General features: G+C 32.2%; 221 protein-coding genes and 2 tRNA genes (1 of these 223 cut by a window edge). 60 read left to right on the forward strand and 163 right to left on the reverse strand.

Annotation, left to right across the window (positions count from 1 at the left end):
- Positions 1-325: 325 nt before the first annotated feature.
- A complete protein-coding gene (locus BM289_RS18535; protein WP_091496333.1) occupies positions 326-2494 on the reverse strand; it encodes a pectate lyase family protein in 2169 nt (722 codons plus the stop codon).
- Between the two features lie 553 nt (positions 2495-3047).
- On the opposite strand from BM289_RS18535, the gene BM289_RS18540 reads away from it, so the two are divergent.
- The 6 genes from BM289_RS18540 to BM289_RS18565 all read left to right on the forward strand — a co-directional run bounded on the left by BM289_RS18540 (position 3048) and on the right by BM289_RS18565 (position 8356).
- Positions 3048-3815, forward strand: coding sequence for a ParA family protein (locus tag BM289_RS18540; protein WP_091496335.1), 768 nt, complete (start codon positions 3048-3050; stop codon positions 3813-3815).
- 5 nt (positions 3816-3820) lie between these two features.
- A complete protein-coding gene (locus BM289_RS18545) occupies positions 3821-4723 on the forward strand; it encodes a ParB/RepB/Spo0J family partition protein (RefSeq protein ID WP_091496337.1) in 903 nt (300 codons plus the stop codon).
- Positions 4723-5283 (forward strand): DUF5683 domain-containing protein, encoded by a 561-nt coding sequence (locus BM289_RS18550; protein ID WP_091496339.1) that lies wholly within the window; start codon positions 4723-4725, stop codon positions 5281-5283. Before BM289_RS18545 ends, BM289_RS18550 begins: the two co-directional genes overlap by 1 nt.
- Positions 5284-5326: 43 nt before the next feature.
- Complete coding sequence (gene dapB / locus BM289_RS18555) at positions 5327-6028, forward strand: 4-hydroxy-tetrahydrodipicolinate reductase (RefSeq protein ID WP_091496341.1); 702 nt, start codon at positions 5327-5329, stop codon at positions 6026-6028.
- 63 nt (positions 6029-6091) lie between these two features.
- Entirely contained in the window at positions 6092-7645 is a 1554-nt protein-coding gene (lepB, locus tag BM289_RS18560) for a signal peptidase I (protein ID WP_091496343.1), read from the forward strand.
- A 96-nt stretch (positions 7646-7741) separates the two neighbouring features.
- The gene (locus BM289_RS18565; protein WP_091496345.1) at positions 7742-8356 is read left to right on the forward strand and encodes a WbqC family protein; all 615 of its coding nucleotides are present in this window, start codon (positions 7742-7744) and stop codon (positions 8354-8356) included.
- A 77-nt stretch (positions 8357-8433) separates the two neighbouring features.
- Here the strand turns inward: BM289_RS18565 and BM289_RS18570 are convergent, their stop codons facing one another.
- The 6 genes from BM289_RS18570 to BM289_RS18595 form a co-directional block, all read right to left on the reverse strand.
- Positions 8434-9486 carry an endonuclease/exonuclease/phosphatase family protein gene (locus BM289_RS18570; protein WP_167365464.1) on the reverse strand — a complete coding sequence of 351 codons (1053 nt, stop codon included), beginning with the start codon at positions 9484-9486 and terminating at the stop codon, positions 8434-8436.
- Between the two features lie 17 nt (positions 9487-9503).
- Positions 9504-10367 (reverse strand): rhomboid family intramembrane serine protease, encoded by an 864-nt coding sequence (locus BM289_RS18575; RefSeq protein ID WP_091496348.1) that lies wholly within the window; start codon positions 10365-10367, stop codon positions 9504-9506.
- A 43-nt stretch (positions 10368-10410) separates the two neighbouring features.
- Complete coding sequence (locus BM289_RS18580; protein ID WP_091496350.1) at positions 10411-11160, reverse strand: rhomboid family intramembrane serine protease; 750 nt, start codon at positions 11158-11160, stop codon at positions 10411-10413.
- Positions 11157-13106, reverse strand: a complete 1950-nt coding sequence (gene mutL, locus BM289_RS18585; protein ID WP_091496352.1) for a DNA mismatch repair endonuclease MutL — start codon at positions 13104-13106, stop codon at positions 11157-11159. Before mutL ends, BM289_RS18580 begins: the two co-directional genes overlap by 4 nt.
- Positions 13107-13271: 165 nt before the next feature.
- Positions 13272-13844 (reverse strand): 6,7-dimethyl-8-ribityllumazine synthase, encoded by a 573-nt coding sequence (gene ribH, locus BM289_RS18590; RefSeq protein WP_091496354.1) that lies wholly within the window; start codon positions 13842-13844, stop codon positions 13272-13274.
- A gap of 91 nt (positions 13845-13935) precedes the next feature.
- Complete coding sequence (locus tag BM289_RS18595; RefSeq protein ID WP_091496356.1) at positions 13936-14718, reverse strand: tetratricopeptide repeat protein; 783 nt, start codon at positions 14716-14718, stop codon at positions 13936-13938.
- 241 nt (positions 14719-14959) lie between these two features.
- On the opposite strand from BM289_RS18595, the gene recF reads away from it, so the two are divergent.
- The 9 genes from recF to BM289_RS18640 all read left to right on the forward strand — a co-directional run bounded on the left by recF (position 14960) and on the right by BM289_RS18640 (position 23097).
- Positions 14960-16039, forward strand: coding sequence for a DNA replication/repair protein RecF (gene recF / locus BM289_RS18600; protein WP_091496358.1), 1080 nt, complete (start codon positions 14960-14962; stop codon positions 16037-16039).
- Positions 16040-16193: 154 nt separating this feature from the next.
- Entirely contained in the window at positions 16194-16868 is a 675-nt protein-coding gene (locus tag BM289_RS18605; RefSeq protein WP_091496359.1) for a DUF2461 domain-containing protein, read from the forward strand.
- A gap of 70 nt (positions 16869-16938) precedes the next feature.
- The gene (locus BM289_RS18610) at positions 16939-17985 is read left to right on the forward strand and encodes a glycosyltransferase (RefSeq protein WP_091496774.1); all 1047 of its coding nucleotides are present in this window, start codon (positions 16939-16941) and stop codon (positions 17983-17985) included.
- 133 nt (positions 17986-18118) lie between these two features.
- Positions 18119-19132, forward strand: a complete 1014-nt coding sequence (murB, locus tag BM289_RS18615) for a UDP-N-acetylmuramate dehydrogenase (protein WP_091496361.1) — start codon at positions 18119-18121, stop codon at positions 19130-19132.
- Between the two features lie 120 nt (positions 19133-19252).
- Positions 19253-19867, forward strand: coding sequence for an FMN-binding negative transcriptional regulator (locus BM289_RS18620; RefSeq protein ID WP_091496363.1), 615 nt, complete (start codon positions 19253-19255; stop codon positions 19865-19867).
- An 85-nt stretch (positions 19868-19952) separates the two neighbouring features.
- Complete coding sequence (locus BM289_RS18625) at positions 19953-21059, forward strand: glycosyltransferase (protein ID WP_091496365.1); 1107 nt, start codon at positions 19953-19955, stop codon at positions 21057-21059.
- Positions 21050-21601 (forward strand): RNA polymerase sigma factor, encoded by a 552-nt coding sequence (locus tag BM289_RS18630; RefSeq protein ID WP_066033644.1) that lies wholly within the window; start codon positions 21050-21052, stop codon positions 21599-21601. Before BM289_RS18625 ends, BM289_RS18630 begins: the two co-directional genes overlap by 10 nt.
- A gap of 158 nt (positions 21602-21759) precedes the next feature.
- Positions 21760-22596: an energy transducer TonB gene (locus BM289_RS18635; protein ID WP_091496367.1), complete on the forward strand. Its 837-nt coding sequence runs from the start codon at positions 21760-21762 to the stop codon at positions 22594-22596.
- Between the two features lie 120 nt (positions 22597-22716).
- On the forward strand, positions 22717-23097 hold the full coding sequence (locus BM289_RS18640) for a PH domain-containing protein (protein ID WP_091496369.1): 381 nt from the start codon (positions 22717-22719) through the stop codon (positions 23095-23097).
- Positions 23098-23152: 55 nt separating this feature from the next.
- On the opposite strand, the gene BM289_RS18645 is transcribed toward BM289_RS18640, so the two are convergent.
- Complete coding sequence (locus BM289_RS18645; protein ID WP_091496371.1) at positions 23153-24034, reverse strand: M48 family metalloprotease; 882 nt, start codon at positions 24032-24034, stop codon at positions 23153-23155.
- A 178-nt stretch (positions 24035-24212) separates the two neighbouring features.
- Positions 24213-25088, reverse strand: coding sequence for a M48 family metalloprotease (locus BM289_RS18650; protein ID WP_091496373.1), 876 nt, complete (start codon positions 25086-25088; stop codon positions 24213-24215).
- Between the two features lie 171 nt (positions 25089-25259).
- On the opposite strand from BM289_RS18650, the gene lipA reads away from it, so the two are divergent.
- The 3 genes from lipA to BM289_RS18665 all read left to right on the forward strand — a co-directional run bounded on the left by lipA (position 25260) and on the right by BM289_RS18665 (position 29418).
- Positions 25260-26126: a lipoyl synthase gene (gene lipA / locus BM289_RS18655; RefSeq protein ID WP_091496375.1), complete on the forward strand. Its 867-nt coding sequence runs from the start codon at positions 25260-25262 to the stop codon at positions 26124-26126.
- Between the two features lie 98 nt (positions 26127-26224).
- Entirely contained in the window at positions 26225-27223 is a 999-nt protein-coding gene (gap, locus tag BM289_RS18660; RefSeq protein ID WP_091496377.1) for a type I glyceraldehyde-3-phosphate dehydrogenase, read from the forward strand.
- A gap of 26 nt (positions 27224-27249) precedes the next feature.
- A complete protein-coding gene (locus BM289_RS18665) occupies positions 27250-29418 on the forward strand; it encodes a tetratricopeptide repeat-containing hybrid sensor histidine kinase/response regulator (RefSeq protein WP_091496379.1) in 2169 nt (722 codons plus the stop codon).
- 50 nt (positions 29419-29468) lie between these two features.
- Here the strand turns inward: BM289_RS18665 and lpxK are convergent, their stop codons facing one another.
- From lpxK to BM289_RS18680, 3 genes are read right to left on the reverse strand one after another with little or no spacing between them, the layout of a single operon-like run.
- Complete coding sequence (gene lpxK, locus BM289_RS18670) at positions 29469-30476, reverse strand: tetraacyldisaccharide 4'-kinase (RefSeq protein WP_091496381.1); 1008 nt, start codon at positions 30474-30476, stop codon at positions 29469-29471.
- A 4-nt stretch (positions 30477-30480) separates the two neighbouring features.
- Positions 30481-30762 carry a Txe/YoeB family addiction module toxin gene (locus BM289_RS18675; protein ID WP_091496383.1) on the reverse strand — a complete coding sequence of 94 codons (282 nt, stop codon included), beginning with the start codon at positions 30760-30762 and terminating at the stop codon, positions 30481-30483.
- Positions 30738-30980: a DUF2683 family protein gene (locus tag BM289_RS18680; RefSeq protein WP_091496385.1), complete on the reverse strand. Its 243-nt coding sequence runs from the start codon at positions 30978-30980 to the stop codon at positions 30738-30740. Before BM289_RS18680 ends, BM289_RS18675 begins: the two co-directional genes overlap by 25 nt.
- A 189-nt stretch (positions 30981-31169) precedes the next feature.
- Between BM289_RS18680 and BM289_RS18685 the strand changes: the two genes are divergently transcribed.
- The 5 genes from BM289_RS18685 (at position 31170) to rluF (ending at position 35463) form a co-directional block, all read left to right on the forward strand.
- Complete coding sequence (locus BM289_RS18685; protein ID WP_091496776.1) at positions 31170-32264, forward strand: Nif3-like dinuclear metal center hexameric protein; 1095 nt, start codon at positions 31170-31172, stop codon at positions 32262-32264.
- Positions 32265-32267: 3 nt separating this feature from the next.
- Complete coding sequence (locus BM289_RS18690; RefSeq protein ID WP_091496387.1) at positions 32268-33047, forward strand: zinc ribbon domain-containing protein; 780 nt, start codon at positions 32268-32270, stop codon at positions 33045-33047.
- 169 nt (positions 33048-33216) lie between these two features.
- Positions 33217-34074 (forward strand): alpha/beta fold hydrolase, encoded by an 858-nt coding sequence (locus tag BM289_RS18695; protein ID WP_091496389.1) that lies wholly within the window; start codon positions 33217-33219, stop codon positions 34072-34074.
- Between the two features lie 92 nt (positions 34075-34166).
- Positions 34167-34514: an antibiotic biosynthesis monooxygenase family protein gene (locus tag BM289_RS18700; RefSeq protein ID WP_091496391.1), complete on the forward strand. Its 348-nt coding sequence runs from the start codon at positions 34167-34169 to the stop codon at positions 34512-34514.
- Positions 34515-34620: 106 nt separating this feature from the next.
- Positions 34621-35463 (forward strand): 23S rRNA pseudouridine(2604) synthase RluF, encoded by an 843-nt coding sequence (rluF, locus tag BM289_RS18705; protein WP_091496393.1) that lies wholly within the window; start codon positions 34621-34623, stop codon positions 35461-35463.
- Positions 35464-35488: 25 nt separating this feature from the next.
- Here the strand turns inward: rluF and BM289_RS18710 are convergent, their stop codons facing one another.
- The 12 genes from BM289_RS18710 to BM289_RS18765 form a co-directional block, all read right to left on the reverse strand.
- On the reverse strand, positions 35489-36427 hold the full coding sequence (locus tag BM289_RS18710) for a LamG domain-containing protein (protein ID WP_091496395.1): 939 nt from the start codon (positions 36425-36427) through the stop codon (positions 35489-35491).
- Positions 36428-36494: 67 nt separating this feature from the next.
- The gene (locus BM289_RS18715; protein WP_091496396.1) at positions 36495-37883 is read right to left on the reverse strand and encodes a DUF4153 domain-containing protein; all 1389 of its coding nucleotides are present in this window, start codon (positions 37881-37883) and stop codon (positions 36495-36497) included.
- A 59-nt stretch (positions 37884-37942) separates the two neighbouring features.
- The gene (locus BM289_RS18720) at positions 37943-38233 is read right to left on the reverse strand and encodes a winged helix-turn-helix domain-containing protein (RefSeq protein WP_091496398.1); all 291 of its coding nucleotides are present in this window, start codon (positions 38231-38233) and stop codon (positions 37943-37945) included.
- A 4-nt stretch (positions 38234-38237) separates the two neighbouring features.
- Positions 38238-38852 carry a hypothetical protein gene (locus tag BM289_RS18725; protein ID WP_091496400.1) on the reverse strand — a complete coding sequence of 205 codons (615 nt, stop codon included), beginning with the start codon at positions 38850-38852 and terminating at the stop codon, positions 38238-38240.
- A gap of 403 nt (positions 38853-39255) precedes the next feature.
- On the reverse strand, positions 39256-40182 hold the full coding sequence (locus BM289_RS18730) for a magnesium transporter CorA family protein (RefSeq protein WP_091496402.1): 927 nt from the start codon (positions 40180-40182) through the stop codon (positions 39256-39258).
- Between the two features lie 407 nt (positions 40183-40589).
- The gene (locus BM289_RS18735; protein WP_091496404.1) at positions 40590-41477 is read right to left on the reverse strand and encodes a bifunctional 5,10-methylenetetrahydrofolate dehydrogenase/5,10-methenyltetrahydrofolate cyclohydrolase; all 888 of its coding nucleotides are present in this window, start codon (positions 41475-41477) and stop codon (positions 40590-40592) included.
- Between the two features lie 140 nt (positions 41478-41617).
- The gene (gene ffh, locus BM289_RS18740; RefSeq protein WP_091496406.1) at positions 41618-42982 is read right to left on the reverse strand and encodes a signal recognition particle protein; all 1365 of its coding nucleotides are present in this window, start codon (positions 42980-42982) and stop codon (positions 41618-41620) included.
- 402 nt (positions 42983-43384) lie between these two features.
- Positions 43385-45064 (reverse strand): MBOAT family O-acyltransferase, encoded by a 1680-nt coding sequence (locus tag BM289_RS18745; RefSeq protein WP_091496407.1) that lies wholly within the window; start codon positions 45062-45064, stop codon positions 43385-43387.
- Between the two features lies 1 nt (position 45065).
- Positions 45066-46487, reverse strand: a complete 1422-nt coding sequence (locus BM289_RS18750; protein WP_091496409.1) for a GDSL-type esterase/lipase family protein — start codon at positions 46485-46487, stop codon at positions 45066-45068.
- Entirely contained in the window at positions 46484-47962 is a 1479-nt protein-coding gene (locus BM289_RS18755) for an SGNH/GDSL hydrolase family protein (protein WP_091496411.1), read from the reverse strand. The genes BM289_RS18750 and BM289_RS18755 overlap by 4 nt, the downstream gene beginning before the upstream one ends.
- Before the next feature lie 271 nt (positions 47963-48233).
- Complete coding sequence (locus BM289_RS18760) at positions 48234-49667, reverse strand: HmuY family protein (RefSeq protein WP_244165415.1); 1434 nt, start codon at positions 49665-49667, stop codon at positions 48234-48236.
- An 18-nt stretch (positions 49668-49685) separates the two neighbouring features.
- The gene (locus BM289_RS18765; protein ID WP_091496412.1) at positions 49686-51845 is read right to left on the reverse strand and encodes a TonB-dependent receptor plug domain-containing protein; all 2160 of its coding nucleotides are present in this window, start codon (positions 51843-51845) and stop codon (positions 49686-49688) included.
- Positions 51846-51950: 105 nt separating this feature from the next.
- Between BM289_RS18765 and BM289_RS18770 the strand changes: the two genes are divergently transcribed.
- Positions 51951-52853: a DUF6607 family protein gene (locus tag BM289_RS18770; RefSeq protein WP_091496414.1), complete on the forward strand. Its 903-nt coding sequence runs from the start codon at positions 51951-51953 to the stop codon at positions 52851-52853.
- An 83-nt stretch (positions 52854-52936) separates the two neighbouring features.
- Here the strand turns inward: BM289_RS18770 and BM289_RS18775 are convergent, their stop codons facing one another.
- The 3 genes from BM289_RS18775 to argS all read right to left on the reverse strand — a co-directional run bounded on the left by BM289_RS18775 (position 52937) and on the right by argS (position 59993).
- Complete coding sequence (locus BM289_RS18775) at positions 52937-54388, reverse strand: RagB/SusD family nutrient uptake outer membrane protein (RefSeq protein ID WP_091496416.1); 1452 nt, start codon at positions 54386-54388, stop codon at positions 52937-52939.
- Positions 54389-54398: 10 nt separating this feature from the next.
- Positions 54399-57560: a SusC/RagA family TonB-linked outer membrane protein gene (locus BM289_RS18780; RefSeq protein ID WP_091496418.1), complete on the reverse strand. Its 3162-nt coding sequence runs from the start codon at positions 57558-57560 to the stop codon at positions 54399-54401.
- A 654-nt stretch (positions 57561-58214) separates the two neighbouring features.
- A complete protein-coding gene (gene argS / locus BM289_RS18785; RefSeq protein ID WP_091496420.1) occupies positions 58215-59993 on the reverse strand; it encodes an arginine--tRNA ligase in 1779 nt (592 codons plus the stop codon).
- Between the two features lie 331 nt (positions 59994-60324).
- Here argS and BM289_RS18790 point away from each other — a divergent pair, with 331 nt between their 5' ends.
- On the forward strand, positions 60325-62742 hold the full coding sequence (locus BM289_RS18790) for a TonB-dependent receptor (RefSeq protein ID WP_091496422.1): 2418 nt from the start codon (positions 60325-60327) through the stop codon (positions 62740-62742).
- Positions 62743-62839: 97 nt separating this feature from the next.
- Here the strand turns inward: BM289_RS18790 and BM289_RS18795 are convergent, their stop codons facing one another.
- Together BM289_RS18795 and BM289_RS18800 are read right to left on the reverse strand one after the other, a co-directional pair.
- Positions 62840-63511, reverse strand: a complete 672-nt coding sequence (locus tag BM289_RS18795; RefSeq protein WP_091496423.1) for a copper homeostasis protein CutC — start codon at positions 63509-63511, stop codon at positions 62840-62842.
- 97 nt (positions 63512-63608) lie between these two features.
- A complete protein-coding gene (locus BM289_RS18800; RefSeq protein ID WP_091496425.1) occupies positions 63609-64616 on the reverse strand; it encodes a 3-oxoacyl-ACP synthase III family protein in 1008 nt (335 codons plus the stop codon).
- Positions 64617-64881: 265 nt separating this feature from the next.
- On the opposite strand from BM289_RS18800, the gene BM289_RS18805 reads away from it, so the two are divergent.
- Complete coding sequence (locus BM289_RS18805; RefSeq protein WP_091496427.1) at positions 64882-67293, forward strand: alpha/beta hydrolase family protein; 2412 nt, start codon at positions 64882-64884, stop codon at positions 67291-67293.
- Positions 67294-67403: 110 nt separating this feature from the next.
- On the opposite strand, the gene BM289_RS18810 is transcribed toward BM289_RS18805, so the two are convergent.
- The gene (locus BM289_RS18810; protein ID WP_091496429.1) at positions 67404-68354 is read right to left on the reverse strand and encodes an ABC transporter ATP-binding protein; all 951 of its coding nucleotides are present in this window, start codon (positions 68352-68354) and stop codon (positions 67404-67406) included.
- Between the two features lie 140 nt (positions 68355-68494).
- Here BM289_RS18810 and BM289_RS18815 point away from each other — a divergent pair, with 140 nt between their 5' ends.
- From BM289_RS18815 to BM289_RS18835, 4 genes are all read left to right on the forward strand, one after another.
- The gene (locus BM289_RS18815) at positions 68495-70294 is read left to right on the forward strand and encodes a hypothetical protein (protein WP_091496431.1); all 1800 of its coding nucleotides are present in this window, start codon (positions 68495-68497) and stop codon (positions 70292-70294) included.
- 12 nt (positions 70295-70306) lie between these two features.
- Complete coding sequence (locus BM289_RS18820; protein ID WP_091496433.1) at positions 70307-70756, forward strand: hypothetical protein; 450 nt, start codon at positions 70307-70309, stop codon at positions 70754-70756.
- A gap of 373 nt (positions 70757-71129) precedes the next feature.
- Positions 71130-71594 carry a hypothetical protein gene (locus tag BM289_RS18830; RefSeq protein WP_091496437.1) on the forward strand — a complete coding sequence of 155 codons (465 nt, stop codon included), beginning with the start codon at positions 71130-71132 and terminating at the stop codon, positions 71592-71594.
- 13 nt (positions 71595-71607) lie between these two features.
- Complete coding sequence (locus BM289_RS18835) at positions 71608-72459, forward strand: thioredoxin family protein (protein ID WP_091496439.1); 852 nt, start codon at positions 71608-71610, stop codon at positions 72457-72459.
- Positions 72460-72541: 82 nt separating this feature from the next.
- On the opposite strand, the gene BM289_RS18840 is transcribed toward BM289_RS18835, so the two are convergent.
- Together BM289_RS18840 and BM289_RS18845 are read right to left on the reverse strand one after the other, a co-directional pair.
- Entirely contained in the window at positions 72542-73237 is a 696-nt protein-coding gene (locus BM289_RS18840; RefSeq protein ID WP_091496441.1) for a YiaD family glycine zipper/OmpA-like lipoprotein, read from the reverse strand.
- Between the two features lie 19 nt (positions 73238-73256).
- Positions 73257-73754, reverse strand: coding sequence for a lipocalin family protein (locus tag BM289_RS18845; protein WP_091496443.1), 498 nt, complete (start codon positions 73752-73754; stop codon positions 73257-73259).
- A 206-nt stretch (positions 73755-73960) separates the two neighbouring features.
- Here BM289_RS18845 and htpG point away from each other — a divergent pair, with 206 nt between their 5' ends.
- The 4 genes from htpG (at position 73961) to BM289_RS18865 (ending at position 79123) form a co-directional block, all read left to right on the forward strand.
- Positions 73961-75841, forward strand: coding sequence for a molecular chaperone HtpG (gene htpG / locus BM289_RS18850; protein ID WP_091496445.1), 1881 nt, complete (start codon positions 73961-73963; stop codon positions 75839-75841).
- 159 nt (positions 75842-76000) lie between these two features.
- Positions 76001-77260: a patatin-like phospholipase family protein gene (locus BM289_RS18855; protein WP_091496447.1), complete on the forward strand. Its 1260-nt coding sequence runs from the start codon at positions 76001-76003 to the stop codon at positions 77258-77260.
- 164 nt (positions 77261-77424) lie between these two features.
- The gene (locus BM289_RS18860; RefSeq protein WP_091496450.1) at positions 77425-78252 is read left to right on the forward strand and encodes a hypothetical protein; all 828 of its coding nucleotides are present in this window, start codon (positions 77425-77427) and stop codon (positions 78250-78252) included.
- Between the two features lie 136 nt (positions 78253-78388).
- A complete protein-coding gene (locus BM289_RS18865) occupies positions 78389-79123 on the forward strand; it encodes a DUF4369 domain-containing protein (protein ID WP_091496779.1) in 735 nt (244 codons plus the stop codon).
- 80 nt (positions 79124-79203) lie between these two features.
- On the opposite strand, the gene BM289_RS18870 is transcribed toward BM289_RS18865, so the two are convergent.
- From BM289_RS18870 to idi, 8 genes are all read right to left on the reverse strand, one after another.
- Positions 79204-79662 carry a DUF5362 family protein gene (locus BM289_RS18870; RefSeq protein ID WP_091496452.1) on the reverse strand — a complete coding sequence of 153 codons (459 nt, stop codon included), beginning with the start codon at positions 79660-79662 and terminating at the stop codon, positions 79204-79206.
- Between the two features lie 146 nt (positions 79663-79808).
- Positions 79809-79882: transfer RNA gene (locus BM289_RS18875), tRNA-Thr, on the reverse strand.
- A gap of 113 nt (positions 79883-79995) precedes the next feature.
- Positions 79996-80069: transfer RNA gene (locus tag BM289_RS18880), tRNA-Thr, on the reverse strand.
- Positions 80070-80145: 76 nt separating this feature from the next.
- Positions 80146-80412, reverse strand: a complete 267-nt coding sequence (locus BM289_RS18885; protein ID WP_091496454.1) for a hypothetical protein — start codon at positions 80410-80412, stop codon at positions 80146-80148.
- A gap of 57 nt (positions 80413-80469) precedes the next feature.
- Positions 80470-81438, reverse strand: a complete 969-nt coding sequence (locus BM289_RS18890) for a type I phosphomannose isomerase catalytic subunit (protein ID WP_091496456.1) — start codon at positions 81436-81438, stop codon at positions 80470-80472.
- A 54-nt stretch (positions 81439-81492) separates the two neighbouring features.
- Entirely contained in the window at positions 81493-81951 is a 459-nt protein-coding gene (locus tag BM289_RS18895; RefSeq protein ID WP_091496459.1) for a peroxiredoxin, read from the reverse strand.
- Positions 81952-81954: 3 nt separating this feature from the next.
- Positions 81955-82365, reverse strand: a complete 411-nt coding sequence (locus BM289_RS18900) for a 6-carboxytetrahydropterin synthase (RefSeq protein ID WP_091496461.1) — start codon at positions 82363-82365, stop codon at positions 81955-81957.
- A gap of 22 nt (positions 82366-82387) precedes the next feature.
- Complete coding sequence (gene idi / locus BM289_RS18905) at positions 82388-82915, reverse strand: isopentenyl-diphosphate Delta-isomerase (RefSeq protein ID WP_091496463.1); 528 nt, start codon at positions 82913-82915, stop codon at positions 82388-82390.
- A gap of 326 nt (positions 82916-83241) precedes the next feature.
- On the opposite strand from idi, the gene msrB reads away from it, so the two are divergent.
- Together msrB and msrA are read left to right on the forward strand one after the other, a co-directional pair.
- On the forward strand, positions 83242-83793 hold the full coding sequence (gene msrB, locus BM289_RS18910) for a peptide-methionine (R)-S-oxide reductase MsrB (RefSeq protein ID WP_091496465.1): 552 nt from the start codon (positions 83242-83244) through the stop codon (positions 83791-83793).
- A gap of 6 nt (positions 83794-83799) precedes the next feature.
- A complete protein-coding gene (gene msrA / locus BM289_RS18915; RefSeq protein WP_091496467.1) occupies positions 83800-84408 on the forward strand; it encodes a peptide-methionine (S)-S-oxide reductase MsrA in 609 nt (202 codons plus the stop codon).
- A 79-nt stretch (positions 84409-84487) separates the two neighbouring features.
- Here msrA and BM289_RS18920 read toward each other — a convergent pair whose 3' ends face one another.
- The gene (locus BM289_RS18920; RefSeq protein ID WP_091496469.1) at positions 84488-84925 is read right to left on the reverse strand and encodes an META domain-containing protein; all 438 of its coding nucleotides are present in this window, start codon (positions 84923-84925) and stop codon (positions 84488-84490) included.
- A 343-nt stretch (positions 84926-85268) separates the two neighbouring features.
- Between BM289_RS18920 and BM289_RS18925 the strand changes: the two genes are divergently transcribed.
- From BM289_RS18925 to BM289_RS18965, 9 genes are all read left to right on the forward strand, one after another.
- Positions 85269-85871 (forward strand): TetR/AcrR family transcriptional regulator, encoded by a 603-nt coding sequence (locus BM289_RS18925; RefSeq protein ID WP_091496471.1) that lies wholly within the window; start codon positions 85269-85271, stop codon positions 85869-85871.
- A gap of 111 nt (positions 85872-85982) precedes the next feature.
- A complete protein-coding gene (locus BM289_RS18930; protein ID WP_167365465.1) occupies positions 85983-87242 on the forward strand; it encodes a TolC family protein in 1260 nt (419 codons plus the stop codon).
- Positions 87243-87248: 6 nt separating this feature from the next.
- Positions 87249-88136, forward strand: a complete 888-nt coding sequence (locus BM289_RS18935) for an HlyD family secretion protein (protein WP_091496475.1) — start codon at positions 87249-87251, stop codon at positions 88134-88136.
- Positions 88137-88139: 3 nt separating this feature from the next.
- Positions 88140-89048 carry an ABC transporter ATP-binding protein gene (locus tag BM289_RS18940; RefSeq protein ID WP_091496478.1) on the forward strand — a complete coding sequence of 303 codons (909 nt, stop codon included), beginning with the start codon at positions 88140-88142 and terminating at the stop codon, positions 89046-89048.
- Positions 89048-89788: an ABC transporter ATP-binding protein gene (locus BM289_RS18945; RefSeq protein ID WP_091496480.1), complete on the forward strand. Its 741-nt coding sequence runs from the start codon at positions 89048-89050 to the stop codon at positions 89786-89788. The genes BM289_RS18940 and BM289_RS18945 overlap by 1 nt, the downstream gene beginning before the upstream one ends.
- 9 nt (positions 89789-89797) lie before the next feature.
- Positions 89798-90904 (forward strand): ABC transporter permease, encoded by a 1107-nt coding sequence (locus BM289_RS18950; RefSeq protein ID WP_091496482.1) that lies wholly within the window; start codon positions 89798-89800, stop codon positions 90902-90904.
- The gene (locus BM289_RS18955) at positions 90901-92019 is read left to right on the forward strand and encodes an ABC transporter permease (protein WP_091496484.1); all 1119 of its coding nucleotides are present in this window, start codon (positions 90901-90903) and stop codon (positions 92017-92019) included. Before BM289_RS18950 ends, BM289_RS18955 begins: the two co-directional genes overlap by 4 nt.
- 72 nt (positions 92020-92091) lie before the next feature.
- Positions 92092-93495 carry an aminopeptidase P N-terminal domain-containing protein gene (locus tag BM289_RS18960; protein WP_091496486.1) on the forward strand — a complete coding sequence of 468 codons (1404 nt, stop codon included), beginning with the start codon at positions 92092-92094 and terminating at the stop codon, positions 93493-93495.
- Positions 93496-93712: 217 nt separating this feature from the next.
- Complete coding sequence (locus BM289_RS18965) at positions 93713-94672, forward strand: quinone oxidoreductase family protein (RefSeq protein WP_091496487.1); 960 nt, start codon at positions 93713-93715, stop codon at positions 94670-94672.
- A 95-nt stretch (positions 94673-94767) separates the two neighbouring features.
- On the opposite strand, the gene BM289_RS18970 is transcribed toward BM289_RS18965, so the two are convergent.
- The 3 genes from BM289_RS18970 to BM289_RS18980 form a co-directional block, all read right to left on the reverse strand.
- The gene (locus tag BM289_RS18970; protein WP_091496489.1) at positions 94768-95856 is read right to left on the reverse strand and encodes a DUF6630 family protein; all 1089 of its coding nucleotides are present in this window, start codon (positions 95854-95856) and stop codon (positions 94768-94770) included.
- Between the two features lie 7 nt (positions 95857-95863).
- Positions 95864-96565 (reverse strand): SMI1/KNR4 family protein, encoded by a 702-nt coding sequence (locus tag BM289_RS18975; protein ID WP_091496491.1) that lies wholly within the window; start codon positions 96563-96565, stop codon positions 95864-95866.
- Positions 96566-96640: 75 nt separating this feature from the next.
- On the reverse strand, positions 96641-98200 hold the full coding sequence (locus BM289_RS18980) for an NAD(P)/FAD-dependent oxidoreductase (protein ID WP_091496493.1): 1560 nt from the start codon (positions 98198-98200) through the stop codon (positions 96641-96643).
- A 444-nt stretch (positions 98201-98644) separates the two neighbouring features.
- Between BM289_RS18980 and BM289_RS18985 the strand changes: the two genes are divergently transcribed.
- Entirely contained in the window at positions 98645-98884 is a 240-nt protein-coding gene (locus BM289_RS18985; protein ID WP_091496495.1) for a hypothetical protein, read from the forward strand.
- A gap of 130 nt (positions 98885-99014) precedes the next feature.
- Here BM289_RS18985 and recQ read toward each other — a convergent pair whose 3' ends face one another.
- On the reverse strand, positions 99015-101210 hold the full coding sequence (gene recQ, locus BM289_RS18990) for a DNA helicase RecQ (protein ID WP_091496497.1): 2196 nt from the start codon (positions 101208-101210) through the stop codon (positions 99015-99017).
- 86 nt (positions 101211-101296) lie between these two features.
- Here recQ and BM289_RS18995 point away from each other — a divergent pair, with 86 nt between their 5' ends.
- From BM289_RS18995 to lptB, 4 genes are all read left to right on the forward strand, one after another.
- Complete coding sequence (locus tag BM289_RS18995; protein ID WP_167365466.1) at positions 101297-102262, forward strand: KpsF/GutQ family sugar-phosphate isomerase; 966 nt, start codon at positions 101297-101299, stop codon at positions 102260-102262.
- The gene (gene tatC / locus BM289_RS19000; RefSeq protein WP_091496499.1) at positions 102262-103077 is read left to right on the forward strand and encodes a twin-arginine translocase subunit TatC; all 816 of its coding nucleotides are present in this window, start codon (positions 102262-102264) and stop codon (positions 103075-103077) included. Before BM289_RS18995 ends, tatC begins: the two co-directional genes overlap by 1 nt.
- Complete coding sequence (locus BM289_RS19005) at positions 103070-103420, forward strand: carboxymuconolactone decarboxylase family protein (RefSeq protein ID WP_091496500.1); 351 nt, start codon at positions 103070-103072, stop codon at positions 103418-103420. The genes tatC and BM289_RS19005 overlap by 8 nt, the downstream gene beginning before the upstream one ends.
- A gap of 248 nt (positions 103421-103668) precedes the next feature.
- Complete coding sequence (gene lptB / locus BM289_RS19010; protein ID WP_008464443.1) at positions 103669-104409, forward strand: LPS export ABC transporter ATP-binding protein; 741 nt, start codon at positions 103669-103671, stop codon at positions 104407-104409.
- Positions 104410-104465: 56 nt separating this feature from the next.
- On the opposite strand, the gene BM289_RS19015 is transcribed toward lptB, so the two are convergent.
- Together BM289_RS19015 and BM289_RS19020 are read right to left on the reverse strand one after the other, a co-directional pair.
- Positions 104466-105320: a glycoside hydrolase family 25 protein gene (locus BM289_RS19015; RefSeq protein ID WP_091496502.1), complete on the reverse strand. Its 855-nt coding sequence runs from the start codon at positions 105318-105320 to the stop codon at positions 104466-104468.
- Between the two features lie 10 nt (positions 105321-105330).
- The gene (locus BM289_RS19020; protein WP_091496504.1) at positions 105331-106047 is read right to left on the reverse strand and encodes a CDP-alcohol phosphatidyltransferase family protein; all 717 of its coding nucleotides are present in this window, start codon (positions 106045-106047) and stop codon (positions 105331-105333) included.
- A gap of 191 nt (positions 106048-106238) precedes the next feature.
- On the opposite strand from BM289_RS19020, the gene BM289_RS19025 reads away from it, so the two are divergent.
- Positions 106239-107306: a putative type IX sorting system protein PorV2 gene (locus tag BM289_RS19025; RefSeq protein WP_449404155.1), complete on the forward strand. Its 1068-nt coding sequence runs from the start codon at positions 106239-106241 to the stop codon at positions 107304-107306.
- Between the two features lie 35 nt (positions 107307-107341).
- Entirely contained in the window at positions 107342-108478 is a 1137-nt protein-coding gene (locus BM289_RS19030) for a lipoprotein N-acyltransferase Lnb domain-containing protein (RefSeq protein ID WP_091496507.1), read from the forward strand.
- Between the two features lies 1 nt (position 108479).
- Here BM289_RS19030 and BM289_RS19035 read toward each other — a convergent pair whose 3' ends face one another.
- From BM289_RS19035 to BM289_RS19390, 72 genes are all read right to left on the reverse strand, one after another.
- Entirely contained in the window at positions 108480-109874 is a 1395-nt protein-coding gene (locus tag BM289_RS19035; protein ID WP_091496509.1) for a sugar transferase, read from the reverse strand.
- Positions 109875-109932: 58 nt separating this feature from the next.
- Positions 109933-111282, reverse strand: coding sequence for an O-antigen ligase family protein (locus BM289_RS19040; RefSeq protein ID WP_244165416.1), 1350 nt, complete (start codon positions 111280-111282; stop codon positions 109933-109935).
- On the reverse strand, positions 111279-112358 hold the full coding sequence (locus tag BM289_RS19045) for a glycosyltransferase (RefSeq protein ID WP_091496513.1): 1080 nt from the start codon (positions 112356-112358) through the stop codon (positions 111279-111281). Before BM289_RS19045 ends, BM289_RS19040 begins: the two co-directional genes overlap by 4 nt.
- Positions 112355-113470: a glycosyltransferase gene (locus BM289_RS19050; RefSeq protein ID WP_091496514.1), complete on the reverse strand. Its 1116-nt coding sequence runs from the start codon at positions 113468-113470 to the stop codon at positions 112355-112357. The genes BM289_RS19045 and BM289_RS19050 overlap by 4 nt, the downstream gene beginning before the upstream one ends.
- 6 nt (positions 113471-113476) lie before the next feature.
- Positions 113477-114475, reverse strand: a complete 999-nt coding sequence (locus tag BM289_RS19055) for a hypothetical protein (RefSeq protein ID WP_091496516.1) — start codon at positions 114473-114475, stop codon at positions 113477-113479.
- A gap of 64 nt (positions 114476-114539) precedes the next feature.
- Entirely contained in the window at positions 114540-115694 is a 1155-nt protein-coding gene (locus tag BM289_RS19060) for a glycosyltransferase family 4 protein (protein WP_091496518.1), read from the reverse strand.
- 64 nt (positions 115695-115758) lie between these two features.
- On the reverse strand, positions 115759-117156 hold the full coding sequence (locus tag BM289_RS19065) for a glycosyltransferase family protein (RefSeq protein ID WP_091496520.1): 1398 nt from the start codon (positions 117154-117156) through the stop codon (positions 115759-115761).
- A complete protein-coding gene (locus BM289_RS19070; RefSeq protein ID WP_091496522.1) occupies positions 117156-118037 on the reverse strand; it encodes a hypothetical protein in 882 nt (293 codons plus the stop codon). The genes BM289_RS19065 and BM289_RS19070 overlap by 1 nt, the downstream gene beginning before the upstream one ends.
- Complete coding sequence (locus tag BM289_RS19075; RefSeq protein WP_091496524.1) at positions 118037-119470, reverse strand: MBOAT family O-acyltransferase; 1434 nt, start codon at positions 119468-119470, stop codon at positions 118037-118039. Before BM289_RS19075 ends, BM289_RS19070 begins: the two co-directional genes overlap by 1 nt.
- Before the next feature lie 34 nt (positions 119471-119504).
- Complete coding sequence (gene neuC, locus BM289_RS19080; RefSeq protein ID WP_091496526.1) at positions 119505-120638, reverse strand: UDP-N-acetylglucosamine 2-epimerase; 1134 nt, start codon at positions 120636-120638, stop codon at positions 119505-119507.
- The gene (gene neuB / locus BM289_RS19085; RefSeq protein WP_091496528.1) at positions 120631-121671 is read right to left on the reverse strand and encodes an N-acetylneuraminate synthase; all 1041 of its coding nucleotides are present in this window, start codon (positions 121669-121671) and stop codon (positions 120631-120633) included. Before neuB ends, neuC begins: the two co-directional genes overlap by 8 nt.
- Positions 121672-121694: 23 nt before the next feature.
- Positions 121695-122354, reverse strand: coding sequence for an acylneuraminate cytidylyltransferase family protein (locus BM289_RS19090; protein ID WP_091496530.1), 660 nt, complete (start codon positions 122352-122354; stop codon positions 121695-121697).
- 8 nt (positions 122355-122362) lie between these two features.
- Positions 122363-123424, reverse strand: coding sequence for an acyltransferase family protein (locus BM289_RS19095; RefSeq protein WP_091496532.1), 1062 nt, complete (start codon positions 123422-123424; stop codon positions 122363-122365).
- Positions 123421-124533, reverse strand: coding sequence for a glycosyltransferase family 4 protein (locus BM289_RS19100; RefSeq protein ID WP_091496534.1), 1113 nt, complete (start codon positions 124531-124533; stop codon positions 123421-123423). Before BM289_RS19100 ends, BM289_RS19095 begins: the two co-directional genes overlap by 4 nt.
- A 4-nt stretch (positions 124534-124537) precedes the next feature.
- Complete coding sequence (locus tag BM289_RS19105) at positions 124538-125560, reverse strand: glycosyltransferase family A protein (RefSeq protein ID WP_091496535.1); 1023 nt, start codon at positions 125558-125560, stop codon at positions 124538-124540.
- Between the two features lie 123 nt (positions 125561-125683).
- Positions 125684-126574 (reverse strand): glycosyltransferase family 2 protein, encoded by an 891-nt coding sequence (locus tag BM289_RS19110; protein ID WP_091496537.1) that lies wholly within the window; start codon positions 126572-126574, stop codon positions 125684-125686.
- On the reverse strand, positions 126571-127494 hold the full coding sequence (locus tag BM289_RS19115; protein WP_091496539.1) for a glycosyltransferase family 2 protein: 924 nt from the start codon (positions 127492-127494) through the stop codon (positions 126571-126573). The genes BM289_RS19110 and BM289_RS19115 overlap by 4 nt, the downstream gene beginning before the upstream one ends.
- Positions 127494-128414: a glycosyltransferase family 2 protein gene (locus BM289_RS19120; protein ID WP_091496541.1), complete on the reverse strand. Its 921-nt coding sequence runs from the start codon at positions 128412-128414 to the stop codon at positions 127494-127496. The genes BM289_RS19115 and BM289_RS19120 overlap by 1 nt, the downstream gene beginning before the upstream one ends.
- A gap of 8 nt (positions 128415-128422) precedes the next feature.
- A complete protein-coding gene (locus BM289_RS19125; RefSeq protein WP_091496543.1) occupies positions 128423-129472 on the reverse strand; it encodes a glycosyltransferase family protein in 1050 nt (349 codons plus the stop codon).
- A complete protein-coding gene (locus BM289_RS19130; protein WP_091496545.1) occupies positions 129448-130389 on the reverse strand; it encodes a glycosyltransferase family 2 protein in 942 nt (313 codons plus the stop codon). The genes BM289_RS19125 and BM289_RS19130 overlap by 25 nt, the downstream gene beginning before the upstream one ends.
- Entirely contained in the window at positions 130377-131246 is an 870-nt protein-coding gene (locus BM289_RS19135; RefSeq protein ID WP_091496547.1) for a glycosyltransferase, read from the reverse strand. The genes BM289_RS19130 and BM289_RS19135 overlap by 13 nt, the downstream gene beginning before the upstream one ends.
- Positions 131247-131317: 71 nt before the next feature.
- On the reverse strand, positions 131318-132442 hold the full coding sequence (locus BM289_RS19140) for a glycosyltransferase family 4 protein (RefSeq protein ID WP_091496549.1): 1125 nt from the start codon (positions 132440-132442) through the stop codon (positions 131318-131320).
- A gap of 185 nt (positions 132443-132627) precedes the next feature.
- A complete protein-coding gene (locus tag BM289_RS19145; RefSeq protein WP_091496551.1) occupies positions 132628-133533 on the reverse strand; it encodes a glycosyltransferase family 2 protein in 906 nt (301 codons plus the stop codon).
- Complete coding sequence (locus BM289_RS19150) at positions 133530-134486, reverse strand: glycosyltransferase family 2 protein (RefSeq protein ID WP_208610269.1); 957 nt, start codon at positions 134484-134486, stop codon at positions 133530-133532. Before BM289_RS19150 ends, BM289_RS19145 begins: the two co-directional genes overlap by 4 nt.
- 32 nt (positions 134487-134518) lie before the next feature.
- A complete protein-coding gene (locus BM289_RS19155) occupies positions 134519-135166 on the reverse strand; it encodes an acetyltransferase (RefSeq protein WP_091496554.1) in 648 nt (215 codons plus the stop codon).
- A complete protein-coding gene (locus BM289_RS19160) occupies positions 135160-136236 on the reverse strand; it encodes a DegT/DnrJ/EryC1/StrS family aminotransferase (RefSeq protein WP_091496556.1) in 1077 nt (358 codons plus the stop codon). Before BM289_RS19160 ends, BM289_RS19155 begins: the two co-directional genes overlap by 7 nt.
- Positions 136237-136240: 4 nt before the next feature.
- The gene (locus tag BM289_RS19165; RefSeq protein ID WP_091496557.1) at positions 136241-137473 is read right to left on the reverse strand and encodes a glycosyltransferase; all 1233 of its coding nucleotides are present in this window, start codon (positions 137471-137473) and stop codon (positions 136241-136243) included.
- A 5-nt stretch (positions 137474-137478) separates the two neighbouring features.
- Positions 137479-138741, reverse strand: a complete 1263-nt coding sequence (locus tag BM289_RS19170) for an ABC transporter ATP-binding protein (RefSeq protein WP_091496558.1) — start codon at positions 138739-138741, stop codon at positions 137479-137481.
- A 34-nt stretch (positions 138742-138775) separates the two neighbouring features.
- The gene (locus tag BM289_RS19175; protein WP_091496560.1) at positions 138776-139639 is read right to left on the reverse strand and encodes an ABC transporter permease; all 864 of its coding nucleotides are present in this window, start codon (positions 139637-139639) and stop codon (positions 138776-138778) included.
- Positions 139640-139772: 133 nt separating this feature from the next.
- Complete coding sequence (locus BM289_RS19180; protein ID WP_091496562.1) at positions 139773-141740, reverse strand: polysaccharide biosynthesis protein; 1968 nt, start codon at positions 141738-141740, stop codon at positions 139773-139775.
- An 81-nt stretch (positions 141741-141821) separates the two neighbouring features.
- Positions 141822-142706 carry a glucose-1-phosphate thymidylyltransferase RfbA gene (gene rfbA / locus BM289_RS19185; RefSeq protein WP_091496564.1) on the reverse strand — a complete coding sequence of 295 codons (885 nt, stop codon included), beginning with the start codon at positions 142704-142706 and terminating at the stop codon, positions 141822-141824.
- Between the two features lie 64 nt (positions 142707-142770).
- Entirely contained in the window at positions 142771-143616 is an 846-nt protein-coding gene (gene rfbD, locus BM289_RS19190; RefSeq protein ID WP_091496566.1) for a dTDP-4-dehydrorhamnose reductase, read from the reverse strand.
- Positions 143616-144164, reverse strand: coding sequence for a dTDP-4-dehydrorhamnose 3,5-epimerase (gene rfbC, locus BM289_RS19195; protein ID WP_091496568.1), 549 nt, complete (start codon positions 144162-144164; stop codon positions 143616-143618). The genes rfbD and rfbC overlap by 1 nt, the downstream gene beginning before the upstream one ends.
- A gap of 8 nt (positions 144165-144172) precedes the next feature.
- Complete coding sequence (locus BM289_RS19200; protein ID WP_091496570.1) at positions 144173-145312, reverse strand: DegT/DnrJ/EryC1/StrS family aminotransferase; 1140 nt, start codon at positions 145310-145312, stop codon at positions 144173-144175.
- A gap of 2 nt (positions 145313-145314) precedes the next feature.
- On the reverse strand, positions 145315-145986 hold the full coding sequence (locus BM289_RS19205) for an HAD family hydrolase (protein WP_091496572.1): 672 nt from the start codon (positions 145984-145986) through the stop codon (positions 145315-145317).
- Entirely contained in the window at positions 145976-146941 is a 966-nt protein-coding gene (locus BM289_RS19210) for an ATP-grasp domain-containing protein (protein WP_091496574.1), read from the reverse strand. Before BM289_RS19210 ends, BM289_RS19205 begins: the two co-directional genes overlap by 11 nt.
- Positions 146942-146946: 5 nt before the next feature.
- Positions 146947-147549, reverse strand: coding sequence for a sugar transferase (locus tag BM289_RS19215; RefSeq protein ID WP_091496576.1), 603 nt, complete (start codon positions 147547-147549; stop codon positions 146947-146949).
- Entirely contained in the window at positions 147542-148744 is a 1203-nt protein-coding gene (locus BM289_RS19220) for a glycosyltransferase family 4 protein (RefSeq protein ID WP_091496578.1), read from the reverse strand. Before BM289_RS19220 ends, BM289_RS19215 begins: the two co-directional genes overlap by 8 nt.
- A 2-nt stretch (positions 148745-148746) precedes the next feature.
- Positions 148747-149889: a non-hydrolyzing UDP-N-acetylglucosamine 2-epimerase gene (wecB, locus tag BM289_RS19225; protein ID WP_091496580.1), complete on the reverse strand. Its 1143-nt coding sequence runs from the start codon at positions 149887-149889 to the stop codon at positions 148747-148749.
- 23 nt (positions 149890-149912) lie between these two features.
- A complete protein-coding gene (locus BM289_RS19230; protein ID WP_091496582.1) occupies positions 149913-151031 on the reverse strand; it encodes a polysaccharide biosynthesis C-terminal domain-containing protein in 1119 nt (372 codons plus the stop codon).
- Positions 151032-151079: 48 nt separating this feature from the next.
- Positions 151080-151670, reverse strand: coding sequence for a phosphatidylinositol-specific phospholipase C/glycerophosphodiester phosphodiesterase family protein (locus BM289_RS19235; RefSeq protein ID WP_091496584.1), 591 nt, complete (start codon positions 151668-151670; stop codon positions 151080-151082).
- Positions 151670-152383, reverse strand: a complete 714-nt coding sequence (locus BM289_RS19240; protein ID WP_208610270.1) for a glycosyltransferase family 2 protein — start codon at positions 152381-152383, stop codon at positions 151670-151672. The genes BM289_RS19235 and BM289_RS19240 overlap by 1 nt, the downstream gene beginning before the upstream one ends.
- The gene (locus BM289_RS19245) at positions 152365-153939 is read right to left on the reverse strand and encodes a glycosyltransferase family 39 protein (protein ID WP_091496585.1); all 1575 of its coding nucleotides are present in this window, start codon (positions 153937-153939) and stop codon (positions 152365-152367) included. The genes BM289_RS19240 and BM289_RS19245 overlap by 19 nt, the downstream gene beginning before the upstream one ends.
- Before the next feature lie 3 nt (positions 153940-153942).
- Entirely contained in the window at positions 153943-154929 is a 987-nt protein-coding gene (locus BM289_RS19250; RefSeq protein ID WP_091496586.1) for an acyltransferase family protein, read from the reverse strand.
- On the reverse strand, positions 154926-155294 hold the full coding sequence (locus BM289_RS19255; protein ID WP_091496588.1) for a GtrA family protein: 369 nt from the start codon (positions 155292-155294) through the stop codon (positions 154926-154928). The genes BM289_RS19250 and BM289_RS19255 overlap by 4 nt, the downstream gene beginning before the upstream one ends.
- The gene (locus BM289_RS19260; protein WP_091496589.1) at positions 155291-156919 is read right to left on the reverse strand and encodes an NTP transferase domain-containing protein; all 1629 of its coding nucleotides are present in this window, start codon (positions 156917-156919) and stop codon (positions 155291-155293) included. The genes BM289_RS19255 and BM289_RS19260 overlap by 4 nt, the downstream gene beginning before the upstream one ends.
- Before the next feature lie 39 nt (positions 156920-156958).
- Positions 156959-158038 carry a class II aldolase/adducin family protein gene (locus tag BM289_RS19265; protein WP_091496590.1) on the reverse strand — a complete coding sequence of 360 codons (1080 nt, stop codon included), beginning with the start codon at positions 158036-158038 and terminating at the stop codon, positions 156959-156961.
- Positions 158035-158715: an HAD family hydrolase gene (locus tag BM289_RS19270; protein WP_091496592.1), complete on the reverse strand. Its 681-nt coding sequence runs from the start codon at positions 158713-158715 to the stop codon at positions 158035-158037. Before BM289_RS19270 ends, BM289_RS19265 begins: the two co-directional genes overlap by 4 nt.
- Entirely contained in the window at positions 158712-160706 is a 1995-nt protein-coding gene (locus BM289_RS19275; RefSeq protein ID WP_167365467.1) for a uridine kinase, read from the reverse strand. The genes BM289_RS19270 and BM289_RS19275 overlap by 4 nt, the downstream gene beginning before the upstream one ends.
- 71 nt (positions 160707-160777) lie before the next feature.
- Complete coding sequence (locus BM289_RS19280; protein WP_091496595.1) at positions 160778-161194, reverse strand: WxcM-like domain-containing protein; 417 nt, start codon at positions 161192-161194, stop codon at positions 160778-160780.
- Positions 161195-161199: 5 nt separating this feature from the next.
- Positions 161200-162234 (reverse strand): polysaccharide biosynthesis protein, encoded by a 1035-nt coding sequence (locus BM289_RS19285; protein ID WP_091496596.1) that lies wholly within the window; start codon positions 162232-162234, stop codon positions 161200-161202.
- A gap of 3 nt (positions 162235-162237) precedes the next feature.
- Complete coding sequence (locus BM289_RS19290; RefSeq protein WP_091496598.1) at positions 162238-163005, reverse strand: AglZ/HisF2 family acetamidino modification protein; 768 nt, start codon at positions 163003-163005, stop codon at positions 162238-162240.
- A 2-nt stretch (positions 163006-163007) separates the two neighbouring features.
- Positions 163008-163622: an imidazole glycerol phosphate synthase subunit HisH gene (hisH, locus tag BM289_RS19295; protein WP_091496599.1), complete on the reverse strand. Its 615-nt coding sequence runs from the start codon at positions 163620-163622 to the stop codon at positions 163008-163010.
- Positions 163623-164768 (reverse strand): N-acetyl sugar amidotransferase, encoded by a 1146-nt coding sequence (locus BM289_RS19300; RefSeq protein WP_091496601.1) that lies wholly within the window; start codon positions 164766-164768, stop codon positions 163623-163625. It lies immediately after the preceding gene.
- A complete protein-coding gene (locus BM289_RS19305; protein ID WP_091496602.1) occupies positions 164755-165984 on the reverse strand; it encodes a glycosyltransferase in 1230 nt (409 codons plus the stop codon). The genes BM289_RS19300 and BM289_RS19305 overlap by 14 nt, the downstream gene beginning before the upstream one ends.
- On the reverse strand, positions 165962-167152 hold the full coding sequence (locus BM289_RS19310; RefSeq protein ID WP_091496604.1) for an O-antigen ligase family protein: 1191 nt from the start codon (positions 167150-167152) through the stop codon (positions 165962-165964). Before BM289_RS19310 ends, BM289_RS19305 begins: the two co-directional genes overlap by 23 nt.
- 7 nt (positions 167153-167159) lie before the next feature.
- Positions 167160-168296, reverse strand: a complete 1137-nt coding sequence (locus BM289_RS19315) for a glycosyltransferase family protein (RefSeq protein WP_091496605.1) — start codon at positions 168294-168296, stop codon at positions 167160-167162.
- Positions 168297-168331: 35 nt separating this feature from the next.
- Positions 168332-169411: a glycosyltransferase family A protein gene (locus BM289_RS19320; RefSeq protein WP_091496607.1), complete on the reverse strand. Its 1080-nt coding sequence runs from the start codon at positions 169409-169411 to the stop codon at positions 168332-168334.
- 60 nt (positions 169412-169471) lie between these two features.
- Positions 169472-170206, reverse strand: a complete 735-nt coding sequence (locus tag BM289_RS19325; RefSeq protein WP_091496608.1) for an acyltransferase — start codon at positions 170204-170206, stop codon at positions 169472-169474.
- Entirely contained in the window at positions 170206-171732 is a 1527-nt protein-coding gene (locus BM289_RS19330; protein ID WP_091496610.1) for an MATE family efflux transporter, read from the reverse strand. The genes BM289_RS19325 and BM289_RS19330 overlap by 1 nt, the downstream gene beginning before the upstream one ends.
- Before the next feature lie 120 nt (positions 171733-171852).
- Positions 171853-172923 (reverse strand): lipopolysaccharide biosynthesis protein, encoded by a 1071-nt coding sequence (locus tag BM289_RS19335; protein ID WP_091496612.1) that lies wholly within the window; start codon positions 172921-172923, stop codon positions 171853-171855.
- 14 nt (positions 172924-172937) lie between these two features.
- The gene (locus BM289_RS19340) at positions 172938-175373 is read right to left on the reverse strand and encodes an SLBB domain-containing protein (protein WP_091496614.1); all 2436 of its coding nucleotides are present in this window, start codon (positions 175371-175373) and stop codon (positions 172938-172940) included.
- Positions 175374-175417: 44 nt separating this feature from the next.
- Positions 175418-176464, reverse strand: coding sequence for a dTDP-glucose 4,6-dehydratase (rfbB, locus tag BM289_RS19345; protein ID WP_091496616.1), 1047 nt, complete (start codon positions 176462-176464; stop codon positions 175418-175420).
- Between the two features lie 12 nt (positions 176465-176476).
- Positions 176477-177484 carry a mannose-1-phosphate guanylyltransferase gene (locus BM289_RS19350; RefSeq protein ID WP_091496618.1) on the reverse strand — a complete coding sequence of 336 codons (1008 nt, stop codon included), beginning with the start codon at positions 177482-177484 and terminating at the stop codon, positions 176477-176479.
- Between the two features lie 31 nt (positions 177485-177515).
- The gene (locus BM289_RS19355; RefSeq protein ID WP_091496620.1) at positions 177516-178805 is read right to left on the reverse strand and encodes a nucleotide sugar dehydrogenase; all 1290 of its coding nucleotides are present in this window, start codon (positions 178803-178805) and stop codon (positions 177516-177518) included.
- A gap of 282 nt (positions 178806-179087) precedes the next feature.
- Complete coding sequence (locus BM289_RS19360) at positions 179088-179552, reverse strand: UpxY family transcription antiterminator (protein WP_091496622.1); 465 nt, start codon at positions 179550-179552, stop codon at positions 179088-179090.
- 77 nt (positions 179553-179629) lie between these two features.
- Positions 179630-181021 (reverse strand): UDP-glucose 6-dehydrogenase, encoded by a 1392-nt coding sequence (locus tag BM289_RS19365; protein ID WP_091496624.1) that lies wholly within the window; start codon positions 181019-181021, stop codon positions 179630-179632.
- A 27-nt stretch (positions 181022-181048) separates the two neighbouring features.
- Entirely contained in the window at positions 181049-182032 is a 984-nt protein-coding gene (locus BM289_RS19370) for an SDR family oxidoreductase (RefSeq protein ID WP_091496626.1), read from the reverse strand.
- A 10-nt stretch (positions 182033-182042) separates the two neighbouring features.
- Positions 182043-184490, reverse strand: a complete 2448-nt coding sequence (locus BM289_RS19375) for a polysaccharide biosynthesis tyrosine autokinase (protein ID WP_091496628.1) — start codon at positions 184488-184490, stop codon at positions 182043-182045.
- Positions 184491-184503: 13 nt separating this feature from the next.
- Positions 184504-185298, reverse strand: coding sequence for a polysaccharide biosynthesis/export family protein (locus BM289_RS19380; RefSeq protein WP_091496629.1), 795 nt, complete (start codon positions 185296-185298; stop codon positions 184504-184506).
- Positions 185299-185370: 72 nt separating this feature from the next.
- A complete protein-coding gene (gene recR, locus BM289_RS19385; protein ID WP_091496631.1) occupies positions 185371-185991 on the reverse strand; it encodes a recombination mediator RecR in 621 nt (206 codons plus the stop codon).
- 142 nt (positions 185992-186133) lie between these two features.
- The gene (locus BM289_RS19390) at positions 186134-186499 is read right to left on the reverse strand and encodes a CoA-binding protein (protein ID WP_091496633.1); all 366 of its coding nucleotides are present in this window, start codon (positions 186497-186499) and stop codon (positions 186134-186136) included.
- 154 nt (positions 186500-186653) lie between these two features.
- Between BM289_RS19390 and BM289_RS19395 the strand changes: the two genes are divergently transcribed.
- The gene (locus tag BM289_RS19395) at positions 186654-187280 is read left to right on the forward strand and encodes a MarC family NAAT transporter (RefSeq protein WP_091496635.1); all 627 of its coding nucleotides are present in this window, start codon (positions 186654-186656) and stop codon (positions 187278-187280) included.
- Between the two features lie 72 nt (positions 187281-187352).
- On the opposite strand, the gene ctlX is transcribed toward BM289_RS19395, so the two are convergent.
- The 37 genes from ctlX to rpsL all read right to left on the reverse strand — a co-directional run bounded on the left by ctlX (position 187353) and on the right by rpsL (position 210983).
- Complete coding sequence (gene ctlX / locus BM289_RS19400; protein WP_091496637.1) at positions 187353-188288, reverse strand: citrulline utilization hydrolase CtlX; 936 nt, start codon at positions 188286-188288, stop codon at positions 187353-187355.
- A gap of 104 nt (positions 188289-188392) precedes the next feature.
- A complete protein-coding gene (locus tag BM289_RS19405; protein WP_091496638.1) occupies positions 188393-189307 on the reverse strand; it encodes a dimethylarginine dimethylaminohydrolase family protein in 915 nt (304 codons plus the stop codon).
- A 62-nt stretch (positions 189308-189369) separates the two neighbouring features.
- Positions 189370-190647, reverse strand: coding sequence for a citrate synthase (locus BM289_RS19410; protein ID WP_091496640.1), 1278 nt, complete (start codon positions 190645-190647; stop codon positions 189370-189372).
- 153 nt (positions 190648-190800) lie between these two features.
- A complete protein-coding gene (gene eno / locus BM289_RS19415; protein ID WP_008464336.1) occupies positions 190801-192093 on the reverse strand; it encodes a phosphopyruvate hydratase in 1293 nt (430 codons plus the stop codon).
- 111 nt (positions 192094-192204) lie between these two features.
- Entirely contained in the window at positions 192205-193314 is a 1110-nt protein-coding gene (gene carA / locus BM289_RS19420) for a glutamine-hydrolyzing carbamoyl-phosphate synthase small subunit (RefSeq protein ID WP_091496642.1), read from the reverse strand.
- Between the two features lie 245 nt (positions 193315-193559).
- Entirely contained in the window at positions 193560-194051 is a 492-nt protein-coding gene (rplQ, locus tag BM289_RS19425; RefSeq protein WP_091496644.1) for a 50S ribosomal protein L17, read from the reverse strand.
- A 62-nt stretch (positions 194052-194113) separates the two neighbouring features.
- Positions 194114-195106 carry a DNA-directed RNA polymerase subunit alpha gene (locus BM289_RS19430; protein ID WP_008464329.1) on the reverse strand — a complete coding sequence of 331 codons (993 nt, stop codon included), beginning with the start codon at positions 195104-195106 and terminating at the stop codon, positions 194114-194116.
- Positions 195107-195127: 21 nt separating this feature from the next.
- Positions 195128-195733 (reverse strand): 30S ribosomal protein S4, encoded by a 606-nt coding sequence (gene rpsD / locus BM289_RS19435; protein WP_008464326.1) that lies wholly within the window; start codon positions 195731-195733, stop codon positions 195128-195130.
- Positions 195734-195825: 92 nt separating this feature from the next.
- On the reverse strand, positions 195826-196209 hold the full coding sequence (rpsK, locus tag BM289_RS19440; RefSeq protein WP_026727866.1) for a 30S ribosomal protein S11: 384 nt from the start codon (positions 196207-196209) through the stop codon (positions 195826-195828).
- Between the two features lie 8 nt (positions 196210-196217).
- Entirely contained in the window at positions 196218-196592 is a 375-nt protein-coding gene (gene rpsM, locus BM289_RS19445) for a 30S ribosomal protein S13 (RefSeq protein ID WP_008464322.1), read from the reverse strand.
- A 2-nt stretch (positions 196593-196594) separates the two neighbouring features.
- A complete protein-coding gene (gene ykgO, locus BM289_RS19450; protein ID WP_002987490.1) occupies positions 196595-196711 on the reverse strand; it encodes a type B 50S ribosomal protein L36 in 117 nt (38 codons plus the stop codon).
- Between the two features lie 12 nt (positions 196712-196723).
- Positions 196724-196939 (reverse strand): translation initiation factor IF-1, encoded by a 216-nt coding sequence (infA, locus tag BM289_RS19455; protein WP_007136545.1) that lies wholly within the window; start codon positions 196937-196939, stop codon positions 196724-196726.
- A gap of 7 nt (positions 196940-196946) precedes the next feature.
- Positions 196947-198293, reverse strand: coding sequence for a preprotein translocase subunit SecY (gene secY / locus BM289_RS19460; protein ID WP_007803669.1), 1347 nt, complete (start codon positions 198291-198293; stop codon positions 196947-196949).
- 13 nt (positions 198294-198306) lie between these two features.
- Entirely contained in the window at positions 198307-198759 is a 453-nt protein-coding gene (gene rplO / locus BM289_RS19465) for a 50S ribosomal protein L15 (protein WP_091496646.1), read from the reverse strand.
- Between the two features lie 11 nt (positions 198760-198770).
- A complete protein-coding gene (rpmD, locus tag BM289_RS19470; protein ID WP_008464315.1) occupies positions 198771-198953 on the reverse strand; it encodes a 50S ribosomal protein L30 in 183 nt (60 codons plus the stop codon).
- A gap of 12 nt (positions 198954-198965) precedes the next feature.
- Positions 198966-199490: a 30S ribosomal protein S5 gene (gene rpsE, locus BM289_RS19475; RefSeq protein WP_085949269.1), complete on the reverse strand. Its 525-nt coding sequence runs from the start codon at positions 199488-199490 to the stop codon at positions 198966-198968.
- A 3-nt stretch (positions 199491-199493) separates the two neighbouring features.
- Positions 199494-199844, reverse strand: coding sequence for a 50S ribosomal protein L18 (rplR, locus tag BM289_RS19480; protein WP_035650451.1), 351 nt, complete (start codon positions 199842-199844; stop codon positions 199494-199496).
- A gap of 11 nt (positions 199845-199855) precedes the next feature.
- A complete protein-coding gene (rplF, locus tag BM289_RS19485) occupies positions 199856-200398 on the reverse strand; it encodes a 50S ribosomal protein L6 (protein WP_091496648.1) in 543 nt (180 codons plus the stop codon).
- Positions 200399-200416: 18 nt separating this feature from the next.
- Positions 200417-200815, reverse strand: coding sequence for a 30S ribosomal protein S8 (gene rpsH / locus BM289_RS19490; RefSeq protein WP_008464306.1), 399 nt, complete (start codon positions 200813-200815; stop codon positions 200417-200419).
- Between the two features lie 104 nt (positions 200816-200919).
- On the reverse strand, positions 200920-201189 hold the full coding sequence (gene rpsN, locus BM289_RS19495) for a 30S ribosomal protein S14 (protein ID WP_008464305.1): 270 nt from the start codon (positions 201187-201189) through the stop codon (positions 200920-200922).
- 3 nt (positions 201190-201192) lie between these two features.
- Positions 201193-201744: a 50S ribosomal protein L5 gene (gene rplE, locus BM289_RS19500; RefSeq protein WP_073418353.1), complete on the reverse strand. Its 552-nt coding sequence runs from the start codon at positions 201742-201744 to the stop codon at positions 201193-201195.
- Positions 201745-201746: 2 nt separating this feature from the next.
- Positions 201747-202061, reverse strand: a complete 315-nt coding sequence (gene rplX, locus BM289_RS19505; protein ID WP_008464300.1) for a 50S ribosomal protein L24 — start codon at positions 202059-202061, stop codon at positions 201747-201749.
- Between the two features lie 11 nt (positions 202062-202072).
- On the reverse strand, positions 202073-202441 hold the full coding sequence (gene rplN / locus BM289_RS19510) for a 50S ribosomal protein L14 (protein WP_007803649.1): 369 nt from the start codon (positions 202439-202441) through the stop codon (positions 202073-202075).
- 2 nt (positions 202442-202443) lie between these two features.
- Positions 202444-202704, reverse strand: coding sequence for a 30S ribosomal protein S17 (rpsQ, locus tag BM289_RS19515; protein WP_008464298.1), 261 nt, complete (start codon positions 202702-202704; stop codon positions 202444-202446).
- 17 nt (positions 202705-202721) lie between these two features.
- Positions 202722-202913 carry a 50S ribosomal protein L29 gene (gene rpmC, locus BM289_RS19520; protein ID WP_008464297.1) on the reverse strand — a complete coding sequence of 64 codons (192 nt, stop codon included), beginning with the start codon at positions 202911-202913 and terminating at the stop codon, positions 202722-202724.
- Positions 202914-202925: 12 nt separating this feature from the next.
- On the reverse strand, positions 202926-203351 hold the full coding sequence (rplP, locus tag BM289_RS19525) for a 50S ribosomal protein L16 (protein ID WP_008464295.1): 426 nt from the start codon (positions 203349-203351) through the stop codon (positions 202926-202928).
- A gap of 19 nt (positions 203352-203370) precedes the next feature.
- Positions 203371-204129: a 30S ribosomal protein S3 gene (rpsC, locus tag BM289_RS19530; RefSeq protein ID WP_008464292.1), complete on the reverse strand. Its 759-nt coding sequence runs from the start codon at positions 204127-204129 to the stop codon at positions 203371-203373.
- A 5-nt stretch (positions 204130-204134) separates the two neighbouring features.
- Complete coding sequence (gene rplV, locus BM289_RS19535) at positions 204135-204548, reverse strand: 50S ribosomal protein L22 (protein ID WP_007803631.1); 414 nt, start codon at positions 204546-204548, stop codon at positions 204135-204137.
- An 8-nt stretch (positions 204549-204556) separates the two neighbouring features.
- Positions 204557-204835, reverse strand: coding sequence for a 30S ribosomal protein S19 (gene rpsS, locus BM289_RS19540; RefSeq protein WP_012022488.1), 279 nt, complete (start codon positions 204833-204835; stop codon positions 204557-204559).
- A gap of 6 nt (positions 204836-204841) precedes the next feature.
- Complete coding sequence (gene rplB, locus BM289_RS19545) at positions 204842-205666, reverse strand: 50S ribosomal protein L2 (RefSeq protein WP_091496650.1); 825 nt, start codon at positions 205664-205666, stop codon at positions 204842-204844.
- Positions 205667-205675: 9 nt separating this feature from the next.
- Complete coding sequence (rplW, locus tag BM289_RS19550; RefSeq protein WP_091496652.1) at positions 205676-205966, reverse strand: 50S ribosomal protein L23; 291 nt, start codon at positions 205964-205966, stop codon at positions 205676-205678.
- A 7-nt stretch (positions 205967-205973) separates the two neighbouring features.
- A complete protein-coding gene (rplD, locus tag BM289_RS19555; protein WP_091496654.1) occupies positions 205974-206603 on the reverse strand; it encodes a 50S ribosomal protein L4 in 630 nt (209 codons plus the stop codon).
- The gene (rplC, locus tag BM289_RS19560) at positions 206603-207220 is read right to left on the reverse strand and encodes a 50S ribosomal protein L3 (protein ID WP_091496656.1); all 618 of its coding nucleotides are present in this window, start codon (positions 207218-207220) and stop codon (positions 206603-206605) included. The genes rplD and rplC overlap by 1 nt, the downstream gene beginning before the upstream one ends.
- A gap of 395 nt (positions 207221-207615) precedes the next feature.
- Positions 207616-207921 (reverse strand): 30S ribosomal protein S10, encoded by a 306-nt coding sequence (gene rpsJ / locus BM289_RS19565; RefSeq protein ID WP_007803605.1) that lies wholly within the window; start codon positions 207919-207921, stop codon positions 207616-207618.
- 10 nt (positions 207922-207931) lie between these two features.
- Entirely contained in the window at positions 207932-210088 is a 2157-nt protein-coding gene (fusA, locus tag BM289_RS19570) for an elongation factor G (protein ID WP_091496658.1), read from the reverse strand.
- A gap of 10 nt (positions 210089-210098) precedes the next feature.
- Positions 210099-210575 carry a 30S ribosomal protein S7 gene (gene rpsG / locus BM289_RS19575; RefSeq protein WP_026727879.1) on the reverse strand — a complete coding sequence of 159 codons (477 nt, stop codon included), beginning with the start codon at positions 210573-210575 and terminating at the stop codon, positions 210099-210101.
- Positions 210576-210599: 24 nt separating this feature from the next.
- Positions 210600-210983 carry a 30S ribosomal protein S12 gene (rpsL, locus tag BM289_RS19580; RefSeq protein WP_007136570.1) on the reverse strand — a complete coding sequence of 128 codons (384 nt, stop codon included), beginning with the start codon at positions 210981-210983 and terminating at the stop codon, positions 210600-210602.
- 182 nt (positions 210984-211165) lie between these two features.
- Here rpsL and BM289_RS19585 point away from each other — a divergent pair, with 182 nt between their 5' ends.
- The 5 genes from BM289_RS19585 to BM289_RS19605 all read left to right on the forward strand — a co-directional run bounded on the left by BM289_RS19585 (position 211166) and on the right by BM289_RS19605 (position 219696).
- Complete coding sequence (locus tag BM289_RS19585) at positions 211166-212866, forward strand: BamA/TamA family outer membrane protein (RefSeq protein ID WP_244165417.1); 1701 nt, start codon at positions 211166-211168, stop codon at positions 212864-212866.
- A 363-nt stretch (positions 212867-213229) separates the two neighbouring features.
- Positions 213230-216427, forward strand: coding sequence for a SusC/RagA family TonB-linked outer membrane protein (locus tag BM289_RS19590; RefSeq protein ID WP_091496660.1), 3198 nt, complete (start codon positions 213230-213232; stop codon positions 216425-216427).
- Positions 216428-216446: 19 nt separating this feature from the next.
- Positions 216447-218018 (forward strand): SusD/RagB family nutrient-binding outer membrane lipoprotein, encoded by a 1572-nt coding sequence (locus tag BM289_RS19595; protein ID WP_091496663.1) that lies wholly within the window; start codon positions 216447-216449, stop codon positions 218016-218018.
- A 90-nt stretch (positions 218019-218108) separates the two neighbouring features.
- Positions 218109-218843 carry a 23S rRNA (guanosine(2251)-2'-O)-methyltransferase RlmB gene (gene rlmB / locus BM289_RS19600; RefSeq protein ID WP_091496665.1) on the forward strand — a complete coding sequence of 245 codons (735 nt, stop codon included), beginning with the start codon at positions 218109-218111 and terminating at the stop codon, positions 218841-218843.
- Positions 218844-218892: 49 nt separating this feature from the next.
- Positions 218893-219696 (forward strand): DUF2490 domain-containing protein, encoded by an 804-nt coding sequence (locus tag BM289_RS19605; RefSeq protein ID WP_091496667.1) that lies wholly within the window; start codon positions 218893-218895, stop codon positions 219694-219696.
- Between the two features lies 1 nt (position 219697).
- On the opposite strand, the gene BM289_RS19610 is transcribed toward BM289_RS19605, so the two are convergent.
- A complete protein-coding gene (locus BM289_RS19610; protein ID WP_091496669.1) occupies positions 219698-220198 on the reverse strand; it encodes a hypothetical protein in 501 nt (166 codons plus the stop codon).
- 64 nt (positions 220199-220262) lie between these two features.
- The gene (locus BM289_RS19615; protein WP_091496671.1) at positions 220263-221024 is read right to left on the reverse strand and encodes a rhomboid family intramembrane serine protease; all 762 of its coding nucleotides are present in this window, start codon (positions 221022-221024) and stop codon (positions 220263-220265) included.
- Positions 221025-221201: 177 nt separating this feature from the next.
- Here BM289_RS19615 and BM289_RS19620 point away from each other — a divergent pair, with 177 nt between their 5' ends.
- Entirely contained in the window at positions 221202-222479 is a 1278-nt protein-coding gene (locus BM289_RS19620; protein WP_091496673.1) for a replication-associated recombination protein A, read from the forward strand.
- 16 nt (positions 222480-222495) lie between these two features.
- Here the strand turns inward: BM289_RS19620 and BM289_RS19625 are convergent, their stop codons facing one another.
- From BM289_RS19625 to BM289_RS19645, 5 genes are all read right to left on the reverse strand, one after another.
- The gene (locus BM289_RS19625) at positions 222496-223281 is read right to left on the reverse strand and encodes a hypothetical protein (protein WP_167365470.1); all 786 of its coding nucleotides are present in this window, start codon (positions 223279-223281) and stop codon (positions 222496-222498) included.
- Positions 223282-223283: 2 nt separating this feature from the next.
- Positions 223284-223970, reverse strand: coding sequence for a YjjG family noncanonical pyrimidine nucleotidase (locus tag BM289_RS19630; RefSeq protein WP_091496677.1), 687 nt, complete (start codon positions 223968-223970; stop codon positions 223284-223286).
- Positions 223971-223973: 3 nt separating this feature from the next.
- Positions 223974-224663, reverse strand: coding sequence for a RadC family protein (gene radC, locus BM289_RS19635; RefSeq protein WP_091496679.1), 690 nt, complete (start codon positions 224661-224663; stop codon positions 223974-223976).
- A gap of 178 nt (positions 224664-224841) precedes the next feature.
- The gene (locus tag BM289_RS19640; protein ID WP_091496681.1) at positions 224842-226197 is read right to left on the reverse strand and encodes a UDP-N-acetylmuramate--L-alanine ligase; all 1356 of its coding nucleotides are present in this window, start codon (positions 226195-226197) and stop codon (positions 224842-224844) included.
- Positions 226198-226211: 14 nt separating this feature from the next.
- Positions 226212-226898 carry a tetratricopeptide repeat protein gene (locus tag BM289_RS19645; protein ID WP_091496683.1) on the reverse strand — a complete coding sequence of 229 codons (687 nt, stop codon included), beginning with the start codon at positions 226896-226898 and terminating at the stop codon, positions 226212-226214.
- A 140-nt stretch (positions 226899-227038) separates the two neighbouring features.
- Here BM289_RS19645 and BM289_RS19650 point away from each other — a divergent pair, with 140 nt between their 5' ends.
- Positions 227039-230686: the 5' portion of an alpha-2-macroglobulin family protein gene (locus BM289_RS19650; protein WP_091496685.1), read on the forward strand. It continues 2850 nt past the right edge of the window; 3648 of the gene's 6498 nt are visible here — the first part of the coding sequence; the start codon lies at positions 227039-227041; its stop codon lies off the right edge, out of view.

Consider the following 230686-nt stretch of genomic DNA (forward strand, 5'->3'; position numbering starts at 1 on the left):
AGACATAAATTTTGAATATCAATTGTAGCGTAGCTCGGTTATCACGTCCCGCCTTAAAGCGGGAAGGCCGCAGGTTCGAATCCTGCCACCCCGACAAAAGTCTTTTCAAAAAATGAAAAGACTTTTTTTTGCAATAAACTCAAAATCAACCAACCGGTTATTACACCCCAATTGTATTTATCGAATTAATTCAAAATTACATAATCAAATAAACAACTGCATCTAAACATAGCCCGTGGTTTCAACCACAGGGACGCATTATAATACCACAATATGTTTCCCGTGGTTGAAACCACGGGCTATATTTAAAAAACTATATCTTAATCTATTTATCCATTTTAATGTAAACAGGATAAGATTCATTATTTGGCAAGACAAACTCTTCATCATAAGGCTGAATACCTTCTCCATTATTATATGAAGCCACACGTTTTACACCAGTTGCCGTACTTCCTCCTGTACTGTTTATTACATTTTGAATATTTCCAGACCCAGCAAAGCGGGTAATACACATTTTTTCCAACTTTACATTTGGACTATTAGGCGCTTCAAAACCATTTTTCTTATTTACTTTTCCATCAGTTCCTGTAAAAACTGCATAAGATCCCATGCCAATACTATGATGTTCCTTTACTCCATTAGCAACTTTGAATGCGGCATAACCATCAACCTTACCTCCTTGACTGCTCCAACTCGCCTGATTTGGCGCATCGTATGGCGGTTCGTTCTGGAAGAAAAAAGTTCTGCCACGCTCTCCCATCCACAAAACTTCATATTCCTGATAATGTTCTGTGAATAACCCGTAAAGCGTTACATCATTGCCAGTAACTATAAGTCCGTTTTTACATCTATCTCTTGTCCAGCGTAAGTCTCCACCTTTTTGCGAACCATGATCGGCACGCCATAACCAAAAGTGATCGCCAACCACATTGTTACTATTTAGCTGCATCGAAACCTGAATCTGAATATTTTTAGATTGAACGCCACCAACTCTGCAAGTAATATCCGAAAGCAATAAAGGATCTTCCGAATGATATGCTTTTGTCTCTTCATTGCCAACTCTAACCTGATACGTTGTACTATTCAACGAATCCATAAGAAGTCCAGCAATAACAATCCCATCTTTATCATCTGCATAAATACATCCCCAACTATTTTTTTCTGTAGGTTCCAATGTTACTGAAGCAATACCTGCTCCTAAAAGAATCGCATCTTTTCTATTTACCTGAATAGGAGCATTCAATGCATAATGTCCCGGAGTAAAAAATATATTTCTTCCTGATTTTAATGCCGCATTAATTTCAACGTCTGTATCTCCTTCTTTAGTAACATACCAATTCGTAAGCAAATCTTGAATCTCACCTTTTCCAATATCAGTTGACGACCAAGAAACTCCCACTCTATCTTTTTGCCATTCTGGAACAAATATTTTATATTCCCCATCATCATCTAAAAAAAGAAAAGGTTTTTCTCTAATAATTGGCGTTGTCGAAATCGGAGAATTCACATCATCAGCTTGTGGCGGGTTAACACAGCCCTGCCAAACCATATTATACGAACCGCCCATCGCTCCAGAACCCGAAGGAAAAACAGCATTTCTAGTATACCATTGCTGCTGTCCTCCCCAATTTGGTCTTGACGAGGTATAATGTGTATCGGCAATAAAACCGCCACTTCCCCAAAAATTGGTGTTTCCAATGTCTGAAATATATTTCGAAGTACTTTCAAGCAACATTCTTCTAGCGCTTGTTGACTGAGAAACCGTCCAAGCAAAATCACGCATTACGGTAATATTTTCCATAGATCGCCAAAAAGTACAAGTAGCGTTTGCGCCATCGGAAAGATGAGGTCTGGTAAAAACAGAACCTAATTTAACAGCTGAAGGAACTTTGCCCAAACCTCCAATATGAGAATAAAACCCTAATTCTATTGAATTCGACTCGGCAGATGATGCAGAACCGGATCCTCCTGAGTCATAAGTCTGTCCATTAACATTTGGCTTAAAATAATAAGCTTGTCGTTTTGTTGTCCATTCGCCATTTGCACCGCCTAAACCGATAGTTTCAAATTGTGCATTAATATCATTTCTGGCTGTTTCTGCTTTTTCATATTTCCTATCATAGAAATACATATTGTCACCAAAAATTTGATTCTCTAACGAAATTATAACTGTTACATCGTTACGGGTAACTTTATAATAGTTCTCGTATTTGTTTTTATTAGGTTTAGAATCTGTAAATGTTAGCTTTGAAGTGGAACCTACTTGTACAAATTCAGATGCCAGACGACTTCCACCTCTTGAAATAATATAATTTCCTGAAGAGCCAAATGCTGACCATGACAATGTTGTATTGTGTTTCTTTTTATTATAAACGATTTTGCGTTCTATACTTTCCTGTTGTGTTTTTTTATCAGATAAACAGACCGTTTCAAAACTGCAGAGAGTGAGCATAAATGCAAATGCAATAAACACTGAGGTCGATTTTTTGATCATAAATATTCATTTTGGGTTTGACAGTAATACGTTTTTCTAAAAAGCCAAAATACCAATAATCATGAATCTAAAAGTCCGTTTTTGGTTCCAATTTTCCCATCAAAAACTATACAAAAAGGAACTATTTATGCCTTAACAACAAAAGCAAACCATATTCAACATATTCCATTCGTCTCCAATGAGCATTTTAATTTCTGTCATTCCTAAATAATCCAAAAAAATACTTTTTGAAAATTGACAAATCTAGATGAACACAAATTCTTTCAAAAGCAATTCTTTTTTCATTAGACATCAAATAATAAAAAAAGACATGAAAATCTAAAACCAAAAAATCAATTAAAAAAACCGCTCAAATTTCACAAACTTGCCAAAACTGACAAAAAGCCATAGATAAACAGTAAGAATCATCGTTAATAATTACTATTGAAAACAAAATAAATATCTGTAAACACCCACCATACAACGGATAACCAAACTTTCTTAAATGTTAACAAAATAGATTTTCAAAAACCATAAATAATTGTATTTTTACGGTTCAAAATTCAGAAAATAAATGGGCAAAATCATTGCTATTGCTAATCAAAAAGGAGGCGTTGGAAAGACTACTACATCAGTAAATCTTGCAGCCGCATTAGGTGTTCTAGAAAAAAAAGTATTATTAATTGATGCTGATCCTCAAGCCAATGCCACATCTGGTCTTGGAATTGATGTAGAAACAGTTGAAACTGGTACTTATCAAATTCTTGAGCATACTGTAACACCAAAAGAAGCCATTTTAAAATGTACAGCGCCAAACGTAGATGTGATTCCTGCTCACATTGACCTTGTTGCGATCGAAATTGAATTGGTTGACAAAGAAAACCGCGAGTATATGCTTAAAAAAGCATTAGAAGAGGCAAAACAAGAATATGATTATATCATTATTGACTGTGCGCCATCTCTAGGTTTGTTAACCCTGAATGCCTTAACAGCATCAGATTCAGTAGTCATTCCTATTCAGTGTGAATATTTTGCACTTGAAGGATTAGGAAAATTATTGAACACTATTAAGAGTATTCAAAAAATACATAACCCTGATCTTGACATCGAAGGTTTGTTATTAACTATGTACGATTCAAGATTACGTTTATCTAATCAGGTTGTTGAAGAGGTTCAAAAACACTTTAACGATATGGTTTTTGACACTGTAATTCAGCGAAATGTAAAACTAAGTGAAGCTCCAAGTTTTGGCGAAAGCATCATTAACTATGATGCAACCAGTAAAGGTGCTGTAAACTATATTCATTTAGCTCAAGAGATTATAAAGAAAAACAGCAAATAGTTTTTATGACAAAAGTAATTAAAAAACAAGCCTTAGGAAGAGGATTATCAGCACTATTAAAAGATCCTGAAAACGACATCCAATCAGTAGAAGACAAAAATGCTGATAAGGTTGTTGGAAATATCATTGAACTTGAGATAGATGCGATTGAAATAAATCCATTTCAGCCTAGAAGCAATTTTAATGAAGAATCTTTACGCGAATTAGCCACCTCTATCAAAGAACTTGGTGTAATTCAACCTATTACTGTTCGTAAATTAGATTTCAATAAATATCAGTTAATCTCTGGAGAACGCCGTCTTCGTGCTTCTAAATTAGTAGGCTTAACAACTGTTCCTGCTTATATTAGAATTGCAAACGACAACGAATCATTGGTTATGGCCTTGGTTGAAAACATTCAGCGTCATGACTTAGATCCAATTGAGATTGCACTTTCATACCAGCGTTTGATTGACGAAATTCAATTAACTCAGGAGCAAATGAGTGAAAGAGTTGGAAAAAAACGTTCAACAATTGCAAACTATCTGCGTCTTTTAAAACTAGACCCGATTATTCAAACTGGAATTCGTGACGGTTTTATCAGCATGGGACACGGTCGTGCTATTATTAATATTGATGACCTAGAAGCTCAGACAGATATTTACCAAAAAATCGTAAGCCAAAACCTTTCGGTTCGTGAGACCGAAGCTTTGGTGAAAAATTACCACGAAGGTGTTCCAGCAAAAGCAGAAGGAAAACCAAAAGCCGATTCTGCATTTATCGTTAGAGAAACACAAAAAAATACTTTCAACGATTACTTTGGTTCGAAAGTTGATATAAAAGTCGCTGGTAACGGAAAAGGAAAAATTACAATTCCATTTAATTCTGAAGCTGACTTTAACAGAATTATAAAATTAATAAACGGATAGTGAATAAAATTGTCCCCATCGGTCTATTGTTCTTTCTAACAGGAACCGTTTCTCTTTTTGCCCAGGCAAAAAAAGACACGGTTTTGGTCGTAAAAGACACTACTGCATTACAAGAAATAGACCCGCTTACACCAGCAAAAGCAGCCTTTTATTCTGCTATTTTACCTGGCCTAGGTCAAGCATACAATAAAAAATACTGGAAAATTCCATTAGTTTATGGAGCAATTGGAACCAGTTTATATTTCTACATAGACAACAACAATAAATACCGTGATTATCGTAATGCCTACAAACGAAGGTTAGAAGGTTACAATGACGATAATTATCAATTTCTAGACGATAGTCGATTAATTGCCGGCCAAAAATTCTATCAAAGAAACAGAGACTTATCTGCTTTGTTTGTTGTTGGTTTTTATGTTCTTAACATAATAGACGCCAATGTTGATGCCGCTTTGATTCAGTTTAACGTAAACGAAAGACTATCAATGCGCCCAGAAATTTACCCAGCCGATGTAACATTTAAACCAAACGTTGGACTAACCTTTAATTACAAGTTTTAATAGATTCATTTCTATTTAAAAAATCAAAAAAAATATAATCATAATGAAAATTGCGCTTTTAGGATACGGAAAAATGGGTAAAGTAATCGAAAGAATTGCTTTAGAAAGAGGTCATGAAATAGTTTTAAAAAAGGATGAATTTAACACTTACGACGGACTTTCAACAGCCGATGTTGCCATAGATTTCAGTGTTCCATCAGCAGCCGTAAGCAACATCTCTGCCGCTTTCAATGCCAATGTTCCTGTTGTTTCTGGAACAACTGGATGGTTAGAACATTATGACGAAATGATTGCACTGTGCAACGAGAAAAAAGGTGGTTTTATCTCTAGTTCAAACTTTAGCTTAGGCGTAAATATTTTCTTCGAATTGAATGAATATTTAGCCAAAATCATGAGACAATTTGATTCTTATAAAGTTTCAATGGAAGAAATTCACCACATTCACAAATTAGATGCGCCAAGCGGTACAGCAATTTCTCTTGCTCAAGGCGTTATTGAAAACAGTAATTATGCTGAATGGACTTTAGAAGAAGCAAAAAACAATCAAATTCACATTGAAGCTAAAAGAATTGGAGAAGTTCCAGGCACTCATACTGTAAATTACGATTCTCCTATAGACAGCATAGAGATAAAACATACGGCGCATAACCGTGAAGGTTTTGCCCTTGGTGCCGTCATCGCTGCAGAATGGCTTGCAGGGAAGCAAGGAATTTTCAGCATGAAAGACGTTTTAAACTTACAATAAACTGACAAGATTCGGAATCAGCAGAAAAAAGATTTTGAATTTAAAATTTAAAAATACATTATTATGACACTTTACTCTTGGTTCGTATTTTTCTTAGCAGTACAGATCATTCATTTTCTTGGCACATGGAAACTGTATCAGGCAGCGGGAAGAAAAAGCTGGGAAGCAGCAGTTCCGGTATACAATTCCATTGTTTTAATGAAGATCATCGGACGCCCTACTTGGTGGACGTTGCTTCTTTTTATTCCGATTATCAACTTGATTATGTTTCCAGTTGTTTGGGTAGAAACCTTAAGAACATTTGGTAAAAAATCTACTTTAGATACTATTTTAGGGCTTTTCACTTTAGGATTTTATATCTACTATGTAAATTACACTCAAAAACTAGAGTATCATAAGGATCGTAAATTAACTCCTGAAAACAAAACAGCAGACACAATCAGTTCGTTGCTTTTTGCCATTATTGTGGCTACTTTAGTACACACTTATGTAGTACAGCCTTACACCATTCCAACATCATCTTTAGAAAAATCTTTATTAATTGGTGATTTTTTGTTTGTGAGCAAAATAAACTACGGCCCAAGAGTTCCAATGACAACGGTAGCATTACCAATGGTTCACGACTCTATTCCATTAACTAAGAGCAAATCTTATTTAAGCTGGCCGCAATTACCTTATTTTAGACTTCCTGCCATTCAAAAAATAAAGCGATGCGATATTGTCGTTTTCAACTGGCCAGTCGATACAGTTCACTATTTCTTTGAACCAAAAGGAAGACCAGGCGTTATCAAACCTATTGATAAAAAATCAAACTATGTTAAGAGATGCGTTGGTATTCCTGGAGACAGTTTATCCATCAAAGATGGTTTTGTATTTATTAATGGAAAAAAATTAGTTCTTCCAGAAAGAGCCAAACCACAATATTCTTACTCTGTAGCATTGGACGGAAAAACACCAATTGATTTTGAAAAATTATTTAAAGAATTAGACATCACAGATCCTGCAGGTTTTACATCTGAAAAAAGAGACACTCTTTACCTAGGTTCTTTAACAGAAGCAGGTGCAGAAAGATTTAAAAATACTCCGGGTGTAACTGCGGTAATTCGCAAAATTGACAGAACGAACGACAATAGAATTTTCCCGCACATCAACAAATGGAGCCAGGATAATATGGGTCCAATCTATATTCCTGAAGCTGGAAAAACTGTTGCTTTAAACAACGAGTCGCTTCCATTTTACAAAGAAATAATCACAAATTACGAAGGAAATAAATTAGAGTTACAAGGTTCTAAATTTTTAATCAATGGAAAACCTGCAACTACTTATACTTTCAAACAAAATTATTACTGGATGATGGGAGACAACCGTCACAACTCCGAAGACAGCCGTTATTGGGGTTATGTTCCAGAAAATCATATTGTTGGAAAACCAGTATTCATTTGGATGAGCTGGGATACCAACGGAAAAGGAATCAACAAAATTCGCTGGAGCAGAGTTTTCACTACTGTTGATGGCGAAGGTCAGCCACAATCTTACTTTAAATATTTCCTAATTGCTCTTGCCTTATATTTCGTTGGAGATTTTGTCTGGAGAAAAAAAAGAGAAAATAAAGCATAATTAAAAAAAAAGTTATTTTTGTCTCAGGTTTCAAGTTTCAAGTTCTACAAAACTTGAAACTTGAAACCTGAAACTTTTAAACAAAGAACGACAAACATGAATTCCTTACTACTTCCTACTTATTTCCCTTCTATTAGTCATTTTGCTGTAATTGCGCAATCTGACAAGATTACTTTTGAAATGGAAGATAATTTTCAGAAACAGACTAATAGAAACCGAACTTATATCTATAGTCCAAACGGAATTCAATTACTAAATATACCTGTTAAACATTCAAAAGCAACACATCAAAAAACAAAAGACATTTTGATTGAAAATGAATTTGACTGGCAGAAACAGCATTTCAAGTCTTTAGAAGCCGCTTACAGAAGCTCTCCGTTCTTCGAGTACTTTGAAGATGATATCGTTCCGATTTTCGAGAAAAAACATTCTTTTTTAATGGATTTGAATTTCGAAGTTTTAGACATTGTATCAAAATGTCTTCGCATGAAATTTGAATTCGGAAAAACAACTGAATATTTTCACGAAACACCAGATTTTACTGATTTTAGATATTTGGCAAACGGAAAAAAAGACACTAATGCTTTCGAAAAATACACTCAGGTTTTTGATGACAAACATGGCTTTATCAATAACTTAAGCGTTTTGGATTTGCTTTTTAACGAAGGGAAATTTGCGACAGATTATTTAAAAACTCAGAAGATAATATAAGTTAAAAGTTATTGGTTTATGCGTTATAGGCTTCCTTAACTTCCAACACCTAACTTTTAACATATAACTTCACACCACTAAAACTGATCGATTGAAAGTCGGGTCATAATTGGATAATGATCTGAATTTTCAAAATCAGGAAAGCTTTTAAACTGTTTTACTTTCATTTTGCTGTCAGTAAAAATATAGTCAATTCGGGCAGGATAATATTTAAATTTATAAGTCGCGCCAAAGCCTTCTCCTGCCTCCTCAAAGGCATCTTTGAGTTTACCTTTTATACTTCTATAGATATAAGAAAACGCACTGTTATTCATATCTCCACAAATAATAATTGGATATTTGCATTTTTTGATATGTTCTTTAAAGATTTCGGCCTGCTCCTGTTGTTGTTTAAAACTTTTACTGATTCGAGCATAAATACGTTGTGATTTCTTCTGATTGACATTATCAATATCATCTGAAATTTCAGTTACATCGGGAGATATTTTAATGGACTGTAAATGCATATTATAAACACGGATAATATCTTTTCCCCGTTTAATATCGGCATAAACAACATTATTATCTGACTTTGGAAAAACAATATTTCCCTCATCAATAATTGGAAACTTAGAAAAAATTGCCTGACCTGTTTTTATCTTCTTACCATCAATAAAAATATAACGGTGCGGATATACTTTTAAATCCAAATGTGCCGAATTTGAGTATTCTTGAATACATAGGATATCAGGATCCTTTTCGTCTATAAAAGCTTTTATATTCTCAGGAATATCGTCGCGGTCCAGCCACTTAAAAACATTAAAAAGACGAACATTATAACTCATAATAGAGAAATCTTTTTCGTCCTGAACATATTCTTTAGCCGAAAATTTATAGAACTTATTTATAAAGGTGATTCCGGTAAGCAAAACCAATCCAGACAAAATAAGACGTTTTTTGAACTGAATTGCCCAATAAACAAAGAACAATCCATTTGCAACAAAAAAAGCCGGCATAAACAACGTAAGCACCGATAAAAGTGGAAAACTCTTAGGTGCTAAAAACGGCATGATATAAACGCTGAATGTAAGCACAGTCAGCACTATATTCAAAAAGAACATGATCTTATTAAACCAAGAAAGGTTTTTCATATTTGTCTCCTACAAGTTTATTTTCCAGCTTTAAATAAAAACTCTTTTTCTTCTTTTGTCAGACAGTCATATCCTGACTGGCTGATTTTGTCTAATATCTCATCAATCTGTTGCTGCGTCTTGTCTTTCGTAACAATTCTTGATGTCGATTTTTGTGTAGGTTTTTGGTAATTTTTATGAACTTTTTTAAATGGAGTCGTTGGGGATTTCCTAAAAAGATTGACAAAAAAGTCTAATGTTCTAGAAACAATAGTACTCAAATCGGTACCATTTTGCAATAGTTTAATATAAATAAAGCCGAATAAAGCACCTGCCAGATGCGAAATATGTCCGCCCGTATTTCCTAGACGAAACTGCATTAAATCTAAGATCAGAATTACAGCGGTAATATGCCAAAGCTTTACATTTCCAAAGAGAAACAAACGAACATCCATAAGTGGGGAATACGTCGTTGCCGCAACCAAAATTGCCATAATAGCTGCCGATGCCCCAACAATAGAAGCAGCAGTTCCTAAAACATAAAAACTTAGGGCAAAAATAATTCCTGAAAAAATAGCACTCAAAAGATACAATCCTAAATATTGTTTTTGAGTAAAATAGGTCAAAAATAACTGGCTGGCAAAATTAAGCACCAGCATATTAAACAGCAGATGAAAAAATCCATCATGAAAAAAAGCATACGTTAAAAAAGTCCATGGTTTAAACATGAAAACCTGTGGATCTGATGACAAGGCAATCCAGCTCGGAAAATCAAACAAACCAATTGAATATTGATAAAAAAATATCAAAGAAACAATAAAGCATGCAATGTTCCAATACATAACACGCATAGCAATACCTCCCAATCTATATTGTAATTTTAAATCATCTAGAATATTCATAGAAGCTTCTTTTGTTTTTAGAATTCAATCTTAAAGTTATAAATTAATTCCAACGATTGTTATTGAATTGATTTTTTTTCCAGTACCACATCATTAAAAAACCAGTAATTGCGCCTCCAACGTGAGCGAAATGCGCTATTCCTGTTCCTCCTCCTCCAAATAGAGAAGTTCCTTTAACCCCTAAAAACAAATCGATTAATAAAAGCCCAGGAACAAAGTATTTCGCTTTGATTGGAATTGGAATAAACATAAGCGCTAATTCCGCATTAGGAAACATAAAAGCAAAAGCAGTCAACAAACCATAAATAGCTCCAGAAGCTCCTACAACTGTTCCGATATAAGCACTTGTAAACCCATCAAATTGAGCAGCGCTTACTAAAGTCTGCCATCTCGTATCTATTTTTCCTTGACTTAAAATATTTAAAATATCAGCCTTATGATAACCATTAGCAGTCAAGATATTAATTGTATCTTCAAAAAAGTAATAGTTTACTGCTGTGTGAAGTAACGCAGAACCTAAGCCACATGAAATATAAAAAAACAAAAACTTTTTACCTCCCCAAAAATGCTCTAAAGCAGATCCAAAAGAAACCAACGCAAACATATTAAATGCAATATGCATAATCCCGCCATGCATAAACATATGCGTAATAGGCTGCCACACTTGAAAACTTGGATTTTCTGGAAAGAACATCGCAAGATACTCGTAAGATATTGGCACTAACTGAGAACCAATAAAAAATATAATATTAATAATTAGCAGTTGTTTAACCACTGGAGTCATATTCATCATAAAGCAAACTTTTTATCTATATCTTCCACACGCATCGTAATGAAAGTAGGTTTTTGAAAAGGTGAAATATTTGGATCTTTACAAGCAAACAAACCGTTTACTAAATTGTCTTGTTCTTTTTCGGTTAAATAAGATCCTGTTTTAACCGCTAAACTTTTGGCCATTGATTTGGCAATGGTATCATTTTGACTGTAACTATTGGCTGGAATTCCGTCCTGCAGATCACTCAATAATTGTTCAATCACCAGAGACACTTCGCTTTCTGTAATATTTACTGGAATTCCTGAAACTACTAAATGCTCCGTTTTCGAATCATCAAAAACAAATCCAGTCGTTTCTAGAGATGGTTTTAATTCTTCAATCTGTTTCATTTCTGAAGCAGAATAAAACAAATCTAACGGAAAAAGCAATTGCTGGCTCGCTGCTTGATTTACAGTCATATTCAGCAAAAACTGCTCATACAAAATACGCTGATGTGCACGTTGTTGATCCACAATTATCATTCCTGATTTAATTGGCGAAACAATATATTTCTTATGAATCTGATAGGTTTTCTGAGTTGCCTGTTCCACTTCATCATCATTAAACAAAGAAGACGTTACTTCTTCATTTTCGAATGTAAACGGCGAACTCTCTATAGTTTCTGGATTTTCTGTATCTAAACCAACATATAAACTTTCCCAACTTGCCGTTGGTTCTACTCGTTTAGAATAACCCGAATAAGAAGAACTTGAACCTGAACCCGAACCAGAATAGGAAGAGGACGAAGAACTGGAACTATAACTTCCAGATCTTGAACCCGAACCTGCTTTAGTATAATGCTGATTGGTTTTATCATCTGTAAAAGGATTGAATGTTCCGTCAACTTGAATGGTTGGAATTCCTACTTCAACATCTTTATAATGATAAGGCGTATCCAAATTAGAATCTCTATCAAAATCCAAAACAGGCGCAACATTAAATTGCCCTAAACTATGCTTGATCGAAGCTCTTAAAATGGCATACAAAGCTGATTCATCATCAAACTTAATTTCCGTTTTAGTCGGATGAATATTAATATCGATTGTATTTGGCGGTACTTGCAGATATAGGAAATAACTTGGCTGAGAACCATCTTTCAACAAACCTTCGTAAGCGGCCATAACGGCATGATGCAGATAACCGCTTTTTATAAAACGATCGTTTACAAAAAAGAACTGCTCTCCCCTATTTTTCTTTGCAAATTCGGGCTTGCAGACAAATCCCTGTATATTTATTATATCCGTATCTTCATTTACCGGCACCAGTTTTTCATTGGTTTTACCAGACATAATACCCACAATTCTCTGACGATAACCTGCAGCTGGAAGATTATACATCTCACTTCCGTTATGATAAAAGCTAAAATGAATATTTGGATGTGCCAAAGCTACACGCTGAAATTCATCCATGACATGACGAAATTCAACTGTATCTGATTTCAAGAAATTACGACGGGCCGGAATATTATAAAATAAATTTTTAACCGCAAATGAAGTCCCTTTAGGTAAAACCGCCACTTCCTGCGAAACAAATTTACTTCCTTCGATTACGATATGCGTTCCTAGTTCGTCTTGTTCTTGTTTGGTTTTCATTTCCATGTGCGCAATCGCCGCAATAGAAGCCAAAGCTTCTCCACGAAAACCTTTTGTTCCAAGTGAAAATAAATCTTCAGCCTGACGGATTTTTGAAGTAGCATGACGGGCAAAACACAAACGCGCATCGGTAACGGTCATTCCAACACCATTATCGATAACCTGAACCAGCGATTTACCAGCGTCTTTTATAATCAATTTAATATCGGTTGCTTTTGCATCAACGGCATTTTCCAACAATTCTTTTACAACTGAAGCGGGTCTTTGAACCACCTCTCCAGCAGCAATTTGGTTAGCAACGTGATCAGGAAGCAATTGAATAATACTCGACATTAAGCAAAAATAGTTTTAGAGTTTAGATTAGTTTGTATAAACCAAGAAATACAAATTTAATGAATTTTGGTTGTCTTTTAGAAGAAGAGGCATCATAAAAAAAACAAAAAAACCTATACCGTTATGACACAGTATAGGTTTAAATATTTTTAAAACAATTGTGTTTTATTCGTTTTCTATTTTTCTAGGAGAATCTTCTATTTGAAGCGCACCCGAAGTCAGTAATGGCTGATTGTATGCATGAGCAATAGAAGCCTGTTGACGAATATAAGCCATTTTTATCGCTGCAATTGCCGCTTCAGTCCCTTTATTTCCGTGAACTCCACCGCTTCGATCGATAGATTGTTGCATGTTATTATCTGTTAAAACACAAAAAATAACCGGAATATCAGTCTGCACATTTAAATCTTTAATTCCTTGTGTAACGCCTTCGCAAACAAAATCAAAATGTTTTGTTTCTCCTTGGATAACGCATCCAATTACGATTACGGCATCAACATTTTGAGTTTGAAGCATTTTTTTTGCTCCGTAAATTAACTCAAAACTCCCCGGAACATTCCAGCGGATAATCTGCTGCGCCGGAACATCACAATCAATTAAAGCATCAAAAGCACCATTATAAAGTCCTTCTGTTATAGTATCATTCCATTCAGAAACAACAATCCCAAATCGAAAGTCTTTCGCATTTGGGATTGTGTTTTTATCGTATTCTGATAGATTTTTATTTTCAGTAGCCATCTGTAATATTTTAGATTTTTGATTTAGTCCCGAAATGTCGGGAAGATTCTTAACTACAAATCTACAATCTTAAATCTAAAGTCTAAAATTTTTATTGCGCTAATCCAATCAAAGCATCAACAAGAGCTGCTTCTGGAGTACTGTCGTAATTATCTTTGATATCATTGAAATATTTCAACGCATCTTCTTTCTGACCTAAAGCTAAAGCTGTTTTTCCAGCTTTTAATAAGAAACGAGGTGTAGTGAAATCATTTTTATTAGACTCAGCCGCTTTAATATAATAAGACAAAGCTTCTTTTTGGTTGTTTTTTTGAGAATAAGCATCTCCAATTGCTCCTTTAGCCAAAGAACTTAAGATAGCATCTTCTGATTTGAATTCACCTAAATATTTAATTGCCTCATCAAATTTACCAGTATTTAAGTAAGCCATACCAGCATAGTAGTTTGCTAAATTTCCAGCATCTGTTCCAGAATATTCGTCAGCGATTTTAATAAATCCAAATTTACCTTCTGAACCGTTTAATGATAATTTGAATAATGAGTCACTAGAAACACCGTTAACTGCTTTTTCAAAGTTTTGCTGCGCAACAAACATTTCGCTAGCCGCTTCATCTTGTTTAGGAGTTGCAATGAATTTTTGGTAAGCCAAATATCCAATTGTAGCAACAGCAATACCAGCCACTAAACCAATAATGATTTTTTGATTTTTAGCCACCCAATCCTCAGTTTTTGAAGCCGTTTCATCTAATTTTGAGAAAACACCAGCCGTTGTGCTGTCTTTTTCGTCAATAACCACTTGTTGTTCTTCAGTAACCACTTCTTTTACTTCCTTTTCTTTTGGTGTCTTATATCCTCTTTTATTGTAAGTTGCCATTTAAAATTTATTTAGTGAACGGCAAAAATAAAATTTTTCTTGAAACTGAGGTAAAAAAATTCAATTTTATCACTATTTTAAAAGAAATATTTTCATAATCTATTTTCTCTTCCGCGAAAGCGATAAAATAAAAGAACCTTAAACTTCTCCAAATCCAATTATATCGATAATTTTCGGTAATTTGCACCCTCAAATTTTCACTGTCAAAAAACAGTAATTTTTACATCTGGAGTTCCTAAAAATGCATCTTAACAAAATTTCATTATTCAATTATAAAAACTTTTCCGAAGCAAGTTTTGATTTCGACATCAAAATCAATTGTTTCGTAGGTAAAAATGGTATCGGAAAAACCAATGTTCTGGACGCTATTTACCATTTGGCTTACGGAAAAAGTTATTTTAATCCGCTGGCGGTTCAAAACATCAAACATGGAGAAGAGTTTTTTGTAATTGATGCTGAACTGGAGAAAAACGAAAGAACGGAACAAATTGTCTGCAGTCTAAAAAAAGGACAGAAAAAGGTTTTGAAACGAAACGGGAAAGCCTATGATAAATTCTCTGATCATATTGGCTTTATTCCGCTAGTAATTATTTCACCTGCTGATAGAGATTTAATTATTGAAGGAAGCGAAACACGCCGTAAATTTATGGACAGTGTGATTTCGCAGTTAGATTCGACTTATCTGCACCAGCTTATTCAATATCAAAAAGTCATTGTACAGCGAAATGCTCTTTTGAAATATTTTGCGCTCAATCATACTTTCGACAATGATACCTTATCTATATATAACGAGCAATTGAATGAATATGGTAAATCGATCTTTGAAAAACGAAAAGATTTCTTAGAACAATTTATACCTATATTTAATATACATCATCAAGCCATAACTGGATCTGAAGAATCGGTTCAATTGGTTTATGAAAGTCATTTGTTTGAAAAAGATTTGTTAACGCTTTTACAGGAAAACATTAATAAGGATCGCGCGCTTCATTATACCACTGTCGGAATTCATAAAGATGATTTGTCTTTTGAGATTGATTCGCATCCAATAAAAAAATTCGGATCGCAGGGCCAACAGAAATCTTTTTTGATTGCTTTGAAATTGGCTCAATTCGAATTTCTTAAAAAACAAAGCGGTGTAAAACCTATTCTTTTGTTTGATGATATTTTTGACAAATTGGACGAAACCCGTGTTGCCAAAATTGTAGAAATGGTAAACAGCGAAACTTTTGGCCAGCTTTTTATTTCTGACACACATCCAGAACGAACTGAAGCGATTGTAAAATCGACACATCAGAGTTATAAGATATTTAACTTATGATTTTTTGCCACAAATTTCACTAATTTTCACTAATTAGAACTTTGGCAAAGTTTTAAACTTTGTCAAAGCTGATCGACAAGCAATAAAAAAATTAGTGTAAATTCGTGCAATTAGTGGCAACCTTAAAAATAACTGCAATCAAAAAACACAGAATATGTTAGCGAAAGAATCATTGCAATTTTTAGACGATTTAAAAAAGAACAATAATCGAGAATGGTTTCAAGATAATAAAAAACGATACGAAGTTTTTAAGAAAGATTATCATCAATTGGTAGGCGATTTTTTGAATGTTATGAAACCGCTTGATCCTTCATTGGAATTACTTGAAATTAAAGACTGTACTTTTAGAATCAATCGCGATATCCGTTTCTCTAAAGATAAATCTCCTTACAAAGCACATTTGGGTCTCTGGCTTTCGTCTGGAGCAAAAGGCGCAAATCGCTCCGGTTATTACGTTCACATAGAAAAAGGCGCCAGTTTTATTGCCGGCGGATTTTACTCTCCCGACTCAGACGAATTAAAAAAAGTCCGTAAAGAAATTGCTTTTTTCTATGATGATTTACAGGAAATCTTAAGCGATAAAAACTTTAAAAAAGAATTTGGAAGTCTAGATGTCAATGAAAACAATTCTCTAAAAAGTATGCCTCGAGGCTACGAAAAAGATCATCCGGCAATTGAATTTTTAAAACTAAAAAGTTTTACAGCTTCACAACCTTATGATATTTCTGAAGTAACGCAGAAAGATTTCGTTTCAAAAATGAGTAAAAGACTTATTGCTTTAAAACCTCTGAATGACTTTATAAATCGCGCTTTAGACACTGAAGAGTAAAAAAGATAGCCACGAATTCACGAATTATTTAAAATTAATTTGTGAATTCGTGGCTAAAAAAACTTTTGTAATGAAAAGAAAAATACTTTTTCTTGGAGAATCTTACCGCGCCGACGCGATAACCTGGATGAAAGGCCTTAAAGAATTTGGTGATTTTGAAATCATCACTTGGGAACTTCACACTTCAAATACGCAAAGATTCAAAAGAATTCTAGAATATTTATTCGCTCCTTTTGTAATTCGAAAAATTATTCGAAGAGAAAAACCAGACATGATTATTGCGGAAAGAACTACAAGTTATGGTTTTCTTGCTGCAATATCAGGTTCAAAAACTATAGCCATCGCACAGCAAGGGAGAACCGATTTATGGCCAGAAGAATCTGTTTTATATCCTTTAAAAAAATTCATTCAGAAACAAGCTTTCAAAAAAGCACATTTAATTCATGCATGGGGACCTGTTATGGAAATTCACATGAAAACATCTGGAGTTGACATGAGTAAAGTTCTAATTCTTCCAAAAGGAATTGATTTATCTATTTTTAAACCTTCAACAAACAATTCAAATAAAATTGAAGCGATTGTAACGCGTTCGCTAATGCCAGAATATCGGCACGATTCTATTTTAAAAGCATTTGGAATTTTACACCAAAAAGGAATTGATTTTTCGCTGACGATTGTTGGAGACGGAACAAGATTGCAATATTTAAAAGATTTAACTACAACACTTCAAATCGAAAACAAAGTCATTTTTACAGGCAGAATTCCAAACACAGAACTTCCTAAATTATTGCAACAATCAAACATCTATATCAGTATGCCAACTACAGAAGGCGTTTCGGCATCTTTATTTGAAGCGATGGCTTGCAATTGTTATCCTGTAGTGTCAGATATCCCAGGAAATCAAAGCTGGATAACACATCGAGAAAATGGACAATTAATTGAAGTTGACAACATCGAAATGCTTTCCAATGAATTAATCTGGTCTTTTGAAAATGCCGAATCTCGTAATCAGGCTATTGTTCGAAACAGAAAGTTTGTGGAAGAAAATGCTAATTATGAGATTAATATGAAAGTCATTTCTGAGAAATATCATGAGTTGCTAGATTCTCGAACATAATATAACCGCAAAGTTCGCTAAGATTTACGCAATGAACACAAAGCTTTGTGGACTTTGCGAAAACTTTGCGTCTTTGCGGTTAAAAAAAAATTATAATCCTTACTTTTGAATCGTATTAAAAAGCCTTTTATTTATGGAAATCCAATCCAATTTTTCTTTAAAAAAACACAACACTTTTGGCATTGAAGCCAGTGCAAAACAATTCGTTGCAGTTCATTCTATAGACGAATTGAAAACCATTTTGTTAGCGAACAAAAACGAGAAAAAATTTATTTTGGGTGGCGGAAGCAATATGCTTTTGACTAAAGATATCGATGCTTTGGTAATTCATATCGATTTAAAAGGCAAAAAAATAATAAAGGAAGACGATGATTTTGTTTGGGTTCAAAGTCAGGCTGGAGAAACTTGGCATGATTTCGTTGTATGGACGATCGAGAATAATTTTGGCGGATTAGAAAATATGTCGCTCATTCCTGGAAATGTCGGTACAACGCCAGTTCAAAATATTGGTGCTTACGGAACCGAAATTAAAGACACTTTTGTTTCTTGTGAAGCGATGAATATTGCTACTCAAGAAATGAAAACTTTCACAAACGCCGAATGTAATTTTGGTTATCGAGAAAGTATTTTTAAAAATGAAGTAAAAGACCAATATATTATTACTTCGGTTGTTTTTAAATTGACGAAACACAATCATAAAATCAACACTTCTTACGGAGATATTTTAGCTGAATTGGCTAAAAACAATATTACTGAACCCACTTTAAAAGATGTAAGCAATGCTGTAATTGCGATTAGACAAAGTAAACTTCCGGATCCAAAAGAATTAGGAAACAGCGGTAGTTTCTTTAAAAACCCAATTATATCAAAATCTGATTTTGAAAAAATCCATCAGAAGTTTCCTGAAATGAAGTTTTATGAAGTTTCAGATACTGAAGTAAAAGTTCCAGCGGGATGGTTAATTGAACAGGCGGGTTTTAAAGGAAAACGTTTTGGTGACGCCGGAGTTCATAAAAATCAGGCTTTAGTTTTGGTTAATTACGGAAACGCAACAGGACAAGAAATTTTAGCCGTTTCTAAAGAAGTCCAGAAAACCGTTTTTGAAAAATTTGGAATTCAGATTGAGGCTGAAGTCAATGTGATTTAAAACACAAATTTCACTAATTGTCACGAATTTAACCCATTGTCAGACTGAGCGGAGTCGAAGTCTTTGCTATAAAACATTTTGACTCCGCTCAATGTGACAAATTGTATAAACAACAAGATCATGTACACACCGAATTTATACAAAAACGAAAATCAGGAAGAAATCAGAGCCTTTCTAAAAGAGAATAGCTTTGGAATCCTGATTAATCAGACCAACGGAAAATTGTGCGCAACACATATTCCGATTGAACTTGAAATTAATGCTGATGGGAAAGAAATTTTACAGGGACATATTTCAAAACTAAATCCGCAGGCAGAAGGTTTTGCAGCAAATGATGCCGTTCTAGCTGTTTTTACTGGCCCTCATAGTTATATTTCTTCTTCTTGGTACGATCATGAAAATGTTCCGACTTGGAATTATATCGCTGTACATATTTATGGCCGAATCAAAATTGTTGACTATGAAACTTCTCTGGAACAATTGAAAAAATTAGTTGATAAATACGAAGTGAACTCCGAAAACCCTGTCAAAGTTGAAGATTTATCGGCAAAAACAATGCGAGAAGCGAGAGGCATTTTTGGTTTCGAAATAGAAATTGAAGAAATTCAGGCCACAAAAAAGCTATCTCAAAATCGAGACGATCACAATTATAAAAACATAATTTCGGAATTAGAAAAAACCGAAGACCCTCAGTCTATTGCTGTTGCAAAAGAAATGTCTAAATGCCGAAAGTAAATCGGATTTGGCTATTGAATTTAACGAATTGATAATTACATTTGCAGTCGCAGAACGTGAAATTAAATAGAACCAAATAAATCAGATGCTTATATACATATTTTACTTTTTTATTGCTATTGTTGTTGTTCAACTATTTTATTATCTCGGAATTTTTGGAAAGTTTGCTTTTAGCAAACCGCAGCATATTACGCCAAAAAATCTTCCAGTTTCTGTAATTGTATGTGCAAAAAATGAGGAAGAAAATGTAAAAAAATACATTCCGCTTTTGGCACAGCAAAATTACCCTGATTTCGAAATTGTCTTAATTGACGACGCATCGAGAGATGAAACTCTTGAAATATTTGAAGAGTTTGAAAAAGAATTCTCTAATATTCGTCTGGTAAAAGTAGAAAATAATGAAGCTTTTTGGGGAAATAAAAAATATGCTTTAACACTTGGAATCAAAGCAGCAAAAAAAGATTACCTCTTATTTACAGATGCCGATTGTTATCCAAGTTCTAAAGATTGGATTACCGCAATGTCTTCGCAGTTCACTATGAACAAAACGATAGTTTTAGGCTACGGAGGTTATGAAAAAGTAGAGCGTTCATTTTTAAATAAAATTATTCGTTTTGAAACGGTTTTGACCGCTCTTCAATATTTTTCGTGGGCAAAAGTAGGACTTCCTTATATGGGAGTGGGAAGAAACTTAGCTTATAAAAAAGAAGAATTCTTTAACGTAAACGGATTTATTGATCATATCCAAGTTCGTTCCGGCGATGATGATTTGTTTATCAATCAAGCAGCGACCAAAGCAAATACTACTATTTCCTATACGCCCGAAAGTTTTACATACTCCAAACCTAAAAAGACGTTTGGAGAATGGTTCACACAGAAAAGAAGACATATTTCAACAGCAGAACATTATAAGTTTTTTGATAAAATGCAGCTGGGATTATTTTTCTGCTCACAATTATTTTTCTTTTTATTAGTTATAATTCTGCTGGCTTTTCAATTTCAATGGATTGCAGTATTGGCAATTTTAGCGACACGTTATACCGTTGTCTGGACCGTAATTGGATTCACAGCGGGAAAACTGAAAGAAAATGACCTTAAAATTTGGTTTCCAGTTGTTGAGATAGCGCTTATATTAACGCAAATTAATATCTTTATAACTAATATCTTTTCAAAACCGGTATATTGGAAATAAATTCTAAAATAGAAAAAGCAAAAAAAGGCGATCAAATCGCCTTTACTTTTTTATTAGATCATTATTGGAATGAGGTGTATTCCTTTATGCTTAAAAGAACCGAAAACGAAACCACTGCAGAAGATATTACAATTGAAACTTTCTCTAAAGCTTTTGACAAAATAGCTTCTTATAATCCAGAATTTCAATTCAACACCTGGCTTATCGCCATTGCCAAAAACGTCTATATTGATTTACTCCGAAAAAAGAAGACCAATCTTTTTATTGAAATCACAGACAACGAAGATCAACAGGCTTACAATATAGCCGACCCTACTCCCTCTGCTGAAGATGCATTAATTAAAGAACAGAATCTTTCCCGTCTGCTTTTATGCATCAAAGAACTAAAACCGCACTATCAAGAAGTTATTCAGCTTCGTTATTTTCAGGAAATGTCTTACCAGGAAATTGCTGCTAAGATTGACGAACCGTTAAGCAGTGTAAAAGTTAAGCTTTTACGTGCAAAAAAATTATTAGCAGAAATTATCGAACGTAATAGATAATTTCTTATCTTTAAAACAAGAAAAATATACTATTCGTATTTTTATTCTTAAATAATCTATTTTATCACATACTAAAACTACAATTTTCTCGTTGTAGCTCCAAACCTAAACCTTTATGCGTATGATTTAAAGTTACTTAACCTTAAAACCCAAAAATTATGTCTAAATTGAACATTTATGAAAACAAGTGGAACGATCTTGTTTTCGAAAATAGAAACAAAGAGTATGGAGCGTATCAATTACGCCAAGAGAATCCTAGAACTACGGTTAATGCTCTCTTTATGGGTTTATTGTTAATAACTGCTTTGGGAAGCATACCTGTGTTAATTAGCAAGTTTAAGCCGCAAGTTGTCGAGCCAACATCAACGGACGTTCCTTTTATAGACGAACAGCTTGTTGTTACGCCTTACAATCCTACTGTAGCACCTCCACCATCTGCTCCACCAGCACCTAGGGTAGAGCAAACTACTACACAAGTTACAGATGCAAAACAATTAATTAATCCAGTTGTGGCTGCTCCACAGGATGCGGTTGATGACATTGCGCCAAACACAGATAATACACCTTCTGTAGTAAGCACTTCTGGAACGGGAGATCCTTCTAGTTCAGTTACATCACCAGGAGGAGGAAGTAACGGTACTGTAATTTCGGCTGCACCAACAATAACTGACGGGCCTGTTTCTGTAGCAGTCCTAGACAAACTACCTGAGTTTCCAGGAGGAATCGCTCAGTTCTATAGATATGTTGGAAATAATTTCCGCAGACCAGAATTGGACATGGAAAAAACATTAAAAGTGTATGTTTCTTTCGTTGTTGAAAAAGATGGATCACTTACAGATATCATTGTTAGAAATGATCCAGGCTACGGAATGGGTAAAGAAGCAGTTAGAGTATTAAAATCATTAAAAACAAAATGGAGTCCAGGAATTCTAGACGGAAAACCTGTTCGAACAGCATACAGCCTTCCGATTACAATAAAAACGGAAATGGAATAACTAAAAAAGCAGAACTTAGGTTCTGCTTTTTTAGTTTTAGAAGCCACCAATTCAATTCATTTTTGTTTTTGATTTTTAGTTACTTTTACAACATAATCATCACAAACAAAAAATAAAGTAATGGGAATATTTTCTGCAATTCTTGGCAATGCAGGTTCGGTAAGCCAAGAAGATTTAATTAAAAAATACGGACAGCTTTTAACTGCAAATGAAGAAATCGAAATGGGTTTTAAACTGATTCGCGATACCTTTATTTTCACAAACAAAAGATTAATTTTAGTAGATGTGCAAGGAATTACGGGAAGCAAAACAGAATATAAATCGATTGCTTATAAAAACATCACGAGATTCAGCGTAGAAACTGCAGGAACTTTTGACCTTGATGCCGAATTGAAAATCTGGATTTCGAGTGAACAACACCCAAGTATTGTAAAACAGTTTAACAAATCGGTTAATGTTTACGAAGTACAGAAGATATTAGCTTTTCACGTTTTAGGATAAAAAAACAAACCCGACAAAAAAATCTTGTCGGGTTTACTATTTCAGGAAACAGCTATTATTTCTTTTTGGTAGTTGTTGTTTTCTTCTTTGTAGTTGTAGTTGCCTTTTTAGTTGTCGTGGCAACTGGAACAGTATTTACAATTTTCTGCTGTACATACGGCTTGTATAAACCATCTTTTTCTGCTCTCTTTTTAGCATCCTCAGCTCTTTGCTTAGAATCTGGATGTGAGCTCATCATTCTCTCTATAAATGAAGCCTCTGCCCCTTCACTCATTTTAGCCAAAATTCTAAAAGCAGATTCTTCAGCATTTACATCATAACCGTTTTTCTTCAGAAAATTATATGCAAACAAATCTGCTTCAGATTCTTGTTTACGGCTGTGTTTGCTATCAATTAATGCACTTCCTATTTTCCCCAATTGACTATCCGTCACAGCGGCAATTTTTGCAGATTGAGAAGAAGCACCATCGATTAAAGCCTCTTTCTGATAAGCCGCACGCATTGCATCTCTTGAATCATTATTGGCCACGTGACCAATTTCATGCCCAATAACAGCAAGCAATTCGTTATCATCCATAATATCCATCAGCCCAGAAAAAACCCTTACACTTCCATCTGCAGTAGCAAAAGCATTTACATCTTTAACTTTATACACTTTGTAGTTTAATGTATATCCTTCGCCAGTAGAATGTTTCCCAAAAACTCTGTTTAATCGTAAAGTATAACCGTCGTTTGGTCCTGCGACTTCATTCTCTGTATCCATTTTTGCCACAGCTTCTTTAGACAAAGCTGCTGCATCTGCATTGGTTAAAGTAAAAGCTGTAACTCCTTTTTGAACAGCACCTATCGCTTTATCTCCGAAATTAATCTGTGCACTCATTTTAGTTACACCAAATGTCGCAAACAAGAATCCCGCTATTATAAATTTCTTTTTCATGTTTTTTTTATAATTACAATTTAACAACAAATGTAAATAACAAAAATGCTATTTCATTTCTCAAAAAGTATGTTTTTTCAACAATTAAAGATATAAAATTTAAGCGGACCAAGAATAACATAGCAATCAAAAAAACGGCAGATTAAAAGAATCTGCCGTTTTTGAAGTCTTGTTAAAATTACTTCTTTTTTGTCGTTGTTTTTTTGGCTGTAGCTTTTGTTGCTGTTTTAGCCGCTGGAACAACAGGCGCAGTATTTACGATTTTCTGCTGCACATATTCTTTATACAAACCATCTTTTGTTGCTCTTTTTTTAGCTTCGTCTGCTCTTTTACCAGAATCTGGATGCGAACTCATCATTTTAGTCATAAAAGAAGACTCCGCACCTTGACTTAAATTCTGCAAAATCCTAAAAGCCGATTCCACTGCATTCACGTCATATCCATTTTTTTTCATGAAATCATAAGAAAATGTATCTGCTTGAGATTCTTGTTTTCTGCTGTGTTTACTGTCAATCATAGCACTTCCTAAAACTCCAAGTTGTGATTTTGTAAAGGTCTCAATTTTTCCTGATTGTGATGAAGCGGCATCTAGCAATGCCTCTTTTTTATAAGCTGCTTTTATGGCATCTCTTGTATCGTGATTTACTACGTGACCGATTTCATGGCCAATAACAGCCAGCAATTGATTATCATCCATAATATCCATTAAACCCGCAAATACACGAACACTCCCATCTGCACAAGCAAAAGCATTAATATCTTTTACTAAATAAACTTTATAATTCAAGGTAACCCCATCAGTAGAAGCATGCTTTCCAAATAAACGGTTCAATCGAATCGCATAACCATCTGTAGCGGCCGCAACAGGATTATTGGCATCCATTTCGTCAATTGCTTGTTTGGCCAATGCCGCGGCATCAGCATCACTAAATGTAAACCCAGAAACACCTTTACCTAAAGCACCCATTGCTTTATCTGAAAGTATCTGCGCATTTGCATCGACAAAACTAAAAGTCATAAATAAAATCCCTAAGGCAATAAATCTTCTTTTCATATTTTTAAAACTATTAAATTAACAACAAAGTTAATTTTGAACGAATTTTCGGTTATCCCTGAAAGTCAAATTTGTAATAGATTAAGGCGGAAATACGAAAAGTGAACGAAAAGCAAATTTAGTCCTCAAAATGAACTACATTCCGTATCTTTGTGCTTTGATTATTGATATATGGAAACATCCGAAGCAAACTTAACTACTGCAAAACCTAAGTGGTTAAAAGTAAAACTGCCAATTGGACAAAAATATACTGAACTAAGAGGTTTGGTTGATAAATATAGTTTAAATACGATTTGTACTTCAGGAAGCTGCCCAAATATGGGAGAATGTTGGGGTGAAGGAACTGCAACTTTCATGATTTTAGGAAATGTCTGCACCCGTTCTTGCGGATTCTGTGGTGTTAAAACCGGAAGACCTGAAACAGTAGACTGGGACGAACCTGAAAAAGTAGCTCGCTCTATTAAAATCATGAATATCAAACATGCCGTAATTACTAGCGTGGATAGAGATGATTTAAAAGATGGAGGTTCTATTATTTGGATGGAAACTGTGAGAGCTATCCGCAGAATGAATCCAACTACAACTCTCGAAACTTTGATTCCAGATTTTCAGGGAATGGAAAGAAATTTAGACCGTATTGTAGAAGCAAACCCAGAAGTGGTTTCTCATAATATGGAAACGGTAAGACGCCTAACTCGTGAAGTTCGTATTCAAGCAAAGTATGACCGAAGCCTAGAAGTTCTTCGTTATTTAAAAGAAAAAGGCATCAACAGAACCAAATCTGGAATTATGTTAGGTCTTGGAGAAACAGAAGAAGAAGTTTTTCAGACTATGACAGATTTAAGAAATGCTAATGTAGATGTTGTAACCATTGGACAATATTTACAGCCAAGTAAAAAACACCTTCCTGTAAAAGAATTCATTACACCTGAACAATTTTCCCGATATGAACAATTCGGACTTGATTTAGGTTTCCGACATGTAGAAAGCGGACCGCTTGTTCGTTCTTCATACAAAGCACAAAAGCATATTTTATAAATTCAGAAAAATCGTTTAACTGTTTAATTGTTTAATCGCAAAAGCGAACGTTTTAAACAGTTAAACGATTTTAGCTATTAAACGAATAAACCAAATAATTGAAAACAAGAATTGCCATTAACGGATTTGGAAGAATCGGGAGAAATTTATTCCGTCTTCTTTTAAATCATCCTGAAATTGAAGTCGTTGCTATAAATGACATTGCTGACAATAAAACGATGTCACATTTAATTAAATACGACAGTATCCATGGTGTTTTACCTTTTGAGGTCAGTCATGACGAAAATAGTATTATTGTAGACGGCAGGCATTTTTTCTTTTTTCATGAAAAAAACATTTCAAATCTAGACTGGAATTCACATTCGATTGATATCGTAATTGAATCTACAGGAAAATATAAAACACACGAAGAATTAAATAGGCATCTCGAAGTTGGTGCTAAAAAAGTAATTCTTTCTGCTCCATCTGAAGTAGATACTATAAAAACGGTAGTTCTTGGAGTAAATGAAAATATTCTGGCTGGATATGAAACAATAGTGTCAAATGCAAGCTGTACTACAAACAACGCTGCACCGATGATTAAAATTATCGAAGAGTTATGCGGTATTGAGCAGGCTTACATTACAACAATACATTCTTTTACAACAGATCAAAGTCTTCATGACCAACCGCACAAGGATTTGCGTCGTGCTAGAGGTGCAAGTCAGTCAATTGTTCCAACAACTACTGGTGCAGCTAAGGCATTAACAAAAATTTTTCCTAAATTGCACAACAAAATGGGAGGATGCGGGATTAGAGTTCCTGTTCCCGACGGTTCATTAACAGACATTACCTTCAATGTAAAACGTGCTGTAAGCATTGAAGAAATAAATAAAGCATTTAAAGAAGCCTCAAAAACAAATTTAAAAGGAATATTAGATTACACCGAAGATCCAATTGTCTCGGTAGATGTAATTGGCAATACACATTCTTGTTTATTTGATGCACAACTTACTTCGGTTATCGACAAAATGGTAAAAGTAGTAGGCTGGTACGACAACGAGATTGGCTATTCATCAAGATTGATCGATTTAATTTTACTCATAAGAAAAAAATAAGATTCATTGTAAAAGCATTGCCATACATGAAATACTATCTTTTTATTGTTGTTTGCTTTCTTAACTCGACTTTGTATTCTCAAGCTAAAAAGAATACGGATAGTGTTATCTATTATAACAAACTGGCCAACTCCAATCTTGGCAATAAAAAGTATAACGAGGCAGCTCTTTACACTCAAAAATCCATTAGTTTCTGCGAAGTACATGGTCAAACAGAAAATTTAGCGAATCAGACTTTAAAGCTTGGGAAGATTTTTTACAACCAAGGAAAACTAGAAGACGCTTTAAAAAACTTTCACAAAACAGTTGCCATATACGATACATTAAAACCAAGCTGCATTAAGGCTTTGGCATTATACTATATTGGAGTAGCCAATACAGCAAAAGGTGACTATAAAACTGCTGATGTTTATTATTCAAAAGCAGAAAGTTTACTGAAAGAACTTAATATTACGGATCATGCTGAAGCGCTGAATTATCAGAAAGCATTGGCCCAAAAGAAAAATAACGACCTTGTTCTAGCAGCAAAAACCTTCAAGAACATAACGAAAAAAGCAAATAATCCCAGCATTATAAAAACAAAAGTCGATTCTTATTATCAACTTGGTTTAATTGAAACACAGTTGAAAAGGAACGATTCTGCTATGGTTTATTTTGACAAAGCATTAGATTACAACGAAAAAAGCAACGACCTTCCAAAAAAATCTAAAATTGTTTTAGCCATAAGCCAATATTATAAGCAGAATAAAAATTATGATATGGCTTATTCTTTTTTAGATGAACATTATCAGTTAGAAAATTATCTTCTGAGATTAAAAAATGCTAAAATTGATTTAAATGAATTCGAAAAATTCAAAAAAAATCAGTCTTTAAATAATACTATAAAAAGAGAAAGCGAAGAAAAAATCCAGCTTAAAACCTATCGTTATTCCAAGTTAGTCAGCATTCTGGCTATTGCTTTAATTTCAATTTTATCTCTTTTGAGTTTAGCTTTGTATAAAAACAACATTATTAGAAACCAGAATAATTTACTGCTCCGCGAAAAAAACAAAGAATTGATTCTGGCTAAAAACAAAGCTGAAAAAGCATCCAAAGCAAGATCTGAATTCTTGTCAACAGTAAGTCATGAATTAAGAACTCCGTTGAACGCCATTAACGGAATCACACATATTTTACTGGAAGACAATCCAAAGAAAAAACAATTAAAATATCTGGAATCTTTAAAGTTTTCTGGAAACTATCTCACGACTTTCATTAATGAGATTTTAGAAATCAACAAAATCGATTCAACTAAAGTTGAGGTGGAAAATATTAGTTTTAATCTAAAAGAACTTTTATTCAATATTCAGAGTTCTTTAAAAGAATTAGCTACCGCCAATAAAAATTATTTCAATTTAGAGATAGACAAATCGATTCCTGACAATTTAATGGGCGATCCAACAAAACTGTCCCAAATTATATTAAACCTGATTAATAATGCTTTAAAGTTTACCCAAAACGGACATGTAAGTGTTATTGCAAAACTCTACTCTCAAGAAGAGGATACCGCTACTATTTATTTTGAAATTGTGGATACTGGAATTGGAATTCCTGAAGACAAACTTCAAACGGTATTTGAAAGCTTCTCACAAGGATCTATCGAAGTAAACAGAAAATATGGCGGAACAGGTCTTGGCCTAACTATTGTAAAAAAACTAATCGAACTCCTTGGCGGAGAAATAAAACTAAAAAGCGAAGTGGGTAAAGGTTCTACTTTTACCTTCAAATTAAATTTTAAAATCAACAACGAACCATTGGAAGTAATTGAAGAAGTAAAACCTTATAGTGACACACAATTGAAACATAAATCTATTTTATTGATTGAGGACAACAAAATCAATCAAATGATAACTCGAAAAATGCTTGAAAACAAAGACATTAACTGCGAAATCATAGATAATGGAGAAGATGCGGTTGAGCTTTTAAAGATCAAACGTTTTGATATGGTTTTAATGGATGTTCATCTTCCTGGCATTAATGGCACAACAGCCACCAAATTAATTCGAGAATTTGATAAATCGACCCCGATTATCGCACTGACTGCTATTTCGCTTGACGAAAACCGAGACATGCTTCTTTCTTTTGGAATGGACGATGTAATTACCAAACCTTTTGTACCTGACGAGTTTTACAGCACAATTGCTAAGTTTTTTTGATTAACACTCTAAGTTTCTAAGATGCTAAGACGCTGAGATATTAAGTTTTTTTATTTGACATACTCTAAAATGGTAACATCAAAATTTTGCTGGTGATTGATGAAAGTACTTTTTATTGGAAGATAATACAATTGCGAAACCAGTTTTGAATCTTTTAAACGAACGTAATCTTTTTCAGTTGTAATTATTTTTCTTCCGTTTGCTTTAGTTAAAATCGTTTCTAAATCGGTATCAGAAAAATGATGATGATCTGGAAAAGTTAAGCATTCATCATTATCATTTTTTAAGTAATCAAAGAATGGCTTTGGTTTTGCAATTCCTGCCAAAAGTAATTTAGATTCTGATTTTATTTCGCTCACAGCAATTTTTCCTGTTGAACTGTAAATTTCTTCATCATAATCTATAAACGTAAAGAAAAGTTGCTGCGAGCAACTTAGTTTTAACTTTAATCGAATTTCTGCTTGTTTTTCTTGCGATAAAACTTTTGGGCATTTGGTAACCACAACAATATTGGCTCTTTCTGCTCCGCTCCTGCTCTCTCTTAAATTTCCAGTTGGCAGCATAAAATCGTCTGCATACAGATCATCGTAAGCCGTTAGGAGAATATAAAAACCCGCTTTTACTTTTCGATGCTGATATGCGTCATCAAGTAAAATAATTTGTGGTTTTTCCTTTTGTGAAACCAATTGCTGAATCCCGTTTGTTCGATTGGCATCAACGGCAACCATCACATTTGGAAATTTTTGATAAAACTGAAACGGTTCATCTCCCAAAATTTCAGCATTCAAATTTTGATCAGCTAATACGAAACCTTCTGATTTTCTTTTATAACCACGGCTTAAAGTAGCAACTTTATACTTATTTGATAATAATCGAATTAAATATTCTATTTGAGGTGTTTTCCCGGTTCCGCCCACACTTAAATTTCCAACTGCAATAACCGGAAGATCAAATGAAGTCGATTTTAAAACTCCTTTATCAAAAAGAAAATTACGAATTGAAGTAATAAATCCGTATAAAACGGCGAAAGGGAAAAGTATTTTTCGAAGTATGTTCATAGAATTATTTATCAGAATAATGCCCCATTGCAGAGATTACAAAAACGGTTACGATATCTTCCTGAACTTTATATATAATCCTGTCTTTAGAATTTATTTCTCTAGACCAAAACCCACTCAATCCATATTTTAATGCTTCCGGTTTTCCAACACCTTCATAAGGAGTTTCGCTAAGCTCTTCTAAAATCTGGTTAATTTTTTTTATACTGGCCTGATTACCTGCTTTGAAATGTTTTTTTAAATGTGATTCTGCTAATTTTTCTATTTTAAGCCTAAACTTCCCCATACATCTTTTGGATCGACCTCTTTATATTCACCTCTTTTATCTGCCTCTAATACCATTTTTACAAATTCGGGATCATAGGGACTTTTTTCCGCTTTAACTTTTTCAGAATCTGTTTCAATAATCTCAATTTCCTCAAAACCTTTAAAACTATCAAACATAGCGATAAAAGCCTTCCCTATCTTAGTGCGTTCGTTTATTTTTATAGTTAGCGTTTTCATAGTTCTTGATTTAAACACAAAGATACAAAATTAGTAATACTAGTAATATGGTCTTATTTGGATTACTAATTTGCACAACGCAATATCACGGAAATATTTTAAGATTTATTCGTTAATTTGTTTTTCTTTTCAAGCCTTGTTTTTTAAACATGAAACTTGAAACAAGTAAAACTTGAAACAAAACTTAAAATGAAAATCAAAAATATCATATCCGTTCTGGAAGAAATGGCACCTTTGGCTTACGCCGAAGATTTTGACAATGTTGGTCTTTTAGTTGGAGATTCCGAAACTGAATGTTCGGGTGTTTTAGTTTGCCACGATGCACTAGAAAATGTAATTGAAGAAGCTATAGCAAAAAACTGCAGTTTGGTTGTTTGCTTCCATCCTATCTTATTTTCTGGAATCAAAAAAATCACAGGCAAAAATTATGTCGAAAGAGCTATTTTAAAAGCTATTAAAAATGATATTGCCATTTTTGCTGTTCATACAGCACTTGATAATCATTCGCAAGGAGTCAATAAAATTTTCTGTGATGCTTTAGGATTAACCAACACTAAAATATTAGTTCCTAAAAATAATTTCATTCAAAAACTGGTCACTTATACTGTTCCCGATAATGCCGATAAACTTCGAAATGCTTTATTTGAAGCCGGTGCGGGAAAAATTGGTAATTATGATAACTGCAGTTTTAATACGAAGGGATTTTTTACTTTTCAGGGAAATGAAGACAGCAATCCTGTTATTGGCGAAAAAGGAAAACTTCATACGGGAGAAGAAATCAAAATCGAAGTTGTTTTTGAAAAGCATTTACAATCCCGTATTTTAAAAGCCCTTTTTTCCAATCATATTTACGAAGAAGTGGCTTATGAAATTTATAACCTTGAAAATTCTCATCAAAATATTGGTTTGGGAATGATTGGTGAATTTGAAAATGAAATGGATGAAAAAGAATTTCTTCATTTTGTAAAAGATAAAATGATTGCTGACGGAATTCGTCATTCTGCTTTTTTAAGCAAAAAAATAAAAAAAGTAGCCGTGCTTGGAGGGTCTGGAAGTTTTGCTATAAAAAATGCAATTCAAGCTGGAGCCGATGCTTTTTTGACTGCCGATTTGAAGTATCACCAGTTTTATGAAGCTGAAAACAAGTTACTTTTGGCCGATATTGGTCATTTTGAGAGTGAACGCTATACAAAAAATTATATTGTTGATTATCTTCGAAAAAAAATTCTTAATTTTGCAATCATTTTATCGGAAGAAAATACAAATCCAGTTAAGTACTTATAAAATATGACGAATACGAAAGAATTAAGTGTTGAGGACAAGTTAAGAGCAATATACGATTTACAGCTTATTGACTCTAGAATTGACGAAATCAGAAACGTTAGAGGAGAACTTCCTTTAGAGGTTGAAGATTTAGAAGATGAAGTTGCAGGTTTGAGCACTCGTTCAGAAAAACTGAAAGGTGAACTTGAAGTGATTGAGGAGCAAATCAAAGCAAAGAAAATTGCTATTGAGGAGCATAAAGAGGTTATTAAAAAGTACACTAAACAACAAGAATCAGTACGTAACAACAGAGAATTTAATTCTTTGACAAAAGAAGTTGAATTTCAGGAATTAGAAATTCAATTAGCTGAAAAGCAAATCAAAGAGATGAAAGCTTCTATCGAGCACAAAAAAGAAGTTATTTCTAACTTAAAAGAAAAACTTGATGCTAAAAGCTCTCACTTAAAACATAAAAAATCTGAATTGGATGCTATTATGGCTGAAACTCAGAAAGAAGAAACTTTCTTAACTGAAAAATCTGCTGAATATGCTGCACAAATCGAAGACAGATTATTAGCAGCTTACAACAGAATCAGAAGCAGTGTTCGTAACGGATTGGCTGTAGTTTCTATCGAAAGAGGAGCTTCTGCTGGATCTTTCTTCACAATTCCACCTCAAACTCAGGTTGAAATTGCTTCAAGAAAGAAAATCATCACTGATGAGCACTCTGGAAGAATCTTGGTTGATACGCAATTAGCTGAAGAAGAAAAAGAAAAAATGGAACAATTGTTCGCAAAATTCTAAATATCAAGTCCCGATTTAATCGGGACTTTTTTTTGTATTTATTTTCGCCACGAATTACACTAATTTTCACTAATTATTTTTTTTATCTATAATCCTGAGAATAAAAAATTCGTGCTAATTTGTGTAATTCGTGGCAGACCTTTTTTTACCTTTAGAAAAAATTTAAGTTTTGGGAATTAAAAAAGGCATTCGTTTTATTACATTAAAATCTGTTGGATCTTATATTAACTTTTTGAGTTATGTGCGTCCACAAAAAGCAATGGAGCTTTCTTATGCGCTTTTTAGCCAGCCTCGAATTGGGCGATTAAAAAAAGAAGAGCTTCCTAAAGTTTTGAGAAATACTGAAACAGAAATATTTCATCATAACGAACATCATTTTCAAACTTATATTTGGAAAGGAAACGAAACCAAAATTCTATTGGTCCACGGCTGGGAAAGCAATGCTTCTCGTTGGAAAAAAACACTTCCTCATCTTCAAAAATCAGGAAGCACAATAATCGCTCTTGATGCTCCAGCTCACGGACAAAGCAGCGGTAAAGAATTTAATGTGCCACTATACACTGAATTCATCAATAAAGCAGTCGAAAAATATCAGCCTGAAGTTATTATCGGACACTCTATTGGCGGTGCTGCTTGTGTTTATCATCAATATTTATTTCCAAATACCAGTATAAACAAAATGGTAATTCTTGGTGCTCCTTCCGATTTAAAAACGCTGATTGACAATTATATCTCAATGCTCAGTTTGAATAAAAGAATGCTTTCTCTTTTAGAAAGTAAATTCATAGATCGCTTCAATTTTAAACTGGAAGATTTCTCGGGACAAAAATTTGCATCAGAGTTTAACGTTCCTGGCTTTATAGCACATGATATTTCAGATAAAATTGTAGCTTTTGAAGAAGGAAAAAAGATAGCCAGCAATTGGAAAAACAGTCAGTTTATTGAAACTGATGGTTTAGGCCACGGGATGCACGATGATGAGTTATATGATAAAGTGATTGAGTTTCTTTTTGAAGGCTCAAAGTAACAAAGAGGCAAAGTAACAAAGGCTTTTTCAAATTTGCTGATATTAAGCTCGTAAAACACTATTTTTTTCTCAAATCTAAAATCTACAATTAAATGATTGCTGTAATTTTTGAAGTTATCCCGAACGAAGGCAAAAAAGATGAATATTTGGATATTGCAGCAAGTCTTCGTCCAGAATTGAACCAAATAGATGGTTTTATCTCCATTGAAAGATTTCAGAGTCTTAATGATTCTGGAAAAATTTTGTCTTTATCTTTTTGGAAAGATGAAGAAAGTATTCAGCAATGGAGAAATCTTGAAATGCATCGTCATGCGCAGGCCAAGGGAAGAAACGGAATTTTTAAAGATTATCATTTAAGGATTGCGACTGTAGTTCGTGATTACGGCATGTTTGAAAGAAAAGAAACTCCAGAGGACAGTTCACTATTTCATGAATCTTAGAAAAGGTGCAGAGATTCAAAATGTCAAAGGTTTCTATTAGCATTTCAAAAAAATCTAAAATCTGAAATCTGAAATCTAAAATCATTTTTTTGCCTACTTTTGCAGTATGGAAGAAAATTTAAAACGTCTTAATAAATTTATCAGTGAAACAGGGTATTGTTCTCGCCGCGAAGCTGATAAATTGATTGAAGAAGGACGCGTAACAATAAATGGTGCTGTACCAGAAATGGGAACTAAAGTTTCGCCAAATGATGAAGTACGTATAAATGGCAAATTGATTGTTGAAAAACAAGAAAAAATGATTTATCTGGCATTCAACAAACCGGTTGGAATTGAATGCACCACCAATCTGGAAGTCAAAAACAATATTGTTGATTATATCAATTATCCAAAACGAATTTTTCCAATTGGAAGGCTGGATAAAGCCAGTGAAGGATTAATTTTCATGACAAATGACGGTGACATTGTAAACAAGATTCTTCGAGCCAGAAATAACCACGAAAAAGAATATACCGTTACGGTAAACAAACCTATCACAGAACGTTTTATCCAAAGAATGGGAAATGGTGTTCCAATTTTAGATACGGTTACCAAAAAATGTAAAGTAGAACAAATCAGTAAATATACTTTTAAGATTATTCTAACGCAGGGGTTAAACCGTCAAATTAGAAGAATGTCTGAATATTTAGGTTATGAAGTTACAGCACTGAAACGTATCCGAATTATCAATATTTCTTTGGATGTTCCAGTTGGTCGTTACCGCGATTTAACCGATGCTGAAATAAAAGAATTGAATCAGTTAATTGAACCTTCTAGTAAAACTGAAGAAGCAAGTCTTCCAAAAGTGGAGACTTCAAACACAAACAGAAGCTCAAATGCAAACTCAAACAGAAGAGCGACCTATATCTCTAAAAACGATCCAAGATTTAAAAAAAGAGGAGGACAATGATGAATGAATGAGCCTCCTCCTTTTTTTATTTTTCAAGCTTTATTTGTTGCAAAGGGGGATCAACCTGTGGCAACTCCAATAAAGGAACTTTAGTTTTAGAATTCTCATTTAAAGGAACTTCAGTTTTTAAATTCTCATTTAAAGGAACTGAAACTTTAGTGTTATCATTATTAGAATCCTCAATAACCTGTTTGTATTGTGGCGTATCATTAACAATTTCTAAAGGATAAACGATACCCTTATCTCTGTTTTTTGCAACATACAGCTTTTTGATTTCACTAAAAGATAATGCTCTTTTATAAACCTTCAGATCATCAATAGCTCCATAAAAACTCTCATAACCGTAAGGATATAAATCTCCTATAGTCAGTCTCTCTCCTGTCCATGAAAAATTAAATTTTAGCTCTTCCATTGGCAGAATTGCGCCTTCATAATTAATAGTGAATTTTTTTTGCTCTCCGTTTATATACATCTGAAATATTTTCCCTGTATAGATAAAAGCTACCTGAACCCATTGATTTAAAGGAATCTTTTCTTGAGAATTAAAGTGGATATAACCATTTTTATAGGTGTGAAAATTAAGTGTTCCGTCATTCTGAACCTGTAAATTAAAATCTCTTCCTGGGTCTACTTTAGAAATAATTGTATTATGTTCAGCATATCTATCAAGATAAATCCATCCAGTGATTGTAAAAGCTGTTAGTCCATTAAAATTAGAAACATCATCAATACTGATAAACCCTCCATTTCCAAAATAAAATGCTCCATTAGTATTGTCCCTTCTATCTTTTACTGGTTGAATAGAATGAGAATAAGAGCTGTTTTTCAAATAACTTGCATCTTGTATATTCCCATTTAAGGGCAGATACAAAATCAAATCTTTATCAAACTGATTATCAACCACTTTTTGTGCTTTTAACAAAACACCATTCAAAAAAATTAAAATTATCCAAAAACTACGCATGATTCATAATTGTACTATTTATCCCACAAATTTATAAACCAATTTAAAAGATTAGCTAAATTAAATGTTAATTTTTAACTTGCAGGAAATCATAATATAAGGCTTTAGATAAAAATCCAGCATTTTGATAGTTTGTAATTAATTGCTCTCTTGTAATTTCAGAATTCTTTCCATCTAAATTATTCTTTTCTAAATATTCTCTTCGAGCTTCGTCATTAAAATTCAATCCGCTTAAGAAAACGGGTTCTACTCCTTTGTTTACAGAGATATTATAAGTAGTTACTAAATTCCCCCAGTTCACATAACTGCAAAGAAGAACCGTTCCGTAGAAATACCAAACCATTTGATTAAAAAGATAAGCATTCGTTTTCTGTTTTCTGATTTTCTGAAATGAAATTACTAATCCTACGATAGATAAGATTAAAAAGGCATAAACCCCTAGACGTTTGTATGTCAAGCCATAAAATGATACATATTCTGTATTCTTAATCATGGCGCTTACAATCAAAACTACATTTAATGTAAGCCATATTTTAGCTAAGTTTTTTAGCGTTTTTGCTTTTTCATCAAAATTAAATCCGCCTTTAAAATAAAATAGAATTACGCCTACCGCCATTAAAATAGAGAAAATTACTGCGTTTACCCTTTCATGTATATCAGCGCTTAAATTACTTTTTTCGACAACCTCAAAGAATTGTTCGTAGTTATAAGTTCCAATAAAAACCAACAGCATAATGTTTAAGAGAAACAATGTGATTTCACCACTTTTTCTTTCGAAGTCTAGATCAAGAAATGTAAATGTGCTTTGATTTTTTAGTTCAGAGATATTACTGAAGTCATTTTTCAATTTTGGATTGAATTCGTAACAAGCATCTGGAACCCAGTAATTCCAAAAACTAAATGAAATATAAAACCCAAGTATGCTGATTAACACCAACTGGAAAATATCAATATCTAAAGTATAATCTGTAAATAATGAAGAAAAATGATTGCTTCCGAAAGAGTAAACAATAAAAAATAATCCTAGAAATACTACTGGAATCACCACAAAGGCTACAAGTTTCTTAGCAAAATCGTTATGAATTTTTCGTTCAGGAAGCCATTGCTTGAAAATAAAAATTCGTCCCAGTGATGTAAATCCATTCAATATAATCAATGGAAAAATCTGTATGATTTTAAGTCTGTCATCCTGTGTTTTAAATTGCAAAAACAAAATGGACAAGGCCAAAGAAAAAAACGACGCCGCATCGCCATACCAAGCAAAGGCAAAACAAGATAAAATAGAGGTCATTACTAGAACAAGATGTGATCTGTCAACTAGTTTTTCCTGAAAGAAATAACTAACTAATAACGTCAACATTACTCCAAAGATAGAAACATTTATTCCAGGAGCTTCATTGTAAAAAAGCAGTGCAAAAACTGCCGTACAAGCTAAAATAATTTGATGTTTTTTCATGATTTTAATTTTTAAAAGTACTTTGTAATTCAAAGTTTTTAGGCAAAAATTTTTAATTTTTAAGATTTCATTAATTTTTCGAGATACAAAAGGTGTTCTTTGAACGCCGCGCGGCCAAGCGGTGTTACCTGATAAGATGTTTTTGGTTTTTTACCAACAAATTCCTTTTTAATTTCGATGTATTCGGATTTCTCCAATGCAGAAGAATGACTTGCCAAATTTCCATCGGTGATATTCAAAAGCGTTTTCATCTCGGTAAAATCTACCCAGTCGTTAACCATCAAAATGGACATAATACCCAGTCTGACACGGCTTTCGAAATCTTTATTTAGTTTGTCAATAATTCCCATTCAATTATTTGTATTTTTTGAACATCACTAAACCATATAAAATATGCAGAATTCCGAATCCTAAAATCCAGAAAATCAATCCATATCCAATATAGAACATAGAAATAAGTCCTAAAATTAATTCAGAAAAGCCTAAATATTTAATATCAGAAAAAGTATATTTTTCTGCATTTAGAACAGCAAGTCCGTAAAATATTAATGTTGAAGGTGCTACTAATCCAAAATATCCGTGATACATTAAAGCAAGACAAAATATTCCACCTGCAAAAAGTGGAACTGCCAGATTAAACAGCATCTTTTTTGTAGCTGATGTCCAGATTGGCAAATTGTATTTTCGGCTTTTTCTAATAGTAAAAAAGATTCCGAAAACAAATGCACACGTCATAATTATGATTCCAATCCAAAATAATTCGGTTACCAGATTAGCCGAATACAATCTATGTTCATCACTTAGATAATCCATCCCATTTGCTTTAAAAAGCTGGTAAACATAAATACCACCGATTAAAGCCGAAAGACCCGCGAAAACCCCCGAAAGTCCGCTTAACGATATAAATCTGGAAGAACGCTCCATCATGGAACGAATATGTGCTAAATCTTCTTGATGCTTTTGATTCATAATTAAAGTACTTTGCGTTACAAAGTTATTATTTATTTTGGAATGGCAAATAAAAAATTAAAAAATATTTACGAAAGTAATGTAAACTCCTGCAAGGTTTTCAAAACCTTGTTGGTTTGACACTGAACTTGAATCAAAAAACTAAAGTCGGCTTTTGTTTTGACTTTCTGAATATACCTACAAGGTTTTGAAAACCTTGCAGGAATGAGAATTTCTTATTACATGAGACCGCGTGAGGGATAGGAATAAGCTACCAAAGTAGCATGGATAGTCCGACCGTCTCGTTGCAAAAGGGCGTATAACCGTAAAGTATATTGCCCTTTTGCAACGAGACGGTCACGCCCAAAGTATAAAAACGAAAAAGCCTATTCTTAACGAACAGGCTTTGTATTGTTTTTAAGTTTTAGAACCATCTTCTTCTTTTGAACAAAAAGACTCCAAAGGTGGATAGAATTATAGAAACCAAGAGTAGAATCCAAATTCCGTATTGACTTTCTTCTAATCCATTTGGGACGTTCATTCCGTACAAACTGGCAATAAGAGTTGGAATCATTAAGATGATAGAAATTGAAGTCATCTGTTTCATAATATTGTTCATATTATTGGAGATTACAGAAGCATAAGCATCCATCATTCCGGTCAAGATGTTGTTGTAAATGTTGGCTGTATCTTGCGCCTGATTTAGTTCGATTTCTACATCTTCTAACAATTCTGGATCGTAACTGGCTTTGTGTGCTTTTAGGTTTTTGATTCTTTGGAACAAAACATCATTTGCTTTTAAAGAAGTGATGAAGAATACAAAACATTTTTCGATTTGAAGCAAGGCTTGTAATTCTTCGTTTTTAATTGATTTCTCTAAATTATCTTCTGCGAGTTTTATTTTATGATTGATTTGTTTCAGGTATTTCAAATACCAAACACTTGATGATAAAAGCAATCGCAAAACTAAATTGAAATTATCTTCTATTTCGATGTTTTTGCGCTGTGAATAGGCAACAAAATCTTTGATTATTTCTGTTTTATAAAAACTGATTGTGACACAGATATCCTCTTTAAAAATGATTCCGAGAGGAACGGTATGGAAAGGAATTTTTACATCGCCACTTTTAATGGGAATACGCATAATGATAAGCGTCCAGCCATCTTCGATTTCTATACGAGGTCTTTCGTCGATATCCTCAATATCATTGTAAAAAGCTTCAGGAACCTGAAGTTCTTCTAACAAGTAATTTTTATCTGATTCTGTTGGAGATTCGATGTGAATCCAGCAATTTGAAGTCCATTTTTGGATTTCTACTAATCCGTTGTTGTTTGTGTAAAAGGCTTTCATTTCAAAATACAGGGTTTTAACGCAGCATTTTGAAATTTCAAAAGCTGCTTAATTTAATACTAACGAATAATAATAATCGTCCATTTGGAGAAGTGTTTTTTTAAGTGGTGCAAAAGTATCCTTTATTTTTAAGAACCAAAACTTTAAACTATTAATTATATATTAAAATGGCAGTTTGGATAGATTTTTTAAACACATAGAAACATAGATATTGTAATTGCAAAAAAAGGCGTTTCACTTTTTTAAACAAACATAGCCAACCTTTAATCATGTGAGAGAAATTTGTTTCTCTTTTGCTTTCTTTTCATAGAAATTATAATTCTATATTTCTATGTGTTTGTAAAAATTACTGCAATAAAAAAAGCCTGCTCAATTGAACAGGCTTTCATAGTATTTTGAAAAAGAAATTATTGATTTCTTGCGCTTCTCATTTTACGAGCTAAAAGTGTATTTTTAAGTAACATCGCAATTGTCATTGGCCCTACCCCACCTGGAACTGGCGTAATGAATGATGCTTTTTTGCTTACTCCATCAAAATCAACGTCTCCTTTGATAACGTATCCTTTTGCATTTGATGCATCTTCTACACGTGTAATTCCAACGTCGATAACGGTTACTCCTTCTTTTACCATATCTGCTTTTAAGAATTCTGGAACTCCCAACGCTGTAATAATAATATCAGCATTTTTAGTGAATTCTGCCAAGTCTTTAGTTCGGCTGTGCGTTAAGGTAACTGTAGAATCTCCAGGATTTCCTTTACGGCTCATTAAAATACTCATTGGACGTCCTACGATATGGCTTCTTCCAATTACTACTGTATGTTTTCCTGCAGTTTCTACTTTGTAACGCTCTAACAATTCCATAATTCCGAATGGTGTTGCTGGAATAAAACTTTCCATTTCAAGCGCCATTCTACCAAAGTTAGTTGGGTGGAATCCATCTACGTCTTTATCTGGATCAATTGCTAATAAGATTTTTTGTTCGTCGATATGTTTTGGCAATGGCAACTGAACGATATATCCATCTAGATTATCATCTTCGTTCAACTCTTTAATCTTAGCAAGCAGTTCGTCTTCAGTAATTGTTTCCGGCAGACTTACTAAAGTAGAATCAAATCCGATTTCTTGACAAGATTTTACTTTACTTCCTACGTAAGTTAAACTTGCTCCATTATTTCCCACTAAAACAGCTGCTAAATGAGGGACTTTTCCTCCCGCTGCTTTTATAGATTGAACTTCGGCTGCAATTTCGTTTTTAATGTCGTTAGATGTTTTTTTACCGTCTAGTAGCTGCATTGTTTTTGTTTCAGATTTAAAGTTTTTTTGTTTCAGGTTTCATGTTTCAAGTTGAAAACGAAACTCAATTTATTTATTGAAAAAAGTTTCAAACTTCTGTTTCATAACCTGAAACTTGAAACTTGAAACTTTTAATTTTATTATCTCGGCATTCCTCCTGGCATACCACCCGGCATCCCTTTCATACCTCCCATCATTTTCATCAGGTTTTTTCCGCCTGGGCCTTGCATCATCTTCATCATCTTGCTCATTTGGTCAAACTGCTTCATCAGCTGATTTACCTGCTCGACTTTAGTTCCCGAACCTTTTGCAATTCTGGCTTTTCTTTTTACGTCGATAATGGCTGTTTTGCTTCTTTCAGCCGGTGTCATCGAATAAATGATGGCTTCGATATGTTTGAAGGCGTCATCTTCGATTTCTACATCTTTCATGGCTTTTGAAGCTCCTGGTATCATTCCAACCAAGTCTTTCATATTACCCATTTTCTTTACTTGCTGAATCTGTGTTAAGAAGTCGTCAAAACCAAATTCGTTTTTAGCGATTTTCTTTTGAAGTTTTCTTGCTTCTTCTTCGTCAAATTGTTCCTGAGCTCTTTCAACAAGAGACACAACGTCTCCCATTCCTAAGATACGCTCTGCCATACGTTCTGGATAGAAAACATCAATTGCTTCCATTTTTTCTCCAGTACCAACAAATTTGATCGGTTTGTTTACAATCGATTTGATTGAAAGTGCTGCTCCACCACGAGTATCACCATCTAATTTCGTTAAAATAACTCCATCAAAATTCAAGATATCGTTGAAAGCTTTCGCTGTGTTTACAGCGTCTTGTCCTGTCATAGAGTCTACAACAAACAAAGTTTCTTGTGGCTGAATTGCTTTGTGTACGCGAGCAATTTCGTCCATCATTTCCTGATCTACTGCCAAACGTCCAGCTGTATCGACGATAACAACATTGAAACCGTTTGATTTAGCGTGTTTGATTGCGTTTTGAGCAATTTCTACAGGATTTTTATTTTCTGGCTCTGAGTAAACCTCAACACCTATTTGGTCTCCCACAACATGCAACTGATTAATCGCCGCTGGACGATAGATATCACACGCTACAAGAAGTGGTTTCTTGTTTTTCTTTGTTTTTAAGAAGTTTGCTAATTTTCCTGAGAAAGTCGTTTTACCAGAACCTTGCAAACCTGACATCAAAATAACAGTCGGATTTCCTGAAAGGTTAACACCAGCAACGTCTCCACCCATTAATTCGGTAAGTTCGTCTTTAACCAACTTCACCAATAACTGCCCTGGTTGAAGTGTTGTCAATACATCCTGACCAATTGCTTTGTCTTTTACTCTAGCTGTAAAATCTTTAGCAATTTTAAAGTTAACATCGGCATCAAGTAACGCACGACGAACTTCTTTTAAAGTATCGGCAACGTTTACTTCTGTAATTTTACCGTGTCCTTTTAATATATGGAACGCTTTATCTAACTTATCGCTTAAATTATCAAACATATCTTTTTGTTTATTTGAAGTGCAAAGATAATCTAATTAGATATTTCAGGCAATTTTTATTTATACGCAATTTTTTGCCAGAAAGGCACTAAGGCCCTAAGTTTTTTTGCCACTAATTACACTAACTTCCCAAATTCTTTTAACTAATATTTTCCTCTCGCAGATTACGTAGATTTTGCAGATTATATTTTGCTCGCAAAGACGCAAGGTCGCAAAGTTTTATTTCACGCAGATTTAAAAAAGATTTCAGCAGATTATTATGTAAAATCTGAAAAATAAAATCTGCAGAATCTGCGTGAAACAAAAATCTTTTCAATCCTTGTAATCTGTGGCAAAAACAAAAAAAGGCGCAAGAGGAAAAACCTTTGCACCTTTGTAACTTTGTCTCTTTGAACCTTAATTTTAGAACTGGAAATAGATAAACGGTTGTGAACCGGCAACTGCTGTTGCGTAAACAATCCAGTAAACGAAACCTAGAATTATAGCTTTTACTAATATTGGTGTTTTATCAAAAACAGATTTCATTCCGTTTGTAATTGTTTCTGGCAAGAAATGCCAAACGTAACCAAATAACATTAATCCGAATACATTTTTATATCCAAGAACAATTGTTTTCCAAAGCTCCGGCTCGAATGTTAATTGTCCAATATTGTTGATTACCTGCAATGCTGTTTCAAAATCTCTTGCGCGGAAAAAGATCCAGCAGAAAACTACAAAATGGAATGTAATCAAGATGGAGAAAAATCTCCATAAGAAATTTGAACCTTCTTTTTTGGATGGAAATAATTCCATAAAGATTTTATGAACTGCTAATGCTAATCCGTGTAAAGCTCCCCAAACAATAAATTGCGCTCCTGCTCCATGCCACAATCCTCCTAAAAGCATTGTAGTAAAAAGATTTAGGTTCGTTACCAGAGTTTGTTTCTTTTTGCTTGAAAGCAGAAAAGACAAACAAAAAAGTGCAATTGAACTAAAAGCAATTATTAACGGAATTATACTTGTATTATAACTTGTGATTCCCCACAACAATAATCCGAAAAAAAACAAACTCGGAAACAAATATCCTGCGAAAGATCCTTCACGGTTTCCTCCTATTGAAATATACAAGAAATCTTTTAACCAAGTTGAAAGTGAAATATGCCATCTTCTCCAAAAATCAGTAATCGAAGTTGATTTATATGGCGTTCTAAAGTTGGCTGGCAATTTAAATCCTAGCAATAATGCGATACCAATTGCCATATCGGAGTATCCTGAGAAATCACAGTAAATTTGGATTGCGTATCCGTAAGAAGCCATTAAATTTTCAAACGAAGTATAACTCAATGGCGTATCAAAAACACGATCTACGAAGTTTACCGAAATGTAATTTGATATTACTGTTTTCTTAATCAAACCTCCAATAATCAGAAACAAAGCATTATTTACATCTTGTCTGGTCAGATTTAATTTTTGATAAATCTGCGGCAAGAAATCTTTTGCGCGTACGATTGGCCCGGCAACCAATTGTGGGAAGAACGAAACAAAAAACAAATATTCAATGTAGTTTTTAGTCGGCTTAATTTCTTCACGATAAATCTCGATGATGTAACTCATCGACTGGAAGGTATAGAAAGAAATTCCCACGGGTAGAAATATGTCGTGAAATTTCAGATTTCCATTAAACATATCATTATAAGTGCCGATCATAAAATTCATATACTTGAAATACCCAAGTAATCCTAAATTCAGAATCACACTTATAACCAAATATATTTTCTTGACATTGTCCTTACTTTCTTTGTAAATAATCTGGCTTAAACCATAATCCACAACCGAAGAAAGCAACAATAATAGAAAATAAATCCCGCTTGATTTGTAATAAAAGAAAAGCGAGAAAAGAATAACATAGGTTAATCTTAAATAAAATGTTTTGCGTAAAAATCCATACACAAAATAGAAAACCAGAAATAATCCTAAGAATAAACCGGTATTGAATAAAAGTTTTTCGTCTGGATTGTAAACAAACCAGCTTTCAACTTGTTCCATCGTAATTGCACCAAAATTTTGAATGAACCAATTATTAATGCTATCTATTGTTGTCAACTTAATTCTTTAATTTAAAATTATCGTATGTTTTTAAAAACGCTTGCGTAAACAAGTTTCCTTGTTTCTCATATCCTTTTTTTGAATAATGAACCCAATCTGGCCCAATTAATCCTTGTACTTTTAATTGTTTGATGCCGCTCATGCCTCCAAATTCATCATACAAATCCCAGACTGCGAAACCCTCTTTTTGTGCCGTGTCAATAATATGTTTTGCATAATCATTAATATAATTATTCGGCTTTCTTCTCAGTAAAGATGGTGGCGGTGTCATTACTATAATTGGCGCATCTATTTTTTGCGCTCTTATATTACTTATGAATTCTTGTAATTCTTTGATGTAATTTGCAGAATCCAGATGATCATAACTTTCATTTGTTCCTAATGAGAAAACAAGTAAATCGGGATGTAATGCTTTTAGTTGTTCAAAAAACAAGGGATATTTATTGTAATCCGAATATTTAGCGCCGTTTACTCCAATGCCACTGTAAATAATTCCCGAAGCATCTTTTTCTAAAATCAAACCATTCAATTCATAATTAGAAGCTTCTTTATTTGGAATCAGAAAAATTCTGCTTAAAGGACTATCCGAATTATAATAATGCGAATAAGAATCTGATTCTATAGTTAAAGGCACAAACTCAGACATTGAAATGGTCTTAGGCCTAGTTTCATTTGTTGAGATTCTTAAAGTTCGGCCAGCACGAATGTTGTTTGACTTTAAACGATTCTCTCTTTTTATTTCGGCAACAGAGACATTGTATTTATCTGCAATTGTTCCTAGAACTTCTCCTTTTTTGATTTTGTGTGTTATCACTTTTCGCTCGGTCGTCTGGATAGAATTAATTTTAGACGAAACGGCTAAATCAAACATATTTTGATTTTGAGGCGTTATGATTTTTATGGTGTTGAATTTATACGAAGGATCTTTTACATTCATTTCCATTACAAATCCGCCAGAATCTCTCCATAATCCGATACCGCTTAAACCAACTGGATTACTTTTGAACGGAAGAATATTTCTATAATTTTCCCAACCACGATTTGATTTGAAACGTTCATTATAAGAACCGTTTGTTTTTGCCAATTGATATGGAAATACTAAACCGCGTCCAGCGTTTCCAAATCTTTGCTGTAAATTCTTTCGAATCTCATTGGTCATTAAATCCCCTTGAATATGAGAATCACCAATGTGAACTATATTGATTTTTTGATTTTTCTGGCTTTCGTTTTGCTCCAATTTTTCAAAGAACTCTTTTAATACTTGGGCGTTATAAATTTGACCCTCTATTGGAGCTTCCGCTTTTGCGGTATCGATTTTCTGAATCATTTTTTTGGGTATTGGATCTACATTAGCTTTTGCAGGCTTTTCATTTGTTGTAAAGAAAAGGCAACAAAAAAACACAATAAGTTTATTCATCATACGCTGTCTTTTGTTATTAAAACGGAATCAGGTCTGGCTCTTCTTACTGGTTTTGGTTTAGTTCCTTCTGTATCTCGTTTTGCTCTAAGCACTTTATATTCTTCGTATCCTTTATTCAATTGTCCGTAAAGCAAATTACCAATAGCTTTTGCACCACGCTGATTAAAGTGTGTGTAATCTTTATTGGCCTTTGCCGGCGCTTCATCCACCCATTTAATCATTGATCCGTCACCGCCCATTAAAGTGTATAAGTTTACAAATCCAGATTCTGTTTCTAAAGCGTAGTGTTTTTGCGCTTTCATTAATGGCACAACAGCTGAATCGGTTTTCATTTCCAAATCGTATTTAGTTGATTTATCTGCTGTAGAAACAATTAATATCGAAACACCAGGGAAAGATTCTTTGATTCTGTTTACGGTTTTTGTCATTCCTTTTTCATACCAGGAATAATTTTTTGTTCCATAATTCAAAACGTTTGTTCCGTAGTGCAGAATAATTAAATCGTATTTCAGATTATTGTTAAATGCTCTCATCACATCGGCATTGAACATTGAAATTGGAAGTCCTGAATTTCCTCTTTGAGAAAAATTATCTACGTGAACTCCTATCCCGTTATCAAAATTAAATCCATAAATAGGAATAGAATCGGCATGCACAAAATTAGCTTTGAAAGCTTTTAAACTTCCTGAAGAAACTTTTAAAGTATTCACTAAACTATTTGGCGAAAGGCTTTTCTTTAAGGTATCTTTTCCGATAATGAAATTCACTTTTCCTGTTTTAGACGAACGTCCATAAAACAAAGTAGCATTATCTAAAGTAGTACAGTTTTTATTGAGTCCTGCTTCGTACTGAACCCAAGTATTGTTTGATGCATCGTTTGCAAAAAACACATGTCCGTTAACTCCAAAAGGACTAGCCGGTTTTTTGACATTTAAATACGATTGCGTTTTCCAGTTTTTAGAATAAGTAGATTTTACAGAACCTCTTGAAGCAGCAGATTCTGAAGTAATCGAAACAAAACCAACTCCATTACCTCCAAAACGTTCCTGATAATTGGCACGAACATCCTGAACAATCAAATCTCCATCGGTCATAGAGTCACCATAATACGCAATCCTAACTTTGTTCTGCGGATTTTTCTCCAACTGATACAATTTTTCATAGAAAGAAATCAGGTATTGATATCCTTTGTAATCTTCAAATGTTTCGGCTGGAAACTCAATGCCTTCTGTTTGATCAAAAACAATTTTCTGATTGTTTAGCTTTCTTTCGCTTTCGGCAATACTATCATCATCCGCGGCAAGCGAATCTTTAGCTACAGACTCTAAAAGCAGACTATCGATTAATATGTTTTTAGAATCCAACTTACTTTCTGAAAATATTTTGTCCGGAAGGATTTGTTTGAATCCAATAAAAGCAACCAGCGCTAAAGCAACGATTGAAAAAGACTGAAAAAAATAAGATTTTGTATTCACTTAAATAATTATAAAAGTATAAAACACTGCACTCAAAAATTAAACCAATTAAGTTATTGTTAATTTATTACAGCAAAAATTTGTGCAAAGATAGAATAACATTTTGTTTCTAATTCATTTTAACAAGAAACTAAATAAAAAAAGAGGCTAGAAAAATTCTAACCTCCTTATCAAAAAAAAATAAAAAAAACAAAGCTAGTGATTGACTAAATTTTAATGCTTTTTATTAAAAAACAACCTCGAGTAATCAAATTATTCGAGGTCATTAAATTTATTTCAACAATGCATATTGGAATTTAGGAAATCCTCTTTCCCCTGTTTCGCTTGCACCACCAGTGAATTTCAATTTATAGATATTTCCAGCTGGATCTTTAACTACAAAGAAACGATCTGTTCTTAATACAAACGCAGAAACTGGATTTCCATCAGGACCTGTAGCACTCGTACCTCTCCAGTTTGAACCAATATTTCTTTGATCTTCTGTAAATTTAGCATTGTCAACATTTGCTAATGTGAAAGCATCATAAGTATAAGCACTTGTAAGTACTTGGTAAGTTTTAGCAGTACCTTTAATGTTATTTAAAATAAAATCTGGATAGAAATATGGAGTTGTTCCTCCAGGAATAATGTTAGTAAAAGTTGTGAAACTTAAATCCCATTGATTTTTTTGTGGCTCAACACTTACTTGTTTTTTATCTAATAAACTAAAAAATGTGAAGTTGTAAGCACTATTTTTTGAAACAAGAACTTCTTCGTGAGTTGTTGCAGCAATATCAGCATACTGAATTTTATAGTCAGTTCCACTTCTTAAAATTCTGATTTTTTTCCATCCTCTAGAAGTTCCCCCAGCAGATCCCTCAGATCCGTTTGCAGGTTTAACTGTTGCTGGATTACTACCCATATTAATTAAGTAAACTTTATTTTCAGAATCTGTAGCAGAAACATCAGCGATAGCAGTTTTGAAAGTATCAGTTGCAGAAAATGCTCCTGTTGGATCATCAATCTGAGTAGAATTTCCTTGACCTTGATTAATAATCATTGTCTCATCTGCCACTTGCACTTCGTCTATATTAGTAGTCGCAAGTTGTTTTGCAGACATTTTTACAGAGCTGTTCAAAACAACTTTAAAAGTTCCTCCAGAATAAAATCCTAAGTCCCAAGAAGTTCTCACAACACTTGTCATTTTACCAGTGCTTAAATCTACATAAACCTGATTTGGCTGTAATGAACCTCCAACTTCAGGAGCTAAAGCAGTTCCTAAAGAAGCTGTTTCATTAAAATTCAATTGGGTTGTTTTATTTGCAGCGATATTTGCACCGTTTGAGGCACTAGCAATGGTAAAGATTACATTTTTCACTTCATCAGCCGCTGCATTTTTTATTTTGTTAAAAGTAAAAGTTACAGAAGTTGCATTTTGTTCAAAAGGCACTACGATTTTCTTTTCAGTGCTACTAGCTACAGGAGCTGTTGTAAAATCTGTCGTGTAAACTGCGGCAGTCGCTGTATAAGTAATAGTCAAAGATCCAGCTGAAGGCACAGGAGCAGAAAACTTTATCTGAACAGGAGTCTCTGCACTAGTTACATGCTGTGAAGACTCAGCAAATGCTACAGAAACTGATGCACCGCTATTATCACTGTCATCATTGTTACAAGCCGTAAAAGCAAGTAAAACAAAAGACATAATTAAAATAATGTTTTTTTTCATTTGATTTGTGTATTAGTATTAATTAAGATTTAAATTATAAGTGAGCTTAAGAAAATAGGAACGACCATATCCTAACAACAGATCCGTACTGCCTGCCGCGTGAGCACCTCCGGTCGAATCCCCTCCTGCATTTCTTACTGATTGAACACTTGTAATGTCAAACAAGTTTCTAGCACCAACCGTTACTTCAAATTGATTTTTGAAGAATCCTTTTCTAATCGATGCATCCATCCAGCTATATGGTTTTATTTCTTCTAAGAAGAATGCCGCTGTTCCATCTGTAGCTGTTCCTGCCACAAATCTTTGCTGCTGTCCATTATATTTGTAATAAAGTGCAAAAAGTGTATTCCATTTTGGAACGTTATATGAAATACTAGAATTCAGCTGAAGAGAATACAGAAATTTATCATCAGAAGTTAAATTCAAAGCCGCCAAATCTAGTTTTCTAGAGATTCCTACTACTGCTGCTCCTATTTTTCCAGTAAAATTTTTGTAAGTATATTGCTCTGTGCTTGAGATATTCCACATTTTATATTTATTGATATTTACATATCTATAATTTTGAGTTGGGGTTACCTGAGTCAGAACCATATCAATTCTATCATCAACATCCATATAAGTTACCGCCAAATTATTCGCAATTTGAGCACCCGAGCCTAAAGCACAAGCTCTTTTAAAACTAACCTCATACGATGTACTATTTTCTGGAACCAAATCAGGATTGCCTTGCATGTTATGATTAGAGTCTACAAAATAGGTATAGAGTTCATCAAAATTTGGAGTACGGTATGATTTACCCAAAGAAGCTCTTGCTTCTAATCCTTTTTTGAAAAGATATCTTAACCCCAAAGAACTTGCATACTGATTGTCAAATCTAGACTGAATAGAATAACGAAGACCTGGACGAATCGAAAACTTATCGCTTAAACTAATTTCAGCAACAGAAAAGATATCATAATTTTCAAGCCTTTTTCGTATATCAACTGCTTGTTGTTGGTCATCTTTAAAAGTACCAGCCGATGCGTCATAAAATCCATTTTCATTGGTAATTTCATAACCTAACTGAAAATCAACTTTCGGATTATTAAAGAAATTACTCAATGTTCCTGTAGAGTAAAAAACTTCTTTGGATTGATAAGTCTGCCTATCATTCGCAAATTCATCTTTTGTTTCAATTTGATAATTAAATTTTTCAACATCACGTTCTTGCTTTTGATGTGATAGAGAAACATTATAATTCAGCCTAGAAAAAAGTTTTCCATTAGAATTTAAATGGTGGTAAAAACGATTTGTTAAGAAACGTTTATCGTTTGTAAAATAGGTTTCAGGAAAAGGATAATTATCCTGTGGAATTAAAATTGGACTATAAAAATGAACATTTTCTCCGTAGTAGTCGAATTTGTAGAAAATCCTGAAATTATCTTTTTGATAGCCTAACATTGTATTACCTACCAATTGATCTTTCGGCAACCACTCATAACCACGTAAACCATCATTAAAACCATAATCTTTACCCTTTTTATTATCATAAAACCCAGCAAAATCGTTACGGTTTCCACCAATATTTAAGAACCAATGTTCATTAAAATTATGTGCTATTTTAGCCGATTGAATATGCCTTCCTTTATCAAAAAATGCATACTCGTTACCCACAGTTTCTTCTTGAACCGTTGCACTAATCTGCCATCTATAACCACCGCCTTTTTTTGTGATAATATTCAAAATACCACTTACTGCATTAGCTCCGTGAGTAACTCCCATTGAACCTTCTATAATTTCGATACGCTCTACATCATCAAGGTTAACTTGAGTTAAATCAACATTAGTTCCCATTCCCGTATCACTTACCAATGGAATATTATCTATCAATATTTTAAAATATTGCGCATCCAGTCCAAACATAGAAACTGTAGAACGTCCATCACTACCGCTAGTTCTAATACTAATATTTAGATACTGATTCAAAACATCTGAAAGATTATTAGCAGCTAATTGTTTAATATCCTCTTTAGAAATCACTCGAACATTAAAAACTGACTTCTTAATTGACTGAGGTTCTAACTGACCTGTAACAACAACCTCAGAAAGTTTTTCTTTAGATGCCACACTATCTCTTTGCTGGGCAAAAGAATAAGTACTAAATAACAGCACAGCAAAAAGGGTAATTCTAATTTTCATTATTTTTATTGAGTCTTAATAATCAATGCAAATATATAACTATTTTTAACTATTCTAAATAAATTTTATATATTTGCGAAAAATTTAAATACAAAACAATAAGTTATGATTTCGAAAAGTCTTTTAATGTCAGCCGCTTTGGCTTTAACATGCAGTCTTGGTTTTAGTCAGGACAAGAAACAACAAGATATTAAGTCTATTAAATCAATGTGCGGTTGTTATGAAGTGAAGTTTAATTTCACTGAAACATTCTCATATCCAAAAGATTCTCTTACTTACAAACCATCTGAGACAAAACACGAGTCGGCTTTAGAATGGGTACAATTATTAGAAGATACTCCTAACAAAATTGTGATGCAGCATTTACTTATTGTAAGCCCTGATATGATTATCAAACACTGGAGACAAGACTGGTTATACGAAAACACAGACTTATATTCTTTTGACAAAGGAAATTCTTGGAAATACAAAAAATTAGATAAAAAAGCGGTTAAAGGACAGTGGACTCAAAAAGTATATCAAGTAGATGATAGCCCTAGATACGAAGGTTCTTCAACTTGGGTACATGTTGATGGAAAAGATTACTGGGCAAACGTTGCTGACGCTCCGCTTCCTAGAAGAGAGCAGACAAAACGTAACGATTACAACGTTTTAAAAAGAAGAAACATTCACGAAATCACTGCTACAGGATGGAATCATGAGCAAGATAACGACAAATTGGTTCGTGACGATGCAGGAAACGATGTTTTGTTAGCACAAGAAAAAGGATTTGACGTTTATACTAAAGTAGATGATTCTAAATGTATCGCTGGACAAAAATGGTGGGCAGCAAACAATGCGCTTTGGAAAAACGTTCGCGATAAATGGCAGACTCTTTTTGACAGACATAAAGACTTAAACTTAGAAGCTAAAGTAGACAGAAAAGCACTTTACTCTTTATTGTTTGATTTAAAACCAGACACTGCAAAAGCAGAAACAGATAAAATCATTGACAAATTTGTTAAGTAATTAGAATTAGTTGTTATAAAAAGGCCGGAAGTTTTGAGACTTCCGGCCTTTTTTTGTTTAAAATCTATTATTTAGCAAAACAATTATCTATTATTATTGATGTCTTTTGGAATTAACGGATTAGCATCAATTTCGACCTGAGGAATTTTAAGAAAAAATCTTTTGTCATCAGCAGTTAGACTTGCTACAGCTCCTACTCTATGATTTCCAGTTCTGGTAATTCCTCTTCGCAAACGCTTTGCATCAAACCATTCGATTCCATTTTCTCCATATAATTCTTTTCTTCTCTCCACTAAAATTTCATCAATTAAGGCCGATCCAGTTGCAGTAGACTTAATTGCATTAACATCTCTGTTTTTTTGCAATATATAAAGTAAAGCATGCCCTCCATTGTCATCTCCTAATCTTACTTTAGCTTCGGCTTCAATTAAAATCATTTCGGGCGTTCTGATAATAGCGTTATCGCCAGAGAAACTAAAAGCAAACTTACGTGTTATCCAATATCTATAATCATTTACATCAGTAATTGATGCACTTTTCTTTTGAAAATACCCTCTAACGTCTGTAGGAGAAAACAAACTTACAAAATCACGATTAATAAATCCACATGCATAAGAAGGCACCATATGATCCATCATAGAAGCCGGTGCATTATAATAATAGTTTGACTGATCTGATCTTTGGGCACTACCCCAAATCCATTCAATATTTGTATAATCATCAAAACCTGAACGATAACCAGCAGAATTCAGCACTGCAGTTGGATTTCCACCATAAGATGCGTTTGCCGCAGTCGCAGCCCCCGACCAGTTACCCATTACCTGATAAACTTCTGCTAAAATACCATTGGCAACATTTTTATTAATATATGACTTTCCTAAACGATCTGATGTTAAGCCATCCACTGCTTTTATTAAATCAGACTCAATAAATTTATACAACTCTCCAACTGTTGACATTGCTTTTCCTGTTTTTGTTGGTTCAGTATAAATTGGTGGCGCTGGATAGTTTAAATCAACTGAATAAGAAGGACAATAATCCAAAACTAACTGATGGTAAAAAAATCCTCTTAAAGCATATCCATAAGCTGCTAACTCCTTTTTGTCTGCATCTCCTAATGCTGAACTTCCTTCAACTCCTTGAATTAAAGTATTTGCTTGGTTAATCATAAAATAACAATAAGTCCATACAAACTTTGTTCTTCTATAAGTAGGTTCCCTATTATTGTTTTCATAATCAGATCCAAACCAGTTATTTGCTAAAATTAAATCATTCCCCTTAACACTTCTGGCAAAAAATATCGAGTTAAGACCTGCAGTATCTGTTGCTGATGGAGTATCTGTTGTTGAGAATTGCTCCCTAAACTCTCTCATTATTCCTGAGATAAATGCCTCAACCCCCTTTCGTGAACCAAATACAACTTCTGGAGAAACACCGTCAGTAGGCACAGGTTCATCAAGAAATTCCTTACTACATCCCACCATTAAAAACAATGCCATTGTGGCAATGCAAATTTTTGAAATTAAATTTTTCATATATCTTTTTTTAGAATTCTACATTAAGACCAACAGAAAGTACTCTTAAGTTATACGACCTGCTATTTGTTGTTCCAGCAATACTCTGTTCTGGATCAAGCCCTTTATGAGACTGATAAGTAAATAAATTATCTCCTTGGAAATACATCCTCAATTTTGAAAGATGTGTTTTATCTAAAATGCTTTGCGGGAAGTTATAGCCAAAATTCAATGCCTTTAACCTCACATAATCATTTTTAAATAAAAATCTTGTAGATTGAGCATTAAAATCATTGGCTGAAGCTAGTAATAATGGAACGTCTGTAACATCTCCAGGCTTTTGCCAACGGCTCAGAGCATCTTGACTTACTGCTCTACCTGCAGTTTTATATCCATCCATTAAACTTGCATAAGTACTATCATATACATAAGAGCCAAAACTAAAATTAAACAACAGATTAAGATCTATATTTTTATATCTAAAATAGTTTGTCAATCCACCAGTAAAATCTGGCAATGATGATTTACCTGTGTAATATCTTGTTGCTTCGCTATACTTTTTTGTAGTGACTCTTTCACCTGTTGGTTTCCCATCTGTTCCTATCACATCTTTATACCACATTCCATAACCAGTTTCAGGATCTACACCTGCCCAATCCTGGATATAAAACTCATATAATGAACGTCCAACTTCCCACCTTTTAGTCCCTTGTAGAATAAATTCCTGCGGAAGTTGCATTATTTCATTTTTATTAGAAGTAAGATTTACACTTGAAGTCCAATCAAAATCCCTTGTTCTAACATTTTTTGAACTCAAAGAAAATTCCCATCCCGAGTTTTTTATGGTTCCTATATTGGTTGTTATACTTGTAGTTCCAGTTGAAGTTGCTACTGGCATAGGAAAAATTAAATCAATAGATTTTTTACTGTAGTAATCAACTGTCCCAGTTAATCTGTTTTTGAACAACCCAAAATCTAAACCAATATCTGAAGAAGCAGTTTTCTCCCAAGTTAAAACTGGATCAACTGCATCGCCTAAAATTACCCCTGTATTATCTAATTCATTATAACCAACAGCATAAGTTTGTTTATAAGGGAAATAAGATGGATTGTTTTTTCCACTATCTATTCCTACATAAGCAATACCATCTAAAGCTTGGTTATTTCCTAATTCACCATAAGATGCTCTTAATTTTAAATCGCTAATAACAGAACTTTCTTTTAAGAAATTCTCTTGAGACAGTAACCATGAGCCTCCGATAGAATAAAAACCACCCCATCTAACTGGTGCTCCAAATCTTGTAGAACCATCTCTTCTGTAAGATCCCTCTATAAAATATTTTTCTTTATAATTATAAGCCAAACGCCCTAGATAGCTTGACAATCTATCTTCCGCTATGTATCCACCTACACTTGTAGGATTAGTGCTTCCTGACAACACTTTCACTCCAGGCAAATAACCTTCTCCTTGTGCATTGAAACCATCAAATTGAAATTTATAAGCTTCCTGTATTAAATCCGCAGAAAAATTATGATCACCAAAAGACACTTTATAATTTAAGCTATTAATTAAATTAGTCGACTTTGATATATCTCTATATTGAGTGATTCTACCATTGACACTAGCTGCATTTCCTACTTCACTATTTGAATAATTAAAATAATCATATAGATAACTATCATACGCCAAATTAGTTTTAAAAGTTAAATTTTTAGCCAATGTAAACTCTAAATAAGCATTTGCAGTATAGTTATCACGCTTGTTTCTTACCTTATAATTAAATAATGAACCATAAGCATTCTCATTATTAAATGCCGGTCTGTTACCATTTATCAACTGACCTGGCGTGGATCCATAATCAAAAATCTTTTCTCCTTTTCCGTCTAAAACTAAATCCCCGTTATCATCCCTTTTATAAACAGGGTAAATAGGTGAAACATTATAAACCCACTGAATAGCGCTTTGATAAGCGGTTCCACTTTGATTAGGAAAATTTTGATTTGAAGTTGAATAAAACATAGTTGCTCCAACTTTTAACCAAGTATTTACATTCGTATCAAAACTTAAACGTGTTGTGCCTCGTTCAAATTTCGAAGTAGCTACATTACCCTCTTGTGATAAATAATTAGATGTAAAGAAATATCTGGTATTAGTACTTCCTCCAGAGACAGATAATGTATTTTCCTTTCTAATCGCCGCTTTGTTTGTTATTAAATCTGCCCAATCTGTTTCCCATTTTTTATTAGTAGTTACTAAATTACCATTTGCATCAACTGGAACAGCAGCCGTATAAGGGTTATATCCTAATGTTGAAATCAGATTTTTTGAAGCGTTCGCACCAGCTACTGTAGCAGTTTGTCCACTAACATATTGATTTGAATTTCTTAATGCCTCCCAGTTAAGTTTCATGTAATCATCTGAACCGATCATTTTTTGTAAAGGACTGGCATTATCTGCAAACCCAACAGTAGATGTAAAACTAACTTTTGGTGAACTATTTAATTTTCCTCTTTTAGTAACAATGAGTATTACTCCATTTGAACCTCTTGACCCATAAAGAGCTGTTGATGAAGCATCTTTTAAAACCGTCATTGACTCAATCTGATCACTACTGATAGTATTTATGTTTCCACTAAAAGGAGCACCATCTACTATAACTAAAGGCTCTGCAGAAGCATATACAGAATTAACTCCTCTAATTCTAATAGTAGGATTCTCTCCAGGCATACCACCTGCCGAAATAATATTAACCCCCGCAACGCTCCCTTGTAATGCATTTACAACACTTACATTCTGTTGCTTTTCGATAACATCAGAACCTACAACTGAAATAGACCCGACAACTTCTTTTACTTTTTGTTTTCCATATGCCACTACGATAACCTCATCTAGAGTTTTGTTTTCCTCTTGAAATTTAACATTCAAAACAGACGAAGATCCAACTGTTTGGATCACATCTTTCATTCCTACATAAGAAAACACTAACACATCTCCAGTCTTTGCACTAATAGTATATTTACCATCAAAATTAGACTGCACTCCATTTTTTGTTCCCTTTACCATAATATTCGCACCAGGAACTGGTCCCGAAATATCAGATACAATTCCAGAAATTTTTCTTTCCTGTGCAAAAATTAATTGTACTCCTGTAATTAAAAACAGTAATACAATTTGCATAATTTTTTGTTTCATTATTTTTTTGTTTTGAGTTATTGAGGGCTAACTTAAAAATTTAAAATAATTTTAACAAGATTTTTATACAATTTAACATTATAAATTGAAATACTTATACTACAAAAAATAAAATTGCTTGGTAAAAAAGAAATAAATAACTCACAAAAAAGTTAAAATGAGAAGAAAAAGTAAGAAAAACGAGAAATCGTTTAACATTACCATAATTTTTCAAGAGCCAATTTCCTGCAACTTAAAAGATGAAAAAAACCGTCTAAATAAATTTTAGACGGCTTCTTAATTCCTTACCATTTTAGACTAAACAGGGTACTAATTCAAAATAGTTAAAAATGAATATAAGGAAGATATTTTCAGCTGATAGTATTACTTAGAAAAGATAGCTATTATCAATTTTGAAATAGTTTCGAGAATGAATGACTAAAACATCAAAATTGGAAGAAATATACTTTACAATATTTATTAGGAGTGGTATATTGTTTTCAGAATTCTTAGACAAACGTAAACAAAACAAATATAGTTTCCTACAAAAAAAAGTCTTACAACTAAAATATGTCTTATCTTGATATTTCTCAATCTTTTAGAGGTAATTTCCAAAAACAAAAAAGCCTGACAATTTCAAAACTGTCAGGCTCTTGTATATTGGTTTTACTGAGATTACATTCTCTCTGGAACTTCAATTCCTAATAACTGGAATGCAGACTTTATAACTTCGGCTACTTTTTGAGAAAGTTGTACTCTGAATATTTTTTTAGTCAAATCAACTTCACCTAAAATATGTACTGATTGATAAAATGAATTATACTCTTTTACCAAATCATACGTATAATTAGCAATCAAAGCTGGACTATGATTTTGTGCTGCATTCTGAATTACTTCAGGGAAAAGCTCGATTTGTTTTACCAATTCTTTTTCTTTTTCGTGAAGCTCTTCAATTTCAATTTTAGCAGAAAAATCGAAATCGGCTTTGCGGATTATAGACTGAATTCTAGCGTAGGTATATTGAATAAACGGACCTGTATTTCCAGCAAAATCAACTGATTCTTCTGGATTAAATAGAATACGTTTCTTAGGATCAACTTTCAAAATGTAATATTTTAAAGCTCCTAAACCAATTGTCTTATATAGTTTTGCTTTTTCGTCGTCAGAATAACTGTCCAATTTTCCTAAGTCTTCAGAAATTTGTTTTGCTGTATCTGTCATATCCTGCATTAAATCGTCTGCATCTACAACAGTTCCTTCACGACTTTTCATTTTTCCAGAAGGTAAATCTACCATTCCGTATGATAAGTGATATAAACTTGAAGCCCAGTCAAAACCTAACTTTTTAAGAATTAAAAACAACACTTTAAAATGGTAGTCCTGTTCATTTCCAACGGTATAAACCATACCTCCAACATCTGGCATATCCTTTACACGCTGAATTGCGGTTCCAATATCTTGTGTCATGTAAACCGCAGTTCCGTCAGAACGCAATACGATTTTACGGTCAAGACCTTCATCGGTTAAATCAATCCAAACAGAACCATCAGGATCTTTTTCAAAAACACCTTTATCTAAACCTACCTGAACAACATCTTTTCCTAATAGGTACGTATTGCTTTCGTAATAATATCTGTCAAAATCAACTCCAAGATTGGTGTATGTTGTAGCAAAACCATCATAAACCCATTGGTTCATTTTTTTCCAAAGTGCAATTACTTTTTCGTCTCCGGCTTCCCATTTTTTCAGCATATCCTGCGCTTCTATAATAATCGGCGCTTGTTTTTTGGCTTCTTCTTCTGTTTTACCAGTTTCAATTAAGCCATTGATTTCAGTTTTGTAAGCTTTATCAAACTCCACATAATACTTACCAACCAATTTATCTCCTTTTAAACCAGAAGTTTCAGGAGTTTCTCCGTCTCCGAATTTCTCCCAAGCCAGCATTGATTTACAGATATGAATTCCTCTATCGTTTATGATTTGGGTTTTATACACTTTTTTACCTGAAGCTTTTAAAATCTCTGCTACAGAATATCCTAATAAATTATTACGAACGTGTCCTAAATGCAAAGGTTTATTGGTGTTTGGAGAAGAATATTCTACCATTACTGCTTTTTCAGCAGGATTTGGCTGCACAAAACCAAACTGTTTACCGTCTTTTATTCCGTTAAAGAAATTGACATAATAACTGTCCGAAATTACAATATTCAAGAAACCAGATACTACATTAAAGCGTGCTACCTCCGAAACATTTTCCACTAAATAGTTTCCTATTTTGTTTCCTAATTCTGCTGGATTGCTTTTTATCACTTTTAACAATGGAAAAATTACCATTGTAATATCGCCTTCAAACTCTTTTCTGGTAGTTTGAAACTCGATTTTTTCAACAGTAACATCAAATAATGCCTGTATTGCTTGTTGTATAGAAGGTGTTAGAATTTGTGCTAATGACATGTAAACTTATTTTAAAGTGAGCAAAGATACTGCTTATTCATCAATTAGAGAAAATCAAAAACATATTAAATTCAAGAAAAGAATTTGAATTTGGCAAAAAAGCGGAATTTTTTATTGTTAAAATTATCAAAAAATCAAAAGCCTAATCTCTTACAAAACAAGCAGAGAGAAACTTTTTATATTTTTTTTTTCAATTTCTTGTAACATAACAAACACATGAGAGTCTTAATAGAGACTTCAATTTTTTATTGAAGCAAGAAAAAAATAAAAAAAATAAAAAGTAACTAACACAATCATCATCAATCAAATCAAAACAATCAACAAGAAAATCATGAAATTAAAATTCTTTCTGTTCGCGTTATTGGGGGTAATCGCGACAGCACAAGCTCAGAATACGGGAACCGTTTCTGGAAAAATCACGGAAAAGTCAAACAGCATGCCTATTTCTTATGCGACTGTTTCTCTTAAAGAAAATGGAAAAGTAGTTTCTGGTGTAAATACAGACGATAATGGAGACTTTTCATTTAAAAATATTGCCTTAAAAAGTTATACCATAGAAATTCAATACATTGGATTTAGAAAATATATTGGTTCTGTTCTTTTAAGCGAAAACAAAAAAAATGCAACCTTAAATATTGCTCTTGAAGAAGAAGCAACACAGCTTAAAGGCGTGAATATTGTCGCAGAACGTTCTACAATCGAACAAAAAATCGACAGAAAAGTAGTCACAGTTGGTAAAGATTTAACCACTGCTGGAGCTTCTGCATCCGATATTATGAACAATATTCCTTCTGTGAATGTGGATCAGGACGGAAAACTTTCGCTTCGCGGCAACGACAACGTTCGTGTATTAATTGACGGACGTCCATCTAATATTGATCCTGCTCAATTATTGAAACAAATTCCATCAACCTCAATCAAAAAAATTGAGCTGATTACCAATCCAAGTGCCAAATACAATCCGGAAGGAATGTCTGGAATCATTAATATTATTTTGCATAAAAATGCGAATACTGGTTTTAATGGTACTTATAGTGGAGGAATTACTTTTGGAGAAACTGCTAAATTTAACCAATCTCTAGATTTAAATTACAAAACCGGAAAAGTGAACTTTTTTGGAAACGCTGGTAATAACTCTGGAAAATATTTTAATGATGGTTTTATCAAAAAATTGGATCAAAGCCTTACTCAAAGATTAGACATTGTCAATGACGACGAATCCTATTTGTACAAAATTGGAATGGACTATTTAATAGACGACCATAATACCTTGTCTATCTATACTAACCAGAATAAATCGACTGGCGTTGGTTTGGTAAATACTGACATTGATTATATCAATTCTCCAGAGAACATTGCTAATATGTATCAAAAATCAAGATACGAAGGACCAAATACGACTGGTACTTACAATTTAGCATACAAACATATCTTTAAAAAAGAGGGACATACTTTAGATTTTGAAGGAAACTACAGCGACACAAAAGAAAGTCAAAATGCCAATTTTGACAATACAGTTACAATGACGAACAATGCTGTAAGTTCAGAAATTTATAATGATTTCTTGAGATATGACCGAAAACTAAGTACTTTGAATGTCGATTATGTTAATCCGTTAAACGAAAAAACGACTCTTGAAGCTGGAGCTGAAGCTCGATTAACAAGAACAGATAACGATTACAATCGAGTAAATAATCAAGATCCTACACAGAATTTAGTTTCTAATTATACTTATGATACTGATATTTATTCTGCTTATGTGACTTTTGGACAGAAATTCAAAAAAATCAGTTACCAAGTGGGTGCTCGTTTTGAAAGTTATAAAATGCAAGCAGATTTAAATCATGGTGAAGTGAAGTATGACGATGATTACCTTACTTTATATCCGTCTGCTTATTTAACCTATAACTTAAATGATAAAAACACTTTACAATTTAGCTACAGCCGTCGTGTGGATCGTCCGAGTTTAGAACAGACAAAACCAATTCGTGAGTTTTCTACTCCACTAGTAACTTCTTATGGAAATCCTGATTTAAGACCTCAGTTTACTAATTCTGTCGAAGTAAATTATACTAAAACTCTTGAAAAAGGAAGTTTTACTGCTGGTGTTTTTGTGAGAAGTATTAATGACCAAATCAGTAGAATTTTATATCCAGACGACACAGATCCAAGCGGAAATAAACAAATTATGTCTTTCACGAACTTTGATCATAATACAGCTTATGGATTTGAAGTTTCATTGAACTATAAAATTACAAAATGGTGGGATATTCAGCCATCTATTGATTTTTCAAGTATCAACCAAGAAGGAGTTGTGTCTAAATATCATGAGGATAGAAATGAATTTATTTCAGAAAACAGATCCGTTACTGTTGCCGCTTTCAACGGACGTATGAACTCTAATTTTAAAGCAAACAAACGTTTAAGTTTCTTGCTTTTTGGTTTCTACAGAGGTGCAGTTGACGGCGTTCAGAACAATAGTCACGAAATGTATAAAATGGATATTGGTTCACGCTATACTTTGCTAGACAATAAAATGAACATCAGTGTACGTTTTAATGACGTTTTCAACACTATGAAATATGCGTTTGATACTAATTATCCTTATCCACAAGCAGGTCAGTTTACATGGGAGAGCCAAACGGTTTATTTAGGTCTAACTTACAACTTTGGAGGCGGGAAAATCAAAAATTTACAACGTAAACAAAGAGACGATAATACTAATAAAGGCGGAGGCGGCATGTTCTAATCTCCGTTTTTATTAGATCTATTTTTATATTTTAAATAATTTCTTGTAGAAAAAAAGCCTGGAGTATGCCAACTCCAGGCTTTTCTATTTTTAGGAACTATAGAAAGTTTTTAAGTTCTTTTATTTCTTCTGGATTTGCAGTTTCAGAATTATTTGTAACGGCAGATGAATGATAAAAAGTCAAATCCAATTTATCCTGCAGCAATTTTATATTCGAAGACCTCAAGCCGCCACCAGGCATAATTTCAATTCTGTCTCCAGCCAATTCCTGAATTCGCTGCAAAGCCAAAATTCCTTCCTCTACATTTACTGCCTGACCCGAAGTAAGAATTGTTTTGAAACCACAGTCTATAACATCTTCTAATGATTTTTCTACATCTTTCACCACATCAAAAGCACGGTGAAAAGTACAAGAAAGCGGGTGAGCCAAATGCACTAGTTCTTTATTCTGTTTTTTATTAACTTTTCCGTTATCTTTCAAAATGCCGAAAACAAAACCGTCTACGCCCAGTTTTTTAAACTGCTTGATATCTTGTTTCATTTCTGTCAATTCTTCATCCGAATAAACAAAATCACCACCTCGAGGTCTGATAATTACGTGCATCTTAATCTTTAAATCTTCACGGACTTTTACCACTAAAATTGAATTTGGTGTAGTACCGCCAAGCTTCATATTTTCGCAAAGCTCGATTCTGTCCGCCCCATTTTCCTGTGCTATTATTGCCGATTCGTAATTAAAACAAGCTATTTCGAGTTGATTTTTTTTCATTGTAATAAATTCATGGTATTTCAAAACACGAATGTATAAAAAAACCTGCTCAGCAAACACTGAACAGGTTTAAAAAATATAATGTAAGATGATTATTTTACCATTTAATAATAGCACTTGCCCAAGTAAATCCACTACCGAAAGCAGCTAAAACTACAGTATCCCCAGATTTGATTTTTCCTTGTTCCCAAGCTTCTGTCAAAGCAATTGGAATAGAGGCTGCGGTCGTATTTCCGTATTTCTGGATATTATTATGAACCTGATCGTCTGTTAACTGAAATTTGTTTTGAATAAACTGGGAAATTCTCAAATTCGCCTGATGCGGAATCAGCATATCGATATCTGAAACTTTCAGGTTGTTCGCTTCTAAACCTTCATTAATAACTTCAGCAAAACGAACTACAGCATTTTTAAAAACAAACTGACCATTCATATATGGATAATAACTTTCGTCGTTCGGATCGTTGTCTGCAATAATATCCGTTACCCAGCGCGCTCCCATTCCTGGTGCTTGTAAAGCCAGTTCTTCTGCATGTTGTCCTTCAGAATGCAAATGAGTAGAAAGAATTCCTTTAGTCAAATCTTCTTCACGGCTCAAAACTGCCGCTCCTGCCCCATCTCCAAAAATTACCGAAACCCCACGTCCGCGAGTGGTCATGTCTAATCCTGTAGAATGTACTTCGGAACCAATTACCAAAATGTTCTTATACATTCCGGTTTTGATATATTGATCGGCAACAGAAAGTGCGTATACAAATCCAGAACATTGGTTTCTAACATCTAAAGCACCAACTGTTTTTAATCCTAAATCTCTCTGCACCAAAACTCCTGGTCCTGGAAAATAGTAATCTGGACTCAATGTAGCAAAAACTACAAAATCAATATCTTCTTTGGCAACGCCAGAACGTTCGATTGCAATTTTAGCTGCTTTCACTCCCATTGAAGTTGTGGTATCTTCTCCACGAATAATGTGTCTTCTCTCCTGAATTCCTGTTCTTTCCTGAATCCATTCGTCATTGGTATCCATTATCTTAGACAAATCATCGTTAGTCACCACATTAGAAGGAACATAATATCCTAAACCAGCTATTTTTGAATGATACATATTCTATTATTATTTATTAAAAAATTGGAATGCAAATTTACGCATACTTTAAAATATACGTACACAAAATACTATTTTTTTCGTAATTAGCAATTTAATATCATCTAATTATACATTGCTTTGAATGGTTTTATATTTTGATAAAGCAACATTTTGTGTTATTCTCTGAAAAAAATTAAAAATAAGAACTAAAATGTAACAAGACAAAAGTATTTTAGACAAACATTTTTGAATACCTATTTTTCAAACCCATAAAACTCAAATTATGAAATTAAAGATTACCTTATTCTTACTTTTAAGTTTTGGATCTTATTCTTTCGCTCAAGAAAATCTAACCTATCAAAAACCTTCAAAGTCAATTCTCGATTTAGCCGATTATCAAAGAGCTCCAAGTGTATTTATGGATACCAAAAAAGAAAATATACTTTTTATGTATCGCAACACCTACAAAACACTTGACGATCTAAATCAGGACGAAGTTCGTTTGGCTGGTTTACGAATTAATCCGGTGACCAACATTTCAAGCACGGCAACGTATTTCAATAATCTTAAACTTAGAAAAGTAACGGGCAAAGAAGAAATTCAAGTTTCAGGTTTACCAGATAATCCAAAAATTGCCAATATCCTTTGGTCTCCAAACGATAAAAAAATTCTATTTTCTAATACTGCCGCTACAGGTGTAGAACTTTGGGTTATAGATGTTGAATCTGCAAAAGCTACAAAACTTACTGAAGCAAAAGTAAATGCTAATTTAGGAAATCCGTTCAGCTGGTTTTCAGACAATGAAACGATTTTGGTAAAAATGCTTCCAAAAAACAAACCAGCTCTTTTGGACTCTAAAAAAGATTTACCAACAGGACCAATTGTATCCAATACTTCTGGAGAAAAATCTCAAAACAGAACCTATCCTGACATGTTAAAAAACAAAAATGATGAGGTTAATTTTGAAAACAGCATTACTTCTGAATTGTATAAAATTAAATTAAACGGAGATGCCGTTTTGTTTAAAGAAGCTGCAATGTTTGCTGGCGAAAGAATTTCGCCAGATGGTAATTACATTATGCTGACTACAATTCAGAAACCCTTTTCTTATGTTGTTCCTTTAAACCGTTTTCCTTCTAAAACCGTCGTTTATGATCTTAGAGGAAAAGAGATCAAAACAGTTAACGAAGTACCATTAAACGAAATTATGCCAAAAGGTTTTATGGCAGTTCGAAAAGGAAAAAGAGAAATGGCCTGGAGAAACGATAAACCAGCAACTCTTGCTTATGTAGTAGCATTAGATGAAGGTGATCCTGCCAATAAAGTTGATTTTAGAGATGAGGTTTTTCTTTGGGATGCTCCTTTCGATACAGAAGCTTCTTCATTAGTAAAAACACCACAGCGTTTTACTGATATTACTTGGGGGAATGATAATCTTGCTGTTCTTTCTGATGAATGGTATGATACTAGAAATACTAAAACGTATTTAATAAATCCATCGAATCCAAGTCAGCAGCCAAAACTAATTACGGATAGAAACTCTCAGGATGTTTATTCTGATCCAGGTTTTTTTGAAACCAAAAAAAATGAATACAACAAACCTGTTCTGGCTATCGAAAAAGATAATCTTTACAGAATTGGAGAAGGATATACAAAAGAAGGGCAATTTCCTTTTATAGATGAATTTAACTTCAAAACATTACAAACCAAACGAATTTATACTTCTCCTTATAAAGACAAAAAAGAAGATATTTACGAAATTCAGGATTTTAAAACGGGTAAAGTTTTGGTATTAATTCAGTCTAAAACAGAGTATCCAAATTACTATTTCAGAAATATTAAAAAACAAAATAGTTTAACTCCAATTACAGCGTTTAAAAATCCGTTTGAAAGCATTAAAAACGTCAGCAAGGAAGTCATCAAATACAAACGTAAAGACGGATTAGAACTTTCTGGAACTTTATATCTTCCTGCTGGTTATGATAAAACGAAAAAAGAAAAACTGCCACTTTTAATCTGGGCTTATCCAGCGGAATATAAAGACAGAAACAGTGCTTCACAATCTACCCAAAACTCAAACGAATTTACATTTCCATATTACGGATCTTTTGTTTATTGGGTTACCAAAGGCTATGTGGTTCTAGACGATGCTGCTTTTCCAATTATTGGAGAAGGGACTACAGAACCAAACGATAATTTTATTTCTCAGTTAGTAGACAACGCTGCTGCTGCCATTGATGCTGTAGATGCTTTAGGCTATATTAATCGTAAAAAAGTAGCTGTCGGCGGACATTCGTATGGTGCTTTTATGACAGCGAACTTATTAACGCATTCTAATCTTTTTGCCTGCGGAATTGCAAGAAGCGGTGCTTATAACAGAACATTAACTCCGTTTGGTTTTCAAACTGAACAGCGTAATTACTGGGAAGTTCCAGAAGTATACAACACCATGTCGCCTTTTATGAATGCTGACAAAATGAAAACTCCAATTTTATTGGTTCATGGGGAAGCCGATAATAATCCCGGAACTTTCACACTGCAGACAGAACGTTACTTCCAAGCTTTAAAAGGTTTAGGCGCGCCTGCAAGAATGGTTATTTTACCAAAAGAATCGCATGGTTATGTAGCAAAAGAAAACATCTTACATCTACTTTGGGAGCAAGATCAGTTTTTGGAGAAATATTTGAAAAACTAATTTCAATCATATCCTAAAAAAAACAAACCCCACAGGTTTAAACTGTCGGGTTTATCATAAGAATTAAATATTTTTCAACCCGATAGAGTGAAAACTGTCGGGTTATTTTTTTATAAATAGTTTAAAGCTAAAAATACTTCTTGCTCCAAAGGTAAATCTATTTCGCTTTCAAAAAAGATTAACTGTCTTTTGTAAACGGTTTCAATTAAATAATGACTTCCTCTAAAATAAGTTCTTCTAATTTTTACCATCAATTTAGATTCCGAAACCATTTTAAACTGATGTGGATACACCAATGTTTTATGTGTTTCGTCTTCGTAAGGCAATAACAAATGTGTTGGAATTTCATTTACTTCACCAAATAATGAAGCGACATATTTTATTTTTGGATCTTCATAAATTTTTGAAGGATCATCTTTAACAAGCACTTCTCCATTTCGCATTACAATCGCTTGATCTGCAAAAGACAAAGCATCTGTACTGTCATGTGTTGCAATGATACAAGTAATTCCTTTTTGCTTTAAATAACGGAACAAGTTACGGCGAAGCGCATTTTTTCTAAAAGCATCAATCTGGCTGAATGGTTCATCCAGTAAAATTACTTCTGGTTCCAGAGCTAGAACTCTAACCAATGCTACACGTTGCTGCTGTCCACCACTCAAAAACTTAGTTTTCACATTAGCAAACGAATCCATTTCTACCATTTCGAGCAATTCCTGAACACGCAGTTTTTTCATGTTGGCAAAACCATTCGAAAGAAACTTACCTACGTTTTCTGCAACAGTTTCATACGGAGACAAATCAAAATCCTGCGCCAGATATTTCATATACGGCATTCCGGGAATCAGATTAAATTTTGGTCCCAAAATAGGTTTCCCTTCGTAAGAGATATTTCCTTCATCTAAATCATACAAACCGTATATAAGTTTAAGCAGCGTACTTTTTCCGCAGCCACTTTCTCCAATAACAGCAATGTTCTGACCTTTCTCTATAGAAAAAGAGATGTTTTTTATAACGGGGCTGTCGGTATAAGTAAAAGATATATTTTGAATGTCAAGCATGAGTTGTAATATGAGAGGTCAAATTTACAATGTTTAATTTCTAAAGTCAAAAAAAAGCGGCGCCAATCCATAGTTTTGTTTTTTGTACTATTATTTTTATATATTTAACAAAAATTTAATCAGTATTTATCCTAAAAACCATGAACCAATTATTTAAAAAAATTCTAAGCTTTTTATTATTATTTATATTTATTCCTTTCAGCAGCTGTGAGAAAGATTCTGAGCAAGATTCTTCCAAAACCAAAACAAAATACAATTTTACTGTACGTGAGGTTTCATTAAGCAGTCTATCACACGATACAGAACTTTTAAACATAGCTGGTAAAATAAAACCTAAAAAGTCAAATCTTAGCGGTAAACTAATCTATGATCCGTTAAATGATTTCTACTTTGATGACACTTCAGGAAAAGAAATTGTAGCTGAGAATGGACAAAAGTCTTACACATTTCAGATAATCACTGATGATGATAACTCTAAGGTAGAAAATTTATTATTTACTCAAAAAGAAAATGGTGAGTATGATGCCTATAGAGTACAATACAATTTTACAGAAGAAGAGTTAAAAGCGATGACAATCGAAGATATAGCTGTACAAAAGGCCAACTATACACTTATAACATCTAGCAAGCCTAATTTCACTGGAAAACCAACTGCAACATGCTGGTCTATAGAAGTATGGGTAGATATTACTCCTGACCAGGGAGAAAATGTAGGATTCTATCAATCAAACCCCTATTCGGGGGGCTACATATCTATTGCAAAAGTCTGTTCGCAAACTAGTACAGAAATAGAAACAGGTACAGATCTTGACGGAGGCAATAGTGGCTGGGGAACAGGTACTTTTAGCGGTAATCAAGGTCCAGTATCGGGAAGTAGTATATATACAACTCCAGTCGTGACACCTGGAACTAAATTTATAAAAAGTATATATCCAAAGATTTTAAGAAGTGATTTTTTTAATTTATCTGAAAAAGCGCATGAATTAAGTTTTAATTATCTCAACCTTCATAATTTTGATGCAATATCTCAAAGTAAAGTTAGAGGGGCTTTAACTAAACTAAACGTCTTTAATCTTTCTGAATTACCTTATGAAATTCACACTGGAATTTTTGATAATTTAGTGAAAAATGATTTCTCCTTTGAAAGTATATATTTTGGAAATTATATCATCAGTTTAGGCTATGATGCAGTAAATTTAGACATTCCAGCTTCATTTAAATCACCAATGAATATTGACCGAACAGCTATTACAAATGCTACTACTGAGGGGGAAAAATTCAATACCATTTATGATTATTTAACGAAATCACTAGAGTTTAGAAAATTATTTTTAGACATATTTAACAATAGCGACAGATTTAACGTTAAATTTGAAATTAATGACCATGTTTATGAAAATAATGATCCCTCAAAAAAAGAGGTTCATGCAACAACAAGTCAGGACCCTATAACAAAAGCGCTGACAATAAAAGTTAGTAAACAAATATTGATTTCGGGAACTACAATGAGCCAAACAAATATAGAAAATGCCAAAACCATTTTACACGAATGTATACACGCATATCTTTTCGTAAAAGCAAATAACCCTAGTGTTGGCGCAGATTTTGTAAAAATTCTAGATACAATGTATCCAACTGTTAATGAGCAACATGATTTTATGTATAGTAAAATGATTCCTACTATGCAAAAGGCACTATCTGAGATTAGAGATTTAGTGACAACTCAAACAGGAAGGACTGAAGTGCAGGCACGAACAATGCATCCCACTATAACACCTATGACTTCAACTCCTTGGAATTGGGACGAATATTACAAATACCTCTCTTTAAGTGGCTTAGACGAAGTTAATTGTTTTAAAATAGATTTCCCTGTAGGTTCAGATCAATGGAATTTATTAGGAAACTATGTAAAATACGGTCATGACGATTTACAACACTAAATTTGATTTATTATGCAATACATAAAAATACTGTTCTTTATATTTTTAACAAATAATATATACTCTCAAAACTATGAACATTTAAAAAAACTGGATACTATCTATATCCCTTTTAAAAAAGGAAAGTACAATATAAAAATTGAATATCCCGAAGAGAAAAACGGATTTAAGAATAAAGGATATTTTTTCAATTTTAAGAAAAAAAAACTTCAAACTTTCCGCTTTGAAATTGACAAGAATAGAACATCGGACAATACCGTTGTTAATAAATCATTTTTAAGAAAGCATAAAAGAAAAACAATTAAAATAGATATGTTAAATAACTTTGACTATCAAGACGTTTCTTGTGAAATTTTTAATCAGCTAAAAACAATATATATTATTGATTATTCAGAAAAGAATCATAAAAATGTAATGCTTTACAGAGTAATATCTCTTAATTTATGTTACACTAAAGAATAGAAACTTAAATATGGCATTAGATGGTTTATTGATTTTGAAAAATAAAGAATTATGTATCCAAATGTAAGCTAAACAGCATGATTTTATTTATAGTAAATGATTCCTATTATGCAAAAGGTATTATCTGAGATTAGAGATTTAGTGACAACTCAAACAGGGAAAAACATTTTAGAAACGTAATATACAATGCATCCAACAACAAATCCACTAACATCTACCCAATGGATTCGGAATGACTATAAATATCTCTCTATAAATGGCTTAGAAGAAGCTACTTGTTTTAAAATAGATTTTCCAAAAGATTCTGACCAATGGAAACTGTTTACTAAATATATAGAATATGGGCATACTGAATCAGATAAATAATTTATAAATGAAAAAAATATTAATTCTCTTATTAATTTCAAATATTGTATTTTGCCAAAAAACAGATTATATAAAGAAATTAGATACTGTTTATATTGCTTTTAAAAATCATAAGAAAACAAAAAGGAATATTTACACGGATAATTTCAGAGAATATCTTTTTGCTCTAGATTTAAAAGAAAAAGACAAATCAAACCTATTAATATTTAGCAAACCTGACCGTAAAAATTCATTGACAGATAAAAATCATCCTGTAATTGATACTAGGATAGAAAATAGTTCTTTCTTAAGGAAAAATAAGCTTAATATCGTTGGAATTAATTTCTTAAAGAAGTTTAAAGAGGAATATATTGTTTGTGAGTTGCTTTCAAAGCCAAAAGTATTTTATATTGTTGATTTTAGTGAAAAGAAAAAAGGAAATGTAAATGTTTATCGTGTATTTCTATTAAATTATTGTCCAATAGGCGAATAAAACCAAAGATTAAATGAAAAAGCATACAATCATAACATTCTTACTTATAACTCAAATATGTGCGGCGTCAACATGGTTTACCTCTTTTGAAGAAGCGCAAAAAATCGCTTTGGGAACTAACAAATTGATGATTGTCGATTTTTGGGCATCATGGTGTCGCCCATGTAAGGAAATGGACAAAAGATCTTGGAATAACGAAGAAGTCGAAATGGTATTGGAGGATTTTGTAAAAGTTAAAATAAATGTGGATGCAAATCGAGATTTAGCCAATAAATACGGTATTAGAGGAATTCCAAACATGATTATAATGGATGGAAATGGCAAAGTGGTACATAGCTTTACTGGGTATCTTGATCCGAAACCTTTAAGAAATGAATTAGACAGATTTGCGTTATCAACTGAGTTTTTATCTTTAGAATTAATCAATTTTTACAAAAACAAGAATTTTTATCCTGCGCTTAAAGTATCGCAAAAATATTATGAATACTCTTTGTTAGTAGATAAAAACATTAAAGGTAAAATATTAAAAACAAGCATTGAATATTTAGAAGAAGCGCAAAACTTACTCAATAAAAAAGATCTCAATTATGAACGAGACAAACAGCGCTTAGAATTATATAAATTGTATTCACTTGCCTACAGTTTTGATTTTAAAAAACTAAAAGACAAACTTTCTGAAATTAAACCAGAACAAATAGATACCACAAATGAATACCCGTATTGGTTTCTAGTTTATATCGCAGAAAAAGGACTTGGAAAAGAAACTAAAGAAACGGAAGAAATAGTATTAGGAAAAGATTTAGAAGAGGTTATTGCTAAGGGAAACCAACTATATTCTTTTCATGAAAAAGTGGCAAACCAATAATTTATTTGATTTTCTTCTTCGCACAAAAAAAAGCTGCTTCATTTAAGAAACAGCTTTTTTTTATATTTTATTTTGTCTGAAATTATTTTCCAGCTTCTGCTTTTGCGTCATTTACCATTTTGTCGTTTGCAGTAATTGAGAATTCAACACGACGGTTTTGAGCTCTTCCTTCTGGAGTATCATTTGTTGCAATTGGATCTGCAATTCCTAAACCTGAAGTTTTGAAACGGCTAGATTTTAATCCTTTTGCCACTAAATAGGCTTGTACGGAAGCTGCTCTTTGTCCAGAAAGTGTTAAGTTATATTCTGGTTTTCCTGTGTTATCAGTGTAACCAAAAATCTGAATATCAGTATCTCCATATTCGTTAAACACTGGAACCAATTTATCTAAATTAGCTTTTGCTGTAGAAGTTAAAGTCGATTTATTAGTATCAAAACGAACTGAATTTTCATTCAGAGTCAAGTGAATACCTTCTCCAACTCTTTCTACAGAAGCACCTGGAAGCGCCTGATCGATTTCACGAGCTTGTTTATCCATTTTGTTTCCAATAAGCGCTCCGGTTCCACCACCAACGGCAGCACCAATTGCAGCACCTAAAGCCGCGTTTCCACCACGACCGATATTATTTCCTAAAACAGCACCAATTACACCTCCAGCCACAGCACCAATTCCGGCACCTTTTTGAGTATTATTGGCATTCTTTACTGAATCACAACTAGTGAAAAAACTAGTTAATACCAATAAACTACATAAACCTAAAACAGTTATCTTTCTCATCTTTTATTTCTTTAAAATATTAATTAGCTCTTTGAAATTGGTAAACAACATCTTTTACCTGACCACCAACATTGATATTATCAATTAATTGGAATGAACTTTCGGTTACACCAGCAACTTTAAGCAAATAACCATCTCTTACTTTCTTGGCTTTTTCTCCAGCATCAAGAATTTTAAGAATAAACATTCCTTGGTTGTTGATACTCCATACAATTGGTGAAGAAAATCCAGTACAACTTGGCGATGTTAAAGCCATTGTTCCTTTATTGTTGTTTGAAATAAAGCTCCAAGTACTTCCGATAAAACATTTTGAATCTGCTAAATCAAATGAATTCACTTTAATGTAATCTGAACCTGGATAAGACACATTGGTAAGCACCCAATTTCCTTTCAACGCTACTTGAGTAGGTCTGTCTAATTTTTTTGAAAGTGTTGTGTCTGTTGAAGACGTTGACGAAGCTGACTTACACGCGAAAAACATCACGGCAATCAAGCATATAAAAATACCTTTCTTCATTTTATACAATTTTTTATAGATTAATATTTTGCTTTTTTAACAATTATTGTACCACAAATATACGATTCGTAGAGATATTTATCATTCTAGAATCTATTTATTTTCTTTCAAAATTAACACTTCCGACATTTTGTCACCCTAAAAACAATTGGTATTTTATTTGAAGAAATGAAAATCATCAAGTTAAATCAAAAAATAAATAAAATATGACAACAGGTAAAATTAATGTTTCGGTAGAAAACATCTTTCCCTTAATCAAAAAGTTCTTATACAGTGACCATGAAATCTTCCTTAGAGAGTTAATTTCAAACGGAACTGATGCTACTTTAAAACTAAAACACCTTATCAGTATTGGTGAAGCTAAAGTAGAATATGGAAACCCAATTATCGAAGTAAAAATTGATAAAGAAGGTAAAAAAATCCACATTATTGACCAAGGTTTGGGTATGACTGCTGATGAAGTGGAAAAATACATCAACCAAGTGGCTTTTTCTGGAGCTGAAGAATTCTTAGACAAATACAAAGATTCTGCAAAAGATTCTGGAATTATCGGACACTTTGGTCTTGGTTTCTATTCTGCTTTTATGGTGGCTGAAAAAGTAGAAATCATCACAAAATCATACAAAGACGAACCAGCTGCGCATTGGACTTGCGATGGAAGCCCTGAATTTACTTTAGAGCCAGCTGACAAAACTTCACGTGGTACAGAAATCATTCTTCACATTGCAGAAGATTCTCTTGAGTTTTTAGAAGATTCTAAAATCAGCGGATTATTGAATAAGTATAATAAATTTATGCCTATTCCAATTAAATTCGGAACAAGAACAGAAACACTTCCAAAAACAGAAGATGCTCCAGAAGATTACGTGAACGAAACTGTTGAAACAGACAACATCATCAACAACCCAAATCCAGCTTGGACAAAACAGCCTTCTGAATTATCTGATGAAGATTACAAAAACTTCTACAGAGAGTTGTATCCAATGCAATTTGAAGATCCGTTATTCCACATTCACTTAAATGTAGATTATCCGTTTAACTTAACCGGAATTTTATACTTCCCTAAGTTAGGATCTGATATGCAAATCCAAAAAGACAAAATTCAGCTGTACCAGAACCAAGTTTACGTTACAGATAACGTAGAAGGAATTGTTCCTGAATTCTTGACAATGCTAAAAGGTGTTATCGATTCTCCAGATATTCCGTTGAACGTTTCTCGTTCTGGTCTACAGGCAGACGGAGCGGTTAAGAAAATATCAAACTACATTACTCGTAAAGTAGCTGATAAATTAAAAGCTTTATTTAACGAAAACCGTGCTGACTTTGAAGCAAAATGGAATGATATTAAAATCGTTCTAGAGTACGGAATGCTTTCTGAAGATAAGTTCTACGAAAAAGCGGGTGCATTCGTTTTATACCCAACTGTAGACGATACTTATTTCACTTTAGACGAGTTAAAAGAAAAACTAAAAGAAAACCAAACAGACAAAGACGGTAAATTAGTTGTTCTTTACGCTGGAAATAAAGATGCACAACACTCTTACATTGAAGCAGCAAAAGATAAAGGTTACGAAGTATTACTTTTAGACTCTCCAATTATCTCGCATTTGATTCAGAAAATTGAAAACGATAATAAAGACGTAACTTTTGTACGTGTTGACTCTGATCATATTGATAATTTGATCAAAAAAGACGAAAACACGATTTCAAGATTATCTGAAGATGAAAAAGCTACTTTGAAAACTTCATTAGAAGCTTATATTCCAAAAGCATACAGTGTTCAATTGGAAGCTATGGACAGCCAAGCTGCACCTTTCTTAATCACGCAGCCAGAATTTATGCGTAGAATGAAAGAAATGAGCCAGACAGGTGGCGGTATGTTCGGAATGGGTAATATGCCAGAAATGTACAATTTGGTTGTAAACACAAATTCAGATTTAGCTTCAAGCATCTTAAATACTGAAGATAAAGTACACCAGGAGCATTTAGTAAAACAAGCTTTAGACTTGGCTAAATTATCTCAAAACTTATTAAAAGGTGAAGCTTTAACTGCTTTCGTAAAAAGAAGTTTTGAAATGATCAAATAATCATTCAAAAGAATATTTTTCAAAATCCTGCAAATTCAGTTTTGCGGGATTTTTTTGTTCTTAAAACAGCTTAAAAAAAGGGGAATTCTCCCCTGTTCTCAGAATAATTGTTTCTATAATTTTGAAAACCAACAAATTAAAATCAAAATTCTAGAAATCATGGATAAGAAGAAATTTACAGAAAACGGAACAGTTCTAGCAATTATTAACGATTTAAGAGATAACATTAGAAACAAGAAATTCTCAGATATCACGGACAATAATAACTATCAATATGTTGATCTTGTTCAAGAAGGTGGCGGTGTTCTCGGAATTGCCTTAATTGGCTATGTCTACGTTTTAGAAAAAATGGGAATTCGATTTCTAAGTCTGGCAGGAACTTCAGCAGGAAGCATCAATACCATGTTAATGGCAGCTGCAGGAACTTGCGACATCGAAAAATCAGAATGGATTTTGGACTGTCTTTGCAATAAAAACCTTTATGATTTTGTTGATGGAGATCGCGATGCCCGCCAGTTTATCGATGCATTGCTGAGTGATGCTGGAAATTTAAAGCTAATTATGAGAGGCGTTCAGGTTGTAGATAACTTTAAAGATGATTTAGGCTTGAATCCAGGAAATAATTTCCACCAATGGATGACTAATTTACTTTCGCAGAAAGGAATAAAAAACTACGGCCATTTAAAAGCTCTAAGAAAAAAAGGCGTTTCAGACAAAAACAAATTATTTCGAATAAACGATCAAGGCAAAAAAGAAGAATACAAAAGAGTAGATCATTGGAGCGAAATGGCCATTATCGCTGCGGATATAACTACCGAAAGTAAAATCGTTTTCCCAAAAATGGTCGATTTATTTTACTCGAATCCAGATGTTCAAAATCCAGCCGATTTTGTTAGGGCTTCTATGTCGATTCCATTATTTTTTACACCATTCAAAATCAAAAATATTCCTGGCGGAGTAGATTCCTGGAACAGATGGAATGAAGCCACTTGCCTTAGAACCTCAGTTCCGTCTGAAGTTCTGTTTATGGATGGCGGTATTATCTCCAACTTCCCGATTGATATTTTTCATGAAAACTTTAATGTTCCCGCATCTCCCACTTTTGGAATTAAATTAGGTTATGATAAAAACGAAATCAATACAAATGAGAAATTCTCGAATCTAATCAGTTCCATGTTTGATACGGCAAGATATGGCTATGATGCCGAATTTTTAAGGAAAAATCCCGACTTTAAACACTTGATAGGTTACATCGACACAGGAACGCATAACTGGCTCAATTTCAATCTGACCGAAGATGCTAAAATCGATTTATTTATCCGAGGAGCACAAAACGCTGCCGATTTTTTAAACCGTTTTAACTGGGAAGAATACAAGAAAATCCGTAAGGCTAAAAGCGATTATTACAAATCCGTATAAGATTTTCAACAATAAAATAATATTTTTTACGTTGCTCATACTTTTTTCTTCAAAAAGACGTTATAATATCCTGTAACAAAAGCTTACAGGATTTTTTATTTAGGATTCATTTTTTTAGTAAATTTGATTGCCTTTTTATCTAACACAAAACCGCAAATACCACTATGAAAAAAACCGCTATATTATTAACCACGATTTGTTTAGGTGCATTTCTATTTTTTTCCTGTTCGAACGACAGCAATGAAGGCATCGCTTCAACAGATTTAACCAGCATTGGAGCATCAATCGCAATTGATACTTCAAACGAAATGGATCTTAATACTGGTCTGGCAGTGGCAACCTCTACTGCAACAGCAAAAATGACTGAAACTGTTGTTGGAGTCTGTGCCGCTGTTACCATAACTACACCAAACGGAGGAGAATATCCTAAAGTGATTTTAATAGATTTCGGAACCGGCTGTAAAGACGACAACAATCTTACACGAAAAGGAAAACTTGAAGTAACCCTTACTGGCCCGCTTACTACAACTGGAAGCAAGATGACAATTAAAAGAGTAGATTACTCCATTAACAACATTAAATTAGAGGGAACTATCGAATACACAAACACCACAACTGTTGCAACAGTACCACAATGGACCCGAAAAGTAACAAACGGAAAATTAACCGACTTGCAAGGCGGTGTTTACACTAATTCTGGAACTTACACCACAAGACAAACGGCAGGAGTTGACACGCCTTATGTATTATCCGATAATGTTTATGAGATTACTGAAGGAACTCATACGGTAACAGGATCAAATGGAGGAACACTTACACTGACAGTTAAAGAACCTTTAACTAAAAAATACTCTTGCACTTTTATCTCTAAAGGGCAGTTACAAATTCAAGGAGGTATTTTAAACGGTGTTATAGATTATGGAAATAACGACTGTGATGCTCTTTACACTTACACACACGAAAATGGAGCTTCATTCAATTTATCAATGTAACACCTTTTCACACTATACTTTAAATCCCAATTTAGAAATAGATTGGGATTTATTTTTTTTTTACAAAAATAAAACGACCACCTCTTTACATTTAAACTATTTTCTTTATTTTGCACCCAAATCTAATAAACCACCAATGAAAAAAACATTAATTGCTTTTGTTACGCTTGCCCTGCTGGCATCATGCAGCAAAAAAGAAACTACTGGTAATGTACATATTACCGGAAATGTTAAAGGATTAAAAAAAGGAACACTATATATCCAAAAAATTGTTGACACTGCACTTGTAGCAATCGACAGTATCAAAATAGATGGGAATTCAGCTTTTGAGAGCAATATTACATTAGATTCGCCACAAGTATTGTATTTATTTTTAGATCGTGGCGTTACCAATTCGTTAGACAATAATATTTTATTCTTTGCAGAACCAGGAAACATCAACATCCAAACGAATTTGGACCGTTACATTTCTGATGCTAAAATTACAGGTTCAAAAAATCACGAATTATACGAACAATACTCAAAAATCAACAGTCGTTTTACAGACGAGAATCTTTCATTGGTAGAACCACGTTTTAGAGCATTAAAAAGACAAGATCAAAAAGCAGTAGACAGTATTACCAAATTACAAGAGTCTAACATCAAAAGAAAATACTTGTACGCTACAAACTTCGCTTTAAACAACAAAGACTATGAAGTTGCGCCATACATTGCATTAGCAGAGATTTACGACATCAATTTAAAATTTCTAGATACTATTCAGAAATCGATGACTCCTAAAGTAGCCAAATCATTTTACGGAAAGAAACTAACAAAATATGTAAGCGATCTTAAAAAAGAACAGCAGACAACACCACAAACAGCAGAATAATTTCTGTTAAAGCTTAATAAAAAAGAATGCCCTGAAAATTTCAGGGCATTTTTTATTTACAATTATAGGTTTTAAACAAATTATCTCGCCATTAGACCTCCAAGTACCGCAAACAAGAAAAAAAGCGCGTAAATCGCCAATAAAACAATCATAAGAATCCCTATGAATTTATAATGTGATTTTAAATATCCAAATGAAGAAGTTAAAGCTTCTGAGTCATTATCTCTAAAAGCTTTTTTAGCATTTGAACTAAACTTAAACAGGTAATAAACTGGAAAGAAATAAAAAGCAGCCATTAAAAAATAAATAGCCCCCATTGCTGCACCAAAAGAACCTCCATAAGCTCCCATTCCAGGCATCGTGCTTCCCATTGCTGAAAAAATTGCACCCGCAAAAACCGCGATGATAAGTAAAAGTCCAATTCCGATAAAACCAATGATTGACAAAAAATAAGCCCATTTTGCTATTTCTTTCACAAAATCTTTTGCTGTAGTATCCAGCTGTAATTCAAATTTCTCAAATGCAGATGTTTCTTCCATTAGGTATTTTTTTAGGTTATCCAACAAACATAGGAAAAATATTCTTAAATGGAAATGCCAATTAAAAAATTCCAAAACCCAACCTGAAACTTGGAATATTGACTTTTGCGCAAAAAAAAACCACTCACTAAGTGAATGGTTTTTTGAGCCGATAGAGGGACTCGAACCCACGACCTGCTGATTACAAATCAGCTGCTCTAGCCAGCTGAGCTACATCGGCCTATTTTGCGAGTGCAAAGATAAAAATGTTTTTTAATAATCCAAAAAAAAATCACACTGCCCTCTATAATTAAAAAAACCATCACATTTCTATGATGGTTTCCGTTTTTTTTGAGCCGATAGAGGGACTCGAACCCACGACCTGCTGATTACAAATCAGCTGCTCTAGCCAGCTGAGCTACATCGGCCTCATTACGGGTGCAAATATAAAGCGGTTTTTCAATTTCCCAAAATAAATTTGCACTTTTTTACACTTTTTTTTCCTTAAAGCGCGTTGATTTTTTCAACCAATTGATTAGCAGTTTGTTCTAATTCAATATTAATTTGCTTAAAGTGTGCTTTTTTATTTTCAACGTTCTTTGCGTTCACTTTTGTAATCAAAGTATCGAATGCAGCAATAGCTTCATCGATCAAAGCATTCGTTTCCGGAGTTGGATTTCCTGTTGTTGACATCTCAAACAAGTAAACTGCCTCAATAATATCTCCTAATACGAAGTTGATGTCTTTCTTTAAATTTTTAACGTTTGCCATTTTTATTATAATTTTAATTTGCGTTTGCAAAAGTACATATTATCTTTAAAATATGTGTTAAGAAATGTAAATTTCTAAAATTGAAGCATTTCCAGTTAAGCTAAATGCATTTATCGCAGCAGGAACTAAAACGGTATCTCCTTTTTTATATGAATTTTTAAACCCGTCATATTCAATTTCAAAGTTCCCTTCGATACACATATATACCGTAAAAGTTTCTCCAGTTTTAGCAACTTCCAATTTATTCTCCAATGGAAGGAAATTAGTTGTAAAATAAGGACAATCTACAACTGTATTAGAAGTATTTACTTTTGACTCGTATTTCTTTTGTGTATCTACTTTATTGTAGTTAATAGCATCTAGTGCTAAATCTACGTGTAATTCTCTTTTATTTCCTTGTGCATCTACACGGTCAAAATCGTATAATCTATACGTAATATCAGAAGTTTGCTGAATCTCCGCAATAACCAGACCAGCTCCAATTGCGTGAACCGTTCCTGTTTCTAGGAAGAAAACATCGCCTGGCTTCGCCTTTACAGTATCTAAGATCGAAACTAAAGTATTGTCTTGTAAATGTTTTAAATATTCTTCTTTATTAGAGTCTTCTTTAAAACCAACAATAATTCTCGCATCTGCATCTGCCTGCGTTACATACCACATTTCAGTTTTTCCGAATGAGTTGTGACGCTCTTTAGCTAATTTATCGTTTGGATGAACTTGAATAGAAAGGTCTTCTCTGGCATCAAGATATTTAAAAAGCAATGGAAACTGCTTTCCAAAACGCTCGTAAACTTTAGTTCCTAAAACAGCATCTGGTGTTTCATCGATAAGTTCCATCAAAGATTTTCCTTTTAGAACTCCGTTTGCCACCACACTCACATCTCCTTCTACAGTAGATAATTCCCAGCTTTCGCCAGTGATTTTAGAAACGATTGGTTTGTTCAGAATTGTTTTTAGTTTTTCTCCTCCCCAGATTCTTTCTTTTAAGATTGGTTCAAATTGCAAAGGGTATAAGTTCTGGCTCATGTTTTTAGGCTAATATATTTGTTTAATTAATTTTGTTCAATAGTATTTATCTAATTATGACACTAATTCTTTGATGGTTTCTAAAGCTTTCGGTATATGTTTAGCAGCATTTACACTATCAAATATCGAAATCACCAAGCCATTTTTATCAATAATATAAGTGACACGGCCTGGAAGAAGTCCGAATAAATTATTACGGACACCAAAAAGCTTTCTTAATCTTTTATCACGATCTGAAAGCAAAATAAAAGGCAATTGATGTTTAGCAGCAAATTTGTGATGTGACTTTACACTGTCACTGCTAATCCCGATTACCTCAGCACCCAAATCTTTGAAATCTTCATATTGATCCCGAAAACTGCAGGCTTCTGTTGTACAGCCAGGCGTATTATCTTTTGGGTAAAAATAAATTACCAATGGTTTTCTTCCTAGAACACTTTGGCTTTCAAAAGTTTCTCCATTATTGTCTTTCGCAGTAAAATTCGGAACTATATCTCCTATTTTTAATGACATTTTTTATTCTCCTTTATAAGTTACAAAATTGCGTTCGGTTTCATTCAGTACGACTTCCAAATCAAAGTCGGGCTGAATTCTTTTTCTAATTTTATTCCATATCACAACGGCAATATTTTCAGCTGTTGGATTTAAATCTAAAAATTCTGGAACATCCAGATTTAGATTTTTGTGATCAAACGGAATTTCTACTTCTTCTCGTATAATATCCGCTAATACTTTCACATCTAAAACAAAACCAGTTTCCGGATCAATCTTTCCTGTAACACTTACTGTTAAACCATAATTATGACCATGAAAATTAGGATTGTTGCATTTTCCAAAAACAGCATCGTTTTTTTCAAATGACCAATCTTTTCGATGTAGTCGATGTGCAGCATTAAAATGTGCTTTTCTTGATATGGTTACTCTCATTTAGGCTTTTGGTTCGTTTGGGTTAAAGTTTATGATCTTCCAAATAATGATAAAATTCATCAAAAATTATCTTAAACCAAACCGTATATATTTCGGGCTGTTTTTCTATATCTGCTTTTACATCTTCAATCTTCATCCACTTCCAATCTTCGACTTCTTCGGTATTGATATTTGGATCTTCATTGTAATATCCAATCATTACATGATCCAATTCATGTTCTGTCAATCCGTTATCAAAAGGTGCTTTATAAATAAAATGAAACAGTTCTTTCAAGTCTGTTTTAAATCCCATTTCTTCAAACAATCTTCTGCTTCCCGCTTCGATATTGGTTTCGCCTTCGCGCTGGTGACTACAGCAAGTGTTTGTCCACAGCAAAGGAGAATGATATTTTTGATGTGCGCGTTGCTGCAACATGATTTCATTTTGCTCATTTAAAACAAAAACTGAAAATGCACGGTGCAAAAGCGCTTTTTCGTGTGCTTCTAATTTTGGCATTAAGCCAATCTGCTCATCATTTTGATTAACTAATATTACGTTTTCTTCTGTCATAAGTCTTCTTAAGCAAACAAAAATACGAAAAAAGAAATGGCTTAAAAATCCTAATTATAATTGTAAAAAAACCAAATCTTAGTTCCTTTTCTATTTTTCTGATTTACAACATTATAAATCACGTTGAAAATTAATAGCTGTTAAAATTAAGACATAAAAACTAGATTCACTTTATTTACGTAACTAATAAAAAGTTAAAACACACTTAAAAAAATCTCAATTATTTTAAAGTCAGTATTTCGCGATGAATCGTAACGTATCTTTGATTAACAAATTCAAAATCCGAATAATACTGATTGAACATCAAAAGCCACATTATTTTAGTTATGAAATCTAAAACTCAATTTTTCAGTCTTTGCTTTTTATTGCCGCTTTTCATCTTACAGTCTTGCGGACAAAACAATAAAAACTATACAAAAACACCTTCAAAGGAAAATGTAATTACGAAACCTGGAAATCCATATTATTCTAACACTGATACCACAAAACTAAATGTGAGTAATGCAGAGTGGAAAAAAGTACTGCCAGAAGATGTTTACGCCGTTATGCGTGAAGCCGATACCGAAAGGCCTTTTACAGGAAAATATTGGAATACGGATGAAAAAGGAACTTATTATTGTGCTTCTTGTGGCAATAAACTTTTTAGATCTACCGCAAAATTCTCAAGCAGTTGCGGATGGCCAAGTTTTTTTGAGCAGGACAACAAAAAAAGCATTGTTTTTAAAGAAGATAATTCAATTGGAATGGAACGAATTGAAACACTTTGCGGTCGTTGTGGTGGCCATTTAGGCCATATTTTTGACGATGGTCCTGAGCCAACTGGAAAACGCTACTGCATGAATTCCATAGCTCTTGATTTTATTCCTGATTCTAAATAATCTATTATGAAAAATATACTTTTAATCTGTTTTTTGGCGCTTTCGTTAAAGGGAATTGCTCAAAACAAAAAAGCTTCTAACCTAGAAACCATCACACTTGGCGGAGGATGTTATTGGTGCGTTGAAGCAGTTTACGAAAATCTGGATGGAGTAAAATCGGTTGTATCCGGATTTTCAGGAGGAAATGTTGCCAATCCTACTTACGAAGAAGTCTGTACTGGAGAAACTGGCCATGCCGAAGTCGTTCAAATTACTTATGATAAAAAAGTGACTGATATTAATGAAATTTTCAAAGTTTTTTTTACCGTTCACGACCCAACGACTTTAAACCGTCAGGGAGCAGATGTAGGAACACAGTACCGCTCTGTTATTTTTTATAAAAATGCTGAACAGAAAAAAGCAGCTGAAAGTATTATAGCCGATTTGAATAAAGCCAAAGTTTACAAAAGTCCCATTGTAACGAAAGTAGAACCTTTTAAGGTTTTCTACAAAGCCGAAGATTACCATCAAAACTATTATGCAAACAATAAAAATCAGCCGTATTGCAGAATGGTGATTCAGCCAAAACTGGAAAAATTTGAAAAGGTTTTTAAGGATAAACTTAAAAAGCATTAAATGTAAAAAAAGGGAAATGAATTGAATTCATTTCCCTTTTTTATGTAGTTGAACTTTGTCAAAGTTGAATCAACCAAGATTATTGTTTCGCTACTTTCTTGAATCGCATTACCGGAACATCTCCATTAATTAAATTCAGTTTTCCGTCTTTATCAATTGAATAACTGGTAACTTGTTTGATCTGGTTCAAAAACTCTTGCTCTCCTCCACCTTCACAAAACATCATAGTTGTTGGGCCAGCTTCTCCAAAACTCAAAAATTTTCCTTTTAGAGTATATGGCGCACTGTAACCATTACATCCGTTATTACCATAAACCCTTGTTTCTTTTTGATCAAAAGTAAGCTGTGGTTTTTTATTTGGATACAATCCATCAAAAGCAATTCTAGGCCCAGAAATATATTCTAATTGCCAAGTGGTATCAAATAGATTCCCTGCATTTGAAGCTTCTTTTGATGCATTGCATGAAGCAAAAAATAAAGTCAAGACCGAAACGACTGTGAGTGTGTATTTTTTCATTTTTTTTGTTTTTGAAGATTAATATAATTTGTTTTTTGAAGATTAAAATTTATCTATAAACATTCCGTTTCTCAATATTCGTGCCCAGTTTCGAGAGTTTCCATAATTATTTCTTTAGAAATTTACTTCAATAACAAGATTGATATTTTCTACGCTCTATAAATTTCTCCTTCTAAGTTACAATTTTCTGACATTCAAATTACACATATTTCATTAATTTATTATTAATCAAAACCTTAAGCTCACAAAAAAACTTTTCCAATTTCATTTTTAATCAAATGATTAAAAAATTTGTTTAACTAAACAATAATTTTATAACTTTGTTCTCAGAATTTAATTTAAGATGGCTAAAAAGAAAATAGACGCTAGCACAGAGGAAAAAATAATTGAAGCAGCCCGTAAAGTTTTTACAGAAAAAGGGTATGCTGCAACCCGTACGCGCGATATTGCCGAAGAAGCTGGTTTAAATCTGGCTTTATTAAATTATTATTTCAGAAGTAAAGAAAAACTTTTCAGTTTGGTTATGGCTGAAAAAATCGGACAATTGTTTGGCGTGATTGCTCCAATTGTCAATGATGATAAAACTTCTCTTCAGGAAAAAATAGAACTTATTGTTCCTGCCTATTTAAATGTTTTATTACAAAATCCGGGACTTCCGCTTTTTGTTTTAAGCGAAATACGAAATAACCCTGAACATTTCAGCAATAGAGTTCAAGCCGGGAAAATATTAACGCAATCTGTTTTGGTAAAGCAACTTTTAGAAAAACAGCCTAATGTCAATCCGCTTCAATTTATATTAAACTTACTTGGAATGTGTATTTTCCCATTCGTGACCAAACCTGTTTTTGAAGCATCTGGTTTGTTAAACAAAGCTTCTTTTAACCAATTAATCGAAGAAAGGAAAACATTAATTGTAAAATGGGTCAACTTAATGCTCGATAATTAATTTTTTTTGGTGTAAATTTAATCAAATGATTAAAACAAAACAACAAACATAAAAATCTACGTATGAGTATTCTATATGAATAAACATCAAAAAACAAATAAAAAAATGAACATGAAAAGATTATTAATACTTTTTCTCATTTTATCAGCAACAGGGTATTCTCAACAAAGCGAAAAACTCTTAACGCTTGATAATTGCTATCAACTGGCCGAAGAAAATTATCCTTTATCCAAAAAAAGAGAGCTTATCGCTAAAAGCAATGAGTTTACGATTGAAAATATTGCAAAAGGATATTATCCAAAATTCGACATACTGGCACAGGCCACTTACCAATCTGATGTTACCAAACTTCCTGTAAGCATTCCCGGAACTTCTATGCCGATCTTAAATAATGACCAGTATAAAGCCTACGGCGAACTGAATCAGATGATTTATGACGGTGGCAATATCAAACAGCAAAAAGAAGTTGCCAACTCTCAAACCAAAGTACAACAACAGCAACTTCAGGTAGATTTATATGCGGTTAAACAGCGCGTGACAGATATTTATTTCGGTATTTTAATTTACAACGAACAATTACGTCAAAATGAGCTGCTGAAAAACGATATTTCAATCGGAATAAAAACCGTTGAAGCCCAGCTTAAAAATGGAACAGCATACAGAAGCAGTCTGGATCTTCTAAAAGCAGAATACTTAAAAGCCGATCAGCAGGCTATCAGTATTCGAAGTTACCGAAAAGGCTACCTTGATATGCTTGGTCTTTTTATAAATCAGGAATTGAATAATGAAACAAAATTAGAAACGCCACAAACCAGTATCTCTCCATTAGTTATTAATCGTCCGGAATTGGCTCTTTTCAATTTTAGAAATGAAAGCTTTGAACTCAATAAAGAAACTATCGATGCTGGAAACAGACCCAAACTTAACTTTTTTGTACAAGGCGGTATTGCCAATCCTGCACTTAATTTTTTAAAGGAAGGTTTTGAATGGTATTATATTGGCGGACTTCGACTTAACTGGTCTTTAACCGGTTTATATACTTCTAAAAAACAAAAAGAAATCATCGACATCAATAAATTAGAAGTTGAAGCCGATAAGGAGACTTTTCTTTTCAATACCAATCAATCTTTAAAACAACAAAATGCTGAAATCACTAAACTTCAGGAATATTTAATTTCTGACGGACAGATTGTTGATCTAAGAAGCAATGTTAAAAAAGCAGGTTTAGCACAATTAGAAAACGGCGTTATCAATCCTGACGATTACCTCAAGTTTGTTAACGATGAAAACGAAGCCAAACAAAATAAAATCATTCACGAAACCGAATTACTTCTGGCGCAATACAGACAAAAATTAATAACCGGAAACTAACATACAATGAAAAAGATACTTTACATAGCAATTACCACAATTCTAATTTCATGTTCCAACAAAAAAAATGATTTTGATGCGACAGGAACTTTTGAAGCCGTTGAAACTATTATTCCCGCTGAGGCTTCCGGAATTATAAAAGAATTAAAAATTGAAGAAGGAGATCATCTAAAAGAAGGACAAGTTGTAGGTTATATTGACACTATCCAGCTGAAACTGAAAAAAGAACAACTTCTGGCACAAATAAAAGCAACCCAAAGCCGAAAACCAGATGCCAAAACACAACTTGATGTTTATCGCGAAGAATTAAAACAAGCCAAAATAGATCAGCAGCGTATGCAGAATTTGGTTAAAGCAGATGCTGCAACGAGAAAACAGCTTGATGATGCCAATTCTAAAGTTTCGGTTATCCAAAAACAAATTACGGCTTTGCAAACTTCTTTAAATATTAGTACAACGGGAATCGATGATGAAACACAGACTTTAAAAGTACAGATAAGTCAGATTGACGATCAATTGGCAAAATCTAAAATTGTCAATAAAGTGAATGGAACGGTTTTAACCAAATATGCTGAAACCGGCGAAATGGCAACCATTGGGAAACCGCTTTACAAAATTGCAGATTTGTCTTCTATCATTTTGCGTGTTTATATAACTGGAGATCAGCTTCCACAGCTTAAAATCAATCAGAAAGTAAAAGTTTTTACTGATGCCACAAAAGACACTTATAAAGAACACGAAGGAACTATAGAATGGATAAGCGATAAAGCGGAGTTTACCCCTAAAACGATTCAGACAAAAGAAGAGCGCGCCAATTTGGTTTATGCAGTGAAGATCAGAGTGAAAAACGACGGTTACTTAAAAATTGGAATGTATGGCGAAATAAAATTCTAAGTCATGGAATGTGTAATTGTAAAAAATATCACGAAAGTTTATGGCAAAGAGAAAAAAACGGCTGTTGACAACGTTTCTTTTTCGGTAAACAAAGGCGAACTTTTTGGATTGATCGGACCTGATGGTGCAGGCAAAACCAGTATTTTCAGAATCCTGACTACAGTTTTACTTCCCGATGGCGGAGAGGCTTCTATTGACGGATTGGATGTAGTAAAAAATTTTAAAGAAATCAGAAGTACAATTGGCTACATGCCGGGGAAATTTTCTTTGTATCAGGATTTAACCATCGAAGAAAACCTCAACTTTTTTGCCACTTTGTTTGGAACTACCATTCAGGAAAATTACGATTTGATTAAAGATATTTATATTCAGATCGAACCGTTTAAAGACCGAAGAGCAGGAAAACTTTCGGGCGGAATGAAACAAAAACTAGCGTTGTGCTGTGCATTAATTCATAAACCGAATGTATTATTCCTGGACGAACCTACAACCGGAGTTGATCCCGTTTCCAGAAAGGAATTTTGGGAAATGCTGAAACGTCTTAAAAAACAAAACATTACCATTATAGTTTCAACACCTTATATGGACGAAGCTAATCTGTGCGACAGAATTGCACTTATTCAGGATGGCAAGATATTACAAATGGATACGCCTCAAAATATTATAAAAAGTTATCCCGATCCTTTATTTGCTGTTAAAGCGAACAACATGCATAAACTATTGCCATTCTTAACGGAATATCCGGAACGAAAAGGAAGTTATGCTTTTGGTGAATATGCTCATTTTTCATTCAATGGAAACCCCGATGTTGCTGCTTTAGAAAAATACTTAAAAGCAAAAGGATTGGACAACATCGAAATTAAAAATGCAGACGTAACCATAGAAGACAGTTTTATAAAATTACTGAGCTGATGGAAAACAAAGTAATTATTTGCAAAGGATTAACGAAGCGCTTTGGAGATTTCATCGCCGTAGATAAAATTACATTTGAAGTCCAAAAAGGAGAAATATTTGGATTTCTCGGAGCAAACGGTGCCGGAAAGACCACTGCCATGCGAATGCTTTGCGGTTTGTCTAAACCTACTTCGGGAGAAGCCAATATTGCAGGTTTTGATGTTTATAAAGAAACGGAGAAAATTAAAAATAATATTGGCTATATGAGTCAGAAATTCTCTTTGTATGATGATTTAACCGTTCTAGAAAACATTAATTTTTTCGCAGGAATTTACGGCTTATCAGATGCTGAAATTAAATCGAACAGTCAATCCTTAATAGAAAGTTTAGGAATACAGGATTTGGCAGACAAACGTGTAGGATCGCTTCCGTTGGGATGGAAACAAAAACTGGCATTTTCAACGGCCATTATCCATAAACCTGAAATTGTATTTCTGGACGAACCAACTGGCGGCGTTGATCCGCTTACGCGAAGACAATTCTGGGATTTAATTTATGAAGCTTCCAGCAACGGAATTACCATTTTTGTGACCACACATTATATGGACGAGGCCGAATATTGCGACCGTGTTTCGATTATGGTCGATGGCAGAGTCGAAGCTTTAGAAAGTCCTTCAAACTTAAAAAAACAATTTAATCTCGGCAGTATGGATGAGGTGTTTTACCACCTTGCCCGAGAAGCAAAACGCGGCGAATAACAAACGAATATGAAACAGTTTTTTACCTTCATCAATAAAGAATTTCTGCATGTATTGCGGGACAGAAAGACACTGCTTATACTTTTCGGAATGCCGGTGGTTCAAATTTTAATTTTTGGTTTTGCGCTTACCAATGAAGTAAAGAACTCCAAAATTGTAGTGGTTGATTATGCAAAAGATGTCGCTTCAAAAGAAATTATCAATAAAATTGAAGCCAGCAGGTATTTTGAAATTGATCAGATGTTACCCGGAACGAATGAGCTTGAAAAAGCATTTGAAACCGGAAAGATAAAAATGGCGATTGTTTTTCCTGAAAACTTCAATAGCAATCTGTTACATCAAAACAAAGCCCAAATCCAAATAATTGCCGATGCTTCAGATCCAAATCAGGCGACAACTTTAACCAATTATGCATCTTCTATTATTGCCGATTATCAATCTGAAATGAATCAGCTTAATTTGGCTCCTTATCGCATTCAGCCACAAATCAAAATGCTTTACAATCCGCAGTTAAAAGGCGCTCCTAATTTTGTTCCCGGCGTTATGGCATTAATTTTAATGCTGATTTGCGTAATGATGACGGCAATCTCTATTGTAAAAGAAAAAGAAATGGGAACAATGGAAATTCTTCTAGTTTCTCCATTTAAACCTATTTTAGTTATTCTTTCTAAAGCGGTTCCTTATCTTATCTTGTCTACCATAAATGTGGCTTCCATTTTATTATTAAGTTTCTTTGTTTTGCAACTTCCAATAAAAGGAAATTTATTTTTACTGTTTTCAGAAAGCATTCTATTTATCATAACCTGTTTAACATTGGGCATTTTTATTTCAGTCAAAACCGATTCCATGCAAACCGCAATGTTACTTTCTCTTATGGGAATGCTCCTCCCTACTCTATTGTTCAGCGGATTTATGTTTCCTGTTGAAAATATGCCGATTCCGTTGCAGATTTTTTCCAACATTGTTCCTGCAAAATGGTATTACATCATAGTAAAAAGAATTATGATCGAAGGTCTTGGTTTTGCTTCGGTTTGGAAAGAAACATTAATTCTTATCGGAACTACCATTTTTTTACTATTCATAAGCCTCAAAAGCTTTAAAATCCGAATGTCATGAGAATATTGCGCTTTTTACTAATCAAAGAATTCAAACAGATCTTTCGTAATCGCGCTATTTTGGCCATCATTTTAGTCATGCCGGTTATCCAGCTTATTATCTTACCATTGGCGGCTAATTATGAAGTTAAAAATATCAATCTGGCGGTTATAGATAACGATCATTCCGACTATTCTAGAGATTTAATTACTAAAGTTACTTCATCGGGATATTTCAGACTTACAGGATATTCGCAATCCTATCGTAAAGCACTACATTTGGTTGAAGAAGATAAGGCTGATATTATACTGGAGATTCCTAAAAACTTTGAAAAAGAATTACTGACCGAAAACCAGCAGCAACTTTTTATTACCATAAATGCCGTAAACGGCACCAAAGCAGGATTAGGTGGTGGATACATTTCTTCAATAATTCAGGAATACAACAATCAAATTCGGGTAAAAAATATAGTTCCGGATAAATTCAATCCAATGCCAGTTATTGAGATTACCTCATCAAACTGGTATAATCCGAATTTAAATTATCAATTGTACATGGTTCCTGGCGTTTTGGCAATGTTGGTAACACTTGTCGGCGGATTTCTTTCAGCATTAAATATTGTAAAAGAAAAAGAAGGCGGAACAATCGAACAGATTAATGTTTCTCCCATAAAAAAATATCATTTTATCTTAGGAAAATTAATTCCGTTTTGGATTTTAGGAAATGTAGTTTTTGGTTTAGGATTAATTGTTTCCTGGATTTTTTATGGCATTGTGCCACTCGGAAGCATCTTGCTTTTATATGGATTTGTTGTACTATATCTTTTAGCCATTTTGGGCTTTGGTCTTTTGGTTTCTACTTTTTGCGAAACACAACAACAGGCTATGTTGATTATGTTTTTCTTTATTATGATTTTTGTCTTAATGGGCGGACTTTTTACTTCCATAGACAGTATGCCGGAATGGGCCAAAACGGTTTCAAAATTCAATCCCGTAAGTTATTTTATTGACGTCATGCGAATGGTAATCATTAAAGGAAGTACTTTTCAGGATATAAAACGACATTTGCTAATTATCATCTGTTTTGCAATTGTTCTAAATTTTACTGCAGTTCTAAATTATAGAAAAACATCTTAATCATTTTGCTTCACTTTTTTTGTAATTTGCATAGATTTAAAAATCAAAAATCATCAACCAAAAATCAAAAAAATGAAGCAATTTCTATTATTGTTTGTCTTTATTATTAGCTTTTCAGGAATTCATTCGCAGGAAAATTTGCCAACAGATTTCCTTTCGAAAGAATTTCACAAAGGCCGCCGTGAAGCTTTTCGAAATTTAATGCCCGCCAATTCTGTTGCAGTCGTTTTTTCTTATCCGGAAAGAGTATTTTCAAAAGACATTAATTATACCTATCACGCAAATCCTGATCTGTATTATCTGACTGGTTACAAAGAACCGGATGCCGTTTTATTACTTTTTAAAGAACCACAAGGAGACGAAAAATATACTGAAGTTCTTTTTGTAAGAGAAAGAAATGCTACTCAGGAAACCTGGACAGGTAGACGTTTAGGTGTTGAAGGTGCCAAATCGAAATTAGGTTTTACAACCGTTTACAACGGAAAAGATTTTAATGCTTTTGTAATTGATTTCAAAAAATTTGACAAAATCATTTACGATAAAATTCCAACAGATCTTGGCAAAAACAAATCAGGTTTTGATCTTTTCGGTTTAATTGAATCTTTCAAATCTAAAGCTTCCATTAAAACTGATGATGAAGCACCTGTATTACTTTTCAATACGATCACGAATTCTTTAAGAGAAATAAAAACTCCTGAAGAAATAGATTTAATGCGAAAATCGGTTAAACTTTCCTGCATTGCCCACAATGAAGTAATGAAAGCGGTTGGCCCGGATATGAGCGAGAATGAAGCAGACGGAATCCACAGATACATTCACAGACATTACGGAGCGGAAGACGAAGGTTATCCGCCGATTGTTGGAGCTGGAGCAAATGGCTGTATTTTACACTACGGAGAAAACAATGCAACCCAAATGGACAATCAATTATTGCTGATGGATGTTGGATCTGAATATCACGGTTATTCTGCCGATGTGACCCGAACTGTTCCTGCAAACGGAAAATTTAGCGAAGAGCAAAAAGCAATCTATCAATTGGTTTATGAAGCTCAGGAAGAGGTTTTTAAAATTTGTAAAGTCGGAACTCCTTTTCAGGATTTAAATAAAAAAGCTAGAGAAGTTATTACTGCTGGATTAATTAAACTCGGAATTATTACAGATCCAAAAGACGTTAGAATTTATTATCCGCACAGCTGTTCACACTTTCTTGGCTTAGATGTTCATGATAAAGGAAATTATATGAGTACCTTAAAAGAAAACATGATTTTTACCGTTGAACCTGGAATTTATATTCCGGCCAATAGTAAATGCGATAAAAAATGGTGGAATATCGGCGTTCGTATCGAAGATGACATTTTAATTACCAAAAACTCATATGAAAACCTTTCTGCAGAATCTCCAAGAAAATGGCAGGATGTGGAAGCTTTGGCTAAGCAAAAAAGCACTTTTAACGAAATGAAGTTTCCTAAGATATAATTTCAAAATTTATCTTAACACATAGAAACATAGATTTTTTTTGTCTATAAAAGGATAAAAGAAGAAGCTAGCTCCCACACATAGCTATGTGAATTTATGCAAGTGAAACGCCTTTCACCACAAAGCTAAACTATGTTTCTATGTGTTAAAACCATAAATTCAGAAGACAACAACTACTTATTTTTCCCGTACTTTGTATTCTTAAACAAATTAAAAAATGAAAGCACTTACCTTCTCTACTTTCGGAGATTCAGATGTTTTAGAATATATCGAAATCCCGAATCCACAATTAAAAAACGATGAAATTTTAGTCGAAATGAAAGCTATCGGACTAAATTTTGCTGACGTTTACAGACGAAAGGGAAATTATCATTTAAAAGGAAATCCGCCTTTTATTGCCGGTTACGAAGGTGCCGGAATTGTAGTTGATGCGAATAATCATCCTGAATATAAAATTGGGGATCGTGTGGCTTTCGCCGATGTTCCTTTTGCGAATGCAGAATTGGTTGCTGTTAATGTGAATCATGTTTTGCCATTGCCCGAAAGCATATCGTTTGAAACTGCTTCTTCGGTTTTATTACAAGGTTTAACCGCTCATTATTTAGCAACGGACAGCCATAAAACAGTAAGCGGAGAAAGAGTTTTAATTCATGCTGTTGCTGGCGGAGTTGGGCAGATTCTGACGCAAATCAGTAAGCTTTTAGGAGCAACTGTTATTGGTCTAACCTCATCTGCCGATAAAGCAAAAATCGGATTTGAGCAAGGAGCGGATTATGTTTTTCTTTATAATGAGGATTGGAAATCTCAAGTTTTTAAAATTGCGCCAAAAGGTGTCGACGCAGTTTATGACAGTATTGGAAGTACGCTAATGGAAAGCTTTGAAGTGACCAAAGAATGCGGACAAGTTGTCTTCTTCGGAATGGCGGGCGGAGATCCGGCACCAGTCGATCCAAGAATGTTAATGGATGGTTCCAAAACTTTAACAGGAGGAGATTTATGGAGTTATTTAATTTCTAAAGAAGAAAGAATCAAAAGAGCAACTCAGTTATTCAATTGGATTATCGAAGGAAAAATCAAACTTTCAGAACCCACTTCTTTCAAATTATCAGAAGGAAAACTGGCGCATGATTTTCTGGAAAGCAGACAGAGTACAGGGAAAATAATTTTGATACCGTAAACTTTTTTCCGCCACGAATTACACTAATTTGCACTAATTTTTTATGATTAAAAATTTTAATTCGTGAAAATTAGTGTAATTCGTGGCTATCTCCTCTAAAGCTGGTTAATTTCAATCTTTGTCAATTCAGACAATTCTAAGATTCGCTCTACTTCGTTTTTATTGGCTATAAAAAAGAGATAATTATCTCCAAAAGTTTCATACGTCAATAGTTCTAAATTAGATTTTGCTAACTCTGATTGAATGTATGGGAACAAATCGTGACTGTAGGTTTCCTCGGGATAATCGAATTTGAAATCTTCACCAAGCATCTCAGAAATGAAATATTGGGCATCTTCAGGATCAAACTTCCAGTCGCTGTTCCAGGCATCAATGCTTTCAAAAAAAGCAAAATGCTCTTCTGTGCTTTCGTAATCTTCTTTGGTTTCATCATTGAAATTTTCAAAAAGATTTTCAGCATATTCATTAAGTTCCTCCTCTTCAATAGTACCTCTCGAAACTAGATTCACAAACTCTTTAAAATCTTCGATAGTTGCATTTTCATTAAACAATACACTTTCAGAAGAAGGAAGTTCTACCGTTTTGGGAATTTCAAGATTTAGATACTCACAGATTCCCTGTAAAACCAGTTTAAAATCTTTAATGCCGATTTCCTGAGTGTCGTTTTTAGGAGCGTTAAAATCAATAAATTCAGAATCTAATAATCCTTTTGTATAATCTAAAAAATGACTGCCGGAATACAAAATCCTAATATCGTTTATTTCTAAACTATTGGTACAACAAAAGAAAATCATGAAGTTATTGATAACGCGCTTAAAGTGTTTCTTCATTTCCTGACTCGGCTGGGAATAAAACTGAACATGAATAAAATCATATTCTAATCCTTCCTGAATCATTTCCTCCGTTAAAGTGCCAATATTCAGTTTTTTATAAAGTTCATTTAAAACCTCATAAGCATTATTAAATCCTGCTTTTTTAATTTCTTTTCTTCCTTCTTCATGATCTAATGAATAGGGAATGGAATATAAATTGACAAAAACCGAATCCTGAATTCCTTTTACCTTAAATTCTAAACTATTCGATTCATTATATAAATAATTGTAAATCGGATTTATAACATCAAAAGAAATGATGGATTGCGGATCGTTATTTCTATTAAACAAATTGGAAAAGAAATTTTTCATGAAAGGCTTATTCGTTCGAATATTTAAAACTTTTATTCATTTTATCAAAAGGAATCACTTCATTGACAATAGATTCTAATTCGTGATCTGTCAATAAACCTCTTGCCGTTTCTACAATTTTGGGAGAAACATTGATTTCGTAATCGATAATTTCGCGTTTTAGAATAGATTCTAAAATCTCGTTCTGACGCTCTGTTAAATATTTTTTATGAGATTTAAAAACCGATTCTAAGTCACTTCTAAATTCTTCGTCACTCAGTTCATTATACAAATCCTGTTGTGACATATCGATCAGTAAAACTTTAAAAATAAAATCCTGAAGGTTTTTAGCCAGATAATTGACCTCATTCGAATCGTGCCATACAAAAACAATGGGTACGTCTCCGTTTTCTTCTTCATTTAGAAAAAAGCAATAATGATCTCCACCACCACTTTTCGCAAAAGGAATAAATTTAAATTCCGGATTTATATTTCGATAATCTTCAGGATCTCTAAGTTCCTCTATTTCTTCAGCAACCGATTTTAAATTGAGGGATTCAAAATCGTAAGAATGCAAAAGTAAAGGCGGATTATCTTTTAAGGTTGGATAAACTTCTGTAAACCAATTTGGACCGTATTCTCCAACATCCAGCATACCATCGGCATCCAGTTGTTTATATAAAAGCGGAAATTCGAATCCGTATTTTGTTTCAATGTCTTTTATAGTCATCTTTGGGGCAATTTCTATTAGAATCAAACCACTAAGATAACAATCTTTTTACTACATGAAAAATCTCGAGGTCAATTATTTCAAGGACTCCGCAATCATCAAGGCACATTTTTCGCCATCAATGGCTGCCGAAATGATTCCTCCTGCATAGCCTGCACCTTCTCCGCAAGGATATAATCCTTTGATTTGCAAATGTTCTAAAGTCTTAGGATCACGCGGAATTCTGACTGGCGATGAGGTTCTGCTTTCTGGCGCATGTAAAATGGCTTCATTAGTTAAATAACCTTTCATTGATTTACCAAAATCCTGAAATCCCTGACGCATAATCTGAGTTAAGAAGCCTGGAAAAACCTGTCCTAATTCAACCGAAGTCGTTCCCGGAACATAAGAGGTTTTCGGAATATCTGCTGAAACTTTGCTTTTTGTAAAATCAATCATTCGCTGTGCCGGAACTTTTTGAGTTTGTCCCGCCAAATGCCATGCTTTTTGTTCGATACTTTTTTGAAATTCCATTCCGGCCAAAGCACCAAATTTGGCAAAAGGTTTAAAATCTTCCAATTTCAATTCGACTACAATTCCTGAATTTGCTGTTGACTGATCCCGTTTAGATGGCGACCAGCCGTTTGTAACCACTTCACCCGGACTTGTAGCGCAAGGCGCAATTACTCCACCCGGACACATACAAAACGAATACATACCGCGTCCGTTGACTTGTTTTACAATAGAATATGGAGCCGGTGGCAAATGTTCTCCACGGAAGTCACAGCTGTATTGAATACTGTCAATTAATTCCTGAGCATGTTCTGCACGAACTCCTAAAGCAAAAGGTTTTGCTTCTATTAAAATTTTCTTTTTATCTAATAATTCAAAAATATCACGAGCCGAATGTCCCGTTGCCAGAATTAATTTATTGGCATGAATTTTATCTCCGTTCTGCGTTACGATTCCTTCGACCTCATTATTTTTTACCAGAATATCATCAACGCGGGTTTCAAATAAAACCTGTCCGCCATATTCTCTGATTTTTTCGCGAATGTCTTCAATGATTTTCGGCAATTTATTCGTTCCAATATGCGGATGTGCTTCCACCAAAATATCTTCTGAAGCACCAAAAGCCACTAAAAGTTCTAAAATTCTGGTCACGTCTCCACGCTTTTTAGAACGAGTGTATAATTTACCATCAGAATACGTTCCAGCTCCGCCTTCTCCGAAACAATAATTAGAATCTTCGTTTACGATATGTTCCCGATTAATTGCTTTTAAGTCACGTCGGCGTCCTCGAACGTCTTTTCCTCTTTCGAGTACAATTGGCTTTAAGCCTAATTCAACCAATTGCAATGCCGCAAAAAGTCCTGCTGGACCAGCACCAACTACAATTACTTCTTGTGCGTTTGAGACGTCTTTATATTTTGGAAGCTCAATTTTCGTTTCCTGAAAAGGTTCGCCTTTCAAATAAATAACCACTTTCAAGTTGATTTTAATCGCTTTCTGACGTGCATCAATTGAGCGCTTTAAAATAGAAACATGCTGAATTTCTTGAGGAGAAACTTTTATCTGCTTAGACAAATGGTCTTTTAGCAATGATTCGTTTGCAGCAATTTCGGGTGTTACTTGAAGTAAAAGTTCTTTAGGCATTTTTTCGTTTTTATTCTATTAGCTTTTCTTTCTATGAAAAGAACATGCAAAAGTACTATTTTGAACTGACTTTATGTAATTAACCGCAAAGTACGCTAAGTTTTTTGAGCATGGTTTTCTAAAAACATAAAGTTCGCAAAGCTTTGTGTTGATTTAGCTTTGCGAACTTTATCTTTTCTATGCGTAAAGAAAAATTAAATCTTAGCGCGCTTTGCGGTTAATTATGCAACAAATTTCTTCTTCCTAAAATCTTTACTTTTTTTTTTCAGCCACAGATTATTTGGATTAAAAAGATTCTCTTATGAGTGGTCAGACGCACTGCGGTGCGTCTCTACAGCAAAAAACCTTAGAACCTTAGTTTCTCAGTCCCGATAGCTATCGGGATAGAATCTTTAGGAAACACTTTGTACCTTTGCACCTCAGAACCTTTGCACCTTAAAAAAAATGTCTAGAAAAATAAAACTAATTTGGGATTTCCGAGGACCCGCTTCCGCTAAAACTGCCGAACACCATGAAATCCATTTGAAAGAATATATAGTTATTGAAAAACTTCCGCTAAATATTACAGGATTCAATATCATAAACGATATGCATGCCACCGCTTTTATGGTGGTTACTGATGAAAATATGATTCAGGTAAGAGATGCTTTGAAACCGCATCGAGGGGAAGTTTATGCTGAGTAAAATTCCAATATTTTTGTAAATTCCAATAAAAAAATTCCAAATTCCAATTGCTAATATCGCTTGGAATTTGGAATTTATATTTTGAATATTCTCTTAAAGGGTTGGAATTTGGAATTTAAAATATTGGAATTTAATTAGCTACTTCACTAATAAACTTAATACGCATTAAACGCAATTCGTCAATATCGTAATCGCCGTCAAATTCTTTTAGAGCGTCTTCGATTTTATCAGATTCTGATTCCATGAAGTAATCGTGAATTTCTTCCTGTTGATCATCATCTAAAATATCGTCTAACCAATATTTGATATTTAATTTGGTTCCAGAATATACAATTTGCTCCATTTCTTTAATTAGAGCATCCATCGTAAGACCTTTTGCAGATGCAATGTCGTTCAATGGTAATTTTCGGTCGATGTTCTGAATGATATATAATTTATTGGCAGAATTGACTCCTGTAGATTTTACAACCAAATCGTCTGGACGGATAATATCATTATCTTCAACATAACGAGCGATTAAAGCCACGAATTCACTTCCGTACTTTTTAGCTTTTCCTTCACCAACACCATGAATATTATACAATTCCTGAATAGTTATTGGATATTTTAAAGCCATATCTTCCAAAGAAGGGTCCTGGAAAACTACGAATGGTGGGACTCCCAGTTTTTTGGCGACTTTTTTACGAAGCTCACGAAGCATTCCTGTTAAAACTTCATCGGCAGTTCCAGAAGATTTACCTCCTGTTACTATTGTTTCATCATCTGCCTCTGTGTATTCATGATCTTCAGACATCATGAACGAATATGGATTTTGGATAAAATCTAAACCTTCTTTGGTAATTTTAATCACTCCATACGTTTCAATATCTTTTGACAACAGTCCCGTTACCAAAACTTGTCTCAATAATGCCATCCAGTATTTTTCGTCATGATCTGAACCAGAACCAAAATAAGGTTGCGTATCGGTTTTATGTGCTTTAATAACCGCATTGATACGGCCAATTAAAGTAAACACAATTTCTTTTGATTTGTAAATATGTTTGGTGTCGCGAACAATTTCAAGTAATTTAACCACTTGTTCCTTGGCTTCGACTTTACTTTTTGGATTACGAACATTGTCATCCATATCAGCGCCTTCACCAGTTTCGCTGTCAAATTCTTCACCGAAATAATGGAGAAGAAATTTTCTTCGTGACATTGAAGTTTCGGCGTAAGCCACAACCTCCTGTAAAAGCGCAAAACCAATTTCCTGTTCTGCAACTGGTTTTCCGGACATGAATTTCTCCAGCTTTTCTACATCTTTATAAGAGTAGTAAGCCAAACAATGTCCTTCTCCACCGTCACGTCCTGCACGACCGGTTTCCTGATAATAACTTTCAAGAGATTTTGGAATATCGTGGTGAATTACAAAGCGAACATCTGGTTTATCGATTCCCATTCCGAAAGCGATTGTTGCGACCACCACATCTACATCTTCCATCAAAAACATATCCTGATGTTTGGCGCGGGTTTTGGCATCCAATCCTGCGTGATAAGGAACAGCACTGATTCCGTTTACTTGTAAAACTTCGGCAATGGATTCTACCTTTTTACGGCTTAAGCAGTAAATAATTCCGGATTTGCCTTTATGTTGTTTGATAAATCGAATAATATCCGATTCAATGTTTTTAGTTTTTGTTCGAACTTCGTAGTACAAGTTCGGTCTGTTGAATGATGCTTTAAAAGTATTAGCATCAGACATATCAAGGTTTTTCAGGATATCTTCCTGAACTTTTGGGGTTGCGGTTGCAGTAAGACCAATAATTGGAACTTTACCTAATTGCTTTATAATATGTCGCAGATTTCTGTACTCCGGCCTAAAATCATGCCCCCATTCCGAGATACAGTGTGCTTCATCAATAGCTACGAAAGAAATAGGCACACTTTGAAGGAAAGCCACATATTCTTCTTTTGTTAAAGATTCTGGAGCAACATATAATAATTTGGTTAAACCTGAAGTAATATCTTTTTTAACCTGTGCAATTTCTGTTTTTGTAAGAGAGGAATTTAATACGTGTGCAATTCCATTTTCCGACGAAAGACTTCGAATGGCATCAACCTGGTTTTTCATCAAGGCAATCAGAGGAGAAACAACAATTGCTGTTCCGTCCTGAATTAAAGCGGGTAATTGATAACAAAGAGACTTTCCACCACCTGTCGGCATAATTACGAAAGTATTCTTTGCATCTAAAATACTCGTAATGACTTGCTCCTGCAAGCCTTTAAATTGGCTAAAGCCGAAATACTTCTTTAATTCTTTATGTATTTCAATTTCGTTTGAATTCATTCTCTATATTAATGGTATTTTGTATAAATTTGCAACACATAAAGATACAACTTTCTTTTATACATACAAATTTTAAATATTCTGATTTGATCTCAAAAGAAAATATATTGGCCATCGCCAAAAAAACAATTCTCTCTGAAAGTGAAGCAATTACAAAACTAATTGATTTTCTGGACGAAAATTTCTACGAAGCAGTTCAGCGTATCTATGAAACCAAAGGCCGTTTAATCGTTACCGGAATCGGAAAAAGTGCCATCATTGCTCAAAAAATGGTTGCTACTTTTAACTCTACAGGAACTCCATCTATGTTTCTGCATGCCGCAGAAGCTATTCATGGTGATTTAGGCATGATTCAAAACGAAGACATTATTATATGTATTTCTAAAAGTGGTAACAGTCCTGAAATTAAGGTTTTAGTTCCGCTTTTAAAACGATTTGGAAATACTCTAATTGCTATTACAGGAAATACGACTTCCTTTTTAGCAAAAGGTTCTGATTTCGTTTTAAATACAACTGTGGATACCGAAGCCTGCCCAATTAATTTAGCTCCAACAAACAGTACAACGGCTCAGCTTGTTATGGGCGATGCACTAGCAGTTTGTTTAATGGAAATGCGTGATTTTAAACCTGAAGATTTTGCGGTTTATCATCCAGGTGGCGCTTTAGGCAAAAAATTACTGCTTCGTGTAAAAGACATGATAGAACACTCGTTAAAACCAACAGTTACTCCAGAGACTTCAATCAAAAAAGCAATTTTCGAAATTTCTGAAAAAAGATTGGGAGTTACCGCAGTTATAGAAGACAATAAAATTGTTGGAATTATTACGGATGGAGACATCCGAAGAATGCTAAACGACGTAGATACTATAGCAGATTTAACAGCAAAAGATATTATGTCTAAAAATCCAAAAGTAGTTTCGTCTGAAACTATGGCTGTGGATGCTTTAAACATTTTAGAAGACTTTTCGATTACACAATTAATTGTTGCAGACAACGGAGAATACAAAGGCGTATTACATTTACACGACATTTTAAAAGAAGGAATAGTATAATGGCAAAGAAAAATCTTGGCGAAATGTCATTTTTGGATCATCTTGAAGAACTAAGATGGTTATTGGTTAGAAGTACACTTGCTACAATTATTATGGCAATTGTTACTTATTTTATTAGTGATTATTTATTTGATCAAATTATTTTAGGCCCAATCAGACCAACGTTTTTTACTTATGTTTGGTTTTGTGATCTTTCGCATTCATTGGGATTTGCAGACAGCATTTGTATTACAGAACTGAATTTCATTATTCAGAATACCGAAATGGAAGGACAAGTAAACATCTTTGTATGGATGTGTCTTCTGGCAGGTTTCATCTTGAGTTTCCCTTATATTTTATGGGAAATCTGGAAATTCATCAGTCCAGCTCTTTATGAAAAAGAAAGAAAAAATGCAAAATTATTCATCTTCGTCTCTTCTTTACTTTTCTTTTTAGGAGTCTTGTTCGGGTATTTTGTCGTAATTCCGATGTCGGTAAACTTCGTGGCAACTTTCTCTGTGAGTGATGTTGTAAAAAACCAGTTTACGCTTGAGTCTTATATGGGAATGGTAAAAACGAGTATTTTAGGAAGTGCTATCTTTTTTGAACTTCCTATTGCTATTTATTTCTTAACTAAATTAGGATTAGTAACTCCTGAATTCTTAAGAAAATACTGGAAGTACGCTGTTGTACTTATTTTAATTATTGCCGCAATCGTGACGCCTCCAGATGTTGTGAGTCAAACTATTGTTGCAATTCCAATGCTAATCATATACGAATTGAGTATATGGATTTCGAAAGTTGTTTATAAAAATAAAATGAAAGAAAATGTCTGATATAGTTCAAGAATTTAATGACTATCGTTCTAAAATGAACGAAAAATTATTAGCTGACAACAATAAAATTGTAAAGCGTATTTTTAATCTTGACACTAATGCTTACGCAGAAGGCGCTCTTGATGTAAAAACAAAAGAATTACTTGGTCTAGTTGCATCAACAGTTTTAAGATGTGACGACTGTGTAAAATACCATTTGGAAACCAGTTATAAAGAAGGCGTTTCTAAAGAAGAAATGATGGAAGCGATGGGAATTGCGACTCTTGTTGGAGGAACAATCGTGATCCCGCATTTAAGAAGAGCTTACGAATTCTGGGAAGCTTTAGAAGAAGCGGGCAAATAATTAGAAAATGTGTCAATTTGATAATTAGATAATTTCTCTTAAAATACTCTAATTATTTAATTCTGAAATACAAATTCTAAATTTTGAAAATGCAATAATTTGTTAATTGATTTACCGAATTGATTATTTTAAATTTATTTTGCCTTTCAAATCAAATTATAAAATTGATTATGATTTATTTTTAAAAAAAATTATCTCATTGTCAAATTGCCTAATTGGCACATTATCAAATTATCTAATTAAAAAAAATGAAGCTAAGAGCCGATAATTTAATCAAAACCTATAAAGGACGAAGTGTTGTAAAAGGAATCTCTGTTGAGGTAAATCAAGGAGAAATCGTGGGTCTTTTGGGGCCAAATGGAGCTGGAAAAACAACGTCTTTCTACATGATTGTGGGATTGGTAAAACCAAATCAGGGAAATATCTTTCTTGATGATTTGAATATTACCGATTATCCAATGTACAAACGTGCACAGCAAGGAATTGGTTATTTAGCACAGGAAGCTTCTGTTTTTAGAAAATTAAGTATTGAAGATAATATCCTGAGTGTTTTACAATTAACAAAACTTTCTAAAGAAGCTCAAATCGCTAAAATGGAAAGTTTAATTGAAGAATTCAGTTTAGAACATATTCGTACCAACCGAGGCGATTTACTTTCGGGAGGAGAACGTCGTCGTACTGAGATTGCACGTGCATTGGCAACCGATCCAAAATTCATATTATTGGATGAGCCTTTTGCCGGAGTTGACCCGGTTGCGGTTGAAGACATCCAAAGAATTGTAGCCCAGCTAAAAAATAAAAATATCGGAATCTTAATTACCGATCATAACGTTCAGGAAACTTTAGCCATTACAGATAAAACATATCTAATGTTTGAAGGAGGAATTCTGAAAGCTGGAGTTCCAGAAGAATTGGTCGAAGACGAAATGGTTCGTAGAGTGTATCTGGGACAAAACTTCGAGTTACGTAAAAAGAAACTTGAGTTTTAAAAAAGTTTTCAGTCGCAGTCTCAGTGAACACTGAAAACTGAGACTGCGACTGAAAACTATTCCACCGTAATAAAATGCAATTGCTCTAAATCGCCGTTGTAAATATTGACATCAACACGATGTTTAATTCCAGGCAAAGAAGCTTTTTCTGTAAATTGCCAAAACAGCCAATCATCTTCAATTTTTTCTCTGTAGAAATTATAATTGGCTATCCAGAATAAATAATCTCCGAATTCTTCTTTTAAGAAATCAGCATAATATCTTTCTCCCGAATAAATAATTGGACGCACCTGATAATGTTTTTCTACTTTATTCAACCAACGTTTCAATCCTTTTTTCAAACTGTCTAAGGGCTGGTTTTTGGGTAATTTTTCGATATCCAAAACAGGAGGTAGATCTCCTTTTTGCAATTTTACTGTTTTAATAAAAAGATTGGCCTGTTCTATAGAATTTTCGTTGGGACGATAATAATGGTAGGCACCGCGCATGATTTTATTTTCTTTTGCACCTTCCCAATTTCTTTTGAATTGTCTGTCCACACGATCATTTCCTGCTGTTGCACGAATAAACACAAACTGAACAGGATATTTTTCGTCCAGAATTTCGACTTCTTCCCAATCTACTTTTCCTTGAAATTCAGAAACGTCGATTCCAATTACTTTTCCTTTATGATTTTCGAGAACGCGAATGTTTCGTACATCCGAAAGGTGTTTATCTACGGCATCTTCATCTAAAACCTTTTCCGATTTAAAACCTAAATAATAGGCCAATCCTTTACGATAATGGTAAATGATTCCAATAAATAAAAGTGAAAATAATATCAACAAAAGCCCTCTTAAAAGCCTATTAAGAAAAGATCTTCCTGCAGGTTTTCTGGAATATGTTTTACGATAAGACGTTTTTCTTGCCATTACAACAGAACTACTTTTTCAAAAACAAATTATTGATAACAGACAATAAAACGTAGAAAACAATAATCAATGGAATTGCGATATACTGAAGCAAAATGACCATCAATACAGAAATAGTCAAAAACACGATTTGAAGTGCGTTTTCTTTGAAACTGAACTTTTTAATTTTTAAAGAGAACAATGGAATTTCAGCATTCATGATATAAGCACTACATAACGTAATAACAAGTAAAACCCAAAAATTGGTTAGAATTTCAAACATCATTAGAGAATTTGAATATTCTATAACCAAAGGAAGACTTAAAACAAACAATGCATTTGCAGGAGTCGGCAAACCAATAAAAGAATCAGTCTGACGGGTATCAATATTAAAATTAGCCAATCTATAACAAGCGCCCAAAGTCACGATAAATCCTAAAAAAGGGATAAATACAGATCCAACTACATCATGAGGATTAGCACTTTTTAAAAACAAACTGTACATCACATAACCAGGAGCGACACCACTGGTAACCATATCTGCCAAAGAATCCAATTGCAAACCTAGCGGACTTGAAACTTTGAATAATCTGGCGAAAAATCCATCAAAGAAATCAAAAAAGATTCCCAAACAAACCATATAAAAAGCCATTAAGAAATCGCCTTGAGAAACATAAACAATGGCTACGCAACCACAGAAAAGATTAATTAATGTAATTAGATTTGGAATGTGCTTTTTGATATTCATAGTTTGAAATTTTGATAATGGCAGAGAACAAATTTAGCATAATAACTCGATGCAAAACGAGTTTTTCTAATAGTTTTTTATTTCTGATTCCGACTTTCAGAATATTTGGATAAACGAACTGAATTGCTGAGTAAAATATTCTATTTTTGATAAAAATTTAAAACCTGTACAGGTCAGTAAAAAAAGAACTTTTGAAAAGAATTTTAGCATTTATATTATTTTGGAGTTTTACTTCTCAATATGCTCAAACTGTCCGAAAATATTCGAATGAGTTTATGAATATTGGTGTAGATGCCGCCGCGCTTGGAATGTCTAGTGCCGTGACCTCGTTCACAAATGATGTTAATGCTGTTTACTGGAATCCTGCAGGTTTAACACATCTTGAAGATCATCAAATTGCCTTGATGCATGCGAGTTATTTTGCCAATATTGCACAATATGATTATATAGGTTATGCTAGTCCGATTGATGACAGAAGCGCCTGGGGAATTTCGATGATTCGTTTTGGTGTGGATGATATTATGGACACCACTCAGCTAATCGATAGTCAAGGAAATATTGATTATAATCGAATTCGTTTGTTCTCGACAGCAGATTATGGTTTTACTTTTTCTTATGCCAGAAAACTTCCCGTTGAAGGCTTTCAATATGGGGTAAATGCGAAAGTAATCCGAAGAGTGATTGGAAAATTTGCCAATTCCTGGGGATTTGGGTTTGATATTGGAATTCAATTCGAAAGAAATGACTGGAAATTCGGATTGATGCTTCGTGATATTACAACCACTTATAACGTCTGGAATATTGACGAAGAAGAATATGCAAAAATTGCCAATGCAATTCCGGGAGAAAACAACGAATTACCAGAAAGTACTGAGATTACTTTACCAAAAGCACAATTGGGTGTTTCAAAAAGATTTGATTTCCATAACGAATGCAGTCTTTTGACTTCTGCAAATCTCAACATGAGATTTGAACAGACTAATGATATCATTTCATCAAAAGTAGTAAGTATAGACCCAGCTCTAGGGTTTGAATTTGGTTATACCGATTTGGTTTTCGTAAGAGCTGGTGCGGGAAATTTTCAAAACGTAACACAATTGGACAATACTGAAAAAATTAATTTCCAACCTAATATTGGTTTAGGTTTTAAATATAAAGGCATTCAGATTGATTATGCTCTAACCGATTTAGGAAATCAAAGTACGGCCTTATATTCTAATATTTTTTCAATCAAAGTAGATTTAGGAATCTTTAGATAAGTACAAAACCATAAAATCTTTTAAAAATTTCAAACATGAAAACTGTACTAGTAAAAAAAGCGTTTTTTATTTTATTATTCTTAGTAAGTTTTATTGGTTTTAGCCAGAGTCTGCCTTTATCTAAAGATGCTAAAATTAGTGTTCTAACGTGCGGACTCGGAAATGAAACTTATTCTTATTTTGGACATACAGCTGTTCGTGTTTTTGATCCTTTAAACAACATTGATATTGTTTATAATTATGGTGCATTTGATTTTAGAACGCCAAATTTCGTTGCCAAATTTGCCAAAGGCGATTTACAATATTTTATCATCACACACCCTTTTTCCGATTTTTTAAACGAATATAATAATGACAAACGAAGTGTTTACGAACAAGAGCTTCTGGTTTCTCTTCCTTTAAAACAAAAAATATTTGACAATCTGAATCACTCTTTATTTTCTGAAGAAAGATATTATACTTATAAATTTATTGATAAAAACTGCACATCGATGGTTGTTGACGTAATCAATAAATCTTTAAATCAAAATGTAATTACGAAAAAAGGAGATACAGACAAAACCTATCGTTCTATTCTATTTCCTTACTTTGACGGACATTTCTACGATCAATTGGGAACCAGTATCATTTTCGGAACAAAAGTAGATCAAATGGGAACGCGAATTTTTCTTCCTTTTGAATTGAAAAACAGTTTAGAGAAAACTACATTTCAAAATAAACCTTTAGTAAGCAAATCCAAAACCTTATTAGAATTTACAAAGGAAACTCCAAAATCTTTGTGGAATAATATTTACACATATCTTTTTATTCTGGGCTTTGTGGTGTTAGCAAGAAATAAAACAGTAGACAAAATCTATCTTTTGATTTTATCTCTGATTGGAATATTCTTTGTTGTAATGGGATTTTATTCTTTTCACCAAGAACTGGCGATGAATTATAATGTGTTGCTTTTTAGTCCGCTATTATTGCTTTTAGTTTTGTTTTCAGTTTTCAAAAACAAATTATGGACGTACAGATTTTCGCTAATCAATTTCGTGCTTTTAGTGATTTACTTTTTGTTTTTAATCAATAAAGCACATTTCTTTATCACTTTACCATTGATTATTACAAGCGGAGTAGTTTTAGTAAGAACCGCAATCCGTAATAAAAAACCAATTCCAATTATAATTTAATTTACTGACCTCGGTAGAATAAAACTGTCGTAATAGTTTTAAACGTAATACTTAAATCCAGAAAAACGCTTCTGTGTTTAATATAGTATAAGTCATATTGAAGTTTGATCAAACTTTCATCGATGGATTCTCCGTATGAATAATTTACTTGCGCCCATCCAGTAAGTCCAGGCTTAACAACATGGCGTGTTTCATAAAAAGGCATTACTGCGGCGATTTCTTCCACAAAAAAAGGTCTTTCCGGTCTTGGCCCAATAACGGCCATATCCCCTTTTAAAACATTAATAAACTGAGGCAATTCATCAATTCTTGATTTTCTCATGAACTTACCAAAAGGAGTCACTCTTTTATCATCATGAGTTGCAAAAACAGCTCCGTTAGCTTCAGAATTTGCAGTCATGGTTCTAAACTTATAAATCTTAAAAACAACTCCGTTTTTACCTACTCTTTCCTGTGTATAAAAAAGACTCCCTTTATTGGCGAAGAAATTACCTATCGCAATTATCGGAATAAAAATGCCACAAAATACAAGTCCTACAAAAGAAAAGAAAAACTCCATTACTCGAATCAATAGCAAGTATAATCTGTTACTATTACTTCTACTAAAAGGGAAAAAACGATAAAAATCTCTCCCGATATAGTGCACTGGAATTCTCTGGATTTTATTCTCGTATACCTGTGTATATTCGCGAATTACATTTCCGTTTTCTAATAAGTGAAGTAATTGTTGGTACAAAGTGGCTGTAATACCGTCTGTTTTTTGTGATGCTATAACAATCTCAGAGACATTATTTTGGGTTACAAATGATTCTAAGTCCTCCTTTTTAACTTCTCTCACATAATGAAAGTCAAAATTTTCTATAGAATCTGTATCTGAATTCACAAAACCAATTATTCTATAATGAGGATCGACATTTTCCAGTCCTGTAACCAATTCTTCAACTTCATTTTGGTCACAAATCAAAACTACATTCTGTGAGAAACGATGCGAAGCAAGGAAATAGACATAAAATAAACGCCAAAGCAATAATGAACTTAAAACTGCAAAATAAAAAATAACAATAGCCAATCGCTGTTTAGGAAGTTCAGGAGATAAAACCGGTGTTAAGAGATATACAGTTACAGCCGTAATTGAAGTAAGAACAACACTTCGTAGAACTTGAAAGTGATTACTGGCGATCTGAAGATCATACATTTCGAAAATAGTTCCAAAGATAAAAACATAACCAATCAATAAAAATGACTTTAAGTATTTACCATTTTCTAAATCATAATATTGGTAGTCGAAAAGTAAGCTGAGTAAAAGCAGAGCACTTAATATAAATGTCGCATCAAAAAGAGAAAGCAGAACTTTTCTTTCTGAAATTTCGAAATGCATTTTTCTTTTTAAAAACATTTTAAAGTTTGTTAGGGGCTTAAACTTGAGGCAAATGTATTATAAAAAAAGAACTTACCTAATGGAGGGATTCTGTTTTTTGAGGATTTTTTATTTGAACAGAAAGAAGACATAAACTATAAATAAATGCAGGTGCAGCTATTCTCATTGCCGCATGATTTATGGTAAGCAGCCAAAAAACAAAGAAAGATAAAAAATACAAATGCTGTCGATTATTAATGTATAGCACAAAAGGAGTTACGAAAAGTATCAGCAGTCCAAAAATTCCAAACAAACCATGCTCACTTATCATTCTTGTAATCTCATTATGGGAAGCTACCTCTTGTGCCAAAGCATCTTTTCGTAATTCTTTTCCCATACCTGCACCTACACCCGTAATTGGATTTTCTAAGAACAATTTATAATCTGCACCAATAATTGCTTCTCTCCCTCCTAAACGATCCCCTTTTTCTCTTCCTCTAGCATCCTTATTAGCATATCGTTTTTCAATTAGCCCTCTTGTCTGCATAGAAGTATACCCCCAAATTGCAAGTGAAGCTAAAAACAACAAACCTAGTACTATACCAACTTTAGCTTTTCCGGCAGAGTTCGAAAAATAATACAGTATAAATATTAAACACACAATCATTACCACACCTGTAATTACTCCACCTCTAGAAAAAGTCGCAAGTCCCCGATAACTTACAAAAACAAAAATAATTCCATTAATAAAGATCATTTTTTTTGATTTTGGAAACAGAACCATTTGAGAAAAAAAAATAAACATTCCCAGTCCTAAAATAGTAGAAACTTGATTAGGTCCAAAACCTCCTGAGGTTTCGAAATTGGATTGAGTCCCAGTAACCACATCTTTAATACTTGGATTAAAAATGAAAAGATACATCACAGTAGAAATTATTGGCAATCCCATAATCATTAAAATTTTTTGCACATCTGTAAGCAAAATTTTTCTTTTATACATATAAAAAGAAGCAATTCCTAGACAAAGTGGTCCGGACAAATTAAATACTAAAGCTTTCTTTAAATCTGTATCAAAATTGATTTCGACAGTATCAGTTGCTACCAAGATACCAGGAATTAATAACAATAAAAATAATCCATAAATTAATGAACTTACCGCAAAATTTCTATACAGCATTCCTAAGAACATAAATATGATCACACACATTTTTACAAACTCATTATTCAAATTCCCTCCTGTCATCCTCAAAAAAACCTCAACGCCTACCAAATAAGCTGATACTAGAATAACCTCATGATTTCGGTTTTTATTACGAACAACTATATAAAAACCAACTAAAGGAATTACCAGTGCATAAATTTTCGACAAAAATGGCATCGCAAACATTATAAAAGCAATTATAATATGGATAATAATTAGATATATATAGGAGATTCCTTGTTTCACAGTCTTATTTTTTTATATTCCATTATTAGTCTTTCAATCACAATTTCTTTAGAATAGTTTTCTTTAACAAATACATTAAAATTAATTGATATTTTTTCTCTAAAAGATTCATTACTAATAATTTTTTGCAATTGTTTTTTTAACTCCAAATCACTTTGTGGATCAAACAATAATCCATTAAAGTCATTTTGAATAATTTCAGAGCAAAAACCTGCGTTAGTTGAAATAACTGCCAGCCTACTTCTAGCGTATTCTAGTAATGTTACTGGAAATCCTTCGTTGGTAGAAGCTAGAATACCTACCGAAGATTGAGACAATATGTTATCAATATCATTTCTTTCTCCATACAAATGTATATGATTTTCTAAAAGATTTAATTTTATAAATTCTTTTAATTCTTTAGAATAGAAATCAAAATAGTCTTTTCCTATTAAGTGAAGACTCCAGTCCAAATCTTGCAATTTTAAGTCAAAATAAGCTTTGATTACTATAATATGATTCTTCGGTTTTTTTAGGTTTGCTAAAATAACAATTCGTTTTCCTTCTTTTCCTTTTAAGTTCGTTATTTGCTTTTTTTCTCTGGTGTCACTTGTAAAGTTTGGAATAAAAATCACTTTTTTACAAAGTAAATTTCTTTCATTCCACTCTTTCAATTGATTATTTACGACGAAAATTGTAGAAAAAAAAAGAGAAAAGAGAAATAACACCTTATTCTCTTTTAATGATTCTTCTACGCGTGTTCCATAATGATCATGCCATATAATTTTAACCTTTACTAAAGTTAATTTAACCAAAACCGCAATGAAAAAGGAAGAACTGTGTGCATGAAGAATATCAACTTTATTGTCAACTATATATTTTCTTAGCTTAAAAATAGCTTTTAAATCTATTCTTTGGGTTTTATGTAAACATAAGAATGATACATCTTTTCCTATTTGGTTCAAAAGCGCTCCTTCTTTTCTAGTTGCTATCAAACCAGAGAAAGTTAATTCATTAGATAATGCATTTGCGTAATTTACTGCCATTCGTTCTGCTCCACCTACCTCTAAAGAATCAATCAATTGTAATACTCTCATTTTACCAACAACTTTGTAATTTCAGATTCAAAGATCTCTTCGGTATAATTTTGAGACCAATCAATAGCCAATTTACTTGTTTTTGAGAACTTTTCTTCGTCAAAAAAAACTTCTATTTTAGAAACATCATTTTTTAAATCCATGTCAATTAACACTCCTCTTTCTCCATAATCAAGCATATAAGGTAAACATGAAACCTTTGTTGCTATTGGAATACATCCCCAAAACATTCCTTCAGCAATCGCTTTTGGCCACCCTTCACTTTTAGAAGGTAATATAACGAAATGACTCTTTTTATAAAATTGCTTAAGAATATCTTTGTTTTGGTTCCCATGCAAAAAAACAAACTCTTCAAGCTGATTCTTTTTTATGTAATTTTCCAAACTCGCTCGTTCAATTCCTTCTCCAAAAATATGAAGCAACACTTTATTGTCATTTTTAATTAATTGCTCAACTAGTTTTACTGCATACATTGGATTTTTGCCTCGAACCAAAGTTCCAACAAAAATAAAAGTCTTTTCTATACTATTATTATCTTTCTTTACAGCTTCTTTTTCATTATCCGAATAAGTTGCAGTAAAAAAAGACTTAATGTTTTTTGACTGATTTTCCCATTCTCCATAAACCAAAACCTGCATATTTCTAGTTAAAAATGTATTGTTTAAAATCCACTTTTGCATTCTGTAAGTCAAAGGCTGTTTGCTCTTTGGATCCCAATTTCCAGCATATTTTACGGTCTTTTTCTTAGAAGGAAAAAATATTTGCATTATACAACCTAGCAATCCCATATTTCCTGGACATCGTAAGTGAATATGATCTGATTTTTTCATAGCTAAAAATATCTTCCAAAAAATTACTGGCAATTTAAAAAGTGACTTAAAACTATTTCCTATATCTAGAAAATTAAAATTTGGAACTTTCCAAAAGTCAATATCGTGATTTCCATATTCTATATCAATTGCTGTTGGATCACCTTTAACCAGAGGAGCCACAATTATTGCTTCATCAACATTTTTTAACCAGATGTTCATTTCGCGAATATAGGGGGCATAACCAAAATACTGGTTATCTCTTTTTAAATGAATTACGTGTGTAATAACGGTAAATTTCATCAATCTCTATAATTTCGTAATAAATAGTATTCTCTTTATGTAATTTTTAGGATGTAATTTTAGATTGCTCCAAATAAAATTATTCTGTCCCATTTCAAGATATTTTTTTTCGCTAAGCAGATTTTCTATTTTTTCTGGCAATTCATTATATGCATTTCTCGTACTTAGTTTTTCATAGTGCACGTGTTCATCAAATTCTTCGATAGTAACATTTAAAGGAGTTGACACTATAGATTTTCCAAACAATAAATACTCTCCAATTTTCCATCCTGGAGTATCTTTTAATCCATCGTCTGCAATACCGATATCTGCTTTAAGCAATGAACTAAAGTATTCTTTTTTTGATGTTTTTTTTAAATCCAGCAACAAGTCTGGAGCTATTTTTTGTGACAAAGAATCTGGAAATATTCCAACAGAAGAGTTTTTAAAATTGTTTTTTATAATTCGACAAGCTTCTATACGAAATTCATTCTGAATCTCCCTTCTCTCTTTTTCTTTAAAATCAGAATTATTTTTTGGATCCCATAATCTTGTATGGAAAATTATTCTTCCATTGTTGTCATTTACTTTCTCAGGGAAATATCTTATATCCATCGCTCTATGCGACAAATTAGTTCCAATATTAAAGTAATCTATTCCTCTTATAACTTCTGTTCTATTTCTATTGTCGATAAGACTTTTAAAATTAATCTTTAATAAGAGACTTAACGATTTGTACGAAAAATTGACTTGAAAATTAAGTGGATATACATTTTCTATATAATCTGCTTGCCGCAAAGATCTTTTAAAATAAAAATCATATTTTTTTGGATCATCGATAAATAGAATGCTATCAGAATAATCAAAAAAAATCCTTCCTTCACTTACATGGAGAACCGCTCCAGCATTCATAATCTTATTACTAAAAACAATATTGAAATCTAAATTATTCTCTTCACAATAAAATAAAACCGAATAAATCAGCATATTATGATGAGAAGACCAGCTAGGCAATTCAAGTATCATTCAAGTATTTTTTTATGTAATATGTCCAAGACAAAGTTTTTTTATGATTTCGTTCTGCTATTCTCTATTTGTTTTTTATACTATTAAAATAAAAGTCAATGTTTTGGCTCACAATTTTATCTAATCCATATTTTCTACATACAAAATCACGTGCATTTTTGCCTATATTTTTTGCATTCTCTTCGTTAGAAAGCACCCAAATGATTTTTTCTGCTATATCATTAGGATCATGTGGATTACATAACAATCCTGTTTTATAATCTTCTATCGTTTCCGGACCTGGTCCTAATTTTGTAAAAACAACCACTTTTTCCATTGCCATGGCTTCAGGAGCTACTAAACCCTGTGTTTCCATATGAGATGGAAATACACAAACTGCCGCCTGAGAATATGCTTTTGGTATCTCATCATATGAAACATTACCATGAAAAAAAATGTCTTTTGCAAATATCCCCAAATGCGGAATTTCTTTTTCTTTAAGCATTTTAATATAGGAACTTCCGTCTGAAAAAAACCAATCTCTTCCATAAATTTCAAGAGTAGCATCTGGGAACTCCTTTTTTATAAAAGGAAAAGATTGAATTAATTGGCGTATACCTTTTTTTTCGCAGACTGTTCCAGCAAAAACAATTCTGTTTTTGTATTCTTTTATACTTTCTTTCGGTGCAAAAAAAACGGTATTGACGGGATAATTTATATAAGACAAAGGCTTGTTGTTAAAGCTTAGATATTTTTCTGTATGGCTTTTCACATAATTCGAAACAGCAATAAATCCATCTGCTTTTTTGAAAGATTTTTTTTCCTGAAATCCTTTCCATATATTAATCTTTCTTTGTTCGCTTTCAGCAAAAAAATGATGACCGCCATGAAGTCTTATAATGTATTTCGTATTTTTAATTTTAGCTATAAAAGCAAGTCCCAACTCAGATGTTTCAATAATATTTATTGGATCTTTTTTATTAATTTCTTTTATTTCTTTATTGATTGCTCTTGAATTAAAATACCAAGAAAAACCTTTTGCACCGCTTCTCTTCAATCGATAAACATATACACCATTTAGAACTTCTCTTTCATTTTCTGCAATATAATTAATCCCAATAACCGATACTTTAACATCATTTTTGACCAGTTCTTCAGCCATTGTTTTGACAAAAGTACCAATTCCTCCATGAGGAAAACCTTTTTTAGGATATTCATTTGTTAAGAAACAGATATGCATTTATTTATTTTTTATAAACCATCAACAGTCACAAAAACTTAATTATAACTTAGTGAGCAAGCTATTATTTTTTGATAATTTTATTTAATAACTCTAAAATATTATTAGTGGCACAGTTATCTTCTGATCCAATAACAACATTTGACCATTGTTTTAGGCTTTCAATAGAATTACAGCCTTTTTTATATATGATTTTATCTATAATTTCTTCCTTACTATTGAGCCATATAACTGCATTTAAGTCTGACATGCTTTTAAAATGCTGAAATTGGTAAATAGTATTTACTGACCAATTTTCGTTCTTTTTATTACTTTGATCATAATTAATAAAAACACAAGGTTTATTAAACTTTCCAAAATCAAAAGCCATGGTAGATCCTACATTCACTACTATATCTGAATAAAATACAGTACTTACTAATAATTTAACATCATCCATAGTTGGATAAACTGCACTCCACTCTTTCGATTTATTAAAATACCATAAAGGCGGTGCTTCTTTAATAAGATCTTTAAATTCTTCAACCACTTTATCATATCTTCCAGAAAAATCAACAGGGCATCTTCTAAATAATATTTGATATTGGTTTTGTAAACCTGCACTAACAATTTCTTGTGCAATATCTTTCAAATAATCTGGATCATCAGGAGATGTTTTTACATCATCACCAGAAAAGCATATTATTTTTTTATTTTGATCTAGATTATAATTTTTATAAAAAAAATCTTTTTCTAGTATATTTTCTTGATCATCATAAAATTCAAACTGAGGAGTTCCTGTAACATGAATATTTTCTTCTCGAATTTCAGGATAAAAAAGATTTAGCTCTTTTTTCATGTGTTCTGACCATAAAAGATAACTATCGGCCTTCAAAGCCATACGGGCCTTAGGCAGATTGTCCCAAGAGTAGATTACTGTTGTGGTAGGAATCCCTAAATCGGCTGCTGCCCTAAAAATAGTTGCCGCTTTTAAAGCTCTCTGATGAGAACAAAACAAAAGAGAAGGCTGTACTTCTTTTAAAATACTTTTGACTTCTTTATAAAAATCATTTTCACGTAGCGCTTCCTGATATTTTTTTTCTAATTTTAAAATACTGGAATATTTTTTAAATCGTGGCGCTAGGAATTCAATGAGTTTATAAAATATTTTTTTGGACATCGATTTATGATTCCAATTCCAGTTGGTTAATAGCGTTGGATTATTAATTATCGAATTATTATAATATAATCTCGAAAGACAGATTAATTCTCGCAGAAATTTTTCTTTTATAGATTCTTTGTATTCAGGAATCGAAATGTCTTCATCTATTACGGTATTTTTCCCGATTTCTTTTATTGTTTCCAAGTCAAAATTATGAAATAGGACTAAATCCTTATCCAAATCCTGAAACGTATTTGAATAGAGATAATTTCGAATTCCTACTCCATCTGGAAACAATAATAACAGCTTTTCTTTTTTCATTATTTCTTAAAAAAGTCTTCTAGTATTCTGGCTGTGAATTTTTTTGATCCCGCATCACTCATATGCCCGCATGACGAAAAATATTTATCTTCTACAACTACATTCTCATAGTTATAAATCTCTGGATATATTTTCTTTACTTTCTGAAAATAATTCATTCCAACAGTATTTTCACAAATAGGAGTCATGACTGGAATAAAATTGATATGATGTTTTTTACAAATAGTTCTAATCTCTTCGTAATACTTGTTACGGTTTAACGGATTCAAATTGACAATATTATTTTTCATATTGCCATTTTTATGCTTCTCAAGAGGGAAATAACCTAAATTATCTTGTGCATTCGTTTTTTTACCAGCAGTAATGAAAAAAATTTCTCTAAATCCAATTTTACTGTCATATTTGATATATCTATAAAAAGGAATATAATAAAGCTCATTAAAATCTGATTCATGAGAAAAATGATCTTTTATAATTTCTGAATTATGAATATATGGTAAAAATCTTGCTGAAATTCCTTCGGCTTGATGATCATTTGAAAGATTTAGATCAGCTTCAAGAATAACATTTTTTATTTCATATTTTCGTTCTATCATTAGCTTTAACATTAAAGAAGCTTCGAATAAATGTCCTCCGCTCATTCCATAATTAAATGCTTTTAATCCTCTGTCTTCAAACATTTGAGCTACAAAATGATTATTTGCTCTTGAAGATCCCAGAATAACAACATCATACTTTTGTGCCTTAGAATTGAAAACTTTTTCAATTTTTCCTCTGTTATTAGAATGCATAAAAACGTAAGTATACAAACCATCCAACAGAAAAGCAATTAAAACAGTTACTAAAACAATTTTTGCCGTATAAATTAAAAATCTCTTCATTAGAATTGGAAGTATATAAATTCTTTGTAATCTGAAAAAGTTCCAAACGCCATTATTGCTAAAATTGCTAAAGCTGTTTTCAACATGCTCATTTTCCCTGAAAGCGGTTCTACTTTAGTACGATTATTCCATTCTATCAAAACAAATACTCCAATCATTAACAATAATTCATAACTATAGCGCTCATTGTCGAGGTACTGAAAACTAAAGTCTTTATTGGTTACAATGCGTTTTAAATACAAAACTGCATCGGTTATCGTTCTAGCTCTAAAGAAAACCCATGCTATGCAGGTTAAAAGAAATGTATACCATATACTGCTAAACACCTTAATCGAATCAAAATTAAATTTCAACTGAATTGCATCCATATTGTTTCGATTGCTGTTTGATAAAAGTAATGGCAGAAAGTAGACAGCATTTATAAATCCCCAAGCAATGTAAGTCCAATTGGCTCCATGCCAAAAACCACTGACTACAAAAATGATAAAGGTATTTCTAATTTTCATCCATAATCCGCCTTTGCTTCCTCCCAATGGTATATACAAATAGTCTCTAAACCATGATGAAAGTGAGATATGCCAGCGGCGCCAAAACTCGGCTATGTCTCTTGAAAAATAAGGATAATTAAAGTTTCGCAATAAATCTAATCCAAACAATTTTGAAACTCCTAAAGCAATATCTGAATATCCAGAAAAATCTCCATAAATCTGAAAAGCAAAATAAATAGCTCCCAAAATAAGCGAGAAGGAATTCATTGAAGTATAGTTATCAAAAATGGCATTAGCATAAGGTGCGCAGGTATCTGCGATAACAACTTTTTTTACTAATCCCCAGACGATTTGGTAAACACCTTCTTTTGCAGTTTGAAAATTAAATTCTCTTTTAACTTTTACTTGCGGTAATAAATGTGTTGCTCTTTCTATTGGTCCAGCAACTAAAAGGGGGAAATAACTAACAAATAGAGAATAATCTACAAAATTGTATTCGGCTTTTATACGTTTATAATAGATATCAATTACGTAGGATAAGCCGTGAAAAGTATAGAATGAAATTCCAACTGGAAGAATAACATTCAACAAAATCGGACTTGCTTTAAATCCCGCTGAAGTTAATAATTCGGCAAACGAAGAGGCAAAGAAATTATAGTATTTAAATAATCCTAAAAAACCAAGATTTACCAAAATACTAAGCCAAAACCAAAATTTCCTGCTTTTTTCTGATTTGCCTTTTTCTATCTGAATTCCTGTGTAATAATCTAGAAAAGTTGAAAAAACTAACAAAAAGAGAAATCTCCAATCCCAGCAAGAATAGAAATAATAACTGGCAATAATCAACAAAGCATTTTGTGTGCTTTTGTTTTTATTAAAAACAAACCAATACAAAAAGAAAACTATTGGCAGAAAAATAGCAAAAGCTATAGAGTTAAAAAACATAAATATTGTAAAGTAGTATTGATGAAATCAGCTATTATATATCTCTAAATTGTTTTTGGTGATTGAGCTGCCAAATATCGTTTTTCTTTAATGATTGTAAAAATAATTCGCTACTGTTTCCTGTTCCAAAATCATTCTTTGAAACATTGATTTTATGCGAATCTATTTTTGAAAGAGCATCAGATATATTTTCTTTTGAATAATCAACATTAATAATATCGGCATGAACCGTTCTGTTTTGTTGACGTGTTCCAATATTTATAATTGGAATTCCGTAATACGGAGCTTCTCTAATTCCTGCACTGCTATTACCAATAATAAATTGACTATTTTTTAATAATGTTAGAAAATATTCAAATCTAAGCGAAGGAAAAATTCTAAATCTATCATTATCTTCCAATCTTTTAAATTCATTAAGAATATATTGACTTCCTAAATCATTGTTTGGATAAATAACAATATAATTATGATTGTCTTTTAACAACGAATCAACAAAATCGGCGACATATTTTTTCATCAAAGCAAACTCAGTCGTTACTGGATGAAACATTACAACTGCATATTTTTCGAATGAAATTCCATAATATTTTTTTGCTGTTTCCAAAGAAGGCAGATTTTCTGAAAACATGATATCTATATCAGGAGAACCAATTGTAAAGATAGATTCTTTTACTTCTCCCATTTGAAGCAGTCTTTTTGCAGCTTCTTTATTTGAAACAAAATGAATATGGCTTAATTTACTTACACTATGACGAATAAGTTCATCGACTGTTCCAGAAATTTCACCTCCTTCAATGTGAGCTACCAAAATATTATTTAAAGATCCTACAATAGCTCCCGCCAAAGTTTCAACTCGGTCACCATGTACGACAATTAAATCTGGGTTTATTTTTTTACAATAATTAGATAATCCTTCAATGGTTTTTGCCAACGTCAAATCCATAGTAGTTTCATCTGTATGATTTTCAAATGTAAAAACGTTTTTAAAATTACAACGTTCAATTTCGATTAATGTATAACCATACACTTCTTGAAGATGCATTCCTGTAACAAAAACAAAAGCCTCAAATTCCTCCTCTTTTTCCAGAGTTTGAATCAACGATTTTATTTTGCCAAAATCTGCACGTGTTCCTGTTAAAAAAAGAATTTTTCTGGCAGAATTACTCAAAATCAGTAAAATCTAATTGTTCGTCATTTTCAATATCCCTTGATGCAGTTTTACCAATTAAATCGTTAAAATGTTCTGCTAAAATTTTACCGGTCCCTGGTCTTTTTACCCAAATATTTTCTTTAGATAAATTTTCTCCTTTTTTAATTGACTTGATACTACATACAGTTGCAAAAGCAAAATCAATAGTTACTTGTTCTTCAGGAGCAGGTTTTTTAGTACCTCCACGCATTAAAGCAATTTCTGCACTTGATACAATAAGTTCTGCACATGCTTTTTCATCCATGCTACACACAATATCTGGTCCTTGTCTTTGCATATGATCTGTGAAGTGCCTTTCTACAATACTTGCACCAAGAGCAACAGCTCCTAAACAAGCATTATTGTTTAAGGTATGATCACTTAAACCAAATACTTTATCGGGAAAAGCTTTTTGCAATTCTGCCATTGCTCCAAAACGCACTAAGTTAATTGGAGTTGGATAGAGATTTGTAGTATGCAGCAAAGCAACAGGAACATTATGTTTATCAAAAATGGCAACTGCTTTTTGAATACTTTCAATTGTATTCATTCCGGTACTCAATATTACTGGTTTCCCGAAAGATGCTATATGTTCCAGTAAAGGATAGTTATTACATTCTCCCGAACCAATTTTATAAGCTGGAACATCAAACTTATTTAATCTCTCTGCTGCCGCTCTTGAAAAGGGGGTAGAAACAAAGATCATTCCCTTACTTTCTACATAATTTTTTAATTCCAGTTCTTCTTTTTCACTTAAAGAACATCTTTCCATAATTTCGTAGATAGAAACATCTGCATTTCCTGGAATTACTTTTTTAGCAGCTCCCGACATTTCATCTTCAACAATATGAGTTTGGTGTTTTACAATCTCTACTCCTGCTCTAAAAGCGGCATCAACCATTTCTTTTGCAACTTCTAAAGAGCCTTCGTGATTAATACCAATTTCAGCAATTACTAAAGGCGGAAAATCAAGCCCGATTTTACGACCTGCGATTTCAATATGTGGATTCATTAAATTCTTGAATTTGGGGGTTTTTATTTCTTATGATACAGATATCTTGCGTAATCTAAATCGTCTGGATTATCGATATCAACTTGCGCAAAAATATGATTTACTTCGAAAGGAAAAGCATTTTCTGAAATAATTATATTTTCATGAATTAAATCAGCTTTTGTGATGTACAATAAACCATTTTCTGAGAAAAGCGGTTCTAAGTCTTGACTTCTCTGGCCAATTGCATAATTAAAAGGTTCAAATCTATTGTTTTTTATCTTTCCAAATTTTTGATGATTTCTAGAAACTGTAAACAAACTATCAAAATTATTGTCTTTAAACATTTTAAAAGCATCTTTGAGCAGTTCTTTTGGACGAAACGGATTCGTTGCTTGCAATAAAACTACATTTCCTACATTAGATTCAATTGATTCCAAAACATGTTTTAAAGCAGTAACTGTAGGTTCTAAATCTCCTGAAATTGAATCTGGTCTATCGATAACTTTAGCATCAAATTGAAGTGCAATTTTTTTTATATCCAAATTATCAGTAGAAACATAAACCTCATCAATAATATCTTTATTTTCCTGCGCATATAATATTGAATGAACAAGTAATGGAAGTTCTCCCAAAAACTGAATATTCTTTTCAGGCAAACGCTTAGAGCCTCCACGAGCCGGAATTATGGCAATTGTTTTCATTTCTTCTTTTATAAATTTGAATTGCTTAACACAGAAGTTGTTCTTTGTTTTGCCCTAATTTTTTCCTGAATTGGTTTTTCGATATAAATATAACATAATGCGGCTACAAGAATTAAAATTATTAATCTTAAAAAAAATACAATCGTTGGATCAGTTATATGGAAATATTTATTTACGCTATAAGCACTGAATAGTGAAAAAATAGGAACTTGAAGTATATATATACCGTAACTTATTTCTCCTAAGAAAACAAAGCTTTTCATTTTAAAAGTTTTTGTTATAATTCCGGTATTTAAAGAAATTAAAATTATCAGAGGAATAAAGAGAACTGCTAGCAAACCATTGTGAAAATTTATTGGAAGCTTTAAAGCGAAAAAAAGTATTATACTTAATATAAAAATAGGTATATCGTAATTTCCTATCCTGTGCCAAATTTTACGGACAAAAATAAATCCTGCCAAATTTCCAATCAAAAATTCATTTAAGTGCATGATAGGAGAATACATTAAAAAATCTTTAAAATTGCTTATGTCATTGTAAACAGGAAAAAGCGCTAGAAATATAATTTGACTTAAAATCCAAAATCCAATAATGATTAGATATATTTTTTCTATTCTCTCTTTTTTAAAAAATCTATTAAATACAAAAGGAAAAATAAGGTAAAAGATTAACTCTACAGATAACGACCAACCAGGAGGATTAAATATAAGAACATATCCAGGTATCCATGCCTGAATCATAAAGAGACTTAAAATTAGTCCTAGTAAATCAAAATTTTTTATGCGAATTTGGAGAAAAAGGACAAGAAGTATAGCAAAAAAATATAATGGATAAATTCGTGAGAATCTATTTCTAAAATACTCTTTTGCACAAATAAAAGATTTATTTCCGTATGCCAGCATCATCACAAACCCCGACAATATAAAAAAATAGCTTACACAAACATCTGCATTAAAAAATAGAGATTTAACAATAGTATTGTTAAACAAAAAACTCTTTTTCCCAAAATGAAAAATTACAATTGAAATGGCAGCTAAGAACCTCGTAAATGTTAATTGTTCAATTTTCATTCTTTGTTCTTTTGTAAACGAAATTTTGCTTCTTCTATAATCTCATTCATTCCATTTTTCCATGATTCGATAGAGTATAAATCATCCTTTATTTCTAAAACTTCAAACTTTTTTTCTAAAAAATCGTTCATGGCTTCAACCCATTCGGATACAAAATGTGGACTTTCAATTAATCTACCCAGCTTTCCATATTGCAAAACCTCAGGCACTCCTCCTGAAGCCGATGCGATACAATAATTTCCACAGTGCAGAGCTTCAATCAAACTAAGTCCGAAACCTTCCTGCCAAAGGGTAGGAAAAAGATAACAATCAGATGCCTGAAGGTATTGGGGTAAATCATTGTTGGGAATTCTTCCTAAAAAATTCACGCCCTCTCTATCTTCAATTTTATCAGAGCCAATTATAACCAAAAGAATATCTTGTCTATATTCATAAATTTTTTTCCATGCTTCTAAAATAATATGCAACCCTTTTTTTGGTCTGTCTTGCGAGCACCAAACGAAAACTTTTTTATTTTCGAAACCAAATTTTTGTCTTAATCTCTGTCTATCCAAATCAGCTATTTTCTTAAACTTAGTAGTGTCAACACCGTTGTATAGAACCGAAAAATGACATGGCAAAACATTAATTTTTCTTTTATGTTCCTTATAGCTATCATGAGTCAGAACAACTATTTCATTAACTAATTCATAAAATTGCGTTTTGGAATTCATTTTTGTGTAAGGTGAAAAACCGTGATAAAAAAACTGAATATAACAATTGTCTCTGATTCGTTTTGAAATCAAATAATCATGAAGTGGTTTTACCATACCAGAATTATCGACAATTTGAATTATGTATTTTTTTTCTGGAGAAATAATCTTCTGCAAAGCATTTAGATATTCTAATCTTTTTTTGTTAAAAACTCTACTCCGCAATTTTTGAAAAAAAGTAATATCTGCAAAATTATATTTTATTGAATTGTTTTTTTTTTCTGGCTCAGGACAAATGATGTAATCAATTTTATGATCTTTCTCCAGATAATTATTATATAATGTTGTCCAACTTCCCATGCTTGAATAAGGAAGTGGTGATTGAGAAATTAATATGACCTTTATTAAATCATCCATTTTTTCATTTATATTTTAATGCTTCATCCGTTGAAAGTCCTTTGTATCTAATGCAATATCTCCAAATTTTTTTTTGTGTAATGATTCTTGAAAAGATTACGTTTTTGATAAAATATTCAAATTTTGAAGACCTCATGTTTTTCAAAATAATTGCCTTATCTGTTAAATCATTATTTGGACTTAATTCATCTAGAGTTTCTTTCATCCATTGTTCTTCTATATTTCCTAAATGATATGCAAAATTATCTTCTGTAGAGAGTCTCCAAAATCCTTTCTCAATTACTGGAATATCCAATAACTTATTTTCACTATCTCCTCCAAGTGCAAAATTCGAATATTTCAAATTGTTGTTTTCGAAAACTTCTTTTCGGTAAGTAGCAACAAAGTGCCCTGCTCCAACAACAGCTCTAATATTTTTATTTGAAACTGTTAGATACTTTTCGAGGTGTACTTTAGTATAAAAATCTGGATTTCCAATACTTTGCGCGAAAGCCTTTAAGGCTCTAGGATTTTTGACTTTTGAAAAATAAAGTGATTTTGAAAAAAACAAATCAAACCAAATGTTAGATGTATGATTTTTAAGAGAACGTGAAGAAGGAGTTGGACAAACTACGCCTGCTTTGCGAAAATTTTGAAATACCTTATACGTTTCTTTCTGCCAATCATTTAAAAAAAGAACGTCACAATCAGATATTGTTATAAACGAAAAATTATGTCCGGAAATACCTTTTAAAATAGCATTTAGCTTTCCGACATTAGTTGTATGGATAACTTCATGTACTTTGCCATTTTTATGTAATGTATTCAAATAATCAACTACATCTGCATTACTTCCATTATTAACTAAAGTTACAAACGTTTTCGGATGAATTGTCTTTAGCAGAGATTCTAAACAATATTTTAGAATTTGAAAACTTTCTCTAAAATATCCATCCTGACTAGGTATGTAAACAGGAATAATCACCTGATGGAAAAAATCATCCTTTTTTGTATATCTGTCTTTATTTGGATTAAAGCCAATTCTCATTTTAAATATTTGTTTCTAGAATTTCTATATGAGTCTATTACTTTTGTCAATTACAATGTAACCTGAGTTTTATAATGCATTACAAGCTCTGAAAATATTTGTTAGTTTCTTCTAATATATTTTCTATCTTTTGATTATAATGTAAATCATAAGTTTCAAATTTCTCCATTTAAAAAACCAAAAAGAATCAAGTTTATTTAAAATATTAAAACTTTTCAAATAATCCATTTTTAAAAGCTTTATTTGATTTTGCACCAGTTTTTGAATATATCTATTATAATCTTTATTTGAAATAATGTTTTCGAGTCTATATTTTATTAAAAACTCTTTGTTAAAAACATTCAATTTTAGATACTCCTGTACATTCAATTTAGAATTATTGGAAGAATGTATTCTATATTTAGTAAGAGGCAAATCAACAAAATAAAATTTTGTAAAAAAAGAGGCCCTATTCCAATACTCAACATCTTCACCAGCGGCAACCATTTCTTCATTAAAAAAACCGACTTTTTTAATAACATCTTTATGACAAAGAGGGTAATCACTAACAGTATAATTTCCTATCATTTTCATCGATATGTCACCATGTTTATCTTCTAATTTTCCTGGCCTTCCAACGTACCTATTTAATTCGTTATTATTTTCATCTATTAATTTGCAGTAATGATGAGCCAGTCCAAATTCTGGATTTTTTTCTAAAACATCAAGAAGAACCGCTATCTTATTAGACTCCCAAACATCATCATCATCTAAGAATGTAATATATTCCCCTTTTGCGACTTTTATTCCTTCATTCCTTGGCTTACAAGGCCCTCCTGAATTTTCAATCTTAAAATAATTTATAGTTTTATAACTAGAACATAAATCTTTATTTTCATTTCCAATACTTCCATCATCTACCACTATCAGCTCTAAATTCTTATAAGTCTGATTAAAAACAGACTCTATTGCCTGAGTTAAATAATTAACTCTATTGTAAGTTGGAATAATAACTGATACGAGAGGAGAACTCATCTTTTTAGAACTTTAGATATTGTGAATTGAATTAATTTATAAAAATAAATAAATCTTAAGTTTCTATCAATTTGTATTTTTTGAATACTTCGGGTATTCAAAAAATCTCTTTTGTGAGTCCATACATAGAATTTAATATAATGATTAATAAATTCAGTATATTTTTCAGTTTGTTTAAATAGATTCAGGTATTTAGCATTTTCATGGTAAATCGTTTCTAATTTATTCTTTTGTAAAAAAGAAGAAGTTGAACCTTCATGCCTCCTAAAAAAGTTTAATTTTTTATTTAAAAACACAAATGAACTATTCTCTAATAAATAAGACCATAAAAAAATATCTGAGCATTGTCTATTTGTAAATATAGTATCTGGTATAGCTAAACTAGGTTTTCTAAAAACAACACAACTACCATTTGTTATGTATGTATTAAATGGCATTCTTTTATAAAAAATACTATTATTTATTACTTCATACTCCTCTTCATTAACATTTAAGTCTTTCGTTCTCTTTGAAGAATCATAAATAATTTTACCATTATCAATATAATTGCTAGCACAAAAAGCCAAAGAAGCATTTTTGTTCTTTTCTAAAATATTAACTAACTCCTCTAAGAAATTTAAAGCAGAATAATCATCTGTTTCGGCTATCCAAATATACTCTGTTTCGGCTAGTTCAATACCTCTTTTCCATGAATTATAACCACTTCCTGAATTTTGCTGATTTATAATAAACCACTTAATTTTAAAATCAGGATTGGCCGTAATAAAATTTTCTATAATTTCGACACTATTATCTGTAGATTTATCATCAATTATAATAGCTTCCCAATCTTTATAAGACTGATCACAAACACTTTGTAAACGTTCAAGTAAGAATCCAGCATGATTATAACTTGGTAATATAATAGTAAGTTTTGCCATTATTTTGCCTTAAAGTGAAGAATAACTTTGAAAAAAGAAACAGATATTCCTAATAATTTTATTTTTCGAAGAATTTTTTTAATCATTAAAACCGTTTGATAACTGTTTGATTTTCTTAATAGCTTTAACCTAGTTTGGATCTCTTCATTCGTTTTATATAATCTTGAAATCAGGTTAGAAGTAAAGTTGTAATATTCATCATAAGTAAGAATGTCTTTAAAGCTTTCTAAAACCTTAATTTTATTATCATCAATGCCAAGTGTTGACATTCGACTATTGGGGTTAATTCTATAGTAAGCTAGTGTTTCATTAATAAAAATGGCTTCACATCCTGTCTTAAATAAACTTACCCAAACAATCCAGTCTTCTTGTGCAGTTAAATTTTCCGGAAACTGAATTGTTCTAAATAAAGATGCTTCAAAAAAACCGCACTGCATTTGAAGAGAAAAAGATATGTTCCATTCGTAGAGAAAGCCTTCTAAGTTAAAATATGAGTGATTTAAAACACAAAAAGGAGGAGATGAATCATTAATATTATCTGTAAACATTCTAAAATTTGAGATAACAATTTTAACATTATCATTATTTTTACTCAATTCCAGATAATTTAGCGACAATTCCAACTTTCTACTATCCAAAACATCATCACAATCTAAAAACTGAATATAATCACCTTTAGCATTTTTTAAGCCAAAATTTCGAGCACTACTTACGCCCCCATTTTCTTTAAAAAAATAATTAAATCGAGAATCTCTATCTGTAAATATTTTTGCTATTTCCCTTGTATTATCAATACTGCCATCATCAATTATTAGGCATTCCCAATTTGCAAAGGTTTGATTACTAACTGACTCAAGTGAATCAAAAAGATATTTACCTTGATTATAACATGGAACAATTAGTGATACTAATGGATTCATTTAATAATTTAATAATTTATCAATTTGTAAAAAAAGAGGTCATATTGTGCTGCTATATTCTTAGGCATAAATTTTTCTTTCTTTTCTAAATAATCTTTCGTCTTAAAAAATGGTTTTCCATTTATTACGATAGAATCAATAACCTCTTTATAATTTTTTGTTTTCAAATTTATTGCTGGAAAATTAAACAAGTTTATTATTTCTGTTTGATTTCCAACTTTTGGAATTATCATTGGTTTGTCAAAACTTAATGCTAAATATAAATTACCAGAGTTTAAGTTTTTAGTCCTTGGAATAATCAACAAAGAAGATTGTTTAACTAAATCCACCATATATTTATATTCGACAAACTTAAAACCAAAAAAATATTGTTTTTTAAGCAGAGGATAGCAAAACAAAAATTCTTCAATTTTTCTATACACTTTTCTAAATCTATAAGGAAAAAAAGTTGGCAACGCATTATACATTAACATATTAGGAACAACAAGAAACTTATTCTTTAATGGTATTCTTTTAAAAATTTCAAAAATGAATTTTACTTCCTCCTTTGATCTTACTTCTCCAATTACCGAAACAATATATTTATTTTTAAAATCTAAATTGTATTTTTCTTGAAAACTATCTATTGTGAAATCTTTTATCAAACTCTCATATAATGGATGATAAATAACGGTGTGTATACAATTTTGAGAGAAAAGAAACTTGTATTTAGCTAAAGAATATTCTCCCAAGTGAATAACTCCATCGGCATGCTTTTGTATCAACCTAAATAAATGATTGTACTGATTATTCTCATTATAATGTGATTTAATATCATTCAAAGTATAAATTATCTTTGAATGTTTTTTCCACATTAGGATTTTTTTCTCTAGATCAATTAACTGCTCATCAGAGGGAACAATCCATTTAAAAATAGCTTCAGGAAATTGAATATTTACAATTTCATAAGTAGTCTCATAACTATTGAAGTCATTAAATATGAAAGTACAATTTGAAAAATTAATAATCTCATCGAGGTAAATATTTCTATCCTTTAAATGCGGTACAAATACTTCCATAATTTTTTTATTTTTTTTCGTTTTAGTCTTTCAAAAATGAATTCAATTATGATTATATCTGCTAATCTGTACTTGAACTTAAACAGTTCCTTACTTAAAATTCTAATTTTTACAAAATCAGAAATATTACCAAAAAAATTAACTAGCTGCGAATGAGTGTAATGTTTTGATCTTTTTTTATCTATATTGTAATTACTCTGAAGAAAGTACATAAACATAAATAGACTTTTTATTTTCAAGCCAATATTGTTCTCGTTTGATAGTACAGAGGATATATTGTATTCACTAAGTCTCCAGTAAACAGATGCATTTTTAATGTAAAAAATCCCTTTGTCTTTGCTAAAAACTAACCATGTAGCATAATCTGAAAACCACGCTAATGGAAATTCGACAAAGCCTTGATTTTTATTATAAACATCACGCCTAAATATAAATTCACTTGCTGTTATAGTTTCTTTCATTAAAAGCATTTGATCCAGTAATTTTTCAGATGTTTCATAATTATCATGATAAAATGTTTGACTTTTTATTTCTCCTTTTCCATCAATAACTCTCAAATCTAATCTAATTAACTCAGGATCCTTATTAGTTGAATTTATAAAATTATAAAACTCCTGAACTACATTATTTCCTAAAACATCATCATCACCAAGTAGCATAAGCCATTTTTCATTCTGAGAAAGTTCTACACAGCGATTCCATTGTTTTGTCAATGAAATACTACCAAGATTTGACTCAAACCTATGATAAACCAAATCTATCTTTTCTCTGTAGTTTTCGATTATGGCTGAACAATCCTCTGAACTTGCATCATCTCCAATATAAACTTTAAATCTTTTATCCGTCTGATTTGTCAATGATTCTAACGTCTCCTCAAAGAATGTAAGTTTAAAAAATGGAATAATTATCGCCAGCATCTGTAAATCAATTTTATGTATTCTTTCCAAAAATAATTATTATAAGTATGCATGGGGCATTTTAAAAAAAACTTAAACCAAATTTTAAATGCTAAATCTAGGTTTTTATGAACAAAAGAAAGATAAATCATTTTCTGGAAATTATCAAAATCAATTTTCTCAAATTCCTCCTTACTTACTTTATTCCCAACCTGCATTGGCAATAATCGATTGTAGTAATTATGTATTTTAAATGTGGATGCAATCCATTTATCATCTACTACTCCTTCTGAAAAGTGTTCTAACAGAATCTCATTAGTTACCACAATCTTTTTTCTTTTTTGCCTAGTCTTAAATGAAATATCTAAATCATAATTATGAAATCCTCTAAATTTTTTTGAAAATTGAAAATTATCGTCTTTAGAAATTGACATAAAAACGCCATCAATTGCTACTACCTCTTGAAGATTATTATTTTCCCAACCCACATTCCAATTTTCCAATTTCCCCAATTTGGTATGCTGAATTATATTTATTACACGATACCGATCTGGACAATCCCACCATCCAGATGTTACAGTTCCTTTTATTTTGGCACCTGCAATTCCGACAAGTCCTATTTGTTTATCAGATCTAAAAATAAACAACAGTTTCTTTCCCCAATCTATGGTATGGAATCTAATATCATCATGAATAAAACACAATATATCACCTTTACTTTTTTGGATTCCTAAATTATAAGCCTCAAAAATAGAATATTGAGATTGTGAATTATCTATTAATATTAATTCATATTCGCTTCCAATTGTATTTCTTATATTCTCATCAAAACTCTCTGGAAGTGTGCTAGTACGGCTACAAATAATTAAAGAAATCATTTGCTAATTAATTATTAAATTAAACCTTTTGCTAAAAAATACCTTGTTTAAGGATAAATCAACAATTTTAATCATTCAAATGTTTCTAAAAAATCAAATATTTGTGGGCAAATTAAATCTGGTGTAAAATTGGAAAAATTTTGCTGATTTAAAAGACCATCCTTATAGACTAACTCCGGATTCTCTATATAGTATCTAACTTTTTCTACCATTTTATCTATTTGAAGATAGGGCACCACAAAACCACCTCCCCTAACTAGTATTTCAGATATACCGGTAGCCTTATCGAAACATATAATTGGTTTACCTAATAGACCAACCTCAATACAAACCAGTGGAAATGGATCCTCTCTAGATGTTAATAAAAAAACATCACATTTTTTTAAGTACTCATGAGGATTTAAGATTTCACCTATAAAATCTACAAAATCAAATAGTCCCATTTTTTGCAAATCAGCTTCGATAACTAACTTATCATTCAAACTAACTTTGCCTATCCAAATAAATTTAACTTTCTTATTAGTGTTCGTTGAAATTACGTAATTAGCAACCTGAATGAACAAATCTATACCTTTTCTCCAATCTACATGCCCACATCCACAAATTACAAATTCTTCAGTATCATTTTTTTTAATCTGCTCAATACCTTCAACTTTCGAAAATTCATATATCCTTTTTACTTTATGAGCTTCAACATCCCATTTTTCAGACAATTCATTTTTTACTAAATCTGAAACTGCTATAAATTTATCTACACTATTTTTTAATTTCTTAAAATTGGGTAGCAACAAATTTATGACGGTACTTAATTCATGAACATGAAGTACTAACTCCGATTTTGAATTTTCTTTTAATTTAGAAGCTATTGGCAGAGTTACAATGGTGTTTCCATATATTATATCGTAGTTTTCTTTCTTAAGCTTTCTTATGAAAAGACTATTCAACAAATTATCAATTTTTACTTTTAGGAAAGATGGATATTGATTTTGAAAAATTAATTTATTTTTTAAATCATTAATACTGTAGTAATTCTTTACACTTTTTTTGAAATCGCCGGAAAGTTTCCCTTCGCTTAGTACTAACAAGTCAATTTGATAGTTGCTACAGTTTTTCCTTAACCATTGTATAAAATACAGTAAAATCAACGGAGCACCTGATAATGAATTTTGGTGTGAAATAAACAATATTTTTTTCATTATCTACAATCTATTTTATTTGGGATTAAAGTAATATTTATTAATTATTCGAATATTAATTTAGAATAATGTTGATACCTTTCTTACTGTCATTCAATTTAGAGTAAACATATTGACTATTAATTAGTCTTTGGCTGTCGTATTTAGACAATACTATCAAATCTCAAATTCCATTAAATATTTCTTTATCTAATTAAATAAATTTTCAACTTATAGTACTCAATCCAAAAACTTACCTTAACGAAATTTAATTTATCATTATTAGCTTTATATAAATTTGCAAGTAGTCTATACACATTTAGCATTTTTATCAAAGCTGATTTTTGATATTCTTTTTCGACTAAAAATTCTTTTGAAATCAGTTTAGTAAACTGAATGTGCTGCCAGTATGCTTTGATTAGCCCCTTATTGCTTTTATGGAAGTTTCCATGAATACCCTTTTCGTGAATTCTGTATACGCCCATATTATCTTTTAATACATATCCTTTTTTGTTTGAATTGTACATTATCCATAATACTAGAGCTAAATCTCCAAAAGGAGATTTACGAAACCAATTGGGTAAAATACCTAAACTCTCCCTTCTTAAAACAATTGAACAAGTTGCAGTTTTATTATTTAAAATATAATCTTGAATATCATAAATTAAATCATCTATTGTATTTGGTATTACATTTTGTTTAGAAAGATTAAAAGTATTTAATTCTGTAACGTTATGAAAACAGATACTAAAATCTGGATTTTCTTCTAAGAAATTAACCTGTTTTTGCAATTTATAAGGATCAGTCCAATAATCATCTCCTTCACATAATGCTATATAATCTTTCTGACAAGCTTCTAATGCTTGTAGAAAATTTGGTATCATACCAATATTCTTATTTTGCTTTATATATTTGATCCAAGAGCCTCTTTTGTGGTTTTTAATTACACTTTGGATTACTTGATCGGTATCGTCAGGAGAGGAGTCATTAAATAATAGTAATTCAATTTCAAAATCAGTTTCCTGCATTAATACTCCATTTATTGCTTCTTCAATAAATTTTTCGTGACCGTATGTTATCATACATACGCTAATTTTTTGATCTGCTTTCATTTTAATTTTTGTCGTAAAACCCCAATTCCAATCAAAGATAGAATAAGTTTTATCCAAATACTTACATTCATTTTCTGTCTAAAGACATTGAACTTGCAATATTTATAAGTATCTAAAATTAATGTGTTTTTTAATAAACTGAGGGTATCTACATACTTTTCAGATGAAAAAGCCTTGTTTATTAATGCTCTGTTCGTGTTACAAATTGAATCAGATAACCAACTTGGATTTAAATTATTTCTTTGAACGAAAATTTTTCTACTGAGATAAGAGTCTATTAAAGCAAAAATAAACTTTTCAGTGGTTACTGGATGACTTGCACTTCCTTCTAAAATTCTATAAACTGAAGTAACCTCATTCAAATAATATAATTTAGATCTATATACTGTTTCTAATAATATTCTTGTATCTCCAATTACTTTTCCTTTAAGTTCTTCTCTTAAAGTTATTATTACCTTATCTAATATTTTTTTTCTAAAAACTGTTGAAGCAAACTCAATAAATTTGCTTTTTAACATTTCAGGAATTATATGCTCTTCATTTTTTACAACTCTTTCTGGAAGTTCTAAAAACTGGCCCGTTTTTTCGATGTACTGTTTTGTGTGAGAATATACTATACCGCCATTTTCATTGTTTTCTAAGATATCTATCTGTTTTTTCAGTTTATCCACTGTAATCCAATAATCATCTCCTTCACACATAGCGATGTATTTTCCCGAACAGTGCTTTAAAGAAAAAAATAAATTAGGCATTATGCCTAGATTAGTCTCATGGCTGAAGTATTTTATCCATGATTTTCGTGGGTGATTTTTTAGAATATCTTGAATTATCTCATCCGTTTTATCAGGAGAGCAATCATTTGATATAATTAATTCTACCTCAAAATTACATTCTTGCATTAATACTCCTTCTATGGCTTGACGAATATATTTCTCATGCCCATAAGTAATCATGCAAACACTAACTTTTAAATGAGAGTCCATCCTTAAAAATTAAGAGAAGTTAGTTCTTTTATAATTTTACCAGGAACTCCAACAACTAAACTATTATCTGGAACATTTTTCGTAACAACGGTCCCTGCTCCAATAATAACATTTTGTCCGATATTAAGATTGGGGAGTATTGTGGAATTTGCACCTATTTGGCAATAATCTGAAATCTTACAACTACCTAAAACTGTTGCTCCAGGAGATATTTCAACAAAATCTCCTATGGTACAATCATGAGTTACAATTGAATTGTAATATAGGATAGTTCCTATTCCAATTGCAACACTATTTGATATAGTAGATCCTGCTAGAATATTAGATCCTGCTCCAATATTTACATCATGATTTCCTATATTTGATTTTGTACTTATAGAGGAAGTTAAAATTCCTCCCAAATTTCTAAAAGTATCATACATTTTTTTTCGCAAAATAGGATTTCCAATTCCTATTGTAAATCTATTATCTATAGTTTTAAAATAATTCGACGCTTCTTCAAAATTTTTTAAAACTGGAAATCTCTCAAACAGAACATTGCCAACATCATTGCTGATATCATCATAAAAAGCGAGATTATCTGTTTCATTAGAATGAATTACAACCTCTAAAACTTCTTTGGCAAATCCTTTTGCTCCAATTATTAACATAAATTATTATTGATTAATAAAACAATTTTTTCTAAAGTCTTCAATTGTAAATCTACATATAGAGGTAAACACACAATTCTTGAAGCAATACTTTCTGAAATTGGCATTTCAACTCCCTTTGTATACTCAATTGTATTTAAAGATGGATAAAAGTATCTTCGAGGGAAAATATTATGTTCATTTAATACTTTCTGAACCTTGAGCAACTGTTGTTCTGTATCAAAAATAACTGGATAATAACTGTAATTCCACCTTGAGTTTGGTCTTATTTTTAAAGTTTGGATTTTCTTTAAGTTTAAATTCGCATTGTAATAGTCTACTATTTTTTTTCTTTCAGAAACAATTTTATGTATGTAAGGAAAAACAGAAAGCCCCATCGCGGCTTGCAATTCAGACATTTTTCCGTTAATACCTAAACCATGAAACTTTAGTGGTCCATTATGTCCAAAATTATGACTATAATACAATTTATGATGTAAGTCTTGGTTGTTCGTTAGTATTGCTCCTCCTTCTCCTGTATGAAATAATTTTGTGGCATGGAAACTACAAGTGCTCACATCTCCATAATCAAAAATTGACTTATTATTAAATTTTACTCCAAAACCATGTGCGGCATCGTAAATAACTTTTAAATGATGTTTTTTAGCTATTGATTCAATTGCAACAACATTGCAAGGATTTCCAAAAACATGAGTTGCCAAAATTGCAGTAGTTTTAGCTGTTATACCAGCTTCTATCTTTTTTTCATCAATTGTTAGATATTCTGGGTCGATATCTACAAATACTGGAGTACAATTTTCCCAAACTATTGAAGCTGTAGTTGCTACATAACTAAACGGAGTAGTTATAATTTCACCTTGGTTCCCTAACAGTTTTAATGCAATTTGCAATGGTATTGTGCCATTGTTTGTAACAATAATATTAGATACTCCTAAATATGCTTTTAACTTTTCTTCTAATTCTAATACAAGTTCTCCTCTATTGGTTAACCATTCATTGTCCCAAGCACGTTGAATGAACTTACTATATTCTTCCAACGGAGGAAGAAAAGTTTTGGTTACATTTATCATTTTACTATTCAGCTATTTCATTCTTTATTAAATTAATCCTTGGTTCCATTTGAATTTTGTTAGAATACACTTCTCTAAATTTTTGCATTCCTTTTCTTGAAATACAATATAATTTCTCTGGATTTTCGATCAACTCTATAATATGTTTCATAATAGATTCTGCGCTACTATCTATTATAATTAAATCTTCTTCTGGAGTAAAAATACTGTTTTGTTTAAACTCATCAGTAGTTAAAGCCACAACTCCATTTAAAGTTGCTTCGACAACAGTCCCCAAAGGAAATCCATCAAATCCACCTTTTCCCAATTTAAATGCTTTGTTAGGAGAAACTAAAACATCCATATTTTGATATATTACACCTAAAGCTTCAAAATTTTGGTATCCATAAAACTTTATCTTTTCTTTTATATCAGAAACATCAATATCATTTTCATTAAAACCTCCCACTATATGAAAATTAATAAAACTGTATTTCTGAGTAATCCCTTTAGCAAAATCAATAAAAACATCATAGCCTTTATCTTCTCCAGTTGGGGTATATTTCGCCGCACAAAAACAGATATCGAATGTTGCTTTATTTAACAAATAACTCTTTTTATTTCTTAGATCTTTAATCATCGAAATCTGAGGAACAACACAACCAAAAATAAATTTTATTTTTTCTTCGCTACATATATTGTTTTTCAATAAATAATCATAGGTTATTTGCTGGGTAACAATAACTTTACGAAACATTGGCGATTGACACACTTTTTTTAATTTAGTATCACTTTCGGCTTCTTCTAATTTAAACCCTCCTCCTGGATACAAAGTAAATATGAAAGGTATTTTATGTTTTTCTAACCAGTGTAAATTTTTAAAGATATTATGAAGAAAAATGCAATAAAAAATTTTCGCATTAATATTGACAAATCCTTTTCTAAGTTCTATTCTCTTCTTTAAATTAAACTGAGATTCAAATTCACGAATGTGTTTCTGATGATTTTTTACTGGAGTATTCAAAATCTCATAAGCAGTTGGGTGAACGACAACTTTAGACATTCTAAAATTAGTAAGCAGAAACTTAAATTCTTCAAATCTAAAACCAGAAATTGGATGTGGAAATATATCATCAAAGACTATAACATCGTATTTTTTCTTTCCTTTATATAAAATAAAATAGTTTCTATAAAAAAAATTCTTAAATATTAGCAAGAAATATTTTAATTTACGTTTCACGATCGTTTTAAAATTCATTTTTATTAATCGATTTGATTATTCTCCCATTTCAAATAAGGTCTTACTAAACCTCCCCAATGACCAAAATATCCCTTTCTATAAGTTCCTTCTTCATCGATGTCAACCGAGACAATTTTATCTAACTGCGAAATGATCTCAAAATTATTCCCCACTAGAATTACAGTAAAGAAATATTTACCTTTATTTAGAAAATTTTCTGGGATTTCACATATACTTTTATAAGATCCTTTTGCCAAAGGAATTCTTTCTAAATTTGGTGAAGCTAAAACATAACTATCCAATTCATTAAAAATTGAAATAGAGCAATTAATGACTTGATTATCTATAAAATTAACAAACTCAATTTCGATGTTTATTTTTTTTTCTATGCAAAAAAAATCATTATCAGAAGTAAGTTTTACAGATTTAATCTTTGCATTTAAATTACCAGGAGCCTCATCTATATCCCATTTTACTTCCCTCACCAAATCAATTATATCCGAATTATAAACATCTAGGGCTTCGTCGATATTTCCTTCAAATTTTATAGTACCATGTTCCAAAACAATTCCTCTTGTACACAAACTCTTTACAGCTGTCATGTTATGACTTACAAACAAAACAGTTCTCCCTCCTCCTCTTGAAATATCCTGCATTTTTCCAATTGCTTTTTTTTGAAATTCAGCATCTCCAACTGCTAATACCTCATCAACTATAAGTATTTCTGGCTCTAAGAAAGCGGCCACAGCAAAAGCTAATCGAACAGTCATACCCGAACTATATCTTTTCACTGGAGTGTCAATATATCTTTCGCAACCAGAAAATTCGATAATTTCTTCAAGTTTTGAAGTAATTTCTTTTTTAGTCATTCCAAGAATAGCTCCATTTAGAAAAATATTTTCTCTTCCAGTCATTTCTCCATTGAAACCAGTCCCAACTTCTAGAAGAGAGGCGATACGCCCTCTAGATTTTATACTGCCGGTTGTGGGAGCAGTAACTTTTGACAATATTTTCAAAAGTGTAGATTTACCTGCACCGTTTTTTCCAATAACAGCTAAGACTTCTCCTTTTTCAACTTCAAAATTAATATCCTTTAATGCCCATACATACTCAGAAGTTCCCTTTGTAGAACGGTCATTAGTATCACCAATTTTTAAGTATGGATTTTCTTTACCTCTTACCTGATGCCACCAACGATTTAAATCATGGCTTAAAGTTCCAGTTCCAACCTGACCTAAACGATATTGTTTAGAAATGTTTTCGATTTTTAAGATTATATCTTTCAACTAATAAAATATTAAATATGCTCACTAAAGTTTCTTACACAGTATCAATAAAACTCTTTTCAGTTTTATTAAAGATTAGAAGCCCTATAAAAAAAGCCGTAATTGTAACTGCCGTTGTATATAATAATCCCAAAATAGATACTTGACCAATATTTAAAAGCATAAACCTTGATGTCTCGATGATGTAAGCGACAGGATTGTATTCGATAATCCATCCAAATTTTGGCAATTTGTTATTTACCAATTCTATAGGGTACATCACAGCGGATAAATACATTAATAACTGTATACCGAAACCTAAAAGGTAACTAAAATCTCTATATTTTGTAACCATCGAAGAAATCAACATTCCTAATCCAAGTCCTAAAAAACCCATACTGGCGATTAGAAACGGAAAAAATAATATATATATATTAAATATTAAATTATATCCCTTTAAATAATAAAAAATGTAGAATAATATAAAAATAAAGAACTGAATTCCAAATTTTAATAAATTAGAGACTACTATAGAAAGTGGAGTAATTATACGTGGAAAATAAACTTTACCAAAAATTCCAGCATTAGATTTAAAAGTATCTGAGGTTCCATTCAAACAGGAAGTAAAATAATTCCAAACTGTAATTCCTGCTAAATTAAACAAAAACGGCGGGATAGAACCAGTATTAATTCCTGCCATATTATTGAACACAATAGTAAATGTAATTGCTGTAAACAAAGGTTGAATTAGATACCAAATTGGCCCTAGAACTGTCTGCTTGTAAACCGTAATTATATCTCTTTTTACAAAGAGCATCAATAAATCTCTATATTGCCAAATCTCTCTAAAATTTAATGAGAAGAATTTATTTTTGGGGGTTATTTCAAACAACCACTCATCTGTTTTTTTAAAGTCCATTATTAAGAAATAAAAGTCTTGTTTGTAAAAATTAACAAGATTTTTAACATTTTAAAATTTATGTAAAAATGCCAAAAGGCGTTTTTAAAAAACACCTTTTGATTATATTTTGAATATATTTATTAAATACTAATTATTTATCTAAGACTTCAAAAGCCGAATTCATACTCTTAAATTCTGGAACAATCTTTTTCATCTTAGCTACAATATCATCATTTTCATAAAAATCCGCAATTCCTATAAGTTCATCGACCTCATTGTGAAGAGTTTCATATTCATCTTGAATTTCCTGAGCAATCATGATTTTGTTATGATAAGTAGGAAGTGTTTTAGAAGTATCATTCAATAATTCTTCATACAACTTCTCTCCAGGTCTTAATCCTACAATTTTTATTTTAATTTCTTTATCAGGAATAAAACCAGCTAGTTTAATCATTTTTTTAGCCAAATCAATAATCTTAACCGGTTTCCCCATATCAAAAATATAGATTTCGCCACCATTACCCATTGCACCAGCTTCTAATACTAACTGACAAGCTTCTGGAATAGTCATGAAATAACGAATAATATCTTGATGCGTTATTGTTACTGGACCACCTTCTGCAATTTGTTTGGTAAACAATGGAACAACAGAACCATTGGAACCCAAAACATTCCCGAAACGAGTAGTAATGAACTTCGTTCCGCCTTCAACATTCTCTCTTTGATTCTTTAAATATAAAGATTGAACATATTTTTCTGCAATACGTTTGCTGGCTCCCATTACGTTACTAGGATTAACAGCCTTATCTGTAGAAACCATAACAAATTTCTTCACACGGTACTTACATGCTAAATCTGCTAGATTTTTTGTTCCTTTTATATTGGTTTGAATGGCCTGTGCTGGATTTTCTTCCATTAAAGGCACGTGTTTATATGCTGCGGCATGGTAAACTACATGAGGATTATAGCTTTTAAATACTTTCTCCAATGCTTTTTTACTTCTTACATCGGCAATAACGGCCACAATTTTAGTATTGAAATTCATTGCTTGGGTTTCAAGACATAAATTATGAAGAGGTGTTTCTGCATGATCTAAAACAATTACAGTTTTAGGATTAAAGTTCAAAACCTGCCTAACTATTTCACTACCAATTGATCCTGCAGCTCCACTAATTAAGATCGTTTTATCTTTTAATTGTTTAGAAATTGATTTACTATCTAGGACTATAGGTTTTCTTTCTAATAAGTCTTCAATCTGAATATTCTTAACTTTTTGAGAGATTTCCTTTTGATTCTCCCAATCCGAAATAAGTGGAACAGTATATACTCTGTAGTTGAACTCTAAGCATTGATCAACAATAATTAACTGTTCATCCTTACTTAAACTTTTATCGGCAATAATAACCCCTTCAGCAGCAACAGATCTCATTAGAGCCGGAAGCTTCTTTCTTAGAATCAAAATTGGAAGATCCAGCATACGTTTAGATGCATTCTGGTTATTCTTATCTACAAATCCAACTATTTTAAATCGAGATGGCGTTTCAAATTTCAAGGCATTTGCGACAGAAATTGCATTTGCATCTGTACCATAAATAACAGTTCTAACGAGTTTAGTCGTAGCCTTTTCAGAAAAATACATTTCAAATGTTTGTTTTACTATCACGCGATACAAAAACAGTCCGCAAAAAGATAAAACTAGATTAATGAAAAGTGCGGTATTCAAAAATGCCTTATGACCTGTATATAATTCAAAAACTAAGTTTATGAACAAGAAAAAAACTAAAACTGACATTTGTGAAAACAACAGTTTTATTGCATCAATGTAAGATGAGTGCCTAATAATTCCTGAATAAGTTCTAAAAAGCCAGAAGAAAAATATATTAACTAAGATTAAACCTGCTACAAAATAAAAATCGTGAGAAGTGATTATATAACCTATTGCAGTACCATCAAAAAGCAAATATGTAAAGGAAAATGAAAAAAACAAAACCATTACATCAATTGCAATAATAATCCATCTAGGCAAATAACTTAAGTTATTAATATTTGCTCTAAGATTTCTTGGCGAAAAAGTCTTGTACAACAACGAAGTTATACTATTTGGTTTGTCTGTACTCAATTGAGGTTTGGTTTAAATCTGTAAATTAATTTATACAAAAATACAAATTAAAGGTTTTAAATGATAGCTTGAAGATTCAATTTAAATTTTAACACCTTTTTTCTTTTGTTTTAAAAATTCCAACAAGTAGGTTCCATAACCCGACTTTAACAATGGTTGCGCAAGTTCTTCCAATTGATTATCATTAATAAATCCTTGTCTCCAAGCAATTTCTTCAATACAACCAACTTTTAGTCCTTGTCTTTCTTCTAAAACCTGAACAAATTGACCAGCTTGCATTAAACTATTAAAAGTTCCTGTATCTAACCAAGCAGTACCTCTGCTCAATATACCAACTTTTAATTTGCCTTTTTCAAGATAAACTTTATTTACATCAGTAATTTCATATTCACCGCGAGCGCTTGGTTTTATATTTTTTGCTATTTCTACAACAGAATTGTCATAAAAATACAGGCCAGGAACAGCATAATTTGATTTTGGTTCTTTTGGTTTTTCTTCTATCGAAATTGCTGTAAAATTTTCATCAAATTCAACTACTCCATATCTTTCAGGATCTGAAACATGGTAGGCAAAAACAACTCCTCCATTTGGTTTTGTATTTGACTTTAAAAGCTCTTGCATGTTTGACCCGAAAAAAATATTATCTCCCAATATCAATGCTACATCATCATGACCAATAAATTCTTCTCCTATTACAAAAGCTTGAGCTAATCCATTTGGATCTGGTTGCTCAGCATAACTAAATTTGCAACCAATTGAACTACCGTCTCCTAAAAGTTTTTTAAAATTAGGCAGATCGTGAGGCGTTGAAATAATTAAAATTTCATTTATTCCTGCCATCATCAAAGTTGACAATGGATAGTATATCATTGGTTTATCATAAACTGGCATTAATTGCTTACTAACAGCCAATGTTAATGGGTGCAATCTTGTTCCTGAGCCCCCTGCTAATATAATAGCTTTCATAAATCTTACTTTTAGAATTCAGAATTTAAATTTCGGATTATTTCAAAATCTAAACTATTGTTTTTTAAATGAACATCTTTTTTAAACTTTTTTTATAATATGGTATGTCTAAATTATAAGTTTTTTTAATTTTATCCTTATTCAGTAATGAAAAACTAGGTCTTTTTGCAGGTGTTGGATATGAAGAAGATGGAATCCCTCCTATTTTGCAATTATAATCACCTAATTCTTTTATAGAAACAGCGAAATCAAACCAACTAATTTCTCCTTCATTTGAGTAATTATAGATACCTGGAAACCATTCTGATGACTGAACAATATCAATCATTGCTTGAGCTAAATCTGCAGCATAGGTTGGCGAACCTATTTGATCATTTACAACATTAATTTCCTCTTTCTCCCGCATCAGTCTTTGCATGGTTTTCACAAAATTATTTCCAAATTTACTGTAAACCCAAGAAGTTCTAATCACAATCGAATCTGGATTTTCTCTTAAACAAGCAACTTCACCTGCTAGTTTACTTTCTCCATAGACATTTATAGGATTTGTTTCTGCTTCCTCGTCTAAAGCAATTGAAGAAAATCCATCAAAAACATAATCTGTCGAAATATGAATTAATTTTACATTATTTTCTTTTGCATATTTTGCAATTAATTCTACTGCTAAATGATTTATCTTAAAAGCTAAATCTCTTTCCGACTCCGCCTTATCTACCGCAGTATATGCTCCACAATTAAAAATAATATCTGGTTTAATTTCTCTTAATTGAGATTGAAGCAATTCCAAGTCATCTAATGCTACTTTTGTTCGGTCAGCAAATATCCACTCATAGTTAGAATATGAAGAAGCTAAAACTAAAAGTTCAGATCCTAACTGCCCTTTTGCACCAGTTACAAGAATCTTTCTCATTAAAACAGACTATTACATTTCTCAATAAAAGGTAGAATTTGATCTTTTTCTGAAACTATTGCTTCATCTAAATTCATTCCCCAATCAATATTTAATGAGGGATCATCATATTTAATTCCTCCTTCTGAATCTTTATTGTAAAACTGATCACATTTATACATAACTGATGCTGTTTCACTAATGACAGAAAATCCATGAGCAAATCCTTGAGGCACTAATAACTGTTTTTTATTTTCTGCTGACAATAGAATACTAAACGACTTTCCATACGTTGGAGAATTTTTTCTTAAATCAACAGCAACATCTATAATTTCTCCTTCTAAAACACGTACTAATTTTGTTTGACCAAAAGGTGGATTTTGATAATGTAATCCTCTTAAAGTTCCTTTTTTTGAAAAAGATTGGTTATCTTGAACAAAATCAATATCAATTCCTAAATCTTCAAATTTATTTTTACTGTATGATTCAAAAAAGCAACCTCTTTCATCACCAAAAACTATTGGTTCTACAATTACTAGATCTTTTATAAATGTTTCTTCGATTTTCATTTTTAATTTTATTTAAAGAAGTTATTTAAAACCTCTTTAATTCTATTTTTTTCTTCGTCAGTTAAATTTGAACCAGATGGTAGACATAACCCATTTTCAAAAAGTGTTTCGGCAACTTTATTTCCATAATATGGGAATTCTTGAAATATTGGTTGTAAATGCATTGGTTTCCAAAGAGGTCTACTTTCAATATTTTCATTCTCAAAAGCCAAACGCAAATCCTCTCTTGTTTTTCCATTTGCTTTTTGAGGATCTATAACAATTGCGGACAACCAATGATTTGAAAAATAATCACTATTTGGTTCTATAAGGATATTTACACCTTCAATTTCTTTAAAATAATCAACATAAAATTCATGCATATTTCTTCTTAATTGAATATGCTCATCTAAAACTTCCATCTGACCTCTTCCGATACCTGCACATATGTTACTCATCCTATAATTATATCCAACATGACTATGCTGATAATGTGGTGTATTATCTCTAGCTTGTGTTGAAAGAAATACAGCTTGATCTTTTACCTCTTTATTTTTCATTACAATTGCACCTCCTCCTGAAGTTGTTATAATTTTGTTTCCATTAAAAGAAAGAATTCCTATTTCTCCAAATGTTCCACATTTTTGATTTTTATAGCTACTTCCTAAAGCTTCAGCACTATCTTCAAGAATTGGAATGCTGTATTTATTTGTTATTTTATTAATTTCTTCAATATTATATGGCATTCCATAAAGATGAACGCCAATTATCGCTTTAGGTTTTTTACCTTTAGAAATTCTTTCAACTATTGCTTTTTCTAATGCATTTGGACAAATATTCCAAGTATCAGGTTCACTATCAATAAATATAGGCGTAGCTCCTAAATACATAATTGGATTTGCTGAAGCAGAGAAAGTCATACTTTGACAAATAACTTCATCTCCAGCTTGAACACCTAACAAAATTAAACCTAAGTGAATAGCCGCAGTTCCAGAACTCAATGCTCCCACATGAACTTCTTCATTTAGATATTCTTTTAGGTCATTTTCAAAACCATTTACATTTGGACCTAAAGGAGCAACCCAATTTGTATCAAATGCTTCTTTTACATATTTCTCTTCTGTTCCTCCCATATGAGGAGATGATAACCATATTTTTGAATTATTCATTTTTATTTTTCAATAATGTTTAAAACTTCTTCTAGATTATTTATACGATAATTTGGTAAATATTCTTTATCAAAATTAAATTTTTGCTTGTGAATATTTTTGCCATTATCTAAAACACATATTGTCGTCCAGCCTAATAAATTTCCCGCAAAAAAATCTTTTTTTACATTGTCACCTATATAAACATATTCGCATTCCGGATACAATTTCTCAAAAAATTGGAAATTTTTAAGATCAGGTTTTTCTGAGCCAAATTCTTCAGAAATTATAATATTTTCAAAGTATTTTTCAATATTAAGGGAAGTTATTTTATTTCTCTGCTGAACAGATCTTCCATCAGTAATAATTCCTAATTTGTTTTCTTTTTCTTTTAAGTAGTTTAATAAGTTCTCAACCGAATTTTCTAATTTAATTTGAGGAATATGATTTCTATAATATCTCAAAAGATCTTCAACTGTGATATCTTTGATATTGTACTTTTCTAAAATTTCAAAAAAAACGTTCTTTTTTAAGTCATATAAAGAATACATTTCCTCAAAAATTTTTTCCTTAGAAATTTGATTTATCAATGTTTCAGATAAATATTCAGATATTTCTTTATATGCAGATATCAAATAGTCTAATTCATTATACAAAGTATCATCTAAATCAAAAACAATAATTTTAGCTTTCATAATTACGGACTAATATTTCGTCATCATACCTCAACATCAGCAAATTATCTTCCCAATCGTTATAAAAAGTAATTTCCTCATCTAATAAGTACTCTTTAATAATCCATAATGGATAATTTGCTCCAGATAAATAACTTAACGGAAATCCTCCACCGAAACGAGGGTTTATTTCTATTCCAATAATTCTGTTAGTATTTGAATTATAAAAAATCTGAATAGTTAAACAACCTACTGCACCATCAATTTTAGGTAATTTGTCTTTTAGATAATTTAAAATAAAATTTTTACAAGTAACTCCTTTACTAATTTCGCCACTTCTTACTGCTATTCTTTTTCTTGGAACCGCACATTTTAATTCTCCATTTCTATTGTAATATGCATCAATCGTAAATTCATCAAATAAATTAGAATCAATATATTCCATAAACATCAATTTCTCATTATTAAAATGATATTCCGTTAATTCATCCTTCTTATTTATCAAAAAAATATCTTTACTCAAACTTCCATCGTAAGGTTTAATAAATAAAGGGAACTCTGGATTTAATTTATCATATGGTTTAGGGATATCTATTTCATGATCTTTAAAAAAAAGATTAATTAACCTTTTATCTCTGCATTTTTTTATAAAATCTTCGTTTGAAACTATTACTTCTATCCCTTCATTTTTAAACATTAGCTTATTTGTAGACAGGAAAATTAATTCTGTATCAATAGTTGGAATCACTAGTTTTATTTTCCAATCCTTACAAATAGATATCAATTCTTTTATATAATCAGCGTCATCGACTCTTTTCACGGCTTTGTATCCATCTGAAACTTGACAAGCTGGTGAAAGATTAGGACTCATGTCTACGGTATAGACCATACCTGTCGAAAAAGTTTTTTTTAGTTCATTCTTAAAAGCTCTTACCAAAGACACTCTTTGTCCTGCTGAAGTTATTAATATATTCATTTCGTTTAATTTCCTTTAAAATATTCCATAGTTGCCTGTCCTTCTTGTGAAATTCCTACAGGTTTAAAGATTTTTTTAATAGTTAAAAATATGATTCGAATATCCAATCCAAAGCTCAAATTATCTACGTAATAAACATCAAATTTAAATTTTTCCTGCCACAAAATTGCATTTCTTCCATTGATTTGCGCCCAACCTGTTATTCCTGGTCTTACATTATGTCTCTTTTTTTGAAAGTCATTGTATAGTGGTAAATATTCTGGCAATAATGGTCTTGGACCTATTAAACTCATATCTCCTTTTAATACATTAATTAATTGAGGCAGCTCATCTAGAGATGTTTTTCTAACAAAAATCCCCACTTTTGTCAGTCGTTCTGCATCTGACAATAAATTTCCTTGAATATCTTTTTTATCATTCATGGTTTTGAATTTTATAATCTTAAATATTTTTTCATTTTTCCCTGGACGTTTTTGAACAAAAAACGGCTTTCCTTTATTCGCAAAAGCTAAAAAAACGACTAGAATAATTAAAATTGGTAAAAAAATAAGCAAAACTAAAAATGATAGAATGATATCAATAAAGCGTTTAAAAAAAAATCTATACATTGATTTTATGTATTATTAAGTCATAAGATTTATCAACAGTAAATTCATTGTGGAGTAAATTCCAGGCATTCTCCTGCATATTAGACAAATTGTCTTCGTCTAAGACTCTTTCGATAGCTCTATTCATTGCTAAGATGTCTCCCGAAATAACCGAAAATCCACAATTGTTTTTTTCAATTACTTTTCCAATATCTGTATTAGTATCTGTTGCTGCAATTATTGGTTTTTTCATTTCCAAATAAGACAACATTCTCGACGGGAAATTAGGTATCGTAAAATCTTTGTGTAAAAAAATCATTCCCACATCGCATGCATTTAACAATAAGTCATAATCAGTTTTAGACAAACCATTTAATAACAAAGCGTTTCTTGGTTTCTTAACTTGAAACCATTCGCTTAACTTCTTGTACTCTGTTCCAGATCCTACAATTAAGAAGAATGCTTCTCGATGTAAATTTACTTCTATTGTCTCTAACAAGAAATCAACTCCTTGAGGCTTACCGAGGTTACCTCCATAAACCAAAATCTTTTTATCAAGAGGTAAATTATATTTTTTCTTTATATTTATTTTTTCAGAATTCTCCTGAATAAGACTAATTGGTTCAATTGTATTAGGATTTACCTCAACTTTCTCCAATTTAATTGTTGGATTATGCTTTAAAATATACTCAACATTAGCTTCAGACATACAGCCAATTGTATCCGATAAATCATATAATCTTTTCTCTTTTTTTAAAAAGAAATTATGCATTATCCCATCTTGTTTTAGCAATTTCATGTCAACTGCATTTTGAGGAAAAATATCTTTCAACAAAAGATATGAATAAGCATTATCTCTTTTCTTTATAAAATTAATAACCTTTGAAAAAGTTATTGGAGGTGTGGAATATATAATAAGATCAAATTTTATTTCACAAAGATTTTTTTTGATTGCTGAAAGAAATTGATATTCTATAGCTAAAGTTCCTATACCTTTTTCTATTATATTAGTTTTTTGAAGATTAAAGGTTTGTACATTTAAGATTGTTCCTTCTGTTTCTTTTATTAAGTTAGTTTTCTTTTTTTCTCTTCTTTCGATAGGACAAACGGCATAAACTTCATGACCTTCCTTATAAAATTTACGAAGCAGATCATTATAAATCCCTCTATCTCTAAAAGAATTAATTTTAACCATTGTTAAAAAAAGTACTTTCATTCTTAATTCAGCTCTCTCCAAACTACACGTTTCACATAATCAGTATAACTTAAGATAATGCGAACCATTTTTTCAGAAACATTTGGCATTGAATAATCTGCAACAGGTCTAAAGTTTCTTTCCTTTCCTATCTTTTGATACTGAAGTTGCACCAATCCCTGTAAAACTCTTTCTGGACTTAAACCCACCATCATAACAGAAGTCTCTTCCATTGCTTCTGGCCTTTCGTGTGCATCTCTAATATTAAGAGCTCTAAAGTTTAGTACTGAAGATTCTTCCGAAATAGTACCCGAATCAGACAAAACAGCAAAAGACCTCATTTGCAAAGCATTATAATCATTAAATCCTAAAGGTTTTAAGAATTGTACATTTTTATGCATTTGAATATTTTTCAACTCAATCATATTTCTTGTTCGGGGATGCGTACTTACAATAATTGGATAGTTGTATTTTTCAGCAATAAGGTTTAAGCTATCCATCAATCCACGAAAATTAACTTCGCTATTAATATTCTCTTCTCTATGAGATGATACTACAAAAAACTTCCCTTCTTCTAATCCTAATCTTTCTAAAACATCAGAAGATTCAATTGAAGGTAAATAGTGATTTAAAACCTCAAACATTGGAGAGCCTGTTTTGATAATTCTATCTGCAGGCAGACCTTCTCTCAGCAAATATTCTCTAGCTATATCACTATATGTTAGATTAATATCAGAAGTGTGATCAACTATTTTTCTATTTGTTTCTTCTGGTACGCGTTGGTCGAAACAACGATTTCCTGCTTCCATATGAAAAATTGGAATATGTCTTTTCTTTGCCGGAATTGCGCATAAACAACTATTGGTGTCACCCAAAACCAAAAAAGCATCTGGTTTTTCAGACTCAAGTAAAGGATCTATTTTTATTAAAATTTGACCTACCGTTTCAGTAGCTGTTGCTCCTGCAGCATTTAAAAAGAAATCTGGTTTACGAATTCCTAAGTCATCAAAAAATATCTGATTTAATTCATAGTCATAATTTTGACCTGTATGTACAATAATATGTTCAATTGCATCGGAATTATCTAAGGCTGCCATTACTCTCGAAAGTCTAATAATTTCGGGTCTTGTCCCAACAACAGTCATTACTTTTAATTGTGATTTCATTATATAAAATAAATTATTACTTTTTAAACGTTTTCAAAATAGGTATCTGGATCACTCGGATCGTAAAACTCATTTATCCAAAAATTGGTATATAGTACTTCTTCTCCAATATTCTTAATATTATGGGTGTACCAAATTGGCATGTCTACAAATGACGGTTCATTTCCATCAAGATAAAAGTCTAAAATCTCATCTGTTCCAATACGCCTCAACTGAATTAAAGCTTTTCCTTTAATTACTGCAAAACGCTCAATTTTTCTTGTATGGTAGTGATTCCCTCGCGTTATTGCTGGAACTGTTGTTGAAAAAGATACCTGCCCCCCTACACCAAGTCTGATAATTTCTACAAAAGATCCTCTTGAATCTGTATGCTCAACAAATTTTACTGGAAAGTGATTTTTTATATCCATGTAACAACGAAAAGTATTGAATAAATTCAATTCGAATTTATTATTTATACATGGTATAATTCCTTTATCTTGATATTCTGCCTTATACATTTCTAAAAATTTTAGAATCTGAGAGACTTTTGATTCCGAAGTATGCTTTACCAATACCTCCGGATTTCCTTTACCTGATCTTATCTCTGTAAGTATCACATCAACTAGTTCTCCTACGTAAATAAGTTTTAAGTCACCATCTACATCAATGGTAGGAACTTCATTATGAGATAATTTATGACAAAAAGTAGCAATTACCGAATTATAATTGGGATGTCCAAAAGGTCCAAAAACATTAGGAATAATCATTCCTGTAAACTTTCCATCCGAATTATTGGCCCAGTGAATCATTAATTCTCGGCCTTCTTTCTTTGATTTTCCGTAAAGATTATCTCTCTCTTCCTGCGTTGATGAAGAAAATAAAACATGTGCTTTACTATTAGTCTTATTTAAAGAATTGACTAATTTTTGAACAAGGCTTAAATTAGTATCGTAAATTACCTGTGGATCATTATGACGATTCATAGCTGCCAAATGCACAATCACATTACATTGTGATACGAAATCATCTAATTTATTTTCATCTTCAAAATACTCTTTTTTGAAATCAATTCTTTCGAATTGTTCTTGAAACAGACCTAGAGTATTGTACAAATGTGACCCGACAAAACCTGCTTGTCCTGTAATTCCTATTTTTAACATATTTGTTCTTTAATTTTTAATAAATGTATTATAACAACAGTTTCTTAATTACTTATTCCATCTAGAAACGTTATAACTTTTGCTACAAATTGCATCAAAAATTATATTATTATCATCCAAATATTTTTTATAAACTTCTATTTTCTCATCTTGTCCTTGAAGCTCTGGAGAAACTAAACAAAGTTTAAATCCATTCTCTTTCAATTTTAAAAAGGAATTAGCGTCTATTGGCATTTTAGTAAAACAATCAACCCAAACCCATTCCACTTTTCCTTTCAAATTTAAAATCGTCTCAATGGTTTCGAATTCTGAAAATCTCAAGGCCACGTTCTTTTCACCCATTTTTGACAATAAATATATCATTGGAAATGAACTATCAAGAAAAAAATATTTTTGAATGCTATACTTTTGAAGTAGTTCTAAAACTTTATGTTCTATACGCTCACTTTTTATATTCAATATCATTGTCCCATGATCGTAATATTTAAGATAGCCTTCAAAATCTTCTCCATCAGTAAAAGGATCATGCTGAAGAATTAGACGTTGTCCATAATCTCTTAAATCAAGTTCTACACCATAATTTTTTGGCACTTTCCTCAACTCTTCGACTGTATTTACTCTATGTGAGATAAATTCCATTACAATTCTTTTTTTAACTTAACACTAAAATCCATTGTTCTTTTTATAAACTTCCATTTAGAAGCTAAACCTGTATTCCAACTTGATTCTCCGTGAATCCTTGGAGGAAAAAAAACATCAATACGAATTACGTCAAGCCCTTTTCTCCTTGCCATATAAAGAAGATATAAATCAAGAGAGAAATCTTTAGGAATATTTTCTAAATTCTCAAAAAAACTTCGATGAAATACGTTTGGTTGAGCATTTATATCCCACAAACTTGTTCTTAAATATATTGTTTCAAAAATACTCATACCGGTAGTAAAGAATTGATCTAAAAACTTACGTTTTTTCCGATCGCCTTTCACATAAGTATTTTTTGGATTTGTGGCATTTTTAATTATATCAAATGCTTTTATAACATCTGCTGGATCTGTTTGCATATCTGCATGAGTATATCCAATAAAATCACTTTTAGCTTCTCTTAATCCAGAAGTAATACCATATCCGTAGCCTTGGTTAATTTCAACTTTAACAACTCTTGCAAAATTATAATTCGGAACTAACTCTGCAAATACAGCTTCACTGTTATCTAAAGATCCGTTGTTTACAAGAATAACCTCAATCTCATTAGTTTTGATTACTTCATTAAACTTATTTAAAATTAGAGAAATGTTTTTCTCTTCGTTGTAGCATGGTATAATAATAGATAATTTTATTTTACTTTCTTCCATATATAAAAATACTTGTTGTCAGCGAATTTTTCATACCCTAAATCACCGTTTTTATTAAAATTTTCAATTATCTCAAGTGACTTAGAATATTTACCAGATTTTATTTTTTGGTCGTCAAAATAAATATCCTGCTTTGATAAAATTACTAAATCCATCTTTTTAAAATTTGTGGAGTCTTTTGTCACTGATTTTTCCAAAAACGCATCTAAATTAATCATACTTAAATCAATTGGCTCATAGAGGACATTAATATTTTCATAGCTCAAACCCAGTTTTTTATAATCAAACGGCTGATAAGAACTTATTAAAATATTCGTTTTATTGCTTGTTTGCCCGCTCAGTTCTTTTAATAAAATATTACTTATTTCTTTTTGTTTTACTAATGATAATGCTCTCTTTTGATGGAACCCTGTTGACAATTCAAATTTATAATTTGATATGTGAGAAATTATTTGAAGCGAAATTATAGTTGCTAAGTAAACATATTTGTATTTATCAAATTTTAAAAGTAATGATATTAAAAGTAACGGTGCAATTGTAAATATGGATAAATAATAATGCTGCCAGTCTTTATTAACCATTAAAAATAGATAAACAATGTTTATGCAAAAATAGCACCCTAGAATTGGAAACATTGATTTCTTTTTTTCTCTATTAAAAAGAAAAATCACCAAAGATAAGGAGAGTAGAATAAGAAAATAAAACAATATATAATTGAGATAATAAACATCAATCGCATTATATATTTTGCTGCTAATAGATACTTTTACATTCAATCCATGATTTGTGGCATTAGATTTCATATTTACGATAAAAGAACTAATGAACGCTTTGAACCCTGTTGGATGTATTAAATATGGATTTGTCAAAACAAATAATGCAATTGATATACCTATATATTTAAAAAGTAATTTTATTTTAAAAAAGATATCTTTTAAATATCGATGTGTGATATTATCATAAAAAATAAAAATAAATACGACAGGTAAAAAAGTGATTGCTTGAATTTTTGTAGCAATAGAAATTCCAAAAGAAACACTAGACCACCAAAAATATTTTTTAAAATTCCAGTTGTCCTTAGCCAAAAAATAGATTGCCAAAACACTAAAAAAAGTCATCATCCAATCTGGATGAAACCACATTGCGTTTTTCCAGAATCCTGGCATTGTAAAGAGAATGAAAGAAATCAAAATAGACGAATATTCATCTATGTACATTCTTGCTATCTTATAAATGTACCATGCAGAGCCTACAGCAAAAAGGGCAGTTATTACTCTTGGAATATATATAGCCATTTCTGTATTTCCGGAAGCAATAAATGGACTAGCTGCTAATAAATTTAAAAAGAAAAAACTAAATCCATAACTATAAAAACTAAATGAAAATAACTTTTTAATATCAAATGTCATTAATCCATCATACATGTTTAATAAACTTCCATGAAAAGCATATTCATCAATACTATAGTTACTTAAAAAACCAATATTTAAGTTTCTATAATTGATATACAACAATGCAAGGAAAACGATGGATAACAGTGCAATATTTTTTTTCATACTTTATTTTATTAATCCTATAAATTTAAACTTATCACTTACTCTCATCAATAACTTAGACAAAATAATTGGTACTCCAATTGACAAAACAAAAGTTATTAATAAAAATATTATATTTAAAATAAGATTATCAAATTGAAGCAATTCCGGAATTTTATATAAGATAATTACGTGCATCAAAAAAATTGGGAATGAATAAAAACCAATATAAGCTAACTGCTTGTTATAATTCAATTTCAAAAACAAAATAAAAATTGAAATATTCAGAATTAAAAAAGAAATATAGCCTACTAGAGTAGCAGGAACTGAAAATTGTGCTAAGTCGATTCTAGAGTGAAATTGCGTAATGGTTTTAATTGGTTCAAAATAAAACAGGATTGCAATTGAACCGAAAATCATCAATAGTATTAATGAAAAATTTATACTTTCAATTATTCTTTCGTTTTCATAAATATATTTAATTAAAAAAATTAAAAGAAAGAGATAGAAAGCTACATCAATTCCGAAAGGAACTTTATTATGAATTAATGCTATCTCACTAGAAAAACAGAACGTTAATATAGAAATTGCTAATAAAATAATTTTAAATGATCTGGATGATAGATTAAACACAAAAAAGAAAGTATTTAACGACAAAAGTGCTGGTAGAAACCAAAGAATAGATTTTATAGAATTCCAATTACCGATAATGATTTTTTCAAAAAAAAGTTGATAATTTTCTAAAAACAAAAACCTGTTTTCATAAAAAAACCAAAAAACATACGGTAATAAAATCAACGCTACTCTTTTAACCAACCATTTATAGTCACTCTTTATAAATAGAACAGAAAGCGCAAAGAAAAGAGGCATATGAAAAAAATATATACACGAAGTTAAGGCTGTAAAAAAATTACTTTTTTCGATAAAAAAAAGATTAAATGGAATATGTCCATAAACTACCCATACCATTAAAAAACCTTTTAATGTATCTAATCTTAAATCTCTTCTCATTTAAAAACCCAAAATTTTTGCCCAATAAAATTGAGTACTGTACTTGTCGCTGTTGCTGCCAAAAAAGCAACAACAATTACGTTAGTATTATTTAATACATATTTATTAACTAATACATTTGCGCCTAGTGTGATACTATACAATATTACAAATCGCAAAATTTCTACATATGATTTTTCTTTTTTCTCAAAAGTCCAATATTTGTTTATTATATATGCTACTATAGTGCCTAAAATAAATGAAATTGCTTTAGCACTATTATGTTGGAGGAGTTTTAAAAGCAAATAGTAAGTACTCAAGTCTACAAACACGGCGCTAAATCCTGCTACTAAAAATCTTAACAGTTCTTTCTTTATTGTGTTCATAAATACTCCTGTTGGAAAGTATTGTATTTTTTGTCTAGTGTTTCCAATTCTGTCCTTTCAATTGTAATATCTTTTTCCAGACGATATGGATGCCAAGACGCTTTATGAAAGAAACTCTGCCAGTATACAAATGTTTCGTAGTCATTCGGAGTTCCCCAACAGATATAGTCGTCTATTTCAAAAACTTTAACTTTGTATCCCATACTTATAAGTTCCCCCATTAAACTATCGACATAATATTCTCCGTTAATTCGAATATTTTTATCTAATAAGTTTTTTAAAGCTTCATTAAAAAAGGCCACTTTTTTGAAGTAAAATGCTCCAACAATAGCATGATCGTTATAAGGATTGTCTGAAATTGGTATTTTTACAGATACACCTGTGGCATTATTAACTTCATCTGTATTTACCCATCCATACATTTGTGGATTAATTTTACTCGAAATATGATGTCTGAATGTAAATATAATTGCATCTACATTTTCATCCTTCATTAATTCCTGATATTTCTCTCTATTATAGATCATACCATTATCAGTTGCGGCTATTAATAAAGATGAATCTTCTAGTACATGTTTTAAACCTATGCTGCAAGTTATAGCTTGCCCTTCTGTAACTTCATCAATAGCAATGATTTCACATTCCGAAAATTGATCTCTTAGAGTTCTTTCTAATGGATAATTATCCAAATGTTCTTTTAATGTTACAAAAACATGCTTTTCGCTATTGGGTAAAGAATTTGCCGCCTGGATAATCATTGGTTTGCCCCCCACTTTTATTAGTGGCTTTGGATCAACATAACCAGCAGACACAAATCTACTACCTCTTCCTGCTAAAGGAATCAGAGTCACACTGTTTTTCAACGGCGTACTTTTCAGTGTTTCATTGCAAGCATTTCTGAAATATTTGGACCAACTATTATATTCTTCTACATCTTGAGGAGTTCCCCATTGTAACATATGCTGAATATCATATATAGATACTTTTAATTCGTCATTAACCATAAGATTATAAATCAACGAAACATAAAATTCTCCGTTTAAATTTATATTCTTAGCCATCAACTCATTAAAATATTTTTTTACGTAACTTCCTTTTTTAAAGTAGTATGTTCCATTTGAGGCATACTCATTCATTCTATCATCTGTAAATGGATCTTTTTCTTTTATTTCCAACATCCATTGTTTTTCATCTCGCATAAATGCATAATTAGTTGTACCAAGCATATGTGGATGAAATCTTTTATATGATGGTAATGCACCATCTGCATCTCTACTTCTGGTATGTATTAGAAAATCTTTATAATCCCAATAAGTTCCAAAATCACAATAATTTACAATAACCTCCTCATCATCTTCGATTAAATGCTCTATTAAATGGACTGCATAAACTGGCCCTTTTTTATGATTTGGAATTTCAACAATATTAGCATTTGGTCTTATATCCAATAGTATTTCACGCATATTGGTTTCTTTTAAATGCTTTGCATTACAAATGAATGTAAATTTCTCTTCGCCAGGAAACAAATCGCAAACATGTTCTATGATAGGTTTGCCATCGATTTCTATTAAAGGTTTTGGTGTAGAATATCCTGCTTCTATAAATCTGTTGCCAATTCCTGACATTGGTACAATTATATGCATGTTTATTTGATGTAAATTAATTTATATTTTTTGTCTAAATTTCTCTGCCTCCCAGTTAGAAAGATAAAATAATTCATCTTCTTCTAAAAAGTTAATTGTTTCGATATTACTATTCACCAAGACTGTTATATGAAATTTAAAAACGTCTTCTATTTCTCTTGCTTTCTTAACATTAGAGCTAATAAAAAATATTTTATGGTCATATAAAATCACTTTGGGCCATTCGTGATATTTATTTTTATAATCCTCAATGCTTTTTGAATCGTTTAGGGAGTTTATTTTAACTGCATTAACTCCGCAGTATACAAAAGAATCTGGGCAAAATGCAGATTCAAAAAATAACTTTTCGTTTAATTTCAGTTGCTTATTTAAAAATATATCTTGACATAAATAAGATATACTCGTACTTGTACTTTTATCATTTACACTATTAAGTAAATTAGTTATTTTATTTGTCACCTTATAATGGGACATATCTACATTTAGATAATTTTCAATTTTATCTAAAACATATTCGGTAAGTTTTTTAATATCTTCTTTCGCATCAGATGTAATTATTAAACCATGATTTTGTAAAAAAATAATATTAGGAATTTTATCTAACTTTTTAAGCTCTTGCTCTAAAACAATAGCCAACTCCACACCTGGAGTTTGATATTCTACAAAAACTATTAAATCATTTTCAAAAATATCATTCAATATTGACAAACAATTTTCTTTCGCTAATATTACATTAGTAACAACTGCATGCGTGTGTAATGTATATTTAAGTAATAATGAATGAAGCAGAGTTTCTATCGAAGGTCTGTTATTATTATCAATAGTTGCCTCTTTTATTAATAATGAAGTAATATTTTCTCTTTCTCTTTTATCCTTACTATTAATAATAGTTTCATTATTTAAAATATCTGAAACTTTTTTAGTAATTACTGTCGAGTAACCTGATTTTTCAGTAACATCACTTAGAGAAAGCCCAGAGGATTTTATAATCATCTCTCCATTGTCAAATTTTACAGAGCTATTACCTCCACCAGCTTGTGTTAAATCGAATCGTTCACCAGCGTATTTTGAAATTTCAACTAATTCTTTTATCTCTTTCATACCAAATCTAAAATTTCTTTAAAGGTTTTTGCCTCTAAAACCATACTTTTATCAAAATCTTCTATATTATTGCTTTCATTTAGCCAAATGGATTTGATTCCTAAATTAGTTGCACCGAAAATATCTTTCTTGAAGTTATCACCAATCATGCAAACATCATTGGGTTGTAATTGCAGTTTTTTTAATCCAACCATAAACATATATGGATGTGGTTTTTCTCTTCCAGCCTCTTCACTAGTCACAATATGATTACAATATTTATCTAATTGCAACTGTTTAATCTTTCGATATTGAATATGAGCTGTTAAATCCGTTACTAAACAAATATTCCCTTTGTATTTTTCTAGAAAATCATATATCCCTTCGTATGGCTGAATTTCTTCGAGAAAGTTATCCCAATAAATATTGTAAATATCAAAGCTATGTTTTAAGGGATTAACCTGTAGCGATTCTAATGTTTTTTGAAAATATAATAATCTATTATGAGAAGCTGCTGTTTCGGCAAGCTCTATATTTACTTGTCTCCTTGCATTCTCATAAGCTTCTTTTATGTCGATTTCGTTAAAATTTAAAGTTTCTGAACAATATTCTATTACTTTATTCTTCGCATAATTGTGAGCTGTATCGTAATGATATAATGTATTATCGATATCTAAAAGAATTCCCTTAAATTTCATCTATTTTCTAGTTTTAATTGTTCACTTATCATCTTTAAAGTCAGCAATTGTATAAATCCTTCATATCCAAATTCCCACTTACAATTATAAGAAACTATCTCGTCAAGATTTTCAATACACTGGAATGCTACTTTCTCAAAACTTGTATTTGGAACTTCATTTAATTTAATAAATTGAGTTTTTAGGTCATAATTATAATCCCATTCAAAAGAACAATCTAAGTTATTTAATATGTCTTCAATTGGAATATTAGCATCAAACGTTATTTTAAGTCCCAAATTTATAGCTTCTCCTTCCTGACCTATAGTATATTCATTTATACTAAAATAGTTTATAACCATATCTGCGAATTCTTTTTGAGGATATATATACTTTTCAGCATCGGTCATTCTATTTTCAATCTGTTCTATTATTTTTTCATGACTATAGCCACGTTTCTTAATATCTCTAATAATCTTCCAATGCCTTCTCAAAGTTTCATCGGTATCAATATAAATTTTAAGATCTATATTTTTTCTAAGTTTCGGCAAATAAAAAGGATGCAATCCTGCAATAACAATAAATTCTTTAGGCAAAACTTTCTTTGGTTCTGTAAATTTTCCCGAACTGTGCTCATACTCACATCTGTAAATTGTTTGATTATGTTTTAAACCATATATCGCATCGGATTGCTTATGAATGTGATTAGCCTTTGGGTCAAGATGTGTAAATTTTTTCCAGTTTTCATCACCTCTTTCCCACTTATGTTCTCCATCTCCTTCTATTTGAAGCAATTTATCCCCTAAAATACTTTGAAGATTATTCACAAGTGTAGTTTTTCCTACTCCACTATCGCCTCCAATACCAATTACTAAATTCAGATGTTTATTATATATTGAATTACTTTTAATTCCGTATTTATAGAAAGCATAAATAATAGCGGCAAGAATTACTTCTAAAAATGTAAAAGCAATGTTAGCCATGTTTTCATTCTCAATTTTTAAATTTATTACTCTCCCTAAAAACAAAACATCTGCGTACTCACTTTTATGAAAAAAAAGAAAAAAGATTAAATATGTTAGAGAGAATGCAGAATAAAGTAATAAGCTTTTTTCTTTATTTTTATTTTGAACAAAATAGATTGCTACAAAAGGAATCATCCAGACATACCAAGCTGGACCAGGGTAAATAAAAAATATTACCGCGGTAAAAAGAAGTCCGAAATAAAAATAAAGTAAATCGTGATTAATTTTATTTTGATTATAGAAATGAAAATAAACCAATAAAATTGAAGCTATAGGCAGTAAAATTTTAACAGCTCCAATATGATAAAATGAGTTAAAAATCAATGATTGTTTCGGATTCAAAAGGACCATCTGCATAAATCCTTCCGAAAATAAAAAAGGGAGATCTAAAAATAAGAATACACTTAACGATATTGCAAAATATTTATATATCTCCAATATTTTATTTGTTTTATGCAGATAAAAAAGTATTAAAGGTAATGCAATAATGATATGAAATTTTGTTGCCAATGCAAGACCTAATATGATTGCTGAATATCGGTTTTTGTTTAAAGTCAATAAATAAATACTATATAATAGTAAAGCCGTTGGAATTATATCTAACTGAGCATGAATATAAATAGAATATATTACAATAGGATTAAGAAAATAAAAAATGTAAACTCTGTTTGATTTGGATGGGAAAAATTTAAGCAATAGATATAAAATCCCCAAATCCGCTAAAAACAGAGGCATTTTAAAAATCATTCCTATATTTAATAATGCACTTAAATAAGAAAATGGTGTTAAAACTAAAAGCATAAAAGAATGATACGGAAATGAATCTAAATTCAAGTTATGCTCAAAATAAAATTGCCATGGGTTAACAAACTTATTATCAATAAAAGCTTTCAAAAAGGGCTGAAATAATGCGTCATTATATGCTGATGAAAACAAAAAAAGCAGAGCAATTTTTACAAAAACTATAACCTTAAAATTATTACTCATTTTTAATATCATAAACAATTTGCTTAGATTTATCAAAACATTTTAAATCACTATAAATCTTAGAAAAACCATTATCTCTCAAAATAATTACTCTCAAATTTATAATCATCATTGATTTCTCCCAATAAATAATCTGCCATTACTAGCAATTTGGATCCATCTTCAATTGACTGAATACTACTCACATAACCTGCGGGAACATATAATATTTTTAATTCTTTATCGTCAATTACAAACGAAATAGATTTTAATTTATGAGATGGTTTATTCCAGTTATCTATTTTGATAAGCTCAATTTTAACTTTTCCTTTTATTGCTGAAAACCATCTTTGTTCGACTTTATGCCCTTGCCAACGTCTTAAAACCTCATTATTTTCATTCTCGATAACATATATTCTTTTGACTTCAGAAACATCAAAATCATTGTTATAAAACAGAGTCCCCCTATGATCGGAATGACGTTTGCCTTCTATAATTTTAGGTCTCATAAAAATTAACCAGGCATTTGAACTACATCCTCACCGAAAACTTCTTTTCTAATAAGAGGTAATGAAGATAAAAGTTTCTTCATTCCTTCGACATCTTGCTGTTCAGTATTATGGGAATGATAATCTTCTATTAGAGAAACATCTTCTTCTCCTTCAGAAAAATATTGAGCATAATTTAAATCACGATTATCTGCGGGAATTCGGTAAAACTCACCCATATCTTCAGCTTTAACCATTTCTTCTCTTGTACATAAAGTTTCATATAGTTTCTCTCCATGACGAGTTCCTATTATTTTAACTTCATTGTCTGCATTACATAATTCTTTTAATGCTTGAGCTAAATCTCCAATAGTACCTGCTGGGGCTTTATTAACAAATAAATCTCCAGAGTTACCATTTTCAAAAGCAAACAAAACTAATTCCACTGCTTCATCTAAAGACATAAGAAAACGTGTCATATTTGGATCTGTAATTGTAATTGGATTGTTTTCCTTAATTTGTTTTAAAAACAAGGGAATTACAGATCCTCTCGATGCCATAACATTTCCATATCTAGTTAGGCAAACGGTAGTATCTTTTAAATTTCTTGAGGCAGCAACCGCCACTTTTTCCATTAAGGCTTTTGATATTCCCATTGCATTAATAGGGTATGCTGCTTTATCAGTACTCAAACAAATAACTTTATTAACTTTATTAAATGCTGCCGCATCAATTACGTTTTGTGTGCCAAAAACGTTAGTTTTCGTAGCTTCTAAAGGAAAAAATTCGCAAGATGGAACCTGTTTCAAAGCTGCGGCATGAAAAACATAATCTACACCTCGCATTGCACGCTCAACACTATTGTAATCCCTTACATCTCCAATATAAAACTTTAATTTATCATTTTTTAGCTGATTTCTCATGTCATCTTGTTTCTTTTCATCACGAGAAAAAATTCTGATTTCTTTAAAATGCTCTGTATTTAAAAAACGATTTAAAACTGCATGACCAAATGAACCCGTACCTCCTGTTATTAACAATACTTTATTTTGTATTTTCATTTTTTATTTTATTTTGAAAATTTTATTTTTTTCCAATTGAGTTGGATAATTTATCAGAACAGCTTTATATGGTCCCTTAAAAACAAAAAGGCTACCAGCTGCTACACCAATAACACCGTGTTTGTCGATAATTTTTTCAATATCACCTAAAGAACCTGCCCCTCCCAAAACAGTCATAGGCAAAGTTGTTTTTTCTCTCATCTTGTCAATCAAGTCTAAATCATACCCTTTCATTTGTCCATCCTTATCAATAGAATTTATGACTATTTCACCTGCACCTAATTTTTGGGCTTCTTCTACAAATTTAAAAGGATTAATTCCTGTAGCTTTTCTCCCATTATGAGTACAAACCTCGTATCCACCAAATACCTTTTTTTTAATATCCAGAACCACAATTACGCTCTGTGCCCCAACTCGTTCTGAAATCTCGGTAATCAATTTGGGGGTCTGTAAAACTGCAGAGCTTAATGCAATTTTTTCAATACCTAAACTAAATATTCTTTGTGCTTGTTCTAAGGTTTTAACTCCCCCTCCATAACACAGTGGCATCATAGATTGACTAGCAAGCCTTTCTATTAAACTATAGTTTGGTTCTTTTCCTAAGACAGTTGCGTCGATATCAAATATACTTAATTCGTCAACTTTCTTTTCATTAAAAATCTTAACCGCATTTATTGGATCCCCGACATATTTAGGATTTTTAAAGTTTACTGTCTTTACTAAACCATTGTCATGAATCAAAAGACTTGGAATTATTCTAGGTCTAAGCATTTTTATAATTTTGCAAAATTGTGTAATAGGATTTCTCCATAATGATGACTTTTCTCTGGATGAAACTGAATTCCATATACATTATCGTGATTAGCGGCACATGTAAATTCTCCCCCATAATCAGAGACTGCTAAAATATCAGAATTATTATTACACTCAAAATAATAGGAATGCAAAAAATAAAAAAGAGCATCTTTTTGTAAGCCTTCAAATAACGGATTGATCATTACGGGATTAACGTCATTCCAGCCCATATGTGGCAATCTAGTGACTTGCTTTATTTTCATTTCATCAAATTTTTTAACCGAAGCATCAATCCAGCCTAGTCCTTGCCTTTTTCCTTCCTCACTTGAATTAGCCATCATTTGCATTCCGACACAAATACCAATAACCGGGACTTTTTGCTGCAATACTAATTCATCAAGTTTTTCACGCATTCCAGATTTAATTAATTCTGCTATTGCATGATCAAAATGACCTACACCAGGTAAAATAATTTTTTTGGTATCTTTAAGATCATTTACTGTCTTAGCGACTTTAATTGGAACATTAACTCTTTTATAAACATTTAAAAAAGCATTAATATTACCTACTCCGTAATCAATTAATGTTATCATTTATCTGAATAATCTTTTTTCCAATCCAAATTTACGCATGACAGTTGCTCCCAAGCCTATTAAAGATCTTTTATTTTTATAATCATAAAAAGTTTTATTTTCTCCTTCGAAAATCTCTTGCAATTCTTCTTTGGTAAAATCAAGCTTTTCTGCAACATAATCAAATTCTTTTTGAAGTGTAAACTCATCTAGTTCAGGTTTAGAAATCCTTTCTAATGCCTCTTCTCTCGTCATTTGATTAGTTAAAATTAAACTTGAAAAGTGGGCTCTTCTCTTTTCATAGCCGAACTTTCTTGGCATCCAGTAGTCCTCATAGAACCTTGTAAATCTAGATTCGTGGTGCTTATGTTGAAACTTTTCCCAACCAAATTTGTTAAATAATAACTCTTCAACATCTTTCTTTATGTAGGGAACTAGATTTAAGGGTTTAAATACCTCCATTCCTAAAACATATTTATAATACAGTTTATACTGTATTATATCTACTATTGGAAAAGTTTTTAGTTTTTTATTACCAAATTTACTATATATATCCCTAATAAGAGTTTTATCAATTCCAGGATATGCTCCCCATTCTTCAGGCTCTCTACAGCACTCTGTACTAAAATTACCTCCTGTTAATACATATTTTACCTTGTTCTTTTTTGCAAACTTGTATAATCCAGAAAAGAAAGCTATATCTTGTGGCATATCTTGATCTGCGATTTGTGCTTTAAAAAATGCTCTTTGCAAATCCTTCATTTCTTCCCAGTTGATAACGTCTGTATATAAATCCGTATTCAGTCCATTAACTAACTTCTCGATATTACCAACAGCTTTATCAGTATTCCATCCTGCATCGACATGAAAAAGTAAAGGTCTTAATCCCATTACTTCTTTAGCTACATAGGCTACATAAGAACTATCTAATCCTCCACTTAATCCAATTATGCAATCAAAATTTTTCCCTTTTCCTTCTTTCTTAATCTTTTCTGCCATTATCATTAGCTCCTTATATCCCCTATCATCTGTATGCCAGACCGGTTCAATATTTTGCTTGAAATTTAAATAATAATCGCTCTCTCCATTTTCATTAAAAACAATATTTGGATCTGAGGTATCCATAATTGTTTTTGTACATATTTGATAAGTTCTATTGTTTTTCATTTTTATTTAAAATTTCATTATATAGATTATAATACTCCATAAATCGTTCATTTTTATCGAATAGAGAAACAGCTCTCTTCCTACATTCATTTGTAAAATAAGATTTACCTAATTTTTTAGCCTCTTCAATAACTTTATTTAATTCAACTATATTACCTTTTTCAATAATGTACCCTGTCTCTTTAGTAATTAATTCTGGACAAGCTGTTGCATTATATACTACTGTCGGAACACCGCAAGCCAAGGCCTCAGCTGTAGTTAAACCAAATGTTTCTTCAACCGAAAGATTTAAAAATAAGTCTGATGCCGAATAAAGTTCACATAACTCATCCTGACTCTCCGTCCTTTCAATTCCAATAATATTTTCAGGAAGTAATTTAAGCTGAGTTTTACTTAATCCGATAAGGATTATAACAAATGATTTGTCTAAGGTTTTACTAAGGGCTATAAAATCTAAAAGCCCTTTTCTGCTATCCCAAGTTGAAGCTACACCAAGCAACAAATACTTTCCTTCAACATTATATAATTGATCTATTCTATCTCTAGAATTTTTAGGATAAAAACGTTCTAAATCAACACCGTTATAAATTACTCTAGTATTAACATCTTTTAAAAAAGATTCATTGACTTTTTCATCTAACCACTTCGAAACTGAAACAATGGTCATTTTTTTAATGGAAGTAAAAATTTTCTTTTTTTTTATAAAATTCTGATTTGATCGATCAATAAATAGACTTTTAGGATATTCTTTTTTTTGTTCACAAGTATGACATTCAGTTTTCCACTTGTTGCAATTTACAAAATCAAAATATGCACAATGTCCAGTAAAAGACCAACAATCATGGAAAGTCCATACAACTGGTATATCTTGTTTTTTAATATAATTAAACAAAATTTCAATATTAACAAAATAACCGTGCAAATGATGCAAATGGATTATATCGGGTTTTATTTTTTCAATCGTTTTTGTAAGGCTTTTGGTAGCATTTTTAGAATTGAAACCATCATTATCAAATATTCTAGTTTTTAATGCACTACAATAAACATCTAAACCAGAACCAATTCTCACCACCTCCGAATTAGTTGGATTATTATTTCTTGCGTAAGTTATAAAACTAGACCAACCATTCGCCAAGACTGTATCACCTATTTGATGAGCAATTCTACCTACCGATCCACTATTTACTTCTATACTAATTTGTAATAACTTGGGCATTATATTTTATTTTAAATTTCTCGTTTAACACAATTAAGATTAAAAATATACTAAAGAGTTTTTGATCTGCCAATAATTCATTTATTGCAAAGCAAGTTATTGCAGGAATATAAATAAATAAATTAGCACGAAAATGTTTAAGGAAAAATATCAAATAAAAAGTTAAGGAAACAAAACCATATCTATATAGCAATCCAAAAAAGTCAGAATGAGGAGGTTTTAATGAACCATCAACAAAAAGTGTATGACCTCTACCAAATGGTAATGGATACATCACAAAAAGATTTTGCCAGTGATGGAATCTACCTCCACCTCCATCTACACGTTCAGTAGCATTAAAGGTCCTGTTGTATACACTTTCCACCAAAATGTAATCTTGTCTATTATCTATCAAGTAAGCAATTGATATTATTAAAAATAAAATAAAAATTGATGCAATGATTACATATTTAAAATTTAAATTTTCCTTAAATTTTTTTAGTCCAAAAATGATTGACATAAAAAGAAATGCTCCTAATGCTCCGTTACTTTGAGTCAACAATGTAATTACTAAAGTAATTATCGAAATTAACAACATTTTTTTTGAACTATAAAAATTATGCAATAGATAACCATAAATCATCAAAACAAAATATGCTGCAGAATTTGGATCCGAAAACAAATATGCAAATCTAAAATCATACATAAAATCTTCTTCCGCCACTGTTGTCTTTCCGTAAAAATTCTTAATAAACTCAATTGTTCCAAAAGGATCGGACATGAATAAGACAACAAATCCAAGCATAATGACAAAAAAAACATGAAGAATCCAGATCACTTTTTTACTTTCTAAATCATTTAAACTTTTAAAATAAAATAAAAACAAAAAACTACTAATTAATTGAATAGCATATTTTAAATTGTCCTTAAAAAAAGCTTGATAATCTCTAGCTAAAAGGGAAAAAATCACAGATATTAAAACACCAAATGAAAAAGCTATAATAAGTTTAAAATCGAGATCATTCTTTATTTTAATGTCGTTGGAAATAAAAAGAAAAAATACAATAGGCAAACTAATTGGCATAATAACCAATTGAAAATAAGGAAGTAATAATAAATCTATTAGAATAAAATAACCTAAAAGAGTTTTAAGTTTATCCTTACCAATAGAGAGTTCTCGTAAATTCATATTAAAATTACTTCAAGAGTTTTTTAACCTCTTCAATTGCAAATGACCAGTTTGCGTATTTTCTAAGCCAATCTCTTCTATCGTCATGATTAGAAGAAATATCTATTTTACAATTTACAGACATTACAGTATCGAAATTATTTAAATCTTCATCAAGCAAATAACATTTTTCTTTAATACCTGATGGAAAATTATCAAAATCATTAACCAATGCTCTACCTGGAGATGCCAATACATTATAAAGTTTGGAAGGAAAAAAATATTTTTGGTTAATACCTTTTGAATTTCTAAAACAAAAATTGCCATACGCTAAAAGCTGTTCTGACACAATTTTACATTCATCAGCAAAGCCAAAATATTTTATGGTACTAACTTTTGCCGCACATCCTTTGACATATTCTTCAAAAGGTCCTTTTCCATAAATATGTAAATCAAAATCTGGTGTATTTTTAACCCAATAATCAACTATATCTTTTATTCCATTGTATTCTTCAAGAGCTCCAGCAAAAACCAAAAATCTACTTTCATTTACTGCTTCAAAATTAATCTCACTTGACATAAGTTTTTTTGCCTGTGAGGTAAGTCCTCCTTGAAAAACAACACATTTTTCATTTTGAAAACCAAAATCAGATACGAAATCTTTTGTGATAGGAACAAGAACATCAAAATCAGAAGCTATTTTCAATCCTAAGATTTCTAAATATCTATTCAAAAAGTTTGAACTCTTATCTTGATAGGAAACGTCTTGTATAAATAATACAATTTTGGTTTTAAAGATTAATTTTACTAAATATAAAAATAAAGATTCGAAAAGTGTAGTATTGTATTTAAAAATGATATTAGGTTTAAAATTCAATATCATCAAAAAATGTTTAAAATATATACTAATATCACGTAAAAAAACAATATTAAAATATCCTTGAAATTTGTATTTACCAATCCTTTCAGAAGGTTGTAAAAAACTCGAGAATGGCCAAGTTCTTTTAGGTTTATTTGCTGAAACTTTTACAATAGATTCAGGAAAGACTTTACTAATACTATCAATTATTTCGACTTGTACTTGATTTGCTGCAGGAGAATTAGCGTCATTAGAACTAAATTCAATATTAAAACAGCCAATAAAAATAATCTTATTGTAATTCATTTATAAAATAATTCTGCTAAATTTAAATTATATTTTTACAATTGTTTTCCCCGTATTTTTTGTATATAAACCCATAAAAAGGTATCTAACAATAAATCGCGAATTTTAAGTTTAGCATTCTCAGTAAGCTTGTAAATAGGGAATACCCCTTTAAAATATAATTTGCCTAATTTGTACCAATAATTTTTTAAAAGAATTTCAATATCTTCAGTATTACGAAGTTCAATTTTTCTATTTCCTTTTTTGATATCTTCAATTAAATTCACAACTTGTTGAGGATGTTTACCTTTATACTTTTCTAGCCAGCTAATCCACTTGTAAATATTGTGCACTCGATAAGGTTTTCCTAATTTCATATAACATTCCTCAGCCCAGCTTGATTCCGGACGTAGCCCTTTACAATGTGGCGCATTAGAATAATATTCAGCTTTGTTTCTAACCTGATGCGGAAATAGATATTCGTAGTGGTACATAAACACTCCAAGTTTCATCATTTCTTGAGCTTTAACAGAATGTATATTTAATAAATTAACACCTTCTTTATTATTAACGGTTGGAGGTCGATGTGTTACATACTTATATCCTTCACCCCAAGCAAAAAGTCTATGAAAATCTTGATCTCCAAGTTTTAAAAGAATACCATCAACATTATAATTAAGTCCACCCCAAAAAGTCTTCGTTCTAAAAGAGACTTCAGTTACTGTAGGATTCTTAACAAGAAAATCTATAACCTTATCCATATCTTCTGCTCTGTAGAATTCGTCTGAATCTATTTGCCACAAATAATTCCCTGTTGCTCTATTTGCATAAGCTTGAGACATTTCAGATTTTTCATTCCAAAATCCATCTTCATTTCCAAGACTTTCAGCTGTAATAATTAATAGCTTGTTGTCAGGGTCTTCTTTTCTTTTAAATTCATGTAAAGCTTCTAAGGTACCGTCAAGTGAATGTCCTTTTTCTGTCGCAACTTTTGACGCTGAAGGGCATGCGCCTTCGACAACTATTATCTCATGTGCAAAAGGATATAATGAACGTAAATTGTACGATATAAATGGTTCTCCATTTAAAACGATCATTCCGAATGTAATTCTAGGCTTGTTATTTATATCTTTCATATTTTAATAAAACTATGATTAGATGTTTACTTTAAAAAAACTTTAATTTTTTATAAACTATTATTCTCTATCATGAAAAGAGTTTTCAATTTTTTGAACTACAACTTTGTTTGATAAAACTTCACAATTTGATAATGTTGCTCTATATCCAATAACACTTGAATTATTTATTATGACACCTTTCAATATAGCAACATCTTTTGATATCCAGCAATCATCTCCAATGTGCACAGCTTTTGTTCTAGGCTTTTCAAATTCATAGCCAAAAATTGGGAAAAAATTATCCGTTAACTCTCTTCTTTTGGCATCATTATAAATATTGTGCGTATTAGTATCCCAGATTGAACATTTATAAGAAATCTGATTGTAGCTTCCAATAAATATGTTCTCGTCACATCTAATTTCTGTTTCCTCATTAATATTGTTACGATCTCTTATTTCTAATTTCCCATTAAATCTTAACCAGATTTTAGAACGGATACGATTATAGTTACCTAGATTAAAATCTCCATCAATGTTAAAGTCTAATTTCGAATTCATGTACCCATTATCAATGATATTATTGTTTCCAATCGTTACATTACCATTAACGTATAAATGAGTATTCTTGATAATTGTATTTTCTCCAATACTTAAACTAGAACCTTTTGTCACAAATATTTTTGAGTTACTAATTTTAACACCTTTTGCAATATGAAAATTTGAATTTTTATTAATTCTGACCAAAGACCAATGAAATAAATATTTGAACTGGATTTGGAAAATATTCTTAAACATTGCTATTAATCTTGACATTATACAATAATTTTAGATTTTAACTTTATTACCAAGTTTTTTAAAAAATGTCTTTCTTCTTGACTAAGTGAAAAATAATAAATTGAAAAAAAAGAAGTACTTGTAGATAAAAATAAGGTAATAATAAACCTAAAATTAGATTGAAATAAAGTAACAAATATAAAATCAATCGAGATAACCAAAGTTAAATATGGGAAGACTTTGAGAATAACACTCTCCCAATATATTCTTATTGAAATGCCTAACTGAAATTTTAAAATAAATAATCTAGCTATTCCTCCTATAATTTCAAAAAATATATACATATAGAATACGGCATCTAAATTGAATCCCATTTTTAACAAAAGATATCCTGCAGGAAGAATTGCTAATTTAAAGAAACCAACTAAAAGCATATAATTCTTAATATTTCCTGATGCATGCATTGCGCTATCTATACCTGATGTAAGCTGATTTATCATTAGCGCAATTAAAACATATATGCATATCTCTTCCGTATAATTCGGCACATCTACTAACCATAATCCTAAAATTCTTTTTATTTCAAATATTACGGGTATGGCGATTATTGAAAGGAGAAAAAATCCAAATTTTGATGATGCCATTACCAATGAAATCATTCTTTCTCTATTTGCTGCTCCTTCACTTTTAACAATCTGAGGATTTATAGCCTGAAACATCATTGTACTTAATATATTGATTTGTGATGTTACCTGAATTGATATTGCATAAGCTGCATTAATCAAAACTCCGAAAAAAACGTTAAAAAGTATAATTAGTCCTTCTGTCCTACCTAAATAGCTTAAAACTCCAACTAAATTCCAAGATGCAAAATAGGTAAGTTCTTTAATTGTTTCTTTATCATATTCTTCTTTTAAATTTACAGTCGCTTCTTGATACTTTCTCTTTATATATATGACTTTAACCAACATAATGATAAAGGTTATAATTAAAAGAGAAAAACCATAAAACAAAAGCTTATTATTATCTAGGTAAACTATAAGTAGGGCAGCCAATAATTTAAAAATACTTTCTAATACATTTATTATTGACAAGAATAACATATTCTCATTTGCATTCAAAATAGCATCATAAGGAACAGAAATAATTGTTATAAAAGTAGTAATTACAACAAAATGAAATAATATTGTAGCATCGTGAATCTTTTCACCGGGAATTTTCAAATTATTACTTAAGAAATAAATACCCACTGTTTCCAGCAACAACAAAACAATAAGAGAAATCCCTAGATGGAGAATAAAACTATTTGCGAATATTTTTTTTACTCGTTCTAAAGAATCTGTTCCTTTATTAAAGGAAATAAATCTCTGAGTTGCAGCAGCCATTGTTGAATTCAAAAAAGAAAGCATAACTACTAAACCTCCAATCAAATTTAACAATCCAAAATCATTAGCTCCCAGGACATTTAGTACTATCCTAGTAGAAAAAAGAGAAATAAATATTGTTAGAGCTGCTTTAGAATACAATAAAAATGTATTAAAAATAACTCTATTAGCTCCTTCCATTCCTAATTATACACATTATAAATCACTCATAAAAAATCAAGACACGAATTATAGACTTGTAGTATTAGGCTCTAAAAAAACTCACTCTAAAAATAGTCTTAAAAAATAGTCTTAAAAAAATTAAACTTCTTTAAAAAGATTCTTAAAACTTAAAAATAAAACAACTAAAAAAACAAATAAGAAACCACCTGTAACTATTCCTTTAAGTTTGCCAAATTTTTCTACTTTCAATGGTAATATTGGGCGATCAATCACTTGAATTAATGGTGTTTCTTTTCGTAAAGTAACTTTAGCTAATTCAGATTGTTTAACTAGCTCGGTCAAGATAGCCGTATTAGCTTGTACATCTACTTGCCTCCTCGCTGAAGGTGTTCGTCTAACATTTAGCGCAGGATTTAAATTAAAAGTATTATCATTTGCAACTGCAACACCAGTAATTGCAGAATTCAGTTCTCCTCTAACGGAGTCAACTTGGTGTTCCAAAATAGCCATGTTCATTCTAGCTTTTTTACTTTTAGTTTCAACATAAAAGTTTCCAACTTGCTCCGCCAAAGCTTCACAAAAAAGCTTAGAGAAAGATTCATTGGTAGAAGAAACATCAATACTTGTAATACTAACTTTTTTATCCTTTTGTCCAACAGTTAAAGCTCCTTTGGATAACTTTAAATAAATTATCCCAATAATACTATCCTGTTCTCTAGTAAATTTTTTTCTGTCGGATCCAGGTAAAAAAGTTATAGTTCGAAATTTCGGATTATCCTTCCACTTATCTCTCCATTTATTATTTTGGATGTACATTTCTGCTAGTGAAATTGTTTTTCCATCTACATTATTAACAGGCCTCAATAAACTTGCTTCTACCATGCTACGAGATTTAAATAATTCTGCCAAATTAGATTCGGTAAACATCCCTCCTCCACTTCCTCCTAGATCAAAACCGAAAGAACTTGCTAACCCTAAAGCTCCACCTATACCCCCACCGGCTTTTTCATCTTCCATAGCAAATGACAAACTTGCGGTATAAATTGGTTTATCCATTATAGAATATGTCAAGCCTAAAACGGCTCCTATAAATCCACTAAAAAAAAGTACTTTCCAAAAAGAAAAAATATAAGAAAACCAACATTTAATTTTTTCAATTATTTCTTTTAAAGATATCTCTTCATTATTTAGAGTCAAACGATTTTCCATTCTAAAATATTAATTTATTTAAATGCAGTAACGATTAATAACGCTAGACTAGAAATCACACTTCCGATACCAACCCATTCACCAGCAGTCATTTTCTTTCTTTCTGGTTTTTCTGGAACAACGATTTGTGAATCAGGTTCTACTTTTGGGTAAGATCTAAAAAACAAAAATGAAGTTGTTACATCTGCTTTCCCATTTGGATATATTATATATGCCTTTCTTTTCCAGCCTTTATTATCAACCCCACCTACTGCATTTAAATAATATTTAAATCCTTTACCATTTCTATATGGAATTTCTGAAGTCAACAAAACATTTCCAGTTACTTTAACCCCTTCGTTATAAACAGCTACTTCAATTTCATCTCCTGGAAACAGCGTAACATTAGAAAAATGATTTTTATCTTTCACTATTTTTTCCCAGTTTACAGGAATAGTCGCAAATTTTAAATCTTCCTTTAGTTTTTTTGCCAGTTTACCTTTTAAAGTGTCATTCTTAGATATATTTAAATCTATCCTTTCTAATGTTTCTATTTGCTCTTCTTTAATTGGCCTTTTAATTTTCATACCATCCAAATTAGCAATTGAAGTTAATCCCCCCGCTCTCATTACGACATTATATACAGTCTCTTTTTTGTTAGCTAAAACATATTTACCCGGATAACCGACTGCACCACTTACGGTAACCATCTGAGGTTTTTCATAAACAGCCATACGACGAATATTAATTACATCGAAAGGTTTTAAAACAAAATTTTTAATCTGTTCATTATTATCCGCTGTAATTTCAAGCTCAATTAATTCAATACGTTTTGGATCCGCATCATCAATAGCATCGGATTTAATCATTCTTGCAATTTCAACTCTTTTTGATGCAGAGCCGGTTAAACCTCCAACCTGCACAACTAAATCATTAAGTGTCAAATTTTCAAAATATTCGTACTCTCCAGGATTTTTTACTTCTCCATCAATAGTTACGACATATTCTTCTCTAAAATCTAAAATTGAATAAACAGTAATGATATCCTCTCTTTTCAATTCTACATCGGCATTTAAATCACCTGATAAAGCTGCACCAAGATCAACATTAACAATTTCAGTAGTCAAATCTGTCTTTAAACGAATAATCCTTGCTCTTTTACTATAAGCATCTTCTTTTAATCCTTCCGCTCTTGTTATAAGATCAGAAACTCGCATTCCTTCAGTAAATGAATAATAATCAGGTCTAAAAACTGCTCCCTCGATTTTAATACGATTTTCAAAACGATTTAAAATCTTAGTAATTCTAAACACATCACCTGACTGAGGCTGATAAGAATTATATTCACCTTCATTTATATCGTGAACTTTAAATTCTTTTCCAGTTTTTTGCACCACATTTACTGATGCCGTATAAGCAAATTCATTAAATCCAGAAGCAAAATTTAATAAATCAGAGAATTTCTCTCCTTTTTTCATTTCAAAAATACCTGGACGTTTTACTTCTCCTTCAACAGTAACTCTTTGAGTATAGGCAGGAATTCTGATTACATCATTTTCTTTTAAGCCAACATTATCTGATTGGTCCCCTTTTACTAAAAACCTGTAGATATCAATATTTTTATATACTTTATTGTTTCTAATCAACTCTATATTTCTGTAACTACCATTTTTACCTGGTCCTCCTGCTAAGTGTAATGCATTATAAACTGTTGCCAAAGATGAAATGGAATAATTACCTGGTTGTTTACCTCCAACAATTGTAATTTTAATTGTTCTTATTTGGCTTAAACTTACACTTACCTGAGACTGGCCAGAACGAACTGTGCTGTATACCCTTGCAATTGCTGCTTTTATTTTTTGTGATGCTGCTTCAATTGACATTCCAGACACGGCTATCTGCCCTACATAATCGATTGTAACTTTTCCTTCAACACTAACAGGTATACTTGCATTATATTCTTGAACTCCGTAGACACTCACTTGCAACTCATCTCCTGGTCCTAAAACATAATTCATTGGAGTAGCAAGTTTTAAATCTGGTTCAAAGTTTAGTGTTGGATTATCAAACAATTCAGAACCAAAAATTAAAGCATTTGCTGAATCTTTAACCTTTTCATTTTTAATCTTTTCTTGTTTCCTTCCAAATTCTGAATCAGTATCCGTTTTCTTTACCTTACTATCCTTTTCTTTACTTTCTTTAGAATTCTTCTTTTCGTATTCAGCCAATTTCACTTTTAGTTTATTAAACTCATTTTGACTCATTCCCTTAGAAATAGCCATAGATTCAACTTGGTCAAGCGTAGCATTATTACTTTTTAATTGTGCACTAATTTTAGCTAAATCATCATCCGACAAATAATCTACCTTAATAGTACTTAAATCTTTTGACTTAAGAATATCTTGTGCATTTGTATTAAAAGAAATGAATAACGTTAAAAATAAGGTAAGAACGTGTATTATTTTTTTCATGTTAATTTTATTTTAATCTTGAAGAAAGTATAAGTAAATATTGTTTAAGAGTATTGTTTTTTATAGTAGTCTTTATAAGATCCAGAAGTGACATTTTCAAGCCATTCTTGATTATTTAAATACCAGTTTATAGTTTTCTCCAATCCTTCTTCGAAGGTAACTGAAGGTTTCCAACCTAACTCTTTGTTAATTTTTGAAGCATCAATGGCATAACGTAAATCATGACCTGGCCTATCTTTTACATAAGTAATTAATTTTTCCGAAGTGCTTTTTTCTCTGCCTAGTTTTTCATCCAATATGCTGCATAACAATTTAACTAAGTCGATATTTTTCCATTCGTTAAATCCACCAATATTATAAGTTTCATGATTTTTTCCTTCATGAAAAACTAAATCTATAGCAATAGCATGGTCTTCCACAAAAAGCCAGTCTCTTGTATAATTTCCATCTCCATAGACAGGCAGTGGTTTATTATTTATAATATTATTTATGAAAAGCGGAATTAATTTCTCTGGGAAATGATAGGAGCCATAATTGTTTGAACAATTAGTCAGTACGTAAGGCAATCCATAAGTCTCGCCATAAGCTCTGACAAAGTGATCAGAACTTGCTTTAGATGCTGAATATGGAGAATTTGGATTATATGAAGTTGTCTCTGTAAATAAACCATCAGCTCCTAATGAACCATAGACTTCATCGGTGCTAATATGATAAAATCTTTTTCCTTCAAAATTGTCTTTCCATTGATTTTTAGCGACATTCAATAAATTCATTGTTCCAATGACATTTGTCATTACAAATGCTAACGGATTTTCAATAGAACGATCGACATGTGATTCTGCTGCTAAATGTATCACCCCATCAAAATTATGGGTTGAAAAAAGTTCATTAATAAAAGATTCATTTACTATATCCCCCTTAATAAATGTGTAGTTTGGTTGATTTTCAATATCTTTTATATTCTCCAAATTACCTGCATAGGTTAATGCATCCAGATTAAATATTTTATACTCTGGATATTTATTCACAAAGCGTCTTACTACATGCGATCCAATAAAACCAGCACCACCAGTAATAAGTATTTTTTTCATTTTAAATTTCAATTAATTTAATAAATTTGAATTTTGTCTTTCTAACTCATTATATATGTCTTTTACATCTTGTGAATTTTCTTTCTGTAAAATCAAATTCGCATTATTTGTATGAACAAATATTGTATTTTTTAACCCTAAAAAAGTTGTGTGACTATCGCATCCAATAACCATATTTCCATTTGAATCAATTGGATGACCTTTTGAAACTAAATATTCATAGACAGATTCAAATGATCCCAAATCTGACCAAGAAAAAGATGCTGGAACTACTTTTATTTTTTTACTTCTTTCCATAACAGCATAATCAATACTAATTGAAGGTATTTCTAAAGATAAATTTAAATTTAAAAATCCTTTTTTAGAAGATTCCCAAACAGATTTTGATTTTTCATAAACATCTGGTTGAAATTGTTTCAATTCTTCCAAAAGAACACCAGCTTTAAAACAAAACATACCACTGTTCCAAAGAAAATTCCCCCTTGCAATGAATTCTTTTGCTGTAGTTTCATTAGGTTTTTCGCGAAACGAAAGTACTTTATCTCCTTTTGATTCAATATAACCGTAGCCTGTTTCAGGCTTTGTGGGAATTATTCCGAAAGTAACTATATAACCATCTTTTGCTTTTGTAATTGCTTCCTGAATCGCCTTATTGTAATCTTCTTCTTTACCAATAATATGATCCGAAGGAGTTACAATTAAAATATCATCTGGATCAGATGCAAATGCAGCAAATGCGATTGCGGCTGCAGTATTTCGTGGAGTTGCTTCTACAATATTCAAGTAAGAGGTTTGAGTTTTATCCATAACTTTTCCGCTTAAATGATGATTATCAACATTTCCTACTACCATTACTTTATCTGCTAAATGACTATTTCGATCAACAGTCATTTCAAATAAAGATTTTCCTTCAAATATTTCTAGGTACTGTTTCGGCTGGCTCTTGCGAGATAGTGGCCATAATCTACTGCCTACACCACCTGTTAATATTACATGTATAACTGAACTATTCTTTTCCATATTTTTTTAATTTAAAAAGAGTCTTAAAGACCTATAATCTATTATCAGCTATAGCTCCCAAAACCCCCTTTACATCATATAATAAACTATTTGATTTTTGCAAGCTAGTAAAATCTAATTCTAAAAATTCCGTATGGGAAACTCCTAAAACTATTGCATCAAATTTATTATTTGGAATGGAGTCTAATGTTATTAAATTATATTCTTTTATTACATCGTGTGCATTTGCTAGAGGATCAAATACGGTAACTAAAATTCCATATTCTTTTAAGGCTTTTACAACATCAACTATCTTAGTATTTCTTACGTCTGGACAATTTTCTTTAAAAGTAATTCCTAGCATCAATAACTCGGCACCATTTACAGAAATTCCTTTTTTAATCATTAACTTCACTATCTGCGAAGCCACATATTCGCCCATGCTATCATTCAAACGTCTTCCTGCTAAGATTATTTCGGGATGATAACCGAATTCTTGAGCTCTTTGTGCTAAATAATAAGGATCTACACCAATGCAATGTCCTCCAACAAGTCCAGGTTTAAATGGTAAAAAATTCCATTTTGTTGCTGCTGCTGTCAATACTTCTTGTGTATCAATATTCATTAAATTGAATATTTTGGCCAATTCATTAACAAAAGCAATATTGATATCACGTTGTGAGTTCTCAATAACCTTTGCCGCTTCAGCGACTTTTATTGTTGGTGCTAGATGTGTTCCAGCAGTGATAACCGATTTATATAATTCGTCTACTTTTAATCCTATTTCAGGAGTTGAACCAGAAGTGACTTTCAATATTTTTTCAACAGTATGTTCTTTGTCTCCTGGATTGATTCTCTCTGGTGAATATCCTGCAAAAAAATCTTCATTAAACTTAAGACCTGAAACTTTTTCTAAAACTGGCACACATTGTTCTTCTGTTACACCTGGATATACTGTCGACTCATACACAACAATATCTCCTTTTTTTAAGACCTTTCCAACTGTCTCACTGGACTTGTACAAAGGTGTTAAATCTGGTCTATTATTTCTATCGACTGGTGTAGGAACTGTAACTATATAAAAATTACAATTCTCAATATCACTTAAAGAGGTTGTACAATACAATCCTTTTTCTTCATTTGCATCGCCAACTAAAACCTTTTGCAAAACATCATCTTCAACTTCTAAAGTTGTATCTGTTCCTGATTTTAAAGAATTAACTCTTGATTCGTTGATATCAAAACCAACAACTGAATATTTTGTTGCAAATAATCGAGCTAAAGGCAAGCCAACATAGCCTAATCCAATAACCGCGATTTTTACATTATTTTCTAATTTCATTTTTTTTAATTTATTTAGGTCAATATAATTCACGGCTTCGCCGTTCCAAGTCCCACTATTTGAACTCAGCTACCTAAATTAATCATTTTCGGCAAATATAGTACAATAAGTCAACTTTTTCAATACGGTTTCCCGTAATCCTTAAAAACTAAATGTTAATAAAAAAGCACTCTAGCACAATACCTTATTAATCAGGATGTAAATAATTACTTTATAAAAAAACAGAAGAAAAAAATCTAAAAAAAGATTTTCTCTTCTGTTAATTTTAACTTGATAACGCTGTTATTTATATTTTATTTTTAAAATACATCCTAAAGTTTCTAGAACTAAAATGTAATAATTATTAGAAACCTCCTGTACAATTGCACTTTGGTTACTGAATGCTCCAGACTCTAATTTAATTCTGTCACCCACTTGAATGGAAGAAACAGTCACATCACTTATGTTAGGAGCTTTAAGACTTGTTTTTATAGCTTCAATCTCCTCGTCTTTTACAATTGCTGGTTTACCTAACCAAAACAAATACCTGACGACACCTGCAACTTGAAAAACTGAATTTCTTTCAACATCAGTTAATTGCACAAAAACATAGGAATTAAAAAGTGGCACCTCTATCTTTTTCTTTCTGTCTGACCATTGCTTAATCTGAGTCACCAAAGGGCAATAACACTCAATTCCAAGCTCTTTGAGTTTATCAGCAACTTTCTTTTCCCATTTCGGTTTTGTATAAACTACGTACCAATTCATCTTTCTATTTATAACGAAGTAAAACCTACTACTTCACATTATTTCATTTACACATTTTTACTCCAATATAGAACAGCTTAAGAACCTATACCATTGTACACAAAACCAATTGACTCTAAATGTTTCGAATCCAAGATATTTCTTCCATCAAAGATGAAAGCAGGTTTATGCATAGAATCGTAAATCTTCTGCCAATCATAAGTTCTAAACTCATCCCACTCAGTTAAAACCGCAACTGCATGCGCTCCTTTACAAGCTTCGTAAGCATTATTAAATGTATATAAAAAATCATTATTTTCTTCTTTGCTTCTTGTTTCCAAATAATTTAAATCAGCTTGCATTTTAGCTCTTGAAACCTTTGGGTCATAAACTGAGATTTTAGCCTGCTCATTAATTAAATCATCTGCCACATAAATTGCAGCCGACTCTCTAGTATCATTTGTATCTTTTTTGAAAGCCCATCCTAAAAATGCAATTTTCTTATCAGCTACAGTATTATACAAAGTTTGAACAATTTTATTTGAAAATCTTCTTTTTTGATGATCATTCATTATAATAACTTGCTCCCAATAATCTGCTACTTCATTTAATCCGTAAGATTTTGCAATATAAACTAAATTTAAAATATCTTTTTGAAAGCATGATCCTCCAAATCCAACTGAGGCTTTTAAAAATTTCGGGCCAATTCTACTATCCATTCCAATTGCTCTGGCTACTTCATTGACATCTGCACCGGTTTTCTCACACAATTCAGACATTGCATTAATTGATGAAATACGTTGCGCTAAAAAAGCATTTGCTGTAAGTTTAGACAATTCAGAAGACCAGACATTAGTGGTTAAAATTCTTTCTTTATCTACCCAGTTTGCATAAACATTTACTAATGCATTAATTGCTTCTTGCCCTTCTTCAGTAATGTCTCCGCCTATTAATATTCTATCTGGACTTAGTAAATCAGCAACTGCCGTTCCTTCTGCTAAAAATTCAGGGTTGGATAAAATTTGGAACTGAACTCCATTTCCTGTATTATCCAATATACTTTTTATTGCTTCAGCTGTTCTAACTGGCAAAGTAGATTTTTCTACGACAATTTTATTTTGCTTTGCAACTCGTGCAATTTGTCTTGCACACAATTCAATATATTTTAAATCAGCAGCCATCCCTTTACCTTTTCCATAAGTCTTTGTGGGGGTATTTACTGAGATAAAAATCATTTCCGCTTCATCTATTGCCTTATCCACATCAGTAGAGAAAAACAAATTTCTACCTCTTGCCTCTGCTACAATTTCAGATAGTCCAGGTTCATAGATCGGAATATTCTCTGGATTCGGATCATTCCAGTCTGCAATTCTTTTTTCATTTAAATCTACAACTGTAACTTGAATATCTGGACATTTTTGAGCGATAACTGCCATTGTTGGCCCTCCAACATACCCTGCACCAATGCAGCAAATTTTTGTAATTTTCATTGATCTATTATTTCTTGATATTTATTTTTATTTTAAATTATTCCAATACCATCCAACAGCTTCTTTCAATCCGTCTTGTAAAGAATATTTTGGACTGTAGCCTAGTATTGTTTTTGCTTTTTCGATACTTGCTAGTGAATGCGGAATATCACCTACTCTATTCTCTCCGTATACAACGGGTATATTTTTTATTTCTGAATCAAATTCAGCTAAATACTCTTTCAAATATTTCACTAAATCATTCAACGTGTTTCTATCTCCGAAAGCTGTATTATAAACTGAATTAACTGCTTCAGGATTTTGTGAAGTCATCGCTAACTCATTCATCTGAATCACATTATCTATATATGTAAAATCACGCGAATAATTGCCATCCCCATTAATTACAGGACTTTCGTGATTCATAAATTGTTTTACAAATTTTGGTATTACCGCTGCATAAGCTCCATTTGGATCTTGCTTTCTTCCAAAAACATTAAAATAACGAAGGCCGATTGTTTCTAACCCGTAAGTTTTACTGAAAATTTCAGCATATAATTCGTTAACATATTTAGTAATTGCATAAGGCGACAATGGCTTACCTATTACTTCTTCTACTTTTGGCAATCCTTTTGAATCTCCGTAAGTAGATGAACTCGCAGCATACACGAAACGTTTTACTTTTGCATCACGAGCAGCAGTAAGCATATTCAAAAAACCTGAAACATTTACATCATTTGTCGTTATAGGATCTTTTATTGATCGCGGAACAGAACCTAAAGCCGCTTGGTGTAAAACATAATTCGCTCCTTCAACAGCCAAAATACAATCTTCTATATTCCTAATATCTCCTTCAATTAATTTAAAATTGGGATTATTTAAAAAATCATTCAGATTATGACGATGTCCTGTCGAAAAATTATCTAGGCAAACTACTTTGTATCCTAATCCTAAAAAATACTCCGTCAAATTTGAACCTATAAATCCAGCTCCACCAGTAATTAAAATCGTATTTTTTATTGCATTTTCCATTTACAAAAAATTAACTTTTTCTAAATCTATTTAAAAGTGTCTTCCAGAAACTCAGCTTTACTTCTTCTTCATGATAACCATTTGCGTAAGCACCGTAACCATATCCATAACCATAATCTCCACCATATTTTGCTTTGTTTTCATAACCATTCAAGACAATGCTGACATTAGTCAATTCACCACGTTTTATTCTGTTATTTAACAACGTAATCATATCTTTTTTGGTATAATTCTGTCTAACTATATACAATATAACATCCGAAAATTGAACTAACTCTAATGAATCTGAAACCAAACCTACGGGAGGAGTATCTAGTACAATATAGTCATACTTTAGCTTCAATTCTTCAATCAATTCTTTCATGGCATCACTTAAAATCAGTTCTGAAGGGTTTGGAGGAATTGGCCCAGAAAGAATTACATCTAAATTTGGAATAGAAGTTGAATTTGTAATCTCCTCTAGACTATTCTGTTTAATTAAATAATTAACAACTCCAAGAGGTGTATTTAATTGAAACTCATCTGCCAGTCTAGGTTTTCTTAAATCTAGACCAACAATTACTGTTTTCTTTTCACTTAAAGCAAAAACAGTTGCAATATTTATAGAGCAAAATGTTTTCCCCTCACCACTAATTGACGAAGTAATCATTAATGTTTTAGAGCCACTTACTTGTTGTTTTTTATACAAAAATTGAAGAGAGGATCGTACTCCGCGAAAGGCCTCAGAAAGCGCTGATTTAGGTTTATCAAACACTGCTAAATTCAGAGAATCTTTATTCACTCCAATCACTCCAAGCAATGGTATTTGTGTTAATTTATTAATATCATCAGCGTTTTGAATAGAATTATTAATAAAGAAAATACCTAAAACAAACAGCAAAGGAATTAAAGTACCTAAAAACAGAGCCATGATATAGTTAACAGATGTTTTGGGTCCTATTAAACCTTCTCCGATATCTTTTGCCGGGTCAATAAAATGAATATCTGATAAATTAGATGCTTTTACAATTTCAGCTTCATTTCTTTTTTGAAGAAATGCGGTGTAAATATTATCATTTAAATCATATTTCCTTTTAATTTTCAACAATTCTTGTTGTTCTACAGGAAGTTTACGAACTGTACTTTCTGCCTCGCCAATTTTAGCATTTACCAAGGACAAATCATACAATAATGAAGACTTTGCTGTTGCAATGTTCTCCTGAAGAACGTTTTTTACGGCCTCCATCTGATTGTCAAAATCTTTAAATATTTTTTCGCTTTTTACCGCATAAGCCATTTCTGATCTCTGTGTAGAAAGCGCTATTAATTTTGAAACATTTGCAACAATATTGGGATCTTCAATTCCTGCAACTGAAGGCGCAGGCAATCTTGAATAATCACCATTACTATTTAAATATGATTTTAATGAATTATAATAAGCAATCTTTCGGGTAACTTGATCTTTTTCAACATCAAAGTTCATTATTTTATCCGAAACTCTAGCACCTCCATCTTCGATTTGAAAAATATTCTTGTCTTTTTGAAAGGTCTTTAACTCATTACCTGTCTGCTTTAATTGAGCCTCCATTGCAACCAAGGTGCTATCAATAAACCGAATAGTATTTGTTGCGAACTGATTCTTACCATCCAACTGTATCTTGATAAGCATTTTCACGGTGGAATTTAAATAATCAACCATTCTGGCCTTGTTTGTCCCCTGCATCGACAAGTTTAATATTGAACCACTTCCTCTATCCGGTTCTACACTTATCCCTCTGTATCTGGAGACGGTTCCATCAAAATCATTAAATTTTACAAAATATTCTTTTCCTTTGTAAAACCCAGGATTATCATTTATTTGAAGTTTCCAATTTAAGAAAGGAAGATTAACAAGCTCCCCTACTTTGAATTTCTTTATAAAATTTCCAATTTGTACAGAAGTGTTGCTATAAGCATTAGTGTTGTAAGTAATTAATGAAACTGAATTGTTTTCAAAAGGAATTTCAATTTCATATACACTTTCACTCAAAAACTTAATTTTAATTAATGTATTGACTATTTGCCCCTTTGTTTTGTCAATATCAAGATAAAAAGGAACGGCTCCATAAGAATCAATTAAATTATATTTTCCCTGTTCTAAATAATCAATATAAAACTGCAGTTTATCTACAACTAATTCATTATGGGATCTTGATTTTAGAATGGTAGAAATTCCGTTTACCTGATCTGATACTCCTCCCCAGTTAAAAACTAAACTTGTATTAGATGTAAAAAATGGATTACTTTGCTCTTTAATAGAAACCATAGTCTGCATACCATAAATCTTTTCTTTACGAACATTTACCTGATATGCAATAGTAAAAGCAATAATCAAACTGATTAGAAACCATTTCCAATAACTAGCAATTTTTAACAGAAAACCTTTAAAATCAAAATTGGAATGATTTTCAAAAATGGAAAAATCTTTAATATCTAACATTTTTTAAATCTCTTTAATTTCTTATAATTAGGTAAACTGTTGTTGCCAAAGACAGTAACGTGATAATGGTTGATATAGATTGTATTCCCGTTTGACCAGTTCCCCATGTTTTCTGTCTTAAAGGTTTTACATAAATATAATCATTTGGCTGTAAATAATAGTAAGGAGACTTCATCACATTTACATCTGTTAGGTCTATATCATTCATCTGAACTCCAGTGGGAGTCTGCCGAATTACCGTTACAGCTTTTCTATTTCCAACCGTAGTAATATCCCCTGAATTAGCAATAGCTTCCATAATTGTCACATTATCTTTATACAAAATTTTTGTGCCAGTACTTCCGACTTCTCCATTAATTGTATATCTAAAACCTGCTAATTTTACTGTAACAAAAATATTAGCCTCACTCTTAAAATACTCTTCTAATAGTTTTTTTTCAATTTTCACCCGAACTTCTTCAAGCGTATACCCTATCACGTTTACTTCTCCTAAAATGGGCATTCGAATATTTCCATGATCATCAACTTTAAAACCATCAAAATACAATGAAGATTCTGATTGCAAATTTTGAGCACTCTCACTATTACTTGTATTAAAAATAGAAACCAATTTTGGATCAATTGCTTTCATATTAATACTTAAAATATCGTTAACCTGTAATCTATATGGTTTAGATTGTACCGCTGTAATAGTATTTTGTTCACTCGAAGTACTTTTATCTTGCAGATAAACTAAATCTTTCATCGGAATACATGAAGTAAGTAATACCGAAATTAATAAAAATAGATAAAAGCTTTTTTGTGTCATTAGTTTAATTTTAGCGCAAATATAGCTTTTCCTCTCATGTCTAGAAAAACTAACTATTATTTGGGGGTTTAGTTAATTATTTTTAAAAGTTTTTTCAAAAGGAACTCGATGTAGAATACTCCTTCCCAATGTTATTTCGTCAGCATATTCTAATTCATCTCCAACAGATATACCTCTTGCAATTGTTGAAACTACAATCTGTAAATCAGCAATTTGTTTATAAATGTAAAAATTGGTCGTATCACCTTCCATAGTAGAACTTAAAGCGAAGATAATTTCAGTTACTTTTCCAGATTTAGCTTTTTCTACTAAACTCGAAATATTCAACTGATTTGGTCCAACTCCTTCAATTGGTGAAATCTTCCCACCAAGCACATGGTAAATACCTTTAAACTGGCCTGTGTTTTCAATTGCCATTACATCACGAATATCTTCAACTACACAAATAGTCTCATGATTTCTTATTGGATTAGCACAAATCTCACAGATTTTAGTGTCCGCAATATTATGACAGCTTTCACAAAACTTAATATCTTCACGCATGGTTAAAAGCGCCTGAGATAAAAAAGCAGTATGTTCTTTCGGTTGCTTAAGCAGATGAAGAACTAATCGGAGTGCCGTCCGTTTACCAATACCCGGTAATTGCGACATTTCATTTACCGCTTTTTCAATTAATTTTGATGAAAATTCCATGACGACAAAAGTAATACTTTTAATGGTTTAGCAACTATTTGAAATTAAATTCGGCCTTAATAAATACTGCTTTTCACAAGAATCATTACTTAAATCAAAATAATAGCAACCTGTAATATTTCTAACAACAAAAAATCCAGCATTAATATTGATTAGTCGCCAATAAAACAAGTGTACAGGCAACTTCTACTTGAATATCATTCAATTCCAACAATTGATATAATTCAGGATTTTCTGTTCCTGGATTAAAAACAACCCTGTTTGGTTTTGCTTCTATGATATAATTATAATAATCTCTTTGACGAACTGGATTCAGGTACAAAGTAATGGTATCAATATTTTTAACCGGTATCGCTTTAGTATGAATTTTTACTCCTGCAACTTCTCCTGCTTTTTGCCCTATAGCCAAAACAGAATATCCTTTTCCTACAAGCATATTTACAGCTCTGTAAGAATAACGCTCTGGATTTGTTGACGCTCCTATAACTAGTGTTTTTTTATTTTTCATTATTTTCATTTAGACTGCAAAAGTAATCAAAAAGAACGATTTTATCTTTATCTATTTGATTCAGAATCTATAGCAATTAAAAACATTATCCTAACATAATTATACCAAAAGACATCAAAAAATAACTATTTTTACTTCATTAACCCAAACCCCTATGGAATTATTTATCTATTTATTTGCCGCATTATTTTCGGTATTAAACCCAATTGGAACTGTCCCAATCTTCGTTGGATTAACACAAAATGATTCACAAAAAGAAAGATCTAGAATCTCACTTTGGACAGCTATTAATGTTTGCATTATATTGCTAGTTTCTTATTTTATTGGTCAGTATGTATTGACCTTTTTCGGAATTAGCATAGACGCTTTAAGAATCGCTGGAGGAATTGTAATTGTTAACTCTGGATTCTCTCTGCTTTCTGGAAAATTCAATAAAAAGAGAGGGATCAACAAAAAAATTGAAAATGAAGCACAGCAAAGAAATGATATTGCGCTAACACCTTTAGCAATACCCATGCTTGCCGGTCCAGGCTCAATGTCGCTTTTAATTGCTTTTTATCAGGAACACCACGAACTAAATGAAGTCATAATTTCTACTTTGGCCATTATCGCCATTGCAGTTGCTATTTTTGCAATTTTAAAAAGCGCTCATTACTTAGCCAGAATATTAGGTGCTTCCGGAATTGTTGCAATTTCTAGAATTGTTGGTTTTATAGTTATTTCGATAGGCATTCAATATATTGTAAGTGCCATTGTAAACATTATCAAAGGAAATTTCTAAATTAAAGCATATGCAAAAAAAAGGATAAAATCATGAAGATCTTATCCCTTTCTTTTTTTACTAAATATTCAGCTAACTTCTTGGCAAGAAAACTTCAGCCATCATACATCTAGCACTTCCCCCACCGCAAGCTTCGATTGTATCAAGGCTTGAACTTAAAATTTCAGCATGATTCTCTAACTGCGTAATTTGTTTCGAAGTTAAACTCTGATGTGCAGAAGCGCTCATTACAATATATCTTTTGTCATTTGTCCCGCGAACTTCAAGCATATTTCCAGCAAAATTATTTACTTGATCTTCTGTAATTAGAATAATTTCTTTTCCATCTTGCTTAAGATTATCCAACACCATTTTGCGTTCTTTTTTATCATCAATAGAATCTGCGCAAATAACAGCAAAAGTTTCTCCTAAACACATCACAACATTAGTATGATAAATCAGTTTACGCTCTCCTTCAACTGTTTGAAAAGCCTCGAAAATTACTGGAGCATAATCAAAATCTTCGCAAAACTCAATAAATAATTCTTCGTCAGCTCTTGGCGATAAAGCACAATAAGCTTTACCATTTGCCCGATCTAACAATAAACTTCCTGTTCCTTCTAAAAAAATACCATCTTCTTCGGCAGAAGTATAGTCCATTATATTTGTGATTTCAAATCCTTTTTCTTCCAAAGTATCCAAAATATCCTCACGGCGTTCCTGACGGCGATTTTCTGCAAACATTGGATATAAAGCTACATCTCCATTTTCGTGAAACGAAACCCAGTTATTTGGAAAAATACTATCTGGAGTATCCGTTTCTAAAGTATCTTCAATTACAGTCACATCAACACCAACTGCTCTCAATTTTTCAACAAAAGCATCAAATTCCTGCTGTGCTTTTGCATTTACAGTACTTGGCAATAAACCATCTAATACTTTTTGGTAATAATTATTTACAGCAGTCTGCTCATTCATTCTAAAAGCAACTGGCCTAATCATTACTATCGCGTTTGTTGTTTGTCTCATTTTGTATATTTTTCGTTTGCTTCGCCAATTCGGCTAAAGCCTCGTGTCAGGTTTCAGGTTTCAAGTTTTTACAGAACATGAAACCTAAAACTTGAAAAAATTATTTAGTCTCTAATTAATGGCAATGTTGAGCATCTCAACAAACCTTCTTGTTTTGCAATTTCAGCATATGGAATCTCTTCAACCGTAAAACCGTTTGCGCGAAGCCAGTTATTTAATCTCGTAAAATTCTTCTCTGAAACCACAATATTTTCGTCAATCGAAAACACGTTTGAAAACATATTATACATTTCATTTCTTTCGATATGAAACAAATTTTCTTTTCCAAAAAGATTCACCAAATACAAATAATCAGCCTCTTCTCTAAAACCTCTTTTATAGATAATTCCTTTATCTTTTCCAACAGGTTGAAAACAGCAATCCAAATGCAAAGCATTATCTCTTGCCTCTAATTTTGATTTCACTAAATCAAATTCTTTGACAATTTTATTTGGAAATAATTCCTTAATATAATTAACACCATGCATATTTGTTCTGGCCGTGATATAATCCTTATAGTCACTTCCTTTATAGGTGCCAATAAAAATATGATTATTCCAAAGCATTACATCTCCTCCTTCAATATGAACTTCTTCAGGCGGGCGAACTACTTTCACTGGATCAATTTGATCAATCACATATTGAATTGCATCTAATTCACGTTCGCGATCTGGAAGAATATTTGATTTCACAAAAACATCATCAATCACAAAACCAATATCTCTGGCAAAAATCTGATTGTAGTTTTCAATCATTTCAGGACGATAAACAGTTACATCATATTTTTGGAAAACAGCATTAAAAGCATCCATTTCTGCAACCATATCTTTTTCTACAGGATAAGTTCCTGCCTTAATATGTTCCAATGATTTAGGATCATAAGCTTCCTCGATTGTTGGAGTCGGCCCATTATGAACAGCAGAACCCAAAACAACAGCACGAAGCCGCGATGTTTCGTTCTTAACATTTAATTGCAACATAACATTATAATATTTTGAGCAAATATAAAAAAAGCTTCACAGTTAAGTGAAGCTTTCGTTTTTTATTTATTCGACCTGAACTCTCTTAAAGGATGTCCAGTGTAGATTTGTCTTGGTCTTCCAATTGGCTCCTTGTTTTCACGCATTTCTTTCCATTGTGCGATCCATCCAGGTAATCTTCCAATTGCAAACATTACAGTAAACATGTCTGTTGGAATCCCTAAAGCTCTGTAGATAATTCCAGAGTAGAAATCAACGTTTGGATATAAGTTTCTTGATTTGAAGTATTCATCTTCAAGAGCTGCTTTTTCTAATTTTCTAGCAATATCTAAAATTGGATCTTCAACACCTAAAGTTTCTAATACTTCTGTTGCCGCTTTTTTAATGATTTTAGCTCTTGGATCAAAGTTTTTGTAAACTCTGTGTCCGAATCCCATTAAACGGAAAGGATCATTTTTATCTTTCGCTTTCGCTAAGAATTTATCTGTATCACCGCCATCCTTATTAATCTCTTCTAACATTTCAAGTACTGCTTGGTTAGCACCACCATGAAGTGGCCCCCATAAAGCAGAAACTCCTGCAGAAACTGAAGCAAATAAACCAGCATGAGAAGAACCTACCATTCTTACTGTAGAAGTAGAACAGTTTTGTTCGTGATCAGCATGAAGAATAAATAATTTATCTAAAGCATTAACAATAATAGGATTTGCAGCATAAGGACCTGTAGGCAATTTAAACATTAATTGCATAAAGCTCTCTACATATCCTTTTGTATTGTCATAATAGTTTAATGGATACCCCATAGACTTTCTGTAAGTCCAAGTAGCAATCACAAGAAACTTAGCCATTGTTTTACAAATAGCTTCATACATTTCTTTTTCGTTATCAACATTTACCGCTTTAGGATTAAATGCCGTCAAAGCACTTGTTAAAGCAGATAAAACTCCCATTGGGTGAGCCGTTTTTGGAAAACCGTCAATAATATTTTTCATTTCTTCGTTTACCAAAGAATGTTTTCTAATATTATTTTCAAAATCTTCTAACTGTGCAACAGTAGGTAATTCTCCAAAAATCAAAAGATATGAAACTTCTAAGAAACTAGCTTTTTCTGCTAAGTCTTCGATTGAATATCCTCTGTAACGCAAAATTCCTTCTTCTCCATCTAGGAAAGTGATTTCACTTGTACAAGACCCTGAATTTTTATAACCTGGATCAAGCGTAATATAACCTGTTAAATCACGTAATTTGTTGATATCGATAGCTGATTCGTTTTCGCTTCCTGTGATTACCGGAAGCTCAATCTTTTTACCATCTATTTCTAATGTAGCTATTTTTGACATAATATATTGGAAATAATTCTTTAAATAATAATTTACCAAATCTAATGAATTTAAGACTAATTAAAAAAAGAATACTGCTATGAATTTGTTAAAAGTCCAAAAAAAAACCATTCGTTAGAAAACGAATGGTTTATCTTAATATAACTCTTATGATTATTTAATCTTAAAAGCATTTAAACCAGGAAAATAAGCTGTACTTCCTAATTCTTCTTCAATTCTTAATAATTGGTTGTATTTAGCCATACGATCAGAACGAGACGCCGAACCAGTTTTAATTTGACCACAGTTTAAAGCTACAGCTAAATCTGCAATTGTATTATCTTCAGTTTCTCCTGAACGATGAGACATTACAGATGTATAACCAGCATTTTTAGCCATGTTTACAGCAGCAATTGTTTCAGTCAAAGTACCAATTTGGTTTACTTTTACTAAAATTGAGTTAGCAATTCCTTTTTCGATACCTGTTGACAAACGAGCAACATTCGTAACAAATAAATCATCACCTACTAATTGAACTTTATCTCCAATTTTTTCAGTTAAAGCTTTCCACCCGTCCCAGTCATCTTCGTACATACCGTCTTCGATAGAGATAATTGGATATTTAGCAGCAAGTTCAGCTAAGTATTCAGCTTGTTCTGCAGAAGTTCTAATTTTTCCAGTTTCTCCTTCAAATTTAGTGTAATCGTATTTACCGTTTACATAAAACTCAGAAGCCGCACAGTCAAGAGCAATCATAATTTCGTCACCGAAAGAATATCCTGCTTTCTCAACTGCAAGTTTGATAGTATCTAAAGCATCTTCAGTTCCACCAGCTAAGTTTGGAGCAAAACCTCCTTCATCACCTACAGCAGTACTTAAACCTCTGTCGTGTAATACTTTTTTCAAGTTGTGGAAAATTTCAGTTCCCATTTGCATTGCATGTGTAAAAGAAGTTGCTTTTACTGGGAAAATCATAAACTCTTGGAATGCGATAGGCGCATCAGAGTGAGAACCACCATTGATGATATTCATCATTGGAACAGGCAATGTATTAGCAGAAACTCCACCTACATATCTGTATAATGGCAAACCAAGCTCGTTAGCAGCAGCTTTTGCAGCAGCTAAAGAAACTCCTAAAATAGCATTGGCTCCTAATTTAGATTTGTTTGGAGTACCATCTAAATCAATCATTAATTGGTCAATTGTATTTTGTTCGAAAACAGAAGTTCCAACTAATTCTTCAGCAATAATAGTATTTACATTATTCACTGCATTCAAAACACCTTTACCTAGATAAGCTTTACCTCCATCACGTAATTCAACAGCTTCGTGCTCTCCAGTTGATGCTCCAGATGGAACAGCAGCTCTACCTAAAACTCCATTTTCAGTTACTACGTCAACTTCAATAGTAGGATTACCTCTAGAATCAAGAATTTGTCTTGCGTGAACTTTAATTATAATACTCATTATTTTTGTTTTTTATTAATAAATTATATTTTTTTTTCGAAATTATAAAAATATTTAATACTAAAAACACAATCTAGACATTAAACACCTTTATTTATTAACTACATCGTTTTAGGCTTTGCTACTTTTTATATTCTCTACAAATTGGTCAAACAAATATGACGAATCGTGTGGTCCTGGACTAGCTTCTGGGTGATATTGAACTGAAAAACAATTCTTATTCTTCATTCTCATTCCCGCAACTGTACCATCATTTAAATGAACATGCGTAATTTCAAGTTCAGGGTGATTCTCCAACTGTTCTCTCTTAACGGCAAACCCGTGGTTTTGAGAAGTTATTTCACCTTTACCAGTAATAATATTTTTAACAGGATGATTAATTCCTCTGTGTCCGTTAAACATTTTGTAAGTTTCAACACCGTTTGCCAAACCGATTACTTGATGTCCTAAACAGATTCCGAACAAAGGTTTGTTATCTGCCAAAATTTCTTTTGCAACTTGAATTGCTCCAAACAAAGGATCTGGATCTCCAGGTCCGTTTGACAAGAAATATCCATCCGGGTTAAACTCAGACATATCTTTATAAGTTGAATCAAAAGGATAAACTTTAATATAGCAATCTCTTTTTGCAAGATTTCTCAAAATGTTCTTTTTGATACCTAGATCTAAAGCTGAGATTTTGTAAGTAGCATTTTCATCACCAACAAAGTATGGCTCTTTAGTCGATACTTTAGAAGCCAATTCTAAACCTTCCATATTTGGAACATTAGCCAATTCTTTCTTCAAATCCTCGATTGAAGTTCCATCTGTACAAATAACAGCATTCATTGCACCATTGTCACGAATGTAACTCACTAGCGCACGAGTATCAACATCAGAAATGCAGATTAGATTTTGCTTAGCAAAATAATCCTCTAAGCTTTCAGAAGCATTTGTTCTAGAATAATTAAAACTGAAGTTTTTACAAACCAAACCAGCAATTTTAATACTATCAGACTCTACCTCTTCCTCATTCACACCATAGTTTCCGATATGTGTATTTGTAGCAACCATTATTTGCCCAAAATAAGAAGGATCAGTGAAAATTTCCTGATACCCAGTCATTCCAGTATTAAAACAAACTTCACCAAAAGTTTTACCGCTAATTCCGATAGATTTTCCGTGAAAGATTGTTCCGTCACTAAGTAATAAAATGGCGCTTTGTCGTGTTGTGTATTTCATTATTTAATTTGTATTGTTTTTTTAATCAAGTTATAAAACCTAATCAAGGTTTTAAGTGTAATTAGAATTTTGCAAATTTACTTCTTTAAAATAGCCCTTCCAAGATTTTTTAAAACTTTCACTCGTAAAAATAAAACCTATCATTTTAAATAAGTTACATTTTTGCAGTTTGAAAAAAATCAAAAAAAAAGGATAAACTAAAAATTAGTTTATCCTTGATTTTTATAGAATGATTACTTTCATAATTATTCAGAAGCTTCAGTAGTCGTTTCTGTTTCAGCAGCAGGGGCTTCAGGAGCAGCGGTTTCAGCTTTTTTAGCTTTACCACCACGACGGCTTTTCGCTTTTTTAACTTCTTTTTTACCTCCGTTGTAAAGTTCATTGAAGTCAACAAGTTCGATCATCGCCATATCAGCGTTATCTCCCAAACGATTTCCAACTTTAATGATACGAGTGTATCCTCCTGGACGGTCTCCTACTTTAGCAGCTACATCTCTGAACAAATCAGTTACAGCGTATTTGTTACGTAAGTAAGCAAAAACAATACGACGGTTGTGAGTCGTATCCTCTTTTGATTTTGTAATTAAAGGCTCAACAAATTGTTTAAGCGCTTTAGCTTTAGCAACAGTAGTATTAATACGTTTGTGCTCGATAAGAGAACAAGCCATATTAGCCAACATAGCTTTTCTATGTCCAGTCTGTCTGCTTAAGTGGTTGATTTTTTTTCCGTGTCTCATGACGTGTTTTTTTTATCTTCATCTTGCTACAATCCACCATGGAGAGCAAAATATGAAGTAAATTATTCTTTATCTAATTTGTATTTAGCTAAATCCATTCCGAAAGTTAAATTCTTCACTGCAACAAGTTCATCAAGTTCAGTTAAAGATTTTTTACCGAAATTACGGAATTTCATTAGGTCATTTTTATTGAAAGATACTAAATCACCAAGTGTATCAACTTCAGCCGCTTTCAAGCAATTTAATGCTCTCACAGATAAATCCATATCAACAAGCTTAGTTTTAAGCAGTTGTCTCATATGCAATGACTCTTCATCATACGATTCTGTTTGTGCAATTTCGTCAGCCTCAAGTGTAATTCTTTCATCAGAGAATAACATGAAATGGTGAATTAAAACTTTAGCAGCTTCAGTAAGAGCATCTTTAGGATTGATAGATCCATCAGTTTTGATTTCAAAAACTAATTTTTCGTAATCCGTCTTTTGCTCAACACGGAAATTTTCGATTGCATATTTTACATTTTTTACCGGAGTAAAAATAGAATCTGTAAAAATCGTTCCAATTGCAGCATTCTGTTTTTTGTTCTCTTCAGCAGGCACGTATCCTCTACCTTTTTCGATTGTTAAATCGAAATTCAATTTGATTTTAGAATCTAAGTTACAGATAACAAGGTCTGGATTTAGAACTTGGAAACCTGAAATAAATTTTTGAAAATCACCTGCTGTTAATTGATCTTTACCAGAAACAGAAATAGTAACTGATTCATTATCGATATCTTCAATTTGACGTTTGAAACGTACTTGTTTTAGATTAAGGATAATTTCGGTAACATCTTCAACAACACCTGAAATAGTAGAAAACTCATGATCTACACCTTCGATACGAACAGATGTAATTGCATAACCTTCTAATGCTGAAAGCAAAACTCTTCTAAGTGCATTACCAACTGTCAATCCGTAACCAGGTTCTAAAGGTCTAAACTCAAATTTACCTTCAAAATCGGTTGAATCGATCATGATAACTTTATCGGGCTTTTGAAAATTAAATATTGCCATAAATTTCGACTAAGTCAATTATTATTTGTTGTACAACTCTACGATTAATTGTTCTTTAATGTTTTCTGGAATTTGAAGTCTCGCAGGTACAGAAACGAAAGTTCCTTCTTTAAGATCATTGTTCCAAGTAATCCATTCATAAACATGACTTGAATTTGATAAAGAACGTTCGATAGCTTCTAGAGATTTAGATTTTTCACGAACTGCAACTTTATCACCAGGCTTAAGGTGGTAAGAAGGAATATTAACAACCTCTCCATTTACAGTAATGTGTCTGTGAGAAACGATTTGACGCGCACCTCTTCTAGATGGAGCAATTCCCATTCTAAAAACAACATTATCTAATCTTGCTTCGCATAATTGTAATAAAACTTCACCAGTTACTCCTTTTGTAGCTGATGCTTTTTCGAATAAATTTCTGAATTGTTTTTCTAAAATTCCATAAGAATATTTAGCTTTTTGCTTTTCCATTAATTGAACAGCGTACTCAGATTTTTTTCCTCTTTTTTTAGCCATCCCGTGTTGTCCAGGTGGGTAATTTCTTTTTTCGAAAGATTTATCATCTCCGAAGATTGCCTCGCCAAATTTACGAGCGATTTTGGTTTTAGGACCAGTATATCTTGCCATTTTAAAAAAAATTTTAAGGTAGAAATTATGAATTCAGGTCTAATCCTTCGATAATCTATGTTCTACCTTGTTTATACTATAAAAATAAAAAATTAAACTCTACGTCTTTTTGGAGGACGACATCCGTTGTGTGGCATTGGAGTAACATCAATAATTTCAGTAACTTCAATTCCACCGTTATGAATAGAACGGATAGCAGACTCACGTCCGTTACCTGGTCCTTTTACATAAACTTTCACTTTTTTAAGTCCTGCCTCAAGTGCTACTTTAGCGCAATCTTCTGCTGCCATTTGAGCTGCATAAGGAGTGTTCTTTTTAGAACCTCTGAAACCCATTTTACCAGCTGAAGACCAAGAGATAACTTCACCTTTCTTATTAGTCAAAGAAATAATAATGTTATTAAAAGTGGCAGAAATATGAGCCTCACCCGTTGATTCAACGATAACTTTACGTTTTTTTGCAGTTGCTTTAGCCATATTACTTATTATTTAGTTGCTTTTTTCTTGTTAGCAACAGTTTTTCTTTTACCTTTTCTTGTTCTTGAGTTGTTTTTAGTTCTTTGCCCTCTTAATGGAAGACCAGATCTATGACGAATACCTCTGTAACATCCAATATCCATTAAACGTTTAATGTTTAAAGAAATTTCAGAACGTAATTCACCTTCAATTTTGTAAAATGAAACAGCTTCACGAATTGCTCCGATCTCATCATCATTCCAATCTTGAACTTTTTTATCTTGGCTAACTTGAGCTTTTTCTAAAATCTCAATAGCTCTACTTTTTCCTAATCCGAAGATGTAGGTAAGTGCGATAACACCTCTTTTGTTTTTTGGGATATCTACCCCTGCTATTCTTGCCATAATTATCCTTGTCTTTGTTTAAATCTAGGATTCTTTTTGTTTATTACGTACAGTCTCCCTTTTCTACGCACGATAATGCACTCGGCACTTCTCTTTTTTACTGATGCTCTAACTTTCATAGTGAATATCCTTTAATATCGATAAGTAATTCTTGCTTTTGACAAATCGTAAGGACTCATTTCTAGTTTCACTTTATCACCAGGTAATAACTTGATGTAATGCATTCGCATTTTTCCAGAAATATGAGCAATTACAATATGTCCATTTTCTAACTCCACACGGAACATCGCATTTGATAATGCTTCAATGATTGATCCGTCTTGTTCTATTGCTGATTGTTTTGCCATAAATATATTAAGCTACCGCTTTTCTATTTTTACCAGTCTTCATTAAACCATCATAATGTTTGTTTAACAAGTATGAGTTGATTTGTTGAATAGTATCTATTGCAACACCAACCATAATTATTAATGAGGTACCTCCAAAAAACATTGCCCAAGATTGTTGTACATCCATAATACTTACAACAATAGCTGGGAACACAGCAATCAAAGCAAGGAATAAAGATCCTGGGAAAGTTATTAAAGACATCACTTTATCTAAGAAATCTGAAGTTTCAGCTCCTGGACGAACTCCTGGAATAAAACCACCGCTTCTCTTTAAATCATCAGCCATTTTGTTAGTAGGTACAGTGATTGCAGTATAAAAGAATGTAAATACAATAATTAAAGTTGCAAAAACAAAATTATACCAGAAACCAAACATATTACTAAATGCACCAACAATAGATTGTGATGTATCTGATTTAGACAATCCGGCTACAGCCGCAGGAATAAACATAATTGCCTGAGCAAAAATAATTGGCATAACTCCAGAAGCATTAAGCTTAAGAGGAATCCATTGTCTATTACCTCCTGCCAAATCTTGCTCATAATCTCCAGTTGTTGTACGACGAGCGTACTGTACTGGGATTCTACGTACTGCCATTGTAAGCAATACACAAGAAATGATAACTAATAACCACACAATAATTTCAATAACTAATAACATTGGACCTCCATTGTTATTGGTAACACGAGTTGTAAACTCTTGGATAAAAGCTTGTGGTAAACGAGCTAAAATTCCAACCATAATTAACAATGAAATACCATTTCCAATACCTTTATCTGTAATTTTCTCACCAAGCCACATAGCAAAAATAGTACCTGTAACTAAAATGATAACAGACGAGAACAAAAATTCAGGAGAATTAAAGCCTAGCAAAAATGCATTACTAGGCAATGTTCTGTATAAATTATAGATATAAGTTGGACCTTGAACCAATGTGATAGCGATTGTCAACCAACGAGTGATTTGATTAATCTTTTTTCTACCACTTTCCCCATCATTTTGAAGCTTTTGTAAATATGGAATCGCAATTCCCATCAACTGAACGACAATAGACGCAGAAATATAAGGCATGATACCTAAGGCAAAAACTGAAGCCTTAGAGAAAGCACCCCCGGTGAACATGTCTAAGATAGATCCTAGACCATTTTTAGTTTGTCCCGCTAAACCAGTCAATTGCGTTGCGTCAATTCCAGGAAGCGTAACGTGTGCTCCAAAACGATATACTAAAAGCAATCCTAATGTAATTAAGATTCTATTCTTTAGTTCTTCGATTTTCCAAACATTACTTATTGATTCAATAAATTTCTTCATCTTAATAGATAAGTTATATAGTTACAGCTTCTCCTCCTGCAGCTTCAATAGCCGCTTTTGCAGTAGCAGTAAATTTGTGGGCAGTTACTTTTAATTTTGCTTTCAATTCTCCTCTACCTAAAATCTTAACGATTTCATTTTTAGAAGCTAGACGATTTGCTACGAAATCTGTCATAGAAACAGAATCAGTAATTACACCGTTATCAACTAATAATTGAAGAGTATCTAAATTAACACCTTCGTATTCTTTACGATTGATGTTTTTGAAACCAAACTTAGGTACACGTCTTTGAAGTGGCATTTGACCTCCTTCAAAACCAATCTTCTTAGAATAACCAGAACGAGATTTAGCCCCTTTGTGTCCACGTGCAGCAGTACCACCTTTTCCAGAACCTTCTCCTCTACCTAATCTTTTGTTTTGATTGTGTGTAGATCCCTCAGCAGGTTGTAAGTTACTTAAATTCATAACAGTATTTGTTATTTAGCTTCTTCTACAGAAACTAAGTGTTTAACTTTGTTTATCATCCCAAGGATAGCAGGATTTGACTCATGCTCCACAACTTGTCCAATTTTACGTAGACCTAAAGCTTCCAACCCTCTCTTTTGAGAAAGAGGACAGTTGATTTTGCTTCTTACTTGTTTTACTAATAATTTAGCCATAATTTCCTTGAATTAACCTTTAAAAACTTTCTCTAAAGAAACACCTCTTTGTTTTGCAACAGTGTGAGCGCTTCTCATTTGCAATAAAGCATCAAAAGTTGCTTTTACTACGTTATGTGGATTTGATGATCCTTGAGATTTAGATAATACATCGTGAATACCTACTGACTCAAGAACTGAACGAACAGCACCGCCAGCAATAACTCCAGTACCATGAGACGCTGGAATTAAGAATACACGTGCACCACCAAATTTACCTTTTTGTTCGTGAGGAACAGATTGTCCATTTAAAGGAATTCTAACTAAATTTTTCTTAGCATCTTCCACTGCTTTCGCAATTGCTTCAGAAACATCTTTAGATTTTCCTAATCCGTGACCAACTACTCCATTTTCATCACCTACAACTACAATAGCAGAAAAACCGAAAGCTCTACCTCCTTTTGTAACTTTAGTAACACGATTTACACTAACCAGACGATCTTTAAGTTCAAGACCGCTAGGTTTTACCAATTCTACATTTTTGTATTTAGACATAATATATTAGAATTTAAGTCCAGCAGCTCTTGCGCCTTCCGCTAATGATTTAATACGACCGTGATATAAATATCCACCTCTATCAAAAGTGATGGTATCAATCCCAGCTTTTAACGCTTTCTCTGCAACTAATTTTCCAACAGCAGCAGCTACTTCAACGTTAGTACCTTTTCCTATTTCTTTTTCTCTTGAAGATGCAGCTAATATAGTAACTCCATTTACATCATCAATGATTTGAGCGTAAATTTCTTTATTACTTCTAAAAACAGAAAGTCTAGGTCTAGCAGCAGAACCACTAACCGATTTTCTAATTCTGAATTTAATTCTCTGTCTTCTTTCAGATTTTGTTAATGACATAATCTTATATTTTAAGCTGATTTACCTGCTTTTCTTCTTAATACTTCACCCACAAATTTAACACCTTTTCCTTTATAAGGCTCTGGCTTACGGAAACTTCTGATTTTCGCAGCAACTTGACCTAAAAGTTGTTTATCAAATGATGTTAATTTTACGATTGGGTTCTTACCTTTTTCAGATACTGTTTCCAAAGATACTTCAGGAGCAATCTCTAAAACAATATTGTGAGAATATCCAAGAGCTAAATCTAATTTTTGACCTTGGTTTGAAGCTCTATAACCAACTCCAACTAATTCTAGTTCTTTTGTGAAACCTTCAGAAACACCAACAACCATATTACTGATCAAAGATCTGAATAATCCGTGTTTTGCTCTGTGGTCTTTATGATCAGACGATCTTTCAACTAAAACTTGATCGCCTTCAACAGTTACATTTACGTCCGAAAACTCTTGAACTAGTTGACCTCTTTTTCCTTTTACTGTAATAATACCGTCTTTAACTTCTACAGTTACACCAGCAGGGATTACAATTGGGCTTTTACCTATTCTTGACATCTTTTCTAGTGTTTAAAATTAGTATACGTAACAAATTACTTCACCACCTACATTTAATTGCTTCGCTTGTTTTCCAGTCATCAAACCTTTTGATGTAGAAACAATAGCAATTCCTAATCCGTTAAGGATTCTAGGTAATTTGGCAGCACCTGCGTACTTACGTAAACCAGGTTTACTAATTCTTTGGATATCTTTGATTACAGGCTCTTTAGTATCTTTATCATACTTTAAAGCAATTTTGATAGAACCTTGAACCGTGTTCTGCTCAAATTTGTAACTTAAGATGTAACCTTGATCAAATAAGATCTTAGTTATCTCTTTTTTAAGATTAGATGCTGGAATTTCAACAACTTTGTGGTTTGCAGCCACAGCGTTACGAACTCTAGTCAAATAATCTGCAATAGGATCTGTATACATATGTATTTGATTGCGATTATGGTTTTCGGGAGACACCCGTCTCCCGAACCTTTAATCAATTAAAATTATTTTTTGGTCTGCAAAAGTAATAACTTATTGCGAGATTACCAAGACGCCTTTTTTACACCAGGAATTAATCCATTATTAGCCATTTCACGAAAAGTTACACGTGAAATACCAAATTGACGAATATAACCTCTTGGTCTACCTGTTAATTTACAACGATTGTGTAAACGAACTGGTGAAGCATTTTTAGGCAATCTTTGTAAGCCTTCATAATCTCCAGCTTCTAATAAAGCTTTTCTTTTTTCAGCATACTTAGCTACCGTTTTCTCTCTTTTCACCTCACGGGCTTTCATTGATTCTTTAGCCATGTCTTAATTCTTTTTAAAAGGTAATCCTAATTCAGCCAATAATGACTTTGCTTCCTTGTCTGTTTTTGCAGTAGTAACAAAAGTAATATCCATTCCTGAAATTTTGTTTACTTTGTCAATATCAATTTCTGGGAAAATGATTTGCTCTAAAACTCCAAGATTGTAGTTACCTCTTCCGTCGAATCCAGTAGCTTTAATACCACCAAAATCTCTAACACGTGGTAAAGCAGAAGTAATAAGTCTATCTAAAAACTCATACATTCTTTCTCCACGCAAAGTAACTTTTGCTCCAATAGGCATTCCTTTTCTCAATTTAAAAGACGCAACGTCTTTTTTAGAGATTGTAGAAACTGCTTTTTGTCCAGTGATCTTTGTCAACTCATCAACTGCATAGTCAATAAGTTTTTTATCAGATACAGCTGCACCAACTCCACGGCTCAAAACGATTTTTTCAAGTTTTGGAACTTGCATTACGTTTGTATATCCGAACTCTTCTTTAAGAGCAGCAATTACTCTACTCTTATATTCTTCTTTTAGTCTAGGTGTATATGCCATTACTATAGTACTTGATTAGATTTTTTTGAAAATCTTACTTTCTTATCTCCTTCTACTCTAATACCTACTCTAGTTGTTTCCTTAGTTTTAGGATCAATTAAAGCAATGTTAGAAATTTGAATAGAAGCCTCTTTCTTAACGATACCACCTTGAGGGTTTTTAGCACTTGGTTTAGTGTGTTTTGAAACCAAGTTCACACCTTCAACTATCGCTTTGTTTTTTTCACGGTAAACACGTAAAACTTTACCTTCAGCACCTTTATGGTCTCCGGCAATAACTCTTACGATATCTCCTGATTTTATTTTTAGCTTTATCATCTTAAAACGAATTAAAGCACTTCTGGTGCTAATGATACAATTTTCATGAATTGTTTTTCACGAAGTTCTCTTGCTACCGGACCAAAAACACGAGTTCCTCTCATTTCCCCTGCAGCGTTCAAAAGAACACATGCATTGTCATCGAAACGGATATAAGAACCATCAGCTCTTCTCACTTCTTTTTTAGTACGTACAACAACTGCAGTTGAAACAGCTCCTTTTTTCACGTTTCCGTTTGGAGTTGCATCTTTGATAGAAACCACAATTTTGTCACCAACAGAGGCATATCTTCTTTTAGTACCTCCTAAAACACGAATAGTTAAAACTTCTTTAGCTCCCGTGTTATCTGCTACTTTTAGTCTTGATTCTTGTTGTACCATAATTATTTAGCTCTTTCTAAGATTTCAACTAATCTCCAACATTTTGTTTTACTTAAAGGACGCGTTTCGCTAATTCTTACAGTATCTCCAATGTTACAGTCGTTTTTTTCGTCGTGCGCAACATATTTCTTTGTTTTCAACACGAACTTACCGTATAATGGGTGTTTTACTTTTCTTACTTCAGAAATAACGATAGATTTATCCATCTTATTTGAAGTAACAACACCTATTCTTTCTTTTCTTAAATTTCTTTTTTCTTCCATCTTTCAGCAGAATACAATTATTGTAACTCTCTTTTAGTTAACTCTGTAGCTAGTCTTGCAACTGTTCTTCTAACGCTTCTGATTTGAAGTGGGTTAGCAATTGGAGAAATAGCGTGAGCCATTTTTAGGTCAGCATATACTTTCTTAGTTTGACTAAGCTTTTCTTGCAACTCCGCTGCAGAAAGATCTTTTATTTCTGATTGTTTCATAATAAATATAAATTATGCTTCGAAATCTCTAGCAACGACGAACTTAGTTTTTACTGGAAGTTTTTGAGCTGCAAGACGTAAAGCCTCTTTTGCAACTGACAATGGAACCCCTCCAACTTCAAACATAATTCTTCCTGGTTTAACAACAGCAGCCCAATATTCAACTGCTCCTTTACCTTTACCCATACGTACTTCAAGAGGCTTCTTAGTGATAGGTTTGTCTGGGAAAATTTTGATCCACAATTGTCCTTCTCTTTTCATGTAACGAGTTGCAGCGATACGTGCAGCTTCGATTTGACGAGAAGTTAAGAACATTCCATCTTCATGTACAGATTTAATTCCAAACATTCCATTTGAAAGTTCATGCCCTCTTTGAGAGTTACCTTTCATTCTACCTTTTTGTACCTTACGGTATTTTGTTCTTTTAGGCTGTAACATTTTTCTTTAGTTTAAAAATTTACTTTCTTTTACGAGCATCTGGTTTACCGCCTTTGTTAAAGTTAGATTTGCCTCTAGGAGCATCTCCACCTTTACCACCACCTGTACCAGATTGTTTTTTGTCCATTCCAGCAAGTGGAGAAAGTTCTCTCTTACCGTAAACTTCACCTTTCATGATCCATACTTTGATACCCATTCTACCGTAAGTAGTGTGAGCTTCAGCCAAAGCATAATCAATGTCAGCTCTGAAAGTTGATAGAGGAATTCTACCTTCTTTGAAACCTTCTGAACGCGCCATCTCAGCACCATTCAAACGACCAGAAATCAAAACTTTGATACCTTCAGCGTTCATACGCATAGAAGCAGCAATAGCCATTTTGATTGCACGTCTGTAAGAAATACGGCTTTCGATTTGACGAGCGATGCTTGTAGCCACAAGATAAGCATCTAGCTCAGGTCTTTTAATTTCAAAGATGTTGATTTGAACCTCTTTGTCAGTAACTTTCTTAAGTTCTTCTTTCAACTTGTCTACCTCTTGTCCGCCTTTTCCAATAATGATACCAGGTCTAGCAGTAGTGATAGTAACGGTTACAAGTTTCAAAGTTCTCTCGATGATTACTTTAGATACACTAGCTTTTGATAAACGAGCGTGGATATACTTTCTGATTTTGTGATCTTCAGCTAATTTATCGCCGTAATCATTTCCACCATACCAGTTTGAGTCCCATCCTCTGATGATACCAAGTCTATTTCCAATTGGATTTGTCTTTTGTCCCATGCTGCTTAAGAATTGCTTTGTGTGTTATTGATAGCTCCAAGCACGATTGTAACGTGATTAGAACGTTTTCTTATTCTGTGTGCACGACCTTGTGGAGCTGGACGAAGTCTTTTTAACATCATTCCACCATCTACTCTGATCTCTTTAACAAATAATCCAGCTTCTTCTAAATTACCTTCACTATTTTTTTGCTCCCAGTTGTTGATTGCAGATAATAATAGTTTTTCTAATTTTCTTGAAGCTTCTTTAGAACTGAATCTTAAAATGTTAAGTGCTCTTTCTACCTTCTGACCTCTTACCAAGTCCGCTACTAAGCGCATTTTTCTAGGTGAAGTAGGGCAGTTATTCAATTTTGCGAAAGCGATAGACTTATTAGCCTCTTTTCTCGCATCTGCTGTTTCTCTTTTACGAACTCCCATTGCTTCTTTTATTTTTTACCTTTATTTTTTGCTCCAGCATGACCTCTAAAAGATCTAGTTGGTGAAAACTCTCCTAATTTGTGACCTACCATGTTTTCTGTTACGTAAACTGGTACAAATTGACGACCGTTATGAACTGCGATAGTTTGTCCAACGAAATCTGGTGTAATCATAGAAGCTCTAGACCAAGTCTTAACTACACTATTTTTACCACTTTCTACGTTTTCTTGAACTTTCTTGTCTAATTTATAATGAACGAAAGGTCCTTTTTTTAATGAACGTGCCATATCTTATTATTTCTTTCTACGTTCTACGATATACTTGTTACTCGGGTTTTTCTTAGAACGAGTTCTGTAACCTTTAGCTGGCAATCCTTTTCTTGAACGTGGATGCCCTCCAGAAGAACGTCCTTCACCACCTCCCATAGGGTGATCAACTGGGTTCATCGCTACTGGTCTAGTTCTAGGTCTTCTTCCTAACCATCTTGTTCTACCTGCTTTTCCAGACACAACTAATTGGTGGTCAGAATTAGATACAGCTCCAATTGTAGCCGAACATGTTAACAAGATTAATCTTGTTTCTCCTGATGGCATTTTAATTGTAGCGTATTTTCCGTCTCTTGCCATTAACTGAGCAAAAGTTCCAGCTGAACGAGCAATAACTGCTCCTTGTCCTGGACGTAACTCAATACAAGATATAACAGTTCCAAGAGGAATTCTGCTTAAAGGTAATGTATTACCAATCTCTGGTTGAGATTCTGGACCAGAAACTAATTTCTGACCAACTTTCAATCCGTTTTGAGCGATAATATAAGTTTTCTCTCCATCAGCATAAGCTAATAAAGCGATAAACGCAGTACGATTTGGATCGTATTCGATTGATTTCACTGTAGCTGGAATTCCATCTTTAGTTCTTTTGAAATCGATGATACGATATCTCTGCTTGTGACCACCACCCGTATAACGCATGGTCATCTTTCCTTGACTATTTCTACCTCCTGAGTTTTTTATCGGTGCTATCAAAGAGCGTTCCGGCTTATCAGTTGTAATAGCGTCATAACCATTCACAACTCTAAATCGCTGACCCGGGGTAATAGGTTTTAATTTTCTTACTGACATTTTTCTATCTTAGATATTGTTGTAAAAATCAATTGTTTCTCCTTCTTGTACTTGAACAATTGCTTTTTTGTAAGCATTTGTCTTTCCACTGATTAAACCACTTTTAGTGTATTTTGTAGATCTGTCTGGTCTCACATTCATTGTATTAACAGAAACGATAGTTACTCCATAAGCAGCTTCAACAGCTTTCTTAATCTCAACTTTGTTTGCTTTTTTGTCAACAACGAATCCGAAGCGGTTTAGAACTTCACTTTCTTTGGTTACTTTTTCCGTTACTATAGGTCTAATAATGATGCTCATATTCCTATTATTTACTTAAATTTTCTTCAATTAACTCTAAAGAACCTTCTAAAAGCACTAAATTATTAGCGTTTAATATTGCGTAAGTGCTTAATTCTGAGCTAGTTACGACGTTTGAAGCCTTTAAATTACGTGACGACAAATATACGTTTTTATTTGACTCACCCAACACGAATAAAGATTTTTTATTCTCTAACCCTAAAGCTTTCAAAACGTTAATGAAATTTTTAGTGTTTGGTGTTTCAAAATTAAAGTCCTCAAGAACTACAATATTTGACTCTTTTGCCTTAATAGAGAAAGCCGATTTTCTAGCTAATCTCTTTAAGTTTTTATTCAATTTGAATGAATAACTTCTTGGTCTTGGTCCGAAAACTGTTCCACCACCTTTAAACAAAGGATTCTTAACACTTCCTGCACGCGCAGTACCAGTTCCTTTTTGTTTTTTAATCTTACGAGTACTTCCAGTTACTTCAGCTCTTTCTTTAGCCTTATGAGTACCTTGTCTTTGATTAGCAAGATATTGCTTAACATCAAGATATACCGCATGCTTGTTTGGTTCAATTGCGAATACTGAATCAGAAAGTTGAACTTTTCTACCAGTATCTTTTCCGTTGAAATCTAATACTTTTACTTCCATTACTTCTGAATGATTACATAAGAGTTTTTGTGACCAGGAACACATCCTTTAACAACAAGTAGATTCTTTTCAGCAACTACTTTTAAAACTCTAAGGTTTTGAACTTTTACATTTTCTCCTCCCATTCTTCCAGCCATACGCATTCCTTTGAATACTCTAGATGGATAAGAAGAAGCTCCTACAGAACCTGGCGCTCTTAAACGGTTGTGCTGACCATGAGTAGCTTGCCCAACACCACCAAAACCGTGACGTTTAACAACACCTTGGAAACCTTTACCTTTAGACACACCTTGTACATCTACAAATTCTCCTTCTTCAAAAATAGAAACATCAATAAGATCTCCTAATTTTTGTTCAGTTGCAAAATCTTGGAATTCAACGACTTTTTTCTTAGCAACAGTTCCAGCTTTTTTAAAGTGACCTAAAGCCGCTTTAGTAGAATGTTTCTCGTTTTTGTCATCGAAACCAAGTTGCAACGCTTCATACCCGTCAACCTCGTTGGTTCTGACTTGGGTAACAACGCATGGTCCAGCTTCGATTACTGTACAAGGAATGTTTTTCCCGTTTTCGTCGAAGATACTAGTCATGCCGATTTTCTTACCAATTAACCCAGACATAAATATTAATTATTAATTACTAAAATTCCCTTCAATTTGAAAATCACACAAATTTCCAAACAGGGAGTGCAAAAGTAGATATTAAAATCGAATAAACCAAACAGTTACAAAAATTAAATCGCTCATTATCAAAATCCAAGCACAAAAAGACCGCAAAAACAAACCCGATTTATTCCAAAAAAGAAATTTTACATTTACACCAAAACCAGTTTCATACTTAATAATCACTTAATTAACTCACAACAAAAACCTCTCGTACATCACTAAAATAAAGGCTTTTACAAATTTCAAAACAAACCCACGCAACAAAAAAACTCAATCAAAAACTATCTTATAGCAATAAAAAAAGCGAGACATTTCTGTCTCGCTTTTATCTATAAAAAAATATAAAAAAATTATACTTTTATCTCTACTTCTACTCCACTTGGCAATTCAAGTTTCATTAAAGCATCAATAGTTTTAGATGAAGATGAATAAATATCAATCAATCTCTTGTATGACATTACTTCAAATTGCTCTCTCGCTTTTTTGTTAACGTGCGGAGAACGTAACACAGTGAAAAGTTTTTTGTGAGTTGGCAACGGAATAGGACCTGTTACAACCGCTCCAGTAGTTTTTACTGTTTTTACGATCTTTTCAGCAGATTTATCTACCAACATGTGATCGTAAGATTTTAGTTTTATTCTGATTTTTTGACTCATTTTCTTAAAATTAAGCGTTACCTTTTGCTTTTTTGATTACCTCTTCTGAAATATTAGAAGGTGTTTCTGCATAGTGAGAGAACTCCATTGTTGAAGTAGCTCTACCAGAAGATAATGTTCTTAATGTAGTTACATAACCAAACATTTCTGATAAAGGCACATCAGCTTTGATAGTCTTAGCACCATTTCTGTCACCCATGTCATTTACTTGACCTCTACGACGGTTCAAGTCACCTACGATATCACCCATGTTTTCTTCAGGAGTAATAACTTCGATTTTCATGATTGGCTCAAGAATAACAGCTCCAGCAGCACGTCCTGACTCTTTATAACCCATTCTAGCTGCTAATTCAAAAGAAAGAGCATCAGAATCCACAGGGTGGAAAGATCCGTCTAATAAAGTTACTTTCAAACTATCAACAGCGTATCCAGCTAAAGGACCTGTTTTCATAGCCTCACGGAAACCTTTTTCAACAGCAGGGATATATTCTTTAGGAACGTTACCACCTTTTACCTCATTTACGAACTGTAATCCAACTGGAACTTTACCATCAACTTCATCAGCAGGCTCGATTCTAAATACGATATCACCGAATTTACCACGACCTCCAGATTGTTTTTTGTAAGTTTCTCTATGTTGAGCAGATTTAGTAAACGCTTCTTTGTACTCTACTTGCGGCTCACCTTGGTTAACCTCTACTTTAAACTCACGTTTCATACGATCAACTAAGATATCTAAGTGAAGCTCACCCATACCAGAAATAATAGTTTGACCTGAAGCCTCGTCAGTTCTTACCGTAAACGTTGGATCCTCTTCAGCTAATTTAGCCAAGGCCATACCCATTTTATCTACGTCAGCTTTAGTTTTAGGCTCGATAGCAATACCAATTACCGGCTCTGGGAACTTCATAGATTCCAAGATAATTGGATTCTTTTCATCACAAAGTGTATCTCCAGTTTTGATATCTTTAAATCCTACAGCAGCTCCAATATCTCCAGCCTCAATATATTCGATTGGATTTTGTTTATTAGCGTGCATTTGGTAAATACGAGAAATTCTCTCCTTGTTACCAGAACGAGTATTTAAAACATAAGAACCAGCATCCAAACGTCCAGAATAAGCACGGAAGAAAGCCAAACGACCTACGAAAGGGTCAGTAGCAATTTTAAATGCTAAAGCAGCAAACGGCTCTTTTACATCTGGGCGACGTAAGATTTTAGTTTGATCTTCTTCTAACAATTCAGCATCATCAGGATGAATTCCTTCAATACCTTCTTTATCTAATGGAGATGGCAAATACTTACAAACAGCATCTAACATAAATTGAACTCCTTTGTTTTTGAAAGAAGAACCAGCAAGCATAGGAATGATTGCCATATCAATTGTAGCCGCTCTTAAAGCGTTGTTGATTTCTTCTTCAGTAATAGAATTTTCATCTTCCATGTACTTATCTAAAAGATTTTCGTCATAAGTCGCAATCTCTTCGATAAGAATAGAACGGTAATGCTTAACATCATCAACCATATCAGCTGGGATATCTACAACGTCAAAAGTAGCCCCTTGAGTTTCATCATGCCATACAATAGCTTGATTTTTCACTAAGTCAACAATACCTTTGAAGTCTGCTTCATCACCAATAGGCAAAGTAATTGCAACCGCATTCGATTTCAACATATCTTTAACCTGTCCGCATACAGCTAAAAAGTTAGCACCTTGACGGTCCATTTTATTTACGAACCCCATACGAGGAACTCTATATTGATCAGCAAGTCTCCAGTTAGTTTCTGATTGAGGCTCAACACCATCAACAGCACTAAATAAGAAAACCAAACCATCAAGTACACGCAAAGAACGGTTTACCTCTACAGTAAAGTCAACGTGTCCAGGAGTATCAATAATATTAAAGTGGTATGGTAACGATTCTGGAATAACTTTACCTTGTACAGTTGGGAAGTTCCAAGTACAAGTTGTAGCAGCAGAAGTAATTGTAATACCTCTTTCTTGCTCTTGAGCCATCCAGTCCATTGTTGCAGCACCATCGTGCACCTCACCAATTTTGTGTGACTTTCCAGTATAAAAAAGAATACGCTCAGTTGTTGTTGTCTTACCAGCATCAATGTGAGCAGCGATTCCGATATTTCTTGTATATTTTAAATCTCTAGCCATTTCTTACGAATTAAAATCTAAAGTGAGAGAATGCTTTGTTAGCTTCTGCCATTTTGTGAGTATCCATTCTTTTCTTAACCGCAGCACCTTCTTCTTTAGCAGCTGCTAAACACTCAGAAGCTAAACGCTGTGCCATAGATTTTTCATTTCTTCTTCTTGAATAAAGTATTAACCACTTCATTGCCATAGAAATTTTTCTGTCTGGACGAATTTGCATTGGGATTTGGAATGTAGCTCCACCAACTCTACGGCTACGTACTTCTACGTGAGGCATAACGTTTGTTAAAGCATCTTTCCAGATCTCTAATGAAGTTTTCTCATCATTTTGCTTTTTAGTCTCGATGATGTCAATAGCATCATAAAATACTTTAAAAGCTGTAGATTTCTTACCATCCCACATTAAGTTGTTCACAAAACGTGTTACTAATTGGTCGTTAAACCTTGGATCCGGTAAAAGTGGTCTTTTCTTTGCCGCTCTTTTTCTCATGTCTTTTTCTTAAAAGTTTTTAAATTACTTTTTTGCTTCTTTTGGGCGTTTAGCACCGTACTTAGATCTTCTTTGCGTTCTTCCTGCAACACCTGACGTATCAAGCGCTCCACGAACGATATGATATCTAACACCTGGTAAATCTTTTACCCTTCCACCTCGCACTAATACTATCGAGTGCTCTTGTAGATTGTGTCCTTCTCCTGGGATGTAAGCATTCACCTCATTACCATTTGTCAAACGTACACGCGCAACTTTACGCATTGCAGAGTTTGGTTTTTTTGGTGTAGTAGTGTAAACACGCGTACAAACCCCTCTTCTTTGAGGACAAGAATCTAAAGCAACCGATTTACTCTTCTTAGTGATCTGAGTTCTTCCTGTTCTTACTAATTGTTGAATTGTTGGCATAATTAATACTAAAAATTATTATGTTTATTAAATTCCCGCTTTTTACGGGGTTGCAAATGTATAAAATATTTTTCACTATACAAACGTTAAATCATTAATTTTCAACAACATTATTTATATCTATGATTTAAGGAAGAAACGTTGGATATTTGCTTCACATTTAAACAACAAACCAATTGCTTTTGAAACAATTACTAAACATATTTATCCTCCTAATTACCTCTGGTTGTTTTGCCCAGTCATTTTACTTAAACATAAACGGAACGAACAAAAAACAAAACCAGGCAATTGACTCTATTACATACAACAGAAAACACTCTAATATAAAATCCCTAAATAACGAAATAAATGCAGTCACAAACCAATTAACAAAACAAGGATATACAGACCTTGAAATACTGAAAAACAAAAAAACAAACGACAGCACTTTCAACACAATAATCGACCTAAAAAACAAAATAAAAAGCATACATATATATATAGGTGCAAATAATTCATTTCACAACAATCAAGCATCAATAAAAGACAGCATATTTATCCCCTATTCTGAACTAGAAAATTTTTTAAATCAGGAAATATCCAACAAAGAAAAAGCAGGTTTTGCCTTTACAAAACTGAGACTGAAAAACATCGCAAAAAGAAATTCTATAATTTATGCAGATTTAAGTTTGGATTCAGAAAAAAAAAGAAGCCTAAACTCTATTATTCTAAATTACACAAACTCCGACTCAAAAAACTTTTTCCCAAAAGGAGCCTTAAAACAATTAAACAAGAAATATTTAAACAGAACTTTTAATCAGGAGACCGTTAAAAACATTTATACCGATATAAATAGTTTTGAATTTATATCCCAAACCAAATACCCTGAAATACTTTTCACAAAAGACTCAACTAAAGTCTACACCTATATTGAAAAAAGAAAAGCCAATACATTTGATGGCTATATCGGTTTCTCAAATGACGACAACAAAAAACTCATCCTAAATGGATACCTAGACATTTCCTTAATCAACACACTACGTGCTGGAGAAAAATTCTCATTGTATTGGAAAAGCGATGGTAACCAACAAAAAACATTTAACACCAAAATTGAAATCCCATATATATTTCAATCTCCTATAGGAATAAAAGCGCAATTAAACATATTCAAACAAGACAGCACTTTTCAAAACACCAAAACCGATATCAACTTAGGATATTATTTAAACTACAATTCAAAACTTTATATAGGATATCAATCGACAGAATCCAGCGATATTCAAAACACAAACAATTCATCGATCAGTGATTTCAACAATTCATACCTAACTACCACTTTTGACTACCAAAAGCCAGATTATGAAAACCCCATATTCTTAAACAAAGCCTTTCTATATTCTTCATTAGGATTCGGAAAAAGAACAACAAATAGCAGTCCCGAAACAGTAGGAACTAGTAATCAGTTTTTTACAAATATTAATCTTAAGTACAATTTTGAATTAAACTCGAAAAATTTTATTAACATAAATTCACAAAATTTTTTCTTAAAAAGCGACAATTATATTTCAAATGAATTATTTCGTTTCGGAGGAATGAATTCAATTAGAGGCTTCCTAGAAAACAGCTTACAAGCAAATTTCACTTCAATGATACTTACTGAGTATAGATATTTAGCATCCAAAAATCTTTACATCAATTCAATTTTAGACTATGCTTTATACCAAGACCAAACCAGTAATTCAAACAAAAATCAAATAAAAAAACTAATAGGCATTGGCATCGGCACATCAATCCAAACCACAAGCGGCCTATTAAAGATAAACCTTAGCAACGGAGGAGAGAAAACTTCAGATTTACAATTATATAACACTATTATAAACATCTCTTATAACGTGAAGTTTTAAAACTCTGTTATTAACAAAAGCTAGAGTACTAAAAACTTAACTATTTCAGGACTTATTTTAATATAATGCGGTATTAAGATAAAAACGACATTACATTAAGCAGTTTTCTTACTTAAAAGTTACAGAAAAAACAATTATCGACATGTTTTTCCGAAATTTAACATTTCTCTTAACAATGAAATTTTAAATTATTAACAAATTGAACCTGTCAAAAAAAGAATAATTCAAAGATATACTGCTTTTAATGATAAAAATTCAAATTCTAGTAGTAAATTCATTATTTAACGAAAAAAAAAGCATTTTAAATTAGGTAGATTAACAAATTATTAAGATTTTTGTCGGACTAATTCAAAATATTTAAAAATGAAACTAAAGTTCAATGGATTCCTAGTGCTTTTATTGGTACTAGTTGCGCAACTAACTTTCGCGCAAGAAAGAGCTGTTTCGGGAACTGTTTCTGATAATACAGGAATGCCTCTTCCAGGTGTGAGTGTATTAATCAAAGGAACAAAAACTGGAACACAAACAGATTTTGATGGTAAATTCTCTATCAAAGCATCTCCAAGCCAAGTTTTGGTATTTAGCTACATCGGTATGAAAAGCCAAGAAGTTGTAGCAAGTTCAACAAATGTAAACATCAAATTAAAAGATGATTCAGTAGAACTTGGAGAAGTTATTGTATCGGGAGCTGTAGGTATTAAAAAGAAAAAATCTGCAGTAACATCATCTTACTCTACAGTTAATAATGACGAATTAAAAGCTGCTTCTAACCCTGACGCTGTTCGTTCATTGGTTGGTAAAGTATCAGGCTTAACAATCAACAACACTACAAATGGTGTAGGAGGAACAACTTCTATCAGAATTCGTTCTATGTTATCTTTTACAGGTAACACTGAAGCTCTTGTAGTTATTGATAACGTTATCTCTAGTGCTGACGTAATGGCTTCAATTCCATCTGACCTTATCGAAAACGTTACTGTATTAAAAGGAGCTCAAGGAGCTGCATTATACGGTTCTCAAGGTAAGCAAGGGGTTGTTTTAGTAACAACTAAAAAAGGTTCTAGAAATGAAAACTTAACTGTAGCATTCAATTCATCTGCAGATATTGAAAAAGTAAGTTTTGTTCCAGAAAGACAACAAAGATATGGTCAAGGATGGTATAACGTACAAGACCAACAAGAAAATGGTGGTTGGGGTCCTTTATTAGACGGATCTATCAAACCAGTTGGTATTCCAGATGCTGATGGTAACTCAATTATGGCTCCATATAGTGCATTAGGAAATGATGAGATTAAAAAATTCTACCAAACAGGTACTATTTTACAAAACAACTTAAACATCAGCGCTGGTGGTGCTGAAGGTTATGTGAACTTAAACTTAGGTAATGTTAGACGTGACTTCATCTTAGAAGGAGACGAATTAAACAGAAACACAGTTGTATTGACTGCAGGTAAAAAAATCAACAAATTCACTGTTGGTGGTACTTTTACTTTCACAAATCAAAGAACAAAACAAGCTAACGTAAACGCTGCTACATCTCGTTCTGATTACACTCTTTTAACTACTTTATTACAAGCTGCTTCAAACGTGCCAATCACGCAATTTAAAGACAGAGGATTATACGGATGGAATGGTTACTACCAAAACCCTTACTGGGCAAGAGAAAACAACAGATTAGAAGAAACTAAGAACTTTGTTAACTTAGGTATCAACGCTGGATATGAAATCAATAAAAACATTGAGCTTGTTTACAATGGTTCTGTTCAGATGAGAAATACTAATCAAGTTTCTTACTCAAACCAAGCTATTTCTCCAGCTGATGCTGATGGAGGTTTTGATTCTCCGTCTGAGTTCTACCAATCTAATTTGAACTCAACATTCTACTATGGTGATATCATGGCTAACTTTAACTACGATTTATCTGACGCTTTAAAATTAAAGTTCAACGTAGGTCAAAACATGCAATACAACTACACTAAGAGAATTTCTCAAGGGGGTACTAACTTAGAGATTCCAGGATTATACAACATTTCAAACGTACTTAATCCAGCGAATCCATCTACTTTAGACAACAGAACTATTGAGACTAGATCAACTGCAACATTCGCTAACGTTGATTTTAGCTACAAAAACTACTTATTCTTAAACTTAACAGGTCGTTATGAAGGACAGAGTGTTGCTGCAGTAGGAAATCAATTTTACTTTTACCCATCTGCAGGTTTATCTTACGTAGCAACAAATGCTATCGAAGCATTAAAAGACAAATCTGTTTTAAGTAACTTAAAATTATATGCTAACTACACACAAGTTGGTTCATTAGATCCAGTAGCTGCATATAACATTTTAGATTTAGCTCAAATTGCTACAGGATTCCCTTTCCCAAACACAGGAAACTCTTATAACAATAGTTATTTCCCAACTGATCCAAACATCAAACCAGAAACTTACACTACTTATGAAGGTGGTATTAACTTTGGTTTCTTAAAAGATAGAATTACATTAGATGTTGCTGGTTATATCACTAGAACTACAGACTTGATTACAGATGCATCTGCAAGTTCTGCTTCTGGATTACAAACATTAAAATCTAACAATGGAGAATTAGAAGGTAAAGGTATCGAGATTGACTTAGCAGTTATGCCATTCAATACTCCAACTTTCAAATGGAATGCAAGAGTTTCATATACTTCAAACGATACTAAAGTAATTAGTGCTGGTGATACTGACAAAGTAGTTATCACTGACGGAGGTAACTCTCAAATCAATGGAGATATCTCTGCTGTAAAAGGATTACCTTTCCCTTACATTACTGGTACAGATTGGATGAGAGATTCAGAAGGTCACGTTATTGTTGATGCTCAAGGACGTCCAACTCCAGATGCAACTTTCAAAAATCTTGGAAAAGTTACTCCAGATTATATCTTAGGTTTAACAAACAGCTTTGAATACAAAGGTGTTGGTTTATCTTTCACAATGGACTACAGAACTGGTCACAGCTTCTTATCTCAAACTAAATACAACTTAACTTGGAATGGTCACTTAGTTGATTCTGCTGAGTTTGACAGAAACGTAGGTTTCTTATACCCAGGATCTGTAATTGACAACCCTGCAACAGCAACTGTTGGAGATTATATCCCAAACACAAGTGTATTAACTGGAGGTTTCTCAAGTTTAACTGGAGCTGCTAACAGAACTCAAGCTTACTTTAACCAAGCGGCTAGTGTAGGTTCTCACAACTTAATTGATGCAACAGCATTCAAAGTTAGAGAAATTGCTTTAAGCTATTCATTCCCTAAAAAAGTTTTAGAGAAAGCTGGAATCCAAACTTTCAAAGTAAGTTTAAATGCTAGAAACCCATTCATTATTTTAGCATCTAGCAACAAAGGATATGCTGATCCTGAAGCTTCTAACCAAGTTAACACATCAACATCCACAGCGGCTAAAAACCCTAATGCTAACAGTACTTTAACTAATACCTCAAGAAATGGTCTTGGTTTCATCGGTGATGCTCAATATCCATCAACTCGTACTTTTGGTTTCAGCATCAATACGACATTTTAATACTTAAAATAAAAACATTATGAAAAAAATATTTTTCAGCAGTATGTTTGCCTTATTTTTATTTACCTCATGCGAGAATTACCTTGATGTAAATGAAAAGCAATCAAACAACGCCAACTTTGATGCAATTGCACCAAATCAAATGCTTGCGGGAGCTTTAAACAACTATACGAATCACCAATTAAACTCATTATCTACTTATGGTAACCGAATGACATACGTATGGGGATTAAATAGTGGTTTTACTTCAAATGACCCAGCTTGGACCTATACTTTTGATAGTAACAGTTACTCAGCACTTTTTGAAACTACTTATCTTTTTGCAGATAACTTCCAAGATATCTTAGACAAACAAGATAAATTCCCTGACTATCAATATCACTTTGGAATTGCTAAAATTTTCAAAGTAATGTTAATGGATTATGCTACTGCATTATACGGAGATGTACCTTACTCTGAAGCTTTTAAAAACAGCATACCAGCTCCAAAATATGACGATGATAAAACAATCATTCCTGCATTATTTAAGGAGTTAGACGAAGCAAGAGCCTACCTTTCTAGTACTGATGCTGTAGAATTAGGTTCAGAAGATATTATTTTTCATGGAGATATTCCTTCTTGGATAAAATTCCTTAATACTGTTGAATTAAAACTTGTATTAAGATTATCTAAAACTACTGACGCAACTCTTGTAGCTTTAAGAACTGCTCGCGCCGCTCAATTAAATGCATTACAAAACTTTGTTACTGCTGACGTTGCATGTAATCCTGGCTATAACTCAAGTGATGCTACAAAAAGATCTCCACTATACAGATTTTATGGTCTAAACGAAGCGCTTAGTGACTGGACATCTGCAAATAGAGCAAATGCTGGCGGTGCTTTCATCATCGACATCTTAAATGGAACTTTAAACAATACTGATATCAATTCTACTGGAATTGTAGATCCAAGAAGAGCAAGAATGTTTGCATCAGTTCCAGCTGGAAGCCCTGGTGCTGGTACTTGGATTGGTAATACACTTGGTCTTTTCCCATTGGATCCAATTTCTAGAATGAGTTCATTCTTTATTGGACGTGTTGGAAGTGACGAAAATGGTATGATTAGAGATGCATATATTATGCAACTTGCTGAAAGTAAATTTTTACAAGCTGAAGCTGCACAAAGAGGTTACATAAGCGGAGATGCTCATGCTTTATTTTTAGATGGTATCAATGCTTCTATGGCATTTAACTCAAAACTATGGGGAACTAACACAACAGCTCAAATCCCTGCACTTAATCCAACAGCTTATCTTGCTGCAATTGATTCTCGTAATGGATTAGGATGGACTGGTTCTACTGACAAAATCAATGCAATTATTACTCAAAAATATCTTGCATTAGCTCAGTGGCACGGAATTGAGTTATACATTGATCAACAAAGAACTGGATATCCAAAAACTCCACTTCCTGTAGGTGTTATCCAAACTAATGCACCAAACAGATTGATCTACCCTACTTCAGAATATTCATCAAACAGTTCCAACGTTCCAAACGTTTCTGGTTCTGAAATATTCTCAGTAAATGCAAAAACTCCTTACTACTTACAATAGTAGATAGTAAAAGTTATTATAACGAAGCGGGCTGTTCAATGAACAGCCCGCTTTTTTTTATAGAAACATATTATTACCTATATTTGTCCAATGGAAAAAGAACATCAAATATTTGGCATCAGGGCCATTATAGAAGCAATTCAAGCAGGAAAAGAAGTAGATAAAGTCTTTATACAGAAAGATATTTCTGGAGACTTAATGAAAGATTTAATGAAGGTAATGAAACGTGCAAACATTAACTTCTCTTATGTTCCTGTCGAAAAACTAAACCGTCTTACTCCAAACAACCATCAAGGTGCTGTTGCAACCATCTCTCCTATTGGTTTTATTGATTTGGAACATCTTGTAGAATCTACTATTGAATCTGGAAAGAAACCTTTATTTTTAATATTAGACCAAATATCTGATGCTAGAAATTTTGGAGCCATCATCAGAACCGCAGAATGTACTGGCGTAAATGGAATCATTATTCAAAAGGCTGGTTCGGCACCTGTAAACGGAGATACTGTTAAAACATCTGCTGGAGCTGTATTTAATGTCCCTATCTGTAAAGTAGAACATATTAAAGATGCTATTTTCTACCTGCAAGGTTCTGGAATTAAAACGGTAGCAGCAACTGAAAAAACAGATCAAAACATTTACGACGTATCTTTAGCAGAACCCGTTGCTATCATCATGGGATCAGAAGATCGAGGCATAAATCCTTCTGTATTGAAAATTGTAGACGAAAAAGCAAAACTGCCAATGTTTGGCTCTATAGGATCTCTAAACGTTTCTGTTGCCTGCGGGGCATTTTTATACGAAACTGTTCGACAAAGGAGTTAAATTGTATTGAGAATTAAGATTAGAATGAATAATTAAAAAACTTTAATTAATGCTTTCAAAATCTAATCCAAAACGAATAAATAACATAGTTCGCTGCCTGTTTGTAATTTTAATGATTACAAACAGCTACGGACAAAATACTACGTACAGTCAATTTTGGAATGAGATTCAATTTAGCAGAACCTTGAGCGAAAAATGGTCCACTGAAATAGATTTCGCAGCAACTTACAGCAGCACAGAATCTTCATCCAATTTATTCGACAATACCATTCAAAGATCTGTTAGAGGCTGGGGACATTACTACTTTTCTCCTAGATGGAAATTCTCCTCTTTTATAGCCTATTTTAACAACAGAGATGTTCCCGAAATAGGACAATTCAAATCTCCCGAATGGCGGTTTGCCCTTCAGGGAATTTACTTCTTCCATAAGACAGGTTATACTCTTAGTACAAGAATGCGAATGGAATTTCGGCATATGAGAAATCAAGATGACGATTATGAAAATGTTTTTCGATATCGACAGCAAATAAAGTATTTACAACCCATAACCAGCAAAGTCTTAAGAGAAGGTGTAATATATGCAATTGCTTCAGACGAGATATACCTAAAATCCGGTGCAAAAGTTACAGGAGAAAGTTTTTTTGACCGTAACAGATTAAACGTTGGTGCTGGTTATTTGTTCTCTGATGATATTCAAGTTGAAGTCACTTACTGCAATGAATTTTTACCTCGAAATAATGGAAATCAGACAACAAATGCTGCTTCCTTAACCATTAGTTTCAACAACTTCCTCGACAACCTTAAAAAGAAAATCAATAGTAAACACAATCACGAAATAAAGGATGAAGAATAATTTACTTTTCTTTTAAAAAACATATCAGCTGTTCTCTTATTGCATTCTTATGCAGTTTAAAATTATATTTCCTCACAAATTCAGTTCCTGCCATATTGATTTCGGCTGTTACTGCTTCGTAATTTGAAAAAGCTTTAATGTCTTTATCATCAATTAAATAAAGAACCTGCATGATGGAATCGTTTCTACGATATTGTGTATCATAATGCGCTAGTTTATACATTTTATTATCCGAAAGCTGAATAATCAAATCATCTTTGATTTTTTTACCCGTTTTTTTATCAGGAAATGGAGTCGGTTGCAATGCCACAAAATAATGTTCTTTGTCTGTAACAATGTTAATTTTTAAAGATTTTGATTTAGTGGAATAAAATACCTCAGGCTCAAAATAATATAACATGCTTCCATCTGCCTGAACCCTATTTTTAATTTCGCATTGTGCAGCAACATCGTAGTTAAAAATAAAAATCAAGAACAAAACCAACAAATTTATTTTACACATAGCCCTAGAAATTAAATCGTTACACAAACAAATTTACTCATTTAATCTCAAAAAAAGCATTTAACTAGATTTCATCCTCCGAATCTAATTTTCTAGTTACAATATAATTTACGGAATGACTAGAAGAAAAATAGTCTGGCAGATTCTCTTCTTCCTCTTTTGGAATATTGATAAAATTTCCATTTTCATCAAAATGCTTCATGAAGGGATCTGAGGTCGGATCAAAATCTGGTCGTTGCCAATCATAAACAATTGGCTTTGCATATTCTGGCGTTCTATAAAAAAATGTCAAAACAAAACCTGTTATCAAACCTGCCAAATGTCCTTCCCAAGAAATGGATTGATCTACATCTGGAAAAACATACCATATCATACCGCCATAAAGCAAAATAACAGTTAAAGATAAAGCTACTAATCTATAATATCGAGTTTGAATTCCTTTAAAGAAAATAAAACTAACCAAAACATAAATCAAACCGCTTGCTCCAATATGAAAATTGGTTCGTCCAACAACCCAAGTAATAAATCCCGATAACAAAATTCCATAACAAATTACTCCAAAAGTCTGTTTGGGATAGAAAAATTGAATGGTCGCCAATAATATTAAAAGCGGAATACTATTATTATAAAGATGTTCTAAATTTTCATGAATAAAAGGACTAAACAAAACGCCTCGTAAACCTAAAAAATCACGCGGATAAATTCCGTACTGGTAAAAATCAAAATCGAAACGAATCTGCAACCAATAAATAATCCATAAAAAAAGGACAAAAAACAGCGGAAGTCCAATAACCGAATTTGAAAATTTTAAATTAGTATCGTTCATATTGATTACAAATAATAATGTTATGAACTCAAAAAACTATCCAAAAATATTTTACTGATATTTTGTCATATTCTTAAAATATAAAACTTGTCTCAAATTATAACAATCTTCTCTCAACAAAGATTGTTTTAACTTGTAATAGATAAAATCTAAAACCAAAAACAGTAATTTTGTAAAATGGAAGCACCGTTAGCAGAGCGCATTCGTCCGCAAAAATTAGAAGATTATATTAGTCAGCAGCATTTGGTTGGTCCAACTGGATCTTTAACACAGCAAATTTCAAAAGGAATTATTCCTTCTTTGATTTTCTGGGGACCTCCTGGCACAGGAAAAACGACATTGGCCCAAATTATATCACAAGAATCAAAAAGACCTTTTTTTGTTTTGAGTGCCATAAATTCTGGAGTTAAAGATATTCGCGATGTTATTGACAAAGCAAAACAGAGTGGCGGACTATTTACTGCCAAAAATCCAATTCTTTTTATTGATGAGATTCACAGATTCAGTAAATCACAGCAAGATTCACTTTTAGCCGCGGTCGAAAAAGGCTGGATTACGTTGGTTGGAGCCACAACAGAAAACCCAAGTTTCGAAGTAATTCCCGCATTATTATCACGTTGTCAAGTCTACATACTAAATGCCTTTACAAAAGACGACTTAGAGGCTTTATTAGAGCGTGCAATGAAAACGGATACTTATCTGTTAACCAAAAACATTAACCTTAAAGAAACCGAAGCTTTATTGCGTCTTTCAGGTGGTGACGGCAGAAAACTTCTCAATATATTTGAACTTGTCATTAATGCCTCAGCCGGTGATGAAATTACAATTACCAATGATCGTGTTCTAGAATTAGTACAACAAAATACTGTCTTGTATGACAAAACTGGTGAACAGCATTACGATATTGTTTCTGCTTTTATAAAATCTATTCGAGGAAGCGATCCCAATGGAGCTGTTTATTGGCTCGCCAGAATGATTGAAGGCGGTGAAGATGTAAAATTTATTGCCAGAAGAATGCTGATTTTGTCAAGTGAAGATATTGGAAATGCTAATCCGACTGCTTTTATAATGGCTAATAATACTTTCCAGGCGGTTACTACAATAGGTTATCCAGAAAGCCGAATTATTCTAAGCCAATGTGCTATTTATCTTGCTACGTCTCCAAAAAGCAATGCTTCTTATATGGCTATTGGAAATGCACAGCAACTGGTAAAACAGACGGGAGATTTGCCTGTTCCGCTTCATTTACGTAACGCTCCAACCAAATTAATGAAAGAATTGGGATATGGTGACGAATACAAATATTCTCATGACTACGCAAACAATTTTGCCGAACAAGAATTTCTTCCTGATGCTATAAAAGAAACGGTTCTTTACAATCCTGGAAGCAATTCTAGAGAGAACAGCAACCGCGAATTTTTAAAGAACCGTTGGAAAGATAAATACGGCTATTAATCCGCATTCTTATGTTTTAGAATTTTACAGTAATTTTTTCTGAAACCAGTTTGTCGTTTTGATAAGACTCAAAATACCATTGACCATCATTTTTCAGGATTAAAGACCCTTGAACATTATCCTTTATTGCTATAAAAACATTTGGCTGTGAAGTTTTTAGAAGCTTCATTACCACTTTCGGTGTTTTATCTATTAATTGATACCCAGATTCTGTTGGCTGTGCATATAACAAGTTTGGATCTTTTAAGTCTGGTGATGGAGCAACTGCTACAACCTGAGTGGCAGTAACCGGCGCCGCTGCGGCCAAAGTTTCAGCCGTAACCTTTGTTGGAGCTTGCGCTTGTGTAGTAGTTCTAGCAACCACTACAGTATTTCCACTGTATTTATAATGCAATGCATAAACAGATTTAAATGCATTTTCAAGTGATTCTTTATACGCTAATTCATATTCTTTTTCTTTACTTCTTCCAACCTCAGAAGTATAAACAACTTGGCCATAACAATCTTTAAACTGTACAAAAAGTTTAGTTACTAAAAATGCGTTGTCTTTTACTACATCAATATATAAAACTTGACAACGGTCTGTGTACCCATCAGGTAGTTGCTCGTTCGTGTAGAAAGCTTCAAACCCAGCCTTATTCAAATTTTGTTTACTTAAAGTTGCTAAACGATATTGATTATCAGTCTTCATGAAATCATATTTCAAAGGTATAATCACGGCCTTGTAATCATTAAGAGAAACAGACTGCGCAAATCCAACAACTGAACATAAAATTGCAGTAAGTAAAAATTTAATTTTCATCATTATAAATATTTTTTTAGTTCTAATAAATGGTTTATTTGTTTATAATTGCCAGACACTTCCAGCTTTCTTTCATTAAAAAAAATTGCATCTAAGCCTGCATTTAACGCACCGCTTACATCGGCTTCAAAATCGTCTCCAATCATGACACTATTTTCTTTAGATGTATCAGCCAACTTTAATGCATAATCAAATATAATACTATTTGGCTTTTTAACTCCTGCTAGTTCAGAATTTGTTATAGTACTGAAATAACCTCCCAATGAAGCATTATTAATTTTCTTTTCCTGCACGCTTGCAAATCCGTTGGTAATAATATGAAGTTTATATTTTGGTTTGAGATATTCCAAAACTTCAATAGCTCCATCAAAAAGATAATTATTATCAGGCAAAAACTCTATATAATCATTCGAAATCTGATCAATATTTTCATCTGTCATCACATAATTCAAAGCATCAAAAGAAAGCTTTAATCTATTGTAACGCAATTCTTGATGCGTAATTTCGTCATTTTGATACAATCTCCAGCATTCTTGATTTATGGGAACATATTTTTCAATAAAATCTTCTATTTTAATTCCTTGAAAATTATTCTTAAAAATACGATCAAAGGCCATTTGAGAGTTTTTATCAAAGTCCCACAACGTATGATCTAAATCAAAAAAAATGTCAGTAATATTGGTATTCATAGATTAAAAAATTCCTTCATCTACAAAACTATAATATTTTGATTCAGTAATAATCAAATGGTCTAAAATTTTAACATCTAAAATTTCCCCTGCCTCTTTAATTTTCTTCGTGATTTGTTTATCTGCATTACTTGGCTTTAAATCTCCTGAGGGATGATTATGGCACAAAATCAAACCTGTAGCACCATTTTCCAACGCTAACTTAAAAATCAATCGCATATCTACAACGGTTCCAGCAATACCTCCTTTACTTAATTGTGATTTAGAAATCACCTTATTCGAATTATTAAGAAAAAGCACCCAAAATTCTTCATGCGGAAGTTCTCCAATTATGGGTTGCATTATTTCAAATACTGCTTTACTCGAAGTTATTCTTTTTAATATTAAAACATCTTCTACTCTCTGCCTTCGTCCCAACTCCAATGCGGCAACAATTGAAACTGCTTTGGCTTCACCTATTCCTTTAAACTTCATTAATTGCGAAATAGACATTTTACCTAAAGCATTGAGATTTTTTGCATTGGCTAAAATTCTTTGGCTTAATGCAACTGCCGATTCATTTCGGCTTCCAGAGCCAATTAAAATTGCCAATAATTCGGCATCACTCAAAGCATCTTTGCCTTTTTTCATTAATTTTTCGCGAGGTTTGTCATCATCTGACCAATCTCTTATTGCAAAATGTCCTTCATCCATAATCACACAATATAAAAAGCGAATATATACAAAAAGAAGAAAAACCTTTCAAATAAATACAATCGATTTTAATTTTAATTAACTCTAAAAATAAAAAGTACAAAAATGGAATTCCAATAAAAAAAGCCGATTGTTTCAACAATCGGCCCATTATCTAATTTTCAACTTGGTTAATTTTCTAATTAATCAACCCTTTTACATCATCAAAATTCAAACCTCCATAATTTCCTGAACTCATTAATAAAAGTGCTGTATTATCTAAATTTAAGTTGAATAAATATTCTTTAAATTCAGTTGGATTGGTGTAAATAATTAAATCTTTTCTGTTAAATGCAGTTGCAATCTGTTCATAAGTTACTTCTTCCAACTGTTTAATTTTTACTGCATCTGGAGAATAAAAAACAACCGCAACATCAGCATTATCTAAAGCTCCTTCGTATTCCTTCAAGAATGCTGCATTTAAACTGCTGTACGTATGCAATTCCAAACAAGCCACCAAAGTTCTATTTGGATATTGTTCTTTTACTGCTTTTGTGGTAGCTGCGACTTTACTTGGCGAATGCGCGAAATCCTTATACGCTACTTTTCCTTTTCCTTCTGCAATTTTTTCCAAACGTTTTGAAGCTCCTTTAAAACTTGCGATTGCTTCGTAAAAATCAGCTTCGTCAACTCCCATATTTTGGCAGATCCATTTTGCTCCAGCTAAATTATTTAAGTTATGCGCACCAAAAACTTCAATTGGCATATCGCCTTCTGGAGTTTTCAATAAAGTTACACCATCACTTACAGAATATTCTGGAGTTGAATACGCAATTTTTCTAATTGGATTTGTTGCTGCTTCAGAAACACGTTTTACTTCTGGATCATTTTCATTATAAACTAAAATACCTCCGTTAGTAATTTTTGCAATGAAAATCTCAAACTGCTCTACATAATTCTCGTACGTTGGAAAAACATTAATATGATCCCAGGCAATACCAGAAATTAAAGCAATATTTGGCTGGTACAAATGAAATTTAGGACGGCGGTCAATTGGCGAAGACAAATATTCGTCACCTTCCAAAACCATAAAATCATTTTCTTCAGTTAAGTGAACCATCGTATCGAAACCTTCCAATTGTGCGCCAACCATGTAATCAACTGCAATATTATGGTAATGCATCACGTGCAAAATCATCGAAGTAATAGTCGTTTTTCCATGAGAACCACCAATTACAACACGAGTTTTATTTTTAGATTGCTCATATAAAAATTCAGGATAGGAATAAATTTTTAATCCCAATTCCTGCGCTTTCAATAATTCTGGATTATCTGCTTTTGCGTGCATTCCAAGAATGATTGCATCAATATCTGCAGTAATTTTTTCTGGAAACCAACCCATTTCTGCTGGTAAAATTCCCTTTTTCTCTAATCTTGATTTTGATGGTTCAAAAATAGCATCGTCGCTTCCTGTAACCTGATATCCTTTGTTATGTAGTGCTAATGCTAGGTTGTGCATTGCGCTTCCGCCAATGGCAATGAAATGTGTTTTCATTTAGAATCTTTATTTTATGCTTCGAATTTTCGTTTTAAATCCTGCGCTTTTTTTGTGTCTTTTAGTTTGTTCAAATATAAATTATATAATTTTTGAAATGTGACTTTTGAATTGCCAATTTCATGCGCTTTCTTATAATTTTTTTCAGCAAGATCATATCTTTTAAAATATTCTTCAATTCTTCCTCTTGACAAATATCCATCAATTGGAGAAAACTGCGCTAATTCATTAGAATATGCTATTGCTTTTGATTCGCTTCCGCCTAAAATTCCAGGCAATTGTAAATAAATTTCAATCAATGCCCAACGCGCCTGAACATGTTTTGGATTAAGCTCGATCGCTTTTTCAAAAGCTTCCTTCATATCACCCACCATCGAAAAAGCTTTAATTTTATTCACTTCAACAGCATGCATTGCCAGACAGCCTCCGTATTTAAAAAAATAATCGGCAACTGTGGGTTTCAATTCTTTTAGTTTTTTAAAATATTCAGCCCCTTTTACCCAAGATTTTTGATGTGCTTCTATTTCGCCAAGATATTCAAGTACCTTACTATCTGTTGGACTGGTTTTAAGAATTCCTTCAAATAAGGGTCGTGCTTCATCGTACTTCTTAGCCCGAAATAACTTCTCTCCTTTTTCAAAATTAGATTGTGCCCAAGAGCACATTGGAACAATTAAAAAGAAAATCAGCAACTTTTTCATATTTCAAAAATAAGGAAATATAAAATGCTATTTGCTTTTGAACATAAATTAGTAATTTGTACGAAATTTATTTTTAAATAATCTTTCTATGTTTCCAACCTTTTTTGAATTTTAAACATCTTAAGATTAAAACTCTTCTTATGAAAAATATACTTTTTGTATTCTTATTGATTTCGACAGTACTTTTTAGTCAGCAAAATGATAAAAAATGGGACAATGTAATTGCTCTTGAAAACCAAGGCAAAGTAAAAGCTGCCAATGAAATTGTTTCCAAAATTTACAAAAAAGCTGTAAATCAAAAAGACGAAGTACAAATGATAAAATGCTTTTTCTACCAATCTAAATATTTACAGGTTGTTGATGAAAATGCACAGACGAAAATTTTAAATAATTTGCAAACAGATATTAATCGCGCTTCTATTCCATCAAAAGCGATTTTGAATGTGGTGTACGCGAAATGTTTAACTGATTATTACAGCAATAACAGATATCAAATTAACATAAGAACGAATACTACGGTTTTAGACTCCGATTTTTTAACATGGACTGACAGTAATTTCATTTCTCAAATTAATCTCGTCTTAAAAAATTCATTAGAAAATGAGGCTATTTTAAAAAACACTTCTCTAATAAAATACGAAGTAGTCTTTGATTATCCTACACTAGAAAAATTCAAAACATTAAATGTATTCAATTACATACTATCAGAAAACATTTCTATTATAACAAAGAAATTACGAACTTGGGAAATTAAGAAAAGTGAGTTTTTTGATTTTAAAAAAGAGCTTTTAGGAAATTCAAATGATTTTATAAAACTAAATTTCGATTCTGTTTCTAATGAAAATCTCAAAATAATTTTGAAACTTTATCAAAAACAAGAAATCAATAATCCTTCAGTAGAAAACATCTGGCAAAGAATTCAATTCAGTAAAAATTATATTGTTGATGCTGATGAAGATTACATTAAAGCCTTGACAGCGTTTCAAAAACAAACCAATGATGTAAATCTTATTCACAACATTCAACTCGAAAAAGCATATTATTTAGCTCAACATGCATCAAAACATACTTATCCAGATTACAATGTAAAAGCAGTTGCGACTCTCGACAGTATTCTAAAAACAGAAAACAAATCGAATGCTTATAAATTGGCGCTTCAAAAAAAAGAAGCTATTTTGCATAAATTTTTAAATGTAAAGCTTCAAAAGTACATTTATAATAATGAAAACACGAGAGGTTATATTAGATATCAAAATATTGAGAATCTTAAAATTTCATTCTTTAAAATCAGTCAGGCACAAATTAAGCAGACTAAAACGTATAAGAGAGACAGCATAATTGAGAATCTTGTCACAAAAACAAAACCTACAGCCTCACAAATCTATCCGCTTGTTGATAAAAAAGATTATTATGAATATTCTACTGAAGTTTTGCTTCCTAAATTAGAAATAGGTTCTTACTTGGTCTATTTTGAAAGTGAATCTGATACGAAAGGCAAAAAAGCGACTGCTTTTGAAACCATAACGGTTTCTCAATTTATAGTTTTGGCATCACAAAATGAAAAACAGGAAAATTATCAGGTTTTAGATCGAAAAACAGGAAAACCTTTAGAAAATATAACCGTAAAAACTCCTTCTTTCTCTGTTATAACAAATAAAAACGGAAATGCTATTTTAAATAAAGTGAAAGATGGCTACAATGAACTTATCTCTTTCTACACTTCAAATGATACGCTTTCTGTAAACAAAAATTACCTTTATTATAATACTGAATATGATGATCTGAATAATAAAGATCAAAAATTTAGCGCAACAGTAGAATTCTATCTAGACCGCGCAATTTATCGTCCTGGACAAACGGTTTATTACAAAGGAATTGCTGTACAGAGATTAAAAAACAAAGTTTCTGTAGTTCCTTACACTTCGTTTAAAGTTACTGTTGAAGATGCAAATCAAAATCATTTTAAAGAATTTGACGTAACTTCAAATGAATTTGGATCTTTTTCTGGAGAATTTATTTTACCAAAAACCGGACTTACCGGAACTTTTACGATTAAAGCAGAAGAGCCAGATGATTATGAAAAAGACAACGCTTACGATAAAACAAAAAACGAACATCCATTTTGGGACAATGTCAACTTGTCTTATTCAGAGTTAGGCTTTAGAGTTGAAGAATACAAACGTCCGAAATTTGAAGTTAATTTTGAACCTAAAAAAGGAAGTTTCGAACTTAATAAACTAGCAAAAGTAAACGGAACTGCAAAAGCTTTTGCAGGAAGCAACATTTCTGATGCGAAAGTGACTTATACTGTTACAAGAAGTACAAATTATTTTAGAGATTACTATTCGCAAGAACCGAATGAAGTATTAAAAACAGGAGAAACTAAAACGGATGCATCAGGAAAATTTACGATTGATTTTACAGCACTTCCTTCGGAAAATGCGATAAAAGAAAAACTTCCTGTTTTTTCTTATTTGATAAAAGCTTCTGTAACCGATATTAATGGAGAAACGCACGATGCTCAAACTACTATAAAAGTGGGCTATCATGATTTAGAGCTTAACACCATTGTCAAGACCTTAATTTCGACCAAAAATAAAAATGACATCAAACTTACGAGCACCAATTTAAATGGCGAGTCAAAAACGGTTAAAGGAGATGTGAAGATTTATTTTCTTAATCCGATCTCCACAAAATTCAAAACCAGAGTTTTTCCTAATCCTGATATCGAAGCGATTTCAGATGCAGAATTTGAAAAATTATTTCCTTATGAATCCAATATAAAATTAAAAGACAAAACACCAGAAATCTTAGTGTTTACTAAAAAGATTGATACGGAAACCGACAAAACTCTTCCTTTAGATTTTATTATTAATTATAAATCTGGAAACTATAAAGTTGTCTTTTCGGCTCAAGATAGTTTTGGAAATTTAATTGAAAACAGTTCCACTTTTAAAATTAAACAAAGCAAAGATAAATTTGATGCAAGCAGATTGTTTACTGCAGAACAAATAAATTCTGATGCAAAAAAAGATGGTTTTGCTTTAATAAAATTAACTTCTGTTATACCCGATTTATATATCATAGGAACGGCTAATTTTGAAGGCAATATTTTTTCAGAAGAAACATATCATCTTGAAAATCATGAAACCGTAATTAGAATTCCACTTAAAAAAGAATTCAAAGATATTGTCACAATTAATTTTGAAAATGTTTTTGAAAATGAAAAATTTGATAATAGTATCTCTGTAGCCTTGAAATCAGAAAAACCAGAATTAAAATTTGATGTAGATACTTTCAGAAGCAAATTACAACCTGGAAGCTCCGAAAATTGGTCTTTTAAACTTACAGGAACAGCAACAAAAAAAGAAGCTGAAGTTTTGGCTTCTATGTACGACGCTTCTTTGGATCAATTTGCTACAAAAAATTGGGAAAGATGGAACAGTTATTACAATAGTGGCAGTATTGTTCATGGCACAACAAAATCAGTTTTAGGAAATGAAAAAACGAATACTATAATCTCTTATCCAAATAGTACCTCTAAGTCCATAGAACTTAAAAATGAAAGCACGAAATTAATCTGGTTTGGATTTGACTTTAACAGCTCCAATTACAATGCACTTTACCTTCAAAGAGAATATCAAAGACAATTAAGCAAAAAGGTAAAAAAACCAGCAAATGCCAAAATGATATCGGGAATCGTAACCGATAACAACAAATTAGAACTTCCTGGCGTATCTGTAACCGTAAAAGGAACACAAAGAAGCACTACAACCGACTATGATGGA

Source organism: Flavobacterium phragmitis (genome assembly GCF_900112575.1).
Classification (GTDB): Bacteria; Bacteroidota; Bacteroidia; order Flavobacteriales; family Flavobacteriaceae; genus Flavobacterium; species Flavobacterium phragmitis.

Bases quoted from the DNA above. Each gene is read 5' to 3' on its own strand.
- BM289_RS19310 (WP_091496604.1), bottom strand. From the start codon at position 167,152: ATGAATTTACGAGAACTCTCTATTGGTAAGGATAAACTTAAAACTCTT.
- BM289_RS19235 (WP_091496584.1), bottom strand. From the start codon at position 151,670: ATGGAATTTATCTCACATAGAGTAAATACAGTCGAAGAGTTGAGGAAA.
- BM289_RS18680 (WP_091496385.1), bottom strand. From the start codon at position 30,980: ATGAAAACGCTAACTATAAAAATAAACGAACGCACTAAGATAGGGAAG.
- mutL (WP_091496352.1), bottom strand. From the start codon at position 13,106: ATGTCGAGTATTATTCAATTGCTTCCTGATCACGTTGCTAACCAAATT.
- BM289_RS18575 (WP_091496348.1), bottom strand. From the start codon at position 10,367: ATGAATATTCTAGATGATTTAAAATTACAATATAGATTGGGAGGTATT.
- BM289_RS19030 (WP_091496507.1), top strand. From the start codon at position 107,342: ATGAAAACTGTACTAGTAAAAAAAGCGTTTTTTATTTTATTATTCTTA.
- BM289_RS18815 (WP_091496431.1), top strand. From the start codon at position 68,495: ATGAACCAATTATTTAAAAAAATTCTAAGCTTTTTATTATTATTTATA.
- rlmB (WP_091496665.1), top strand. From the start codon at position 218,109: ATGGAAAAAGAACATCAAATATTTGGCATCAGGGCCATTATAGAAGCA.
- BM289_RS19060 (WP_091496518.1), bottom strand. From the start codon at position 115,694: ATGCATATCTGTTTCTTAACAAATGAATATCCTAAAAAAGGTTTTCCT.
- BM289_RS18570 (WP_167365464.1), bottom strand. From the start codon at position 9,486: ATGAAAAACCTTTCTTGGTTTAATAAGATCATGTTCTTTTTGAATATA.
- BM289_RS19430 (WP_008464329.1), bottom strand. From the start codon at position 195,106: ATGGCAATATTTAATTTTCAAAAGCCCGATAAAGTTATCATGATCGAT.
- BM289_RS19255 (WP_091496588.1), bottom strand. From the start codon at position 155,294: ATGAACACAATAAAGAAAGAACTGTTAAGATTTTTAGTAGCAGGATTT.
- BM289_RS19075 (WP_091496524.1), bottom strand. From the start codon at position 119,470: ATGTTTTTTAACTCTATAGCTTTTGCTATTTTTCTGCCAATAGTTTTC.
- BM289_RS19290 (WP_091496598.1), bottom strand. From the start codon at position 163,005: ATGCTTAGACCTAGAATAATTCCAAGTCTTTTGATTCATGACAATGGT.
- BM289_RS18865 (WP_091496779.1), top strand. From the start codon at position 78,389: ATGAAAAAAACATTAATTGCTTTTGTTACGCTTGCCCTGCTGGCATCA.
- rpsC (WP_008464292.1), bottom strand. From the start codon at position 204,129: ATGGGACAAAAGACAAATCCAATTGGAAATAGACTTGGTATCATCAGA.
- BM289_RS18965 (WP_091496487.1), top strand. From the start codon at position 93,713: ATGAAAGCACTTACCTTCTCTACTTTCGGAGATTCAGATGTTTTAGAA.
- BM289_RS19300 (WP_091496601.1), bottom strand. From the start codon at position 164,768: ATGAAAAACAATAGAACTTATCAAATATGTACAAAAACAATTATGGAT.
- BM289_RS18565 (WP_091496345.1), top strand. From the start codon at position 7,742: ATGAATTCCTTACTACTTCCTACTTATTTCCCTTCTATTAGTCATTTT.
- infA (WP_007136545.1), bottom strand. From the start codon at position 196,939: ATGGCAAAACAATCAGCAATAGAACAAGACGGATCAATCATTGAAGCA.
- BM289_RS18620 (WP_091496363.1), top strand. From the start codon at position 19,253: ATGTACACACCGAATTTATACAAAAACGAAAATCAGGAAGAAATCAGA.
- BM289_RS19275 (WP_167365467.1), bottom strand. From the start codon at position 160,706: ATGAGTAATAATTTTAAGGTTATAGTTTTTGTAAAAATTGCTCTGCTT.
- ctlX (WP_091496637.1), bottom strand. From the start codon at position 188,288: ATGAGACAAACAACAAACGCGATAGTAATGATTAGGCCAGTTGCTTTT.
- BM289_RS18860 (WP_091496450.1), top strand. From the start codon at position 77,425: ATGAAAAAAACCGCTATATTATTAACCACGATTTGTTTAGGTGCATTT.
- rfbC (WP_091496568.1), bottom strand. From the start codon at position 144,164: ATGAAAATCGAAGAAACATTTATAAAAGATCTAGTAATTGTAGAACCA.
- BM289_RS18935 (WP_091496475.1), top strand. From the start codon at position 87,249: ATGAAAAAGATACTTTACATAGCAATTACCACAATTCTAATTTCATGT.
- BM289_RS19245 (WP_091496585.1), bottom strand. From the start codon at position 153,939: ATGAAAAAAAATATTGCACTGTTATCCATCGTTTTCCTTGCATTGTTG.
- msrA (WP_091496467.1), top strand. From the start codon at position 83,800: ATGAAAAATATACTTTTAATCTGTTTTTTGGCGCTTTCGTTAAAGGGA.
- BM289_RS19640 (WP_091496681.1), bottom strand. From the start codon at position 226,197: ATGAAAACACATTTCATTGCCATTGGCGGAAGCGCAATGCACAACCTA.
- BM289_RS19130 (WP_091496545.1), bottom strand. From the start codon at position 130,389: ATGCTGGCGATAATTATTCCATTTTTTAAACTTACATTCTTTGAGGAG.
- BM289_RS18955 (WP_091496484.1), top strand. From the start codon at position 90,901: ATGAGAATATTGCGCTTTTTACTAATCAAAGAATTCAAACAGATCTTT.
- hisH (WP_091496599.1), bottom strand. From the start codon at position 163,622: ATGATAACATTAATTGATTACGGAGTAGGTAATATTAATGCTTTTTTA.
- rpsL (WP_007136570.1), bottom strand. From the start codon at position 210,983: ATGCCAACAATTCAACAATTAGTAAGAACAGGAAGAACTCAGATCACT.
- BM289_RS18835 (WP_091496439.1), top strand. From the start codon at position 71,608: ATGAAAAAGCATACAATCATAACATTCTTACTTATAACTCAAATATGT.
- BM289_RS19155 (WP_091496554.1), bottom strand. From the start codon at position 135,166: ATGTTAATAATTGGAGCAAAAGGATTTGCCAAAGAAGTTTTAGAGGTT.
- rplW (WP_091496652.1), bottom strand. From the start codon at position 205,966: ATGAGCATCATTATTAGACCTATAGTAACGGAAAAAGTAACCAAAGAA.
- rpsM (WP_008464322.1), bottom strand. From the start codon at position 196,592: ATGGCAAGAATAGCAGGGGTAGATATCCCAAAAAACAAAAGAGGTGTT.
- BM289_RS18540 (WP_091496335.1), top strand. From the start codon at position 3,048: ATGGGCAAAATCATTGCTATTGCTAATCAAAAAGGAGGCGTTGGAAAG.
- BM289_RS19055 (WP_091496516.1), bottom strand. From the start codon at position 114,475: ATGATACTTGAATTGCCTAGCTGGTCTTCTCATCATAATATGCTGATT.
- neuB (WP_091496528.1), bottom strand. From the start codon at position 121,671: ATGAATCCACATATTGAAATCGCAGGTCGTAAAATCGGGCTTGATTTT.
- BM289_RS18715 (WP_091496396.1), bottom strand. From the start codon at position 37,883: ATGAAAAAACATCAAATTATTTTAGCTTGTACGGCAGTTTTTGCACTG.
- fusA (WP_091496658.1), bottom strand. From the start codon at position 210,088: ATGGCTAGAGATTTAAAATATACAAGAAATATCGGAATCGCTGCTCAC.
- BM289_RS19370 (WP_091496626.1), bottom strand. From the start codon at position 182,032: ATGGAAAATGCAATAAAAAATACGATTTTAATTACTGGTGGAGCTGGA.
- BM289_RS19135 (WP_091496547.1), bottom strand. From the start codon at position 131,246: ATGATTTCTTTAATTATTTGTAGCCGTACTAGCACACTTCCAGAGAGT.
- rpsD (WP_008464326.1), bottom strand. From the start codon at position 195,733: ATGGCAAGATATACTGGTCCTAAAACCAAAATCGCTCGTAAATTTGGC.
- BM289_RS19315 (WP_091496605.1), bottom strand. From the start codon at position 168,296: ATGAATTACAATAAGATTATTTTTATTGGCTGTTTTAATATTGAATTT.
- BM289_RS18890 (WP_091496456.1), bottom strand. From the start codon at position 81,438: ATGAGCCAGAACTTATACCCTTTGCAATTTGAACCAATCTTAAAAGAA.
- rplN (WP_007803649.1), bottom strand. From the start codon at position 202,441: ATGGTACAACAAGAATCAAGACTAAAAGTAGCAGATAACACGGGAGCT.
- murB (WP_091496361.1), top strand. From the start codon at position 18,119: ATGGAAATCCAATCCAATTTTTCTTTAAAAAAACACAACACTTTTGGC.
- lptB (WP_008464443.1), top strand. From the start codon at position 103,669: ATGAAGCTAAGAGCCGATAATTTAATCAAAACCTATAAAGGACGAAGT.
- BM289_RS18690 (WP_091496387.1), top strand. From the start codon at position 32,268: ATGACGAATACGAAAGAATTAAGTGTTGAGGACAAGTTAAGAGCAATA.
- BM289_RS19410 (WP_091496640.1), bottom strand. From the start codon at position 190,647: ATGTCAAAAATAGCTACATTAGAAATAGATGGTAAAAAGATTGAGCTT.
- BM289_RS19230 (WP_091496582.1), bottom strand. From the start codon at position 151,031: ATGTTAAAAATAGGAATTACAGGACAAGCAGGTTTTGTCGGGTCACAT.
- BM289_RS19265 (WP_091496590.1), bottom strand. From the start codon at position 158,038: ATGAAAGAGATAAAAGAATTAGTTGAAATTTCAAAATACGCTGGTGAA.
- BM289_RS18920 (WP_091496469.1), bottom strand. From the start codon at position 84,925: ATGAAAAAATACACACTCACAGTCGTTTCGGTCTTGACTTTATTTTTT.
- rplB (WP_091496650.1), bottom strand. From the start codon at position 205,666: ATGTCAGTAAGAAAATTAAAACCTATTACCCCGGGTCAGCGATTTAGA.
- BM289_RS18650 (WP_091496373.1), bottom strand. From the start codon at position 25,088: ATGAAAAGAAGATTTATTGCCTTAGGGATTTTATTTATGACTTTTAGT.
- BM289_RS18610 (WP_091496774.1), top strand. From the start codon at position 16,939: ATGAAAAGAAAAATACTTTTTCTTGGAGAATCTTACCGCGCCGACGCG.
- tatC (WP_091496499.1), top strand. From the start codon at position 102,262: ATGGCAAAGAAAAATCTTGGCGAAATGTCATTTTTGGATCATCTTGAA.
- BM289_RS19175 (WP_091496560.1), bottom strand. From the start codon at position 139,639: ATGGACTTTAAAAAAACAGATGAGTGGTTGTTTGAAATAACCCCCAAA.
- BM289_RS18840 (WP_091496441.1), bottom strand. From the start codon at position 73,237: ATGAGAAAGATAACTGTTTTAGGTTTATGTAGTTTATTGGTATTAACT.
- BM289_RS19615 (WP_091496671.1), bottom strand. From the start codon at position 221,024: ATGAACGATACTAATTTAAAATTTTCAAATTCGGTTATTGGACTTCCG.
- BM289_RS18950 (WP_091496482.1), top strand. From the start codon at position 89,798: ATGAAACAGTTTTTTACCTTCATCAATAAAGAATTTCTGCATGTATTG.
- BM289_RS18805 (WP_091496427.1), top strand. From the start codon at position 64,882: ATGAAATTAAAGATTACCTTATTCTTACTTTTAAGTTTTGGATCTTAT.
- BM289_RS18900 (WP_091496461.1), bottom strand. From the start codon at position 82,365: ATGAGAGTAACCATATCAAGAAAAGCACATTTTAATGCTGCACATCGA.
- BM289_RS18580 (WP_091496350.1), bottom strand. From the start codon at position 11,160: ATGATGAATATGACTCCAGTGGTTAAACAACTGCTAATTATTAATATT.
- BM289_RS18700 (WP_091496391.1), top strand. From the start codon at position 34,167: ATGATTGCTGTAATTTTTGAAGTTATCCCGAACGAAGGCAAAAAAGAT.
- BM289_RS19280 (WP_091496595.1), bottom strand. From the start codon at position 161,194: ATGAGACCTAAAATTATAGAAGGCAAACGTCATTCCGATCATAGGGGG.
- rpsK (WP_026727866.1), bottom strand. From the start codon at position 196,209: ATGGCTAAAGCAACTGCAAAAAAACGTAAAGTTATCGTTGAATCAACG.
- rpsH (WP_008464306.1), bottom strand. From the start codon at position 200,815: ATGTATACAGATCCTATTGCAGATTATTTGACTAGAGTTCGTAACGCT.
- BM289_RS19065 (WP_091496520.1), bottom strand. From the start codon at position 117,156: ATGAAAAAAGAAAAGCTGTTATTATTGTTTCCAGATGGAGTAGGAATT.
- BM289_RS19320 (WP_091496607.1), bottom strand. From the start codon at position 169,411: ATGAAAGATATAAATAACAAGCCTAGAATTACATTCGGAATGATCGTT.
- radC (WP_091496679.1), bottom strand. From the start codon at position 224,663: ATGGATGAAGGACATTTTGCAATAAGAGATTGGTCAGATGATGACAAA.
- BM289_RS18605 (WP_091496359.1), top strand. From the start codon at position 16,194: ATGTTAGCGAAAGAATCATTGCAATTTTTAGACGATTTAAAAAAGAAC.
- BM289_RS19595 (WP_091496663.1), top strand. From the start codon at position 216,447: ATGAAAAAAATATTTTTCAGCAGTATGTTTGCCTTATTTTTATTTACC.
- rpmC (WP_008464297.1), bottom strand. From the start codon at position 202,913: ATGAAACAATCAGAAATAAAAGATCTTTCTGCAGCGGAGTTGCAAGAA.
- rpmD (WP_008464315.1), bottom strand. From the start codon at position 198,953: ATGGCTAAATTATTAGTAAAACAAGTAAGAAGCAAAATCAACTGTCCT.
- BM289_RS19200 (WP_091496570.1), bottom strand. From the start codon at position 145,312: ATGAATAATTCAAAAATATGGTTATCATCTCCTCATATGGGAGGAACA.
- recR (WP_091496631.1), bottom strand. From the start codon at position 185,991: ATGGAATTTTCATCAAAATTAATTGAAAAAGCGGTAAATGAAATGTCG.
- BM289_RS19110 (WP_091496537.1), bottom strand. From the start codon at position 126,574: ATGAGTTCTCCTCTCGTATCAGTTATTATTCCAACTTACAATAGAGTT.
- BM289_RS19240 (WP_208610270.1), bottom strand. From the start codon at position 152,383: ATGGAAGAAAGTAAAATAAAATTATCTATTATTATACCATGCTACAAC.
- BM289_RS19095 (WP_091496532.1), bottom strand. From the start codon at position 123,424: ATGAAAATTGAACAATTAACATTTACGAGGTTCTTAGCTGCCATTTCA.
- BM289_RS19270 (WP_091496592.1), bottom strand. From the start codon at position 158,715: ATGAAATTTAAGGGAATTCTTTTAGATATCGATAATACATTATATCAT.
- BM289_RS19045 (WP_091496513.1), bottom strand. From the start codon at position 112,358: ATGAGAGTATTACAATTGATTGATTCTTTAGAGGTAGGTGGAGCAGAA.
- BM289_RS18750 (WP_091496409.1), bottom strand. From the start codon at position 46,487: ATGATGAATAAACTTATTGTGTTTTTTTGTTGCCTTTTCTTTACAACA.
- BM289_RS18930 (WP_167365465.1), top strand. From the start codon at position 85,983: ATGAAAAGATTATTAATACTTTTTCTCATTTTATCAGCAACAGGGTAT.
- BM289_RS19405 (WP_091496638.1), bottom strand. From the start codon at position 189,307: ATGTTGCAATTAAATGTTAAGAACGAAACATCGCGGCTTCGTGCTGTT.
- htpG (WP_091496445.1), top strand. From the start codon at position 73,961: ATGACAACAGGTAAAATTAATGTTTCGGTAGAAAACATCTTTCCCTTA.
- BM289_RS19120 (WP_091496541.1), bottom strand. From the start codon at position 128,414: ATGAATCCATTAGTATCACTAATTGTTCCATGTTATAATCAAGGTAAA.
- BM289_RS18730 (WP_091496402.1), bottom strand. From the start codon at position 40,182: ATGAAAGCCTTTTACACAAACAACAACGGATTAGTAGAAATCCAAAAA.
- BM289_RS19340 (WP_091496614.1), bottom strand. From the start codon at position 175,373: ATGAAAAAAATAATACACGTTCTTACCTTATTTTTAACGTTATTCATT.
- rplX (WP_008464300.1), bottom strand. From the start codon at position 202,061: ATGATAAAGCTAAAAATAAAATCAGGAGATATCGTAAGAGTTATTGCC.
- rpsS (WP_012022488.1), bottom strand. From the start codon at position 204,835: ATGGCACGTTCATTAAAAAAAGGACCTTTCGTTCATTATAAATTAGAC.
- BM289_RS19625 (WP_167365470.1), bottom strand. From the start codon at position 223,281: ATGAAAATTAAATTTTTACTTACTGCAATTTTATGTTCAGTTGTTGGA.
- BM289_RS19360 (WP_091496622.1), bottom strand. From the start codon at position 179,552: ATGAATTGGTACGTAGTTTATACAAAACCGAAATGGGAAAAGAAAGTT.
- BM289_RS19220 (WP_091496578.1), bottom strand. From the start codon at position 148,744: ATGAAAGTACTTTTTTTAACAATGGTTAAAATTAATTCTTTTAGAGAT.
- msrB (WP_091496465.1), top strand. From the start codon at position 83,242: ATGAAATCTAAAACTCAATTTTTCAGTCTTTGCTTTTTATTGCCGCTT.
- BM289_RS19070 (WP_091496522.1), bottom strand. From the start codon at position 118,037: ATGAAGAGATTTTTAATTTATACGGCAAAAATTGTTTTAGTAACTGTT.
- lipA (WP_091496375.1), top strand. From the start codon at position 25,260: ATGGAAACATCCGAAGCAAACTTAACTACTGCAAAACCTAAGTGGTTA.
- BM289_RS18770 (WP_091496414.1), top strand. From the start codon at position 51,951: ATGATTTCGAAAAGTCTTTTAATGTCAGCCGCTTTGGCTTTAACATGC.
- BM289_RS18810 (WP_091496429.1), bottom strand. From the start codon at position 68,354: ATGCTTGACATTCAAAATATATCTTTTACTTATACCGACAGCCCCGTT.
- BM289_RS18830 (WP_091496437.1), top strand. From the start codon at position 71,130: ATGAAAAAAATATTAATTCTCTTATTAATTTCAAATATTGTATTTTGC.
- BM289_RS19355 (WP_091496620.1), bottom strand. From the start codon at position 178,805: ATGAAATTAGAAAATAATGTAAAAATCGCGGTTATTGGATTAGGCTAT.
- BM289_RS18640 (WP_091496369.1), top strand. From the start codon at position 22,717: ATGGGAATATTTTCTGCAATTCTTGGCAATGCAGGTTCGGTAAGCCAA.
- BM289_RS19395 (WP_091496635.1), top strand. From the start codon at position 186,654: ATGGAATTATTTATCTATTTATTTGCCGCATTATTTTCGGTATTAAAC.
- BM289_RS19150 (WP_208610269.1), bottom strand. From the start codon at position 134,486: ATGATTACTTATGGGCATGAGAAATATATTCGTCAAGCCATAGAAGGA.
- BM289_RS19610 (WP_091496669.1), bottom strand. From the start codon at position 220,198: ATGTGTAAAATAAATTTGTTGGTTTTGTTCTTGATTTTTATTTTTAAC.
- BM289_RS18765 (WP_091496412.1), bottom strand. From the start codon at position 51,845: ATGAAAATTAGAATTACCCTTTTTGCTGTGCTGTTATTTAGTACTTAT.
- carA (WP_091496642.1), bottom strand. From the start codon at position 193,314: ATGAAATACACAACACGACAAAGCGCCATTTTATTACTTAGTGACGGA.
- rfbD (WP_091496566.1), bottom strand. From the start codon at position 143,616: ATGAGAAAGATTCTTGTAACTGGTGCAAAAGGGCAGTTAGGATCTGAA.
- BM289_RS18895 (WP_091496459.1), bottom strand. From the start codon at position 81,951: ATGTCATTAAAAATAGGAGATATAGTTCCGAATTTTACTGCGAAAGAC.
- BM289_RS18545 (WP_091496337.1), top strand. From the start codon at position 3,821: ATGACAAAAGTAATTAAAAAACAAGCCTTAGGAAGAGGATTATCAGCA.
- idi (WP_091496463.1), bottom strand. From the start codon at position 82,915: ATGACAGAAGAAAACGTAATATTAGTTAATCAAAATGATGAGCAGATT.
- rplV (WP_007803631.1), bottom strand. From the start codon at position 204,548: ATGGGAGTTCGTAAAAGAGAAACAGCAGATGCGAGAAAAGAGGCTAAT.
- BM289_RS19215 (WP_091496576.1), bottom strand. From the start codon at position 147,549: ATGTATAGATTTTTTTTTAAACGCTTTATTGATATCATTCTATCATTT.
- BM289_RS19330 (WP_091496610.1), bottom strand. From the start codon at position 171,732: ATGGAAGGAGCTAATAGAGTTATTTTTAATACATTTTTATTGTATTCT.
- BM289_RS19050 (WP_091496514.1), bottom strand. From the start codon at position 113,470: ATGAAATTTACCGTTATTACACACGTAATTCATTTAAAAAGAGATAAC.
- BM289_RS19145 (WP_091496551.1), bottom strand. From the start codon at position 133,533: ATGAAAGCAGATCAAAAAATTAGCGTATGTATGATAACATACGGTCAC.
- BM289_RS18665 (WP_091496379.1), top strand. From the start codon at position 27,250: ATGAAATACTATCTTTTTATTGTTGTTTGCTTTCTTAACTCGACTTTG.
- BM289_RS19205 (WP_091496572.1), bottom strand. From the start codon at position 145,986: ATGAAAGCTAAAATTATTGTTTTTGATTTAGATGATACTTTGTATAAT.
- BM289_RS19380 (WP_091496629.1), bottom strand. From the start codon at position 185,298: ATGACACAAAAAAGCTTTTATCTATTTTTATTAATTTCGGTATTACTT.
- rfbB (WP_091496616.1), bottom strand. From the start codon at position 176,464: ATGAAAAAAATACTTATTACTGGTGGTGCTGGTTTTATTGGATCGCAT.
- BM289_RS18625 (WP_091496365.1), top strand. From the start codon at position 19,953: ATGCTTATATACATATTTTACTTTTTTATTGCTATTGTTGTTGTTCAA.
- BM289_RS18970 (WP_091496489.1), bottom strand. From the start codon at position 95,856: ATGAAAAATTTCTTTTCCAATTTGTTTAATAGAAATAACGATCCGCAA.
- wecB (WP_091496580.1), bottom strand. From the start codon at position 149,889: ATGAAATCACAATTAAAAGTAATGACTGTTGTTGGGACAAGACCCGAA.
- rplC (WP_091496656.1), bottom strand. From the start codon at position 207,220: ATGTCTGGGTTAATTGGTAAGAAAATCGGCATGACTAGTATCTTCGAC.
- BM289_RS18870 (WP_091496452.1), bottom strand. From the start codon at position 79,662: ATGGAAGAAACATCTGCATTTGAGAAATTTGAATTACAGCTGGATACT.
- BM289_RS18645 (WP_091496371.1), bottom strand. From the start codon at position 24,034: ATGAAAAAGAAATTTATAATAGCGGGATTCTTGTTTGCGACATTTGGT.
- BM289_RS19210 (WP_091496574.1), bottom strand. From the start codon at position 146,941: ATGAATATATTAATAACTTCAGCAGGACAAAGAGTGTCTTTGGTAAGA.
- BM289_RS18985 (WP_091496495.1), top strand. From the start codon at position 98,645: ATGTCTAGAAAAATAAAACTAATTTGGGATTTCCGAGGACCCGCTTCC.
- BM289_RS19165 (WP_091496557.1), bottom strand. From the start codon at position 137,473: ATGAATTTTAAAACGATCGTGAAACGTAAATTAAAATATTTCTTGCTA.
- BM289_RS19020 (WP_091496504.1), bottom strand. From the start codon at position 106,047: ATGAATATCAAAAAGCACATTCCAAATCTAATTACATTAATTAATCTT.
- BM289_RS19305 (WP_091496602.1), bottom strand. From the start codon at position 165,984: ATGCCCAAGTTATTACAAATTAGTATAGAAGTAAATAGTGGATCGGTA.
- lpxK (WP_091496381.1), bottom strand. From the start codon at position 30,476: ATGAACATACTTCGAAAAATACTTTTCCCTTTCGCCGTTTTATACGGA.
- dapB (WP_091496341.1), top strand. From the start codon at position 5,327: ATGAAAATTGCGCTTTTAGGATACGGAAAAATGGGTAAAGTAATCGAA.
- BM289_RS18535 (WP_091496333.1), bottom strand. From the start codon at position 2,494: ATGATCAAAAAATCGACCTCAGTGTTTATTGCATTTGCATTTATGCTC.
- eno (WP_008464336.1), bottom strand. From the start codon at position 192,093: ATGAGTATTATAATTAAAGTTCACGCAAGACAAATTCTTGATTCTAGA.
- BM289_RS19350 (WP_091496618.1), bottom strand. From the start codon at position 177,484: ATGGAAAAGAATAGTTCAGTTATACATGTAATATTAACAGGTGGTGTA.
- BM289_RS19115 (WP_091496539.1), bottom strand. From the start codon at position 127,494: ATGGCAAAACTTACTATTATATTACCAAGTTATAATCATGCTGGATTC.
- BM289_RS18595 (WP_091496356.1), bottom strand. From the start codon at position 14,718: ATGGCAACTTACAATAAAAGAGGATATAAGACACCAAAAGAAAAGGAA.
- rplD (WP_091496654.1), bottom strand. From the start codon at position 206,603: ATGGAAGTAAAAGTATTAGATTTCAACGGAAAAGATACTGGTAGAAAA.
- BM289_RS19605 (WP_091496667.1), top strand. From the start codon at position 218,893: ATGCTTTCAAAATCTAATCCAAAACGAATAAATAACATAGTTCGCTGC.
- BM289_RS18800 (WP_091496425.1), bottom strand. From the start codon at position 64,616: ATGTATCATTCAAAAATAGCTGGTTTAGGATATTATGTTCCTTCTAAT.
- BM289_RS19125 (WP_091496543.1), bottom strand. From the start codon at position 129,472: ATGGAAGTATTTGTACCGCATTTAAAGGATAGAAATATTTACCTCGAT.
- rplO (WP_091496646.1), bottom strand. From the start codon at position 198,759: ATGAATTTAAGTAACTTACAACCTGCTGAGGGATCTACACACAATCAA.
- BM289_RS19260 (WP_091496589.1), bottom strand. From the start codon at position 156,919: ATGTCAGGAATTGGCAACAGATTTATAGAAGCAGGATATTCTACACCA.
- BM289_RS18685 (WP_091496776.1), top strand. From the start codon at position 31,170: ATGAAAATCAAAAATATCATATCCGTTCTGGAAGAAATGGCACCTTTG.
- rpsQ (WP_008464298.1), bottom strand. From the start codon at position 202,704: ATGGAAGAAAAAAGAAATTTAAGAAAAGAAAGAATAGGTGTTGTTACT.
- rplP (WP_008464295.1), bottom strand. From the start codon at position 203,351: ATGTTACAGCCTAAAAGAACAAAATACCGTAAGGTACAAAAAGGTAGA.
- BM289_RS18925 (WP_091496471.1), top strand. From the start codon at position 85,269: ATGGCTAAAAAGAAAATAGACGCTAGCACAGAGGAAAAAATAATTGAA.
- BM289_RS19250 (WP_091496586.1), bottom strand. From the start codon at position 154,929: ATGAGAAGAGATTTAAGATTAGATACATTAAAAGGTTTTTTAATGGTA.
- rfbA (WP_091496564.1), bottom strand. From the start codon at position 142,706: ATGAAAGCTATTATATTAGCAGGGGGCTCAGGAACAAGATTGCACCCA.
- BM289_RS19100 (WP_091496534.1), bottom strand. From the start codon at position 124,533: ATGGATGATTTAATAAAGGTCATATTAATTTCTCAATCACCACTTCCT.
- BM289_RS18845 (WP_091496443.1), bottom strand. From the start codon at position 73,754: ATGAAGAAAGGTATTTTTATATGCTTGATTGCCGTGATGTTTTTCGCG.
- BM289_RS18710 (WP_091496395.1), bottom strand. From the start codon at position 36,427: ATGCGTAGTTTTTGGATAATTTTAATTTTTTTGAATGGTGTTTTGTTA.
- BM289_RS19160 (WP_091496556.1), bottom strand. From the start codon at position 136,236: ATGATAAATGTAACCAAAACTTTTCTTCCTCCGTTGGAAGAATATAGT.
- argS (WP_091496420.1), bottom strand. From the start codon at position 59,993: ATGTCATTAGCACAAATTCTAACACCTTCTATACAACAAGCAATACAG.
- BM289_RS18975 (WP_091496491.1), bottom strand. From the start codon at position 96,565: ATGACTATAAAAGACATTGAAACAAAATACGGATTCGAATTTCCGCTT.
- BM289_RS19620 (WP_091496673.1), top strand. From the start codon at position 221,202: ATGGAAGCACCGTTAGCAGAGCGCATTCGTCCGCAAAAATTAGAAGAT.
- BM289_RS18795 (WP_091496423.1), bottom strand. From the start codon at position 63,511: ATGAAAAAAAATCAACTCGAAATAGCTTGTTTTAATTACGAATCGGCA.
- rluF (WP_091496393.1), top strand. From the start codon at position 34,621: ATGGAAGAAAATTTAAAACGTCTTAATAAATTTATCAGTGAAACAGGG.
- BM289_RS18960 (WP_091496486.1), top strand. From the start codon at position 92,092: ATGAAGCAATTTCTATTATTGTTTGTCTTTATTATTAGCTTTTCAGGA.
- rplR (WP_035650451.1), bottom strand. From the start codon at position 199,844: ATGTCATTAACAAAATCTGAAAGAAGACAGAGAATTAAATTCAGAATT.
- BM289_RS18980 (WP_091496493.1), bottom strand. From the start codon at position 98,200: ATGCCTAAAGAACTTTTACTTCAAGTAACACCCGAAATTGCTGCAAAC.
- BM289_RS19015 (WP_091496502.1), bottom strand. From the start codon at position 105,320: ATGGCAAGAAAAACGTCTTATCGTAAAACATATTCCAGAAAACCTGCA.
- BM289_RS18760 (WP_244165415.1), bottom strand. From the start codon at position 49,667: ATGAAAAAAAACATTATTTTAATTATGTCTTTTGTTTTACTTGCTTTT.
- BM289_RS19140 (WP_091496549.1), bottom strand. From the start codon at position 132,442: ATGAAAAAAATATTGTTTATTTCACACCAAAATTCATTATCAGGTGCT.
- rplF (WP_091496648.1), bottom strand. From the start codon at position 200,398: ATGTCAAGAATAGGTAAAAGCCCAATTGTAATCCCTGCTGGTGTAACT.
- BM289_RS19090 (WP_091496530.1), bottom strand. From the start codon at position 122,354: ATGAAAACAATTGCCATAATTCCGGCTCGTGGAGGCTCTAAGCGTTTG.
- BM289_RS18945 (WP_091496480.1), top strand. From the start codon at position 89,048: ATGGAAAACAAAGTAATTATTTGCAAAGGATTAACGAAGCGCTTTGGA.
- BM289_RS18885 (WP_091496454.1), bottom strand. From the start codon at position 80,412: ATGGCAAACGTTAAAAATTTAAAGAAAGACATCAACTTCGTATTAGGA.
- BM289_RS18720 (WP_091496398.1), bottom strand. From the start codon at position 38,233: ATGGGAATTATTGACAAACTAAATAAAGATTTCGAAAGCCGTGTCAGA.
- BM289_RS18780 (WP_091496418.1), bottom strand. From the start codon at position 57,560: ATGAAACAAAAAATTATGCAAATTGTATTACTGTTTTTAATTACAGGA.
- BM289_RS18735 (WP_091496404.1), bottom strand. From the start codon at position 41,477: ATGCAGCTACTAGACGGTAAAAAAACATCTAACGACATTAAAAACGAA.
- BM289_RS18635 (WP_091496367.1), top strand. From the start codon at position 21,760: ATGTCTAAATTGAACATTTATGAAAACAAGTGGAACGATCTTGTTTTC.
- BM289_RS19325 (WP_091496608.1), bottom strand. From the start codon at position 170,206: ATGTCAAGATTAATAGCAATGTTTAAGAATATTTTCCAAATCCAGTTC.
- secY (WP_007803669.1), bottom strand. From the start codon at position 198,293: ATGAAGAAATTTATTGAATCAATAAGTAATGTTTGGAAAATCGAAGAA.
- rpsJ (WP_007803605.1), bottom strand. From the start codon at position 207,921: ATGAGTCAAAAAATCAGAATAAAACTAAAATCTTACGATCACATGTTG.
- BM289_RS19390 (WP_091496633.1), bottom strand. From the start codon at position 186,499: ATGAAAAATAAAAAAACACTAGTTATAGGAGCGTCAACAAATCCAGAG.
- BM289_RS19005 (WP_091496500.1), top strand. From the start codon at position 103,070: ATGTCTGATATAGTTCAAGAATTTAATGACTATCGTTCTAAAATGAAC.
- BM289_RS18855 (WP_091496447.1), top strand. From the start codon at position 76,001: ATGGATAAGAAGAAATTTACAGAAAACGGAACAGTTCTAGCAATTATT.
- BM289_RS19630 (WP_091496677.1), bottom strand. From the start codon at position 223,970: ATGAATACCAATATTACTGACATTTTTTTTGATTTAGATCATACGTTG.
- BM289_RS19105 (WP_091496535.1), bottom strand. From the start codon at position 125,560: ATGAGAATTGGCTTTAATCCAAATAAAGACAGATATACAAAAAAGGAT.
- BM289_RS18675 (WP_091496383.1), bottom strand. From the start codon at position 30,762: ATGGGGAAGTTTAGGCTTAAAATAGAAAAATTAGCAGAATCACATTTA.
- recQ (WP_091496497.1), bottom strand. From the start codon at position 101,210: ATGAATTCAAACGAAATTGAAATACATAAAGAATTAAAGAAGTATTTC.
- rpsN (WP_008464305.1), bottom strand. From the start codon at position 201,189: ATGGCTAAAGAATCAATGAAAGCCCGTGAGGTGAAAAGAGAGAAAACG.
- rpsG (WP_026727879.1), bottom strand. From the start codon at position 210,575: ATGAGAAAAAGAGCGGCAAAGAAAAGACCACTTTTACCGGATCCAAGG.
- BM289_RS18775 (WP_091496416.1), bottom strand. From the start codon at position 54,388: ATGAAAAATTTAATTTCAAAAATTTGCATTGCCACAATGGCATTGTTT.
- BM289_RS18790 (WP_091496422.1), top strand. From the start codon at position 60,325: ATGAAATTAAAATTCTTTCTGTTCGCGTTATTGGGGGTAATCGCGACA.
- BM289_RS19335 (WP_091496612.1), bottom strand. From the start codon at position 172,923: ATGGAAAATCGTTTGACTCTAAATAATGAAGAGATATCTTTAAAAGAA.
- lepB (WP_091496343.1), top strand. From the start codon at position 6,092: ATGACACTTTACTCTTGGTTCGTATTTTTCTTAGCAGTACAGATCATT.
- rplQ (WP_091496644.1), bottom strand. From the start codon at position 194,051: ATGAGACACGGAAAAAAAATCAACCACTTAAGCAGACAGACTGGACAT.
- BM289_RS19645 (WP_091496683.1), bottom strand. From the start codon at position 226,898: ATGAAAAAGTTGCTGATTTTCTTTTTAATTGTTCCAATGTGCTCTTGG.
- BM289_RS19365 (WP_091496624.1), bottom strand. From the start codon at position 181,021: ATGAAAATTACAAAAATTTGCTGCATTGGTGCAGGGTATGTTGGAGGG.
- ffh (WP_091496406.1), bottom strand. From the start codon at position 42,982: ATGTTTGATAATTTAAGCGATAAGTTAGATAAAGCGTTCCATATATTA.
- ribH (WP_091496354.1), bottom strand. From the start codon at position 13,844: ATGGCTACTGAAAATAAAAATCTATCAGAATACGATAAAAACACAATC.
- recF (WP_091496358.1), top strand. From the start codon at position 14,960: ATGCATCTTAACAAAATTTCATTATTCAATTATAAAAACTTTTCCGAA.
- BM289_RS18725 (WP_091496400.1), bottom strand. From the start codon at position 38,852: ATGAATCAAAAGCATCAAGAAGATTTAGCACATATTCGTTCCATGATG.
- BM289_RS19035 (WP_091496509.1), bottom strand. From the start codon at position 109,874: ATGTTTTTAAAAAGAAAAATGCATTTCGAAATTTCAGAAAGAAAAGTT.
- BM289_RS19285 (WP_091496596.1), bottom strand. From the start codon at position 162,234: ATGAAAATACAAAATAAAGTATTGTTAATAACAGGAGGTACGGGTTCA.
- BM289_RS19375 (WP_091496628.1), bottom strand. From the start codon at position 184,490: ATGTTAGATATTAAAGATTTTTCCATTTTTGAAAATCATTCCAATTTT.
- rplE (WP_073418353.1), bottom strand. From the start codon at position 201,744: ATGGCATATACACCTAGACTAAAAGAAGAATATAAGAGTAGAGTAATT.
- BM289_RS18940 (WP_091496478.1), top strand. From the start codon at position 88,140: ATGGAATGTGTAATTGTAAAAAATATCACGAAAGTTTATGGCAAAGAG.
- BM289_RS19590 (WP_091496660.1), top strand. From the start codon at position 213,230: ATGAAACTAAAGTTCAATGGATTCCTAGTGCTTTTATTGGTACTAGTT.
- ykgO (WP_002987490.1), bottom strand. From the start codon at position 196,711: ATGAAAGTTAGAGCATCAGTAAAAAAGAGAAGTGCCGAGTGCATTATC.
- BM289_RS18820 (WP_091496433.1), top strand. From the start codon at position 70,307: ATGCAATACATAAAAATACTGTTCTTTATATTTTTAACAAATAATATA.